This window comes from Curvibacter sp. APW13, assembly GCF_032337135.1.
In the GTDB taxonomy this organism is placed as follows: Bacteria; Pseudomonadota; Gammaproteobacteria; order Burkholderiales; family Burkholderiaceae_C; genus Allorhodoferax.
On record NZ_JAVXZZ010000004.1, the window covers coordinates 1 to 224,244 of the forward strand.

A 224,244-nucleotide genomic window follows, 5' to 3' on the forward strand; every position below is an offset into this window, starting at 1 on the left:
CCAGACTCAACTCAATGCAATTGCGAGACAATTGAATGAGAGGCCGCGCAAGACGCTCGGCTTCCATACCCCCGCTGAAATGTTCAGCGAATGTGTTGCATCGACCGGTTGAATCCGCCGCTGTAAGCGGACAAAACAACGCAATCCAAACAGGTTGCTAATACGGCCTGAGCCGTGGTCAAGGCCCGTGTTGCCGAGCAAAACCCTGTCTTTTCCCTTTTGATGTTTATCGGTAGGGCGTATTCGCCAAGTGTGCTGGCAGTTCTGACTTGAGGTAAAAGTTCACTTCAAGATTGCTAGTCGGAGGGACATAAATGTTGGGCCCTTCCAGATCCAACGCCGAGCAAATCAATGAACCATCGGCTGAATTAGAGGCAGAGCATTTCGCGGCTTTGGTGCTTACGGGAAACGACTCCCCCCCTCCTCTTAAGAAGGTCCTATCAGCTCGGGGCATACGTAGCGCCAGTCCGCCGTGCTGCCACCCTGCGATTCCCGACAGGTAGTAGTCCCGGTAAAAGGTCAGCTCGTAGTGTTGGGGGTCTAGTTGTTTCACGGTCAGCCTCTGCCTGCCACCGTGGCATGGAAACCCCTCGCTGCGCATGGGGTAAGCACACCACTTATTGACCCAGGCAGTGCTGGTAAGTGCTTCTTGGAACAGCTCCATGGTGTAACCCTTGTCAAAGGGAAACGTGCCGCGAATCGTGACCAAGTCGGTCGGGTGGGGATTGATGGTGGGAGTAGTTACCCAGCTCCAGGCCAGCCAATACGCCTGTAGCAGGAGGTACAGCACCAGCAAGGCAGTGACCAACCAGTGCTTGCCCAACCACTGGGGCAGGCGTTGCAGTCTTCCTCTTGGCATCGGGGCATCGCTGGGTAGCGTGTTTTCATGCAATTGAACATTCATGAAGCGTTTTAGTCATTGAGGGCAACTTCGCCGGGCAGTATGGGGCAGCTTTCGCCCCAAAGGCGAAGTTTCAAAAGTCAAACGATACCACCCCCGCCGAGCGAAGCGATGGCGCGAGACTCTCCCCATCCCCCTCTGGCTGCGCCGAGGAGCGTAGCGGGCGCTGGGTGAAGGGGCGCGCGCTGTTTGAGGCGATAGCCGAGTTTGCGCGACCCCCAGCGGCTGCGAGCACCGCAGGTTGCCCGAAGCGTAGCGGAGGGACGCAGACAGCGGGGTCGCCTTTTCTTTGCTTACTTTCTTTTTGGCGAAGCAAAAGAAAGTGAGTGCGCTGTCGGGCGCACATCCCGACATGCCCCGCCCGCCCGGGGCGAGACCCGAGCGTCCACCTCAAGTTCCCGTCTTGAACTTGGTGAACAACCGCGTCATCAGGCGGCGCGTGTCGTTCTTGCGCACTTCGTAGAACTGCGCCTTGGTCGACAGGTAGTCATCCCCCGGAAACGCGATCTTGTTGGCCAGCACATCGGCGGCAATGAACTTGCGTGCGGCCAGGTTCGGGCTGGTGAACTTCACCTTGTTGGTGATTTCGGCCTGCACTTCGGGGCGCAGGATGTAGTTGATCCAGGCGTGGGCATTCTCCGGGTGCGGCGCATCCACAGGAATCATCATGGACTCGAAGCCGAACTGGGTGCCCCTGGGCGGCAGGGGCGCCTCGATGCGCGTGTCCTTGCCCGCCGCCTTGGCCTTCGCATTGGCGTTGTTGAAATCGCCACCGTAGCCCAGGGCCACGCAGAGGTTGCCTGCGGCCAGGTCGGCGATGTAGCCGTTGTAGCTGAACAGGGCAATGTCCCCGCGCACCTTCTGCAGCATGGCAAAGGCGTCCTGGTAGTCGGTGGCGTTGTTGCCGAATGCGGGCCTGCCGAGGTAGATCAGCGCCGAGGGGAACAGGTCGGCTGCGCTGTCGAGCAGCGAGATGCCGCACTTCTTGAGCTTGGACGTGTACTTGGGGTTGAACACCAGCTCGAACGGGTCGGCCGGGATCGGCTCGCCGCCCAGCGCCGCCTTCACCATGACCGGGTTGTAGCCCACGCTGACCGTGCTGCCCAGCCAGGGCACCATGTACTGGTTGCCGGGGTCGAGCTTGCCCATGAGCAGCAGCACGGCCGGGTCCAGATTGCTCCAGCGGCTGAGCTTGCTGCGGTCCACCTTCTGCACCAGCCCGCCGTCGACCATGATGCGCCCGAAGTCGCTGGACGGAATGATGATGTCGTAGCCGGTGCGCCCCGCAATCATCTTGGCCATCAACACTTCGTTGGAGTCGAAATTGTCATAACGCACCTTGATGCCGGTCTCGGCCTCGAAGTTCGCTACCGTTTTCTCGCCGACGTACTCGGCCCAGTTGGTGATATTGAGGATTTTTTCCTCGGCGGCCGCGGCAGACAATGCAGCGGCGGCGGCCATGGCCATGGCCGCGATGAGGGTGCGGGCGCGCATGGCTTACACCTTGCCGAGCTTCTGGTTACGCAGCACGCACAGCAGGTCGGTGGCGATGTGCGCCGCAGCAATGGCGGTCAGTTCGCTCTGGTCGAAGGGCGGCGAAACCTCCACCACGTCCATGCCGACCAGGTTCACCGGCCCCATGCCGCGCACGATGTGCAGCGCCTGGGCCGAGGTCAGACCGCCGGGTACGGGGGTGCCGGTGCCGGGGGCAAAGGCCGGGTCCAGGCAGTCGATGTCGAAGGTGAGGTAGGTGGGGTTCTTGCCGACGATGGAAAGGATGCGCTCCAGCGTAGCCTGCGCACCGTTGGCATGCACCCAGGGGGCGTCGAGCACGGTGACGCCCATGAAGTCTTCGTTCCAGGTGCGGATGCCGACCTGCACCGAGGTCTTGGGGTCGATCAGGCCTTCCTTGATGGCCTTGTAGAACATGGTGCCATGGTTCAGCGACTCGGGGTTGTCGTCAGGCCAGGTGTCGCAGTGGGCGTCGAAGTGGATCAGGGACAGGGGCTTGCCGTACTTCTCCACGTGCGCCTTGAGCAGCGGGTAGGTGATGAAGTGGTCGCCGCCGAAGGTAAGCATCTTGGCGCCGCTGGCGATGATGCTGCGGGCGTGCTCGGTGATGGCCGGAGCAATGGTCAGCGGGTTGTGGGCATCGAACCAGCAATCGCCGTAATCAATCACGGCCAGGTCTTCGAACGGATCGAAGCCCCAGGGAAAGGGCATGAGCTCGGCGAGCTGCACGCTGGCGGCGCGCACGGCGGCGGGGCCAAGGCGGGCGCCAGGGCGGAAGGTCGTTGACAGGTCCAGCGGCACGCCCGACACGACAACGTCCACCCCGGTCAGGTCACGGGTGTACTGGCGGCGCAGGAAGCTCAGAACGCCAGCATAGGTGTTCTCGATGCTGGATCCGTAAGGTCCCTTGCGGCGGATGGCGCCATCGCCGAGGATGGAGGTATCGATGGACGAGGAAGCGGGTGTGGACATGGTCTGCGGTCTTTCCAAAAACAACGGGGAACGGCACGGGGCCGGGATGGGTGAATTCTGCGCATATGTCCGGCCTGCGTAAAATGATCAATATCGCTTGATTCATCGAATTTTTTGATATCTTGACCAAACGCCTCCCTCCCCTGCAGAGCCTTCTGGCCTTCGAAGCGGCTGCGCGTCTGGGGGGAATCACACGTGCGGCGGAGGAGCTGTCGCTCACCCAATCCGCCATTACCCACCAGATCCAGAACCTGGAAGAATGGGTTGGCCAGCCCTTGTTCAACCGCGTGGGCCGGGGGGTGAAGCTCAGCGCGGCGGGTGAACTATTCAGCAAAACAGTTGATGCAACGCTCTCCACGCTGCTGGATGGACGCAAGCGCATCGAGCCCTACCGCAACCAGGATTCGGTGCTGCTGGCCTGTCCGGCCGACTTTGCCGCGGGCTGGGTGCTGCCACGGCTACCGGCACTGCGCGCACTGCACCCCACACTGGACGTCTGGCTCATCACCCGCGACGAGCTGCGCGACATCGACCGCATCGACGTGGACCTGATCATCTCCACCCAGGACCTCAGCAACGACAACATGGTGTCCACCGCCTGGCTGGCCGACGAGGCCATTGCGGTCTGCAGCCCCGCCCTGGCGCAACAGCTGGACGGGCTGGCGCCAGAGCTGGCGGTGCTGCAGGCGCCGCTCATCATCGACGAGTACGCCAGCCAGTGGGCACCCTGGCTAGGCGACCTGGAACTGCGGGCACAGCGCAGCGTGACTCTGGAGGACACGCTGCTGCGCGTGCAAGCGGCAGCGCAGGGCTTGGGCCTTGCCATGGTGCCGCGCAGCGTGGCCGACCAGGCACTGGACAGCCAACGGGTGTGCCACCTGCCGCAATTTCCCAGCCTGCCACTGCCCACGCGCTGGTTGTCCAAATCGCGCCTTGCGCCGCGCACGCCATCGGCCGATGTGGTGTTTGACTGGTTGTGCCGGCAAAGCCCGCAAAACGCGTCCTTGGGGGTCCAGCCATGAGAAAATACGCGGTTGCTCTGAACCGGATACAAGAATAGGAATCGCCATGGACATCGAACGCATCAACCAAATCGGCACCCGCCTGACCGACCTGCGCAGCCGCACGGGTGAACTTCGGGGGTATCTTTGACTACCCTGCCAAGGCAGACCGACTGAGAACCGTCAACGCCGGGCTGGAAGATCCTGCGGTCTGGAACGACCCCAAGAAGGCCCAGGAACTGGCCAAGGAAAAGAAGCAGCTCGAAGGCGTGGTCGACGTGCTCGACAACCTGGAGCGCGAGATCGGTGACAACCTGGAACTGTTCGAAATGAGCAAGGACGACGGCGACGAAGCTGGCCTGCACACCATCGAGGAAGAAACCGCCAAGATCGCCACAGTGGTGGAAGGGCTGGAATTCCGCCGCATGTTCAACAACCCGGCCGACCCCCTGCCCTGCTTCCTGGACATCCAGGCCGGTGCCGGCGGTACCGAGGCCTGCGATTGGGCCAGCATGCTGCTGCGCCAGTACCTTAAGTACGCCGAGCGCAAGGGCTTTTCCGCCGTGGTGGAAGACGAAACCGCGGGCGACACGGCAGGCATCAAGAGCGCGACCATCAAGATCGAAGGCGAATATGCCTTCGGCCTGCTGCGCACTGAAACCGGTGTGCACCGTCTGGTGCGCAAGAGCCCATTCGACAGCTCGGGCGGCCGCCACACCTCGTTTGCCTCGGTGTTCGTGTACCCCGAGATCGATGACAGCATCGAAATCGACATCAACCCCGCCGACGTGCGTGTGGACACCTTCCGCGCCTCTGGCGCCGGTGGCCAGCACATCAACAAGACCGACTCGGCCGTGCGCCTGACCCACATCCCTACGGGCATCGTGGTGCAGTGCCAGGACGGGCGAAGCCAACACAGCAACCGCGATGTGGCCTGGAAGCGCCTGCGTTCGCGCCTGTACGACCACGAACTGCGCAAGCGCCAGGCAGAACAGCAGAAGCTGGAGGATAGCAAGACCGACGTGGGCTGGGGCCACCAGATCCGCTCCTACGTGCTGGACAACAGCCGCATCAAGGACCTGCGCACCAACGTCGAAGTGTCGGCCACCCAGAAGGTGCTCGACGGCGACCTCGACGTTTTCATCGAAGCCTCGCTCAAGCAGGGCGTGTAAGCCCCCTGCCCTGCCAACCGCATTTGGAGACAGCCCATGCAATACCGCGACGGCGCCAGCCCCGCCACCGTGATCCGCCGCGAAGCCTACGCGGCTCCGGCCTATCTGGTCGATACCGTGGACTTGAGCTTCGACCTCGACCCCGCGAAGACCCGCGTACTCAACAGGATGACGCTGCGCCGCAACCCGGATGTGGCACCAGGCCCGCTGCGACTGGACGGCGAAGAGTTGAATCTGGCGCGCGTGCTGGTCAACGGCGCTGGCACCAGCTTCAAGATGGATGGAAACACCCTGGTACTGGAAAACCTGCCCGAGGGTACCGAGCCCTTTGCGCTGGAGATCTTCACCACCTGCATGCCGGTTAAGAACACCAGCCTGTCGGGACTGTATGTAAGCAACGACTCCTTCTTCACGCAGTGTGAAGCCGAGGGGTTCCGCCGCATCACCTACTTCCCCGACCGTCCGGACGTAATGGCCAGCTACACCGTGACCCTGCGGGCGGACAAAGCCAAGTATCCGGTACTGCTGTCCAATGGCAACCTGGTTGACAGCGGCGAATTGGAAGATGGTCGTCATTTCGCCAAGTGGGTCGACCCCCACAAGAAGCCCTGCTACCTGTTCGCCCTGGTGGCAGGCCAGCTGGTGGCCCGTGAGCAGCGCATCGTCTCGCGCTCGGGCAAGGAGCACCTGCTGCAGGTGTACGTGCGCCGTGGCGACCTGGACAAGACCGAGCACGCCATGAACAGCCTGATGGCAAGCGTGGCCTGGGACGAAGCCCGCTTCGGGCTGCCGCTGGACCTGGAACGCTTCATGATCGTCGCCACCAGCGACTTCAACATGGGGGCCATGGAGAACAAGGGCCTCAACATCTTCAACACCAAATACGTGCTGGCCAGCCAGGCCACAGCCACCGATGCGGATTTCGCCAACATCGAAAGCGTGGTCGGCCACGAGTACTTCCACAACTGGACCGGCAACCGCATTACCTGCCGCGACTGGTTCCAGCTGAGCCTGAAGGAAGGCCTGACCGTGTTCCGCGACCAGGAGTTCAGCCAGGACCTGTGCGCGGACCCCAGCGCCCGCGCCGTCAAGCGCATCGAGGACGTGCGTGTGCTTCGCACGGCCCAGTTCCCCGAGGATGCCGGCCCCATGGCCCATCCCGTGCGCCCGGACAGCTACATCGAGATCAACAACTTCTACACCGTCACCATCTACGAAAAGGGGGCCGAGGTCGTGCGCATGATGCAGACCCTGGTCGGCCGTGACGGATTCCGCAAGGGCATGGACTTGTACTTTGCGCGCCATGACGGCCAGGCCGTGACCTGCGACGATTTTGCCCAGGCGATCGCCGACGCCAACCCGGACTCCGAACTGGCGCGGCGGCTGGGCCAGTTCAAGCGCTGGTACAGCCAGGCCGGCACGCCGCGTGTGGCGGCGCAAGGCGTCTACAACCCTGATGCCCAGACCTACACCCTGCACTTCAGCCAAAGCTGCGCCGCCACCCCCGACCAGGCCGTGAAGGAGCCGTTCGTCATTCCAGTCAGCCTTGGCCTAGTGGGTTCTGCCAGCGGGACCGCTCTGCCCCTGCATCTGGAAGGGCAAGCGACCGCAGCAACAAGCCATCTGCTGGTGCTGTCCGAGGCGCAGCAAAGCGTCATGTTCACCGGCATTGCGGAACAGCCCGTGCCGTCCATCTTGCGCGGCTTTTCCGCTCCCGTCATCCTGGACTGCGACTACAGCGACGAAGAACTGCTGACCCTGCTGGCCTTTGACGCCGACGCCTTCAACCGTTGGGAAGCGGGTCAGCGCCTGCTGTTGCGCTCCGCTATCAAAGCAATAGCTGGTGACGCAGATTCCACGCCGGCAAAGCCCTTGAATGACGCCCTGATCGAGGCCATGCGCGGGGTTCTGCGCTCTCCCCAGCTGGACGCTGCGTTCAAGGAGCTGGTGCTGACCCTGCCTTCCGAGACCTACATTGCCGAACAGCTGGAGGTGGTCGACCCGCAGCGCATCCACGCCGTGCGCGAGGCCATGCGCGAACAGCTGGCATGTGCCCTTCAGGAGGACTGGGAGTGGGCCTTCGAAGCGCACCAGGACAATGGTGCCTACCGCCCCGACCCTGCGTCCAGCGGCCGCCGCGCCCTGGCGGGCATGGCGCTGTCGTTCCTGTGTCTGGCAGCCACCCGCAGTGGCGACACCGTGTGGCCCGGCAAGACCCTGCAGCGTTTCAAGGACGCCAACAACATGACCGACCGCTTCAACGCGCTGCAGGCGCTGGTGGGCAGCGGACATGCGCTGGGCACGCAGGCCCTGGCGCGCTTCCACAGCCAGTTCAAGAACGAGGAACTGGTGCTGGACAAGTGGTTTGCGCTGCAGGGGGGTATGTGCGACCGCGGTGGCCAGGTCCTGCCGGCAGTGCGCCAGCTGATGCAGCATCCTGACTTCCACCTCAAGAATCCGAACCGCGCCCGCAGCCTGATCTTCAGCTACTGCAATGCCAACCCAGGCGCCTTCCACCGCGCCGATGCTGCAGGCTATGTGTTCTGGGCCGAACGCGTGATCGACATTGACGCGTTCAACCCCCAGGTGGCGGCACGACTGGCGCGTGCGCTGGACCGCTGGAAACGTCTGGCGGAGCCCTACCGCAGCGCTGCACGCGAAGCGCTGGTGCGCGTGTCGTCAAAGTCTGACCTGAGCAACGATGTACGCGAAGTCGTGGACCGTGCCTTGTCCGCCTGACCCCATTCAACTTTTGGAGTGACCATGTCTTCAAGAATTTCGCTGACCCGCTACCTCGTTGAACAGCAACGGGTGGACGGGCATATCCCGTCTGAGCTTCGCCTGCTGATCGAAGTGGTGGCCCGCGCCTGCAAGCGCATCAGCCTCGAAGTGAACAAGGGTGCCCTTGGCGGCGTGCTGGGCAGTGCCGGCAGCGAGAACGTGCAGGGCGAAGTGCAGAAGAAGCTCGACATCATCGCCAACGAGGTCCTCATCGAAGCCAACGAATGGGGCGGCCACCTGGCGGCCATGGCGTCCGAGGAAATGGAAGGCATTTACCTGGTGCCCAACCGCTACCCGCAAGGCGAATACCTGCTGCTGTTCGACCCCCTCGACGGATCTTCCAACATCGACGTGAATGTGAGCATCGGCACCATCTTCTCCGTGCTCAAGAAGCCCGAGGGTGACCGTGGCGTCGAAGAAAGCGACTTCCTGCAACCGGGCTCGAAGCAGGTGGCAGCCGGTTACTGCATCTACGGCCCGCAGACTACCCTGGTGCTGACCGTGGGCGACGGCGTTGCCATGTTCACCCTGGACCGCGAGCAGGGTTCGTTCGTGCTGACACAGGAGAACGTCACGATTCCGGCAGACACCAAGGAATTCGCCATCAACATGTCGAACATGCGCCACTGGGCACCGCCCGTGAAGCGCTACATCGACGAATGCCTGCAGGGCAAGGAAGGCGTGCGCGGCAAGGACTTCAACATGCGCTGGATCGCTTCCATGGTGGCCGACGTGCACCGCATCCTCACGCGCGGCGGCATCTTCATGTACCCCTGGGACAAGCGCGAACCGGAGAAGGCCGGCAAGCTGCGCCTGATGTACGAAGCCAACCCCATGGGCTGGCTGATCGAACAAGCCGGCGGCGCCGCCACCAACGGACACCAGCGCATCCTGGACATCGTGCCCGGCAAGCTGCACGAGCGTGTCAGCGTGATCCTGGGCTCAAAGAACGAGGTGGAACGCGTCACGCGTTACCACGGCGAAGCAGCCTGAGCGCTTTCCGGATCGCTATAATGCGCGGTTCGCGTGCCGGTGTAGCTCAGTCGGTAGAGCAGCTCATTCGTAATGAGAAGGTCGGGTGTTCGATTCATCTCACCGGCACCACGCAAACAAGCAAGAAGGGTTGGCACTGCGCCAGCCCTTTTTCGTATCTGCCACCAAGACCCTGATGCCCTCCGCCAACGCGCTCCTGATCGAAACCCGCAGCCCGGCGCTGTTCTGGTGGGTGCTGGCAGCGCTCACGCTGGCCGCGTTGGTGCCGACCTTGTGGCCCGCGCTGGACTTGCGTGCTGCCGCCCCCTTCTTCGGCCAGCCGCCCGCCATTGAATCCCTGGAATGGTGGTGGGTTCGCGGCATCAATGACTGGGTGCCAGCCGCCTTTCGGGTACTGATTCTTCTATCCCTGCTTGGGTGGCTGGTACTGAAGTTGCGCAAGCGCTCGCTGCACTGGCGCATGGCCCTGCTGTATGTAGCGATAGCTGGCACCGTCGGGCCGGGGGTGGTGGTTAACCTCGGCTTCAAAGACCACTGGCAGCGCGCCCGGCCCTACCAGGTCGAGAACTTCGGTGGCGACAAGCAGTTCACCCGGGCCGCCGTGATGACCGACCAGTGCGCCGACAACTGCTCGTTCGTGAGCGGCCACGTAGCCTGCGGCTATTTCTTCATCACACTGATGTGGTTCCAACGCCGCCGTGCGGCGCTGTGGGCAGCCACCGGTTTGACCGCCGCGGGCCTCATCGCCTTTTCCCGCATGTCCGACCAGGCCCACTGGCTCAGCGACACCTTGTGGGCCGGCCCCATCACACTGCTGAGTTGCTGGCTGGTGTGGCGCGCGCTGCTGTGGCGCTATGGGTCTGCGCTGCGGAGGGACGCAGGCTAGCCAGGCCTTCCTGCACCGTGGGGTAACGCAACTGCAGCCGCAGCTCCTGCTTCATGCGGGTGTTGACGAGGCGGCGCGACTCGCTCATGAAGCTCAACACCATGACCGACAAATGGGCTTGCGCACCCGCACGCGCCACCCGTGGCGGCCGCGGCAACTGCAGCAAGTCGGCCGCCAGGTCGAAGTAGTCCCCCATCTTCAGCACGGTATCGTCGTTGACGTTGTAGCTGCGTTGGGCGCGACCGTTCCACACCGCCCGCAGACAGGCGCGTGCCAGGTCATCGGCGTGGATGTGATTGGTATAGACATCGTCCGCATCGCACAGCACCGGGGTCCCCTTTTGCAGGCGTGCCACGGGAGTTCCGTCTGCGCGGTCTGCTGCGTAAATGCCCGGCGCCCGCAGGATCTGCACCGGAACGCCGCTGGAGCGCCCCCAGAAACGCAATTGCGCTTCTGCATCGACGCGGCGGTGGGCACGCGGCGTCTGCGGCATGGGCAGACGGCTCTCCGGTACCCAGGCACCGTCGCAATCGCCATAGATACCACTCGTGGATACATAGCTCAACTGGGCTGGCAGGCTGCGTCGACGCAGCGCACGCAGCAAGGCCAGGGTACGGGGATCGGTCCACCCCTGCAGGGGCGGTGGCGCCAGATGCAGCACCCGTTGTCCCAGACCCGCCAGACGTGCCAGGGTACCTGGCTGATCGAGGTTGCCGCGTAGCGGCTGGATTCCCTGGGCCCGCAGGGCCTGGGCACTGTCGGCAGTGGTCGTCAGCGCGAGCACATGTACGCCAGCACTGCAGTGCCGTGCCACACGCTGGCCGACATCCCCACAACCGACAATCAGCAGGCGCTGGCGGCGAAAGCGGGCAGGCAGGGCGCCAAGGGGGGTGGTATTTGCGGGCAAAATTCGTACTTTGGAGTTTTGAGCCAACAAGGATAACCACAAGATGAGCACCGAAGGCGCTGCCAGCACCGGATTTACCGTCACCATTGCCCCCAGCGGCCGCAACTTTTCCACCCAGGGCAGCGACACGATCCTGCAGGCCGGCATTGCCGCAGGGATCAACCTGCCCTATGGCTGCAAGGACGGCGCCTGTGGATCCTGCAAGTGCATGAAACTCTCCGGCACCGTGCAGCACAACCCGCACCAGGCCAAGGCACTGAGTGCCGAAGAGGAAGCGGCAGGGTGGGTACTGACCTGCAGCGCACATGCCACCAGCGATGTGGTGCTGGAGTCCAAGCAGGTCACCGAACTAGGTGCTTTGCCGATCAAGAAGATGCCCGCACGGGTGAGCAGCCTGCAGCGGCTCTCTCATGACGTCATGCGGGTGTTGCTGCAACTGCCTGCCAACGACGACTTTGCCTACCGCCCGGGCCAATACATCGACATCATCCTGCGCGACGGCACGCGGCGCAGCTATTCGATGGCCGGTGTGCGCCAGGCGGGCGCGGGGCTGGAACTGCACCTGCGCCACATGCCGGGCGGCAAGTTCACCGACCACGTGTTCGGTGCCATGGCCGAAAAGGAGATCCTGCGCTTTGAAGGGCCGTTCGGCTCCTTCTTCCTGCGCGAAGACAGTGACAAGCCCATTGTGCTGTTGGCCTCTGGCACCGGTTTCGCGCCCATCAAGGCACTGCTGGAACAGATGCAGATGACGGGCTCACAGCGTGCGGTGACCCTGTACTGGGGTGGGCGCCGCCCCGCCGACCTGTACATGAGCGACTGGGTCGAACAGCAACAGCAGGCACTGCGGCAGTTGCGCTATGTTCCTGTGGTGTCGGACGCCCTACCCGAAGACACCTGGAATGGACGCACAGGCTTGGTCCACCAGGCGGTGCTCGATGACTTCGCCGATCTGAGCGCCTATCAGGTCTACGCCTGCGGCGCCCCAGTGATGGTGGAAGCCGCCAGAAGGGACTTCTGTACGCTGGCCGGCCTGCCTGCGGAAGAGTTCTACGCCGATGCGTTCACTTCCGAGGCCGACAAGCACTGAGCTTACTTCTTCTTGTGCCCGCCCTCGTGGCGATCCCGCATGCCGTCGTGGTCACGGTCGTTCTGGCGGTCATGCTTTTGCTTGTAGATGGCCTTGCTTTCCTGGTTGGTCATCTTCTCCAGGTGACGCTGCTCGTTCTTGGTTACCTTGCCGTCGGCCGCGGCCCGGTTTTGGGCCGTGTCGATGCGCGACTCGCCCTTTTCCAGCCGTGCAGCCTCCTTGGTAGTCAGACTGCCCGACTGGACACCCTGCTGGATACGCTGCTCCTGGGTGGCCTGGCGGGTATCGATGCTGGGTTTGGGCACGGGTGCCGGAGTGGGTGCGGGGGCTTGTGCGAACGTAGCACCTACCATCAGCAGGGTGGAAGCGGTGAATACCAGTTTCTTGAGCATGTCGGATCCTCGTTGGTTGCCATGGAAAAACTCCATGCCCATTGAACGCGATTACCCCACTGGCGTGTACATCGCCACGGTAAATCCGGGTAAAGCGCAGTTACAACTGTGCCCCCGTCAGTCGCTGCCGGCAGCCGCGTTGGAACGCATCTCACTGAACACCACAGCCCCCACCACCAAGGCACCACCCGTGGCAGCGCGCCACCCCAGGCCCTCACCCAGCATGATCCAGGCGAACAAGGCCGCAAACACGGGCTCCATGGCGTACACCAAGGCGGCCTTGGACGCCGAGACATGGCGCTGGGCAACCGCCTGCAGGAACAGCATGCCCGAGGTGGCGACGATCCCCAGATAACAGAGTCCGGCCAGGATTTCCCCGCTCACACGGCTGGGCAGGGTTTGCAGGCGATCATTCCCCAGCGAACCCAGCAGCATCCAGGCGACGCCCAGGACGGCCATCCACACGATCTGGGCTGCCGCCAACCCGCGCGCCTGGTGGCGCGCAGCACGCTGCGACAGCACGATCACGTAAAGGGCGTAGGCCAAGGCACTGAGCACGGTGGCGGCATCTGCCACCAGATGTGCACCACCCTCCCAGGACATCAGGCCGATACCGGCACAAGCCAGCAATGCTGCCAGCAGCACCGGCCAGGTGAGTCGCGTGCCGAACAGCACCGCCAGGAAGGGCACCATAAGCACATTGAGGCTGGTGAGAAAGGCGCTGCGGTTGGACGAGATGAACTCCAGGCCATAGGCCTGCAGCACGTACGACAGCAACACCAGCGCCCCGAGCAGGGCTCCGTCTCGCCAGGTGTGGCGCGGCAAGCCACGCAGGAACGGCAGCATGCACAGTGCCGCAATGCAGAAACGCAGGGCGGTGGTTTCGACGCCACTGAGCTGGGCAGTGGCGACCTTGAGCACGGGGAAGGTTGCGCCCCAGACCAGGGTCACAAACAAAAGGGCCAGAACGTAGATGTTCAGGCCCCCGATCGACCCGCCCTGGACGAGGCGGCTCCACATGACGACTACTCGCCGAGGTAGGCAGCACGCACCTTGGGGTCGTGCAGCATTTCCTGGGCATCTCCGGTCATCGTGATCATGCCGGAGTCCATGACGTAGCCGCGGTTGGCGATGGCCAGCGCACGGCTTGCGTTCTGCTCCACCAGCAGCAGCGTCATGCCCTGGCCATAGACGTCCTTGACCACCTCGAAGATCTTGTCGACCATGATAGGGGACAGGCCCATCGAGGGCTCGTCCAAGAGCAGCACCTTGGGGCGACTCATCAAAGCGCGGCCCATGGCCAGCATCTGCTGCTCACCGCCGGACATGGTGCCCGCGAGTTGGTGGGCACGCTCCTTCAGGCGCGGGAAGATGGCAAACATGCGCTCCATGTCGCTGGCAATCCCATCCTTGTCGTTGCGAAGGTAGGCACCCATCTGCAGGTTCTCGATGATGGTCATGCGTGTGAACACGCCACGGCCTTCCGGCACCATGACCAGGCCTTGCTTCACCAGATCCCACGGCCCCTGGCCACGGATGCTCTTGCCGAGGTATTCGATGTCGCCACCGGCCAGCGGCAGAGTGCCGGTGATGGCCTTCATGGTGGTGGTCTTGCCGGCACCATTGGAGCCGATCAGCGATACCAGCTCACCTTCGCGCACCTCAAAGTCCACGCCCTTGACGGCCTGGATGCCGCCATAGGACACCTTCAGACCCTTGATCTTCAACAATACATTCTGTGTCATGTCGTATCCTCAGTGGCCACCGGTGCCCAGGTAGGCTTCAATCACTTTTTCGTTCTTCTGCACATCGGCCGGAGTGCCTTCGGCAATCTGCTTGCCGTAGTCCAACACCGTCACGCGGTCGCACAAACCCATCACCAGCTTCACATCGTGCTCGATCAGCAGAATGGTGCGGTTGTCGTTGCGGATACGGTCGATCAGTTCGCGCAGCATGACCTTCTCGGTGGCATTCATGCCGGCGGCGGGCTCGTCCAGCGCAATCAGGTGCGGGTCGGTCGCCAAGGCGCGGGCAATTTCCAGACGACGCTGGTCACCGTAGCTCAGGGTGCGGGCCTTGTAGTCGGCGAATTTGCCGATTCCCACATATTCCAGCAATTCGCGTGCGCGCTCTGCAATGGCCTTTTCTTCGGCCTTGAAGCTCGATGTACGGAACATCGCGCCCATGATGCCACTGTGGGTGCGGATGTGGCGGCCCACCATCACGTTTTCCAGTGCCGTCATTTCAGCAAACAGGCGGATGTTCTGGAAGGTACGGGCAATGCCGGCCTTCGCCACAGTGTGCACGGCAGTGGGCTGGTAGGCCTTGCCACCCAATTCAAAGGTACCGCTGTCGGGCGTGTACAGGCCGGTGATCACGTTGAAGAACGTGGTCTTGCCCGCACCGTTGGGGCCGATGAGCCCATAGACCTGACCGCGCTGGATCTGGATGCCCACGTCGCTGAGGGCTTGCAAGCCGCCGAAGCGCTTGGAAACACCGGCGACGTTCAATACTGTATCTGTCATTCTTGAATCCTTTCGCGTGGCGCTCAGCCGTTGTTCTGCAGGGACTTGCCGTGCTCGGGAGAGGGCCACAGGCCGCGCGGACGCAGCAGCATGATGGTGATCATGGCCAGCGCAATCAGGAACTGGCGCAAGATGGCCGCATCGAGCCGACCGTCGGTCATGGTCTGCAGCGGACCAGCCACATAGCGCAACACTTCAGGCAAGGCCGCCAGCAACACCGCGCCAAGGACCACGCCGGGCAGATAGCCGACACCGCCAAGCACGATCATCGCAACGATCATCACCGACTCCATCAGGGTGAAGGACTCGGGGGAGATGAAACCCTGGAAGGCCGCAAAGAAGGAACCGGAAACACCGCCGAAGGTAGCGCCCATACCGAAGGCCAACAGCTTCATGTTGCGGGTGTTGATACCCATGGCCTTGGCGGCAATTTCGTCTTCACGAATCGCCATCCAGGCACGGCCAATACGCGACAGTTCCAGGCGATGGCTGATGATGATGCTCAGGATCACCAGGGCCAGCAGCACGTAGTAGTAAAGCGTGACCGAGGCGAACTCAACGCCCATGACTTCGAGCTTGCGCGAGAAGCGCAGGCCGAACATCTCCAGCGGCTCGATCTGGCTGATGCCCTTGGGACCGTTGGTGATGTTGACTGGGTGATCCAGGTTGTTCATGAACACGCGGATGATCTCGCCGAAGCCCAGGGTCACGATGGCCAGGTAGTCGCCACGCAGACGCAAGGTCGGCGCACCCAGCAGTACGCCGAAAACCCCTGCTACCACAGCCGCTATGGGAACCACGACCCACAAGGGTGTACGCAAGCCTTCAGGGAACATGGCCTGGATGGATGCGAAGGTGTCTGTCAGGTGCGGCGAAGCCAGCAAGCCGTAGGTGTAGGCACCGATGGCGAAGAAAGCGACGTACCCCAGGTCCAGCAGACCGGCGTAGCCGACCACGATGTTCAGACCGATGGACAGCAGCACGAACAGCAAGGCCATGTCGGCAATGCGTACCCAGGCGTTGCCGAACGACTGGAGGATGTGCGGAAACACAATCAGGCCGACGGCTGCAAGCAGCGCAACAACAACTTTTTGATTTTTCATGGTGTCAGTCCTTATGCGCGATCCGCCACCCGCTCACCCAGCAATCCGGAAGGACGCAGCGTCAGCACCACGATCAGCACGATGAAAGCAAAAATGTCGGAGTAGTGGCTACCCAGCACTCCACCCGTGAGGGTGCCGATGTAACCGGCACCAATGGATTCGATCAGCCCCAGGGCCAGCGCACCCACCACGGCGCCAGCCAGATTGCCGATGCCACCGAACACGGCCGCGGTAAACGCCTTCAAGCCGGGCAGGAAGCCCATGGCGTGCTGCGCGGTGCCGTAGTTGGAGGCATACATCACGCCGGCAATGGCGGCCAGCACGGCACCGATGATGAAGGTGGCCGAAATCACCACGTCGGGCTTGACGCCCATGAGTGCCGCGACGCGGGGGTTTTCAGCGGTGGCACGCATGGCGCGACCGAGCTTGGTGAAGTTCACCAGCCACATCAGGATGGCCAGCGAGATGGCCGTCACGGCCAGGATCACCACCTGCGTAGGCGAAATCACGGCCTGACCGATGTGGAACGGCTCGGATGGCAGCAGCGTGGGATAGCTCTTGTAGTTGGGCTTCCAGATGATCATGGCCAGGGTCTGCAGCATCAGCGACATCCCCATGGCAGTAATCAGGGGGGCCAGCTTGGGACTGTTGCGCAGTGGGCGGTAAGCCACCTTCTCGATCGTGAAATTGAGTGCCGCAGCCACGATACAGGCGATGACCAGGGCGATCAGCAGGATGATGGCGCCAGGCGTACCAGGCATGGATTCCTGCATCAGGCCAATGATGGTCCAACTGGTCAGGGCCCCGACCATCATCACTTCACCGTGGGCAAAGTTGATCAGGTTGATGATGCCGTAGACCATGGTGTAGCCCAGCGCGATGAGCGCATACATGCTACCCAACACCAGACCGTTGATGATCTGCTGTATCAATATGTCCATAAACTTATCTCCGATGGGCGGCCAGCATCCCGTTCAGCGTCTGACTGAGGTGTGATGCGGCCTTGTGGGCTGTACCAATATAAAAATACTGCCGGAGTGCAGCCCGGTAAGGCTGATCCGGCAGATCGGTGGGGGCGATTGTAACGATGGGTTGGAGTCCACTCCCTAAATGCGGTCCTTGGGTTTACCCTAGGGTTGCGCCTTTATGAATTTATGGAACTCTACATTAGATCCACTTATACAAACGACGATGGTGCCACCGACAAAGCGACAGACAGGATCAAGCAATAAGAGTGCCTAGTCTTCGACGCCTGGTCAGGCGCCTGGATTGCGATTGCGCTGGGCCAGCTGCCGCAGCTTTTCGGCTATCTTGATTTCCAGCCCCCGCTCCACCGGACGGTAGAAAGAAGGGGCCTGCATTCCTTCGGGAAAGTAGTTCTCTCCGGCCGCAAATCCGTCCTGCTCGTCGTGCGCGTACCGGTAGCCCTTGCCATAGTCCAACTGCTTCATGAGCTTCGTCGGTGCATTGCGCAGGTGCATGGGCACCGGACGGGTGCCATCCTGTCGGATGAAGGCGCGTACCTCGTTGTACGCCTTGTAGACCGCGTTCGATTTCGGTGCGACCGACAGGTAGACCACACATTCGGCCAGCGCCAGCTCTCCCTCGGGCGAGCCCAGGCGCTCGTAAACCTCGGCACAGTCCAGCGCCAGACGCAGGGCCCGCGGGTCGGCCAGACCGATGTCTTCCGCCGCCATGCGCACCAGACGGCGCGCCAGGTAGCGTGGGTCGGCACCACCATCGAGCATGCGCACCAGCCAGTAGAGCGCGGCGTCGGGGTCGGAGCCACGCACGCTCTTGTGCAGCGCGGAAATGGTGTCGTAGAACTGGTCCCCGCCGCCGTCGAAACGGCGCATGCGTTCACCCATGACTTTCTGCAGCCAGGGAAGCGTCACCTGCTCCAGGTGTTCCTGCCGTGCCGCGACACCCAGCGTCTCCAGCGTGTTGAGCAGGCGGCGGGCGTCACCGTCAGCATAGGCCACGAGCTCGTCAACTGCTACTGAATCGATAGCTGGCAGCGCATTCTTTTCGCGGGTTCGAGCCACAATCTGCTTCAGATCGTCGGCACCCAGCGGTTGCAGCACATAGACCACCGAGCGCGACAGCAGCGCCGAGTTCACCTCGAACGAAGGGTTTTCCGTGGTGGCCCCGATGAAGGTGAACAGGCCACTTTCCACGTGGGGCAGGAAGGCGTCCTGCTGGCTCTTGTTGAAGCGGTGCACCTCGTCCACGAAGACGATGGTGCGGCGTTGCTCCAGCCCGTCGCGGGCCACCTGGGCCTGCTCCACCGCCTCGCGGATTTCCTTGACGCCACCGAGCACCGCGCTGATGGTGATGAACTGGGCATCGAAAGCGTCGGCCATGAGCCGGGCGATCGTGGTCTTGCCCACACCAGGCGGCCCCCACAGGATGCAGCTGTGGGGCTGACCGGACTCGAACGCCAGGCGCAGCGCCATGCCCTCGCCCAACACGTGCTGCTGGCCGATGACCTCGGACAGGGTACGCGGACGCAACAGCTCCGCCAGGGGTTGATGTGCGGCTGCCACGCCTACAAAGCCTTGAAAACGGCTTGCACCAGCAGCAGCGTTGCAATGCCAGCCGCCGCGCCCAAGGGCAAGGAAAGAACCACCAGCCAAGTCGCGCAAGCGCGCCCCTGCGCCAGCCCTTCCCCTTTTGGCGCCGACGGCAGAAACAACAGGGCCAGCGTCACGAAGGGCGCGAACATCACCGTGGCCACCACAGCCGCCAGTGCCCCTGCCACCTGGGCTCCGGCATCCCGCGCGCGCCAGAAGCTCAGCCACAGGATACGCAGCGCCAGAAGGCCGATCAGCGCCACCGCCACCGGGGTGCTGTAGCCCACGGCACCACCGGCCGTTTCGAACTGCAGGGTCCCCAGCGCCAGCCCCAGCAGCGCGCCAAGGCTCAGCAACAGGTGGGCGGCAAACGCACTTCGCTTCAGGAGATTCATGGTGCCACCTGGTGGTTATTGCCGCACCACATCAGCCCCGGCCGGTGGCTTGAATTGGAAGGTGGCGGCATCAAGAACCGGATTGGCTTGGTAAGCCGAAAAGCTCAGCACCGAACGCTGGCCGAAGCTGTCCAGGATGTCGAGCCGTGCCAGCTCACCAGCCTTGAAACCAACCCGCACCGACTGCAAGCCGCTGTCACGCGACTTCGGCATGGCGAGCACCCACTCCAGCCCCTCCTGGGCCGGGGCCTCGCTGAGCGTGAAGTCCGCCTGCAAGGCCGCGAGGTCGGCGGCCGAGGCAATCAGCGCCGCGGGCGTGCTGGCCAAGGCCGCCGCCTGCTTGCGCGCGGTCACCTGGTTCAGGTCCTGGTCATACAGCCACAGGGTCGTGCCATCGGCCACGATGGTCTGGGCGAAGGGCTTGCGGTAGTCGAAGCGGAAACGCAGCGGGCGGGCAAAGGCAAAGCTGCCGTTGGAAATGCGGCTGCGCGCCACCTGCCCTTCGCGCGCCGGCTGCGTCACCACCTGGGTGAACTCGGCCTTGCCCGACTTGGCCATGCGAACAAAGCTTTCCAGGTCATTCAGGCCTCCAGCCCGCACAGATACTGCGTAGGCAGCTATCAAAAACGCAGCAACTGCCAGCTTCTGGGTTAGGTTCATTGGATTCTCCGCAACCTATTCGGGACGAGCAGGCACCAGGATCTCGCGCTGGCCGGCACCACTCATGGCGCTGACCAGCCCGGCCTTTTCCATGTCTTCGACCAGCCGCGCGGCGCGGTTGTAGCCGATCTTGAGGTGGCGCTGCACCAGCGAGATGCTGGCCTTGCGGTGCTTCAGCACCACTTCCACCGCCTGGTCGTACATCGGGTCTTTCTCGCCGCCACCACCGTCCAGGCCGAGTCCACCGTCCTCGCCATCGACCGTGCCGCCTTCGAGCACGCCTTCGATGTAGTTGGGTTCGCCCCCCTGCTCCTTGAGGTAGCTCACCACACGGTGCACTTCCTCGTCGCTCACGAAGGCCCCATGCACGCGGATCGGCAAGCCCGTCCCGCTGGGCATGTAGAGCATGTCGCCCATGCCCAGCAGGGCTTCGGCGCCCATCTGGTCGAGGATGGTGCGGCTGTCGATCTTGCTGCTCACCTGGAAGGCGATGCGGGTGGGGATGTTGGCCTTGATCAGGCCGGTGATCACGTCCACACTGGGGCGCTGAGTGGCCAAAATGAGGTGGATGCCGGCCGCACGCGCCTTCTGCGCCAGACGGGCAATGAGCTCTTCGATCTTCTTGCCCACCACCATCATCAGGTCGGCCAGTTCGTCGATCACCACCACGATGTGCGGCAGCCGCTCCAGCGGCTCCGGCGACTCGGGGGTGAGGCTGAAGGGGTTGCTGATGAATTCGCCCCGGGCCTTGGCCTCGTCGATCTTGGTGTTGAAGCCCGCCAGGTTGCGCACCCCCATCTTGCTCATGAGCTTGTAGCGCTTTTCCATCTCGGCCACACACCAGTTCAGGCCGTGTGCGGCCTGGCGCATGTCAGTGACCACTGGGGCAAGCAGGTGCGGGATACCTTCGTAGACCGACATTTCCAGCATCTTGGGGTCGATCATCAAGAGGCGCACGTCGTGGGCCTCGGCCTTGTACAGCAGCGACAGGATCATGGCGTTGATACCCACCGACTTGCCCGAACCCGTGGTACCGGCCACCAGCACGTGCGGCATCTTGGCCAGATCGGCCACGATGGGATTGCCGACAATGTCCTTGCCCAGGCCCATGGTCAACATGGACTTCGCTTCGTTGTAGACCTGCGAGCCCAGAATTTCGGACAGGCGGATACTCTGGCGCTTGGCATTGGGCAGTTCCAAGGCCATGTAGTTCTTGCCCGGAATGGTTTCCACCACGCGGATCGACACCAGGCTCAGCGAGCGTGCCAGATCCTTGGCCAGACCGACAATCTGCGAGCCCTTCACGCCAGTGGCCGGCTCGATCTCGTACCGGGTAATCACTGGCCCTGGCTGGGCAGTGACGACACGCACGTCGACACCAAAGTCCTTGAGCTTCTTCTCGATCATGCGGCTGGTCATTTCCAGCGTTTCGGTATTGACCGTCTCCTGCCGCTGTGGTGCCGCGTCCAGCAGGTCCACCTGGGGCAACTTGCTGTCCGGCATTTCCATGAACAAGGGCTTCTGGCGCTCCTTGGCCACGCGCTCGCTGCGCGGCGGCTCCAAGGGGGCCGGCGGTTCGATCACGATCGGTACCGGCGGGTGCTCAACCTGCTCCACATGCTCTTCGATCAGCACCTCCTCGCGCTCGCGTGCGGCCTGCTGACCCAACTGCAGGTCCTGCTCCAGCTCGCGCTTTTCCCGGTAGTGATCCACCCATGCATCCAGCACGGCACCGATGCGCTCGGCGCTAGCCAGCCACGAAAAGCGGAATGCCCACGACAAGCCCACCACACCGAGGACGATAGACACCAGACCCGACAGCCCGAACCCCAGGTGCAGCATGCTCCACTGGCCCAACGCATAACCCAGCGCACCACCGCTGTGACCCGGCAACGCGGCCTCCCAGCGATACAGCCGGGTCCACTCGAGCGTCGTGCTCGCCACCATCAGGCACAGCACTCCGCTCCAGAACGCCACCCGCGGTTGCCAGCGTCGCCACCAAGGCAGCGCAGGCGCGTCCACTTCCTCCAGGTCTTCGCTGCGCAGCTTGTCCGCCAGTGCCCGCAACCAGGCGTGTCCACTCAGAGCGACAACCCACCAGACAGAGAACCCGGAGACGAAATAGCTCATGTCGGCCACCCAGGCACCCAGCCGCCCTGCACGGTTGTGCAAGGCATCCCCATTGCCCGAAGTGGACCAGGCCGGGTCGTTGACCGAATAGGTGAGCAGTGCCACCACCCACACCACGAGCAGGATGAAGGCCACCAGCAACATCAGCTCGCTGGAAAAGCGCGACGCCGCGGAAGGCGGCTGCACAGGTGCCGATGGCCTTGGATGCAGGGTATGGAGGGAGTAAGTCATGAAATCAGTACGGGAACCCGGTCATCGCGCCTTCTTGCGCCGCTCGAAGATACGGATGTGGCCGTTGGGCTGAATCTGCATGAAGCGCTGGTCTTCGAAATGCTTCATCACCCGGCTCACCATCTCGCGCGAGGCACCGACCATGCGCGCGATGTCCTGCTTGGTCAGCTTTTCCTGCACCAGGAATGCGCCATCACCGTCGGGAACAGCCATGTCGAGCAGCACATTGGCCACCCGGCCATAGACGCCCATGAGCGCCAGCGAACCGATCTTCTTGGTGGAGTTGCGCAGCCGCTGCACCAGGGCCACCATCACAGCCTGAGCCATCGCCGCATTGTGGGCAATGCAGCGCGAAAACGCGGCGCTGCTGAGCACGAGCACATCGCCCGGCATGTCCATGATGACCGTGGCACTGTGCGGCTCCTGGTCGATGATGCTCATCTCGCCCACGCAGTCACCGCTGCGCAGCGTGGCCAAGATGACCTGCCGCCCCTGCGAATCGGCCACCACCACGCGCGCCCGACCGTTCAGCATCACGTACAGCTCGCCAGAGGTTTCACCCTGTCGCAACATCACGGCGCCACGCACCAGCCGCCGCTTCTCCACCTGGCCCAACAGCGTGTTGGCCTGCTCCTCGGTCAACGTGGAGAACAGGGGAACACGACGTACCAGGTCAAGATTGCTCAGTTTTGTCATGGCGGCAGGACAGGTGGGGCAGGAACGGTTGGTGGAAGGGAGGCACTCACTACAATGACACAATTCGGGCACGCACCCACCCTTTCAGACACAGACGCATTGAAATCAGGGTACGGGCCCAAATGTACAACAGGCCTGTGCGCCCCATACCCTCACGAGTAAGTTCCCATGTCCACTACCAAACACGCCAAAGTCATGATCCTGGGCTCCGGCCCGGCGGGCTATACCGCAGCCGTCTACGCGGCCCGTGCCAACCTCAACCCCGTGCTCATCACCGGCATGGCCCAAGGCGGGCAACTCATGACCACCACCGAGGTCGACAACTGGCCGGCGGACGTGAACGGGGTGCAAGGCCCGGAACTGATGCAGCGTTTTCTGGAACATGCCGAGCGCTTCAACACCGAAATCGTGTTCGACCACATTGGTTCGGTCGACCTGTCCAAGCGCCCGTTCACCCTCAACGGTGACAGCGGCACCTACACCTGCGACTCCCTGATCATTGCCACCGGTGCGTCGGCCAAGTACCTGGGACTCCCTTCCGAGGAGGCGTTCATGGGCCGCGGCGTGTCCGGCTGCGCCACCTGCGACGGTTTCTTCTACCGCAATGAGGTCTGCTGCGTGGTCGGCGGCGGCAACACCGCCGTCGAAGAGGCGCTGTACCTGTCGAACATTGCCAGCAAGGTCTACCTGGTGCACCGCCGCGACAAGTTCAAGGCCGAACCGATCCTGGTGGACAAGCTCATGGCCAAGGTGGCCGAGGGCAAGATCGAACTCAAGACCTTCAAGACCCTGGACGAAGTGCTGGGTGACCAGAGCGGCGTGACCGGCATCCGCGTCAAGGACGTACGCAGCGGCGCGACCGAGGACATCACCCTCAAGGGCTGCTTCATCGCCATTGGCCACGCGCCCAATACAGAGATCTTCCAGGGACAGCTGCAGTTGGAAGGCGGCTACATCGTCACCCAGGGCGGGCTCAAGGGTTTTGCCACCCAGACCAGCGTGCCCGGCGTGTTCGCTGCGGGGGACGTGGCCGACCATGTCTACCGCCAAGCCATCACCAGCGCCGGCACCGGCTGCATGGCCGCGCTGGACGCGCAGCGCTTCCTGGAACAGGAATGAGCCGGTAGCGCCTCGAAAGCGCTCCCTGGCCAAGGTCTGCAAAGCCCGCTATAATGGCGGGCTTTGCTGCTTTGAGCTCGTGAGAGCCGTGGGCATCAATCGGGTTACCGCCACCCTTTTTTCTTGGCGAGGTGAGGCCAGAGCGAGACTGTGCAGGGCTGTTTTCAGTCGGTAGCAGTCGCCAGTAATGGCCGTTTTATATCGGAGTGTCCACATGGCACGCGTATGTGAAGTAACGGGCAAGAAGCCCATGGTCGGAAACAACGTTTCCCACGCCAACAACAAGACCAAGCGCCGGTTCCTGCCGAACCTGCAATACCGCCGTTTCTGGGTTGAGTCTGAAAACCGCTGGGTGCGCCTGCGTGTTTCCAGCGCCGCTCTGCGTTTGATCGACAAGAACGGTATCGACTCTGTGCTCGCCGATCTGCGCGCACGTGGCCAAGCTTAATTTGTAAGGAATCACCATGGCTACCAAAGGCGGACGCGAGAAGATCAAGCTGGAATCCACTGCCGGCACCGGTCACTTCTACACCACGACCAAGAACAAGAAGACCACTCCCGAGAAGATGCTGATCAAGAAATTTGATCCCAAAGCTCGCAAGCACGTGGACTACAAGGAAGTGAAACTGAAGTAATTCGGTTTTTCTCTTGCAACAAAAAGCCCGCCTGAAACGGCGGGCTTTTTGCATTCTGGGGACTCTCCAACGCCCCCAGCCCAAGGCCTATTTGCGCTGCCAGACCGCCGCAAAGAAGCCGTCGGTGCCGTGGCGGTGTGGCCACAGGCGCAGGTAGTGCTGGCCATCGTTTCCGCCTGCGCACAGGCTCGCGGCGTTCGCCACTTTCAGGCCACTGAGCACCTCACCCGCCGGCAGCAGGACAAAGTCGGAATTCGCGGCACTGAAGGCCTCGGCAATGGCTTCGTTTTCCTGCGGCAGCACGCTGCAGGTGGCATACACCAGACGACCACCGGACTTCACCATGCGCGCCGCACTCTGCAGGATCTTGCCCTGCAGCTCCGCCATCTCCTCCACCCCCTTGAGGGTCTGGCGCCACTTGAGGTCCGGATTGCGCCGCAAAGTGCCCATGCCCGTACACGGGGCGTCCACCAGCACGCGGTCGATCTTGCCCGCCAGGCGCTTGACGCGGTCATCGCGCTCGTGGGCAATGGCCGCCGGATGCACGTTGGACAGGCCGCTGCGGGCCAGACGGGGCTTGAGCGAATCCAGACGCCCGGCCGAGGTGTCGAACGCGTACAGGCGCCCGGTGTTGCGCATCATCGCGCCCAGTGCCAGGGTCTTGCCACCCGCACCGGCACAGAAGTCCACCACCATCTCCCCGCGCTTGGCATCGAGCAGCAGCGCCAGCAGCTGCGAGCCTTCGTCCTGCACTTCGACATCGCCCCGCGTGAACACGTCCAGCTTGTTCAGCGCCGGCTTGCCGTCGACGCGCAGCCCCCAGGGGGAAAACGGTGTAGGAATGGTCTTCACGCCGTCCTTGGCCAAGGCCTTTTGCACGTCGGCGCGCTTGGCCTTGAAATCATTCACGCGCAGGTCCAGCCCCGCCCCCTGGTTGAGGCTGTCAGCCAGGGCCCAGAATTCGTCCCCTACCTGGTCCTTGAGGGGCTGTACCAGCCACTCGGGCAGGTTGTGGCGGTGGCGTTCCATCAGGTCGGCCGGGTTGATCTGCTCGCACTGGTCGAGCCACTTCTTTTCCTGCTCGTTCAGGGCGCTGCGCAGGAAATCGCCGGAGCCATGGAAGCCCAGGATCGCCATGCGCCGCTCTTTCGAGCCGCTGCCGCTGGGTGCCATGTGGTCGAAGAGCTGCTTCTTGCGCAACACGGTGTACACCGTCTCGGCCAGGGTGGCACGCTCGCGCGGCCCCAGGTTGCGGTGCTCACGGAAATAGCGGGAGACAATGGCGTCTGCGGGGTGGTCCAGCTTCAGAACGAGGCCAACCAGTTCCGAACAGGCTTCTAATAGGGCTTTTGGATGCATAGCCCCGATTTTCCCATGCCCGACGAAACCCTTCCCCCGCTCATCGAAACGCCGCCCGGCCGCTACCGCCACTACAAGGGCATGGAGTACGAGGTGCTGGGCACCGTGCGCCACAGCGAAACCCTGGAGCCCATGACCCTGTACCGGGCACTGTACGGAGAGCATGGCCTGTGGGTGCGCCCCGCCGCCATGTTTGAGCAACAACTGGAAATCGGTGGTGTGCTGCAGCCGCGCTTTGTGCGTATCGACGCAGCGACACGCTAGGTCAGTCGAGGCACGGACACTTCCGCCCGCAAGCCACCACCAGGCCGGTTCGAGAGCTGCAGCTGACCACCGTGGCGCACTGCCACTTCGTGGGCAATCGACAGTCCCAATCCGACGCCACCCTGGTGGCGATTGCGCGATCCGTCCACGCGGTAGAAGGGCTCGATGACCCGAGACAGTTCTGACTCTTCCATCCCCATCCCGTCGTCATCGACGAGGATGCGAAGCTCCTCGCCCCTTACCAGGAGCGACACCCGAGCCCGGTGCCCATAGCGCACCGCGTTTTCGACCAGGTTGCCTACGCAGCGGCGCATGGCCCCGGATTGCAGCCGTGCGGTCTGACCATGGGCGAGCTCCCCCAGGCTGACGTCCAGCCCGGTCTCCTGCAGGTCATGCACGAGGGCCTCCACCAGGGCGCCCAGGTCTGCCCTGGCATAGGGTTCCGTGTCCGAGGCGCCCCGCAGATAGTCCAGTGTCGAGTGCACCATGGCCTCCATCTCGGCAATGTCACGTACGAAGCGCTCCCGAATTGCAGCATCGGCCAGGTACTCCGCCCGCAGTGCCAGGCGGGTCAGTGGCGTGCGCAGGTCGTGCGATACGGCCGCGAGGAAGCGGTCCCGTTGCGCCAGGTGCGCCAGCATGTGGCGCTGCAGTTGGTTGATCAGGCGCGTGGCCTCACGACACTCGGAGGTTCCCTCTTCGGGCAAGGGTCCCTGGTGCAGGTTCTGGCCCAGTGCCGCGGCCCCCTGAGCCAGCCGCTTCAAAGGCGACGCCAACCACCGCGCCCCGATCCAGGTGGCCAGCAGCAATGCAGCCACCCGCACTCCGATGTCCATCAACATGCCGGCTGGCGGCATCCCGCCCGGGGGAGGCCGGTGCGCTGGCGGCGGTCCCGCCCAGACGGTAGTCTGCACGGGCGGCGGTGGCGGGCGAAACGCCGGGAAAACCTCAAACAGCAAGGTCAGGGCCAGCACGTGGCTAACCACGGCGGTCGCACCCAGCAGCCAGGCCAGGCGAGCGAACAGGGTACTAGGTAGCCACCCCTCGAGCCACGCACCAAGCCGTTGCAGGGTGGGCGGGACAGTCATGCGCGTTGCGGCCAAGCCATGCGCCCATGTACCGCCTGGGCATTGAGCATGTACCCAGCCCCGCGGACAGTCTTGATCAGGGGCTCGCCCTGCGGCTCGTGGCCCAGCTTCTGCCGTAGCCGGGACACCAGCAGGTCGATGCTGCGCTCGAAGGCGTCCATGTTGCGCCCACGGGCCTGCTCCATCAACTGATCCCGTGTCAGCAGGCGCTTGGGCGCACGCAGGAACACCGAGAGCAGACGGAATTCGGCATTGGACAGTGCCACCACCACACCGGCCGGCGACACCAGCGAGCGGTCGTGCCGGTGCAGTTCCCAGCCGTCGAAATTCACCACATCGCTGTACTGCGGGTCGGACGATGCCACCCCGTACTGCCGCGTGCGACGCAGCACGGTCTGGATGCGCGCCACCAGTTCACGCGGTTCGAACGGCTTGCTCACATAGTCGTCGGCACCGCTTTCCAGCCCAACCACGCGGTCAAAGGTCTCGGCGCGGGCTGTCAGCATGATGACCGGGAGTGCCGACTGCAGCCGGATCTCGCGTGCCAGCGTCAGCCCGTCCTCGCCGGGCAGCATCAGGTCCATCACCACCAGTTCGACCGGATGGCGGGCCAGCTGCGCACGCATTTCCACCCCGTTGGCCGCCGTGTGGCATTGCAGCGAAAACCGCGACAGGTAGCCCGCCAGCAGTTCGGTGATGTCGCGGTCGTCATCGACCACCAGGATGTGGGACAGCTTCGTCATGGGCGCAATGTTCCTCGCGCCACTGTAGACCGCTTCAAGCCCCGCCTAAAGCACCAAAACCGGGAGGAATCCGGTGGTTTTGGATCGAACGGAGCAGGCTTTGTATCCACCTTGATACAAAGCGGACAAACCGGCGATACCGCCGCTTTCAACAATGGGCTGGTCGCCGACGGTGCACTGCATCGGGGTGACATCCAACCCCTTTTGAAAGGAAGCACCATGAGTTCGATCAGCAACATCTCCAGCGGCAATGCCTGGAGCGCCCAACGCGCCAGCATGCAGACCCGCATGTTTGCCAAAGTGGATACCGACAGCAGTGGTGGCGTAGACGCGTCCGAACTGCAGACCATGCTCGAAGACGTGAGCAAACACACCGGCGTGAGCTTCGGCAAGACGGCCCAGGAATTGCTCACGGCCATGGACAGCGATGGCAATGGATCCCTGAACAGCGACGAACTGGCGCAGGGCATGCAGTCGGTCATGCCTCCTCCGCCGTCCACCATGGACTTTGCCCAGAGCCGCAGCGGCGCAGGCGACAACGACGACCTGTTCTCCAGGGTCGACACCGATGGCGATGGCAGCGTGAGCAAGTCGGAGATGAGCGACTTCGTCTCCAAGATGGGCAAGAACTCCGATACCAGCGAGGACAAGTTCAGCCAACTCGACACCGACGGCAGCGGATCGCTGAGCCAATCCGAGTTCGAGGCGGGTCGCCCACAGCCGCCCCAGGGCGGTGGAGGCATGCAAGGGGCCGGTGGCCCCCAGGGGGCCGCTCCCATGGGGCCGCCACCCGGCGGAGCACAGAAAGCGGAAAGCAGCGCGTCGAGCAGCACCACCTACGACCCCCTGGATACCAACCAGGACGGCGTGGTGTCCGAAATGGAGCGGCTGGCCGGGGCTCTGAAAGACCTGGCGCAGACCGCCTCCGACAAATCCACCGCTTCCGGGGATGCGTCGCAGGCACTGATCGCCACGCTGGGCCAGAAGCTCTACGACCAGATCAGCACCAATTGGTTGACGGACAAAGGCGCCAGCAGCCTGAGCGCCACGGCCTGACGGGCGACCACAACGCCCACCTGCCAAGATTGGCGATTAAATAGACCACTAGCCCGCGCAAACCATGCGCATGCAGCTACATTTTTCGTAGCAAGTTGGCGATCGCCTGCGGGTAGATGATGTGCTCCTGCGTCAGCACCCGCGCGGCCAGGGTGTCGGCCGTGTCGTCCGGCAGCACCGGTACGACGGCCTGCTCCAGGATCGGGCCATGGTCGAGCTCGGCCGTCACCAGGTGCACCGTGGCCCCGGCGAACTTGCACCCGGCCTCGATGGCGCGCTGGTGCGTGTGCAGGCCCGGGAACGCGGGCAGCAGCGATGGGTGGATGTTGGTGAGCCTGCCCGCATAGCGCGCCGTGAAGCCGGGCGTGAGGATGCGCATAAACCCGGCCAGCACCACCAGGGCCGGATCGTGCTGGTCGATCTGGGCCGCCAGGGCTTCGTCAAACGCCTCACGGCTGGGAAACGCCTTGTGGTCCAGCACCGCCGTGGCAATGCCGTACTCGGCCGCAAACGCCAGCCCCTTGGCGTCCGCCTTGTTGCTGATCACGGCGGCAACGCGCGCACCGTATTTCTCGGCCCAGTGCTCGCGCAACGCAGTTTTCACAATGGCTGCCATGTTGGAGCCACCGCCAGAGATCAAAATGACGATGTTTTTCATACGGGCTGAATTATCGCGCCCTCAACCTGTCTGACCTCCATGACCGAACCCACTCCTCCTACCCCTTCGCTGCTCCTGACACCCGTGGAGGCCCGCGTGGTCGCCACCCTGATGGAAAAAGCCCGCACCGTGCCTGACAGCTACCCGCTGTCCGTGAACGCCCTGCTGCTGGGCTGCAACCAGAAAACCAGCCGCGACCCCGTGATGGAACTCTCGGAAGCCGACGTGATGCAGGCGCTGGAAGAGCTGCGCGACAAGAACCTGGTGCGCGAGGTCAGCGGGGCCCGGGTGCCACGCTTCGAGCACAACTTCCAGCGCGGTGCCGGCGTGTTCGAGCAGGCCGCCGTGCTGCTGGGCCTGCTGATGCTGCGCGGGCACCAGACCGCTGCCGAACTGCGCCTGAATGCCGAGCGCTGGTACCGTTTCGCTGACGTCTCGTCGGTTGAGGGCTTTCTGGAAGAACTGCAGGAACGAAGCGCGGAAAAAGGCGGACCGCTGGTCGTGAAGCTTCCCAAGGCACCGGGGGCGCGCGAGGCCCGCTGGGCCCACCTGCTGTGTGGTGCGGTCGACGCCAGTGCGCCCGGCAGCGGCAGCGGCGCAGGCGGCGCCAACCAGGCGCGCATCGAAGCCCTGGAGGCCGAGGTGGCCCAACTGCGTGCCACGGTGGCATTGCTGTGCAAGGAGCTGGGCGTGTCACCACCTGGACAGGATGAATAGTACGATCGTGCTAAAAACTGCTTTTGCTTAGCCGCACAACACGGAGACATCCCCATGGACTTGGCATTCACGCCGGAAGAACAGGCATTTCGACAGGAAGTTCGCGCTTGGGTACGGGACAACCTGCCCGCAGACATCGCCCACAAGGTACACAACGCCCTGCACCTGACCCGCGAGGACATGCAGCGCTGGGCCAGGATTCTGGGCAAGAAGGGCTGGCTCGGTTTTGCCTGGCCTAAGCAGTTCGGCGGCCCGGGCTGGAACGCCGTGCAAAAGCACCTGTTTGAAGAGGAATGTGCCCTGGCCGGTGCGCCGCGCATCGTGCCCTTCGGCCCGGTGATGGTGGCCCCGGTGATCATGGCCTTCGGCAACCGCGAGCAGCAGGAGCGCTTCCTGCCCGGCATCGCCAGCGGTGAAGTCTGGTGGAGCCAGGGCTACAGCGAACCGGGCTCGGGCTCGGACCTGGCCTCCGTCAAGACCCGCGCCGAACGCCAAGGCGACAAATACATCGTCAACGGCCAGAAGACCTGGACCACGCTGGGCCAGTACGGCGAATGGATCTTCTGCCTGGTGCGCACCAGTACCGAGGGCAAGCCCCAGACCGGCATCAGCTTCCTGCTGATCGACATGAAGAGCCCGGGCGTCACGGTGCGCCCCATCATCATGCTCGACGGCGGCCACGAAGTGAACGAGGTCTTCTTCGACAACGTGGAAGTGCCCGTGGCCAACCTCATCGGTGAGGAAAACAAGGGCTGGAACTACGCCAAGCACCTGCTGGCCCATGAGCGCACCAACATTGCCGACGTGAACCGCTCCAAGCGCGAGCTGGAGCGCTTGAAACGCATCGCCAAACGTGAAGGCGTGTGGGAAGACCGCCGTTTCCGCGACGAAATCGCCAAGCTGGAAGTGGACATCGTGGCGCTGGAAATGCTGGTGCTGCGCGTGCTCTCAGCCGAAAAATCGGGCAAGAACCCGCTGGACATCGCCGGCCTGCTCAAGATCCGCGGTTCGGAAATCCAGCAACGCTACTCCGAACTCATGATGCTCGCCGCCGGCCCCTACGCCATTCCCCTGATCCGCGAGGCCATGGAAGCTGGTTGGCAAGGCGACCAGGCTTTTGGCGCCCTGGGTGGTTTCCCTGGTGGTGAAGTGGCCAACGCACCGTTGGCCTCCACCTACTTCAATCTGCGCAAGACCACCATCTACGGTGGTTCCAACGAAGTGCAGCGCAATATCGTGTCCCAGGTCGTACTCGGCTAAGACGTCTTTCCAAGAGGTAACAACATGGATTTCGATTTTTCCGACGACCAACAGCAACTCCGTGATGCCTGCGCCAAATGGGTCGAAAAAGGCTACAGCTTCGACCGCCGCCGCGCCATTGAGAAGGCCGGTGGCTTCGACCGCGCCGCCTTCCATGAACTGGCTGAACTGGGCCTTTGCGGCCTCTATGTTCCGGAAGCGGACGGCGGCCTCGGCATGGGGCCCATTGAGGGCATGGTGGTGATGGAGGAACTGGGGCGCGGCATCGTGCTCGAACCCCTGGCGCAAAGCCTCATCGCCGGTGCCGTCATCGCTGGCTACGGTGATGCCGCCACCAAGGCAGCCTGGTTGCCCGGCATTGCCAGCGGCGAGAAGCTGGTGGTACTGGCCTACCAGGAGCGTGCCGCCCGCTACCGCCTCGACGTTTGCGAGGCAAAAGCAACTGCAGCCCCCGGCGGTTATGTGCTGAACACTACGAAAAGCATAGTACCTGTCGGTGACCAGGCCGATGCCTTCATCGTCCCGGCCAAGATCAACAGCCAGCTGGCCTTGTTCCTCGTCGAGCGAAGCAGTGCGGGCGTGAGCACCCGGGGCTACGGCACCCAGGATGGCGGCCGCGCCGCCGAAGTGGCCCTCAAGAACGCCCCCGCCACCCTGCTGACGGCCGACGGTCAGACCGCACTGGAGCATGCGGTGGATATCGGCATTGCCTGTGCCTGTGCTGAAGCGGTAGGCGTCATGGACAAGACCATGGCCATCACGGCCGAATACCTGAATACCCGCAAGCAATTCGGCGTGCCGATCTCCAGCTTCCAGGCCCTGCGCCACCGCGCCGCCGACATGAAGATGCAACTGGAACTGGCCCGCTCGATGAGCTACTACGCCAGCCTCAAGCTCAACGCACCGGCCCCCGAGCGCCGGGCCGCGCTGGCCCGTGCCAAGTACCAGCTGGGCAATTCCATGCGCTTCATCAGCCAGCAGTCGGTGCAGCTGCATGGCGGCATCGGTGTGACCGATGAATACATCGTGAGCCACTACTTCAAGAAGCTCACCCAGCTGGAAATGACGTTTGGCGACACCCTGCACCACCTCGGCGAGGTGTCGGATCGGATGACGGAGACCGCTGGCGTCTTTGCCTGACGGCTCGCCCGTTCTCTGAACAGCGCCTGCACCCGACATTCGGTGCAGGCGCTGTTTTTTTTCCGTCCCAGTGCTACAGTGTGCGGTACAACCACTGTATGCAATCCGGTAGAAAGGCGCTCCGAGCATGATCCACCGCCTCTTTCGGCCACGCTGGGCCTTGGCTGCCGCGGCCGCAACGCTGTCGCTGGCTGCCCAGGCGGTTGACCTGCGCGCCTATACCGGTGACTGGGCACCGTACAACTTCGAAGAGGGTGGAAAGGTCACCGGCATAGCCACCGATGTTTTCCTTACGGCGTGCAAGCAGGCAAAACTGACATGCAGCACGGAGATGCTGCCATGGGCCCGAAGCTACAAGATTGCCACCACCGAACCCGGCACGCTCATCTACACCACCGCACGCAAACCCTCGCGCGAACAGGAGTTTGTCTGGGTCGGCCCGCTGCTGCCACGCACCACCTGGGTATACGTACGCAACGACCCGGCCATTGTCACCAAGGCCCCCTCAGACATCAGCAAGCTGACCATCGGCATCGTGCGCGGAGAAGCTTCCGAAACCGATCTGCTGGCCGCGGGTTTGCCCGAATCGGGACTGTCGCGCCAGCCGACCAATGCCGATGTCATCCGCCTGTTGCGCCTGGGTGTGATCGATGGCATGGTCGACACCGAAATCGGCATGTTGTGGAACCTCAAGACCAATGACTTTGCGCCCAACTTCATGCGCCAGGCCTACAAGCTCACCGACGAAGGCGCGTACTACTACGCACTGAACCTCAATACCCCGCCCGAGACCGTCAAGAAGCTGCAAGCCGCAGTCGACAAGCTGCGCACCAGTGGAGAGATCCAGAAGGTCGTGCAGCGCTACGTGGGCGGACGCTGAGCGCCGCGCAGGCGGTCAACCCAGCAGACGCGACGTGCGCGGAACGTGGGCGCGCAGGAACTCCATCTGGTCGGCCAAGATGCGGCGGTTGCGCAGGATGAAGTCTTCCCACAGGCTGGGCACATAGGGTGCATACAGCAACGGCATGTGTGCCTGCTCGGGCGTGCGGTGGCTCTTGCGATGGTTGCACGGCTTGCAGGCCGTGACCACGTTCATCCAGGTGTCCTGGCCGTGCTGCGCAAAGGGGATGATGTGCTCCCGGGTCAGGTCGCTCTCGTGGAAGTGCTCGCCACAGTAGGCGCAGATGTTGCGATCGCGGGCAAAGAGCTTCTCGTTGGTGAGGCCGGGACGCAGGTTGAAGGGGTTGATGCGCGGCACGCCACGGGTGCCGATGATGCTGTTGACGCGGATGATCGACTGCCGCCCGGTGATGGCGTTGTGTCCGCCATGGAACACCGCAATCTCGCCACCCGACTCCCAGCGCACCTCGTCCGACGCGTAGTGGATGACCGCCTGCTCCAGCGAGATCCACGACTGTGGCAGGCCTTGGGCCGACAACTTCAAGACTTTCACGCAGCTACCCCTCATGCAATGCCGGGATGGCCATGGCGGATGCCACTGCGCCCCGGAAGATTCAGAAATATGCCCAGAAATCCCTGCGGCGCACACCTTGCCACCGATGCAGAGCCTGCAACCATTGGTGGGAGCGCTCGCCGCTGCGTCACAATATACCCTGTTTGCATGACAAATAGGTTTCACGCCCCCGCAACCCCTGCGCAAGGCGCTATCAAAACGATAACAGGCACATGAAAGTTTTTCGCGGTTTCAAACACCCGGGTGTGGCCCCCGCCTGCGCCGTCACCATTGGCAATTTCGACGGTGTGCACCGCGGTCACCAGGCCATGCTCTCGCTGCTCAAGGGCGAAGCGCATCAGCGTGGCGTGCCCAGCTGTGTGCTGACCTTCGAACCGCACCCGCGCGACTACTTTGCCGAGCTGCACAAGAAGCCCGAGCTGGCCCCGGCCCGCGTAGGAACCCTGCGCGACAAGCTCGAAGACCTGGCCCAGTGCGGCGTCGATCAGGCGGTGGTGCTGCCCTTCGATGCCCGGTTGGCCAACCAGTCGCCCCAGGAATTCATCCAGCAGGTGCTGCTTGATGGCCTGGGCGCGAAGTACGTGCTGGTGGGCGACGATTTCCGCTTTGGCAAGCAACGCGCCGGCGACTATGCCCTGCTCGACGCCGCCGGGGAAGCCCAGGGCTTTGACGTGGCACGCATGAACTCTTATGAGGTGCACGGCCTGCGCGTTTCCAGCTCGGCGGTACGTGATGCCCTGGGCCAGGGCCGCATGCAGGACGCCGCCCGCCTGCTGGGGCGCCCCTACTACATCTCCGGGCACGTGGTCCATGGCCGCAAGCTCGGCCGTACCCTCGGGTTCAAGACCCTGAACCTGCGTTTTGCCCATTGGAAACCGGCCGCGAGCGGCATCTTCGTGGTGCTGGTGCACGGGTTGTCACACAAGCCCATTCAGGGGGTGGCCAACCTGGGTGTACGTCCATCGCTGGACCCCAATGACGTGAACGGCGGGCGTGTATTGCTGGAAACCCACTGCCTGGACTGGCCCGACGCACTCGGGGCGGAAGGTGCCTACGGTAAAATCATCCGTGTGGAACTGCTACACAAACTGCACGACGAGCTCAAATACGACGGTCTGGACGCCTTGACCCAAGGCATACGCCAAGACTGCGACGCGGCGCGTGCCTGGTTCTCCAAGCGAATTTGACAGGGCCGGGAGCCCCGCAAGCCTCCCACCGCGTACCTGGCCCCGCGCGTCCGCCCCCTGACAGTGAACGCCGATCCACCGTGGATGGGCTTGTTTTCCCGGCGCAGCGCTTTCAGCATGCCAGCGCCCCAGAATTTGAGAGAAGCCATGACCGACGCAAAGACCCCCAGCCCCAAGGCCGAAGCCAGCGTGTACCGCGACACGCTCAACATGCCCGACACCGTGTTTCCCATGCGCGGCGACCTGCCCAAGCGCGAGCCCGCCTGGGTCAAGGACTGGAATGACAATGGGCTGTACGCCAAGCTGCGCAAGGCCCGCGCCGGCCAACCCCTCTTTGTGCTGCACGACGGCCCGCCCTACGCCAACGGCAAGCTGCACATCGGCCACGCACTGAACAAAGTCCTGAAGGACATGATCGTCAAGAGCAAGCAGCTCGCTGGCTTTGACGCGCAGTACATCCCCGGCTGGGACTGCCACGGCCTGCCGATCGAAAACGCCATCGAAAAGCTGCATGGCCGCAACCTGAGCCGTGACGACATGCAAGCCAAGAGTCGCGCCTACGCTACCGAGCAGATCGACCAGCAGCGCGAGGACTTCAAGCGCCTGGGTGTGCTGGGCGACTGGGAACGCCCCTACAAGACCATGAACCCGGCCAACGAGGCCGGCCAGATCCGCGCCTTCAAGCGCGTGATCGAACGCGGCTTCGTCTACCGTGGCTTGAAGCCCGTGTACTGGTGTTTCGACTGCGGCTCATCCTTGGCCGAGTTCGAGATCGAATACGCCGACAAGAAGAGCGACACCTTGGACGTGGCCTTCGAGGCCAACGATCCCGCCGCGCTGGCCCAGGCCTTCGGCTTGTCGGCGCTGCCCGGCGATGGCAACAAGAAGGCCTTCGTGGTGATCTGGACCACCACCGCCTGGACCATCCCCGCCAACCAGGCCCTCAATGCCCACCCCGAGCTGGAGTACGCCCTGGTCGACACGCCGCGCGGCGTGCTGCTGCTGGGCGCCAGCCTGGTCGAAAAGTGCCTGGAGCGTTTCCAGCTCGAAGGCACGGTGATCGCCACGGCCAAGGGCGAATCCCTGCGCGGCCTGGTGTTCCGCCACCCCTTGTACGACGTGGAGAGCGGCAGCAATGCCTTCAGCTACAAGCGTCTCTCGCCGCTGTACCTGGCCGACTACGTGAGCGACAGCGACGGCACCGGCATCGTGCACTCGTCACCTGCCTACGGCCTCGATGACTTCAACAGCTGTGTCGCCCACGGCATGAAGTACACCGACATCCTGAACCCGGTACAGGGTAACGGCAGCTATACCGACGAACTGCCCTTGTTCGGTGGCATGAACATCTGGAAGGCTTGCCCGGTCATCATCGACACGCTCCGAACCCACGAGCGCCTGATGGCCACGCAGCCCATCGTCCACAGCTACCCGCACTGCTGGCGCCACAAGACGCCAGTGATCTACCGCGCCGCCGCCCAGTGGTTCGTGCGCATGGACGAAGGCGTGGGCGTCTTCACCAAGGACAAGGCCCCCAAGACCCTGCGCCAACTGGCACTGGACGCCATCGACCAGACCCACTTCTACCCCGAGAACGGCCGCGCCCGCCTGCGCGACATGATCGCCAACCGGCCCGACTGGTGCATCTCGCGCCAACGCAGCTGGGGCGTGCCCGTGCCCTTCTTCCTGCACAAGGATTCGGGCGAACTGCACCCGCGCACCATGGAGATCCTGGACCAGGCCGCCGACATTGTGGAAAAGGGTGGCATCGAGGCCTGGAGCCGCGTGACGGTAGCCGACATCCTGGGTGCGGCGGATGCTGAGCACTACACCAAGAGCACCGACATCCTGGAGGTGTGGTTCGACTCCGGAAGCACATTCCAGCACGTGCTGCGCGGCAGCCACAAGGACGCCTACAGCGTGCTGCCGTACCACGCGGAAGGCCCCGAGGCAGATCTCTACCTTGAAGGCCACGACCAGCACCGCGGCTGGTTCCACAGTTCGTTGCTCTTGGGCTGCGCCCTGTACGACCGTGCGCCCTACCGCGGCCTGCTGACCCACGGCTTTGCCACCGACGGCCAGGGCCGCAAGATGAGCAAGAGCCTGGGCAACACGGTGGAGCCGCAGAGCGTGACCACCAAGATGGGCGCCGAGATCGTGCGCCTGTGGGTGGCGGCTACCGACTATTCGGGCGACCTCAACATCGACGACAAGATCCTGGCGCGCGTGGTGGACACCTACCGCCGCGTGCGCAATACGCTCAAGTTCCTGCTGGCCAATGTCTCTGACTTTGACCCGGCCAAGGACGCTGTGCCGGCAGACCAGTTGCTGGAGATCGACCGCTACGCGCTGTCGCGCCTGTCGCAGCTGCAGGCCGACATCCTGGCCCACTACCAGGTCTACGAGTTCCACCCTGTGGTGCACAAACTGCAGGTGTATTGCAGCGAGGACCTGGGCGCCTTCTACCTGGACGTGCTCAAGGACCGCCTCTACACCACCGGCGCCAACTCCCTGGCACGCCGATCGGCGCAAACCGCACTGTGGACTATCACCCAGGCCATGCTGCGCTGGATGGCACCGTTCCTGAGCTTCACCGCCGAAGAGGCCTGGAGCGTGCTGGGGGCCGAGGGCAAGACGCCCGCCGCCCACCGCGACTCGATCTTCTTCGACCAGTACCTGACACTGCCCGCCGCCGACGAGGCGCTGCTGGCCAAGTGGGCCCGCATCCGTGCCGTGCGCGAAGCCGTGAACAAGGAAATCGAGACCCTTCGCTCCGATGGCAAGGTGGGGGCATCGTTGCAGGCCGAGGTATCCGTCACGCTGCCGGCCGACGACTACGCCGCCCTGGCCAGCCTGGGGGCCGACGCGAAGTTCGTGTTCATCACATCCGCTATCGAATTGGTAGCGGGTGACGCAGTTTCCATCCGGGTCAGCGCCACCAACGGCACCAAGTGCGAACGCTGCTGGCACTACACCGACGACATCGGGCACCACGCTGCGCACACAACCCTGTGCGGGCGCTGCGTCAGCAACCTCGATGGTGCCGGTGAAAAAAGGCTGTTTGCCTGATGGCCCGCGGCAGCAAATCCGCAGGTGGCAGCAGCAACATGCTGCAGTGGCTGGGTCTGGCCTTCATCCTGCTGTTGGCCGACCAGTTCACCAAGATCCTGATCGTGGGCTACTACCACCTGGGTGACAGCACCTATGTGACCAGTTTCTTCAACGTGGTGCGGGTGCACAACACCGGCGCGGCCTTCAGTTTCCTGGCCTCGGCTGGCGGCTGGCAGCGCTGGCTCTTCACGGCCATCGGCATCATTGCGGCGGGCGTGATCATCTGGATGATCCGCTCCCACCGCGGCCAGAAGCTGTTCTGCTTTGCGCTGGCCTGCATCCTGAGCGGTGCCGTGGGCAATGTAATCGACCGCCTGGTCTACGGCTACGTGGTGGACTTCCTGGACTTCCACTGGGCCGGATGGCACTTCCCGGCCTTCAACCTGGCCGACAGCGCCATCACCCTGGGTGCGGCCTGCCTGATCCTGGACGAGCTGATGCGGGTACGCCGGAGCTAGGGTAGCGGGCACGCTGCGCCGCTTTACGAGCCGCTGTCCCCCAAGAGGACTCGCTTGGGGGCGGCCCGGCGGCGAATCCTAGAACAGGAAGCCGGTCGACAGGACCTGTTCGGACATCCAGATCTTCTGGTCGGCCGTGCCCTTGTAGACGGGAACGTTGCGCAATTCACCATAAGCGATCTTCTGGGTCAGCTCCAGGTAGATCGATTTGTAGACGGTGTAGCGCAGTCCCACTTCCACGCCGGCGGTCCAGCCATTGATCTGCCACCAGTCGCCTTTCCCACAGCAGATGTTCTGGTTCTTGGGACCCACCTGGTTTTCCTGACCAAAAATCGTGTTCTCGGCATGGGGCAACAAGATGCCAGCCCCCAACCGGCTAACCAACTGCAGGTCGCCGGGTTGCTGCACCGGCCCGCGCAGGTGCTTGAACCACACGGCATTGAGCATGATGTGGTTCAGGCCGTTATGCAGCGCATAGTAGAAGTTCTGCGAGTTGAGGGTGACTTGCCCGGTCTGGGGTGCCGTGCCGGTGATCTCCACCGTCTGGTTCAGGTCGGTGTTGTACTTGCTGTGGTCGATGTTGAGTTCGATCGCGAAAGTCTTGTCCTCGTTGAGGAACTTGCCGATGCGGATGTTCTCCTGCGGATTGGTCAGTTCGAGCGACAGCGTCGACTTGATCGTGTCCTCGAAGCTGGTCGGAAAATCGGTCGCCGATGCCTGGTGCACCGTGAAGTCACGGCCCAGCTCGGGCTGCGACACATGGATGTCCGACGGGGCGTACTGCTGGCGGCTCCAGCCCCAGGAAAAATACCAGTTTTCCTTGGCATTGAGCGCGCGGTCAAAGCTGGCCTTGGTGGCCTGCTCGGTGGGAGCGGAAGTTTGTGCCCATGCGTCGACGCAGGGCACACAGGCCAGCGCGGCGCACAGCACGGCATGGCTGGCAGTGAATGGTTTCATGGGGGCATCCGTCAAGGTCAGGCGCTGTACCACCAGCATGAGGCGGCAAGCATCGCGGGCCTTGCGGCCCTGTACCGGGATTTTACCCCTATGGGTGTTCAGGGATTTCGTGAAGAACTGCGCTTCAAAGCGTCAGGATGGTCGAGCCTGTGGTCTTGCGGGCTTCCAGGTCGCGGTGGGCCTGCTGCACGTCTTCCAGCGCATAGCGTTGGGCGATGTGGATCTTGACCGCACCACTGGCCACCACGGCAAAAAGCTCGTCGGCCATGCTCTGCGTGGTCTCGCGGGTGGCGATGTGGGTAAACAGGGTCTGGCGTGTCACGTACAGCGAGCCCTTGGGGCCCAGGATGCCGGGGGCGAACGGCGCCACCGGGCCCGATGCGTTGCCGAAGCTGGCCATCAGGCCGAAAGGACTCAGGCAATCCAGTGACTTGTCCCAGGTGTCCTTGCCGACCGAGTCGTAGACCACCTTGACCCCCTTGCCGCCGGTGATGTCCTTGACCCGCACAGCAAAGTCTTCTGCTGTGTAATTGATAGCATGCTCCGCACCATTGGCAAGGGCCAGCTGGCATTTCGCTTCGGAGCCGGCGGTTGCGATCAGGCGCAGGCCCAGGGCCTTGGCCCACTGGCAGGCAATCAAGCCCACGCCCCCCGCAGCGGCATGGAACAGCACGAAGTCTCCGGCCTGCAAACCGCCCACCGGCAGGGTGCGCTTGAGCAGGTACTGGGCGGTCAGCCCCTTGAGCATCATGGCCGCACCGGTCTCGAAGCTGATGGCGTCGGGCAGCTTGCACACGCATTTGGCTGGCATCACCCGCACATCGCAGTAGGCACCTGCCGGGTTGCTGGCATAGGCCGCACGATCCCCCACCTGCAGATGCGTCACCCCGTCGCCGACAGCTTCCACGACACCCGCTCCCTCCATGCCCAACTGGGCCGGCATCGGCATCGGGTACAGGCCGGTGCGGTGGTAGACATCGATGTAGTTCAGCCCCACAGCGTGGTGGCGGATGCGAATTTCGCCTGGGCCAGGTTCGCCCACATGGACCTGGTCGACAACCAGTTGTTCGGGGCCACCGTGCTGGTGGATGCGTACGGCGCGGGACGAAATGGCAGACATGGCGTGTTTCCTCAAGGTTGATACGGCGATGGCCGGCATATTGCCATGCAATCCATTTCCTGCGCAGTGACTGGGGCACCCGCGCCGCCCTGTACAGTAGCGACCATGGACAAGCGACTCACCCCGGCGGCGGCGGGGCTCCTCATCATTCCCCCCATGCTGTGGGCTGGCAACGCGGTGGTCGGGCGCATGATGGCGCCGCTGGTGTCCCCCATGACGCTCAACCTGCTGCGCTGGACCTTGGCCGGACTGGTGCTGCTGCCCATGGCCGGCGGTATCCTGCGCAGCGGCAGCCCGCTGTGGACCCAGTGGCGCTGGTTCGCCTGGATCAGCCTGTTTTCCATCGGTGGCTACAACGCCTTGCTGTACCTGGCGCTGAACACCTCGACCCCGATCAACGTCACCCTGGTGGGCGCCAGCACACCCATCTGGATGCTGCTGATCGGGCGCATTTTCTACGCCACCGAGATCACCCCGCGCCAGCTGCTGGGAGCCGCGCTGTCCATGGCCGGTGTCGCACTGGTGCTGTCGCGCGGCGAGTGGGACACCCTGCGCTCCCTGCGTCTGGTGGCGGGCGACATCTACATCCTGCTGGCATCCATGGCCTGGGCCTACTACAGCTGGCTCATTGCACACCCGCCTGCGGCCACCGCCCCGGTGCGATCCCACTGGGCCCCGTTCCTGCTGGGTCAGATCGCCTTCGGGCTGGTGTGGTCATCGGCCTTCAGCGCAGCGGAATGGACCTGGACGCCTGCCCACATCGACTGGAGTCCGGCCGTATGCGCTGCCCTGGCTTTCATTGCCCTGGGGCCGGCCGTGACGGCCTATGCCACCTGGGGCGCCGGCGTGGCGCGCGCAGGCCCGGCCATTGCGGGCTTTTTCATCAACCTCACGCCCCTGTTCACGGCCCTGCTGTCTTCGGCCTTCCTGGGCGAGGCACCACACCTGTACCACGGCGTGGCCTTCGTGCTCATCGTGGCCGGCATTGCCTTCAGTTCCCGCAGGTAGCAGGCCCACTACACCGCCCACTCCTGCGCCTGCACATAGGCCAGCAGGAACTCGGAAAAGCGCAAGGCGGCCGGAGACAAGCTGCGGTCCTTGCGGTGCAGCACAAAGAACTTGCGCCGCACCACCGGGTCGTACAGGGGCCGCGACTGCAACCCATGCAAACGGATCAGCGGGGCGGCGTAGGGCAGGCAGGTGGTCACCCCCAGCCCGCATTGGACCATTGCAAATGCCGTGGTCATGAAACCCACTTCCCGCACTGCTGCCACATTGGCATCACGCAGATACGGTTGCAGATCGCCACGCAGCCGCTGCGTGAACTCGCCCTGCAAGGCAATCAGCGGGTGGCCCAGCACGTCATTCCAACGCACCTTGCGCAAGCGTTGCAAGGGGTGTCCGGGCGCAAACGCGACCACAAACGGCAACTCGAACAGCGGTACGGTCTGCAGCTCCGGCGCATAGTCGCGCTCCGGCCCCACGCCGAAGTCCACCTCGCCGCTCTGCACCTTGGCCACCACGCTTTCGACCATGGTGTCCTGCAGGCGGACCTCGATGTCCGGACACTGCTGCGCGAATGCGGCCATCGCTTCGGGCAGGACCGTGCACGCCAGCAGCTGCGGCGCGGCCAGTCGCACCACACCGCGCTTGAGGGCCTTGATGTCGGCCATCGTGTCCAGCGCACCGTCGAGGTCCTGCAGCACCTTGCGCGCCAGCGGATGGAACTCCCGACCCGCGTCGGACAGGCTGACCCTGCGGGTACTGCGGTGCACCACCTGAACCCCCAGCGCAGCCTCCAGTTCCCGGATCAACCCGCTCAGCGCCGACTGGGTGATGAACAGGCTGTGCGCAGCTTCCGTAAAGCTGCCGGTATCGACCAGTGCACAGAAGGCCCGCAATTGGCGCAAGGTCACATTCATCACATATTCCTATAAATTCATCATAAAAATCAGTTTGCATGATAGATGAATTGGCCCTGTAATGGCGCCCATTCCCGTGAATGGAACCCACCATGAAAATCCAGAAGATTCACCACGTCGCCTACCGCTGCAAGAACGCCAAGGAAACCGTGGAGTGGTACGAGAAGCACCTCGGCATGCGCTTCATCCTGGCCATCGCTGAAGACGCCGTGCCCTCCACCGGCGCAGCTGACCCCTACATGCACGTGTTTCTCGACGCTGGCCAGGGCAATGTGCTGGCCTTCTTCGAACTGCCCACCTGCGCCCCCATGGGCCGCGACGAGAACACCCCCACCTGGACCCAGCATCTGGCGCTCGAAGTGGCCAGCATGGACGAGTTGCTGGCAGCCAAGGCCAGCCTGGAAGCGGCTGGCATCGAGGTAGTGGGCGTGACCGACCACACCCTGTTCAAGTCGATCTATTTCTTCGACCCCAGCGGCCATCGACTGGAGCTGGCCTGCAACACCGCCACCCCCGCCATGTACGCCGAACTGGACCGCGTCAAGCGCGACATGCTCGCCGAGTGGGACCGCACCAAGAAGGCCCCCAAGCACGCCGCCTGGATGCACAACGGCCAGGGGTTCCCAAAGTGAGCGCGTGCAGGACCGTCCCCAAGCAAGCGCGCACTGCACTGCGTAGCACGGAGGTTTGCGCATGAGCGTTGTTCTGAACGAGACCCACGACCCGACACTGCAAAGCTGGGTGGCCTCGGCCAATGCGCCGGACACCGACTTCCCTGTGCAGAACCTGGCTTTTGGCGTGTTCCGCCGCGCGGGTGCTCCGGAGGGTTTTCGTGTCGGCGTGGCCATCGGCGACCAGATTCTCGACCTGGGCGCGGCCTTGCGCAGCGGTGTGTTCGTGCACCAGCCGGCCCCAGCCCTGAAGGCTGCCCAGGCCTGCGACAGCCACACACTCAATGCCCTGATGGCACTGGGAAGCTCGCACTGGTCCGCCCTGCGCCTGGCCCTGTCGCGCCTGCTGCGCACAGGTGCGGCGGAACAGGCCGTACTGCAAGCCTGCCTGCAGCCCCAAGACCAGGCGGTATACGCGGTGCCAGCGCAGATTGGCGACTACACCGACTTCTACACCTCCATCCACCACGCCACCAACGTCGGCAAGCTGTTCCGCCCGGACAACCCCTTGCTGCCCAACTACCAGTGGGTGCCCATCGGCTACCACGGTCGCAGCTCCAGCATCGGCGTCAGCGGCCAGGCCTTCCACCGCCCCCTCGGCCAGACCCTGCCGCCCGGTGCCAGTTCGCCGGTGTTCGGCCCGAGCAAGCGCCTGGACTACGAACTCGAACTCGGTGTATTCATCGGCAACGGCAACCCCCTGGGCGAACCGATTGCGCTGGATGCCGCCGAGGACCATGTGTTCGGCCTGTGCCTGTTCAACGACTGGTCGGCACGCGACCTGCAGGGCTGGGAATACCAGCCCCTGGGCCCCTTCCTGTCCAAGAATTTCGCCAGCACGGTCTCGCCCTGGGTGGTCACGCTCGAAGCGCTGGCCCCTTACCGCCGTGCCTGGGTCCGCCCGGCCGACCACCCCCAGCCCCTACCCTACCTGGACAGCACCACGCTGCGCCGGGAAGGCGCGCTGGACATCGAGCTCGAGGTGCTGCTGCAGACCGCCGTCATGCGTGCGCAGGGGCAGCCCGCCCAGCGCATTTCGCGCTCCAATTTCCACCACGCCTACTGGAGCGTGTCGCAGATGGTGGCGCACCACACGGTGAACGGCTGCAACCTGCAGCCGGGTGACCTGCTGGGCTCGGGCACCCAGAGCGGGCCCAACCCCGAGGAAGCCGGTGCGCTCATCGAGCTCACCGTGGGTGGCAAGCAGCCCCTCACGCTGGCCAATGGCGAGACGCGTACCTTCCTCGAAGACCACGATACCGTGGTGTTCCGGGCCCACTGCGCGAAAGAAGGTGCCGCCCGCATCGGCTTCGGCGAAGTCAGCGGCACCGTGCTGCCGGCCCGCGCCAGCGTGGGAGCCTGACATGCGCCAGCTCTACAGCTATTTCCGCAGTTCGGCGTCGTACCGCGTGCGCATCGCGCTGCACCTCAAGGGTCTGGACTTCGACACCGTGCCCGTGCACCTGCTGCGCGACGGCGGCGAGCAGCATGGCGAGGCCTACCGCGCCATCAACCCGGCCCAACTGGTGCCCGCGCTGGTGGATGAGAGCCTGGCCTTGGGCCAGTCCGTGGCCATCATGGAGTACCTGGAAGAAGCCTACCCGAGCCCGGCGTTGCTCCCCCTTGAGCGCGCCAGCCGCGCCCAGGTGCGTGCCGTGGTGCAGGCCATTGCCTGCGACATCCACCCCCTGAACAACCTGCGGGTGCTGCAGTACCTGGAACACACGCTGGGGCACGACGAAGCCACGCGGGCCACCTGGTACCGCCACTGGATCACGCTGGGTTTCGAGGCACTGGAAGCCCAGTTGGCACAGACCGCAGGTGCCTTCTGCTTCGGCGACGCGCCCACACTGGCCGACTGCTGCCTCATTCCCCAGGTGGCCAATGCACGGCGCTTCCAGACACCGCTGGAACGCTTTCCGACCATCGTGCGCATCGATGCCCATTGCAGGACCTTGCCTGCCTTCATCGCCGCCGCCCCCGACAACCAACCCGACTTTGCCTGAACTTTGCTAGGAGACCACCATGGCTGATTTGTTTGACAACCCGATGGGACTGATGGGCTTCGAATTCGTCGAATTCGCATCACCCACGCCCGGTGTGCTGGAGCCGCTGATGGAGCAACTGGGCTTCACCCTGGTGGCCAAGCACCGCTCCAAGGATGTGGACCTGTACCGCCAGGGCGACATCAACTTCATCGTCAACCGCGAGCCCAAGAGCCACGCAGCCTACTTTGCCGCCGAGCATGGCCCCGGCGCCTGCAGCATGGCCTTTCGCGTGAAGGACTCGCACAAGGCCTACCACCGCGCGCTCGACCTGGGTGCGCAACCGATCGAGATCCCGACCGACGTGATGGAACTGCGCCTGCCCGCCATCAAGGGCATCGGCGGCGCACCGCTGTACCTGATCGACCGTTTCGAAGATGGCAAGAGCATCTACGACATCGACTTCGAGTTCATCGAGGGCGTGGACCGCCACCCCGTGGGCCACGGCTTCAAGCTCATCGACCACCTCACGCACAACGTCTACCGGGGCCGCATGGCCTTCTGGGGCAGCTTTTACGAGCGCATCTTCAACTTCCGCGAGATCCGCTACTTCGACATCAAGGGCGAGTACACCGGCCTGACCTCGCGCGCCATGACCGCACCCGACGGCAAGATCCGCATCCCGCTGAACGAGGAAGCCAAGGGCAGCGGCGGCCAGATCGAGGAGTTCCTGATGCAGTACAACGGCGAAGGCATCCAGCACATCGCCCTGCTCACCGACAACCTGCTGGACTCCCTGGACAAGCTGCGCGCTGCCGGTGTGCCGCTGATGACCGCGCCCAGTGCCACCTATTACGAGATGCTGAACGAACGCCTGCCCGGCCACGGCGAGAAGGTGAGCGACCTGCAGACGCGCGGCATCCTGCTCGACGGCACCACCGAAGGCGGCTCCAAGCGCCTGCTGCTGCAGATCTTTTCGCAGACCCTGCTGGGGCCGGTGTTCTTCGAATTCATCCAGCGCAAGGGCGACGAGGGCTTTGGCGAGGGCAATTTCAAGGCGCTGTTCGAGTCCATGGAGCGCGACCAGCTGCGCCGTGGCGTGATCGAAGGGGCCACCGCCTAAAAAAATGCTGCTGCCACCCTTGGCAGCGCCCCGGTGTTCACGGATGATGGCACGGTTGCCGCACCACCCGTGAACACCCATGCTCTCCTTCTACAGCCGCAAGACCAAACCGCTGGACGCCTACAAGGACAAGGTCTGCAGCGCCGAGCAGGCGCTGGCGGAACTGCACAACGGTGACCACGTCTTTGTCGGCACCGGCTGTGCGGCGCCGGTGGGGCTGGTACAGGCACTGGAGTCCTTGCCCAGCACGCCGGCAGACCTGGAACTGGTGCATTTCTTCACCATCCAGACCTTCGCGCACGACGCCCAGGGCCGCAGCAGCACCCGCTTCCGGCACCGCAGCTTCTTCATCGGCACCGACATGCGCCAGGCCATGAAGCAAGGCCTGGTGGAGTACGTGCCCATGCCCATCAGCCGGGTACCGGAAATGATGGCGCTGGGCCGCATCCCGGTCGATGTGGCGCTGATCCAGGTGTCCCTGCCCGATGCCTTTGGCTACGTCAGTCTGGGCATCTCGGTCGATGTCATGCAGACCGCGGTGGCGCAGGCACGCCTGGTCATCGCCGAGGTCAACCCCGCCATGCCGCGCACCCTGGGTGAATCAACCCTGCACATCAGCCGCATCCACAAGCTGGTCCCGGTCGATCGGCCGATCACCGAATTTGCGCCGCCTCCGTCGTCCGAAGAGGCGGTGCAGCGCATCGGCCGCTATATCGCCGGCATCATCGAAGACGGATCCACCCTCCAGGTGGGGATGGGGCAATTGGGACACGAGGCCTTGCAGCACCTCACCGACCGCAAGGACCTGGGCATCCACTCCGACGTGATTTCCGACGCCATCATCCCCCTGCTCCAGAACGGTTGCCTGACCGGCGCGCGCAAGACCACGCAGCCGTTCAAGATCGTCACCAGCATGGCCGTCGGTACCCGCGAGCTCTATGACCTGGTGGACCACAACCCGCTGTTCAGTTTCCAGCCCATCGACGTGGTGTGCGACCCTGCCACCATTGCGGCCCAGCACAAGATGGTCTCCATCGCCCAGGCCTTCGCCATCGACCTCACGGGCCAGGTGTGCGTGGACCAGTTCGAAGGTGAGTTCTACACCGGCCTGGGCAGCCAGGGCGACTTCTTCCGCGGCGCCGCGCTGTCGCGTGGCGGCAAGCCCATCATCTGCATGACCTCGACCACCCCGGACGGCCAGACCTCGCGCATCCGGCCTGCGCTGCTGGCGGGCGAGGCCGCCACGCTGGCGCGCACCGATGTGCACTACGTCGTTACCGAATACGGCATTGCCTACCTGTTCGGCAAGTCGATCCGCCAGCGTGCCACCGCGCTGATCGAACTGGCCCACCCCAAGTTCCGTCCGGAGCTTTTTGCGCAGGCCCAGGTGCTGGGCTACATCGGAGCGAACCAGACCCTGCACAACCTGCGCGACTATCCCGTGGAAGACGAACAGACCGTCACGCTCAAGGACGGCCGCACCGTCATGCTGCGCCCGGCCAAGTCCAGCGACGCCCTGGGCATCCGCGAACTGTTCCACCACCTGAGCGAGGAAGATGTCTACACACGCTTCTTCCGCAGCATCCGTGGCCTGTCCGACGCCGAGGTGGAACGCCTGTGCAACGTCAACTACGAAAGCGAAGTCGCCTTCGTGGCCACCACGGGAGAGCGGGAAGCCGAGCAGATCGTGGCGCAGTCGTGCTACTTCATCAATCCCACCAGCAATCTCGCGGACACCGCCTACATGGTGCACCCGGAATGGCAGGGCAGTGGCCTGGGCTCGGCCCTGCAGGCCTGCATGGTGGCGCATGCGAAGAAGCGTGGCCTGCGTGGCTTCGAAGCCGACATCCTGCCCAGCAACGCACGCATGCTGCGCCTGGCCCGCAGCGGCTCACCCCATGTGCAGGTCAGCGAAGACGGGCACTCGGTGCACGTGACGGTGCTGTTCCAGAACCCCGCCTAGGGGCCAGCGCAGCTACCGGGTACGGCTGCAGACCCAGACCCCCGCCAGCACCAGCACCGTACCAGCCACGATCCAGGCCGTGAACGGTTCGCCCAGGACCAGCACGCCCATGATCAGCGTGCTCATGGGGCCGACCATGCCCACCTGCGCCGCCAGCCCGGAGCCGATGCGTTCGATCGCCATCATGACCAGCAGCACCGGCACCACGGTGCAGGCCGTGGCATTGAGCAGCGACAGCCACAGCACCGGGCTCGCCACCTCGGCCACCTGGGCCACGGGCCGCAGCACCAGGTACTGGCCAATGCACAGCACGCAGGCCACGCTGGTGGCCAGCCCCACCAGGCGCAGCGAACCCAGCCGCTGCACCAGCTCGCCACTGTAGGAAAGGTACAGCGCATAGCTCAGCGCACTGCCCAGCACCAGAGCGGCCCCCAACAGTGCGTTGCTGCCCTGCAGACCGGCTTCATGGCCGAACACCAGCAGCACGCCGGCGTAGCTGATGGCCATGCCCACGGCCTGGCGCAGGCTCAGCGCCTTGCCAAACACCACGCGCCCGAGCAGCAGCACGATGGTCGGGTTGAGGTACAGCACCAGCCGCTCCAGGCTGGCGCTGATGTACTGCAGCCCGGCAAAGTCCAGGAACGAGGCCAGGTAGTAGCCCGTGAACCCCAGCCACAGCACACCGAGCCAGTCCTTGCGCGTCAGCGCCACGGTGGCGCGGCGCGACGACCACCAGACGATCGCCAGGAAAAACGGCAGCGCAAAGGCCATGCGCAGCATCAGCAGGGTGATGGCATCCACGCCATGACGGTAAGCCAGCTTGATGATGATCGCCTTGCCACTGAAGGCCACCGCCCCCAGCACCGCGAAGGCCAAGCCAGTTGCTATGTTTTTTCTAGCTACCTGCGCTGTATTCACCGGGGCTCCAGGTCAATTCGATGCAAATTTTCGGCGAACCGCGCTGACCGCCTGCACACCGGCCAGCACCAGGGCGCCCGCGGCGACGCCAATAGCGCCGTCCAGCAGCAGGCCCGCCAGCCCTTGCCAATGCGGCAGGAAGGGCAAACCGTGCACCAGAATGCCACCGCCCACCAGGAACATGGCCGCAGTACCCAGCACGGACAGCGCCTTCATGAGCCAGGGGGCGGCACGCAGGATGCCCGCACCCACAGCCTGCGCCACGGCGCTGGCGCGCCGGCTCAGGTACAGGCCCAGGTCGTCGAGCTTGACGATGCCCGCCACCAGGCCGTAGACCCCCGCCGTCATCAGCACCGCGATGGCGCTGAGCACGGCCAATTGCGTGGTCCAGGGCTGGCTCTGCACGGTGCCCAGCGTGATGGCGATGATTTCGGCCGACAGGATGAAATCGGTGCGCACCGCGCCTTGCACCTTTTCCTGCTCCAGCGCCAGCAGGTCCACGGCCGGGTCGGCCAGGGCCTGCATCAGCTCGGCCTCATGGGCAGAATCTTCCTGGGCACTGTGCAGGAACTTGTGGGCCAGCTTCTCGAAACCTTCGAAACACAGGAAGGCACCGCCCACCATCAGCAGGGGCGTCACCAGCCAGGGTGCCAGCACACTGATGAGCAGGGCTGCCGGTACCAGGATCGCCTTGTTGATGAAGGAGCCCTTGCACACCGCCCAGACCACCGGCAGTTCGCGCTCGGCCGCCACGCCGGTGACCTGCTGGGCGTTGAGCGCGAGATCGTCGCCCAGCACCCCGGTGGTCTTCTGGGCCGCCACCTTGCTGAGCACGGCTACATCGTCCAGGATGGTGGCAATATCGTCCAAAAGTGCCAAGAGACTGCTGGCCATAGGGGAAATTCCGTAAGTTTCAAAGCCCCGATTGTCGCCTTGCTGGCGCACAATGCGGTCAGCACCGCCCTGACACCATGCACTATCCGTTATTCATCAACGCCACGGTGAGCCTGATCATGGGGGCGGCGCTGATCCTGTTGTGGCGACGTGACCGCAGCCAGCTGTTCACGCTGTACCTGGGCTGGGCCAACCTGATCCAGCTGCTCATTCCCGTGGCCTATGGCGTCTCCCGCGCCAGCACCGGTGCCCTGCATTGGGCCGGGGTCTGCCTGCTGCCGCTGGCAGCGGGCACCTACACCACCTTGCTGATCGGCGGCGCTGCCCACTTGGCCGGCCACTCGCTGACCCGGCGTGGCCTGTGGGTGATCTGGCTGGTGTTCGCCGGCACCGATGCCTTGGCCATCGCCATCGGCGGCCTGCCGCTGGGACAGACCAGTGTGGCCAGCATCAACACCTTCATCGGCCTGCTGTGTGCCTACTGGTTGCGCAAGGCCGGTGACGGCCCACGCAGCCCCGAGCGCCTGGTGGGCCCGCTGCTGGTGGCGCTGGGTCTGATCCAGTTCATCTACGTGTTCATGGGCGACGACGGAGCTGAACTGCTGGCCACGCTGGGTGCGGTGCTGCGCGTGACGCTCGGCCTGGTGCTGCTGTATGCCGCCCTGCGGCGCACCCAGGGCACGTCGCACGCCGTGCAGGACCAGTTCTGGCGCCTGACCGAGCGCTCGCTGCAGGGCATTGCCGTGGTGCACAACCGCGTGGTGCGCTACGCCAACCCGCAGTTCCTGGCCATCTATGGCCTCAAGCAGCTGGACGAAACCACTGGCCCGCTGGTGATGGAAACCATTCCCCTGGCCGAGCGCAAGCGCGTGCTGCAGCTGCAGAAGCGGGTGATTGACGGCACCGAGCGTGAGGTGACCTACGAAGTCATGCGCCGGCGCATGGATGGCACCCCCATGTGGCTGCGGGTGCAGTACTTCCGTACCGACTGGGGCGGCGAACCCGCGCTGCAGGTGCTGGTCACCGACGAAACCGCGCGCCACGAAGCCGACCTGGCCCTGGCTGCCCAGGCCCTGCGCGATGAACTGACCGGCCTGCCCAACCGCGCCGCCATGCTGGAAAAGCTGCGCGAGCGCTGCCAGGGCACCGAGGGCGAGCTGCCCTTCGTGCTGGTGCTGCTCGACCTGGACCGCTTCAAGCTGTTCAATGAAGCCCACGGCCACTCCATCGCCGACGAGATCCTGATCAGCATGGGTGTGGGGCTGCGCGAAACCCTGCCCGAAGACTATGCCGTCATGCGACTGGGGGAAGACGAGTTCGCCATCCTGTCGCCGCTGGGCTGTGCAGGCGAAACGGCGGTGGAGATCGCCACCCTGGTGCGGCGCATGCTGGGCAAGCCGCTGCGGGCCCGCAACGGCAAGTTCTTCCTCGATGCCTCGATGGGCATTGCGCTGTACCCCCAAAGCGCACGCGACGCCGAGTCGCTGCTGCGCGCGGCCAATGCTGCGCTGCATGTGGCCAAACGCACACCAGGCACCTCGCACATGCTGGCCAAGAAGGAGTTCGAGCGGGGTTCGAGCAACCTGCTCGACCATGAACAGGCGCTGCGCAAGGGCATTGACGGCCAGGAATTCCGGCTTGTGTACCAGCCCAAGGTCGATGCCCACACCGGAGCCCTGGTGGGCTTCGAAGCCCTGGCGCGCTGGAACCGGCGCAACGTCGGGCCGGTGCCGCCCACCGAATTCATCGCCGCCGCCGAACGTACCGGCCTGATCGGCACCCTGGGCGCCATGCTCATGCGCTCTGCCTGCGAAACGGTGGCGCAATGGCACGCCCATTACGGCGACTGCGTACCGGTCGCCATCAACGTCTCGCCACTGCAGATGCTCGACCCCGACTTTGCCCACTGGGTGCACAAGCTGATGGAAGAGACCGGGATTCAACCAGGCTGGATCTCGCTCGAAATCACCGAAAGCTCGGCGGTGCAGAACCTGGAGCAGACCGTGACCCAGGTGCAGCAGCTGCGGGCCATGGGTGTGGAAGTCGCCATGGACGACTTCGGCACCGGCTATTCGTCGCTCAACATGCTGCGCAACCTGCGCCTGGGCACGGTCAAGATCGACCGTGGCCTGATCGACCCGCTGCCCGAGCCCGAGTCGGTGGCCGTGGTGCGGGCCATCTGCGAACTGGCCGAGGCCCTGCACATGAACGTGGTGGCCGAAGGGGTGGAGACCGACGCGCATGCCCGCGCTGCTGCCAACGCCGGGTGCGACACCCTGCAGGGCTACCACTTTGCCAAACCCCTGAGCGCCGACGAGGCCAGCGAATGGATCGCCCGCGCCACCGGCGGCGAGCGCACCGTACTGGGTGGCCTGCAATGACCTCCGCCCCGGCCGTACTCGACATCGAGGCTTCCGGCCTGGGACGCAAGAGCTACCCCATCGAAGTCGGCCTGGCGCTGCCCGACGGCCAGGCCTTCTGCACCCTGGTGCGCCCCGAATCCGACTGGACCCACTGGGACCCCCAGGCCGAGCAGGTGCATGGCATCCAGCGCGAACTGCTGCACACCCACGGCCGCCCGGCGCTAGAGGTGGCCAAGGCCCTGAACGAACGCCTGGCCGGCATGACCGTGTACTCGGACGGCTGGGCCAACGACTACAGCTGGATCGGCCTGCTGTTCGACGCCGCAGAGCTGCAACCCCGCTTCAAGCTGGAGAATCTGCGGCGCCTGCTCAGCGAAGACGAAGCCGGGCGCTGGCACAGCGTCAAGGACCAGGTCTGTGCGGAATGTGCCATTACGCGGCACCGGGCGAGTGCGGATGCGCGCTTGCTGCAGCTCACGGTGTTGCGGCTGCGCAGTCACTGACTTTTTTGCGCTTTTGCTAGCGCTGCAGGCCGGGTTGCGCCCCGGCAGGCGCCTTCCTTTCTTTGCTTCGCCAAAGAAAGGAAGCAAAGAAAGGCGAACCGGATGCGTCGGCCCTTCGGGCTCACTGCGTTGCTCGGCTGGGGCGGGAGGCGCGCAAACTCGCCCGTTGGGCTCAAACAGCGCGCGCCTCTTCTTCCGCCCCACCCTGCGCTACTCGACTCCGCATGACGGCCAGAACAGCCCCACGCGCCATCGCTTCGCTCGGCGCGACTTGAGGTCATATAAGGCTGTAGCCAACGAATTTATTGCATAGACAGCTATAACGTTGATAGCTACTGTCGCCGACATTGGACTTGGAGCAACCGTTTAACATTGAAGCTGTGCCGCGAGCGGCGGCTTGCCGTCGCGAGCCGGTTTGAGCGACTGGTCAGGCAATGCTGCGGCCTTCATTGCGCCCTTTCCAACGCCGCACGGATCTCGCGGACGACCGGCTCAACTGCCTCCAGTACAGAGCCGAATTCGAAATGCAGGAAATTGCCAGTTTCTGCCTCGGCAAATAGGTACTCAACGTCGCAGCAGCCGTTTGGCCAAACACCAATGTTGCTTAAGCACTTCGAGCCATCAACGCGAAATTGCAAACCACTCTCACCGAGCATGCGAATTTCCAGCAGTGGCAGATATTGCGCTTGAAGGCGAGCCATGATTGCAGTGTGGAGCTCGGCAATGTCGATCATGAATTGCGTGGCCTAACGTAATGTCCAGAGCAGCAACAAGCGCTCAAAAAACAGGTTGATGCTCGATATTCTGGCAGACCCGATTGGCCCCGTAGACGCCGCATTGCGGCAATCGATCCAACGCGACTCAAACGGGACGAGCCGGCCCAAAGTCCGCTATCCGGCAAAGCTGAACTCGTTACAACCTATCAACACCAATCGCGCCGAGCGAAGCGATGGCGCGTGACTTTCCCACTCCCCTCTGGCTGCGCCGAGGAGCGCAGCGGGCGCTGGGTGAAGGGGCGCGCGCTGTTTGAGCCGAAGGCGAGTTTGCGCGCCCCCCAGCGGCTGCGAGCACCGCAGGTTGCCCCGGTGCGCTCGGCGCACCGGGGACGCAGACAGCGGGGTCGCCTTCTTTTGCATCCTTTTCTTGGCGAGCAAGAAAAGGATGTCGCCCGCCGGGGCGAGACCCGGCCTGTAGCATAAAAAGCGACTGAAAAGCCCTTCGACAAGCTCAGGGCGAACGGATGTGCGGCTTATAGGTTGTTCGCAAACAAGCGCCGCATGAACACTTCCTTGAACCCCCGCGCCTCCGCCAACCCCAGCCGTTCCAGGTACGCCGGTGGCGCTTCCTTGCCCTCCCACAGGCTCTTGAGCACCATGGACAGCAGCTCGGTGGGGTGGTGGGTGGCGTGCTTCATCTTCTTCATGGCCTTGACCATGTGGATCTCGTCTTCGGTCAGGTCAGTGCCGAAGGGGAAGTCGGGCAGCAGCTTGGCCTGCATCCAGGGGTGCAGCTTGTCGGCCAGGGCCTGGGGCGTGTTGTTGCGGTAGCGCGCGGGCAGTTCGTAGTCGGCCTCCAACTTGCCGTGAGCCTTGGCCTGCTTGATGAGTTCGGCCTGGAAACGCGAGTCGGCCACCTGGATCAGGCGCTTGACCACCTCGCTGTCGGACTGGCCGCGCAAGTCGGCCACGCCGTACTCGGTGATGACGATGTCACGCAGATGGCGCGGAATGGTCACGTGGCCGTAGTTCCAGACGATGCTGCTCTTGAGCCCGTCCTTGTTGTCGTGGGTGGCGCGCAGCATCATCAGCAGGCGAGCATCGGGCAGGGCGTGCGACATGGCAACAAAGTTGTACTGGCCGCCCACACCGCTGACCACCTGGCCGTTTTCCAGCGCATCGCTGGCCGCCGCGCCCAGCAGGGTGACGATCATGGTGGTGTTGATGAAGCGGGCCTTGGTGCGCTGGGCGCGCTTGAGGGCGTCGTCACCATAGAGCTGGTTGATGAAGCTGATGCGCGTCATGTCGATCTTGGCCAGCTCGTGCTCAGGCATGGAGCGCAGGCGCTCGTAGAAGTCGCGCGGCCCCAGGAAAAAGCCGCCGGTCATGATGAACCCACCCATCAGGCGGCTGCCGAGGAAGTTTTGGCAGACATAGGCCAAGGCATCGTCGTCGAGCAGTTGCGCGCTGCAGCGCTGGTCTCCCGCCACCAGATGCTCGCCGCGCAGTTCCACCTCGGCGCGCAGGATGCCGAAACGCTTGAGGAACGCGACATCCGCCGCCGACAGGGGCGAGCTCAGGCGCCCGGCATCGACCAGGCCCTTGACCAGTTCCGGGGTCACAGCGTGCCCGGCTGCCTTGCCTTCGTTGACGAGCTGCTGCAGCACGGCGTCGTCGTACACCTCGCGGCGCACGATGCCGGCTTCGATGAGCTTGAGGAAGGCGTTGACGAACATTTCCGAGCAGCCATACAGGCCCTGCTCGAAGCGGCCCAGGTCGCGGTCCGCAGCGCCGTCGACGCAGATGTCGTCCAGGATGCGGCGGTACTCGGCGTTGTGCCGGTCGCGCACGATCAGTGCCTGGCCAATGGCGTCGCCCAGCGAACCGATGCCGATCTGCAGCGTGCCCCCGTCCACCACCAGGCTGGACGCATGCAGGCCGATGGCGTAGTCGGCCACCGTGACCTTGCCATTGGGTGGCGCAAACACCGCGTGGGTGCCGGCCGGGTCGGTGACCACCACGTCGAAGAACTCGGGGCTGACTTCGGCCCCATTGGGCATGAAGGGCATCTTGTGGTTGATGACGCCGATGGCCATGATGGGCTTGCCGCTGGCACGCAGGATGTCGACCACCTCGTGGCTCACGTCGGGGTTGCTGGACAGGCTCAGGCGCAGGCCCTCGGTGTCTTCCTTGGAGGCCACGGCCTGGGCGATCACGTTCATGCCCTGCACCACCATGTCGCGGGCGACAAAGGTGTAGTTGGTGGAGATGTAGTGCATCTGGGCGGTTTCGTTGCCCAGGTAGTCACCGGTCTTCATGAAGAATTCGCGCACCTCGATGTTGGCGGGCAGCTTGCCCGCACGCGAGTCCTTCACGTAGTCCAGGTCGGGGTAGTCCTCGAACACCCGCTCCACCAGCGGTTCGAGGAAGTTCTTTTCCAGTTCGCTGTGGCCCACGGGGCGCTCCAGCGACAAGGCGGTGACGATGCGCAGCCGACGCGAGGGGTTGCCCCTGATGCGCCGGTACAGGGCGTTGACCAATGGGTTGGGCTTGCCTACGCCCAGCGGGATGCCGAGCACAATGTCTCCGGGTACGGTGTCCAGGATATGGTCCACGCAGGCTTCGATGGATTCGGTATACAGCGTCATGCGCTCCCCTCTTGTTGTTGGCTACGAGAAGCATCCAGTATGGGCAAACCGGCCCCGGGCATGATTGACATGCGTCAAGCTTTTCCAAAGCCGATGACTGACTCTATTGCTGGGGCTTTTCCCGCAGACAGCGGTTAGGATGCGCTGCCTGTTGCGCCACTTTTGGAGACACCCACCATGTCCTTGACCCTTGAACTCAACCTTGCCTACGAATTCGACGTCAAGGGAAAGGCCAAGGACGCGTTTGCGCTGCTCGCGGACGTGCCCCTGTCGGCCTCGCACTACCCCAAGGTGGCGCAGCTGGTCGATCTGGGCAAGAACACCTACCGCTGGGAAATGGAGCCCGTGGGCAGCGGCCCGGTGCATGTGCAGACGGTGTATGCCTCGAAGTACGTGGCCAACAAGGCCAAGGGCACCATTACCTGGACGCCCGTGGAAGGGGAAGGCAACGCGCTGGTGGGCGGCAGCTGGACCATCACCGACCACAAGACCTTCACCCGCCTCGTGCTGGAGGTACAAGGCCAGCTGCACCTGCCCCTCCCCGCGATCATGAAGTCGGTGGCAGCCCCCTTGGTGGAGAGCGAGTTCGAGAACATGACCGAGCAGTACATCGACAACATCGCGCAGGCGCTGGGCGGCGAAGCCTGAGTCCGGGCGCGACGCCGCGTCGCGCAGATGACAGCCACAGCCCACCACCACCCGCGCGTCGCCCCAGAACAGTGCGACGATAATCGGGGCTGGCACGGCAAGCTCCGTGCACCGATTCACCTATCCTGACGCACCTACACCATGCACCGTGTTGCCATCAGCAGTACCGGGCTTTTCACGCCCCCGCAGACCATTACCAACGCGGAGTTGGTGGCGGCTTTCAACCAATATGTGGACCTGGAAAACGCCAAGCATGCCGACGAGATCGCCGCCGGCACACGCACGGCGCTGACCTATTCGAATGAGGAATTCATCGTCAAGGCCTCGGGCATCAAGGCCCGCTACGTGATGGACAAGGACGGCGTGCTGGACCCGACGCGCATGCGCCCGAAGTTCACCGCCCGCCCCGACGACGCACTCTCGCTCATGGCCGAAGTCGGGGTGAAGGCCTGCCAGGATGCCTTGGACAAGGCCGGCATGACGGCGGCCGATGTCGACGGCCTGATCTGCGCCGCCGCCAACATGCAGCGCGCCTACCCGGCCATGGGCGTGGAGATCCAGACCGCGCTGGGCATCAACGGCTGGGGCTTTGACATGAACGTGGCCTGCTCCTCGGCCACCTTCGGCCTGGAACTGGCCGTGAACGCCGTGCGCAGCGGCACCGCGCGCGCCGTGCTGGTGGTCAACCCCGAGATCACCTCGGCCCACCTGGCCTGGATGGACCGCGACTGCCATTTCATCTTCGGTGACGTGGGCACCGCCATCCTGGTGCAGCGCCTGGACCTGGCCCCGGCCGGTTCCTACGAAGTGCTGGGCACCAAGCTGTTCTCCACCTTCTCGAACAACATCCGCAACAACGCCGGATTCATGTCGCGTGCCGAAGACCGCAACCCCGAGGACCGTGACCAGCTGTTCCGCCAGGAAGGCCGCAAGGTGTTCAAGGAAGTGTGCCCGCTGGCGGCTGAACACATCACCACCCACCTGACCGAACTGGACCTGGACCCCGCCAAGGTGCGCCGCTTCTGGCTGCACCAGGCCAACCTGTCGATGAACCAGTTCATCAGCCGCAAGGTGCTGGGCCGTGACGCCACGGACGACGAGGCGCCAGTGATCCTGGACGAATTCGCCAACACCGCGTCGGCCGGTTCCATCATCGCCTTCCACCGCCACCGCGCCGACATCCAGAGCGGCGAGGTGGGTGTGATCTGCTCCTTCGGCGCAGGCTACTCGATCGGTTCGGTCATCGTCCGCAAACAGTAAACAAGGGAATTCGCCATGGGCGCACAATGGAAAGCCAAGGGCAAGGCGCTGGTCGCCAACGCCAAGGGCAAACTCTTCACCAAGCTGGTCAAGGAAATCACCGTCGCTGCCCGCAGCGGTGCCGACCCCGACTCCAACGCCCGCCTGCGCCTGGCCGTGGAACAGGCCCGCAAGGCCTCCATGCCCAAGGACACGCTGGACCGCGCCATCAAGAAGGGCAGCGGCGTGGGTGCCGACGCGGTGAACTACGAGAACGTGATGTACGAAGGCTTTGCCCCGCACCGCGTGGCGGTCATGGTGGAGTGCCTCACCGACAACGTGAACCGCACCGCGCCGGAAATGCGCGTGCTGTTCCGCAAGGGCCAGCTCGGCACCTCCGGCTCGGTGGCCTGGGACTTTGACCACGTGGGCATGATCGAAGCCGAACCATCCCAACCCGGCGCCGACCCCGAAGTGGCGGCCATCGAAGCTGGTGCACAGGACTTCGAGCCCCCCAATGAAGAGGGTGTGAGCCTGTTCCTCACCGACCCGACTGACCTGGACCTGGTGAGCCGCGCCCTGCCCCAGCACGGCTTCACGGTACTGAGCGCCAAGCTCGGCTACAAGCCCAAGAACCCGGTGGACCCGGCCAGCCTCAGTGCCGAAGCGCTGGAGGAAGTGGAGAACTTCCTGGCCGCCATCGACGACAACGACGACGTGCAGAACGTCTACGTCGCCCTGGCTGGTTGATTGGTGCCATTTCAGGCCACAGCCCGCATGGAATGTGCGTAGGACGCTACGCAAACCATAGCAACAAAAAAATACGCCGCGATAGCGGCGTTTTTTGCATCTGGGCGCGGCGCATGGCTGCGCCTGCGCGGTACTCAGTCCAGGGCGCGCTTGACGCGCACCTCCTCGATGCGCCCCTGGGCCGAAGGGGTGGTGCGGGCGGTGTTCATCTCGCGCTTGAAGCCGGCGGCGTCAAAGAAGTGCATGGTGCGCTCGCAGCCGATGGGCAGCCAGGCGCTCACATGGGTGCAGCCCTCGTCGATCAGCGCCTCGCGTGCTGCATCCCACAGGGCCAGGCCAGCACCGCCATTCCAGTGGTCGGGGTGCACGTAGATGGCCCAGATCTCGCCCATGGTGTTGGGGGTCTTGGGGTCGCGCGAGCGGTCGAAGCCGACAAAGCCCACGATCTCGTCGCCCATGCAGGCCACATGCACCTGGGGTTCGATGAACTCGATGGCTTCCTTCCAGTAGGCGGCGCGCTTTTCGACCGGCACGGCAGGGATGGCCGCGGGGTCGCACCAGGGTTCGAGCGCAGCCTGCAGGCTGGCGTTGTGCACGGCAGCCACAGCCTTGGCATCGCGCATGGTGGCTTCACGGACGGTGTAGAGGGAAAAATCGGACATATTCAGCTACAGACAAAAACAAAGCCGCCCCGAGGGTTCGGGGCGGCTGCAGGGATGGGGCGATTTTAAACCAGCACGCGTTCGATGCCGCCAGCGTTCGCTTTCTCGACGTATTGCGGCATCCAGTCCGGGCCCAGTATCTGGTTGGCCATCTCGACCACGATGTAGTCGGCTTCCAGCAGACCGTTCTGCAGGTCGTTGCCATAGCGGCTGATGCCTTGCAGGCAGCTGGGGCAGCTGGTCAGGATCTTGATGTTGTCCTTCTCGCCCACGGCGCCACTGGCGCGCAGGGCGGCCTCGCCCTTGCGGATTTCCTCTTCCTTGCGGAAGCGCACCTGGGTCGAGATGTCGGGCCGTGTCACGCCCAGCGTGCCGGACTCGCCGCAGCAGCGCTCGCTCTTGAGAACCTTGTCGCCCACCAGGGCCTTCACGGTCTTCATGCTGTCGCCCTGCTTCATGGGGTTGTGGCAGGGCTCGTGGTACAGGTAGCCGGGTTGGCCTTCGGGCAGGGTGATGCCCTTTTCCAGCAGGAACTCGTGGATGTCGACGATGCGGCTGCCCGGGAAGATGTCCTCGAACTTGTAGCCCTGCAGCTGGTCGTAGCAGGTACCGCAGCTCACCACCACGGTCTTGATGTCCAGGTAGTTGAGCGTGTTGGCCACGCGGTGGAACAGCACCCGGTTGTCGGTGATCATCTTCTCGGCCTTGTCCATCTGGCCGCTGCCGCGCTGGGGGTAGCCACAGCACAGGTAGCCCGGCGGCAGCACGGTCTGCACCCCGGCGTGCCACAGCATGGCCTGCGTGGCCAGACCGACCTGGCTGAACAGGCGCTCCGAACCGCAGCCGGGGAAGTAGAACACCGCCTCGGTCTCGCTGGTGGTCGCATTCGGGTTGCGGATGATGGGCACGTAGTCCGGGTTCTCGATGTCCATCAGCGCCCGTGCGGTCTTCTTGGGCAGGCCACCGGGCATCTTCTTGTTGATGAAGTGGATCACCTGCTCCTTGACCGGTGCCGGGCCCACGGTGGCCGGTGGCTTGCTGGTCTGGGCCTTGGCGGCCAGGCGCAGCACCTGGTTGGCCAGGCGCTGGGCGCGAAAGCCCACGCCCACCATGGCCGAGCGCATGAGCTTGATGGTTTCGGGGTTGGTCGCGTTCAGGAAGAACATGGCCGCGGCATTGCCCGGGCGCCAGGTCTTCTTGCCCATCTTGCGCAACAGGTTGCGCATGTTCATGGTCACGTCACCAAAGTCGATCTTCACCGGGCACGGTGAAAGGCACTTGTGGCACACCGTGCAGTGGTCGGCCACGTCCTCGAACTCTTCCCAGTGCTTGATGGAAATGCCGCGGCGGGTCTGCTCCTCGTACAGGAAGGCCTCCACCAAGAGCGAGGTCGCCAGGATCTTGTTGCGCGGGCTATAGAGCAGGTTGGCGCGCGGCACGTGGGTGCTGCACACCGGCTTGCACTTGCCGCAGCGCAGGCAGTCCTTCACCGAATCGGAAATCGCACCGATGTCGCTCTGCTGCATGATGAGCGACTCGTGGCCCATCAGGCCGAAGGACGGCGTGTAGGCGTTGGTGAGATCGGCGTAGGACACCTCGTTGCCAGTCGAATTGGCCTCCAGCCCGCGCAGGGATTGTGCAGGCAGCTCCTGATTCCGTAGCAACTTGCCCTTGTTGAAACGCCCTTCGGGGTCCACCTTGGCCTTGTAGGCGGTGAACGGTGCCAGCTCGGCGTCGCTCAGGAATTCGAGCTTGGTGATGCCGATGCCGTGCTCGCCCGAGATCACGCCGTCGAGCGAACGCGCCAGCGCCATGATGCGCTTGACCGCGCCGTGGGCGGCCTGCAGCATGTCGTAGTCGTCGCTGTTGACCGGGATGTTGGTGTGCACGTTGCCGTCGCCCGCGTGCATGTGCAGAGCCACCCAGACCCTTCCTTTCAGCACGCGCTGCTGGATGGCATAGAGCTGCACCATGGTGGGTTCGAACTCGGCCCCGGTGAAGATACGTTGCAAAGGGTTGCGCAGCTGGACCTTCCAGCTGGCACGCAGGGAATGGTCCTGCAACTGGGGGAACAGGGCTTCCACCCGGTCCAGCCAGTCCTGCCACTGGGTGCGTACCTCACGCACCAGGTCCAGTGCCTGCACCACACGGTCCTGCAGCAACTCGGTGGCGGGGATCTCGCTGGCGTCATCCGACTTGCCCAAGGGCAGGTTGCCGGCCTCCAGAAACTCAATCAGCGCATCGCACAAGGCCAGCTTGTTCTGCAGGCTCAGCTCGATGTTGATGCGCTCGATGCCGTCGGTGTACTCGGCCATGCGCGGCAGCGGAATCACGACGTCTTCATTGATCTTGAAGGCGTTGGTGTGGCGCGAAATGGCGGCGGTGCGCTTGCGGTCGAGCCAGAATTTCTTGCGCGCCTCGGGGCTGATGGCCACAAAACCTTCGCCATTGCGCGAATTGGCGATGCGCACCACCTCGCTGGTGGCACGTGCCACCGCGTCCGCGTCATCGCCACTGATGTCGCCGAACAGCGCCATCTTGGGCAGGCCGTTGCCACCGGCGGCCTGGGCGCGCTTGCTCTTGGTTGCGTAGCCCACGGCCTTCAGATAGCGGTCGTCCAGGTGCTCCAGTCCGGCCAGCACCACGCCGCTGCGCTTGGCCTCGGCAAACATGAAGTCGATGATCTCGACGATGCTGGGCACGGCGTCCTTGGCATTGCCGAAGAACTCCAGGCACACAGTGCGGGTGTGGGCCGGCATCTTGTGCACCACCCAGCGCGCGCTGGTGATGAGCCCGTCGGTACCCTCTTTCTGCACGCCCGGCAGTCCCGAGAGGAACTTGTCGGTCACGTCCTTGCCCAGACCTTCCTTGCGGAACGATGCGCCGGGAATGTCGAGCCGCTCGGTGCGCAGCTTGGTCTTGCCGTCAGCCTTGTAGTACTGCAGCTCGAAACTTGCCACCTCGGCGTCGTGGATCTTGCCCAGGTTGTGGTTGATGCGCGTGACCTCCAGCCACTCGGCACTGGGGGTCACCATGCGCCAGGAAGCCAGGTTGTCGAGTGCCGTACCCCACAGCACGGCCTTCTTGCCGCCCGCGTTCATGGCGATGTTGCCGCCGATGCACGAGGCTTCCATCGAGGTCGGGTCCACCGCAAACACGTAGCCTGCGCGCTCGGCCGCGTCGGCCACGCGCTGGGTGACCACGCCCGCTTCCGACCAGACCGTGGCGACCTCGCGGTCCAGCCCCGGCAGGCGCAGCATCTGCACCTCGGTCATGGCTTCGAGCTTTTCGGTGTTGATGACCGCACTCTTCCAGGTCAGCGGCACCGCGCCGCCGGTATAACCGGTACCGCCCCCGCGCGGGATGACGGTCAGGCCCAGTTCGAAGCAGCCCTTGACCAACCCGGCCATCTCTTCCTCGGAGTCGGGCGTCAGCACTACAAAGGGGTATTCCACGCGCCAGTCGGTGGCGTCGGTGACGTGGCTGACACGCGAAAGGCCGTCGAACTTGACGTTGTCCTTGGCCGTGAGCCGGTTCAGTACCCGCCGCGCCTTGGCACGCAAGGCACCCACTTCGTCGAAGGAACGGTCAAACGCCTGCACCGCCGCGCGGGCCGCCACCAGCAATTCGCCCACCATGGCATCGCGTTCGGGGTCGCTGTCCGGCGTGCGGCGCTTCTCCACTTCATGCAGGCGGTGGTTCAGGGCATCGACCAGGAGTCGGCGACGCTTGGGGTTGTCGAGCAGGTCGTCCTGCAGGTAGGGGTTGCGCTGCACCACCCAGATGTCGCCCAGCACCTCGTACAGCATGCGGGCCGAGCGGCCGGTGCGGCGCTCGGTGCGCAGCTGGTTCAGCAGGCCCCAGGCCTTGGCGCCCAGCAGCCGGATGACGATTTCGCGGTCGGAAAACGAGGTGTAGTTGTACGGAATTTCGCGAATGCGCTCTGCGCCGTGGGCAGCAGGATCGGCAGCACTGAGGAGCTGGTTCAACGAGGTGGGAGCGTTCATGGGTCGGCAAGGTGCCTTGAAAGAGGGGCCCAACAGCCCCCGGCAAAGCGAAACGGCAAGAGCGTGATGGTACCGCAGTGCAGCAAATACCGGTCTTCTCTAGTGGTAAGCCCCTATCGGGCGCTGGCGGGCAAAACGCTGTAATTGGCCGTTCACCGCTTTGTCACAATCCAATGCCACGATCCGACGCTTTTCTGCAGGAGACCCCCATGACCTTTGTACGCCGCTCAGCCACATTGGCCGCACTGGCCTGTGCCAGCGTTCTGTCCGCCCATGCCCAGACCGAAATCCAGTGGTGGCACTCCATGACCGCCGTCAATGGCGAATGGGTCAACGACCTGGCCAAGGAATTCAACGCCAGCCAGAAGGACTACAAGATCACCCCGACCTTCAAGGGCAGCTACGACGAGTCCATGACCGCCGCCGTCGCCGCCTTCCGTGCCGGCAACGCACCCCACATCCTGCAGGTGTTCGAAGTCGGCACCGCAACCATGATGGCCAGCAAGGGCGCCATCGTGCCCGTGGGCAAGGTGATGGCCGATGCGGGCTACAAGTTCGACCCCAAGGTCTACATCCCGGCCGTGGCCGGCTACTACACCGCCCCCAGCGGCCAGATGCTGAGCTTCCCGTTCAACAGCTCGACCACAGTGTTCTATTTCAACAAGGACGCCTTCAAGGCCGCAGGCCTGCCCACCGACCAGGCACCCAGCACTTGGGGTGAGGTCGCCCTGGCCGCCGCAAAGCTCAAGGCCTCGGGCCACAAGTGCCCCATCACCCTGGCCTGGCAGGGCTGGACCCAGCTGGAGAGCTTCTCGGCCTGGCACAACGTGGAATTCGCTTCTCGGCAGAATGGTCTGGCCGGCCTGGATGCCCGCCTGAAGATCAACTCGCCGCTGCATGTGCGCCACATCGAAAACCTGGCCAACATGGCCAAGCAGGGCCTGTTTGTCTACAAGGGCCGTGGCAACGTGCCCGAAGCCACCTTCGTGTCGGGTGAGTGCGCCATGATCACGACATCGAGCGGCTTCTACGGCAACGTGAAGAAGAACGCCAAGTTTGCCTTTGGCCTGGCGCCCCTGCCCCACTACCACGACGTGCCCGGTGCGCCGCAGAACACGGTGATCGGCGGCGCCAGCCTGTGGGTCATGGCCGGCAAGAAGCCCGAGGAATACAAGGGCATCGCCAAGTTCTTCGACTTCATCTCCAAGCCGGAAGTGCAGTCGGCCAGCCACAAGCGCACCGGCTACCTGCCCATCACGACCGCCGCCTTCAAGCTGACCGAGGACTCGGGCTTCTACAAGCAGAACCCCGGCACCGATGTGGCCGTGAACCAGATGGTGCGCAAGGTGACGGACAAGAGCCGCGGCATCCGCCTGGGCAACTATGTGCAGATCCGTGCCATCGAGGACGAGGAACTCGAACAGGTCTGGGCGGGCAAGAAGAGCGCCAAGGAGGCACTGGACGCCATCGTCAAGCGTGGCGACGAACTGCTGGAGCGCTTCGAGAAAGCCAACAAGTAAGGCGGCATGGAAAAGCGCGTCGTCTTCCACTCGGCCTGGCTGCCTTGGGTGCTCATCGCACCCCAGGTGGCCATCATCAGCGTGTTCTTCTTCTGGCCTGCGGGCCAGGCGCTGTGGCAGTCGGTGCTGCAGTCCGACGCGTTCGGCACCTCGGTGGAGTTCGTCGGGCTGGAAAACTTCCGCAACCTCTGGAATGACGCCTCCTACCTGGCCTCGTTCCAGACCACGGCCGTGTTCTCGGCCCTGGTGGCCGTGCTGGGCCTGAGCCTTTCACTGCTGTTGGCCACCTTTGCCGACCGGGTGGTGCGCGGCTCGGTCCTCTATCGCACCTTCCTGATCTGGCCCTATGCCGTGGCCCCGGCCGTGGCCGGCGTGCTGTGGCTGTTCATGTTCGCCCCCAGCATCGGCATTGTGTCGTACAGCATCCGCCAGCTCGGGATGGGCTGGGACCCGCTGCTCAACAGCAACCACGCCATGGCCCTGATCGTGATGGCGGCGGTATGGAAGCAGATTTCGTACAACTTCCTCTTTTTCCTGGCTGGCTTGCAGAGCATCCCCAAGTCGCTGATCGAAGCGGCGGCCATGGACGGCGCCAAGCCCTGGAAGCGCTTCTGGACCATCCAGTTTCCGCTGCTGTCGCCGACCACCTTCTTCCTGCTCGTCATCAACATCGTCTACGCCTTCTTCGATACCTTTGCCATCGTCGACGCGGCCACCAAGGGCGGCCCGGGCAAGGACACGGCCATCCTGGTCTACAAGGTGTATTTCGATGGCTTCAAGGCCATGGACCTGGGCGGCTCGGCGGCGCAAAGCGTGGTGCTGATGGTGATCGTGGTTCTGCTGACGGTCGTGCAGTTCCGCTTTGTCGAAAAGAAAGTGAATTACTGATGCCGGGAGCCCACGCATGGTAGAGCGCAACCGCTGGCTCGACATCCTGTCGCACGGCATCCTGATCCTGGGGGTGCTGGTCGTCGCCTTCCCGATCTACATCACCTTCGTGGCCTCCACCCACACCACCGAAGCCGTGGTGCAAAGCCCCATGCCGCTGCTGCCGGGCGAACACATGCTGGACAACTACCGTATCGCGCTCAATGGCGAGCGCCAGGGCACGGGCTCCAAAGCCGCCGTGGGCCAGATGATGGTGGTGAGCCTGGTCACCGCGCTGGTCATTTCCATCGGCAAGATCGCCATTTCGCTGCTCTCTGCCTTTGCCATCGTCTACTTCCGCTTTCCTGGCCGCATGGCGGTGTTCTGGGCCATCTTCGTCACGCTGATGCTACCCGTGGAGGTGCGCATCGGCCCCACCTACCAGGTGGTGGCGGACTTGGGGCTGCTCAACACCTATGCGGGCCTCACGGTGCCGCTCATTGCCTCGGCCACGGCCACCTTCCTGTTCCGCCAGTTCTTCCTGACCGTGCCCGATGAGTTGGTAGAGGCTGCGCGGGTCGATGGCGCAGGCCCCTTGCGCTTCTTCAAGGACATCCTGCTGCCGCTGTCCGCCACCAGCATGGCGGCGCTGTTCGTCATCCAGTTCATCTACGGCTGGAACCAGTACCTGTGGCCGCTCTTGGTCACCACCAAGGAAGACATGTATCCGGTCGTAGTGGGCATCAAGCAGATGATCTCGGGTGGTGACGCCCAGACCGAATGGAACATCGTCATGGCCACCGCCATGCTGGCCATGCTGCCCCCGGCACTGGTGGTCATGCTGATGCAGAAGTGGTTTGTCAAAGGCCTGGTGGACACGGAAAAGTAAACGCAACATGGCATCCATCGAACTCAAGAACGTCATCAAGCGCTACGGCGCGGGCAAAACGGCCAACCAGGTCATCCACGGCGTCAACGCCCAGATTGCGGACGGTGAATTCATCGTCATCGTCGGCCCCAGCGGCTGCGGCAAGTCCACGCTGCTGCGCATGGTGGCCGGGCTGGAGGAAATTTCCGACGGGCAGATCTGCATTGGCGGGCGCGTGGTCAACGACCTCGAACCCAGCGAACGCGACATCGCCATGGTGTTCCAGAACTACGCCCTGTATCCGCACATGAGCGTGTTCGAGAACATGGCCTATGGCCTCAAGATCGCCAAGGTGCCCGAGGCGGAAATCAAGGCCCGCGTCGACAAGGCGGCCAAGATTCTCGAAATCGGCCCCTTTCTGGATCGCAAGCCGAAGGCCTTGTCGGGTGGGCAGCGCCAGCGCGTGGCCATGGGCCGCGCCATCGTGCGCCAGCCCCAGGTGTTCCTGTTTGATGAGCCGCTGTCCAACCTCGACGCGAAGCTGCGCGCCCAGACCCGTCTGGAGATTCAAAAGCTGCACCGCGAGCTGGGCATCACCAGCCTGTTTGTCACCCATGACCAGGTCGAAGCCATGACCCTGGCGCAACGCATGATCGTCATGAACGGTGGTGTGATGGAGCAGTTCGGCACACCCGAAGAGGTGTACGCCCGACCCGCCAGCACCTTTGTTGCCAGCTTCATGGGCTCCCCGCCCATGAACCTGCTGCGCCACGCGCCAGGCACAGCCGCTGGGCAGATCACCGGCATCCGCCCCGAGCACCTGGACGTCACCGCCACAGGCTGGAACCTTCGGGTGGAAGCCGTGGAGCTGCTGGGTGGCGAGCGCCTGCTCTACACCCGTTGGGCGGACGCACAAGGCGCAGCACAGGATGATCTGCTCATCCTGCGGGTAGACGAAGGCACCCCGGCCCCAGCCGTCGGTGCCAGCATCTGCGCCACGCCGCGGGCGGACCGTCTGCACCGGTTCGATGCGAGCACCGGAAAACGCCTCGACAACCCATGACCGACACCACCGCCCCCGACCTGCCTGCCTGGCCCTACCCGCGCTGGGTGGCCCACCGTGGCGCCGGCAAACTGGCGCCCGAGAACACCCTGGCAGCGTTTCGCCTTGGTGCCCAGCACGGCTACCGCATGTTCGAGTGCGATGCGAAGTTGAGCAGCGACGGCGTGGTGTTCCTGATGCACGACGCCACCCTGCAGCGCACCACCAATGCCCGCGAACGCATTGGCGCGGGCCACAGTGCCGTGGGCGGCGACCACCCCTGGCACACCTTGTCCCAATTGGATGCCGGTGGCTGGCACAGCCGGGCCTATGCGGGCGAACCGCTGCCCACGCTGGAGGCCGTCGCCAGTTTCTGCATCCGCAATGGCTACTTCCTGAACATCGAGATCAAGCCCACGCCGGGCACGGAGCGGCACACTGGCGAAGCCGTGGCGCATGAGGCAGCGCGCCTGTGGCAAAGCCAGTCCGTACAGCCACTGCTCACCTCCTTCCAGCCCGAGGCGCTCATGGGTGCACAGGAGTCCGCCCCGGCACTGCCGCGCGGCCTCTTGCTCGACAGCCTGTGGACCGGCTGGCTCGAATGCGCGCTGACCTTGGGCTGCCAAGCCATCGTCTGCAACTATGCCTTGTGGGATGAAAGCACCGTGCGCCAGGCCCAGAGCGCTGGCTTTCGCACCCTGAGCTACACCGTCAACGACGAGTGGGTGGCCGAGCGCCTGATCGCGCTAGGCACCGACGGCATCATCACCGACCGGGTCGACCTGTTCACCCCAGCCTGAGGCAAGCACTCGGCTTCAATCCCTGTACAGCCATGCACTGGTCGCCTGGCTATAGAGACGACCGATGACAAAGACGTCGATGGGGGCCTTGACCAGCATGTGCCAGAGGTCGTTGGTGGTCAGGCCGTCGGCGTCCACCGCCAGCAGCAGATAGAACACCAGCGCCAGCCACACCGCGACCTCTCGGGACCAGGCCTTGCGCGTCGCCAGCGCGCGGATGCACAGTACATCCCCGGCAAAAATCGCAAAGCGCACCAGCGGGTCGATTTTGGACGATGCAAGCAGCCATTCGTGCACCGCAAAGCCCAGGCTCAGCAGCAGGCTGGCCCACATGGCGTAGACGGCGAAGGCCACCGACTCGGGGACCATGGTCGGGCCCGCAGGGGGGCGTGGTTCTGGACGCAAGAATTCTCCTGGACAGCGCTTGCGATGCGCACGGACGACATGCTACCGCGGCGTGCTACCGCAGAACCGCAGCAACTATGTCGAACACGTTCTGGCTTCGGCACGCGCGCACCAGGGAGGCATCGTGCTGCTGCACGAAATCCATTCCAACACGCTGCGCCAGCTCGAAGACATCATCCAGGCCCTGTGGGCTGACGGATTTACCTTTGCCAGCCTGGGCGATGCGGAATTCAGCGCGTCGCTGCGCTGACGCCTTGGGAATCAGGGGCAGAGCTTCTGCACTGCCGTAACCAGTTGGCTGGGGGCGAAGGGTTTCACCATCCAGGCCTTGGCGCCCGCTGCCTTGCCCGCTTCCTTCTGCTTTTCCGAGCTTTCGGTGGTGAGCATCAGGATCGGCATGAACTTGTAGGCGGCCTTTTCCTTGACTGCCTTGACGAAGTCAATGCCGTTCATCACGGGCATGTTCACGTCACAGATGGCCATGTCCACGGTGCGGCCATCGAGCAGGGCCAATGCAGATTTGCCGTCACCGGCTTCAATGACGGTGTGGCCGGCACCCTGCAGCGCCATTTTCACGACCTGGCGCAAGCTCGCGGAGTCGTCAACGATCAGTATTGTTTTTGGCATTTTTCATCCTCGCGAAACTGCAATGTTAGCGGCGATACCCGGGACGAACATTGATGTCCTTCAGGGTAGCAAGCAAAACCCCTGAGAGCTATTTCACGAACCGGGAAATCCACGACGCCGCAGCCTCCATGCTGGGCAGCACGGCACAGGCGCGGGAAAAGTCATGCCCGGCCGACAAGGTGGTGGGAATGGCGAGGCAGCGCACCCCGGCGTCTGCCGCTGCATCCACGCCATGGCCGGTGTCTTCGATGGCCAGCGCCTCCTCAGGGGCCAGCCCCATGCGCTGCAAGGCCAGGCGATAGCAGGCCGGGTCCGGCTTGGTCCGATCCACGTCGTCGGCCGAGACCACACATTCGAAGGCATCGACCAGACCGTGCCTGGCCAGGCTGTTCTGCACCGCGAAGCTGCGCGCCCCCGTGACCACACCCAGGCGAAAGCGGCCACGCCACTGCGCAAGCGCCCCTGCCACGCCAGGCATCAAGGGGAAAGCGCGGTCCTGCAGGTAGGCGCGGGTGGCGGCGAATTTGGCCTGGGCCAGCTCGTGGGCGCTGGCTGCCAGACCGAAGCGCTCTACGCACTGCGCACCATTGTCCAGCGCGGGCAACCCGGCATAGTCGCGCTCGTACTCCTGGGCCGTGATGGACACGCCGAAAGGGGCCAGCACCACGTTCCATAGCTGGTGGTGGGCCGACTCCGAATCCACCAGCGTACCGTCATGGTCGATCAGCAGGGCCCGCACCACAGCGCCGCTCACCGGCGCATCCCCAGCACCTGGGCAGTCCCGATCGCCAGCACCAAGGCGGCGTAGGTGGCCATCTTGCCGTCGTTCCCGAAGACCACCAGGCCGACCACGAGCACCGACCCGCCCGCTACCGCATTGATAGCTGCCTGGACAAGTATTTTGCGGGCTCCAGGCCGATTTGATGCAAACCATGGAGCAAGCACGGCGAGCAGCCCGCCCACCGCTGCGGCGGGAGCAAGGAAATTGGCAAGGTGAATCAACAGGGTCCAGAATCCCATGAAAGATGGCCGTGACAGGCCCCGGGGCGTGTCGGAAAGCGGGAATTTTATAATCGACGCTTCACACCGCTTCGCACCGGGAATTTGACTTACGTCATGTCAGACCCTGAGCCTAGCGTGGACAATACCCCCATGGCAGTTTGGACCCTCGGCATCAACCACACCACCGCACCGCTGGATTTGCGGGGACGGTTCGCGTTTGCCGTGGACCAGATTCCGGGCACCCTGCGGGCCTTGCGCGAGTCGCTGTCGCGGCCCGAGGCAGCGCTGGTGTCCACCTGCAACCGCACCGAAATCTACTGCGCCGGTGACCGCCACCAGGTCGAGCACACGCTGGACTGGATGGCCCACATCGGCGGCGTTTCGCCCCAGGTGCTGCGCGCCCACTCCTATGCCCTGCAAGACGACCTCGCCGCCCGCCACGCCTTCCGCGTGGCCAGCGGGCTCGATTCCATGGTACTGGGCGAGCCGCAGATCCTGGGCCAGATGAAAGACGCGGTACGCGCCGCCGAAGAAGCGGGCGCGCTGGGCACCACCCTCTCCCAATTGTTCCAGCGCTCCTTCGCCGTGGCCAAGGAAGTGCGCACCTCCACCGAGATCGGCGCCCACTCCATCAGCATGGCCGCCGCCGCCGTGCGCCTGGCGGGCAACCTGTTCGAAGACCTGGGCAAGGTCAAGGTGCTGTTCGTGGGTGCAGGCGAGATGATCGAGCTGTGCGCCACGCACTTTGCCGCCAAGAGCCCGAAGCACATCGCCATTGCCAACCGCACGCTGGAACGTGGCGAAAAGCTGGCCAGCCGCTTTGGCGGCGAAGTCATGCGCCTGGCCGACCTGCCCGACCGCCTGCACGAATTCGACGCGGTGGTGAGCTGTACCGCCTCCACCCTGCCCATCATCGGACTCGGCGCCGTGGAGCGTGCCCTGAAGAAGCGCCGCCACCGTCCCATGTTCATGGTGGACCTGGCCGTGCCGCGCGACATCGAACTCGAAGTCAAGGCGCTCGAAGACGTCTACCTCTACACCGTGGACGACCTGGCCAACGTGGTGCAGACCGCCCAGGCCAACCGCCAGGCCGCTGTGGCCCAGGCCGAGGCCATTGTGGACGCCGGGGTCCAGAGCTTCATGCACTGGATCGACCAGCGCGCCAGCGTGCCGCTGATCCAGCAACTCAACGCCCAGGCCGACGAGTGGCGCGCCCTGGAAATCGCCCGCGCCCGCAAGGCCCTGGCCCAGGGCAAGGACGTGGACAGCGTGCTCGAAGCCCTGTCACGTGGCCTCACACAGAAGATGCTGCACGGTGCGATGGCCGAACTGCGTGCCGCCGAGCCGCAGGCGCGCGAGCGCGCCAGCAACGCGATCCAGCACTTCTTCCTGCGCTCCGAGCGTTAGCTGGGCCGACCCGGCTCCGGTGGCCCCTGCGCCGCCTTTGTTCAGTGGCTTTTCAGCCTCTAGCCCGCGCAGAAATTGCGTGACCAGCTCCCAAAACCATAGCGACTGCCGACACCTTCTTCGGCGCACCGTATGAAACCTTTTCTCCGCCAACAACTCAGCCGCTACGCCGACCGCCAGGGCGAACTCGAATTCCTGTTGTCCCGCGAGGACATCATGAAGGACATGGAGCAGTTCATGAAGCTCTCGCGCGAGCACACCGATGTGGCCGCCGTGGCCAGCCGCTGGGCGCGCTTCCAGCAGCGCGAAGCCGACCTCGCCGCCGCGCAGGAAATGGCGAACGACCCCGATATGGCCGAGATGGCGCAGGAAGAAATCACCAGTGCCCAGGCCGAGATGGCGCAGCTGGAAACCGAGCTGCAGCGCATGCTGCTGCCCAAGGACCCCGACGATGCGCGCCCGGCGTTTGTGGAAATCCGCGCTGGCACCGGCGGTGACGAGTCGGCCCTGTTTGCCGCCGACCTGGCGCGCATGTACACGCGCTACTGCGACTCCATCGGGCTGAAGACCGAAATTGCCAGCGCCTCCGAGAGCGAACTGGGCGGCTACAAGGAAGTGGTGCTGCGCGTGGAAGGCACGACACAGACCAGCAGCGGCAGCTGCGGCGCCTACGGCATGCTGAAATTTGAGAGCGGCGGCCACCGCGTGCAACGCGTGCCGCTGACCGAAACCCAGGGCCGCATCCACACCAGCGCCTGCACCATTGCCGTGCTGGCCGAACAGGACGAAGTGGAGGCCGCCAAGATCAACCCCTCGGACCTGCGCATCGACACCTTCCGCGCCAGCGGCGCCGGTGGCCAGCACATCAACAAGACCGACTCGGCCGTGCGCATCACCCACCTTCCCACCGGCATCGTCGCCGAGTGCCAGGACGGGCGCAGCCAGCACAGCAACAAGGCCCAGGCCCTCAAAGTCTTGACGGCCCGCATCCACGAAAAGGAGCGCAGCGAGCGCGCCGCCAAGGACGCCGCCGAGCGCAAGAGCCTGGTGGGCAGCGGCGACCGCAGCGACCGCATCCGCACCTACAACTTCCCCCAGGGCCGCCTCACCGACCACCGCATCAACCTGACGCTGTACAAGCTCGACCGCGCCATGGAAGGCGACCTGGGCGACGTGGTGGAAGCGCTGCAGGCCTATGAGGCGGCGCAGCAATTGGCCGCGCTGGAAGGGAAGGTTTGAACGCCGAAATGCCTAAAGCTGCTGTCGCAAGACCGACAGAAAACGCATCAGCACCGGGGACACCGTGGCGCTGTCGTAGGCAAATTCGACGTCGAACGTCTGTGCCACTTCTTCCAGGCGCACCAGCCGAACCGTGGGCGGGCAGGTTGCCGACAGGCTCTCCGGCACAAAAGCACAGCCCATGCCCGCGCCCACCAGCCCCGCCAGCGTGGGAATGTCGCTGCCGGTCTGGGTGATCTGTGGTGTAAAACCCGCCTGCGCACACTGGGCCATCAAAAAACGGTGGTGGGCTGCGGACCTGATCGGATCCAACCAGATGAAGGGCCAATGGGCCAGATCGGACAGGGTTTTCGGCACGCGGTGCTCGGAGGCGGGGACTGCAAGCACAAAGCGCTCGCGCTGCAGCAGCACACCCGACAAGTGCGCCGCTGCTTCCTGCCGCCATGCCATCACGCCACCATCCAATTGGAGATTTGCAATGGCGGCTACTTGTGCCGCCGAGAGCATGGGTTCCACGCAAACCCGGACATCAGGACAGGCCTTCCGAAAGGCATGGAGTGTTTTTGCGAACACGGGCAAACCCAGGTAGTTCGGCAGCACACCCAGGCGCAGCTCGCCCAACTCGCCAGCCCCTGCACGCAGGGCACGCTGGCGGCTGGCCTGCAGCTCGGCCAGAAGCTGGCGAGCGTCGTGCAGAAAACTCGCACCCGCGGCCGTCAGTGCCACGCCTTTGGCTTGTCGGATCAGCAAGGGCGTTCCGATGGCTGCCTCCAGCTCGCGGATCTGCCGCGACAGCGCGGGTTGGACAATGCCAACCGCACGCGCACCCGCGACCACACTGCCCGCTTCGGCCACCGCCACAAAGTAGCGCAGATGGCGCATTTCCACATTTCGCATGCCGCTTCAACCCCCAATTCCAATACCTATAGAGCATAGCAACTCGCACCAAACAGTATTTGCCAGCATGGAAGCGCCTGCATACCATCGCCCCATGCCACTCCATATCACGACCCCCTTCCTCCGCTCCCGTTCCCAGTCGAATCGACTGGGAAAAGATGTCTGGCTCAAGATGGAGGCGCTGCAGCCATCGGGGTCCTTCAAGCTGCGCGGCGTGGGTGCGGTGTGCGAAGCCCAGCGCACGGCAGGTGCCCGGCGCTTCGTTTCATCCTCGGGCGGCAACGCTGGCATTGCCGTGGCCTATTGCGGGCGGGAACTGGGGGTGCCCGTGGTCGTGGTGGTGCCAGAAAGTACCTCGGAGCGTGCCCGCCAGCTCATCCGCCAGGAAGGTGCCGAATTGATCGTGCACGGTGCTGCATGGTCACAGGCCAACGAACTGGCCCAGACGCTAGTCGGCCCGCACGACGCCTTCGTGCACCCCTTCGATGACCCAATGCTGTGGCAAGGCCACGCCAGCATGGTCGATGAAATGGCCGCACACGGGCACAAGCCTGGCGCTGTGCTGCTCGCCGTGGGCGGTGGCGGACTGTTGTGCGGCGTGCTCGAAGGTCTGTGGCGCAATCGCTGGTCCGACGTGCCGGTGGTGGCCGTAGAAACGCGTGGCGCCGATTGCTACGCCCAGTCGCTGGCGGCAGGCCGCGCCGTCGAGCTGGCCACGATTTCCAGCGTGGCCACGTCGCTCGGTGCCCGACGCCCCTGCGACAACGCTTTGGACTGGGCCCGCAAACATGCCATCCACAGCCTGGTCGTGACCGATGCCGAGGCGGTGGCCGCCGCCTTGCAGTTCGTCGAGGACCAGCGCGTGGTGGTGGAGCCCGCCTGCGGCGCCGCGTTGGCAGCGCTCCACCATGGACACCCGGTGCTGGCTTCGGCCAGCGACATTGCCGTGATCGTCTGCGGTGGTGTCACGGCCACGGTCGAGCAACTCAAAGCCTATCGGTTTTGATGCCAAATCAGCATCCAGCCCTTGTAAATACTGGGGAAACAGCTACCAAAATAATAGCAAATGGAAAGCCGATACCCCAGCATCGGCCAGACCCAGCTGCGAGCAATCTCTAAGGCGCGCGCTTGAGGCCAGCGCGCCACTGGTCGAGCTCACGCTGCATGCTGGCCGTGATCTGGTCGTACATCTCCAGTTGTTCACTCAAGGCGCGCAGGCGATCGGCGGCGCTCTGGGCCATGAACAGGGCCAGTTTGGTGGCTACGGCCGGGTGCTGGTCCATCAGCCGTTGCAGACCGGCCGAGGTCAGGCCCGCAGCGGTAACCGCAGCCACGGCAGTGCAGTTGGCCGAGCGTGGCATGCCGTCGACCAAGGCCAGCTCCCCCAGCAGGGCACCCGGCCCAAGCACCGAAATCTCGACCTTGGTCTGGGCACTGCGTCCGCCCGTGTCGACCGACACATTGCCGTCCAGTACCAGAAGCATGTAGCCCGTGTTGCTGCTGTCACCGGCCTTGAACAAGGCCGCACCGGCCGGAAAGTGCACCAGGCGCATCTGCGCCGCCACGCATGCCGCTTCCTGCGGTGCCATGGCGAACCCGGGGATACGCTGGCACAGGAATTCGATGGTCTTGGCTCCCAACTCGGGAATGTCGGTCACCGCGCGGGCGGAAGGCGAGGAAGTGGCAGTGTTGGTCATAGACAGAAAGGCAGTGGGTTCACAGTCAATGCCGGCAGATGGGGGCCAGCGCAGCAGGTCAGGAGCGGGCTACCAGCTTCACCCAGGCACCCGCGCCGACAAACGGCACCGCAACGGCTGCATAGGGTAGCGAAGCCAGTGGTCGCGCGCCCTCCCAGTCGCACAGCCGCGCAGAGTCGACCTGCAGCTCGCGGGGCAGCAAGGTCTGCGCCATCTGCGCGCGCTCCCAGGCGATGTCCAGTGCCTGCATCGCGGCGTTGACCGCCACGACCTGGCCTTGCCAGTCGAGCACCACCGAGGGTTGGGCCGATTCACGGCACAACGCAGACACGGACGCGAGGGTCGATTCGACCATCAGCGCCATCTCGAACGCCGGAGCCACCAGATGGGCCAACTCGGCCGCCCGCGCCAGATGCGCCTCGTGGAAATAGGAGCGCTGGCCATGGTGCAGGGACAGCACGCCCACCACGCAGCCGCGGCTCATCAGCGGCACAACCAGGGCGGATGCGATGTTCGACGTCCCGATGGAGATCCAGCGTTCATCGAGTTCGGTGTCCGAGGCCAGCGCGCCCTGCCGGTGCTTGACCACCCAGCCGGCCAGGCCCTCGGTCAGCACGGCTTGCACACGGTGTTCCGCCACTTCGGCGAACGAATCGCGCGCTGCCAGCACCTTGTGCACCACGCGCCCTTCGGACAAGAGCATCAGCGAACCGTTGTCGGCGCCCAGCTCCTGGATCAGCAGAGGCAAGGCCTCCGTGGCCAATGCGCTGGGCATCACATGCTTCGTGACGATGTCGGACAGGGTATGGACAGGAATATTCATGCGGTGCTCCACCAAGGTGCTGCAAACGGGATGCGTCCGGCAACTTCAGGCCGCAGGACGGTGCCAACGCCACATTGTGACGCAAGCCGTTGCCGCAGAGAGCTGCGGCAACCCCGTCCACACCTACAATTTCCCGGGCTACCGCACCGAGCTCCGCATCGACTTTGCCTCGTACATGCGCGACCGCGCTAAGGACGGCGATCTGGGCGATGTGGGGGAGGCGGTGTAGGCCCATGAGGCGGCGCAGCAGCTGGCGGAGCTGGAGGGGAAGGTTTGAGTCGCGAGGGTTTGTGCGAGTAGGAGACCATTGCGGCCACGCCCTGAATGATATTTTCAGAATCAAACATCCAAAGTTCCATGGAAGGCATCGTCAATTTCCCGGCGTTTGTGTTGGCCTCGACACTGCTCATCCTGTCACCGGGACCGGGAACCTTGGCGATTCTGGGCGCTGCCACGGGCTCGCGCAGGGCAGGCTTCGAGGCTTTGGCAGGCACCAGTACGGGCGACGCAATACTCATGGCAGTGACTGCGGCAGGAGCCGCCAGCCTGCTGCACGGACACCCGGTCGCATTCAGCGTCTTGCGCTACGGCGGTGGTGCCTATCTGGCCTGGCTGGGCCTGCAGGCCCTGCGTTCCAGGGAGCCTTCGCTGGCTGTCAGCGCCCCCGCCGCCGGAAGTGCGTTCCAACGCAGCTTGTGGGTGACACTGCTCAACCCCAAGGCCATTGTCTTCTTCATGGCCTTCTTCCCCCAGTTCACCACCCCGCAGGCAGGTGCCACCAGTTTTGCACTGCTGGGGGCCGCCTTCGTTGCGATGAATTGCCTCTACCAGGCGGCCTTGATCAGCGGTGCCAATTGGGTCATCGGCCACCTGGCACAAGCACCCCATTGGGCGTTGTGGATCAACCGAGTGTTGGGGCTGGCCTTTCTGGGCTTTGGAGTCAGGCTGGTGCTGGGTTGAACGTGCCAAGTGCGTCGCTGCAATAGATATACGGCTCCTAGTCGTTGTCGATATTGCGTAAGCAGCCAGCATTTTGATAGCAGCTCATGCCTCCAAGCATGTCCAACAACATCACTGGCGCCAGGGTGGCAATCCGCACGATATGGTGAAAACGTTGCACGCGTCTGTCCGGCAAATACCCGCCTTGCAGAAGCCATAATCCGGCCAGACAAAAAAGGGGAAGCTCCCCTCACCCCCATACCCATACCCCTGGCGTATTCTTTCATGCGAACACTCCCCTTTCGTGTCATTGTCTTCTACCTCTTGCTCGTCTTATCCGCCAATGCACTGAGTGGCCCTCCCTCCCCCAATGCCGAACTAGACGCTGTCTTGCACAAGCTCTCTGACAGCACAAGCCCCGAACAAAGCGCTCAAATATCTAGTTCCATTGCTGCGTCTCCCGCCCTGACGGAACAGCTCAATGAATTGGCAACAACCAGAAAGATCACAGAGATTCGAGTGATACCGCTCGAAGCGATTCCGCCATCACAAGGAGTTCGCTTTGGCGCATCGCTCCACGGAACACAACTGCTCCTGGCGGCAAACCTTCTGACCGAGCTGACCAAGAACCGCCTCCATGACGTCGTGAGACCCAATGACGTCCTCCCAAACAACACCACCTTTGTCATCAGCCACATCGCATTTCATGCAAAGACAAGCGATGACCTGGCCAAGCTTGATAGTGACTTGGGGCGAATGCTGGATGAGCGTCGCAAGACCTCCGGTTCACACGAATACACAGACCTTCTGCTACTGGGGCAGAACAAACGCATGGAGAATGAGGCGTCGGCGTTCATTCAGGGGTGGAACCATGTTGTCGATGCCGCCACCCAGACCAACGGAGGGAAAACGCTCACTGCCGAACAGGTCGTGACCCTCCTCCTCAATTTGCGTTACCGCTTTGCGTTCGCAAAGGCGCTGCAAGTCCAGGAGGGTGGCCTTCAGATTTCCAACACGGGGATGATTCTCTTGAACGAACGCAATATCAAGGCACTTGTAACAGCGCTCAGTACGTCCCGCATGGCAGACATTCAATGAGCGATTAGGCAAATCACGGACCAATGAACCGGCACGCAGAGCAGTCTCCATGCATCAAACAAGCATCAAGCCCTCGCAATCATTGCGCAAGCAGCTCCCAAATTAATAGCAGATGAATCCCACCACCTTCACCCTCACCCAAGCACTGCAGCACTGCCAGCGCCAAGGCCTGGAGCGGCTGGATGCGCAGATGTTGGTGTTGCTGGCCTGCGGGCAGGGGCTGCACCAGCGGGCCTGGCTGCTCACGCACGATGGCGATGTGCTGACCGATGCGCAGCAGGCCAGCTTGCAGGCCGCGCTGGCGCGGCGGCTTTCCGGGGAGCCCATGGCCTACATCACCGGCAGCAAGGAATTCTTCGGGCTGAGCCTGCAGGTGGATGCCCGGGTGCTGGACCCGCGCCCCGACACCGAAACCCTGGTGGAGTGGGCGCTGGAGTTGCTGCAGGAGCGCCAAAGCGCGCGCGTGGTGGACCTGGGCACCGGCAGCGGCGCGATTGCGCTGGCGCTGAAATCGCAGTGCCCCAGCGCCACCGTCGAAGCCGTGGACTACAGCGCCGACGCGCTGGCCGTGGCCCGTGCCAACGCCCAGCGGCTGCAGCTGGATGTCCGGTTTGCACAGGGCTCGTGGCTGGAACCCGTGGTGGGTGCGTTTGACCTGATCGTGAGCAACCCGCCCTACATTGCCGCAGCCGACCCGCACCTGGCCGCGCTGCGCCACGAGCCGCTCTCCGCGCTGGCCAGCGGCGCCGATGGATTGGACGACATCCGCACCATCATTGCCCAGAGCATGCAGCACCTGCTGCGCGGCGGCTGGCTGCTGCTGGAGCACGGCTACGACCAGGCGCAGGAGGTGCAGGCCCTGCTGACCCAGGCCGGGTTTGCCCACGCGCAGTCGCGCCACGACCTGGCAGGCATTGCGCGCTGCACCGGGGCGCAGTGGCCCGGTGTCGCAGCCAACGCCTGACTCACACCGCAGGATCGGGCAGCAGCAAGGACACGCCCAGCGCCGCACGGCGGCGTAGCCAGGGTGAAGGGCGGTAGCGCGGGTCGCCGCTGCTGGCGTGCAACTGCTGCAGGATCTGCAGAACCGTGGATGCGCCCAGCGCATCGCCCCACGCCAGCGGGCCCCTGGGGTAGCCCAGACCCAACGTGACCGCCGCGTCGATGTCCGCCGGGCTGGCCACGCCCTGCTGGGCAATGTCACAGCCAATGTTGACGATGGTTGCCAATACGCGCTGCGACACCAGGCCCGCGCTGTCGCGCAGCACCCGCACGGCGCTGCTGCAGGGGGCCAGCAAGGCGGCAGCACGGTCCAGGGTGTCGGACGAGGTGCTCGGGTTGGCGAACACTGCGGCGCAACGGTCCTGGGGCACCAGCCAGTCCAGCCCCACGGTACGCGCCGGGTCCAGGCCCTCGGCCAGTGCGGCGGTGGTCACGTCCTCGCCCAGGGGCAGCACGATGCACAGTGCGTCCGGCGTGGGCACGGTGTGGGTATCCACCTGCGCACCCATGTCACGCAACCACTGGGCACAGGCCTGGCCCCAGGCAGCGTGGCGTTGACTCACCCAGACCGGGCCTGGCGCCGCATCGGGGCGCGGCGGCAGTTCAGGGCGCACGATGGTGCCGTCCTGGTAGCAGTAGAAGCCCTGCCCGGTCTTGCGGCCCAGCAGGCCCGCGTGCAGGCGCTGCACGGCCAGGGGCGAGGGGCGGTAGCGGGGCTCGTCGAAGTACTGGCGGTAGATCGACTCCATGACCGGCACGGACACGTCCAACCCCACCAGGTCGAACAGCTCGAACGGCCCGAGCTTGAAGCCGCATTGGCCGCGCAGCACGTCGTCAATGACCTGGGGGCTGGCCACGGACTCGCCCAGCAGGCGCAAGGCCTCGGTGCCGTAACCGCGCCCGGCGTGGTTGACGATGAAGCCTGGCGTGTCCTGCGCACGCACGGCGCGGTGGCCGCAGCGTTTGCCCAGGGCCAGCAGGGCGTCCACCACGCAGAGCTCGGTGCGCGTGGCGGCGATCACCTCCACGATCTTCATCAGCGGCACCGGGTTGAAGAAGTGCCAACCGGCCACACGCCCGGGGTGCTGGCAGGCCGCAGCAATGGACGTGACCGACAGCGACGAGGTGTTGGTGGCCAGCACGCAGCGGGGCGACACCACCGCTTCGAGCGCCGCAAACAGCTGGCGCTTGGCCTCCAGGTTTTCGGCAATGGCCTCGACCACCAGGTCGCAGTCGGCCAGCGCCTGCATGTCCGCTGCCACATGGATGTGGGCCTTGGCCTGTGCCACCGCCTCGGCACCCATGCGGCCCTTGTCCTGCTGCTGGGCCCACACGCCCGCGAGTGTGGCCTGGGCGCGCTCGGCGGCCCCGGCCAGGGCGTCCAGCAGCAGCACGTGCACGCCGGCCTGCGCCGCAATCTGCGCAATGCCGCGGCCCATGACGCCGGTGCCGACCACGGCCATGCGCAGCGATTCGCTGTGGGGGTCGAACATGCTGTGCCCTCAGTCCGGAATGACGGCGGTAACTTCGATCTCGACCTTGGCGCGGTCTTCCACCAGGCCCGCCACCTGCACCGCGGCCATGGCGGCGTTGAAGCTGCCAATGATTTCGCGGAAGTGCTTGCCGATGGTCGGGTAGGCGGCCACGTACTCGCGCTTGTCGGTCACGTACCAGGTCATGCGCACGATGTGCTCAGGCTTCGCGCCGGCCTCGTTCAGCACCGCCACCACGTTGCGCAGCGCCTGGCCGGCTTGCTCGCCCAGGTCGTCGCTGTGAAACTGGTTGTTCTCGTCCCAACCGATCATGCCGGCCACGAACACCATGGTGCCGCGTGCCATGACACCGTTGGCGTAGCCGCGGGGGCGCGGCCAGCTGGGGGGTTGAAGAATCTTTTGCATCATGGCTCTCCTTGTGATTGTTGCCAGCGGTGGATGCCCTCCACCACGTCTTGCGGAATGTTGATCGAAGCGTCCGCGTCCAGCGAGGTGGTGACGATGACGACATTGGCCTGCCAACGCAGGTCATTCCCTGCGCCCAGGCAGGCCACGTCGAGTTCGAGCGAGCGCCGGCCCTGGCGTGCCAGGCGCAGCTGCAGGGCAATGGTCTCGCCCATGCGGCTGGGCGCCTTGAATTCGGCCTGCAAGCGGGCCAGGGGCAGGCCCAGGCGGCGCGCGCCGAGGAACTGAGCGTAGTTGACCCCCAGGGCCTGCGTGAACCAGTCTTCCACCAAGCCATTGAGCATGACGAAGTACTGCGGGTAGAACACCATGCCGGCCGGGTCGCAGTCGGAAAAGCGCACCAGGCGTTGCACCGTGAAACATGCGCTGGCAGAAGGTGCGTCGTTGGCCTGCACGCTCATACCCCGATGTAGCGGTGCCAGATGTCGGGCTGGGCTGCCAGCTCGCTGGAGGCACCGCGCCAGACCACCTGCCCCCGCTCGATGATGGTGTGGTGGTCGGCCAGACCCACGAGCTTTTGCACGTACTTGTCGATCACCACGATGCTCTGGCCCTGCGCCCGCAAGGCGCCCAGGCAGCGCCAGATCTCCTCGCGGATCAACGGTGCGAGGCCTTCAGTGGCCTCGTCCAGGATCACCAGGTAGGGGTTCGTCATGAGCGCGCGGCCAATGGCCAGCATCTGCTGCTCGCCACCCGAGAGCTGGTTGCCCATGTTGCGGCGGCGCTCCTGCAGGCGCGGAAAGGTGTGGTACACGCGCTCCAGCGTCCAGGGCTGGCTGCTGGCGCTGCGGTTGGCCGCAAAGGCCAGCAGGTTCTCTTCCACCGTGAGCACCGGGAAGATCTGCCGCCCCTCGGGCACCACCGCCAGGCCCATGCGCGCAATGCGGTCGGGCGACAGGCGCTCGATGCGCTCGCCGCGGAAGCGGATTTCCCCCGCACCGGGGCGCACCAGCCCCAGGATGGACTTGACCGTGGTGGTCTTGCCCATGCCGTTGCGGCCCAGCAAGGTGGCGGTCTCGCCCTGGCGCATGGAGAAGTCCATGCCGAAGAGGATCTGGCTGGGGCCGTAGGAAGACTCTAGTTGGCGGACTTCCAGCAATGTTTCAGTGCTCATGGTGCTGCCTTGGCCATTCAATGGGCGTCGACTTCGTCGCCCAGGTAGGCCCGTTTGACGTCGGGGTTGTTGCGGATGGCGTCGGCATTGCCGCTGGCGATGACCTTGCCAAACACCAGCACCGAAATGGTGTCGGCCAGCTTGAACACGGCATCCATGTCGTGCTCCACCAGCAGCAGGGTGGATTCCTGGCGCAGTTCGAGCAGCAGCTCCACCATGCGGGCCGATTCGTCCGGCCCCATGCCGGCCATGGGCTCATCCAGCAGCAGCAATTTCGGCCGTGTGGCCAGCGCGATGCCCAATTCGAGTTGGCGCTGCTCACCGTGCGAGAGCGACCCGGCCAGCGTGTATTCGCGCCCGGCCAGCCCCACGCGGGCCGCCAGCGCGGCGCTTTCGTCAAACCGCGCACGCTCGGCACTGGCCGGAGACCAGATGCGCATGCTGGAGCCGCTGCGCGCCTGCACCGCCAGGGCCAGGTTGTCCAGCACGGAAAACTTGCGGAATATGCTGGTGATCTGGTACGAGCGCACCAGCCCGGCCTGGGCACGCAGATGCATGGGCACGGTGGTGACATCGGTGCCGTTGAAGACAATGCGGCCCGCATCGCTGCGCAGCGCGCCCGACATCTGGTGGATCAACGTGGTCTTGCCTGCCCCGTTGGGCCCGATGAGCGCATGCACGCTGCCGGCCTTCACGTCCAGGTGGGCGTGGTCCGTGGCCACCAGGCCGCCAAAGTGCTTGACCAGGCCGTCGATCTTCAGGATGGTGTCGGTCATGCCTTGTTCCCCCCGCGCAGCAATCCTGCCAAGCCCTTGGGCGCCGCGAACACGATGCCCAGCAGCACGATACCTAGCCCCAACTGCCAATGGATGGTGAAGTGCCCCAGCACCTCTTCGAGCGCCAGGAACACCACCGCACCGAGTACCCCGCCCCACAGGTAGCCCACGCCGCCGAGGATGACCATGATCATCAGCATGCCGGACTGGCTCCAGTGCATCATGGACGGGCTGACGAACGCGCCCAGGTTGGCGAGCAACACCCCAGACAGGCCCGCCAGCGCGCCGGACAGCACGAAGGCACTGAGCTTGTAGCGCAGCGGCGAGTAGCCGATGGCCACCACGCGCGTCTCGTTTTCGCGGATGGCCTGCAGCACATGGCCAAAGCGCGCATTCACCAGCCGCCACACGCCGTAGAACGACAGGGCCGCAAACACCAGGGTCACGTAATAGAAGGTCTTGTCATGGGCCAGGTCGAGTCCGAAGCCGAACTCCGAGCGCCCCGGCAGCGACAGGCCATCGTCGCCGCCATAGGCCTTGAGCGAGGTGATCAGGTAGTACAGCATCTGCGCAAAGGCCAGGGTGATCATGATGAAGTGCACCCCCTGCGTGCGCAGGCTGATGAAGCCCACCACCAGCGCCACGAGCGCCGTCACGCCCACGGCCAGGGGCCAGGCCACCCAGGCATTGGCCACGCCTTCCTGCAGCAAGATGGAGACCGTGTAGGCTCCCACGCCGATGAAGGCCGCCTGCCCGAAACACACCATGCCGCCAAAGCCGAGCACGATGTTGAGGCTGGTGGCGGCCATGGCAAAGATCAGCATGCGCGCCACCAGGGCAATGTAGAAGTCGTTGCCGGTGGCGCTGGCCAGCCACGGGAAAGCGGCCAGCAGCGCCAGCAGGCCCAGCGCCCAGGCCCCGTGCAAAGGGTGGTCCAGCACACTGGCGGGCCGGGCATGGTCTGCCACAGAAGGGGTCGAAGGGGTCATCACAGCAATCCGGGGTCAGTGGGTGGGAAACAGGCCACGGGGCTTGAAGGTCAGCACCACCGCCATCAGCACGTAGATCAGGATGGACGACACCGCCGGTGCCGCATTCGAGGCGGCCTCGGGCGACATCATGGAGGCGAACAGCATGGGCATGAAGGTGCGCCCGGCCGTGTCGATCACGCCCACCAGCAACGCGCCAATGAGCGCGCCGCGCACCGAGCCGATGCCACCGATAACGATGACCACGAAGGCCAGGATCAGGATGCTCTCGCCCATGCCCACCTGCACGGCCAGCAAGGGGCCCAGCATGCCGCCGGCTACCGCGCACAGGGCGGCACCGACGCCGAACACGGCCGAGAACAGGCGACGCACATTGATGCCCATGGCCATGGCCATGTCGCGGTTCGATGCCCCGGCCCGCACCCGCATGCCGACCCGGGTGTGGGCGATCAGCAGGTACAGCAAAAAGGCCACCAGCAAGCCCACCCCAATGATGAACAGGCGGTACGCCGGGTAGTACAGGTCGGGCAGCAGCTGCACCGCACCCGACAGGCTGGCCGGCGGGTTCAGGCTGATGGGTTGCGAGCCCCAGATGATGCGCACGGTTTCATTGCAGATGAGCATCACGGCAAAGGTGGCCAGCACCTGCGAGAGGTGGTCACGCTGGTACAGGTGGCGAAACACCACCAGCTCCAGCACCACCCCTACCAGGGCCGCACCCACCCCACCGGCCACCAACCCCACCCAGTAGCTGCCGCTGGCCTGGGCCACGGTGGCAATCAGGTAGGCGCCGATCATGTAGAGCGAACCGTGGGCCAGGTTGATCATGTCCATGATGCCGAACACCAGAGTCAACCCAGCGGCCAGCAGGAACAGCATGAGCCCGAACTGCAGGCCATTGAGGCCCTGTTCCAGCAAAAGGACACTAGTCATGCGCGCGCTCCGGTTCTGGGTCAGTCCTTCAGGACGGCATGTTGCACTTGCCGACGTAGGCGTCGGCATGGTTCTTCAGCACCGCGCCACCCAAGGTGCGGTTGGTGATGCGGCCCTGCGAATCCTTGGTGATCACGCGCAGGTAGTAGTCCTGGATCGGGAAGTGGTTCTTGTTGAACTTGAAGCTGCCACGCACCGAGTCGAATTTGGCGGCTTCCAGGGCCTTGCGCACGGCGGCCTTGTCGTCAAGCTTGCCCTTGCTGTCGCGTACGGCGGCGTCCATCAGGCGCGCGGCGTCATAGCCCTGGGCGGCATACATGGTGGGCAGGCGGCCGTATTCCTTCTGGAAGTCGGCCACGAAACGCTTGTTGGCTGCGTTGTCCATGTCGTGCGCCCATTGCGAGCTGTTGAACATGCCCAGCATGGGTTCCCCCACGGCCTTGATCACGTCCTCGTCGGCCGAGAAGCCCGGGCCAAACAGGGTCATGTCCTTGGACAGGCCAGCGCCCACGAATTGCTTGATGAAGTTGATGCCCAGACCACCGGGCAGGAAGATGTAGACCGCATCGGGCTTGTCGGCGCGCAGCTTGGAGATTTCGGTGCCGTAGTCGAGCTGGTTGAGCGCCGTGTAGGTTTCCGAGGCGACCTGCCCGGTGTAGAAGCGCTTGAAGCCGTTGAGCGCATCCTTGCCTGCCGGGTAGTTGGGGGCGATCAGCGCCACGCGCTTGAAACCCTTGTCGGTCACGATCTTGCCCACGGTCTCGTGCATGTTGTCGTTCTGGTACGAAGCGGAGAAGAAGTAGGGGTTGCACTGCTCGCCCGCGTATTGCGAGGGGCCCGCATTGGCGCTCACGTAGAAGGTCTTGCTGGCAAAGGTGGGCGCACCCACGGCCAGCATGACGTTGGAGAACACGATGCCGGTCATGAAGTCCACCTTGTCGGCCTTGACCATGCGGTCGGCGGTCTGGCGGCCCACGTCGGGGCTGGCCTGGTCGTCCGCGACCACCACGGTGGCCGGCAGGTTGCCCAGCTTGCCGCCGTTCTGCTTCACCGCCAGCTGGAACCCATCGCGGATGTCCACGCCCAACGCCGCACCGGGGCCAGACAGCGTGGACAGCAAGCCGACCTTGACTTCCTTGGATTGGGCCCATGCCTGGGTGGCAAGCGATGCCGCCAATGCAAGGACCGTGCAAGGGAAAACGAACGAACGCAAAGTACTCATGGTGTGTCTCCTGGTGTGGTTCTGGGGGTGATCAGGGGGTGCGCAGCTTGAAGCGCTGCAACTTGCCTGTCTGGGTGCGCGGCAACTTGTCGATGAATTCGACCGCACGGGGGTATTTATACGGGGCAATTGCGCCCTTGACGAAGTCCTGCAGCGTTTTCACCATCATTTCGTCGCCCGTTTGTCCGGGCCGCAACACCACGAAGGCCTTCACGATCTGGCCGCGCTCCTCGTCCGGCACACCGATCACGGCACATTCGGCCACGGCGGGGTGCTGCATCAGCGCGTCCTCCACCTCCGGGCTGGCAATGTTGTAGCCCGAGGACACGATCATGTCATCGGTGCGCGACTGGTAGTGGAAGTAGCCATCGGCGTCCATCAGGTAGGCGTCACCCGTGTAGTTCCAGCCATTCTTCACGTAGTTGCCCTGGCGGTCACCGTACAGGTAGCGGCACCCGGTGGGGCCGCGTACTGCGAGCTTGCCCACGGTGCTCGGGGGCACAGGATTGCCGTTGTCGTCCATCACCTGGGCCTGGTAGCCGGGAATGACCCTGCCCGTGGCACCAGGCCGGGAACTGGCCTCGTCGGCCGAGATGAAGATGTGCAACATTTCGGTGGCACCGATGCCGTCGATGAGTTCGATGCCGGTGGCCTCGCGCCATTGCGTGCGCGTGGCTGCCGGCAAGGCTTCGCCGGCCGAAACACACTTGCGCAAACCTGTCTTGCGCAGCTCCAGGCCCCGCGCGGCCAGCGTGCGGTAGGACGTGGGGGCGGTGAAGCACACCGTGGCCCCGTATTCCTTGATGCCTTCGAGCAGTTGCGGCGGCCCGGCCTTGTCCAGCAGCACGGTGGAGGCGCCGATGGACAGGGGAAACAGCACCAACCCGCCCAGACCGAAGGTGAAGGCCAGCGGCGGGCTGCCGATGAACACATCGTCGGCCGTGGCCTGGAGCGTCGAGCGCGGCCAGCAGGCGCAGATGGCCATGACGTCGCGGTGGAAGTGCATGGTGGCCTTGGGGATGCCGGTGGTGCCGCTGGTGAACCCGATCAGGCAGGTGTCATCGCTGGCGGTATCGACATTGGCAAACTCGGTGGGCTTGCGCGCCATGCAGGCTTCCAGGCTGTCCGGCCCCTCGTAATTGAAGTGGCGCAGCTGGCGCAAGGCCGGCGAGGCCAGCGCCGCTTCGGCCATTTCCCCGGCCAGGGCGGCGTCGCACAGGGCATGGCTCACACGACCGATTTCCAGGATCTGCTTGAGCTCCTTGGCGCGCAAGAGCGGCATGGTGGCCACGGCAATGCCACCAGCCTTGACGATGCCGAACCAGCACGCTGCCATCATGGGCGTGTTGGGCGCATGCAGCAGCACGCGGTTGCCGGGCACCAGGCCCATGTCGGTGGTCAGCACATGGGCGATGCGGTTGGCGCGCTCGTACAGGTCGCGGTAGGTCCAGCGCACGCCGCCCGGGCCCTGCACGCACAGGCGCTCGCCGCGGCCTTCATGCACATGGCGGTCCAGCAGCTCCGCGGCACAGTTCAGCTGCGCAGGGAACTGCAGCTCGGGCAGGTCGAACACGAACTCGGGCCACTGGTCCCGGGGCGGCAGGTTGTCGCGGGCGAAGGTATCGAGGTGGGCGCTTGCCATGGTGGTGTCTCCTTGTGGGGCCGGCTTCAGCCGTGCTGTACCTTCACGTCCTTAAGCAGCTCGCGCGCGATGATGAGCTGCTGCACTTCGGTCGCACCTTCGTAGATGCGCAGGGCGCGGATCTCGCGGTAGAGCCGCTCCACCGGCACCTCGCTCACCACCCCCAGGCCGCCGAAGATCTGCACCGCGGCATCGATGACCTGCTGTGCACCCTCGGTCGCCACCATCTTGGCCATGGCGGCTTCACGGGTCACGTTTTCGCCCCGGTCACGTTGCCAGGCAGCGCGGTAGACCAGCAGTGCGGCACTGTCGATGGTGGTGGCCATCTGGGCCAACTTGGCCTGCGTGAGCTGGAAATCCGCCAGCACGCCACCGAACATCTTGCGCGTGGTGGCACGCTCCAAAGCTTCGTCGAGCGCCCGGCGGGCAAAGCCCAGCGCGGCGGCGGCCACCGAGGTGCGGAACACATCCAGCGTGCGCATGGCCACCTTGAAGCCCTCGCCCGCTGCACCGATGCGCTGGCTCACGGGGATGCGGCAGTTGTCGAACTGCAGCAGACCCAGCGGATGCGGGGCGATGACGTTGATGCGCTCCGGCACGGTGAAACCGGGCGTGTCGGCATCGACGATGAAGGCGCTGATGCCTCGTGCCCCCGGAGCTTCCCCGGTACGCGCAAACACCACATAGAAGTCGGCAATGCCACCATTGGAAATCCAAGTCTTTTTCCCGTTGAGCACCACGGTGTCGCCTTCCACGCGGGCCTCGCAGGCCATGGCGGCCACGTCCGATCCGGCATCGGGCTCGGACAGCGCAAACGCAGCGATGGCTTCGCCGGCCGCCACACGTGGCAGGTAGGCGCGCTTCTGGGCATCGGTCCCCGCCAGGCTGATGGCGCCCGAACCCAACCCCTGCATCGCAAATGCAAAGTCGGCCAGGCCCGAATGGCGGGCCAGGGTTTCGCGGACGAGGCAGATGGCGCGGGTGTCGATCACGTCCACCGCGCCACCATGGGCGGTACCGCCCACGGCATGGCGCAGCCAACCGGCAGCGCCCAAGGCCTTCACCAGGTCGCGGCACTCCTGGTCCACATTGGGGCCATGGTCGTGTGCAATGTGGGCATGTGCCCAGGCATCGAGCTCGGTGGCCAAGGCAGCATGGCGTGGCTCGAAGAAGGGCCACTGCAGGTAACGGGTATCGCTCATGCTCAGTTCCCTTCGAACTGGGGGCGCTGCTTGGCCACGAAGGCGTGGTAGGCGCGCTGGTAGTCATTGGTGAGCATGCACAGGGCCTGGGCCTGGGCTTCGGCCTCGATGGCCTGCTCGATGGTCATGGCCCATTCCTGGTGCAGCATGGTCTTGGTGATGCCATTGGCAAAGCTGGGGCCAGTGGCCAGGTCGGTGGCCCAGGCCTGGGCGTTGGCCAGCAGCTCTTCCGGCGCCACCAGGCGGTTGAAGAAGCCCGCGCGCTCGGCCTCTTCGCCGGGCACGGCGCGGCCGGTATAGAGCCAGTCACTGGCACGCCCTTGGCCGATGATGCGCGGCAGCATGGCGCAGGCACCCATGTCGCAGCCGGCCAGGCCCACGCGGTTGAACAGGAAGGCCGTCTTGCTGCGGGCAGTGCCCACGCGCAGGTCGGACGCCATGGACAAAATGGCCCCGGCCCCTGCACACACGCCGTCGATGGCGGCGATGATGGGCTGCGGGCAAGCCCGCATGTTGGCCACCAGCGCGCCGGTCATGCGGGTGAACATGAGCAGCTCCGGTGCCGGCAGATGGATCAGCGGGCCGATGATCTCGTGCACGTCGCCACCGGAGCAGAAATTGCCCCCCGCCCCCTGCAGCACCACGGCATGCACGTCCGGGGCGAGCTTCAGGGCCGCAAACAGGTCGCGCAGTTCGGCGTAGGAATCGAAGGTGAGCGGGTTCTTGCGCTCGGGGCGGTTCAGCGTGATGGTGGCCACGCCGGCCTCGTCGCACTGCCACAGGAAGTGGGTGGCCTGGTAGCCGCGCAGGGGCTTGCGGTTGCCCGCGAGCAGGCTGGCATCGATGCTGGGCGCGGTATGGGTCAGGGTCGGTGCGGTCATGCCGGTCTACTCCGGGTTGGAAGTTTGGAGAGGGTTTTGGGACGTAGAAAGCAGGTGCACCCGCAGGCGCCCCAGTTCCGTGTGCAGGGCCTGGATGGTCTTGGCGGGCAGCACGCCCAGCAGTTCCAGGATCCAGGCCTCGTGTTCCTGGGCCATGGCCTCGAACTGCTGACGGCCCTTAGGTGTGAGCGCCACGATGAAGGAGCGCCGGTCGGTTGCGCTGGCGATGCGCTCCACCAGGCCGTCACGCGCCAGCTCATCGGTGAGGCCGGTCACGTTGGCCCCCGTCACCATGAGGTAGCTGGAGAGGTCCTTCATGCGCAGCCCCTCGGGCTGGCGGTAGAGCTGGGCCAGGTAGTCAAAGCGCGGCAGCGTGGTGTCGAAGCGTGCGCGCAGGCGGCGGCGAATTTCGTCCTCGATCTGCGTGGTACAGGCCAGCATGCGCAGCCACAGCTTCAGGGCCGCATGGTCGGTCTGGTCGGCACGGGCTTCGTGGCCCAGTCCATCGGCCGCATCGAGCAGGGCCCGGCTGTGGTCGCCTGTGTTTTCGCTCATGCCATCACCTCCCCACCGCACACGGCAATCGATTGCCCATGGATCGCCGCGCTGCCGGGCAGGCACAGCCAAGCCACGGTGTCGGCCACCTCCTGGGGCTGCACGATGCGCCCTTGCGGGTTGCCCTTGGCGAACTCGGCGCGCGCGTCTTCCTCGCTGCGCCCGGTCTTGGCCACCACGTTGGCAATGCTCTCGCGCAGGATCTCGGTTTCCGTGTAGCCGGGGCACACCGCGTTGACGGTGATGCCCTTCTTGGCCACTTCCAGCGCCAGCGCCTTGGTCAGGCCAATGACGCCGTGCTTGGCCGCCACATACGCCGCCACATAGGCGTAACCCACCAGGCCGGCGGTGGAGGCCACGTTGACGATGCGGCCCCAGCGCGCGGTCAGCATGTCGCCCAGCGCCGCCTGCGTGCAGACAAAGGTGCCGGTGAGGTTCACGTCGAGCATCTGCTGCCACAGGGCCAGGTCGGTCTTGGCAAAGGGGGCGCTATGGGCCTGGCCCGCGTTGTTGACCAGGATGTCGATGGCGCCGAACTGGGCGCGTGCCTGGGCAAAGGCCGCATCCACCTGTGCCGCATCGGTGATGTCGGCCGCGACGGCCTGCATCGCACCCGGGTGGGCAGCCACCACGGCCTGCAGTGCTTCCAGCCGACGCCCCAGCACCGTCACGCGTGCGCCCTGGGCCGCCAGCGTGGTGGCAATGGCCGCACCGATGCCACTGCCGCCGCCGGTCACCACGGCATGGCGTCCGGCCAGCGCGGTGAAAAGTGACACCGCCTGCTGGGTCATTTGGCGCTGGCCTGCGCCTGGGCGCGGGCGTAGTTGGCTTCGAGCTGGGGCTTGGCCGAGCGGTACTGCTGCGGCCAGGCGATGGGGGTATAGCCGATGCGCGCAGCCTCGGTCAGGGTCCAGGCCGGATTGGCCAGGTGCGGGCGTGCCACCGCGCACAGGTCGGCCCGCCCGGCCGAGATGATGGAATTCACATGGTCGGCCTCGCTGATGGCACCCACGGCAATGGTGGGGATGCCCGCCTCCTGGCGCACGCGGTCGGCGAAAGGCGTCTGGAACATGCGCCCGAAGGTGATCTTCTCCTTCTTGCTGACCTGGCCCGAGGAGCAGTCGATCATGTCGGCCCCGGCGGCCTTGAAGGCCTTGGCAATGGCCACGGCATCGCTGGCGGTGATGCCGCCCTCGACCCAGTCGCTGGCCGAGATGCGCACGCTGATGGGTTTGTCCTGCGGCCACACGGCGCGCAACGCGGCAAACATTTCCAACGGGTAACGCAGGCGGTTTTCCAGGCTGCCACCGTATTCGTCGGTACGGTGGTTGACCAGGGGCGAGATGAAGCCCGAGAACAGGTAGCCGTGGGCACAGTGGAACTCCAGCCAGTCAAACCCCGCAGCAGCCGCGCGCTGGGCTGCCGCCACGAATTCGGCCTTGACGCGGTCCATGTCGGCGCGGGTCATGGCGCGCGCGGTGTCGCTCACCCCTTCCAGGTACTGCTGTTCGCTGGCGGCAATGATCGGCCAGTTGCCTTGGGCCAGCGGCTTGTCGATGCCTGCACCCTCCCACGGCGCATTGGTGGAGGCCTTGCCTCCGGCATGGCCGAGCTGGATGCCGATCTTGGCGTCCGAGTTGGCGTGCACCCAATCGACGATGTGCGCAAAGGCCGCCTGCTGCGTGTCGTTCCACAGCCCCGGGCATCCGGGAGTGATACGCCCGTCCGGACTGGGCGCTGTCATCTCCACCATCACCAAACCGGCGCCGCCCATGGCACGGGCCCCCAGGTGTACCAGGTGGTAGTCACCGACCACACCGTCCTGGGCCGAGTACTGGGCCATGGGCGAGACCATGACGCGGTTCTTGAGCGTGACACCGCGCACGGTGTAGGGCGTAAACATGGGCGGCGGGGCTTTGCCCACCACGGGTGCACCGGCCTTCCGGGCAAACCAGTCTTCATAGCCGCCGAGCCAGGTGGCGTCGCGCAGGCGCAGGTTCTCGTGGCTGATGCGCTGGCTGCGGGTGAGCATGGAGTACATGAACTGTTCGGGCTCCAGCTGGTCGCAGTAGCGCTCGCCACACACCTCGAACCACTCCATGGCGTTCCAGGCGGCGTTCTGCAGGCGCAGGGTCTCGATGCTGCGCTTGGCCTGGTACTCCGTAAGCACGGCAGGAATCTTGTCCACGGTGTCGCCGTGCTCGACGAACAGGGCGGTGAGGTCGATGGCGTCTTCCAGCGCCAGCTTGGTGCCCGAGCCAATGGCGAAGTGGGCCGTGTGCACGGCGTCGCCCATGAGCACCACGTGGCTGCCGTGTTCGTTCTTCAGCCACCACTGGTCGCACACCACGCGCTGGAAGTTGAGCCAGGCCGAACCGCGCAGGTGGCGTGCGTTGGTCATGAGTTGGTGGCCACCCAGGTTCTCTGCAAACAGCCTTTCGCAGAAGGCAATGCTCTGCGCCTGATCGGCCTGGTCCAGCCCGTGCGCCAGCCATACGTGTTCGGGACACTCAACGATGAAGGTGGAGGTCTCATCGTCGAACTTGTAGATGTGGGCCTGGAACCAGCCGTGCTCGGTGCGGCGGAAGTCGAAGGTGAAGGCATCAAACACCTTGTGCGTACCCAGCCAGATGTAGCGGTTGGGGCGGGTGACGATGTTGGGCTTGAAGACGTCCTGGTACTTGGTGCGGATACGCGAGTTGATGCCATCGCTGGCAATCACGAGGTCGGCATCGGGGTAGGCGGCGTCGGACTCGGCATCGACCTCGAACACTAGCTTGACGCCCAGCTGCTCGCAGCGCGCCTGCAGGATGTTGAGCAGCTTCTTGCGTCCGATACCCACGAAACCGTGGCCGCCGGAGCGGATGGTGCGCCCCTTGAACAGCAGTTCGATGTCATCCCAATGGTTGAAGGCTTCCTGGATCTCGTCGGCCGTGACCGGGTCCCAGCGGCGCATGTTGTCCATGGTGGCGTCAGAAAACACCACGCCCCAGCCAAAGGTGTCGTAGGGCTTGTTGCGCTCCACCACCGTCACGTCGTGGGCGGGGTTGCGCATCTTCATCAGGAGGCCGAAATACAAACCCGCCGGACCGCCGCCAATGCAGACAATTTTCATCACGCCTCCGATTTGATTTAGCAATAAATAGTTAACTACTTAACTAAATGCAAGTATCAGGGCTACACCGGAATCCGTACCTAGGACTTACCCTAGTGGCGCTTGCCACATCCCCTCTTCGCTAAAACTGCAATAAAAACACCACTATCCCCGCATGAATATTAATTTTCTTGCTATAAATACTGTAGCTATAGTCAATGCACGGTCATTCATCAAGCCGTGCACCCACGGCTCGCGGAGCGTCGCTGCATCATATGGACGGCCGACCAGCGATGACTTCTGAAGCGCCGATGCCACTGAATGGGACCGCTACTGGCAGGCACAGACCATTGGCCATGCATACCCGACTGGCGCAAGGTCACGGAACAGGGGGCACGCTTGCGCAAGGTACGCCGTGTGATTCACGCGACGAAGGTGCTTGACCAGGCGGCACCGCACACCCTACTTACGATCGCGTCGCTGCAGCAAGTGCCTTTAATCCAAAGTCGTATTGCTTGGACGAAGGGTTAAAAACCCGTGAAAACTGCCGAAAGTCGATCGTGTCCCAGCGCCTGCTCAACAGCAACTTGCGCTGGGTGGCCACGTTACCCGCATCGATGACCTGCATGGGTGAGCGGATGGTGGAGCCGAGAGCCGAAGCAAAGTCCTTGCCGTTGTGATAGTCGTACAGCAACACCATGGCCCAAGCCCCATCCATGAAATGACCACCCACGCTGGCACTCAGATCACCTTTGGCGATTGCTGCCAGCGCATCGTCGCTCCAGTCGACACCACCAATAAAGACATCCCGCCCCGGTGTCTTCTGCATCTGACGTGCCGCGTCGATCATGCGTAAGGCCATGGCGTCGCTGGCAGCCCACAAGACACGGGTAAGGGGGTAACGACGCAAAAGACCTACGGTGCGCGTGAACGCTTCTTGCGGGTCCCATCCGGCAAAGACGAGTTGGTTCAACCGCATATCATTGTTCTTGGCAAGCACCTGTTCGAGCCCTACACCGCGGTCCAACGCCGCCGACGAATCCCGGGTACCCGACAAAGCGATCATCTCGATGGGTTGGCGCGCTCCCTTGCTTCTGGCAGCGCCCGCGAGGGCCGTGGCCAGGGCAGCGCCCGCCTGTACGTCGTCGGGAAACATATGACCGATCCAGTATCGGAACTGCTCGCGCGGTGCGCCTACGCGGGCCCGGTCCTCAGCCAACAGATCGGTATTCAAGATAAAGGAGTGCACCTTGGCGGCTTCCGCCGCCGCAAGGATCTGTGCCACCGTACCGGCCTGGGCGATATACACCAGGTAGTCAGGCTTGGGCTGCGCTTGCAGAGCCTGTTCCGCAACACTGAGGGACTGAAAGCGGCCGGTGCCTGCATAGTAGACCTGCAGATCAATGTTCAAGCGTGTGGCGGCAGCCTGCATAAGGCTGGTCAACTTGTCCCAAAACGGGTTACCCGCCCGGTCAGGGTTAATGAATGCTATGCGCAGCGTTGGTTCCGCCGCCAGTGATAGCGGCGACACACCCGCGCAGGCGACCAGTCCCAACATCCGACTCCAATGGCGAATCCATCGACGTCTGGAAACGTCACCATCGTTCATTGCATCCCCCGTTTGGTGCACACTGCGCCAGTTCGCCCCATTGTTGGACTTGGCGCCATGCAGCGGCCTAGGGAATTCCCTGACCAAAGGCCGTGTACAACCAGCCCGCCTAAGCTGCCATGTCGGCCGGCTCGTCGCTGGGCACCAGCCCCAGGCGATTCACGCCGCTGATGAGGGCGCGGATGCTGGCCGTGACGATGTTGTTGTCCAAGCCCACGCCATAGCGCTCGCTGCCGCCCTGCGCAGGTGCCAGCTCCAGGAAGGCACAGGCCTGGGCATGGGCACTTTCGGTGCTGGCGTTGGTGGAGCGCTGCTCGAAGCTGCGCACCTGCACCTGGATGCCGATGCTCTGCAGCGCATGCACCGCGGCGTCGATGGGGCCATTGCCCTCGCCGCTGACGAGCAGGCTTTGGCCATTCACGTTCAGCCCCAGGCGGATGCCCTGCACGTGCTGCTTGCCGCTGGCGGCAGGGTGTTCGAAGAGGTGGTGCTCGACATAGCGCACGCCGGTCTGCGGTGCCTGCAGGTAGGTGGAATCGAACAGCGCCCAGAGGTCGGGGGCCGTCATCTCGCCGCCGTGGCTATCGGTCCACTTCTGCACCTCGGCGGAAAACTCCACCTGCAGTCGGCGTGGCATCACGATGCCGTAGCTGGTTTCCATGAGGTAGGCCACGCCACCCTTGCCGGACTGGCTGTTGACGCGGATCACCGAGTCGTAGCTGCGGCCCAGGTCGGCCGGGTCGATGGGCATGTAGGGCACGTCCCAGGTGGTTCGTTCCTTCTGCGCAGCGAAGCCCTTCTTGATGGCGTCCTGGTGCGAGCCCGAGAACGCGGTGAACACGAGGTCGCCCACATAGGGGTGACGCGGGTGAATGGGCAGTTGCGTGCAGTGCTCCACCGTGCGGGCCACAGCATTGATGTCGGAGAAATCCAGCCCCGGATTCACGCCCTGGGTGTAAAGGTTGAGCGCCAGTGTCACGAGGTCCACGTTGCCAGTGCGCTCGCCGTGGCCGAACAGGCAGCCTTCCACGCGGTCGGCACCGGCCATCAGCGCCAGCTCGGCCGCTGCCACCGCCGTGCCGCGGTCGTTGTGCGGGTGCAGGCTCAGCACGATGCTGTCGCGCCGTGCCAGGTGCGTGTGCATCCACTCGATCTGGTCGGCGTAGACGTTCGGCGTGGCCACCTCCACGGTGGCGGGCAGGTTGAGGATGATCTTGTTGTCCGGTGTAGCGCCCCAGGCCTCGGTGACCGCGTCGCAGATTTCCAATGCAAATTCGGGTTCGGTGCTGGTGAACACCTCGGGGCTGTACTGCAACACGAATTCGGTGGCCGGGTTCTCGGAGGCCAACTGCTTGATGAGGCGCACGGATTCGGTGGCGAGCTGCACCACCTCGGCCTTGTCCATGCCAAACACCACTTCGCGGAACACAGGCGCCGTGGCGTTGTACACGTGCACGATGGCCCGCTTGGCACCCACCAGGGACTCGAAGGTGCGGCGGATCAGGTGCTCGCGAGACTGCGTCAGCACCTCGATCGTCACGTCGTCGGGAATGTGACCGTCTTCGATGAGGGTACGGACAAAATCGAAATCGGTCTGCGAAGCGCTGGGGAAGGCCACTTCGATTTCCTTGAAGCCGATATCGCACAGCATCTTGAACATCTGCAGCTTGCGCGCCACGTCCATGGGCTCGAACAGCGACTGGTTGCCATCACGCAGGTCGGTGCTCATCCAGATTGGGGCACGGTCCAGCGTGCGCGAAGGCCACTGGCGCTGGGACAACTGGACGGGAGCGAAGGCTTGGTACTTGGATGCGGGCTGAGACAACACGGTAGACACTCCAGATAAGGCAGATTGAAGGCAATCTTACGTCGCATTGCGGAGCAGATTATTGCCAATATGCCTTCTTAGGTTTGATTATTGGAATCATGTGGCCATTTAACTGCAAAAAAGGCAATTTTCCAAAACAACCATCGCCAGTGAGCGCAAGGTGCAACCGTGCAGAACCTGGGCCCATGCCCATACACCGCCTACGACCTTTGTACTACGTCAAGGTCGGGCTGTAACGATGGTGAAATAATCCGCGCCTTGTTTTGCAAGGAACCCACAGCCATGAGCGACACCCAACAACGCATCGACGAACTGGTCAAGAACAACCCCATCGTGCTCTTCATGAAGGGAACCGCCAGCTTCCCGCAGTGCGGCTTCTCGGGCCGCGCGGTGCAGATCCTCAAGGCCTGCGGTGTGGACACCAAGGCCATCAAGACCGTCAACGTGCTGGAAGACGACGCCATCCGCCAGGGCATCAAGGAGTACAGCAACTGGCCCACCATTCCCCAGCTCTACATCAAGGGCGAATTCATCGGCGGCTCGGACATCATGATGGAGATGTACGAAAGCGGTGAACTGCAGACCACCATCAACGGCTGATTCCCACCGACGAAATGCGCAAAGCCACCTTCGGGTGGCTTTTTGCATGGCAGCGCACGAAGGGCTAGGAGCCGCGGTAGGTCGAATAGCTCCAGGGGCTCACCAGCAGCGGCACGTGGTAGTGCTGATCGGCATGGGCAACGCCGAAGTCCAGGCTTACGCGATTGAGGAAGTTCGGCTCGGGCAGTGCCACGCCTCTGGCCTTGAAATACCCTGCCACGTCGAACACCAGGCGGTAGGTGCCTACCTTCAGGCTCGCGTTGTCGTACAGCGGGCCGTCCGGGTTGCGGCCGTCGCTGTTGAGCTGAAAGCGCTTGACCAGCGTGGCCTGCTCGCCTTCGGTGGTGTACAGCGCCACTTCCATGCCGGATGCGGGGCAGCCGTGCATGGTGTCCAGAACGTGCGTACTCAGGCCCATCGTGTCTCCTTGTATGGGGGTTTTCGATCGTCCGTAAAAGTGTATACACTTTTTTCGAATACGGCTATCATGCCGCGATGCACGCCTCATCTCCCTCCTCTGTCACCCCCACCGATGCGATCGTGGAGTCACTGACCCGGGCCATCGTGGAACACCGCCTGCAGCCCGGCTCCAAACTGGCCGAACAACGCCTGGCCGATCAGTTTGGCGTATCCCGCACCCTGGTGCGCCAGGCCCTGTTCCAGCTCTCGCAGCAGCGCCTGGTGACATTGGAGCCAGCCCGCGGAGCCTTTGTGGCGGCTCCGTCGATGGAAGAGGCACGCCAGGTGTTCGGCGTGCGCCGCATGCTGGAGGCCGGCCTGGTCAAGGCCTTCATGGCGCAGCAGACCGAGAGCCAACTGCGCGCGCTGGAAGACCACATTGCTCAGGAAAAGATGGCCATCGCCCGCGGCGACGTCGCCGGTCGCACCACGCTGCTGGGCGACTTCCATGTCCACATGGCGGAACTCATGGGCAACACCGTGCTGGCACAGATGCTGGGCGAGCTGATTTCCCGCTGTGCCCTCATTACCCTGATGTACCAGTCCAGTACGGCGGCCTCGCATTCGGTCGACGAACACGCCACCCTGGTCGACGCCATGCGCGCCGGCGACGAACTGCGCGCCGTACGCTGCATGGACGAACACCTGCGCAACGTGGCCGCCACGCTCAACATCCTGGAAGAGGAAACGGTATGAGCGCAGTGCAGGGCCGCCCCCAACAAGCGCGCACCGCAGTGCGCAGCACGGAGGTTTTCCAATGAGCTTGCAGCGCCCCGGTTACCACGGCATCTACCAGAGCAACGCGCCCTACCCGCGCGACCTGAAGGGCTACGGCCCCACCCCACCCCATGCCCGCTGGCCCGGTGGGGCCCGCGTGGCGGTGCAGTTCGTGCTGAACTACGAGGAAGGCGGCGAGAACTGCGTGCTGCATGGCGATGCCGGCTCCGAGCAGTTCCTTTCGGAAATGTTCAACCCGGCCAGTTTTCCCGACCGCCACATCAGCATGGACGGCATCTACGAATACGGTTCGCGCGTGGGTGTCTGGCGCATCCTGCGCGAGTTCGAGAAGCGGGGCCTGCCGCTGACCGTGTTCGGCGTGGGCATGGCACTGGAACGCCACCCCGACCTGACTGCCGCGTTCAAGGAGCTGGGCCACGAGATCGCCTGCCACGGCTGGCGCTGGATCCACTACCAGAACATCGACGAAGCCACCGAGCGCGAGCACATGCGCTTAGGCATGCAGGCCATCGAGAAGCTCACGGGCGAGCGTGCCCTGGGCTGGTACACCGGGCGCGACAGCCCGCGCACCCGCCGCCTGGTGGCGGACTACGGCGGCTTCGAATACGACAGCGACTACTACGGCGACGACCTGCCCTTCTGGATGGAAGTGCAGCGCAGCGACGGCACGGTGGTGCCGCAGCTCATCGTGCCCTACACCCTGGACTGCAACGACATGCGCTTTGCCCTGCCCCAGGGCTATTCGCATGCGGACCCGTTCTTCCAGTACATGAAGGACAGCTTCGACACGCTCTATGCCGAGGGCGACCCCAACGGTCTGAACCAGCCCGCCATGATGAGCATCGGCATGCACTGCCGCCTGCTGGGCCGCCCCGGTCGCATCACCGCACTGCAGCGTTTCCTCGACCACATCGAACGCCACGCCGACGTGTGGGTCTGCCGCCGCGTGGACATTGCCCGCCACTGGCGCGCCACCCACCCCTACCAGCCTGCGCCAACTGCCTGAGGCCCACCCATGCCCCTGACCCTGGACCAACTCAACGCGGCACCATTGCAGGAGGCCGTAGCCCTGCTCGACGGCCTGTACGAGCACTCGCCCTGGATTGCCGAACAGGCCCTGCAACAACGCCCCTTTGCCTCACTGGCCCAGCTCAAGCACGCCTGTGCGCAGGTACTGGCCGCCGCCCCCCGCGAAGCGCAGCTGGGCCTGATACGCGCCCACCCCGAGTTGGCTGGCAAGGCCATGGTGGACAAGAGCCTCACGGCCGAAAGCACCAACGAGCAGACCAAGGCGGGTCTTACGCAGTGCACGCCGGCCGAGTTCGAGAAGATCCAGCAGCTCAACGCGGCCTACAACGACAAGTTCGGCTTCCCTTTCATCCTGGCCGTGCGCGGCCCACGCGGCACGGGGCTGAACAAGGCCGAGATCATTGCCACCTTTGAGCGCCGTCTGCACGGCCACCCCGACTTCGAACGTGAGGAATGCCTGCGCAACATCCACCGCATTGCCGAAATCCGCCTGCAGGACAAGTTCAGGGCGGTGCCGGAAGTGGGCAATCGGGTGTGGGACTGGCACGAGGCGCTGGCCCAGCATTCGGAGCCTCCCTTTGCCGAACAGGGCCAGCTCACCGTCACCTACCTCAGCGATGCCCACCGCGCCTGCGCCCAGCGCATCGCCAAGAACATGCACGACTGCGGCTTCGACAGCGTGCACATCGACGCCGTCGGCAACGTCGTCGGTCGCTATGAATCCAGTAGCGGCTTACGCAATGAATACGCGGGCCAGAAGCCAAAAACACTGTTGACCGGCAGCCATTACGACACCGTGCGCAACGGTGGCAAATACGACGGCCGTCTGGGCATCTTCGTGCCGCTGGCGGTGGTGCAGCAGCTGCACGCTGCGGAACAGCGCCTGCCCTTCGCGCTGGAGGTGGTGGCGTTTTCCGAGGAAGAGGGCCAGCGCTACCCGGCCACCTTCCTGGGCTCGGGCGCGCTCGTGGGCGACTTCAAGGCCGAGTGGCTGGACCAGGTCGATGCCCAGGGCATCAGCCTGCGCGCCGCCATGCAGCACGCCGGCCTGTGCGTGGACGACATTGCGAAACTGCGCCGCAACCCGGACGACTACCTGGGCTTCGTGGAAGTGCACATCGAACAGGGCCCGGTACTCAATGAGCTGAACCTGCCCCTGGGGGTAGTGACCTCCATCAACGCCAGCGTGCGCTACCAGTGCGAAGTGGTGGGCATGGCCAGCCATGCCGGAACCACCCCCATGGACCGGCGCCGCGACGCCGCCGTGGCGGTGGCCGAGCTGATGCTCTTCATGGAACAGCGCGCCCGCACCGACGGCGACTCGGTTGCCACCGTAGGCCAGCTGCACGTGCCTGCGGGGTCGGTGAACGTGGTACCCGGGCGCTGCCTGTTCTCGCTCGACCTGCGCGCACCCAGCAATGCGCAGCGCGATGCGCTGGAGCGTGATGTGCTGGAAAAGCTGGCTGCCGTCTGCCAGCAGCGCGGGCTGCACCACACGGTCAAGGAGTCCATGCGTGCCAGCGCTGCCCCTAGCAGCCCGGATTGGCAGGCACGCTGGGAAGCCGCCGTGGCCTCCACCGGTCTGCCGGTGCACCGCATGCCCAGCGGCGCCGGGCATGACGCCATGAAGCTGCACGAGCTGATGCCGCAAGCCATGCTGTTCGTGCGCGGGCAGAACAGCGGCATCAGCCACAACCCGCTCGAATCCACCACCAGCGACGACATGGAATTGGCCGTTCAGGCCTTCAACCACCTCGTCCACCAACTTGCCAAGGACTGCACCGCATGACCGCCTACGAACAACTCGACGCCTGGATCGACGCCCACTTCGACGAACAGGTGGCATTCCTGCAGGAACTCATCCGCGTACCCACCGACACACCCCCGGGCAACAACACGCCCCACGCGCTGCGCACCGCCGAATTGCTGCAGGCCTTCGGCATGCAGGCCGAGCAGCACGCCCCCCCGCAAGCGGCGGTCGATGCGGCCGGACTGCAGAGCATCACCAACCTGATCGTGCGCCGCCAGTACGGCTCCGGAAAAACGATAGCCCTGAACGCCCATGGCGACGTGGTTCCGCCCGGTGACGGCTGGACCCACCCCCCCTACGGTGGCGAGATTGCCGACGGCAAGATCTATGGCCGCGCGGCCGCGGTCAGCAAATGCGACTTCTCCACCTTCACCTTTGCGGTGCGGGCGCTGGAAGCGGTCGCCAAGCCCCAGACGGGTAGCGTGGAATTGCACTTCACATACGACGAGGAATTCGGGGGCGACGTCGGCCCCGGCTGGTTACTGGAACAGGGCATTACCAAGCCAGACCTGATGATTGCCGCCGGCTTCAGCTACCAGGTGGTGGTGGCGCACAACGGCTGTCTGCAGATGGAAGTGACCGTGCACGGCGAGATGAGCCACGCCGCCATTCCCGACAGCGGCACCGACGCGCTGCAAGGAGCCGTGCACATCATGAACGCACTGTACGCGCGCAATGCCGAGTACAAGAAGATCCGCTCCCAGGTCGAAGGCATCACCCACCCCTACCTGAACATCGGACTCATCAACGGCGGCACCAACACCAACGTCATACCGGGCAAGGTGGTGTTCAAGCTCGACCGCCGCATGATCCCTGAGGAAGACTCTGGCGCAGTGGAGCAGGAAATGCGCGATGTGATCGCTGCCGCCGCCGCCAGCTACAACCCGCCACGCGGGAGCAAGGGCATTCGCGTCGACGTGCGCCGCATGCTGCTGGCCAACGCCATGAAGCCCCTGGCCGGGAACCAGCCGCTGGTGAACGCCTTACAGAAACACGGCAGCGCCGTGTTCGGCGAGAACATCCCCGCGCTGGGCACCCCGCTGTACACCGACGTGCGCCTGTATGTGGAGCGCGGCATTCCCGGCGTCATCTACGGCGCCGGGCCACGCACGGTGCTCGAATCGAACGCCAAGCGCGCCGATGAAAACCTGGTGCTCGAAGACCTGCGCCGCGCCACCAAGGTGGTGGCTCGCAGCCTCGCCGACTTGCTGAGCGCCTGATCCCCTTCCTCCGATTGGGCTACTGCCCGGGGCGCCTGACGTGCTAGAGTTGACCCCCTTCGCATTGGAGCGGGACGGTACCCGGGTCCCGCAATGCGGGCCTAAAAGGCCAGCATCCCATTTTTTCGGGCAGTCACCCGCACTGCCCCGGCTGGCAAGCCCAGGCCGCCTGCATCGTCAGGCGTGAATTTGATCGTTCCGGTGGCGCAGTCACTGCGCGCCGGTGAAGTTTGGAGTTCCCCATGTCCCAAGAATTGTCCCCCGCAGAAAGCATGCTGCGCGATGCTGCACGCGCCTACCACCGCCTGCCCAGCCGCGGCAAGATCGCCGTCCAGCCCACCAAACCCCTGACCAACCAGCGTGACCTCTCGCTGGCCTACTCGCCCGGCGTGGCCTACCCCTGCCTGGACATCCAGGCCGACCCGAGCCTGGCTGCCGAATACACCAGCCGCGGCAACCTGGTGGGCGTGATCACCAACGGCACCGCCGTGCTGGGCTTGGGCAATATTGGCCCGCTGGCCGGCAAGCCGGTGATGGAGGGCAAGGGCTGCCTGTTCAAGAAGTTTGCCGGCGTGGACGTGTTCGACATCGAGCTGGCCGAGAACGACCCGGACAAGCTGATCGAGATCATCGCCGCGATGGAGCCCACCCTGGGCGGCATCAACCTCGAAGACATCAAGGCGCCTGAGTGCTTCTACATCGAGAAGGCACTGACGGAGCGCATGAACATTCCGGTGTTCCACGACGACCAGCACGGCACCGCCATCATCTCGGCCGCTGCGGTGCTCAACGGGCTGGAGCTGGTAGGCAAGGACATAGGCGCAGTGAAGTTCGCTGTATCCGGTGCCGGTGCCGCGGCCATTGCCTGCCTGGACGTGATCGTGGGCCTGGGTGCCAAGCGCGAAAACATCTATGTCTGCGACTCCAAGGGCGTGATCTATGAGGGCCGTGCCGGTGGCATGGACGCCTCAAAGGCGCGCTACGCACAGAAGACCGAGGCCCGGTCCCTGGCCGACGTGGTGACCGGTGCCGACGTGTTCCTGGGCTGCTCCACGGCCGGTGTGCTCACACAAGACATGGTCAAGACCATGGCGCCCCACCCCATCATCCTGGCCCTGGCCAACCCCGAGCCCGAAATTCGCCCCGAGCTGGCCAAGGCCGTGCGCCCGGACTGCATCATTGCCACCGGCCGATCGGACTACCCCAACCAGGTGAACAACGTCCTGTGCTTCCCCTACATCTTCCGTGGCGCGCTGGACTGCGGTGCCACCAAGATCACCGAAGCCATGAAGCTGGCCTGCGTGCGCGAGATCGCCGCGCTGGCCAAGGCCGACATCAGCGAGGAAGTGGCCAATGCCTACGCAGGCCAGGAACTGCATTTCGGGGCTGACTACCTGATTCCCAAGCCCTTCGATTCGCGCCTGATCCTGCGCATTGCCCCGGCCGTGGCCAAGGCTGCCGAGGAAAGCGGCGTGGCCACGCGCCCCATCACCGACCTGGACGCCTACCGCCAGAGCCTGATGCGTTTCGTCTACTCCACCGGCATGGTGATGCGCCCGGTGTTCAACGCCGCGCGCAAGGCCACACCGCAGCGCGTGGCGTTTGCCGAAGGCGAAGACGAACGTGTACTGCGCGCCGCCCAGGTCACTCTGGACGAAGGCCTGGCCGTGCCTATCCTGATCGGGCGTCCTGCCGTCATCGAGGCGCGCATCAAGAAGTCCGACCTGCGCCTGAAGCTCGGCGAGAACGTCGAGTGCGTGAACCCCGAAGACGACCCGCGCTTCCGACAGTACTGGGAGACCTACCACCGCCTGCTGGGGCGCCGTGGCGTAAGCCCCGAAGCCGCCAAGGCGGCAGTGCGCCGCAGCACCACCACCATTGCCTCCCTGATGGTCAAGCTGGGTGATGCCGACGCCATGATCTGCGGCCTGCACGGGCGCTTCGACGTGCACCTCGACCACATCCGCGACGTGATTGGCGTCAAGGAAGGCGCGCCGGGCCTGGCTACGCTCAACGCGCTGATGCTGGAAAAGCACACGCTCTTCATTGCCGACACCTTTGTCAACGAAGACCCGAGCGCCGAACTGCTCGCCGCCATTGCCCAGATGGCGGTGGACGAAGTGCGCCGCTTCGGCCTGCCGCCCAAGGTGGCCTTCCTCTCGCACTCGAACTTCGGCTCCAGCAGCCGCGCCTCGGCGCTCAAGATGCGCCGCGCCCGCGACCTGTTTGCGGCAGCCTGCCCCGATGTGGAATGCGACGGCGAGATGCATGGCGACGCCGCCTTCAGTGACGAGGTGCGCAACAACGCCACGATGGACAGCACGCTGCATGGCGAAGCCAACATCCTGATCTGCCCGAACCTGGATGCCGCCAACATCCTGTTCAGCGTGCTCAAGATGACCTCGGCACACAACGTCACCATCGGCCCGATCCTGCTCGGCGCCGCCGCCAGCGCCCATGTGCTCAACCCCTCGGCCACCGTGCGCCGCATCGTGAACATGACGGCATTGGCAGCAGCCAAGGCGGCCAACACGTTCTGAGTTCAACCCCGCCCCGCAGTACCCTTCGAGCCGCCCCAGCCCACCGCTGGCGCGGCTTTTCTGCTATTCATTACGCACCAAAAAGGGTATAAGTAGCACTGTTGCCACAACGCCGTGGAGTTGGACCATGGCTGCACGCCTTTTATGCGACTGATAGCGGACGACCTTTCCTCGTGCTCGGCCCTCGTGGTGGATGCCAACCCCACGTCGCGCTCGATCCTGATTTCGCAGCTGCGCGACTTCGGTGTGGGCTCGGTGGCGCAAGCTGCACGTGCGCAGGACGCACGCAAGCAACTCGAGTTCCGCACCTTCGACTTCGTGCTGTGCGAGCAGCACTTTTCGACCGATGCCATGACCGGGCAAGACCTGCTCGATGACCTGCGCCGCAACCAGCTGCTGCCCTTTTCCACGGTGTTCCTCATGATCACGGCGGAAGCCACCTACGCCAAGGTGGCCGAAGCAGCGGAATCGGCGCTGGATGGCTACCTGCTCAAGCCGCACAAGGCCACCCAGCTGGCCGAACGCCTGCATGCCGCCCGCCTGCGCAAGGAGTCCCTGCGGGAGATTTTCGAGGCCATCGACAACGAGAAATTCGAAGAGGCCGCAGCCCTGTGCATGCAACGCTTCGAGTCCAAGGGCAAGTTCTGGCTCTACGCCGCGCGCGTTGGCGCGGAGCTGCTGTTGCGCCTGCAGCGTCCGGCCGATGCCCAGGCCCTGTACAAGGCAGTGGTGGACGCCAAGACCCTGCCCTGGGCGCGCCTGGGCGTGGCGCGGGCCCAGCTCGAAGCCGGGCAGGTAACCCAGGCCACCAGCACGCTGGAGAGCCTGATCAGCAGCGACGGCAATTTCGCTGACGCCTATGACGTGATGGGCCGTGCCCAGATCGAACTGGGTAAGTTCGACAAGGCACTGGAGACCTACAAGATGGCAGCCACGCTCACACCGCACGCCATCACGCGGGTGCAGAGCCTGGCCATGATGACCTACTACGCTGGGGACCACAAGGAAGCGGAAGCCTTGCTGGACAAGACCGTACGCATGGGCCTGGACTCGAAGATGTTCGACGCCCAGACCCTGGTGCTGCTGGCCTTCACGCGCCTCGAACTGGCCGACCGCAAGGGCCTGCAACGCTGCTACGACGACTTCCTGCGCCTGCTGGAGAAGGACGAGGACAACCGCCGCCTGCAACGCCTGTGCGGCATCGTCCAGACCCTGAACCTCATCATGCAGAGCCAGTTCGCCGCCTCGGTGGATGCAGTGCGCCAGGCCTGCAAGACCATCCGCGAACCCGATTTCGACTTCGAGTCGGCGTCCAACCTCGTGGCGCTGCTGTGCCACCTGGCCACGCGCTCGATCCAGCTCGACGAAGTGGACGCCGTCGTGACGACCCTGGGCATGCGCTTCTGCAACAACCGCTCGCTCACCGAGTTGCTGGCCGGCAGCGCCAAATTGCACCCGCCCTATGAGGCGCGCATCCGGGAATGCCAGACCAAGGTACTCGAAATGGCCGAAGTGGCCATGGCCCTGAGCATGTCGGGCAACCCTGCGGCGGCCGTGAAGAACCTGGTACTGCACGGCCGCGAAACGCTCAGCGCCCGCCTGATCGACAACGCCTGGCAGGTGTTGCACAAGCATGGTGCCAAGATTGCCGATGCCGATGCCATGGGTCAGGAGGTGCAGGAATTGCGCTCCCTGTCAGGTGCGCATCTCACGTCCAACAAGGCCACGCTGGGTGACCCCAAGCGCCAAGCCGGAGGTTTGGCGCTGCGCACCGGAACACGCCCGCCACCCGACAAGATGGTGGCCAAGTACAAGGCCGCTGCAGCGGTCCAGTCGCTATCGCTTCAGTAGCTTAATACGCAGCTTCCACCGGGGCTTGGTGGCAGTACAAAGAAAAAACCGGCACAAGGGCCGGTCGCTTGGGGTGCAGGCGCTTGCGCCGCCGGTTGCAGCTGCTTACTGCTTGATGGCTTCGAGGGCGATGGTGATGGTTACGTCGTCACCCACGTAAGGAGCGTACTTGCCGGCGTTGAATTCGGTACGCTTGATGGTGGTCACCGCATCAGCGGCAATCACGTCCTTCTTCATCATCGGGTGCTGGGTGGCCACGAAGTTGTTGATCTTCAGGGTCACAGGCTTGGTCACACCCTTGATGGTCAGGTTGCCTTCCACGGCAGCGGGCTTGTCACCCTCAAACACCACCTTGGTGGACTTGAACGTGGCGGTGGGGTACTTGGCGGTATCCAGGAAATCCTCGCCCTGGATGTGGCCGTTGAAGGGGGCAAAACCGGTATCCACCGCCTTCATGTCGATCACCACGTCCACCGACCCGGTCTTGGCGGCCTTGTCGAAGGTCACGGTGCCAGTCGTGTTGTTGAAGCGGCTTTGCTGCGTGGACAGGCCCAGGTGGTTGTAGGAAAAACGGGGGAAGGTATGCGAAGGGTCGATCGCAAAGGTGTCAGCAGCGCCAGCGGCACCTGCAAGTGTGGACAAGGCCAGGGCGGCAGCAATGAAGGAAGTACGCATGGTTATTCTCCTGAATGAAAACTGGTTGATGGGACTAAGGAAACTTAAATCTTGCCGACACCGGTCAGGGCAAGCTTGATCTTGACTTGGACATCGTCTGCCACCATGGAGGTATCGGCCCATTCGTTCTCGCCGATCTTGAAGGCCAGACGCTTGAGTCCGAAGCTGCCGGTCACCGTGGTCGTCGCGCCGCTCTGGCTCAGGGCCACGGGCACGACCACATCGCGGCTGGTGCCCTTGATGGCCAACTTGCCGCTGACCTCGAACTTGCCCCCCCCCAGCCCCTTGACGGCGGTGGACTGGAAGCTTGCCTGCGGGAACTTGGCCGTATTGAACCAGGTGGCCTTGGGCAACTCCGCATCTGTCTCGGGAGCCCCTACCGTGGCGCTGGCCAGGTCCACCGTGAAAGCGATCTTGCTGGTATCGGGCTTGGCCGGGTCGAAGGCGATCTGGGCGTCGAATTTCTTGAAGCGCCCTTCCACCGGCACGCCCATCTGCTTGCTCACAAAGACAATTTCACTCTGGCCGGGCACCAGTTTCTGCTGAGCCTGGGCCCAGGGGCTGGCGGCGAGCAAGACCAGGGCCGTGGCAGCGGTCAGAGATCGGATCGGGGTCATCATGGTGTGTTCCTTCAACAATGTTGCTTGGTCTTCAGCCACGGGCGGGGCGCATGCGGTCCAGCAACCCATCCTTGTCGATGAAGTGGTGCTTGAGGGCCGCGGCCACGTGCAGCAGCACCAAGCCGGCCAGGATCAAGGCGCTGATTTCATGCCAGGGCTTGATCAGCTCGGCCAATGCCTTGTCAGCCGCAACGAAATCGGGCAAAGGCAGCACGCCGAACAGAACGATGGGAAAGCCCGCCGCAGAGCTGTAGGCCCAGCCAATCAGCGGCACGACGAAGAACAGGGCATACAGGGCAGCATGCGTCGCATGGTAGGCACGGTGCTGCCATTGCGGCATCGCCGCAGTCATCGATTGAGGCAAGGCCGGTGCCGGGTGGGTCAGGCGCCACAGCAGACGCACCACCGACAGAATCAGCACCGTCACACCGGCCCATTTGTGCCAGTTGTACAGCTTCAGTCGCGTTGGCGAGAACGGCAGATCCGTCATGTAGGTGCCGACCACGAACAGGCCCACCAATGCCAGGCCCAGCACCCAGTGCAGTACCACGGCGGTGGTCGAGTAACGTGTTGCGGAAGAAGTTTGCGATGTCATGGGCCCGCAGTGTAGGGCCCATGAATTCAATCATTTTTGCAATTGATTGACGTTTAAATTCAAACTTTTTGAATGTTTAGGGACCCGCTCAACCGCCGCGCTGGTGATGGCGCAAGGTGGCCAGGTACAGGGCCTCTACCTTCTCGCGGGCCCAGGGGGTCTTGCGCAGGAACTTCAGGCTGGAGGACATGCTGGGGTCTGCACTGAAGCAGCGCACCGGTATGCGCTGCGCCAGACCGTCCCAGCCGTAGTAGTCGACCAATGCCTGCAGCAGCGCCTGCAAGGTCACCCCATGCAAGGGATTGCGGGGCTGTTCAGGCCGGGCGGGCGGCGGGGCTTCGGAGTCTTGCATGGCCCGATTGTGGCAGTTCGCGCGGTCCCTACGGCGCTTTGTTGGGTAGAATCCGGGCCTTCTGGAAGCTTGGCCGAGCGGTTTAAGGCACCGGTCTTGAAAACCGGCGAGGGGTTAAACCCTCCGTGAGTTCGAATCTCACAGCTTCCGCCACAATGCAAACCCCAAGCGCATCGCGTGCTTGGGGTTTTTTTCGTTGCAACACACACCATGCCAAGCCAAGCTCACCGCGCCTGGGTGCGCCTGCCCTCGGGGCGGCGCATGGATCTGAACAACCCGACCTTTGCCGACATTGACGACCACGACCTGGCCCTGGGACTGGCGCGGACGTTTCGCTGGGGTGGCCACTCGCGCTGGCCGCTGCCGATGTCGGTGGCCCAGCATTCGCTGCTGGTGCTGCAGATCCGGCGCAACCAGAGTACCTTGAGCCCGACCGCCCAGTTGCGCGAGTTGCTGCACGACGCCGAGGAAGGCCTGATCGGCTTTGACCCGATCTCGCCGCTCAAACCGGTGCTGGGCGCGGAATTCCTGGCCCTGATGGACCGCATGCAGAAGATGGTGTTTGCCCGCTATGGCCTGGCCTGGTGGACGGCGCAGGACAAGGCGCGGCACAAGAAGGCCGACATCCTGGCAGCTGCCAGTGAAGCGATCCATGTCGCCGGATGGGATGCGCAGGAGGTGCAATCGGTACTCGGCATCGAGGTCGCCCCGCTGCAAAACGACCCCCTCCAGGCCGTACACGGCGGAACAGCCTGGGAACCTTGGCCTGTGGACGTCTGTGTGGAGCGGTTCCTGAAGGAGCTGCATTCGCTTCTGGCCCTGCGCGACCAGACAGCAGCCTGATTCACCCCTTGTTGTGGCACCGTGGTCCACCCCCTCGGTGGCTCCAGTGCGCGCGGAAATCCTGGCCATACTGTTACAAAAGGTTTCATGTCCTGCGCGACGCCAGAGAAGAAGACCCACCACGAGGAGATTTCCATGATTCGACGCCTTCGGGCCCTGCTGGGCATCGCTGCCTGTGCTTTGACCAGTCTTTCCACTTTTGCTGCAGAGCCCCGGACGCTGAGCGTCTACAACTGGAGCGAATACATTGCGGAGGACACCATCCGCAATTTCGAGAAGGAAACAGGAATCAAGGTGCGCTACGACACCTTCGACCAGGAGGAAGTCCTGCAGGCACGCCTGCTCATGGGCAACTCCGGCTACGACGTGGTGGTCATCGGCACCGAGTACGGCAAGGGTCTGATCGAGTCCGGCACGTTTCAGAAACTCGATCGCAGCAAGCTCAGCAACTGGTCGAACCTCGATGCATCGATTCTGGAAAAGATGGCCAAGGTCGACCCCGGCAACCACCACCTCGTGGACTGGCTCTGGGGCTTCACCACCGTGGGAGTGAACACGGCGCGCCTGAAAGCCGCGCTGGGTGACCTGAAGTGGCCGGAAAACCCCTGGCAACTGCTGTTCGACCCCCAGTACGCCTCCCGGGCAAAAAGCTGTGGCATCAGTGTGGTGGACACGCCCACTGCCATCATCCCCCAGGCGCTGATGTACCTCGGAAAGAACCCTTACAGCACCAATGTCGGCGACTACACCGAAATTGCACCGATGCTGCGCGCCGTACGCCCCTTCATCAGCAACTTCTCGGGTTCGGGCTACATCGACCGCATGGCGAACGGTAACCTGTGCCTGGTGGTCGGCTACTCGGGTGACATCAACATGGCGCGCAATCGCGCCATCCAGGCCAAGCGCAACGAACCCATCGAAGCACTGATTCCACCGCACGGTGCCACGCTGTTCTTTGACTCAATGGCGATTCCGCGCGACGCCAAGGAAGTCGATGCCGCGCACCAATTCATCAATTACATCCTGCGTCCCCAGGTGCATGCCTCGCTCACCAACAAGCTCTACTACGCCAACCCCAACACGGCGGCCATGCGTTTCGTGAACCCGGAAATCGCCAACAACAAGACCGTGTTTCCGGATGCCCAGACCCTGCGCACCATGGTGACGCCCGAAGGCCTGCCCCAGAGCGTGCGCAAGATCCAGGTACGTACGTTCTCCATGTTCAAGAGCGGCCTGTAAAGCGGCTGCACCACCCCCACCATGCTTCCGATCGCCATCGTCCAGCACGTCGCCAACGACGGACCCAGCTTCTTTGCCACCTGGTGTGCACAACAGCAGCTACCGGTGCAGGTCTACGCGATGCACGACGGGGCCACGCTGCCTCCCAGCATGGCGGGCCACAGCGGCCTGTGCATCCTGGGCGGGCCCATGAGTGCCAACGACCCGCTGCCCTACTTTCCGCAATTGTTCGCACTGATCCGCGAAGCCATCGCGCTGGACAGGCCCGTCATCGGGCATTGCCTGGGCGGGCAGCTCATCAGCCGGGCGTTGGGCGGAACCGTGCAGGCCAGCGAGCATGCGGAAATCGGCTGGAGCAGCTTGCGCTCCACCGATGCCGCATTGGCAAACGAATGGTTCGGACCGGATACCGAGCCTGTTTTCTTCCAATGGCATGGCGAATCGTTCAGCATCCCCGCGGGGGCCCAGCAGGTGTTGACTGGGGCCCACTGCCGCAACCAGGCCTATGTGCTCAACAACCGCCACATCGGCATGCAGTTCCACTGCGAGGTGGACGAGGCCAAGGTGCGGGAATGGATCATCGACGGCCACCAGGAAATGCAGGAACGCAACTCACCGGGGGTCCAGCGCGCCGAGGCCATCCTGCCAACCCTCAGCGCGGATATCGCTGCCAGCCAGGTGCTGGCCAGCCGCATCTACACGCGCTGGGCGCGCGGACTGCAGCGCTGAAGAGGGTTATCGGAATCAGGTCCAGAGATCGAGCGGCGGGTCTGCCACGACGGCCTGCAGGATGTCCGAGCGCGACACGAAGCCGATCACCAGACCCTGGGCATCGACCACTGGCAGGCCCGGCAGGCCGGTATCAAGCAGCACCCGCGCCACACGCCGGATATCGGTACCGAGCGCCACACTGGCCACCGGCGACCACATCACATCGGCCACCGAGCGTGCCATGAAAGCACGCCACACCAGCGGGTGTGCGTCAGCCTTGGGAAGGCGGTTGGCGCGCAACAACTCGCCGCGGGTGAACAGCCCCACCAGTACGCCCTGTGCGTCGACGACCGGTGCCTGCCCGATCTCATGCTGCCCCAGCGCCGCCCAGGCCTGTTCCACCGTGAAGCTGTCGGGAACCGTGACGACCTTGTGGCTCATGATCGAGTCGACCAGGGTCAGCGCATGGCGCTGTACCGGTGCCTGGCTGGCCTGTACATAGGCCGCAACGGCTGACTTGTGCGCTGCATCGGCGGGGAGGTGCGCAACGGGCATCGGGCCTTCGCCGCCCAGGTTGAAGGTATCCACACCCATGTGGTCCATGGCTTCCTGCCCGATGGCACGCGCCGCCCGTACCGCCTTCAGGGCCGAGTTGGGGCCGATGCGGCGCAACTCCTCCAATGAGCCGGAAAACATTTTTCCCACCCTGCCGTAGACCGAAAACATGTCGCCTCCTGATCCCGACGGCCGCCGATGCAGACGGCGACCATCGCAAAGAACCTGTGCTAGGAATTGGACAGGAAAATTTCCTGCAAGTCACTCAGAAAATCGAAACCGCGTGCCGTCGGGCGCACGCGCGCAAAGTCGCGCTCGATCAGGCCCTTGGCCTCAGCCTGCTGCAAGCCCGCTTCGATGGCATTGATGCCCAGTCCGGTTCTCTCCGTGAACTCCCGCAAGGAAAACCCATGGCGCAGGCGCAGGGCATTGAGCATGTATTCGAACGCCAGGTCCTCACGGGCCACATCCTCATCCTGCGCCAATGCACGTCCCTCCAGCGCGCGCTGCATGTACAGCGCAGGCTCGCGCAGGCGCACCTGGCGCACCACACGGTGGGCAAAGCTGAGCTTGCTGTGGGCGCCGGCGCCCAGGCCCAGGTAGTCCCCAAAGGTCCAGTAGTTGAGGTTGTGGCGGCAGCGATGGGCTTCCCGCGCATAGGCGGAGACCTCGTAGCGCTGTAGCCCCAATGCCGCAGTGCGCTCGGTGATGAGGTCGAGCATGTCATAGGCCTCGTCATCCGGCGGCAATGCCGGCGGGTGCTTGGCAAACAGCGTGTTGGGCTCGATGGTGAGGTGGTACACCGAGAGGTGCGGAGGCGCAAACGCCAGGGCCGTGGCGAGATCGTCGTCGAGTTGCGCCAGCGTCTGCCCCGGCAGGGCGTACATCAGGTCCAGGTTGAAGGTTTGGAAGGCCCGAGCGGCCTCCTCCACCGCGGCTAGCGCCTGGGCACGGTCATGCACGCGCCCCAGCGCCTGCAGGTGCTGGTCATTGAAACTCTGCACGCCGATGGACAAGCGCGTCACACCGGCCTGGGCAAAGGCAGCAAAGCGCTCGCGCTCGAAGGTGCCTGGGTTGGCCTCCATGCTGATCTCGCAACCCGGCTCCAGGGGCAGTCGGGCACGAAGGCCCGCCAGCAAGGTGTCGATGGCTTCGGGCTCGAACAGGCTGGGCGTGCCACCGCCGAGGAAGACACTGTGCACCGGCCGGCCCCAGATGGACGGCAGCGCCGCTTCCAGGTCAGCCATCAGGGCCGCGATGTAGCGGCCCTGTTCCAGCCCCGCCTTGTCCTGCGCATGGGAATTGAAGTCGCAGTACGGGCACTTCTTGATGCACCAGGGCAGGTGCACATACAGCGCCAGCGGCGGCAAAGCCTGCAACTGCAGGCTGCCGCTGCGCATGTAGTGCTGTGCATCCTGCGGTGCCTGGCCGCTCGCAGCGCGGCCAGCATCGTTCACCGGTATCTGTACCACGGCCTCAACCCGCCGCAGCTGCGCCGAGCCAGCGTTCCTGCATCAACGCGACCATGGCGCGTGCTGCACGTCCACGGTGGCTATTGGCATTCTTCACCTCGGTGGGCAACTGCGCAAAGGTCTGGCCGAACTCGGGAATCCACATCACGGGGTCGAAGCCAAAGCCATTGCTGCCCATCGGCTGCTGTGCGATCTGGCCCGCAACACGGCCGACCGCGATCAGGGGCTCGGGGTCCAGCGGGCTGCGCACCGCGACCAGCGTACTCACCATGGCAGCGCGACGGTTGGTGAGTCCCTGCATCTGCTCCAGCAAGGCGCGCACGTTGTTGGCGTCGCTCTTTTCATACCCGAACTGGGTGGCGTAGTAGGCCGTGTCCACACCGGGCAGGCCGCCAAAGGCATCGACACACATGCCGGCATCATCCGCCAGCGCGGGCAGGCCCGTGTGGGCACTGGCATTGCGTGCCTTGGTCAGGGCGTTTTCCACGAAGGTCTTGTAGGGTTCAGGCGCCTCCGGCACTCCCAGCTCGCTCTGGCACACCAGGGTACAGCCCAGCGGCGCAAACATGGCCTGCAATTCGCGCAGCTTGCCCTGGTTGTTCGATGCCAACACAATTTTCATGAAAACACGCCTCCAGCCCGCAAAAACATTGCGTATACAGCTCTTATTTCGATAGCGACTCGGTTTGCATCCGCATCAGTTCGCCAATGCCCCTCTCGGCCAGGGCGAGCAGCGCTTCCATCTCGGCACGGGTGAAGGCCACGCCTTCAGCGGTACCCTGCACTTCCACGAAATGACCGGCACCGGTCATCACCACGTTCATGTCGGTATCGCAGGCGGAGTCCTCCACATACTCCAGGTCCAGCAACGGGGTGCCTTCGACGATGCCCACGCTGATGGCAGCCACCTGCGCCGTGATGGGTGTCTCGGCGATCTTGCCGCTGGCGAGCAGCCCGTTCACCGCATCCTGCGCCGCCACGAAGGCGCCGGTGATGGCGGCCGTGCGGGTCCCGCCGTCGGCCTGGATCACATCGCAGTCGAGCTGGATGGTGCGCTCACCGAGCTTCTTCAGGTCGAACACCGCACGCAACGAGCGGCCGATCAGGCGCTGGATTTCCTGGGTGCGCCCGCTTTGCTTGCCCTTGGCGGCTTCGCGGTCACTGCGCGAATGGGTGGCACGCGGCAGCATGCCGTATTCGGCAGTGACCCAGCCCTCGCCACTGCCGCGCTTGTGGGGCGGTACCCGCTCCTCGACGGAAGCGGTGCACAGCACCTTGGTATTGCCGAACTCGATCAGCACCGAGCCTTCGGCGTGCATGGTGTAGGAACGGGTAATGCGAACCGGGCGCAGGGCGTCGGCCGCACGTGCGCCAGAGCGTACGTAGGCATTCATGGAGTTGTCCTTGGAAGGGGCTTCAGGGTTTGCGCACCGCCGCGGAGCGGCGGATCGCATCGTTGATTTCGGCGATCGAGCGCTCGATGGCGTCGTCATCCAGATCGTCAGCACCCGGTTCGAACGTGCCGGCCTGGACGGTGGACGCAAACACGCCGTCCTCCATCATCTGGGTCGAGATGCTGCCGCGGGTGGACTGGAACGTATCAGGCGTTTCCCACTCCACGGCAACAACCGTCACGTTGTCACTGTGCGGTCCGCCGTTGCGCAGTGCCATTTCCACCAGATCCGGTGTCGCATCGTTGAGGCGTTTCTGCGACAGCTCGTAGACGATCTCGGTGTCCTGCACCGAGCCCCACAGGCCGTCGGAACACAACAGCAACCGGTCGCCTTCCTTGAGCCCGACCGGACCCGTGACATCGAATACCGGCCGCGTCGGCGAACCCAGGCAGGTGAACAGCACGTTGCGGTTCATGCCCAAGGCTGCCAGCTTGACGAGATCATTGCCGGCCTGCTCCAGGTAGGAATGGTCCCGGGTGCGGGCCAGCAGTTCGCCTTCACGCACGAAGTACAGGCGCGAATCGCCGCAGTGCACCCAGCTGACGGCGCCATCCTGCATGAGTGCGGCCACAAAGGTGGTGCGCGGAGTATCGAGCAATCCTTTTTCTGCGGCGTAGCGCAGGATTTGCCGGTGGGCCGTGAGGATGGCCAGATTGAAGAAGGCCGGAATGTCCTTCACCGACGGCGTGGCCTCTTTCTGGTACAGCGCGGTCACGGTCTGCAGGGCGATCTGCGCCGCCACCTCACCATCCGGGTGCCCGCCCATGCCATCGGCCAGCAGGAACAGGCACGAATTCTTGGTGTAGCAGTAGCCGTGGCGGTCCTCGTTCTTCTCGCGCCCGCCCTTGCGGCTGATCTGGAAAACAGAGAACTTCATTTGGGCTTGGCCGGTGCTGCCGGTGAGGGTTTCTTGTTGTCGGACATCAGGCCTTCGACCTGCATGCGCATCTTCTCGGCCAGCGTGAGCTTGGTGTAGCGGCGCTCACCCTCGCGGCCAAGCTCCTTTTGCAAGGCAAACACCGACTGCGGACGCGACAGCGGATCGAGCGCCATGCACCACTCCACCACCTCGATGAGGTTGTCGGAGTAGACACCGCGCAAACGCCCCAGAGAGGTCGTGAGCCGGTCTTTCTCCTGGCGTTGCGGCGCATCATTGGGCGGGTAGCCCTGCATGCAGGCGTAGATGCAGGCACCGATGGCGTAGATGTCGGTCCACGGCCCCATGGAGGCGTCGCGCCGGTACATCTCTGGCGCGGCAAAGCCGGGCGTGTACATGGGACGGATGAAATTGCCTTCCTTGCTCAGCACCTCACGCGCCGCACCGAAGTCGATCAGCACCGACTTGTTGTCGTCGGTGATGAAGATATTGGCCGGCTTGATGTCCAGGTGCAGCATCTTGTGCTGGTGCACGATGCGCAAGCCGCGCAGGATCTCGTCGAACAGCGAACGGATGGTCGACTCGCGGAACACCTTTTCCTGCTTGAGGTCGCGGGCCGTGACGATGAAGTCCTGCAGGGCAGCCCCTTCCAGGTAGTTCATCACCATGTAGACGGTTTCGTTCTCGCGGAAGAAGTTGAGCACGCTCACCACCGAAGGGTGAGAAATCTGCGCCAGCGATCGGCCTTCCTCGAAGAAACTCTTCAGACCCAGGCGGTAGAGCGACAGCTTGTCGGGCTGGATCTTGGGTGCCAATTCACCCGGGCCGCGGGTGGCCAGGGAGGAAGGCAGGTACTCCTTGACGGCTACCTGCTGTCCGTCGGAATCGAGGGCCAGGTACACCAGCCCGAATCCACCGGCGGCCACCTTGCGGACAATGCGGTACCCCCCGATCACGGTATCCGGGGGCAGTGGAGAAGGTTTAACCTTGGCGTTCATAGTGCGTTATTCCAGCCCAGCGGGCCCTGACAGGTGCCCGGGAGGTGCCTCCGAAGTGAAAAAACCCGTCGTTCCGGGGTCGGCAGGGGTTATTCTCCCCACCTCTCAGAACTACCCATAAGACCTTCAATGCCAGTTTACAGCATGACCGGCTATGCGAGTGTGCAAAGCACCGCCAGCACCACCGAGACCGGCTCCAGTGGATCCATGGGCCTGGAAATCCGCTCGGTCAACAGCCGCTTCCTGGACCTGACCTTCAAGTTGCCCGAAGAACTGCGCGCCCAGGAAAGCGCCCTGCGCGAAATGCTCATGGCCCAACTCAAGCGCGGCAAGATCGAAGTGCGCGCCTTCATCGATCGTCAGCACAACGCGGGCGTGGTGGAACCCAACGCCAAGACACTGCAGCGACTCAATGCTGCCCAGGACAACATTCGGGCCTGGTTGCCGCAGGCCGCGCCTTTGAGCGTGGCCGAAGTGATGGCCTTGTGTGCCCACCAGCAGTCCGGGCCAAGCCAGGACTGGGGCCCGGTGGCCCTGTCATTGATGGAGCAAGCCATCGCTGGACTGCGCGACGCGCGGCAACGTGAAGGCAAGCGCCTGGCCGAAATGCTGCTGGACCGCATCGCGCAACTGCAGGCCCTGGCCCAGCAGGCCCAACCGCTCATACCGCAATTGGTGGAACAGCAACGTCAGCGCTTCCTGGAGCGCTGGAAAGAAGCCATGGCATTGGGCGACGAGACTGTCACCCCACAGGCCGCCCAGGAGCGGGCGCTGAGCGAAGCGACGGCATTTGCCATTCGGATCGACGTCGCCGAAGAGCTGACCCGCTTGGCTTCGCACCTGGACGAAATTGCGCGCCTCATCAAAAAAGGCGGCGAAATCGGCAAGCGGCTGGATTTTCTGATCCAGGAACTGCATCGCGAGGCCAACACCATGGGTTCCAAGTCCGCAGCTCTGGAATTGACTCGGGTCTCGGTGGACATGAAAGTGCTGATCGAGCAGATGCGCGAACAGGTGCAAAACATAGAATAAGGGGTTTAGCCAACCGCTTTGCAGGTGCCCGTCGATGGAATACCCAGGAAATCTCTTTGTCGTTGCCGCCCCCAGCGGGGCAGGCAAGTCCAGCCTGGTCAAGGCCCTGATGGAACTGGATGTGCGCGTGCAGCCCTCGGTATCGCACACCACCCGGGCACCGCGCGGCCAGGAAAAGCATGGCCGCGAGTACTACTTCGTCTCGAACCAAGAGTTCGACGCCATGGTCGCTGCAAATGCCTTTGTGGAATGGGCCCATGTGCACGCCAACCGGTACGGCACCTCGAAAAAGGCCATCGAAGACCGCATGGCGCAAGGTGCGGACATACTGCTGGAGATCGACTTCCAGGGTGCACTCCAGATCAAGAAGATCTTTGCCAACGCCGTGTGCATCTTCATCCTGCCCCCCAGCTGGGACGAGTTGCGCGCACGCCTGGAGCGGCGTGGCGAGGACACACCCGAGGTGATTGAGCTGCGCATGAAAAACGCCGCCGAGGAGGTGGCGCACGTCAACAAGTTCGACTTCGTTATAATCAACGATTCCTTTGACCGAGCGCTTTTCGATCTGAAAGCGATCGTCCATGCCCAGAGGCTTCGTTTGGTGGCACAGCGCCGCGCCCGGGCCGAGACATTCAAGGCACTGGACATTTCCTAGCTTACCCGGAGTTTTTTATGGCCCGCATTACCGTTGAAGATTGCCTGGAGCAAATCCCCAACCGCTTCCAGCTCGTTTTGGCTGCGACCTACCGCGCCCGCATGCTCAGCCAGGGCCATACCCCCAAGATCGAAAGCAAGAACAAGCCCGGCGTCACCGCCCTGCGCGAGATTGCTGCCGGCAAGGTCGGCCTGGAAATGCTCAAGAAAGTGCCCCTGTAAGCCAGGTCCATGCACTGGAAAAGCACCGCCTCGCGGTGCTTTTTTTTGCCCCGCGCGTGGTGACTTCGCTCGAGCGCGCTACAGTTCAACCATGGGACACAGCAGCCACGCCAGCACCGAATCCGCCCGCCAGCATGCCAGCAACGCGGCGGCAGCCAGTTTCGCGGCCCTGACGGCCAAGCTCGACTACCTCGGCGGCCCGGACATCGAGCAGGTTCGCCTTGCCTACCGCTTTGCCGATGAAGGACACCTGGGCCAGCTGCGCAAGAACGGCGAACCCTACATCACCCACCCGATCGCGGTGGCAGCGCAGTGCGCCGAATGGAAGCTCGATGCACAGGCCTTGATGGCCGCCCTGCTGCACGATGTGATGGAGGACTGCGGCACCACCAAGATCGAACTGATCGAGCGCTTCGGTGCACCCGTGGCCGAACTGGTGGATGGCCTGACCAAGCTGGACAAGCTGCACTTCACCACGCGCGAGGAAAACCAGGCCGAGTCGTTCCGCAAGATGCTGCTGGCGATGGCCCGCGACGTGCGTGTCATTCTCATCAAGCTGGCCGACCGCTCGCACAACATGCGCACCCTGTCGGACATGCCGCGCTCGAAGTGGGCACGCATTTCCACCGAGACGCTGGAGATCTACGCCCCTATCGCCCACCGGCTCGGGCTGAACCAGACCTACCGCGAACTGCAGGACCTGGCATTCCGGCATTTGCGCCCCTGGCGCTACACCGTACTGGCCAAAGCGGTGGCCAAGGCCCGCAGCCGGCGCCGCGACCTGATCCAGAAAGTCCAGTCGGATGTGGAAGCCAGCTTTTCCAACCATGGCATGCCCATCCGCATTGCAGGTCGCGAGAAGACGTTGTATTCGATCTACCAGAAGATGGACAGCAAGCACCTGAGCTTTGCCCAGGTGACCGACATCTATGGCTTTCGCATCATCGTCCCGACCATTACCGACTGTTACACCGCGCTGGGCCTGCTGCACCAGATGTACAAGCCGGTGCCGGGCAAATTCAAGGACCACATTGCGATAGCCAAGATCAACGGCTACCAATCCCTGCACACGACATTGGTCGGGCCGGCCGGCATCAACATCGAGTTCCAGATGCGCACCGAGGCCATGCATCTGGTGGCCGAATCCGGCGTGGCATCGCATTGGCTCTACAAGGTCAACAACCCGCACGAGACCGCCAATGACCGGCTGGGAACGCAGTGGCTGCAGTCCCTGCTCGACATCCAGAGCGAGACCCGCGACGCTGCCGAGTTCTGGGACCATGTCAAGGTGGACCTGTTTCCCGACGCGGTCTACGTGTTCACGCCCAAGAGCCGCATCATGGCACTGCCGCGCGGCGCCACGGTGGTCGACTTTGCCTATGCGATCCACAGCAACATCGGCGACCACACCATGGCCGCGCGCATCAACGGCGAACAGGTACCCCTGCGCACGGAACTGAAGAACGGCGACGTGGTGGAAGTCATCACGGCCGCCAGCGCATCCCCGAACCCAGCCTGGTTGAGTTTCGTGCGCACGGGGCGCGCACGGTCCAAGATCCGCCACCACCTCAAGTCCGTGGCCCACATCGAGAGCGAGTCGCTGGGGGAAAGACTGCTGCAGCAAGCCCTGCGTGCCGAAGGAATCGACGGGTTCGTTAGTGATGCACCGGAAAACTCCGTCGTCTGGGACAAGCTGCTGCGCTTTACCGGCAACAAGAGCCGCCAGGAACTGCTCACCGACATCGGTCTGGGCAAGCGCATCGCGAACATTGTCGCCAAGCGCATTGCTGCCACGCTGGCCGAAACCGGCGAACGCCCCGATGCGCTGGTGCTGACCCAGCACCGCTTCACCGAGTCGGACATGGCCGCGTTGAACACCATCACCATCGATGGCAGCGAGAACGCATCGGTCACCTTTGCAAGCTGCTGCCGCCCCGTTCCGGGCGACGACATCGTCGGCTACCTCGGACGCGGGGAAGGGCTGGTGGTGCACACGGCCGAATGCGGCGTGGCCAAGAAACTCCAGAACAAGGATGCAGAACGTTTCATCAAGGTCGAATGGGCCGATGAACCGGTACGCACCTTCCAGACCAGCATCGTGATCACGGTGCACAACGGCAAAGGCGCACTGGCCCGCATCGCTGCCGCATTGGCACGCGCCGAAGCTGACATCCTGCACATCGACATGGGTCAGGAGGCAGCCCAGGAAAGCACCGACCTGCGCTTCCTGATCGCGGTGCGTGACACCCAGCACTTGGCGGCCGTGACGCGCACTTTGGCGCGCACCCCTGACGTCATGCGCGTGCGCCGCCACAGCATCGGCGCACTGCCGATCTGACCGCGGCGGGCACCCCCCAATCGACTACAGCGATTCGAACTCGATGCCGAACGCGCTGGCCACGGCACTGAAGTCGCCCATCACCTTGGACCAGTCATAGTGGTTGTGCGCCCCCAGGTAGTCGAAGAAGGAGGCGTTGGGGTCGTTCAGGACGATTCCGAGCGCGCAACCATCGAGGTTGTTCGACAGCTTGAGCATCGCGTCGTACTTGGTACCGGTCGCCAGAGGATCATCGACCACCTGCGGTGCTGGGCCGAAATAGAGGGAGGGAATCCCCTTGCGCAGGTTCATGCCGAAATCGGTGCGGAATTCAGCGCTGGCCGCTGAGAAGTCCCGGGCCTGCGAGTAGAAGCCGTAGGGGGCGATCTCGAAATACTCCTGCAGGGGCAGCGGCGAGCCCGAGGCCAGGGCCGCATCGAACGCAGCCTGCACCTGCAGTGCATCTCCCTTGCGTAAGCGAATGCGCAGGATCAGCGCCTCGTTGATGCCATCGAACCCTTCCTTCTGGAAGTGGCGGACGATGCGTTCGGCAGTGGCATTGGCTGAAGGAGATAGTTGGCGCGACATGGCAAATACGGGCGAAAACGGCCAGTGTACATAAAGTATCCTCGACGCCTTTCCCCCCGACGCCACACTGCAGCCCGTGATCCGCATTCCAGAGCCCTACCTCGTTTACCTCCAGCATCCGCTGGGGTTGTTTGTGCTCTTTCTCCTGTCCTCCGTGGTCATGATCTGGCGCTTGCAGGCGGTGGAAGGCAAAGGCTTCGAAGGCACGGTTCTTGGCAGCCTCATCATGCCCTACTGCTCGGGCTTCGCGAACCTGACGTTTGCGTTCGTCATGGCGCGCGCGGGAGGCAATGGCAAGGCCGTCATCGAGAACTGCATCGTCAACAACGTCACCAACCTGACCCTGATCCTGGGACTGGCGGCGCTGTTCGCCGGTTCCCAGTCAACAGCCCCAAAAGGCAAGAAACAGACCGACATCTACCGCCTGTACCGGCTCGACCTGCTGCTGACACTGGTGGCCCTGTTCCTGTTTACGGGCACGCTGTGGTCCCTGGGCAAGGACCGTACGCTGGACCGCTACGACGGACTGGTGCTGGTGGCACTGTTCCTGTTCTGGCAAGTGCTGCACGTCTTCGATATCCTGAAGAACAATGTGCGGCGCAACCGCAGCTTCCATCGGTCCATCGTGCTGGACCTGCTGCTGATCGGGCTGTGCGCCTACGGCATCTATTTCAGTGTGGACGCCCTCGTCCAATGGGCTTCCGCCCCGGGCAACCGGTGGGTGAGCTCCGACTATCTCGGTTGGCTCAGCGGCGCGCTGATGGTACTGCCCAATGCAATGATTGCGGTCTACTACGCGTTCAAGGGGCGCCAGGACATCGTGGTGAGCTCGCAGGTTGGTGACAGCCACATCTGCATTCCCATGTGCATCGGCCTGTACGCCCTGTTCGACAAGGTGCAGGTGCCCGGCTTCTTCGAGGTCGGCGTCTTCACCATCCTGGGCGCTGCGGCCGTGCACTTCCTGGGGATCGCCGTGCTCGGCAGGCTCCCGCGCATCCTGGGCGCCGGGCTGCTGGCCGGGTATGCGACGTTCCTCTACCTCGGCCTGGCTCAGGGAGCGGGATAGACCACTTCCAGCACTTCGATCTCCGCCACGCGTTCTGGCATCACCAGTTTGAGCACATCGCCAACCCTGGCCTTGAGCAGGGTACGTGCAATCGGAGAGATCCAACTCACGTCCCCGGCCGAGGAATCCGCTTCGTCGATGCCCATGATGCGCACCGTGCGCTCGACGCCTTCATCGTCGGCATAGGTGACTGTGGCACCGAAGAATATCTGCTCATTGCCATGGTGCACACTGGGATCCACGACTTCGGCCACGTCGAGCCGCTTGGTCAGGAAGCGGATGCGGCGATCGATTTCGCGCAGACGCTTCTTGCCGTAAAGGTAGTCACCGTTTTCCGAGCGGTCGCCATTGCTTGCCGCCCAATGCACGATCTCGACCATCTTGGGGCGCTCGTTGTCGATCAGGTCCAGCAGTTCAGCGCGCATGCGCGCAAAGCCCTGCGGCGTCATGTAGTTCTTGCCACCCTGCGGCAAGGGTGGCAACTGGGGATCGTCGTCGTCCGGATCGGTTTCTTTGACAAATGCGCGGCTCATGGGACCTCTCACAGGGCACAAAAGAAAAACCCCTAGAACATTGCTGTTCTAGGGGCATCTTTTTGGTGCGGCTGGCAGGAATCGAACCCACGACCCCTTGGTTCGTAGCCAAGTACTCTATCCAGCTGAGCTACAGCCGCGAAGCCGCTATTCTAGCACGACTTTTTCGCGCCTGTCCACTCTCAATAAGATTTATGCATTTTTCTTCGGCATCTGCGCCATGGCCCGCTCGGCCATGGCCGTGATCGTGAGACTCGGGTTCACGCCCACATTCGCCGGAATGGCCGAGGCGTCGATCACGTACAGGCCCGGGTAGCCAAACACCTCGTGGCGCTCATCAATCACACCCGTGCTTGCATCGCCCCCCATCACACAGCCACCGAGGATATGCGCGGTCATGGATACGTTGCCCAAGGTTTCCAGCACCGAGTTGCCGGCCATCCCGCCGCTGACCTTGGCAAAGGTCTCGCCCAGCACATTGGCTTCAGGAATGAAAGCCGGTGCGCGCGTCTGACCCTGAGGTACCACCGAGCGCAGGCCACCGCCCCGCCAGCGCGGTGCCAGGGCAAAGGCCAGTTCGTTGTCTGCGGCCTGCATCACCGTCAGCAAGGTAGTACGTTGCGCAAAGCGTTTGCCCGCACGCAAGGGCAGTAGCGCGTCCCACGGGTGCCGAACGAGCTTCCATACCGCTTTGAGCGCGCGGCGCCACGGCACGGCATCACTGACCAGCGGACCGGTCTGCAAGGCCAGGATGCGGTGCGAGGGCGAGCAACGGTTCTGCGTGACATGGGTGCGACCCCAGGTGAAATGCGAGGAAATCGTGGCGCCGTCGCGCACATCGACCTGCGTGTCGCGCGAAACGATGGGCACGATGCTTTCGCTGTTGGTGCGCACATGCTGCCCCAACACGGCCGACAGTGCCGGCAGGGTCTTCCAGCGGTCGCGGCACGCCAGCAGCAACTCCAGCGTTCCCACCACCCCGGCGCTGACGATGACCTTGTCCGCCGTGACGGCGTGCGGCGCGATCGATCGGCCCCAGGGGTGGGCCAGGTCCAATGCATAGCCCCCGGTCGGCAGCGGTCGGATGCGCTGTACCCGACGCTCGGGCAGCACTTGGGCCCCGCGCTGCTGCGCCAGATGCAGGTAGTTCTTGTCGAGCGAGTTCTTGGCGCCATGCGGGCAACCGGTGGCGCACTGGGCGCAGAAGCGGCAGCCCTGCCGTTGCGGGCCAGCACCACCAAAAAACGGGTCGTCCACCACGCGCTGCGCGTCGCCAAAGTAGATGGCCTGCGGCACGCTCGAAAAGCTGTCGGCCACGCCCAGCGCCTGGGCGGTCTGCTGCAGCCAGTGGTCCTGCACGGTGTGGCGCGGGTTCGGGGTCACGCCGAGCATGCGCCGCGCCGTATCGAAGTGCGGTGCCAGCTCCGCCTGCCAGTCACGCGCGGGCAATCGCGTCCAGGCCGGGTCGGCATAGAAGGCTGATGGGGGTTCCAGCATCACTGCGGCCCACACCAGGCTGCCACCCCCCACGCCAATGCCACGCACCAGGCTGACATGGCGGTAGAACTCCTGCGCGAAATAGCCGCGCTTGAGCCCCAGCGTGGGCTGGTACAGCAGGCGCTTCGGGTCGTCGCCACCGGCTGCGAGGTCTTCCGGGCTCAGTGCACGCCCCTGCTCGACCACCAGCACGCGGTAGCCCTTCTCGGCCATACGCAACGCACTGACCGCACCGCCGAACCCGCTGCCGACGATGACGACATCCCAATGCGGCGATGTCGCATCGATGGACATGGCCTCAGCCTTTCAGGCCCAGCAGCGCACGCGCTTCGGCGGGCGTAGCCACCGAGCGCCCGGCGCGGGTGGCACAGGCGGCCAGCTCGGTGATCAGGTCGCCATTGCCACGGGCACGTTCGCCATTGGGCAGGTAGAAGGTGTCTTCCAGGCCCGTGCGCAGCATGCCACCCAATTCGGCGGTCTTCTGGTGCACCGGCCAGATTTCCTGGCGACCGATGAGCGTGGTCTGCCACAGGCTCCCTGGTGCCATCCACTGGGGCAGCAGCTGCAGCAGGTCCGCGTCGCAGGGCATGCCCGAGGCCACGCCCATGACCAGGTTGTATTCGGGCGTGCCCATCTCGGGCTTGAGCATGCCGTTCTTGAGGTACATGGTCACGCAGCGCACGATGCCCACGTCGAAACATTCGAACTCGGGGTGCGTGCCACACTCGCCCATCACATCGAGGAACTGCTGCACCTTGGCCACGGGGTTGTCGAACACCATGGGGGGCCAGGCCCAGTTCCCGTCTTCCTTGATCTTGAGGTAATTGAGGCTGCCCGCATTGCAGGCCGCGATTTCGGGCTTGACGCGGCGGATGCACTCGACCGGTCCGGAGATGTCCTTGCCGATCACGCCCGTGGTGAGGTTGATGATGACACCGGGGCAGGCTTCGCGGATCGCGTTGACTGTGGCCTCGGCCACATCCGGGTCCCACGACGGCATGTGGCCCATGCCCTCTTCCTGCATGCGCACATGCACGTGCATGATGCTGGCCCCTGCGTTGAAGGCGTCGCGCGCCTCAGAAGCCATCTGGGCCGGGGTGACCGGCACCGGGTGCTGCTTGGGATTGGTGAGCACGCCGGTCAGCGCACAGGTGAGAATGGCTTTTTCCATCATGCTTCCGTCGGGTTATTGATTGCGAGTTCCACCAGCAGGGCACCGGACTCCACCTGGTCCCCCGCCTTGGCGTGTAGGGCCTTGACCGCGCCTGCGGCCTGGGCACAGAGCCACATTTCCATCTTCATGGCTTCCACGCATACCAGTTGCTGGCCCTCGGCGACGCTGTCGCCTGGCTGCACCAGCACCTGGGTGACCTTGCCCGCCACTGGCGACAAGGCGCGACTCGGGTCCTGCAAGGCGTCAGCACTCGGGAACGGAGACACTTCTTCAAACACAAAGCTGTGCCCCCGGTAAGCCAGATGCACCTGCGCGCCGGACAACATGGCTACAGCGCTCTGCTGCACGCCGCGCAGCTCGAAGCGCATGACACCGACCGCGAAGGACAGCACTCGCGCCTGCTCGGTGCGGGTGCCCAGCGTGACGGCGACGCCGCCCGCGCGGTCGGGGTTCACCCGCACAGCGCGGGTCTCATCCCCGCAGCGCAGCGTGAAGCCGTACGCGGAGACGCTGTTGGCACGCCAGCTGGTACCCGATGCAGAAGCCCGGGCCATGGCCGCCACGCACCAGGCGTCGTCCGTGGCCACCGGGGCCTGCAGCAAGGGTTCGCCCCGCTCCAGCCACTGGTCGATCAGCGTGGTCGTCATCTCGGCCCTGCGGAACGCCGGGTGATCCACCAGGTCACTCAGGAAGCGGCCGTTGTTCTTCAGGCCCAGCAGCGGCGCCTGCGCCAGGGCTGCGCGCAGGCGGCGGATGGCGTCGCCACGGTCGCGCCCGTGGACGATCACCTTGGCCACCATGGGATCGTAGAAGGGTGACACGACTGCGCCTTCACGGATGCCGTCGTCAATGCGAACTCCGCTGGCGATACGCCCGCTTTCCACGCCGCCTTGTATCGCAGCCTCGGGCTTCCACCACAGCACCTGCCCGGTCTGCGGGGCGAAGGCGGTGTAGGGGTCTTCCACATACAGGCGCGCCTCGATGGCGTGGCCCGTCAAGCGAATGCCGTCCTGCTTGGCGGGCAACTCATCACCCGCCGCCACCTGCAACTGCCACTCCACCAGGTCGTAGCCGGTGATGCACTCCGTCACCGGGTGCTCGACCTGCAAGCGGGTGTTCATTTCCAGGAAGTAGTGGTTGAGCTGGTCGTCCACGATGAACTCCACCGTGCCTGCACCGCGGTAGCCCACGGCCAGTGCGGCAGCCACCGCGTCACGGCCCATGGCTTCGCGCATGGCGGGGGACACCACGGGTGACGGCGCCTCCTCGATGACCTTCTGGCGACGGCGCTGGGCCGTGCAGTCGCGCTCGCCCAGGTACACGGCGTTGCCATGTGCATCTGCAAACACCTGGATCTCGATGTGGCGGCCGTTGTCGATCAGGCGCTCCAGCATGAGCGTACCGTCGCCAAAGGCACTGGTGGCCTCGCGGCGGGCACCGTCGATGGCGCCTTGCAATTCCGCATCCGCACGCACCAGGCGCATGCCACGCCCACCGCCGCCCGCCACGGCCTTCACCAGCAGTGGGTAGCCGAGCTTCTTGGCCTCACGAATCAGCGTTTCGTCGTTCTGGTCTTCGCCCAGGTAGCCCGGCGCGCAGGGCACGCCTGCCGCCAGCATGCGCTTCTTGGCCAGCGCCTTGTCGCCCATGGCTTCAATGGCGCTCGCCGGTGGGCCGATGAACACGACGTTGACGTCCGCACAGGCCTGTGCAAAGGCCGCGTTCTCGCTCAGGAAACCGTAGCCGGGGTGCAGGGCATCGGCCCCGGTCTGGCGGCAGGCTTCCAGAATGGCCTCGAACTTCAGGTAGGACTCGGCCGCGGGCGAGGCACCGATGTGCACCGCCTCGTCGGCCAGGGCCACGTGGGGAGCGTCACGGTCGGCATCGCTGTAGACGGCCACCGTGGCGTAGCCGAGCTTGCGTGCGGTGCGGATCACGCGGCAAGCGATCTCCCCGCGATTGGCGATAAGAATTTTGCTAAACATCGATCACGTCCCTCAGAGTCTGGGTGGTGGAGCGTTTTGCGTAGGTAAAGGAGGAGAGCGCGCAGCGCTCGGGGGACACGGAGCAAAACGCTTCGCCGCCCAGACTCCGCACGCGGCTCATAGGAATGCAACATCTCATGCAGGTACCCAATTCGGTTTGCGTTTCTGGAGGAAGGCGCCCATGCCTTCCATGCCTTCGGGGCCCTGGGCCGCACGGGAGAAGATGGCAGCGGCCTCGTCCACCAGCGAGGCCGGGGCCTGCAAGCGGGCCTTGGCCATCAGCGCCTTGGTGGCGGCCAGTGCGCCGGGCGCGCAGGCCAGGATGTCGGCCAGCACGGCGTCCAGCGCGGACTGCAGCTGCGCTGTCGGCACCTGCTGGTGCACCAGGCCCATGGCCAGCGCCGCCGCGGCGGCCAGGCGACCGCCGGTGACGGCAAGGCGCTTGGCCTGCGAGTAGCCCAAGCGCTCCACCAGGAAGGGCGCAATCTGTGCCGGCACCACACCCAGCGAGGTCTCGGGCAAGCGAAAGCTCGCCGTTTCCGACGCAATGGCCACGTCGGCCACACAGGCCAGACCGAAACCGCCGCCCATGACCGTGCCTTCGAGCACGGCCACGATCGCCAGCGGCGAATTCGCAAACGCCGCGCACATGCGCCCGAACTGGGCGTTGACCTCGGCAATGGGGTCGGTGCCGTCTTCGCCGCCCTGCATGGCGCGCATGCGCGCTGCTGCCATGTCCTTGAGGTCGGCCCCCGAGCAGAAATGCCCCCCAGCCCCGCGCAGCACGACGACGCGCACGGCATCCGCCTGGCCCGCCGACTGCTCGGCAGCCTGGAGCGCCTGCTGCAGCTCAGCCACCATGGCCAGCGACATGGCGTTGCGCGACTCCGGCTTGTTGAGGGTTATTTCGAGTACAGCCCGCGTACGGACTGCGTGGATAGCTTCGAAATTCATAGCAACTGAATTCCGTGCTGCTCAGTGCTGCTTGCCCGGCAGCGTGCCTTCGAGCTTGCAGATGATGCCCAGCATGATCTCGTCGGCACCACCGCCGATGGAGATCAGGCGGCCATCGCGGTAGGACTGGGAAATCGGGTTGTCGGCGGTGAAGCCCATGCCGCCCCAGTACTGCAGGCAGCTGTCGGCCACTTCGCGCGACAGGCGACCCGCCTTGAGCTTGGCCATGGAGGCCAGCTTGGTCACGTCCTTGCCGCTTATGTACATTTCCACGGCACGGTAGGTGAGCGCGCGCAGGGCCTCCACCTCGGTGCGCAGTTCGGCCAGCCGGAAGTGGATGACCTGGTTGTGCAGCAGGGGCTGGCCGAAGGTCTTGCGCTCACGGCAGTAGGCAATGGTCTGGTCGATGAGGTTGTCGAGCGAACGCAAGGCACCGGCGGCACCGTACAGGCGCTCTTCCTGGAACTGCAGCATCTGGAACATGAAGCCCATGCCTTCCTGGCCGATGACATTGCGCTGCGGCACACGCACGTTGTCGAAGAACAGCTGCGCGGTGTCGCTGGAGTGCATGCCGATCTTCTCGATCTTCTGGCGCGTGACGCCCGGGGTGTTCAGCGGCACCATGATGAGCGACTTGTTCTTGTGCACCGGGCCTTCGCTGGTGTTGGCCAGCAGGCAACACCAGTCGGCCTGCATGCCGTTGGTGATCCACATCTTGGAGCCATTGATGACGTAGTCACCACCGTCCTTCTTCGCCGTGGTCTTGAGCGCGGCCACGTCGGAGCCGCCGGTGACTTCGCTCACGCCAATGCAGCCCACCATGTCCCCGGCGATGGCCGGGGCCAGGAACTCCTTGCGCAATTCGTCGGAGCCGAAGCGGGCCAGCGCGGGGGTGCACATGTCGGTCTGTACCCCAATGGCCATGGGCACGCCGCCCACGTTGCAGTCGCCCAGCGCCTCGGCCATGACCATGGAGTAGCTGAAGTCCAGCCCCATGCCACCGAATTCGGTGGGGTACTTGATGCCCAGCAGACCCAGGTCGCCCATCTTCTTGAACAGCTGGTGCGCCGGGAACATGCCGGCCTTTTCCCACTCCTTGGTGAACGGGTTGATTTCATTGGCGACGAACTTGCGCACGGTGTCGCGGATTTGTTCGTGTTCGGGCGTGAATTGCATGAGAGTCTCCTCGGGGTGTATTCGGGTTTGGATGCGGGTTACAGGCGGGCAACGCCGAAGGTGTTGGGGCGCAGCGTGCGGGCCTCCGCTTCGCGAGCGAGCAGCAGGCACAGCCCCAGGATGCGGCGGGTGTCGCGCGGATCGATGATTCCGTCGTCCCACAGGCGCGCCGTGCCAAAGAGTGCCGCGCTTTCCTTGTCCAGGCGCTGGCGCAGACCGTCGGACATGGCGGCCAGCGCTTCTTCATTCACTTCGGCGCCCATGCGCTCCAGCTTGGCGCGATTCACGATGTCCATGACCTTGGCGGCCTGGGCCCCACCCATGACCGCGGTGCGGGCCGAGGGCCAGGCAAAGATGAAGCGGGGGTCGAAGCCGCGGCCGCACATGCCGTAGTTGCCGGCACCGAAGGAGCCACCGAGCACGATAGTGAACTTGGGCACCCGTGCATTGGCCACGGCCTGGATCATCTTGCTGCCGTGCTTGATGGCGCCGCCGCGTTCGGCCGCAGAGCCCACCATGTAGCCTGTGGTGTTCTGCAGGAAGACCAGCGGCGTGCCGCTCTGGTCGCACAGTTGGATGAACTGCGCCGCCTTGGTGGAGCCATTGGGTTGGATCGGGCCGTTGTTGCCCAGAATGCCCACCAGCTGGCCCTGGATGCGGGCGTGGCCGCACACGGTCTCCGCAGCGTATGACGCCTTGAACTCCAAAAAGTCGGAGCCATCGACCAGGCGGGCAATCACTTCGCGCACGTCGTAGGGCTCGCGCTCGTCGGCCGGCACGATACCCATGAGCTCCTGCTCGTCGAACAGGGGCTCGGCATAGCCGGTGGGGGTGGTGGCCGGGTCCCAGTTCAGCTTGTCCATGACCTCGCGCGCCATGGCAATGGCGTGGGCGTCGTCTTCGGTCAGGTATTCGCCCAGGCCGGTCACCTGCGCATGGGTTTCGGCGCCCCCCAATTCCTCGTCGGTTGCGTCTTCGCCGATGGCCGCCTTCACCAGCGGCGGTCCGGCGAGGTAGATGCTGGAGCGGCCACGCACCAGGATCACGTAGTCCGACAGGCCCGGCAGGTAGGCGCCACCGGCCGTGCTGGATCCGTGCACGACGGAAATCTGCGGAATGCCTGCGGCCGACATGCGGGCCTGGTTGGCAAAGCTGCGCCCACCGTCGACAAAGATTTCGGCCTGGTACATCAGGTTGGCACCGCCGCTTTCCACCAGGCTGATGATGGGCAGCTTGTTCTCCAGCGCAATCTGCTGGCCGCGCAGGCCTTTCTTCAGACCCATGGGCGCCACGGTACCGCCCTTGACGGCGCTGTCGTTCACGGAGATGAGGCAGCGCTTGCCCGACACCACACCGATGCCGACGATGGAGCCCCCGCCCATGACGGACTTCTTGCCGTCGTCGTCGTGCATGTTCAGACCGGCCAGGCGGCTGATCTCGATGAACGGGGTGCCGCGGTCCAGCAGTCGGGCCACACGCTCGCGCGGCAGCAGCTGCTTGCGCTTCTCGAACTTCTCGCGCTTGGACTCGGATTCGGCGATGACCAGGTTTTCCAGCCGCTGCACTTCGGCCAGCAGGCCACCCATGCGCTGGGCATTGGCGGCAAAGGCGTCACTGCGCGGGTTGATCTTGGAACGGATGACAGGCATGCAGGCAATTCCTTCACGTTGGACTTGCCGCATTAGATGCCAAGGTAACGTTAACGTCAACCTAGTGACTTATAGGTATTTACCCTATACTTTGCGGCACCCAGGACTGCTAGCATTGCGCCGTTTCGCGATTGCGGACACCAACCCATCCAGAGGAAAACCATGACACTCGACGAATGCACCACCGCCATCCGCAACAAAGTCGGCGCCGACAGCGGCCTGGCTGCCACCCTGAAGTTCGATTGCGGTGCCGACGGCACCATCTTCATCGACGGCAAGTCCACCCCCAACAGCGTGAGCAACAGCGCCGACAGCGCTGACTGCAACGTGGGCATCACCCTGGAAAACCTGGGCGCCATGATCAAGGGTGACCTGGAACCCGCCACCGCCTTCATGACCGGCAAGCTCAAGGTCAGCGGCGACATGAGCGTGGCCATGCGCCTGCAGCGCGTTCTGTAAGCACGCAAGCGCCATGAAAGTCAGCGCAGCGCAGGCCTTCGTCGAGTCGCACCGCGACGTCGACACCGCCGAACTCTTCGGCATCACCGAGTTGTGCCGCGAGTTCGGCATATCCTTGCGCGCGCTGCGCTTCTACGAGGACAAGGGGCTGCTCAGCCCCCGCCGCATCAACGGCGCCCGCGTCTACACCCGGCGCGACCGCGCCCGCCTGGCCCTGATCCTGCGGGCCAAGGCCATCGGCTCGTCCCTGGGTGAAATCAAGAACTACCTGGACCTGTACGGCGAACAGGGCGAAGGCCGCAGCCAGCAGCTGGGCTACGTGATCGAACGCACCGACCAGGAAATTGCCGAGCTGGAAAAGAAGCGCGCCCAGATCGACCAGTCATTGGCCGAGCTGCGCCTCATCAACGCCGATTGCCGCCGCCAACTGGCCGAGCGCGAAGGCAGCACGAAGGCATAACCGACGCGGTTCGCCACCGATTCTTCGGGGCTTTTCAGGCTGTAGCCCGCACAGAATCTGCGTAGACAGCTACTAAATAGATAGCAAAAAGCCGCAATCAACTGAGGTTGAAGCGGCTTTTCAATTCTGAATCCAATGGTAGGGCGTGAGGGACTTGAACCCGCGACCAAAGGATTATGAGTCCTCTGCTCTAACCAACTGAGCTAACGCCCCGACCGAACCCGCGATTCTAGCCTGCGCACGGCATGACCCTGAGGCTACCAGTAGGCGCCAAGTCCGATGGTCGTGCGGGCCACGCCGTCGCGTTCCCACATCACGCGGAAGTCCAGCGCTCGGGCCAGCGGCGTGCGCCACTCCAGGCTGTCCGCATGGCGCGTGGCCTCGGGTCGGTCCAACGGTGACTTGACCTCGTGGCTAAGGTTCAGGTGGCTGCCCCCATCGAAACGCTTGGAGGCCTTGACGACAAAGGAGGCAAAGGTGGGACCGGCATCGTTGCGGTTCGATTGCAGCCCCCCACCCACGCCCACGGCCAGCATGGCATTGCGCGAGGGTAGGGAAACCACCTTGCGGTAGTCGCTCTGCAGCCGCCACACCTGGCAGTCGCTGCAGGCGAGGCTTTGCTTTTCCAGACCGAACCGCGCCACCCAGCCATAGCCGCCATCGCCCGGCAGACCGGTGACCGAAGGGCGGTGGCTGTTGATGGCCACGATGTCCAGGCGCTTGACCTGCACGGTATCCGCCTGGCGTTCCAGCTGCAGGTCGCCCATGCTCAAGCCGCTCCAGGCGGGTTGTGCCGCTTCGCTGTCCAGGTCATCGTAGTAGGCCGGGCGGATGCGCAGGGTCTGCACCGTGCCACCGCCCTCCTGGGTTCCCCAGCCCAGTTGCAGCCAACCGGGTGGGTGCCCCGCGTCGGGCGCCGCGCCGACCTGAGGGGGGGCCTCCTTCGTCGCCGAAGCAGAGGGCGGCAGGTCCAGGCGGGCCTTCAAGGCGGCGTAGTACTCCGCAGGCAACCGCTTCTCGCCGCTCGCATCCACGCTGTTGCGGGTGAACTGGTAGTAATCCAGCAGGGTGTCGACCATCCTGGCCTGGTCTTGCACCGGCTGGCGCCGGACCGCGCCCTCGTCCAGGCCGACGGCACCGGCCGCCACGGATTGCAGCGCCTGCTGCTGTTCCGCGTTCAAGCCTGCAAAGCGCTGGTACAGACGCGACTGGCGGGAAGGATGGAGCAGGCGTTGCTTAACCAACGGTTTGCCGCGCAGGCTTTGCTTGGCCACTTCAGCCACCACGGCCTGGGGGATGACCCAGGGTGCCGAGCGCGGCACGGCCTGCACGCCATCGAGCAGCTCCAGCAGTTCAGCCACCCGATAGGCACAGTTGTCGTGGAAGAAGTAGTAGGTATAGCGCTTGCGGTGGATCTCCCACGCATGCGCCGTGATGAATCGGGTTTCCTGCGGTGTCAGGTCCAGCCGGTACTCCCACAGGTCACGGAACTCGTTCTCGGTGTAGGCCGCGTCGTGGTAGAAGAAGTCGATCTGGCTGAAACCACCGTCATAGCTTCCGACCAACGCCTTGACGATGTACTGGACCGGGTTGTCACCCTTGACGTCGAGGGCACCGAAGTTCTCGGTTCGGTCCAGCAGATAGGACTGGCCGCCCTTTTCCGAGTTGAACTTCAGGAACAGGTGCCCGTAGTAGGAAGCGGGGTTGCCCAGGTAACCATTGGCAAACATGAGGCTGATGGAAGCCGGGCCAGCCGCACCACCCCACTCCTCGAATGCCGGGCAATGCAGCGCCTGCAGTTCCGTGCGCAAGGCCCGTTGCAGCTCGGGCAGGCGGCTTTCCAGCCAAGCGCGGCGGGCAGGAAACCGGCAAGCTGCATGCTGGTCTTCCTGGCCGCGCACCAGCGGAAGCTGCAGCGCCCGCAAGGTCGCAGCCAACTCGGCCGTGGGGTCGGATGCGCCCTGGGGGTCCAGAAAGAATTCCGGGCTGTGGATGGCACTGAGTACCTGGCCATTCCAAGTGCGCTCATAGTGCAACAGGCGATGCCAGGTAGCACTCTGGGCCAGGCCAGCCTGCGATCCAGGGTCACCTAGTTGGGCGGTGGCGGACTGGGCGACCGCGTGCCAGCACAGCAGCAAGCCCACGGCCAGACCCAGGAACCGCCTGGCGCGGGGCCAAAAAAAAGCCCCCGAGGGGGCATTTTGCTGCGAGAGAAACACCATCAGGCGCCGCAACGTCCTTGGGCAGCGGTTTGCATGATCTGGAACATCTGGCCAGCCTTCTGCACCTGGTTCTGGCCGCCGTAGGAGGGCGAAGACACCACGCTGCGGAACTCGCCACGCACTTGGGCAGCTGCAGCGGACTGGGTGGATGCGCCGCAACCGAACATCTCAAGGGCAGCTTCCAGGTGCTCGCCTTGGCCGCGCGCGACTTCTTCGGAGATTTGGGGATAGTTGTCGCGGATCAGCATGGCTGCCTTGACTTTCTTGGGCGAGCACATTTCAGGCGAGTAGGACGCGGACGACAGGGCGGTGGTACCGAGGTCCCAAGTGACGTTGGACGTGGCGGCTGCCCAGTCGGTTTCCTTGAAGATGGAAGCGCCGATACCGCACTCGGTATAGGGGCTGGGGCCGGATCCCTGTTCACCGGCGGCCATGGCCATTCCAGACGCCATGAGGCACAAACCAGCAACAACAGAAGCAAACTTGGTCATATGTCGATCCCTGCAAATATCAAGATTGAAAAAATGGAAAGCCGCGTATCGGCTACCGAAAACCATTCTAGATTGAAAAACCACAATTCCCGGAAGCTTTTGAAGACAACTGCAAACCGCAGCACTGTTTGTATCCAGCGACCAACAATCACTTGTGGTGGCTCAGGGCGTTGCTCACCAGCTTGGAAGTAATGTCCACGATCTGGATCATGCGGTCGTAGGCCATGCGCGTGGGGCCGATGACGCCCAGTGTGCCCACCACCTTGCCATCGACTTCGTAGGGGCTGCTCACGATGGACAGGTCTTCGAACGGCACCACCTGGCTCTCGCCGCCGATGAAGATGCGCACGCCGTCGGCCTGGCCGGCGACGTCGAGCAGGCGCATGAGCTGCGCTTTCTGCTCGAACAGTTCAAAGGCCCGGCGCAGGTGGCCCATGTCGCTGGAGAAGTCGGACACCGACAGCAGGTTGCGCTCACCCGAAATCACCACCTCGTCCTCGGCTTCGGTGATCGCCTCGCTCGATACCGTGACCGCGGCCTGCATCAAAGCGGCAATTTCGGTGCGCAGGCTCTCTACCTCGGTCTGCAGCTTGGAGCGCACCTGGTCAATGTCCAGCCCGAGGTAGTTGGCGTTGAGGTAGTTGGCGGCTTCGACCAGCTGGTTCTGGGTGTAGTCCACCTCGGTGAAGATGACGCGGTTCTGCACGTCGCCGTCGGGCGAGACCAGGATGACCAGCACGCGGCGCTCGGACAGCCGCAGGAATTCGATGTGCCGAAATACCGAGGCACGCTTGGGCGCCATCACCACGCCGACAAACTGCGACAGGTTGGACAGCAGGTTGGCGGCGTTGGTAATGACCCGCTGGGGCTGGCCCGGTGCAATGCTCTGCGCAGGCAGCTCGTCGTGCTGCACGGTCAGCATGGTGTCCACGAACAGCCGGTAGCCACGCGCTGTGGGAATGCGTCCGGCGGAAGTGTGCGGGCTGGCAATGAGTCCCAGCTCTTCGAGGTCGGCCATGACGTTGCGGATCGTGGCCGGCGACAGTTCCAGGCCAGAAGCACGCGACAAGGTGCGGCTACCCACGGGCTGGCCGTCGGCGATATAGCGCTCCACCAGCGCCTTCATCAACATCTTGGAGCGGTCGTCAAGCATGATTTCATTGTAATGACGGAATGCCACACTACCAGCCATCTGAGGGTGGTACGCGATCCGTTCAAGGGCCTGCTTATGTTGTAATTTGCCAATGAAATCTCAATTCGGTCAGGTCGCCCTGATGGGCAAGTACCACGCCAGCAGTGGCGCCAGTACCGGTGCGTCCCCGCGGGCCGTGCTCGACGGCATTGCCCACTTCCTGATGGATTTTGGTTGCGAAGTGGTGCTGGAACGCGCAACGGCCACGCACACCGGCATGAATGACCACCCCACCTTGAGCGTGGACGAGATCGGCCAGGAGTGCGACCTGTGCCTGGTGGTCGGTGGCGACGGCACCATGCTGGGCATCGGGCGTCAGCTGGCGCAGTACGGGGTGCCGCTGATCGGCATCAACCAGGGACGCCTGGGCTTCATCACCGATATCCGGCTGGACCAGTACCAGACCGTGCTGCCCCCCATGCTGGCCGGCAACTACGAGGAAGACCACCGCAGCCTCATGCAGGGCCGGGTTCTGCGCGATGGGCAGTGCGTGTTCTCGGCCCAGGCCATGAACGATGTGGTGGTGAACCGCGGCGCCACCTCGGGCATGGTGGAACTGCGGGTGGAAGTGGATGGTCGTTTCGTGGCCAACCAGCGCGCAGATGGCCTGATCGTGGCCACGCCCACCGGCTCCACCGCCTACTCCCTGTCGGCTGGCGGACCACTCATGCACCCCAACCTGCCGGGCTGGGTACTGGTACCCATCGCCCCGCACACACTGTCCAACCGACCGCTGGTCCTTGCCAATGCGTCAGAGGTGGCTATCGAAATAGTAGCTGGCCGCGATGCCAGCGCGAACTTCGACATGCAGTCCCTGGCCTCGCTGATGCACGGTGACCGCATTGTGGTCACGCGCAGCGAGCACCATGTGCGCTTCCTGCACCCCCAGGGCTGGTCGTACTTCGACACGCTGCGCGAAAAAATGCACTGGAACCCGGGGGGCGCCTAGCATGAAGCGCCAGCGTTCTTCACTTTGTATCGTTATTGCCCCCCTCGGGGTGGCCCTGTGGGAGGCCTGACATGGCTTTGCGACGCATAGCCCTACGCGACTTCATCATCGTGCGCAGCCTGGACCTGGACCTGGAAAGCGGCTTTACCGTGCTCACCGGCGAAACCGGCGCAGGCAAGTCCATCCTCATCGACGCCTTGCAATTGGCCACCGGCGCACGCGCCGAGAGCACGGTGGTACGCGAAGGTTGCGCCCGCGCCGAGGTCAGCGCGGAGTTCGACCACGCCCCGGCGCTCGAAGCGTTTCTGGCCGAAGGCGGCTTCGAGGTGGGCGAGACACTCCTGTTGCGCCGCACCGTAGACGCCCAGGGCCGCAGCCGCGCCTGGATCAACGGCAGCCCGGCCACTGCCCAGCAATTGCGCACGGTGGGCGAGCAGCTGCTCGACATCCATGGCCAACATGCATGGCAGTCCCTCACCCGCCCCGATGCCGTGCGCGCTCTGCTGGACGCCTATGCCCGCGTGTCCACCGCCACGCTGAGCCAAACCTGGAGCGACTGGCGCGCCGCCTTGGCTACCCTGGACAACGCACGCAACGCCCAGGACAGCTTGCAGCGGGAACGTGAACGCCTGCAATGGCAACTGGGCGAACTGCAGAAGCTGGCCCCACGCGCAGATGAGTGGGCCGAGATCAACGCCGAGCACCAGCGCCTTTCCAATAGCCAAAATCTTCTGCAGTCCGCACAGGATGTGCGTGAGGCGCTACAAGAAGGTGAGCAGGCCACGATTCGCCAGCTCAATCGCTGCATTGCCCTGCTGCAGGATAGCGCGGCCTTGGAGCCCCAATTTCGCGAGCCCCTGGACCTGCTGCACTCCAGCCTGGCCCAGGTCGAAGAGGTGGCGCTCTCGCTGCGCGCCTACGGTCGCCACACCGAACCCGACCCGCAGCGCCTGGCCGAACTCGACGAACGCCTGGGGCTGTGGATCTCGTTGGCGCGCCGTTACAAGCGCAGCCCCGAAGAGCTGCCCACGACGCTGAACCAGTGGCAGCAGGAACTCGCCACGCTGGACGCGGCTGCCGACCTGGCCGCGCTCGAGAAGGCCGAAGCCAGCGCGCAGGCCCGCTACCTCGCCGAAGCCCATGCGGTAGGCAAGGCACGCGCCAAGGCGGCGCCGCAGCTCGCCCGTGCCATCACCCAGGCCATGCAAGGCTTGGGCATGCAGGGCGGCCAGTTTGAAGTGGCCTTGCGCAGCAATGCGCAACCCGCACAGCATGGGCTGGAAGACGTCGAATTCCTCGTGGCCGGCCACGCTGGCAGCACCCCGCGCCCGGTCGGCAAGGTCGCTTCCGGGGGCGAGTTGTCACGCATTGCGCTGGCCATCGCAGTTACCACCAGCCAGCTGGGCAATGCACAGACCCTGATTTTTGACGAGGTCGACTCTGGCGTAGGGGGTGCGGTGGCGGAAACGGTGGGGCGCCTGATGCGCCAGCTAGGAGCCGACCGGCAAGTGCTCGCAGTGACGCACCTGCCGCAGGTGGCCGGCTGCGCACACCACCACCTGCAGGTCGCCAAGTCGCTCGATGGTGGCCAGACCGTCAGTTCGGTGGCGCCGCTCGAAAAGGACCGGCGGATACAGGAAATCGCCCGCATGCTGGGCGGCGAACGCATCACCGACACCAGCCTGGCCCACGCCCGGGAAATGCTCGAAGGAGCAGGCGCATGACCGACATCGTGCTCATCACCGGACTGTCCGGCTCGGGCAAATCGATTGCCCTGCATGCCCTCGAAGACGAGGGCTTCTATTGCGTGGACAACCTTCCGCCCGAACTGCTGGTACAGCTGGTGGAAGTGGAACAGCGTTTCAACGTACCGCGTCTGGCCATCGCCATGGACGCGCGCAGCGCCACCTCGCTGCACCTGGTGCCGCAACAGATTGAGGTCTTGCGGGCGGGCGGCGCATCGGTGCGGGTCGTATTCCTGGAAGCATCCACCGACACCCTGGTACGCCGCTTCTCCGAGACCCGGCGCAAGCACCCGCTGTCGCAGGCTGACGCCTTGCACGCCAATGCAGAACCGCAGCGCGCCCTGGTCGATGCCATCGATTCCGAACGCACCTTGCTTGCCGACCTGCGGGCGCTGGGTTACGTGGTGGACACCAGCATCATCCGCACAGCGCAGCTGCAGAGTACGGTCAAGTCGCTGGTCACCACCCGGTCCCAGCAACTCACCCTGGTGTTCACGTCATTTGCATTCAAGCGCGGCGTGCCCTTGGACGCCGACTACGTGTTTGACGTGCGCATGCTGCCCAACCCGCACTACGAGGCCGAACTGCGGCGCCTCACCGGCTTGGACGCCGCGGTGGCGAATTACCTGCAGCGCCAGCCCGAAGTGGCCCGCATGCAGAAGCACATCACCACCTTCCTCGACGACTGGCTACCGGCCCTGGTGACCGACCACCGCAGCTATGTCACCGTCGGCATTGGCTGCACGGGTGGCCAGCACCGCTCGGTCTACCTGGTGGAAGCGCTGGCAGCCCACTTTGCCACCCACTGGCCCACCCTCAAGCGCCACCGGGAATTGGACGCCCGCTAGGACAGGGTTTCGAGCAGCTTGCGAATCGGCGCTGGCAGCCCCAGCGACTGCCATTGGGATGCGCCATACCAATCCCCGTTCCAGCCCGGCGGTGCCTGGCGCATACCGCTGACGACCAGGGGATGGATGTGCAGGTCCTTGTGCGTCAGCACATGCGTGAACGCGGGCAGCAGCTGCCTTGTGTTGGGCGCCGCGAGCGGGGCCAGCTCCGATGCCAGCGCCGACTCGTCCTCCCACACCGGCATGCAATACAGACGTGCCCAAATCCCCTTTTCCGGGCGGCGTTGCAGCCACACGGCGCCGTCCGTACGGCGCAGGCACACCACCCAGAGTGACAAGGCAGTGCGCTTGAGGGTACGGGTGCGCACGGGAAAGCGCGTCGGGTCGTCCCGGCTGGCCGCGCACAGGGTCTGCACCGGGCAGCGCGCGCAGTCGGGCGAGCGCACCGAACAGACCGTCGCGCCCAGATCCATCATGCCCTGGGTATAGCGGGGCATGTCACGCGCTGCACTGGGCAGCAAGGATTCGGCATGGGCCCACAATGCGCGTTCCGAGGCCGCCTGGACCAGATCGCCATCGAACGCGAACACGCGGCTGACGACGCGCTTCACATTGGCATCCAGTATGGCCACACGCTCGCCAAAACAGACCGAGGCAATGGCTGCCGCAGTAGAGCGGCCGATGCCTGGCAAGGTGGCCAGAGTCTGGGCGTCGTGCGGGAATTGGCCGCCGTGCTGCGCCACCACCAGTTGGGCACAGCGGTGCAGGTTGCGGGCCCGGCTGTAGTAGCCCAGGCCACTCCACAGCGCCATGACCTCGTCCTCATGCCCTGCGGCAAGGGACGCGACGTCGGGAAAGCGGGACGTAAAGCGCTCGAAATAGCCCAACACGGTGGCTACCTGGGTCTGCTGCAGCATGATCTCGGACAGCCACACGCGGTAGGGGTCTCGTGTGCCCTGCCAAGGCAGGTGGTTGCGACCATGGCGCTCCTGCCACCGCACCAGCCGGGTGGCGAATTGCTGGAAGTCCGTCACCCGCAGATCAGCCGATGGCCAGGTCGACCGAGGGTTGGTAGTCGCCCGCGTCGCGTGCCGCCACCAGGTAGGAGGTCAGCTCGGCGAGTTTGACTTCGAGCTGGTCCAGACCCACTTCCTGCTGTTCGAATTCGGCAATGCGTTCTTCCAGGCCACCGGCGGCCTGGTGGATGCGGTCGATGGCTTCGATGCGGCGGCTGAAGTTCTTGCGACGCTCGCGCATCTGCGCATCGAGCTGGGCGGCCGCGGCCTTGCTCCACAACTCGATCTCGGCCAGCGCCGACTCATTGACGGTACGAAGACGGGTGGCCAGGGCTCGCACCAGACGGTCTGCAAACTCCGGTTGGGCCAGCTTGAAGGCATTGCCCAGCCCCAGGTATTGCAGGTGGCTGGCCTCGATGGCATCCAGGTCGGTAATGAAACGGCCCATCTGCGGCTCGGGTGGCGCCTGCAGCGAAAAGCTGTATTCGGTATTGAGCTGCTTGAAGGTGCCACCGAGCATCGAGAAAATTTCGGCGCTGAGGCTTTGCACGCGGCTCAGGTTGGCCCGCAGGCGATCAAAGGTCTGGGCATAGGCCTTCTTGACCCCAATCTTCAGGCCCTTCTGCTGCAGCGCCCCCGCCAGTTCGGCCATCTCTCCCTTGAGGCGCTTGGACCCCAGCAGCTCGAACACCTCGCGCAGCAGGCGCAGGTGCACCGAGCGCACGGCATGGATCTTGGCGCCACCGCGGTCAAATTCGGCCTGCTCTTCGGCGATGCGGGCCCGCATGTGCTTGATGACCGAGGCATTCTTGCCTTGCAGGCCCTTGAGTTCGTGCAACTGCTCGGCCAGATCGCGCTTGCGAATGGTGATGACCCGGCTGGTCTCTGCGCGCAATTCGGAGATGCCTTGCGCCATGGCATTGCCCAGAATGCGCTGGCGCTTGCCCATGATGCCGCGTCCCAGCGCCTGCTCCAGCACAGGCAGGCAGCTCTGTTCCAGCAAGGCTGCGTCCTTCGTAACCTTGGCCACCAGCCCTTTCTGGGCCGACACTGCAATCACCTGCTCCGGCGGCAGACCGAGGATGGACGCCGTGTCCGCCTTCTGGCGTGCTATCTGCTGCGCCTGTTGCTGCGGCGTGCTCAGTGCGTCCCACAGCGTATCGATCTTGTTCAGCACCACCAGACGCGCATCGGAATTGGTTGGGTCGGTGATCAGGTGCTCACGCCAGATCGAGAGGTCAGACTTGGTGACACCGGTATCCGCCCCCAGGATAAACACCACCGCCTGGGCCTGCGGGATCAGGCTGACGGTCAGTTCGGGCTCAGCGCCAATGGCATTGAGGCCCGGCGTATCGAGGATGACCAGCCCTTGCTTGAGCAAGGGGTGCGCAATGTTGATCAGGGCATGGCGCCATTTGGGAACCTCGACCATGCCCTTGGCGTCCACCACCGGGTTGTCCTGCGGCGTATCGGGGTGCCAGAACCCCAGCGCACGGGCTTCTTCCTGGGTGACCTTGCGGGTCTCGGATACCTTTTCCAGCGACAGGGCCAACTGCTGGGGGTTGTTCACGTCGAGGTCGATGCGGGTCCACTTCTCGGGCGCCTGGCGCCACTCCATGAGCGCCTGCGGCTGCAGGCGGGTTTCGATGGGCAGCAGGCGCAGGCAAGGCGGCACCTCGGGGTCGTAGCCCATTTCGGTCGGGCACATGGTGGTGCGCCCGGCACTGGCCGGCATGATGCGCCGACCGTAGCCAGCAAAGAACACGGCATTGATCATTTCCGACTTGCCGCGCGAAAACTCAGCCACGAAAGCCACCATCACCTTGTCGCTGCGCACCTGGGTTTCCAGGCGCTTGAGGCGCTCTTCGACCGCCGCATCCAGCAGTTCGTGGTCCTTCATCCACTCGGCCAGCAGCTTCAGGCGCAGCGCAAATTCACGGCGCCACGACCCGAGTTCGTCAAATTGTTCGTTGAATGTAGAAGCCAAGTGTCCCCCGCGTTTCGGGCCAATATAGCACTGTGTACAGAGCCGCTTATTATGGTTTCTGGCAAAAATTGCAAAAAAACGTGGACCGCTGGCCTTGCCGGATCTGCCGTATCGGCGCGCCGCATTGCGGGCATGGCTGGCCCTCGCGGCCATAAACCCGCACCAACTGCTGGTAGCGTCCGACGTCGCCCTGGGTACCCGAAAAATTGCGCAAGGTGCTTCCTCCGCTGTTGAGCGCCTGTGTCAGCACCGCAATGATGGCCGCGTGGAGCCGGGCCGAGCGTGGCTTGCTGATTCGACAGGCCGCCATGGTGGGGCGTATGCGGGCCAGGAACAGGGCCTCACTGGCATAGATGTTGCCCACCCCGACCACCACCTCCCCTTCCAGCAGCACCTGCTTGATGGACGTCCGATGCGCTTTCAGACCGGCATGGAGGTGCTCCGGGGTGAAGGCCGCCTGCAGGGGCTCCACCCCCAGCCGGCCCAGCAGCTTGGTCGCGCGCTCGTCATCGAGTGACGGGGCGTACACCACGGCGCCGAATCGGCGCGGGTCATTCAGTCGCAGGCAGCCTTCGCTGGTGTGCAGATCGAAGTGGTCGTGCACGCCGGGCGGGGGTAGGCTGGGCAGGCACTGCACGCTGCCGGACATGCCCAGATGCAGCAGCAGCACGCCGTCATCCAGCAGCAGCAGCACGTACTTGCCGCGGCGCTGTACGTCGGTGATGCGCCGACCCAGCAATGCCTGCGGGTCGCAGCCCAGAGGCCAGCGCAAGGGCTTGCCCAGCCGCACGGAACTGATGAGACCGCCACGCAATGCGGCATCAATACCGCGGCGGGTCACTTCAACTTCGGGTAATTCAGGCATGGGAGCAAGGCAAAGTACAGGCTCGTTTATTATGGGCCGATGAGACGTTTTCACCGCATTCTGGCGTGCTTGCTGGTACTGGGCGCAGGCAGCGCCGCAACGGGCTGGGCACAGTCCTCGGGTAGCGACAAAGCTGCACAACAGGCCAACGAGCGCATTGCCTTCTACCAGGTCATGGTCGCAGAACTCAGCGCACAGCGAGGAGAACTCTCGACAGCCGTTTCCCTGATGCTGGATGCAGCGCAGCGCACCCGCTCGGACAAACTGTTTGAGCGGGCGGTGGAACTGGCTTTTGCCGAGCGCAATGCCAACAGTGCCTTGCAGGTAGCGCAAACCTGGGCCCGGGTCATTCCAAGCAGCGCGCGCGCCCACCGTTACAGCCTGCAGATCCTGATCGGGCTGAACCGCCTGGACGACATTGCCGAGCCTCTGCGCCAGTTGCTGCACACCAGCAGCGACGAGGAGCGCGCCGCGCATCTGGCGACTTTGCCGAACTACTTTGCCCGCACTCAGGATCGTGCTGCCGCCGTGCACACGGTGCAGCAGGCACTGGCCGCAGATCTGGGCAGCCCCCGCCGCGGGCCCGCCGCCTGGGCGGCCCTGGCGCGCATGCAGGCCTTTGCCGGCAACGAGGCCCAAACTGTGGCGGCGCTGGAGCGCTCCGCTGCGCTGGATCCACGTTCGGACGAGGCCGCCCTCGCGGCCCTGCAGCTGGGCCCCAAGATCGCGGCCGCCGCGCAAGGCCTGATCCGACAACGCCTGGACAGGCAGCCGGGGGCTGAATTGCGCATGGCCATGATGCGCCATCTGGTGGACCGGCAGGACTACCGCGGTGCGTACGAACAGCTAACGCTGCTGACCAGGGAAGTACCGGACCATGTACCTGCCTGGTTGGTCAAGGGTTCGATCGAGGTGCAGAACAACGAGGATGCACTTGCCGAGCAATCGCTGCAAATAGTGTTGCGTTTGCTCGAACTTCAGGACAAGCGCACCGGCGCGGAGGAAGCGGCTCAGCCCACCCAACGCAACATGGCCGAGGCCCTGCTCCTGCTTGCCACCCTTGCCGAGCGCAGCAAGGATTACGCCAAGGCCGAGGACTACCTGGACCGCATCTACAACCCTGATTTCCAGACTCGCATCACCATCCGTCGCGCGTCCATCGCAGGGGCGCAGGGACAGGTAGCGCAAGCCCAGGCCTTGCTGCGCGAACTACCGACCAACACCGCCGAAGCCCTGCGCATGCGCTACAACGCGGAGCTCCAGCTGCTGCGCGAGCGCAACCTGCACCAGCAGGGGTATGACCTGGCGGCCGAGGCGGCACAGGCGCTGCCCGAAGAGCCTCAATGGCGCTACGAGCAGGCGATGTTTGCCGAAAAGATCGGGCGACTGGCAGACATGGAGCGCTTGCTGCGCGAGCTCATCGCCAGCCATCCCCAATACCACCCGCCCTACAACGCGCTTGGCTACTCGCTGGCAGACCGCAACGTATCACTGGCCGAGGCCCGCAAACTGATTGCCAAGGCACTGGAATTCGCCCCGGACGATGCCTACATCATCGACAGCATGGGCTGGGTGGAGTTCCGCAGCGGCAACCTGGCCGAGGCCCGCCGCCTGCTGGAGAAAGCCTTTGCGGCCCAACCCGATGCGGAAATTGCCGCCCACCTGGGTGAAGTGTTGTGGCAGCAAGGCCAAGCCGATGCGGCACGCGCCCTGTGGAAACAGGGACTGCAATTGAACCCGACCAACGCCACCCTGCTGGAGACCATGCGCCGCTTTCAGGTGCAGCCGTGACCGCTCGGCGCTGGCGCCTGACCTGGCTCGCATCACTGGTCGCTAGCATTTCGATAGCTGGTTGCGCAGTGAATCCGAGGGCGGTCAGTCATTCTTCTGCTGAAGACCAGTGGCAGGGCCGACTCAGTGTGCGGATCGACAGCACCCCTGTGCAATCCCTGTCCAGCGCCTTCGAACTGCGCGGCGACCTCACCAACGGCGAGCTGGTCCTGACCAGCCCCCTTGGCACCGTACTGGCGCAGGCGCGCTGGGATGCCCGCGGTGTGCAGTGGCAAGCGGGCAGCGAGACGGCTGTGTTTGCCAACCTGGATGAACTGGCCTGGCGACTGACCGGCACCGCTTTGCCGTTTGCGGCCCTGTGGGATTGGCTGCGCGGAATGCCTACCCAGGCGGGCGGTTGGCAGGTCAACCTTCAGGACTATGCCCAAGGGCGCATCAGTGCCCAGCGCGAGCAGCCGCTGCCCACGGCCACGCTACGCATCGTGCTGGAACGCTGAACGACGTCACCGGGCCACGCGGGATAATCGATTCCATGACCGCGCTGCTTGACGTCCCCGCCCCCGCCAAACTCAACCTGTTCCTGCACATCACCGGGCGGCGCAGCGACGGCTACCACCTGCTGCAGTCGGTGTTCATGCTCATCGACTGGTGCGACTCTCTGGACTTTGAACTGCGTCCGACGTCGGCCATCAGCCGAGAGGACCTGACCACTGCCTTGCCCGATGACGACCTGATCGTGCGCGCGGCCCGCCTACTGCAGACCCACACGGGGTGCACGCATGGCGCCCATATCCGGGTGCGCAAGTCCATTCCTGCCCAGGCCGGCATGGGCGGCGGATCGTCCGATGCGGCCAGCACCCTGCTGGCCCTGAACCGACTCTGGAAGCTGGAGCTGGACCGCACGAGTCTGGCGCGGCTGGGCTTGCAGCTGGGTGCCGATGTCCCTTTCTTTGTGCACGGCGACAATGCCTGGGTCGAAGGAGTCGGTGAGCGGATCACACCGATCTCCCTGCCGCCCGCGCGCTTTGTGGTGGTCAAGCCACCATCGGGTTTGGAAACTGCACGAATTTTTTCTGACCCGCTGTTGAAACGCGATACAGAACCTGCTACAATCTATGGCTTCGCTGCGAACACATTTGGTTTTGGCCGAAATGACTTGCAAGCAGTCGCCCAGAGGCTCAGCCCGGACGTGAACCAAGCACTGGCATGGTTGTCCGACAAAGGCTTGCAGCCCCGGATGACCGGCTCCGGAAGTGCAGTGTTCGCACATTTGCCGCATGAGGTTGACTTCAGCGACGCACCGGCAGCGTTCGAGGTCAGGGTGTGCAGCAATGTGGGTGTTCATCCCCTTCAGGGTTGGGCAAGCGGCAACGGTTTATCGGTGGGCAGTGCAAACTGTCAACCCGTGTAGGGGAATCGCCAAGTTGGTTAAGGCACTGGATTTTGATTCCAGCATGCGAAGGTTCGAATCCTTCTTCCCCTGCCAAATCTGTTGTTTGGAATGTCCGGCAACAGCGCGCGCTTTGTGATGCATTCAACCCAAACACTTCGCTGGAATCCACATGCAGGCACCATCGACCCCCGACTTCATGGTTTTCACCGGCAATGCCAATCCTGGCATGGCATCCGAAATCGCCACGCACCTGGGCATCACCTTGGGCAATGCCACCGTCGGGCGCTTCTCGGACGGTGAAGTCACGGTCGAGATCAACCAGAACGTCCGCGCACGCGACGTCTTCGTGGTGCAGAGCACCTGCGCTCCCACCAACGACAACCTGATGGAACTGCTCATCATGGTCGATGCCTTGAAGCGCGCATCGGCCGAGCGCATCAGTGCCGTCATTCCTTATTTTGGCTACGCCCGCCAGGACCGCCGTCCGCGCTCCACCCGCGTGCCCATCACCGCCAAGGTGGTTGCCAACATGCTGCAAGCCGCAGGCGTGTCCCGCGTGCTGACCATGGACCTGCACGCCGACCAGATCCAGGGCTTCTTCGACATTCCCGTCGACAACATCTACGCCTCGCCCGTGCTGCTGGGTGACCTGCGCCAGAAGAACTACGACGACCTGATCGTCGTCTCCCCCGACGTCGGCGGCGTGGTGCGGGCCCGTGCGCTGGCCAAGCAACTCGGCTGCGACCTGGCCATCATCGACAAGCGCCGCCCCAAGGCCAACGTCTCCGAAGTGATGCATGTGATCGGTGAAATCGAAGGCCGCAACTGCGTCATCATGGACGACATGATCGACACCGCAGGCACCTTGGTCAAGGCCGCCGAAGTGCTCAAGGCGCGGGGCGCCAAGAAGGTCTACGCCTACTGTACCCACCCCATCTTCTCGGGCCCCGCCATCGAACGCATTTCCAGCGGCAATGCCCTCGATGAAGTCGTGGTGACCAACACCATTCCCCTGTCCCCCGCAGCCGCTGGGTGCCAGAAAATCCGCCAACTCTCCGTGGCACCGCTGTTCGCCGAAACGATCCAGCGCATTGCCAAGGGTGAGTCGGTCATGAGTTTGTTCAACGACCAGGAAAATCTGTTCTAAGGTCGCTGTCAAAACCGCCCGCGCTGCACTGGGCAGCGAGTTCCGGGCATTTTTCAACCGGAGTCACACTGGTCGCGGTGGACTTCAACAGGAGTTAACTATGAAATTCGTCGCTTTTGAGCGCGCCAAGCAGGGAACGGGTGCGAGCCGCCGTCTGCGTATCACCGGCCGTACACCGGGCATCGTCTACGGTTCCACCTCGGAACCCGCTCTGATCGAGCTGGACCACAACGCCCTGTGGCACGCCCTGAAGAAGGAAGCCTTCCACGCTTCCGTGCTGGACATGGAGCTGAACGGCAAGGAGCAGAAGGTTCTGCTGCGCGACGTGCAATACCACCCCTACAAGCAACTGGTGCTGCACATCGACTTCCAGCGCGTGGACGAGAACACCAAGCTGCACATGAAGGTGCCGCTGCACTTCACCGGTGACCAGGAATCCCCCGCCGTCAAGACCGACAGCTGCATCATCAACCACGTGATGAGCGAAATCGAAGTGCTGTGCCTGCCCAAGGACCTGCCCGAGTTCGTTTCCGTGGACCTGAGCGGCCTGAAGAAGGGTTCTTCCCTGCACATTTCCGACCTCGTGCTGCCCAAGGGCGTGACCGCCGTGACCCACGGCAAGGGCAATGGCGTGGTCGTGTCCGTGGTACCCGTGGTGACCGAAGAAGCCCCGGCTGCTGCTGCCGCTGCACCTGCTGCCGACGCCAAGAAGGGCAAGGGCAAGAAGTAATTCTTCCCCGTGCCTGTGCGTCAACGGCCCACTTCGGTGGGCCGTTTTGCTTTGTGCGCACATGCTGCCATTACACTGTGCGAACGGCGGTATGGCCTCACCTGCCCTTTCCCTTGTCCCCATGATCAAACTGTTTGTCGGCCTGGGCAATCCCGGTCCTGAATACGAAGCCACCCGCCACAACGCGGGCTTCTGGTACATCGACGCACTGGCACGCCAACTCAAGGCCAACCTGGTCATGGACAAGGGCTACCACGGCCTGGTGGCGCGCACCACAGCAGAAGGCCAAACGGTCTGGCTGCTGGAGCCTCAGACCTTCATGAATCTCTCGGGCAAATCGGTGGCGGGGCTGGCACGCTTCTTCAAGATCCAGCCCAACGAGATCCTGGTCGCCCACGACGAACTCGACCTGCCCCCCGGCGAGGCCAAGATCAAGCTCGGAGGCAGCCACGCCGGACACAACGGCCTGCGCGACATCCATGCCCAGCTCGGCACCGACCAGTACTGGCGCTTGCGCATTGGCGTGGGCCACCCGGGCAACCGCGACGAAGTGGTCGGCTGGGTGCTGAAGAAACCCACGCTGGACCACCGCATCGCCATCGAGCAGACCATCGACCGCGCGCTCAAGGCCACGCCCCATTTCCTGCACGGTGAGATCAACAAGGCCACCCTGCTGGTGCACACCAGCAAGCCCCCGCGCCCCAAGCCACCCCGCCCTGCTGCCGTACCTGCTGCGCCTGCCGCAGCCACGTCGCCTAGCACTACCCCGGAGCAAACCCTATGATCCGCCCGCTCAACGTTGCTCTTTTCTTGATAGCGGCCTGGACAGTCTCTCCGTGGGCTGCAGCCGCAAAAGTCTACAAATGCGGGACCACCTACAGCCAGGTACCATGCCCGGACGGTGTGGAGCTGAACACCGGCGCTGGCCCCAGCGCTGCACTGCAGCGCGCGGCACAGAAGGAGAACCGCGAGGCGGAGAAAGCCGCCAACCAACTTGAAAAAGAGCGCCAGGCGCAGGAACGGGCGCAAGCCAAGGCACAACAGGCAGCAGAGAAGGAGCGAAAAGCCGCAGTTGCCGCGGAAGAAAAGGAAGCAGCTGCCACGCAGAAAAAGAACGCTTCGAAGGACAAGGGCACGCTGTACTTCACCGCCAAGGTACCCGCCACCAAGGCGTCACAGGCCAAGTAGGGACCAGGCCCCCAGGGGCTAAACCGCCGAGCCAGGCGCCTTGGCGTATGCCACCACGTTGACGGACTGCAAGCGCTGGTACTTGGCCATCAGCTGCTCTTTCGACTCCACATGTTCCGGGTGCACCGGAATGCATTCCACCGGGCAGACCTGCACACACTGCGGTTCATCGAAATGCCCCACGCACTCGGTGCATTTGGCCGGGTCGATTTCGTAGAAGTCCTCGCCCATGGAAATCGCCTCGTTCGGGCACTCGGGCTCGCACACGTCGCAATTGATGCAATCGGAAGTAATGGTCAGCGCCATGCACGGCTCCCGTGCAATCCGGCGCGCTCACAGGCTGCGTTCATGGGACGCAATTATCCCAGCATCGATGGCCCCCTTCGCTGACAGGGTCTTGGCTTGGCAGCCAACAGTCTGCCAGCAAGCCCCTGCTGGATCAGCCCTCGTCGCCCAGGTCCGCTGGCGCCTTGACGATCACGACCGGCACCGCACTGGCGTGCAGCACTTCGTTGGACACCGAGCCCAGCATGGCGCTGCGCAGCGCGCTGTTGCCGCGTGCGCCCATGGCAATCATGTCGCAACCAAAGCGTTCAGCAATCTCCACCAGTGTGTGGGCCGGGTCACCGCGCGCGACCTCCATTTCATAGGCCAGGCCCTGGGCGTCGAGCAGGGCCCGCGCGGCCTGCAGGGTGTGCACGCCGGCTTCGGCGGCTACGCGGTCGAGCACCTCGGGGTCGTGCGCCACCAGCAATTCGTACAGGTTGGAGGCCTCCTGCACATTGGCCAGTACCGCCTCGACCTGCAGGCCCTTGGTGGCCAGATCGATAGCAAAGCGCACGGCGGCCAGCGAGAGCTCCGATCCGTCAACAGGCAAGAGAATCTTCATGGTGGTCTCCCAAGTGTTACGGTGCTTGCAGTTTGGCATGGAGCCGAACCAGCACCTGTGGTGACACGAAGGCGCGGACATCGCCCTTCAGCGTCGCGATCTCCCGCACCAAGGTACTGGAGATGAACTGGTAGCGCGAATCCGGCGTCAGGAACACCGTGTCGACATCGGGGGCAAGGGAGCGGTTCATGCCCGCGAGTTGCGCCTCGTAGTCGAAGTCGGTCACCGAGCGCACGCCGCGCACCATGACCTGCGCGCCCTGCACCACCGCAAAGTCACGCACCAGGCCGGTGAACGGCTCTACCGAAATGGCGGGATTGTCGGCAAACACCTCGCGCACCGTGGCCAGACGCTCGTCCAGGCTGAACATCGTCTTCTTGTGGTGCGCAGCAGCCACCGCCACCACCACGCGCGCAAACAGGATGGCACTGCGTCGGATCAGGTCCTGGTGACCGAGGGTAATGGGGTCGAAGGTGCCGGGGAACACGGCGGTAACGGAGGGACTCATGGATGGCGTCGTGTCAGAGGAAAGAAATCAAGGGTGCTGGGCACACTGTCGGCCCCGGCATGCAGGATGTCAAGCGGTAGTCCCCAGGGGGGCCAGCAGATGCGCGTGCACCATGCCGGCCTTGAGGTGGCGGTGCAGGCGCAGGCCCAGAGCGGCCAGTTCGTCCTCGCTCCAGGCCCGGGGGGCTTCGAGGTAGACCCAGCCATCGGCAGCCAAGGCGCGCGCACAGTGGCGCAGCGACGGGCCAAACAAGTCAGCGTCGAACGGCGGGTCGAGCAGGATCAGGTGCAGGCTGCCGGGCGCCGCCTGGGCAATGGCTGCCACACCGTCACCACGCTGCACGCGCAATGCTTCGGCCTGCAGCTGGGCTTTGAGCTTTTGCAACTGCGCCACCAGGGCGCTGTCCTGTTCGACCAGCGTGGCATCCTTGGCGCCGCGCGACGCGGCTTCGAAACCGAGCGCGCCGGTACCGGCAAAGGCATCGAGCACCTTCCAGCCGGTAAGGTCCTGCCCCAGCCAGTTGAACAGGGTCTCACGCACCCGGTCGGGCGTAGGCCGCAGCCCGGGCTTGTCGAGCACCTTGAGCTTGGTGCGCTTCCACTGGCCGCCGATGATGCGGATCTCATGGGCCGCGTGGGCGGCGGGTTTGTGTACGGCGGGAGACTTCTTGGTGGACGGTCTGCTGGCGCCTGAACGGGGTTGCTTTGGTGTCATGCCTGCATTGTCCCCTGCCTCAGGGTGTGGCCTTGGGCGGCGTTGCGCCCAGCACCACGGTCGCCATGCGCTGTGGGTTCACCACGCGGGCAAAGGCGGCCTTGACCTGCTCCAGCGGAATGGCCTGCACGCGGGCCTGCCAAGTGTCGAGATAGTCGAGTGGCAGCCCGTTCCAGGCGATGTTGGCCACTTGGCCCAGCAGCTTCTTGTTGCTGTCGAGCAGCAGGGCGAAGCCCCCCACCATGTTGGCCTTGGCGGCATCCAACTCGGCCTGCGTGGGGCCTTCGCGGGTGAAGCGCTCCAGCACCTCACGCACCACGGTCAGTGCCTGCTCGGCCTGGTCCGGGCGCGTCTGCAAGCCCACGGTGAAGGCACCGGCATGCAAGGCCGGCGAGAAGTAGCTGTAGACGCTGTAGGTCAGGCCGCGCTTTTCGCGCACTTCTTCGGTCAGGCGCGAAGTGAAGCCCCCGCCACCGAGCACATGGTTGGCGAGGTTCAGGGCCAGGAAGTCGGGATCATTGCGCTTGAAGCCAGGTTGACCCAGCAGCACCTGAGCCTGGGCGGCATCGAAGGGAATGCGCTGCTCGCTGGCCTGCTGCAAGGGCGCTACCTCGGGCACGGCGGGCACGGCGGGCAGGGCCGGGCAGGCGCCCTGCGGCAGCCACTGCAGCAGCTGGCGCACCACCGCATCGGCCTGCGCCCGGTCGAGCGCACCCACGATGCTGACCTTGGCGCGGCACGGCAGCACCGTGGCTGCATGGTGGCGCTGCATGTCTTCCACACGGATCGCGGCCAAGGTGGCCGCGGTCATTTCGTAACCGTAGGGGTGGCTGCCATAGACCGCGCGGCCGAACGCACGCCCCGCCACGGTGGCCGGGCGGGTTTCGGCCTCCTTGAGGCTGGCTTCGAGTTTCTTGCGTTCACGCTCCCACACGGTCTGCGGGTAGGCGGGGTGCGCCAGCTCGTGCGCCGCCAGCTGCACGGCGCGCTCCAGCAGATCGGGGTAGCTGAGACTGCGCAGCGACACGCTCAGGCGGTCGCCCGTGGCACCCGCACCAAAACTCGCACCCAGGTCGGCCCAGGCTTCGCCCAGGGCGTTTTCGTCCAGCGCCTTCTGGCCCGCAGCGGCGCGCACCCCGGCGCTGAGTTGGGACGCGGTGACACTGGCCAGGCCTGCCTGGCTTGCCGGGTCGCGGCGACTGCCGCCGTCAAAGTCCAACTGCACGTCCACCATGGGAATGCCCGGACTGCGCACCAGGTAGACCTGGGCGCCGTTGTCCAGCGCCCAGTGCTCGATGGGAATGCCTGCCACCGCACTTTGAGAGATGAAAATGGCCATAGCCCAGGTAAATATTGCGTAGACAGCTCGTTTTTTCATAGCAATTCGCATCAATTGTCAGTGCCGCATGCCGGGAATGGCGACGCGCGAGCGGGGCGCACCCATGGGCTGGGGCACCAGGGTGGCAACCGTGAGTTCGTCATTGCCGAAATACTTGGCAGCGACTGCCTGCACTTGGGCTGCCGTCACCTGGCGCAAGCGCGCAATCAGGCGCTCCTGCGTGTCCAGCGGGTAGCCCACCGCCCAGTTGGAGCCGGCCATGCGCCCCTGGTTGAAGACGCTGTCCTGGCCGTACACCGCACCCGCCACCCACTGGGCCTTGACCCGCTCCAGTTCGGCCTGGGAGATGCCCTCCTTCGCCACCCGGGCGATCTCGGCGCGCAAGGCCGCTTCCACCTGCTCCACCGTCTTGCCCTTGGCTGGAACGCCCGAGAGGCCGAACGTGGCAGGGCCGCGTGACATGCCGCCGTAGTAGGCGTCGGCGCTGTCTGCCACATGGTCCGCGTCCTGCGTGAGCGCCCGTTCCAGGCGCGCGCCGTCGTAGCCGGTCAGCACCGCGTCGAGCACCATCAGGGCCAGGGCGTCGGTAGTCTGGGCGTCCGGCGTGTCTGCCAGCAAGCCTTGGGGCGTCAGTCCCGGCACCTTGTAGGACAGGGCCACCACCGCCTGCTCGGCACTGGCCTTGAGCCAGACACGGCGCTCGCCGTTCTGCGCAGGTTCAGGCCGCGGCTTGCGCGCCGGCAGGTCGCGGTGGGCAATGCCGCCGTAGTACTTGGCCGCGAGCGCAAACACCTTCTCAGGCTCCACATCGCCCGCCACCACCACGGCCGCATTGGCCGGCGTGTACCAGGTGCGCCAGAAGCTGCGCGCATCGTCGGGCTGCAGGCTGTCCAGGTCACCCATCCAGCCCACGATGGGGCGCCGGTAGGGGTGGGCCACGAACTGCGTGGCATTCTGCAGTTCACCCAGCCGGGCGTGGGGGTTGTCCTCGGTGCGCATGCGGCGCTCCTCCTTCACCACTTCCAGTTCCTTGCGGAAGTCCTCGTCGCTCCACTGGTTGGTGGCAAAGCGGTCGGCTTCGAGCTGCATCACGGCCTCCAGGCGCTCCACCGGGATCTGCTGGAAGTAGCCGGTGTAGTCCTTGCTGGTGAAGGCATTCTCGCGCCCACCCAGCGCGGCCACCTTGCGCGAAAACTCGCCGGCCTTGAGTGTGGCGCTGCCCTTGAACATCATGTGCTCGAGCACGTGGGCCACACCGCTGGCGCCGTCGACCTCGTCCATGGAGCCCACGCGCACCCACAGCATGTGCACCGCGGTAGGGGCGCGGTGGTCGGGCTTGACGATGACGGTCAGACCATTGGGAAGGACCGTCTGCACAGCGTCAGCGGCAAGCGCCGGGACGGTGGCAGCCAGCGCCAAGCCCGCAGCCAGTAGGCCACGGCGCCAGCGCGCATTCAGGGTGTGGAAAGGGTGTTTCATAGAATGCTGCCATTCTAAGAACGCACGCCATGTTCAGCTTTTTCAAAAAGAAATTCTCCTCACCGCCTCCAGCCTCCGTATCGCCGGCCCCCACCGAGGTGCCCACTGCGGAGCGTGCCCCCGCGGAACCGGTCACAGCCGCACCCGCGGTGGCACCGGCGAGCGCCCCGTCCAGCCCCTCGCCGCTGCCTTCGGGCGGGCTCATCGGCAGTGCGCTGGTCATCCCCATCGACATTCCCGAACCCGCTGCCGTACCCCCCGAGCGCCAGAAGTGGCTCGACAAGCTCAAGGCCGGTCTGGGCAAGACGGCATCGAACATTTCCAACGTTTTTACCGGCCAGGTCATCGACGAAGACCTGTACGAAGACCTGGAAGCCGCCCTGCTGCAGGCCGACGCGGGTGTTGCGGCCACCGAATACGTGCTGAAGACCCTGCGCGACAAGGTCAAGGCCACGGGCGTCACCCACCCGGTGGCGCTCAAGAACATCCTCATCGCCACCCTCACCGACCTGCTGACGCCCCTGCAGAAGCAGCTGGTCATCGGCCAGCACACGCCCACGGTGGTCATGGTCGCAGGCGTGAACGGCGCCGGCAAGACCACCAGCATCGGCAAGCTCACCAAGCACCTGATCGACCACGATGCCAAGGTGCTGCTGGCCGCAGCCGACACCTTCCGCGCCGCTGCGCGCGAGCAGCTCACGGTGTGGGCCGACCGCAATACCGTGGAAATCGTCAGCCATGACGGCGGCGACCCTGCCGCCGTGAGCTTCGATGCCGTGAACGCCGGCAAGGCCCGTGGCAAGGACGTGGTGCTGATCGACACCGCCGGTCGCCTGCCCACCCAACTGCACCTGATGGAAGAGCTCAAAAAGATCAAGCGCGTGATCCAAAAGGCCGACACCACCGCGCCGCACGAGGTGCTGCTGGTCATCGACGGCAACACCGGACAGAACGCCGTCACCCAGGTCAAGGCCTTCGACGACGCGCTGGGCCTCACGGGCCTGATCGTGACGAAGCTCGATGGCACCGCCAAGGGTGGCGTGCTGGCGGCCATCGCGCGCGAGCGGCCGATTCCGGTCTACTTCATCGGCGTGGGCGAAAAGCTCGACGAACTGGAGACCTTCAACGCGCGGGAGTTCGCGCAGGCTCTGGTGGTCTGAAGGGGCCGAGGATCAGTCGTAGCGGGCGTAGATGCGGTCCAGCTCACCGCTGCGCTTGAGGCGTTTCATGGCGGCCTCCAGTCGCTTGACCACGCCTGGGTCGACATGCTTGGCGACCCAAAAATACGCGGGCGAGGTATCCATTACCCCAGGATGCAAGCGCAGCACCCGCTCCAAACGTTCGGCGCGGATGAAGTGGGCAGCGGTGAGCGAGTTGGTATAGAAAAAGCGCGCTTGGCCGTTGGCCACCGCGCGCACTGCCACGTCCGACCCACCGGACTCGACCACCTGCACCCCGGCATCCTTGAGCTTGCGGTAGTAGGCGGCCCCGGTCTGCACCGCCACCAAGGCGCCAGACCGCGCCAGGTCCTCGATCGTCGCCACGACCAGCGTATCGTCCTTGCGCGCCGCCATGCGTTCTCTGATCAGGTAGACCGGCGTTTCCAGCGGATAGGCCACCTGCAAACGCTCAGGTGACTTCAACAAGCCGCACATGACATCCTTGCTTGCACTACCCAAGTCAAACTCGATTCGCTTCTGGGGACGTGGCACGGGGTCCAACTCGAAGCGCAAGCTGGCGTCCTGCCGTTCCAGCGCCGCCATGATGTCCGGACACAACCCGTACGGCGCAGGGTGGTTGGCGTCGGCTTCCAGGTACTTGGGGGCGGAGGCCTCCTGGAACTGGACGCGCAGGGCTTGCGCGGAGACCGCACACGCAAAGACACCCAGGGCACATGCCAATATTCGCTTCCAACGCATTGGCACAATGTAGGGTGGCCCGATACAGGCGTCAAGCATTGCCCCTTCCATGCACCCTCTTTCTCAAGCCCCCACCCGCCGCCACTGGCTGCAACTCACGACCGTCTCCGCGGTTTCCTTGCCATTTTGGCCTGCAGCCCAGGCAGAAACTGCGTGGGCAGCTATCGAAAAACGAGCAAGAGGCCAGACCGTCTATTTCAATGCCTGGGCCGGCTCGCCGGCCATCAATGCCTACATCCAGTGGGCGTCAGCGCAGGCCAAGGAACGCTACGGTGTCCAGGTCGAGCACGTGAAGATCAGCGATGCGGCCGATACGGTGCGGCGTGTGCGCAACGAGAAGGCTGCGGGCAAGACCAGGGGGTCGGTGGACCTGGTGTGGATCAATGGCGAGAACTTCCTGGCCATGAAGCGCGAGCAACTGCTGTTCGGCCCCTTTGCCGAACAGCTGCCCCACTTTGCGCTGGTGGACACACAGGGCAAGCCGACCACGCGGCTGGACTTCGCCGAACCCACCGAGGGCTTCGAGGCGCCCTGGGGCATGGCCCAGCTGACGTTCATGGTGGACGCGCAGCGCACCCCGGAGCCACCGCGCTCGCTGGCAGCGCTGCTGGCATTTGCCAAGGCCCACCCAGGCCGCGTGAGCTACCCACGGCCTCCCAACTTCCATGGCACCACCTTCGTCAAGCAGGTGCTGATGGACGTGAACCGCGACCGCTCCGCACTGTACCGCCCGGTCACCGACACCGCGTTTTCCCAAGCCACGGCACCGCTCTGGACTGCGCTGGATGCGCTGCACCCCCTCCTGTGGCGTGGTGGGCGCCAGTTTCCCCTCAGTGCCGAGGCCCAGCGCCAGATGTTTGCCGACGGGGAGTTGCTGCTGGCCCTCACGTTCAACCCCAACGATGCGGCCAATGAAATCGCCGCGGGCCGCTTTGCCAAAAGCGTGACAAGCTATCAGTTCGATAGCGGCACCATTGGCAACACGCACTTCCTGGCCATCCCGTTCAATGCCGCGGCGGCCGATGCCGCGCAGGTGTTTGCCAACTTCCTGCTCAGCCCGATGGCGCAGGCCCGCAAGGCCGACATTGCCGCATGGGGCGATCCCACCGTGCTGTCCATGCAGAAGCTGACACCGGCCGACCGGGCCCTGTTCGGACAGCAACGCGCTCCTGGGCAGGTGGAGCGCAGCGCGCCCACCATCCCTGAGCCGCACGGCAGCTGGGTTGAGCCGCTGGAGCGCGAGTGGGCCCGTCGCTACGGGGGCTGACAAATTGCGTGCCCGTGGCATACTGAACTCTCACCGTTGGACCGAAAAACCACCATTCCATGAGCGCCGATCTTGCCGCCCTGATGGCCGAACTGCTGGCCGAGTTTCTGGACGAACTGCCGGCGCGCTGCCACGAGCTGGAAGAGTCCATCCTGGCGCTGGAGTCAGGCCAGGAAGGCGCGTTCGACGAGTTGTACCGCCAAGTGCACAGTCTCAAGGGAACAGGCGGTGGCGTGGGCTTGCCCGTCATCACCACCATCTGCCACCAGTTCGAATCGTTCCTGAGCGAAGTGCGGGTCTGCTTTGACCACAAGGCGACCAATACCGCGTTGGCCTATGTGGATCTGCTTCGCCGCACCATCGGAGCGGACGGGAGGACGGACGCCGCGGTAGCGGCCACTGAGCAGGCCCTGGAGGCCATGCGCCTGCTACGCTTGTCGGGCCGCACCTCGGTGCTCATCGCCGAGCCTTCGCAGACCCTGCGCCGGGTGTACCAGGATGAACTTGCCGGACCGCAAACCAAGCTTCACCTGATCGGCAACGGCATGCAGGCGCTGGAGCGCCTGCTGCACGAGCCCTTCGACCTGCTCATCCTGTCGCGCGAACTGCCAGCACTCAACGGCCTGGCCGTGGTGGCGGCGCTGCGCGAGGCGCGCTGCAGCAACAGCAACATTCCGGTAGTGCTGGTCAGCAGCAATACGGCACCGGTTGGCGCGCACCTGAACATCCAGACCCTGGCCAAGCGCGACCAGCACCTGCTGGGACAGCTCCAGGCCGCCATCAGCCGAATCCAGAACGCGCGCGCGGCACGCTGACCGTCCGCCGCTGCCCGCTTGCGCGAAGCGATCCGGCTACCATCACGGATCGCACAAGGAGGCAAGCATGCGGAAAATCTTCCTGGGAGTTGGGTTGGCGTTGGCCCTCGGGGTTGCCTATCTGATGCTGTGGCCGGTCCCGATCGAGCCGGTTGCCATCACGCTACCGGCATCGTCGGGCTACACCGGCATCCACGCGCCCAACCAGCGACTGGCTGCGCTGCAACTGATCGACCTGCACGGTGAAGAAGGCCCGGAACACATCGCGTTCGGACCCGATGGCAAGCTCTACACCACCGTGGCCAGCGGCAACATCCTGCGCATGGACGCCGACGGCGCGGGTCAGCAGGTATTTGCCAACACCGGTGGGCGCGTGCTCGGTTTCGACTTTGACGCCCAGGGGCGCCTCATTGCGGCCGACGCCATGCGGGGGCTGCTGGCCATCGACTCCCAGGGGCACAGCAGCGTGCTGGCCGACCATGTCACACCGGACGACCCGATCCGCTACGCCGATGCCGCTGTGGTGGCGCGCAGCGGCAAGATCTACTTCAGCGACGCTTCCCAGCGATTCGCACCACGCGACTGGGGCGGGACCTTCAACGCCAGCGTGCTCGACATCATGGAACAGAGCGCCACAGGCCGGCTGCTCGAATACAATCCGGCGACGCGCACGGTGCGCGTGCTCGCCTCCGGCCTGAGCTTCGCCAACGGCGTGGCACTGACACAGGATGAGCGCCATGTCCTCGTGAACGAGACCGGCCGCTACCGGGTGTGGAAAGTGGCGGTAACTGCGTCCAACCTGAGCCTGCGCAATGGCCCGGTGGCGGGTGCCCAGGTGCTGCTGGACAATCTGCCGGGGTACCCCGACAACCTGATGCGCGGACTGGACGGCCGTATCTGGCTCGGCCTGGCCAAACCGCGCAACCCCAAGGTGGACGGCATGGGCCCCAAATCCTGGCTGCGTGCCTTGAGCCTGCGCCTGCCACGCGCCCTATGGCCGGTTCCCCCAGCCTATGGGCATGTGGTCGCCTTCACCGAAGACGGGACTATCGTGGCCGACCTGCAGGACCCCAGTGGCGCCTACCCGGAAACTACCGCGGTCACCGAAACCCGGGAGCGCCTGTACGTGCAGAGCCTGCACGCCAAGGGGCTGGGCTGGCTGCCAAAGTAAGGTCGTCGGGGCTACGCCGATCGTCCCTCGGTGAAGGCCGCTGGTCCTACCCGCCGTGCGAACCGGCAGCATTCCCCTACACTGGCGCCTTTCGCCCCTGAGGACACCTGCATGCAAGCTCCCACGCGCGACAACGGTCCAGACACCGTGATCGAGGACGGCGCGCCCGATGCGGCGGCCACCGCACCGCTGCAACGCCACCACACCCGCACCGTGCTGCTGGCAGGCGTTGCGCTGCTGATCGTGATGTTGCTGCTGTGCGGTTATGCCTATCAGCGCCAGCGCGCACAGCTGCAGTTGGCCATGCACGATCAAGCCACATTGACCCAGCAGGCGCTGGAGATGCGGCTGGACCTGGTACGCAACCATGTCGCGGGCATGCGGTATGCCGTGGAGCGCGCGCTGCGCTGGCCGGTACTGGCCGATGGCGGTTTTGTCGATCGCGTGCAACAACGCAACCTTTCTCCAGTGCGCGGCGCCCCCTGGGAGCGCCTGCCCGCTGACCTGGTGCGTGAAGTCGGTGCATTGCACATGCACCCCGACGCCGCATTCGACGCCGCCGCACTGCGCCGCGACCTCAACGCCGTCTCGGCCGCGCTGCCGGCGGTGGTGTCGCTGCATGGCTCAACCCCCACGCTGTGGAGCAGCTACTACCTCGACAGCACCCAACGCTGGCGCCTCGGTTACCCACCCCAGGCCCACGATGAGCGACTCAAGGCAAGTGGCGCCAACGACATGGCCACTGCGCTGCAGAACCTCTGGCCCGGTGCCGCGATTCAGCCCGTGGCACTGACCCAGGCGGCACAGAAGGCGCAGCGCGCTTCGGTATGGACTGCCCCGTTCTCCAGCCCCAAGGGGCTGGGGGTGGCCCTGCTGGCACCGGTCCTGCTGGGACAGGAACAGCTCGGGGTGGTCGGTGCCGACGTCGGCCTGGACCTGTTCGATTTCGTACTGGTGCAGCACGCCCCAACCATAGGCCGGGCCCTGGTCGTCAATGCCGAGGGTCAGGTGCTGGGCGACAGCGGCGGTGCACTGACCCAGGCCAAAGCGCCGCTGCGCCTGACCGATGTGGTACCCGGCGCCGGTACGCCCTGGAGCGATGCATCGCCCGACCCCGCCTGGCAGCGGCTCACGCTGCGGGGCGGCGACCTCTTCCTGCTGCTGTACCAGCCCCCCGCCGCCCTGCGGTCCGCGGCACTGGGGCCCCTCAAACCCTACTTCGCGCTGGTGCTGGTCGTTGTCTGTGCGCTGGGCGCACTGGTGTACTGGCAGAACCGGCATTTCACCCTGCCCGCCCTGCAGCTGGTGCAGTACGCCCACCAGCTCGACCAGTCACCGCAGCGCAAGGCCCCACCGGCACCTGCGGCCTGGGCGCCATGGTTTGCCCAGCTGGCCCAGTCAGCCCGCGAGCGCCATACCCTGATGAGCGCGACCCTGCGCCATGCGCGCCAGCAGCAAAGCGAGCAGGACTCGCGCCAGGCCGAGGTCGACAACGGTGCCGCGGCGCTGGCACAGGCGCAGGCTGAACTGCAGACCTGCCAGCAGCAGCTGGTGCGAGCCGAACGCCAGGCAGCGCTCGGACCGGTAGTGACCAAGGCCACCCAAACCCTGCTGCCCCTGCTCGGTGAAGCACAGCAGACCGCCAACACCGTACACCAGCACAACGAACGCCTGCAGCAAGGCCTGCTGCATGGCGCGCCCGCTGACGAACTGCAGCAGCAGGCCCTGGCGCTGGACCAGGCCACCGTAGCCCTGGGCAAGCAACTGCAGGGCATGGCCCCGGTGCTGGCCCAACTGCGCCAGGCCAGCACCGACCCCACGCGCGAAACACCGCGACGCTTTGCGCTGCATACCCTGGCCGAGCAGGTGCTGGGCCAGCTGCCGGCCGCGGTGCGCCGCGAGGGCATCCACCTGGTCAACGGCATCCCGCGCGACATCGAGCTGCTCACCCGTGCCCAGGGATGCGGCCAACTGCTGGGCCAGGCACTGGCCCAGACAGTAGCTCAGGCCTTCAACGCCAGTGCCGAGGGCATCGTGCGCCTCAGTGCCCGGGCCACCCGGCGCGACGACGGCGTCGACGTGGTGCTGCTGCAGATCACCGACAACGGCAACAGCCACGCCTGCGTGGTGCCCGAGCACACCCAGCGCGCGCTGGTACAGGGTGCACTCGGTGGTTCGGTGGCGCACCAGGTAGAGCAAGGCGCCAATGTGTGCACCATCACACTGGCCCAATTCATCGACCCACCTGCCGAGGCTGCCACGCCCCCATCGCCGGCACTGCCCGAACTGCCCAGCGCCTGATACGACCATGACCGACACCCCGCTCTTGCCCCACCTCACAGTGGAAACTGCCTCTGCGCCGACCGCAGCGGTGATCTGGCTGCATGGCCTGGGGGCCGACGGACACGACTTTGCTGGCCTGGTGCCTGAACTGGACTTGCGTGGCTGCCCGCCCATCCGCTTCATCTTCCCCCATGCGCCGAGCATCCCGGTCACCATCAACAACGGCTACGTCATGCCGGCCTGGTTCGACATCCTGGGCATGAACGGACAGGGGCCGAAGGACGAAGCCGGCATCCGCCGCTCGCAGACCCAGATTCATGCCCTCATTGCCCAAGAGCGTGCGCGCGGCATCGCAGCCGAGCACATCGTGCTGGCAGGCTTCAGCCAGGGCTGCGCCATGGCGCTGCATACCGGCTTGCGCTTGACGGAGCGACTCGCCGGCATCGTGGCGCTATCGGGCTTCCTGCCCCTGCCCGAAACCATGGCCACCGAACGCCACCCGGCCAATGCCCAGACGCCTGTCTTCATGGCCCACGGCAGCATGGACCCGGTGGTGCGCGTGGAGCGCGGCACCGCCAGCCGCGACACCCTGCTCGCCCTGGGCCAGCCCGTGGACTGGCACAGCTACCCCATGGAGCACAGCCTGTGCGCCGAGGAGGTGGCCGACATCAGCGCCTTCCTGCGCCGCGTGCTGCCCAAGACCTGATCGCGCCGCCCGCCCCAGGCCCGCGCGGCCCCGCGCCGTACCCTCGCATTTTCAACATGTCTGAAAATGAGCGATTCCTGTCTCTTTATGGGCTGCATCGCTGGTACAACAAACTCAGAATCAGGACTTCGACTTAATGAATGGAGTCTCAAAATGAATGCCGCCTTGCTGGTCATCGATGTGCAGGAATCCTTTCGCCAACGCCCCTACTTCGAGCCGGTGCGCGCGGCGGCCTATCTGGAGCGGCAGAACACGCTCATTGCCAAGGCCCAGACGCGCGGCCTGCCCATCGTGCGGATCCTGCACACCGACGGGCCCGAGGACGCCAGCAACCCCTTTGCCCTGTGCAGCGGCCACGTGCGCCCCCTGGAAGGCCTGGTCGAATTCGCCGAAGCCGCCCGCTTCGTGAAGCGCCGCCACAGCGCGCTGGTGGGCACCGGGCTGGACGTGTGGTTGACCGAGCGCGGCATCCGCCGCCTGGTGGTGAACGGCATCCGCACCGAACAGTGCTGCGAGACCACCACACGCCACGCCTCGGACCTGGGCTGGAGCGTGGACTACCTGCTCGACGCCACCCTCACCTTCGACATGCACACCCCGGACGGCCGCCCCCTGACTGCCGACGCCCTGTTCGAGCGCACCGCCGCAGCCCTGCACCAGCGCTTTGCCCACGTGAGCGATGTGGCCACCTGGTGCCAAACACCCCTGACCGAAAGACCCAGCTACCTATGACACCACGCCAATCCCTGATGGCCCTCGCCATCGTTCTCACCTGGGGAGTGAACTTCGTCGTCATCAAGGTCGGCCTGCAAGGCGGACTGCCGCCGCTGCTGCTGGGGGCGCTGCGCTTTGCGCTGGTGGCCTTTCCCGCCGCCCTGCTGGTGCCGCGCCCGCAGGTGCCGCTGCGCTGGCTGGTGGCCTATGGGCTGACCATCAGCCTGGGGCAGTTTGCCTTCCTGTTCTGGGCCATGGCGGTGGGCCTGCCGGCGGGCCTGGCGTCCGTGGTGCTGCAGTCGCAGGTGCTGTTCACCCTGGGCCTGTCGATGCTGCTGCTCGGCGAGCGGCTGCAGCTGCACAACGCGGTGGGCGTACTCGTGGCCATGGGGGGCCTGGGCCTGCTGGGCTGGCACAGCCTGAACCAGGCCCACACCCCGGATGGCATGGGCGTGCTGCTGGGCTTTGGCCTGTGCCTGCTGGCCGCCCTGTGCTGGGCCTGTGGCAACCTCATCAACAAGCGCATGCAGGCCGCGCCTTCGCAGCTGATGGGGGTGGTGGTGTGGGGCGCCATGGTGCCGGTGCTCCCTTTTGCGCTGCTGTCGTATGGGCTGGAGGGGCCGCAGCGCATCAGCGCCGCACTCGCAGGACTGGACTGGGGCGGCGTGCTGGCCGTGCTCTACCTGGCCTACGCCGCCACCATCCTGGGCTACACGCTGTGGGGCACGCTGCTGACCCAACTGCCCACCAGCACGGTGGCACCACTGACCCTGCTGGTGCCCGTGGTGGGGCTGTCCAGTGCCTGGCTGCTGCTGGGCGAACGACTGGCCCCGCTGCAGCTGGCGGGTGCCGCCACTATCCTGCTGGGGCTGAGCATCCATGTGCTGGGCGGGCGCTGGAAGGCCCTTTTCGCCCCACCGGACAAGCTCCCCGCCCGCCCATGAGCCCCACCACCCACGTCCACTTCCTGCTGCTGCCCGGCAGCATCATTCTGGACTGGGCGGGCCCGGCCGAGGCGCTGCGCATTGCCAACCAGCTGCGCCTGGCACAAGGGCAACCTGCGCTGTGGGAGCTGCATTTCTGCGGCGCCAGCAGCCAGGCCCGCAGTTCGGTAGGCGCAGTGATTCAGACGCTGGAGCCGCTGCCGGGTGCCGCCACGCTGGCGCAGGGGCAGCACTGGCTGGTGCTGGTAGGCCAGCCGGGGGAGCAGGTGGCGCTGGACCACCCCGACGCACAGGCCCTGCTGCGCTGGCTGCGGGCGCTGCCGGTGCCCTTGCGCAGCGGCAGCGTCGAGCTGCTGTGCGTGTGCGCCGGCGCCGTCATTGCCGCGCACGGCGGACTACTGCACCAGCGCCATGCCACCACCCACCACCAGCACCTGGACGAGCTGCGCGCGGTAGCCCCCACCTGCCAGGTGCAGGACAACCGCGTGTTCGTGCACGACGACGGCATCTACACTAGCGCGGGCATGACCACCGGCATCGACCTGTTCCTGCACCGCATTGCCGCGCTGGGTGGCCCCGCACTGGCAGCCCAAGTGGCGCAAACCATGGTGGTGGCGCTGCGCCGGGGGCCGAACGACCCAGAACTGTCGCCCTTCCTGAGCTACCGCCAGCACATCCACCCCACCGTGCACCGGCTGCAAGATGCCATTGGGCAGCAGCCGCAGCTGGACTGGTCGCTGCCGCGCATGGCCGCGCTGGCACACAGCTCCACACGCCATGTGGCGCGGCTGTTCAACCAGCATGCGGGCATTGCACCGCTGGAATACGTGCAGCGCATCCGGCTTGCCACGGCGCAGTCGGCGCTGCAGGCGGGCTACAGCGTGACACGCGCAGCGGAGATGGCCGGCTTCAGCTCCGACGGCCAGCTGCGCCGCAGCTGGCACACGCTGGGCATGGCTGGCAGCCCCAAGGGCAGCCAGCCACCACGCCAACCCCTGCGCACCGGCCGGGCCTGAGCACCGCACCGAAGCGCCGGTTTTGCCCGACAATGCCCACCCGCCAACCTGGGCTCTGCGCCTGCGCTCTCCTGCTTCCTGACCGTGATCGACTCTTCCCGCGTGCCCGTGCTGGGCATTGACTTCGGCACTTCCAATTCCGCCGCCGCCCTGGTGGACGCCCATGGCCAGCTGCAGGTGATGGCGCTGGACGGCACCCGCGACGAAATGCCCACCGCCGTGTTCTTCTGCCAAGAAACCCAGCGCGTGCTCTTCGGTGCGCAGGCCATGGCCGAATACCTGAGCGGCACCGAAGGCCGCCTGCTGCGCTCGCTCAAGAGCCTGCTGGGCAGCGCCCTGATGGACGAGTACACCGCCGTGGGCGAACGCAGCGTGCGCTTCTTCGACATCGTGGTGCTGTTCTTCAAGGAACTCAAGCGCCGCGCCGAAGCGCAAACTGGCCTGCAGCTCACCCATGCCGTGCTGGGCCGCCCGGTGCACTTCGTGGACGAGCACCCCGAGCGCGACGCACTGGCCCAGGCCACACTCGGGCGCGCCGCCCGCGAGGCCGGTTTCACCCACATCGCCTTCCAGTTCGAACCCATTGCCGCCGCGCTGGACTACGAGCAGCGCCTGCAGCGCGAGACCACGGCCCTGGTGGTGGACATTGGCGGCGGCACCTCGGACTTCACCGTCATCCGCCTCAACCCGCAGCGCAGCACGCTGGCCGACCGAAGTGCCGATGTGCTGGCCACCACCGGCGTGCACATCGGCGGTACCGATTTCGACCGCCTGCTCGACCTGGCCTGCGTCATGCCGCTGCTGGGCTACAAGCACATCGGCACCGGGGGGCGCCCGGTGCCCAGCAGCATCTTCTTCGACCTCTCCACCTGGCACCTGATCCACCAGACCACCACGCGCAAGGCCCTGCACAACGCCAAGGAGCTGTGGACCGACTACGCCGACCTAGCCTTGCACCGGCGCCTCATGGCGGTGCTGGAGCAGCGCAGCGGCCACCACCTGCTGGCCGAGGTGGAGCGCGCCAAGATTGCTTGCTCGGTGGCAGGCGCGGAGCAGTCCCTGGACCTCGACTTTGTGGAGCGCGGTCTGCGTGCCGCCCTGCCCTCTGCCCTGCTGGAACAGGCCCTGCAAGGCGCCATCGCCCAGGTCGTGGCCTGCGCCCAGAACTGTGTGCAGGCATCAAACCTGACCCAGGTGGACACGGTCTACCTCACCGGCGGCTCCTCGGCCCTGCGCCCGCTCATGGCCGCCCTGCAGGCCGCCATGCCCCACGCCACCCTGGTGCAAGGCAACCGCTTCGGCGGCGTGGCCGCCGGGCTGGGCTACTGCGGTGCCACGGTGGCATTTGAGTCGCTACAAACTTAGGAGCTAGCTACGCATATTCCATGCGGGCAAAGTGCCAAAACAGCACAATGAACCGACCACTACACCGCCTCGGGTCGCGGGCGCAGGTAGATGAAGCGCAGGCCTTCGAGCTGCTGCACGAAGGCGGGTGTGAACCCCAGGGCGGCATAGGGTGCGACGGAAATCTGCAGCGCATCGCTCTCTGTGGCCAGGCGCAGGGACTGGCGGTCGGCCAGGGTGTAGGTCTGCGCCACCTCCAGCGTGTCGGCATAGGGGCTCAGCGTGTTGAGCACCGGCACCTGCACCACCGGGTCGCGCAGTGCACGCCAAGCCGCAGCCCAGCCCACACGGCGCGCCAGCTCCCAGGCCAGCGCCGTTGGCATGCGACGCACTTCGTCGAGGGCCCCCTGCACCAGCGGCTGTCCGTCAATGTCTGAAAATTCGAACTGCCAGCGGGAACCAGCGCGCGTGAGTATGCCGGTTCCGAACCGGGCATCGAGACCCAAATGCTCGGCGTTGTAGCGCACCACGCGTTGCGTGCTGTTCCACAGGCCGTGGCACACCACGCGCACCTGGGGCTGGGTCACCAGGGCGACGAGCATGGCCAGCGGGTGTGCCACCACTGGCGGCGCCTCCCCCCGGCTGGCAAGCAGGGAGATCTGAAGTTCATGGTGGGGGCCGAGGTTGGCTTCGGTGAAATCGCCCACCCACACCGCTGCCAAGGCCCGACCCTCGGTGTCGCGCACCGGATGCAGGCCGCTGGGCCCGAGCAAGGCAGCGGCCTGCGCCGATTCCACGGTTCCACCCACCAGAAGAAGCGTTCCGTCGTAGACGTGGTAGGGGCTGGTCAGTTTTTCGTCACCCACCTGCACATGGGCGTCCAGAGGGAAGCGTTCGAAGAATCGGTGTTCCTTGCGCATGGCCGCATTGTGTCGCGAAGGAATGCGCTGGCTCAAGGCTCCCGTTCGTCCGTTGGGGTGGGCAGGATGGGCGGCTGCGACATGAACTCGGCAAAGGATTTCCAACCGGCCCAGGCCGCGTAGCCCAGACTGGGAACGACCATGAGCAGCCCCGCTACGAGGCCGTCTCCCATCCAGAACAGGATCGCGCAGCCCAGCAGCACCCAGCCCGGCGTGCGCAGGCGCTCGAATCGGCCGGCCCAGAGCAGAAGGAACACCCCAGAGCAGGCCAGCGCCAGGGACAGCGTCAGCAGGAACAACATGCCCACCCAGCCGTCGGTGCTGACGTCGGCGCTGACCCCCCAGTACATGCCGCTGAGCAACACCACCAGCCACACAGAAGCACTCAGGAAACCCAGAACGATTCGCATGGCCCTAGTGTATGCAAAGCGGCGTGAGACGCTTGCCCTGGGTTGCAAGACAGGACGCGTCAGCGACCCTGCGCCTGGGCTTCCTTGGCGCAGTCGTCGGTCGGAGCGGCCTGCGTGGCACGGACTGCTGCCACCTCCTTGCGGGCCTCGGCCAACTGCTCGTTGAAGTCGCTGTTGCCGTGCAGTTGCGCCACCACGGCGGCAGCCACCAGGCGACCGGCATCGACGTCGCTTTGCCAGTGCACACCGCAGGCCACACGGCTCTGGCCAAAGGCCCACCCCCGCTGCACCAGGGCATTGGCGCGCTCGGGTGCCACCTCGCTCAGCACCAGGCCCCAGGCCCAGCCCACGGCCGAATGGCCCGAAGGGTAGGAACCATCCTTGCGCAGCCCCGGTGCATCGTGCGGGGTGCAGATGGGAGCGTCGTTGGCCGGGTCGCTGGCCATGAAGGGACGGGCGCGCTTGTAGTGGTCCTTGGCCTTGTAGGTGGCCAGCCCGGCGTCGGCCAGGGTGCGGCGCAGCAGCATTACGAGGTGCGGCGTGGTCTGCACGCTGGGTTGCACCCCCAAGGCGCAGGCAAAGGTATCGGCTGCCTTCGGAAACTTGAGTTCGGCGTCCATCGCCGCCAACTTCCAGCGCGCCGAATCCTTGTTCTGCAGTGCCAGTTGATGGGCTGCAACGTCGGCCGCATGGGCAGCCGATCCGGGCGTGGCTGGTGGCGGCAGCAGCGCCAGGCTGTCTACCGCGCTCCCGGCTGGTAGGTACCCTGGAACGAAACCCGGTCGCGGCGAGGGCAGTAGCGCCGGATCCGTTGGGGGCGACGCCCACAGCGCGTTGGAACAAAGCACCGCCAGGGCGCCTAGGATATGTTTGAATGCCATGCTTGTCTCCTTGGGTCTTGTCGATTCGTGATCGAATCGGGCCCATGCTAGTGCCGACGGTGACTTCTGGCTTGTCACTTCGAGCACATTTTTGCCATTTCACGCAGTACGCCTCACCGCCTTTGTCCATGCACCCGACGCCACGTCGCCGCTTCTGGCCTGCCATGGTGCTGACACTGCTGGCGGCTCCGCCCATGCTGGCCAGCCTGGCCGCGGCTGTGCTGGCGCTGTGGCAACCTGCGGCCTGGACGCAGCTGTGGCAGCAGCCCCAACTTCCACTGGCGCTGCTGCGCAGCCTGGGCACGGGAACGGTAGCGACGGCGCTGGCACTGTGGGTGAGCGCCGCGCTCCTCGGCAGCCTGCGGGACAGTCGGCATTGGAGCCGCGTGCAGGCCTGGCTGGCCCCGCTGCTGGCCGTACCCCATGCCGCCATGGCCATCGCCGTGCTGGCACTGCTGGCCTCGAGTGGCTGGCTGCTGCGCCTGACCTCGCCTTGGGCCACGGGTTGGCATGCCCCGCCGCCCTGGCCTACCACCCAGGACCCCTGGGGTCTGGGCCTGGTGCTGGTGCTCGTCGCCAAGGAAGTCCCCTTCCTGCTGTGGGCTGCCAGCGCCCAGCTGGCCCGGCCCGACATCGGACCGCGCCTGGCCCGCGAGCTGCGCTGGGCCACCACCCTCGGCTACAGCCGCAGCCAAGCCTGGTGGCGGGTCGGCTGGCCGCAACTGCTGCCACGCCTGGGCGCGCCACTGCTGGCCGTGCTGGCCTACAGCCTGACCGTGGTGGATGTAGCCTGGCTGGCGGGTCCTGCCAGCCCACCCACGCTGGCGGTGCTGGCCTGGCAATGGCTGCAGGACACCAACCCCGCCATCCATGCCCTGGGCGCCGTGGCCGCCTGGCTGCTGGCACTGTGCGTACTGGTCTGCGCGGCAATGGGCTGGGCCGTGCTGCGCGCGCAGCCATGGCGCCGAAGCTGGGTGCGTGGCTGGCAAACCTCGACACCACGCCAGCGGCGCATCGGGGCCCTTGGGTTGTGGTGGGTGCTGCTGGCCCTGTACGGCGCGTGCCTGCTGGCCCTTGCCTTGGGCAGTGCCATTGGCGTCTGGCCCTTTCCCGCCCTGCTACCCGAACATTGGAGCCTCGCGGCATGGAACACTGTACTGGCGCAGCGCAGCACCCTCACCGTCACCGCCGTCCTGGCGTTGGCAGCCAGCATGGCGGCCCTGCTGTGGACCGTGGCCTGGCTGGAATGGGCACCGCAACTTTGGCAGCGCCGGCTATCCCCGCTGTGGGCGCTGCCCCTGGCCTTACCGGCGCTGTTGTGGGTACTGGGCCTGCACCAGTGGATGCTGCGGGCTGGCATGGACGGCTCGGCAGTGGGTTTGTGGCTGGCCCACACGCTCAGCGTGCTGCCCTACACGCTGCTGACGCTGCAAGGGCCCTACCTTGCTTTTGACCCGCGCCTGGGTCACGTGGCGGCGAGCCTGGGGCAAAGCCAGAGCCGCTTTCTGCTGCAGGTGAAGTGGCCATTGCTGCGCGCCCCCTTGCTGGCCGCACTGGCGGTGGGAATCGCGGTGAGCGTGGCCCAGTACCTGCCCACGCTGTACATCGGTGCCGGGCGCTTTGCAACCGTCACCACCGAAGCCGTGGCACAGGCCAGCGGTGGGCAACGTGCCTTGGCCGCCAGCTTTGCTTGGTTGCAGTGGCTTCTGCCGTGGACCGTTTTCGGGCTCGCGGCCTGGGCCGCACGACACCCCAGCGCGCAGCTCAACCGTCGGCGTTGATCTGCTCGATCAGCAGTCGCAGTTCGGCGTCGGCCACGGCGTTGTCCACCTGGCAGGTTCCCGCAGCATTGTGGCCACCGCCGCCACGGCGCAACATGAGTTCGCCCACATTGGAGCGGCTGCTGCGGTCAAGGATGGACTTGCCGGTGGCGAATACCGTGTTCTGCTTCTGCACCCCCCACATCACATGGATGGAGATATTGCACTGCGGGTACATGGCATAGATCATGAACCGGTTGGTGGCGTAGATGGTCTCCTCGTTGCGCAGGTCCAGCACCACCAGGTTGCGGTGCACCGTGGCACACCGCTCGATCTGTGCCTTGGCCTGCACCGCATGCTCCTGGTACAGGTTGACGCGCTCCACCACGTCTGGAAGCTGCAGGATATCGGCAATTCCATGGGTGCGGCAGTACTCGATCAGGTCCATCATGAGCTGGTAGTTGCTGACCCGGAAGTCGCGGAAGCGCCCCAGCCCGGTGCGCGAGTCCATCAGGTAGTTCAGCAACACCCAGTCCTTGGGGTTCAGGATCTCGTCGCGGGTGAACTGGGCCGAGTCCGCCTTGTCCACGGCTTCCATCATCTCGGTGCTGACGCGCGGGAAGGCGCGGGCACCGCCGTAGTGGTCGTACACCACCCGCGCTGCCGAAGGTGCATGGGCCGAAATGATGTGGTTGGGCCGCTCGCCCTTGTTGCGGATGGTCTCGGACTCGTGGTGGTCAAACGCCAGGTGGGCCGTGGCCACATAGGGCAGGTTGGTGGTGATGTCGCGCGGCGTTATCTCGATCTTGCCGTCCTGCATGTCCTTGGGGTGCACGAACTTGATCTCGTCGATCATGTCCAGCTCCTTGAGCAGTACCGCACAGACCAAGCCATCGAAGTCGCTGCGGGTAACCAGACGGAATTTGGAGTGGTTCATGGCCTGTCCTTTCAGGAGATGGATTGAAGTCATCGTACGGCAAAAACCGCCGCAGGGGAATGGAACGCGCTTGGGGAAAACACGGTGGCGACGCGACTGCTACTGCGCCCGCAGCGCCTCCACCGGGTCCAGCCGTGCGGCACCCCGGGCCGGCAGCACCCCGGCCAGCAGTCCGATGAGCACCGACATGGCCAGCGCCAGGGCCACAAAGCTCAGCGGCGTGTGCACCGGCAAGGCCGGCAGCGCCAAATGGATGATCTCGGCCAGCCCCAGCCCGAGCACCAGACCCGCCAGTCCGCCCAGGGCGGAGAGCGCCACGGCCTCGCCCAGGAACAGGCCCAGGATGGAGCGCTGCGTGGCCCCCAGCGCCACCAGCAGGCCGATCTCGCTGGTGCGCTCGGCCACCGAAATGGTCATGATGGTGGCGATGCCCACCGCGCCCACCAGCAGCGAGATGCCACCCAGCGCACCGACGGCCATGGTGAGGATGTCGAGGATGTTGGACAGGGTGCGCAGCATGTCTTCCTGCGTCACCAGGGTGAAATCCTCACGGCCGTGGCGGGCTACCAGCAGCCGGGTGATGGAGCCCACCACGGACGAGGCCGATACCCCTTCGCGGTAGGCCACATCGATCTTCATCATGCCTTCGCGGTTGAACAGTTCCATGGCGCGTGCCACGGGAATGTAGGCCGCGTCGTCGAGGTCGATGCCCAGGAACTGGCCCTTGGGTTCCAGCACCCCGATGACGCGGAATTGTGCATTGCCAAGCCGGATACGCTGGCCCAGCGGGTTCTCGCTGCCGAAGAGTTCCGTCTTGAGCTTGGCACCCAGCACCACGAAGGCGCGGGCGTTTTCCAGCGCGTCGGGCGGCAGGAACTGGCCCGAGCGCACCTTCATGCGGTACACGTCCAGCATGTCCGCACCCACACCGTTGACCGTGCTGCGCCGCAGCCGCCCGTTGGCACCGACCTCGGTATTGCCCCACACGGTAGGCGACACACCGGTCACGTTGGGCAAACGGGCAATCTGCGCCGTGTCCTCCAGCGTGAGCGGGCGCACCGAGCTGGGGATGCCGCTGGGCGCCGGCCCCGAGGTCTTCACCTTGCCGGGGCTGATGTTGACGATGTTGGTGCCGAACTGCGTGAACTCCGCCAGCACGAAGCGGTGGATACCCTCGCCGATGGAGGTGAGCAGGATGACCGAGGCAATGCCCACGGCAATGCCCAGCAAGGTGAGGAAGCTGCGCAGCTTCTGCGCGGTGACGGCGCGCAGGGCCAGGCGGGAGGAGTCAACCAGCTTCATCGTTTCGCCAATGCCGCCACGGGGTCCAGCCGCGCCGCGCGCCGCGCCGGCAGCACGCCAAAGACGATGCCGGTCACCAAGGCGGTGCCCAGGCCCGCCAGCACGGCCCAGTCGGGGGCATAGGCCGGGAAGGTGGGGTAGATCTGCCGGATGAGTGCCGCGGCCGCCAGCCCCAGGCCGTAGCCCACCAGGGCACCGGCCAGCGACAGCATGGCCGCCTCCATGAGGAAGACGTTGCGGATGGTGGCCCCATCGGCCCCCAGGGCTTTCAGCAGGCCGATTTCCGAGGTGCGCTGCGTCACCGACACCAGCATCACGTTCATCACCAGAATGCCCGCCACGGCCAGGCTGATGGCGGCGATGCCCGCCACCCCCAGCGTGAGGGCACCCAGCAGCTTGTCGAAGGTGGAAAGAATGGCGTCCTGGGTGATGACGGTGACGTCCTGCTCGCCTTCGTGCCGGGCCTGGATATGCGCTGCCACCTGGGTCTTGGCGGCCTCGATGGACTCGCGGCCCTTGGCCTCGATGAGGATGCGAAACAGCGTGGTGGTGTTGAACATGGCCTGCGCCAAGGACACGGGCACCAGCACCAGCTCGTCCGAATTCATGCCCAGGCCCTGCCCGCTGGCCGCCAGCACTCCCACGACGCGAAAGCGCCGGTCGCCGATGCGCACCAGCTGCCCCAGGGCACTCTGCGTTCCGAACAGTTCGCTGCGCACCTTGGCACCGATCACCGCCTCGGGCGCGCCGTTGCGCCAGTCGCCCTGCGTCAGGAAGCGCCCCTGGGCCAAGGCCATCTGGCGCACCTGCACGTATTCGGCTGTGGTGCCCGCCACCATGACCTCGCGCAGCCGCCCCTCAAAGCGCACTTCCGAGGTACCGATGATCAGCGGTGCCGCACGGGCCACGGCAGGCAGGCGCAATAGCGACTGCGCGTCGTCGATGGTGAGGTCGCGCGGGGTGCTGGTGACGGCATTGCCGGGGTTGAAGCCGCCGGTCTGCGAGCGCCCGGGCAGCACGATGACCAGGTTGCTGCCCAGCGAGGAGAACTCGTTCATCACGTAGCGCCGCGCGCCGTCGCCCAGGGCGGTGAGCACCACCACGGCCGCGACGCCAATGGCCATGGCCAGCACCAGCAAGCCCGCACGCAGCGGGTTGCCGGTGGCAGCATCGCGGGCGAAGCGGACGAGGTCGGTGCTGCGCATGGTGCGTTTCAGGCAGGCACAGTGGCGTCGCGGGCGGTGTCCAGCTTCAGGCCGCCGTCTTCCATGCGCAACTGGCGCCGGGCACGGGCCCCGAGGGCGGCGTCGTGCGTCACCACGATGAGCGTGACACCGCTGGCATTGAGCCCTTCAAGCAGGCGCACCACCTCCTCACCCGTGGCGCGGTCCAGGTTGCCGGTGGGCTCGTCGGCCAGGATCATGGCCGGGCGCATGATGGTGGCCCGCGCAATGGCCACACGCTGGCGCTGGCCGCCCGACAACTCCTCGGGCCGGTGGTCGGCGCGGTGTTCCAGCCCGTAGTCCTTGAGGGCCTGCGCCACGCGCTGCTGTCGCTCGGGTGCAGGCAGTCCCGCCAGCACCATGGGAAGCGCGATGTTCTCTGCCGCAGTAAGGCGCGGCACCAGGTGGAAGCTCTGGAACACGAAGCCGATGCGCTGGCTGCGCACGCGGGCCTGTTCGTCGGGCGAGAGCGTGGTCACGTCGCGGCCTTCGAGCAGGTAGTGCCCTTGATTGGGGCTGTCCAGCAAGCCCAACAGGTTCAGCAGTGTGGACTTGCCCGACCCCGAAGGCCCCATGACGGCGACGTACTCGCCGGGCGCAATGTCCAGGTCCAGGTCGCGCAGGGCATGCACATCCGAGTCTCCCAGGTGAAACACCCGCTGGATGCCGCGCAGGCTGATTTGGGGTTCCATATATTGCTATAGCCCGCGTATTACTTGGGTAACACGCTATCAATGGCATAGCGAGCACCGGCTTTCACCCCCTCGCGTTCGAGCGAGGTGACGACCTTGTCGCCCGGGCTCAGGCCTTCCAGCACTTCGGTGAACTCCCAGTTCGCCAAGCCCGTCCTGATGGTGCGGGCCACCAGAAAGCCATCTGCCCCGGCAACCAGCACACTGCTGCCTTCCTGGATCGCCGAGGTCGGCACACGCAGCACGTTCTCGCGTACCGCCAGCACCACTTCCACGTCGGCGCTGTAGCCCACCAGCAGGCGCGGCGCCTGCTCGCTCTTGGTCAGATCCACGTCGATGTCCACCGTACGGGCCTGCTTCTCCAGGGCCGAGACATAGGGCGAAATGCGCCGCACTGTGCCGGGAAAACTCTGCTTGGGCAGGGCGTCGAAACTCACGCGCACCTGCTGGCCGCTCTGGATCTTGGGCGCATCGACCTCATCCATGGGTGCCTTCACGTAGAGGCAGGTATCGTCGATCAGGTCGATGGCCGGGGGCGTGGGTACGCCCGGAGGCGAGGGGGTCGAGTACTCGCCCACCTCACCCACCACCTTGGCCACGGTGCCGGCAAAGGGGGCGTAGAGCACGGTGCGGCTTTGCTCCACGCGGGTCGCGGCCAGGCGCGCCTGGGTCTGGGCCACATCGGCCGTGGCGGCCTCGCAACCGGCGCGGCGGGCCTGTGCCTCACTGCGCACCTGCTCCTCGCGCGAGCTGGAGATGAAACCCTGGGCCAACAGCGCGCTCTGGCGCTGCGCCTCCTTCTCGGCATTGGCGGCTACGGTGCATGCTTCCAGCATGCGCTTGCGCGCCGTTTCCACCTGGGTGGCGGCCACACTGGATTGGGCCTGCTGGTCGTCGTTCCACAGCTTCATGAGGAGCTGGCCCTTCTTCACATGGTCGCCCTCCTTCACGGCCAGCACCTCGATGCGCCCGCCCATGGTGGTGGAGAGCTTGGTGCGCTGGCAGGCCTCCACGGTGCCGGCACGGGTATTGGCCACGCTGGATTCGACCTTGCCCTGGGCGATCTCGACCACTGCTACCAGGACGGGCTTGGGGCGCTTGGCCCACAGGACGGCGGCCACCAGCAGGGCAGCAACCACGACGAAAAGTGCAACTCGGCGGAGAACGGACCCGGACATGGCAACCCTTGCAACGTGTGACAAGGCCCATTCTAGGCAGGCCGGCACGCGGCCGCTTGATCTGCCTCAAGTACCGCAGGATTGCGGAGTCGCCACTATGATCGCCCCATGAACAGCATTCCGAGCCATTGGCAGCAGATCCCCGGAGCACCGTCGCACGGCGAGATCCTGGCCCGGCTGTCCGATCTGGACGACGGTCAGGCCCGCATGGGCCTCTGGCGTTCCGCAACCGCCACGGAGAGCACTCCCGCGTTCCCCTACCTGCTGCTGCGCAGTGGGAACACGGTACGCGCCTATGTGAACCGCTGCGCCCATTTCGGCGTGCCGCTGGCACAGAAGCAGGAGCACCTGAAGTTCATGCCCCATGCCAGCATCACCTGCAACGTGCACTATGCGCGTTACGACTGGCAGGACGGTCGCTGCCTCGGTGGCGACTGCGATGGCGAGGGCCTGCTGGCCATTCCGGTCGAGGTCGGCGCCGACGGTGCGATCCGCATCGCGGCGCCATGAGTGCCGGCCTGCACATCCGGGTGCAGCACCTGGCCACTCCGACGCGCACCCTGGTCACCGGGCTCGCCATCGATGTCGCGCCTGGCACGGTGCACACGCTCATGGGCCCCAGCGGTTGCGGCAAATCCACCTTGCTGTCTGCGGTGTGCGGCACGCTGGACGACGACCTGCTCTTCGCCGGAGAGGTGGTCCTCGATGGCCAGGCGCTGCACCCCCTGGCGGTGCAGCAACGCCGCATCGGGATCCTGTTCCAGGACGACTTGCTGTTCCCCCACATGAACGTGCTGGAAAACCTGCTGTTTGCACTGCCGCGCGGGGCGCGGCGCGCACGCGAGGAACAGGCCCGCCAGGCCCTGGCCGACGTGGAACTTCCCGACTGCGCCAACGCCGACCCGGCTACCCTGTCGGGCGGCCAGCGCAGCCGCGTGGCGCTGGCCCGCGCACTGTTGGCCGAGCCCCGGGCCTTGCTGCTTGACGAGCCGTTTTCACGCCTCGACGCGGCCCTGCGCCAGCGCATGCGCGATCTGGTGTTCGGCCTTGCCAGAGAGCGCGGCATAGCGGCGCTGCTCGTCACCCATGACCGGGCAGACGCCCCCAACGACGCGCAGTGCACGGATTGGCCACAGGGCGCGTCAGGCCCGCGGCAGGGCCCGTCATCCCACTGAACACCAGACACGCTATCGCGCCAAATTTGACACAATCTGGTCTTGCCTGTGCTGATGGATCACGACGAGAATGCTTGACACAATAACAAGCACACCAAGGGACTCCCTCCAATGTCATTCGTATTGATCCGGGACATCCGCGATCTGGCCATCAGCAAGCTTCCCTCTTCCATTCCAGACGGCCATGACATCCTGATTGACTTGGCAGCCGCCCACCAACTCCAGCGCTCCCTGACCATGAAGCAGATGCTGCTCATGCGCGGTGGCTCCGCCACCACGCTGCGGCGTCGGCTGAGCCAGCTGATAGACGCGGGCTACGTCACCAAGGTTCCGAACGCCCGCGATGCCCGCAGCGACCACTACAGCATCACGCCCCTGTTCCTGAAAGCCTGCGCCGGGCTCGATGAGGAACTGCGCAAGCTCAGCGAGCAGTTTGAACGCCGCCGCGCCAAACGTCGCGCCAGCGACCCCGCCCCCGGCAGCCGAAAGGTCGCCTGATGACCGAGTGGGACCGCAAGGCGTTGCTCCAACTCGTGGATGAGGCGGGCATGCGCCTGGGCGCGCCCGAACTCACCAGCGCCCAGAAGCATGCGCTGCATACCCTGCTGTCCCATTACAGCGCCAGGGCCAAGACCATCGCCGCCAGCCGCGAGGACGTACGCACCATGGAGGGTGCGCTGACGCGCATCCTGTCGGACGGCGAAGACCCCGACTGAGCGGGGCCGGCAGGATGCCCTGCCAACGGCAAGTGGCTCTCCCAATGTAAGAATTGCCGACATGCCGCGACCAAGGCCATGTCGATCTTTCCCTGGAACCCCATGCCCCTCGCCGCCCGCTCCCGGTCAGTTGCCCTGACGCTTTTCCTCCATGCCACCTTCAGCGTGGCCCAGCCGGTGCCCGCCAACATCCCCATGGCACGCTTGGGCGACACCCTGCAATGGCAGGCCCGCGCCATGGACGACGGCGTGGTGCATGCGCGCACGGCGCAAGGCAAGGTCTCCGTCGTCTTTGTCTGGTCCACCGCCTGTGCCGTCTGCCGCTCGACCTTGCCCGAACTGCGCGCCAATGCGGCGGGGTGGTCACACAAGCCATTCCAGCTGGTCACGCTCAATGTCGACGCCCACCGCGCGGATTGGCAGGGTTACGAGCAGCTTGTTGCGCGCTCCACTACCCTGCCGCCCAACATGAGGGCGTACTGGATGGGAAGCCTGACCGCCAACGCCCGACTGCCCCTGACCCTGGTGCTCGACGCCCAGGGCCGGGTGGTGGCGCGGCACGAAGGCCGCATGGCCCCGCAGGCCTGGGACACCGTGGCGGAACTGCTACTCTAGGGGATTGCCGCTTCGCCACCTGCGGCGGTGGCCCCTCAACCATGCTGGACCGCTTCGTACTGCCCCTGCTGCAACCCGTCCTGACACCCCTGGCCCGTACCCTGGCGCGTTGCGGCGTGGGCGCCAACGCAGTAACCCTGGCAGCGCTGGCCACCGGCCTGGGGGCATCCGCCTGGATTGCGGCCCAGGGCTACCTGCTGGGCGCCCTGGGCATTCTGCTGTCCCGGCTGCTCGATGGGCTCGATGGTGCGCTGGCCCGCCAGACCCAGCCGACCGATGCCGGAGGATTCCTCGACATCGTGGGCGATTTCCTGTTCTATGCCAGCGTGCCGCTGGCCTTCGCCGTGGCCGACCCGACGCACAACGCCCTGGCCAGCGCCACCTTGCTGGCCGCTTTCCTGGGCACGGGCAGCAGCTTCCTGGCCTTTGCCGCCCTGGCGGCCAAGCGTGGCCTGCGCAACCCGCACTACCCCACCAAATCCTTCTACTTCCTGGGCGGGCTTACCGAAGGCTTCGAGACTTTGGCCTGCTTCGTGGCCATGTGCCTGTGGCCGCAGCACTTCGCCGCGCTGGCCTATGGGTTCTCAACGCTGTGCGTACTCACCATCGCCACTCGGCTGTGGTGGGGCTGGAAGGCCTTGCAATGACGGCCCGCCGATTCGCCTTGGCCGTGGCGCTGTTGGCTGTGGTCGCGCTGTTCTGGGCCACAGACGCCCATCGCTACCTGCGCCTGGACTACCTGCAGTCCGCCCAGGGAGAATGGACCCGGATCTATGCCCAGCACCCGTGGTCAGTGCGTGCCCTGTACTTTCTGCTCTATGTGGCGGTGACAGCCCTGTCGCTGCCGGGTGCGGCCGTGCTCACCCTGGCCGGCGGTGCGGTGCTGGGCTTCGGCTGGGGGCTGCTGCTGGTGTCGTTCGCGTCCACACTGGGCGCCACGTTCGCGTTCTGGAGCGCGCGCTACCTGCTGCGCGACGCCGTCACCCGCCGTCTGGGTCCGCGCCTGGATGCCATCCACGCGGGGCTGACCCGCGACGGTACCTGGTACCTGCTGAGCCTGCGCCTGATTCCCGTGGTGCCGTTCTTCCTGGTGAACCTGGCCATGGGCCTGACGCGCCAGCGCACCTGGACTTACTACTGGGTCAGCCAGTTGGGCATGCTGCCGGGCACGGCCGTGTTCGTCTGGGCCGGCACCGAACTCGGTCAGCTGCGCTCGGTGTCGGATGTGATGAATGCCCCGGTGCTGGGTGCGCTGGTCACCCTCGGCCTGTTCCCCTGGGTCGCCAAGGCAGCCCTCGCATGGGTGCAGGCGCGCCGCGCATTGGGCCCATGGGCAGCCCAGCGCCCGCAGCGATTCGACCGCAACCTCATCGTCATCGGCGGTGGGGCCGCCGGGCTGGTGTCGGCCTACATGGGCGCAGCACTCAAGGCCAAGGTCACCCTGGTGGAAGCCCAGGCCTTGGGGGGCGACTGCCTGCACACGGGCTGCGTGCCCAGCAAGGCACTGCTGCGCTGCGCCCGCGCCGCCGACCAGGCGCGGCACGCCAGTCGCTATGGTATTGATAGCTGGTCACGCAATGAATACACGGGCCAGGTGCCAATTTCGTTCCCCAAAGTGATGGCGTACGTGCAGCAGGCAGTGGCTGCCATTGCACCGCACGACAGCATCGAGCGCTACACCGCACTGGGCGTTGAGGTGCTGCAGGGCCAGGCGCGCCTGCGCACCCCCTGGGCCGTGGACATCCGCCGTGCCGACGGCAGCGTGCAGACCCTCACGGCGCGCAGCATCGTCATCGCCACGGGGGCCAGCCCCGTGGTGCCGGCGCTGCCCGGCCTGGCAGACATCGGCCACCTCACCAGCGACACCCTGTGGGATGCCATGGCCAAGCGCGATGCGCCGCCCGCACGCCTGGTGGTGCTGGGCGGTGGTCCCATGGGCTGCGAGCTGGCCCAGGCCTTCGCCCGCCTGGGCAGTCAGGTCGAACTGGTGGAGCTGGCAGCGCAGCTGCTGCAGCGCGAAGACCCCGACGTGGGTGCGGCCGTGCGCAGCGCCCTCGAAGCCGACGGCGTGCGTGTGCATACCGCCACCCGCGCACTGCGCTGCGAGCGCGCGCCCGACGGCAGCAAGCGGCTGGTGGTCGAAACCGCTGGCAGACAGGCAGCCATCGTTCTCGACGAGCTGCTGTGTGCCCTGGGGCGCCAGGCACGGCTGGACGGCCTGGGGCTGGAAGGCCTGGGCATCCCGGCACACGCCACGGTGCAGACCAACGACTACCTGCAGACCCTGCTGCCCCACATCTATGCGGCCGGCGACGTGGCCGGCCCGTTCCAGCTCACCCATGCCGCCGCGCACCAGGCCGGGTACGCCAGCGTGAACGCCCTGCTCGGGGGGCTGTGGCGCTTCAAGGTTCCCTACGGCAACCTGCCTGCGGTGACTTTCGTCGACCCTGAAGTGGCGTGCGTGGGCCTGAACGTTCAGGAAGCCCAAGCCCGCGGCATTCCCTTCGAAGTCACACGCTACGACCTGGACGACCTGGACCGCGCCCTGTGCGACGGCGAAGCCCGTGGCTGGGTCAAGGTGCTCACGGTGCCGGGTCGGGACCGCATCCTCGGGGCGACCATTGTCGGCAGCCACGCCGGCGAGCTGCTGGCACCGTTCACGCTCGCCATGACCCATGGCCTGGGCCTGAACAGGATCCTGGGCACGGTGCACCCCTATCCCACCTGGAGCGAATCGGCCAAGTACGCGGCAGGCGCCTGGAAGCGCGCCCATGCGCCGACAGCGGCCCTGCGCTGGCTGCAGCGCTATTTCGCCTGGCAGCGGCGCTGACCGCGCCTGCCCGCTGCGTCACAATCGGGGGCCATGAAAGTCAAGCACCTGCAACACGCGCTGGACACCGAAGGTCCACTCAGCGGCCCCGGATTCCAGCCGCACACCCTGCTGCTGCTCGGTGCCGGGCATGCCCACGTGCATGTGCTGGCGCAGCTGGCCAAGGAGCCCCTAGTCGGCGTGCAGGTGGTGCTGGTAGCGCCCTACCCGCGCCAGCTGTACTCGGGCATGGTGCCGGGCATGGTGGCCGGGCACTACGCCATCGACGACTGCGCCATTGCACTGGCCGAACTGGTGCGACGGGCCGGCGTACGCTGGCTGCAGGCCAGCGTGACTGACTTCAACGCCGATGCCCGCATGGTCCGCCTGGACAACGGCATGGAGTTGCCGTTCGACTGGGCCAGCCTCAACACCGGCCCGGTGCAGGACCGGGAGCAGATCGAAGCGGCGATGCCCGGCGCGCGCACCCATGCGCTGTTCCTGCGCCCGATCGAAGGCTTTGCCGCCCTGTGGCCGCGCGTGGCCGCCATGGGTGACGAGCGCGCCCTGCGCATGGCCGTCATCGGTGGCGGTGCCGGTGGCATCGAACTGGCCATGGCGCTGCAGCAACGCCTGCCGCGCAGTGCGGTCACCCTGGTCAGCGGCGACCACCCACCGGGCGCCAACTACCCTGAGTCCGTGCAGACGCGCATCGCGCGGGCCCTGAAGCAACGCAACATCACGGTGCTGCAGGAGAACGCCACGGGATTCCTCGACGGCGAGGTGCTGCTGTCCAATGGCGCCCGCCTGGCCTGTGATGTGCCCCTGATCGCCGTGGGCGCCCATGCGCCGCGCTGGCTGCAGGATTCCGCGCTGGCACTGGACGCGCAGGGCTTCGTGCTGGTCAACGCCTTCCAGCAATCCACCAGCCACCCGCATGTGTTCGCCGTCGGCGACGTCTGCCGCCGGGGCGACCGCGAACTGCCACGCAGCGGTGTCTATGCCGTGCGCTCCGGCCCCGCGCTGATGCGCAACCTTGCGGCCCTGGCCCGCAACGAACCCCTGCATGCCCACCAGCCCCCGGCACGCACGCTCAACCTGCTGTCCTGCGGCAACCGCACCGCCATCGCCAGCTGGGGACAGTGGAGCGCGCAGGGGCGCTGGGTCTGGTGGTGGAAGGACCGTATCGACCGGCGCTTCCTGGCACGGTACTCGGTCGAAGCCCCGGCACCCGCGCGCTAAGGGGACCTACCGGCGGCCCGTCAGCGCGGCGCCGTCGCATACCACTGGCGCCACTGCGTGGGCGTGCTCCAGCGCTGCCCCGTGATCGCCGTCAGGGCATAGTGCACCGCCTTGCGGTTGTCCACCACCACCCGATCCAAGGCGTCCAGCAGGGCCGGCACGCTGGCGCCGTCCTTGCGCTGGGCCAGTCCCTGCAGCGCAGCGCGGGCCACCCGGTCGTCCTTGTGCAGCACCATGGATTCGAGCGCCTTGCGGGCCGCGTCGCCCGGAACCTGGGCCAAGGCGGTCAAGGCACCAAGGGCCTGTGCCGGGTTGGATTGCGCCTGGCGCGCCAGGAAGTCGGCACTGGCCGGATCGGCCAGCATGCCCAGCGCATCCATGGCCACCAGGGCGAGCCGGTTGTCGCTGCCGGTCGCCGCCCGCTGCAGCTCTTCCCGCGCCTCGCGTGCCTGCAGCACGCCCAGCGACCAGGCAGCACCGTAACGCCCCTCGCCGCCCGGTTCCACCAGCACGCGCCGCAGCACGGCGATGGCTCGCTGGTCGCCAAGCCAGCCCAGCGCCTGGGCCAGCACCTCGCGCTCGCTGGCCTCGGTACGGGCCAATGCCGCCTGGATGGGCTCGCGGGCCGCAGCCACCTTGCGCTTTCCCAGTGCCAGGGCGGCGGCGGCCTGCGACTGGGGCTTGTCCAGCGCGCGCAACAGGGCGGCGTCAGTGCCGGTGTGCTTCAGCCCCACAAGCACCTCGGCCGCGGCAAACCGCACGCTGCGTTCACCGTGCTCCAGCAGGGGCCACAGCTTGGGTGCAGCCTTGCCGCTGGCAATCTCCGTCAGGGCCTGCTGGGCGTTCTCGCGCCCCTTCTCGAACGGTGCTTCCAGTGCATCGACCAGCACATCGATGGCAGCTTCGCTGCGGATGCGGCCCAGCGCCAGGTAGCTGGCCCAGCGCGTGGGGGACGGCTCGCTGTGGCGTGCCAAGGTCAGCAGGTACTCCTGACCCGCACGTACCTGCAGCTTGCCCAAGGCCATTGCGTAGGTCTTGGCCTTGGCTGGATCGCGGTTGGCCTGGGCCCGCTGCAGCACCTGGGGGCCGAGCGCGTGTGCCTGGAGCTGCACCAGGGCCTCGACCGCCTGCAGGCGCAACACATCGTCGTCGGCATCGAGCAGCGGCAGCACCGCCACGGCACCGCGCGGATCGCCCATGCGCACCAGGGCATCGAGCACGATGTCCGGCCCCACGCCGCTGGCACCCTGCAGCAGGGAAGCAATGGCAGGCGTGGAAGTCGTGTCCTGCAGGCTCCCCAGGGCCAGAGCGGCCGCAGCCCGCACGTTGGGCTGGGCATCGCGCGCCAGCAGCTCGCGCAAGAGCGCAATGCTGCTGCGGTCCTGCGCCTGGGCTGCGGCCAAGGCTGCCTGGGCCCGTTCCATGGGCTGGGGCGAGCGCATCTGGGTCTGCCATGCCGATGGCTGTGCCCAGGCCACGCCACCGTACAGCGCGAGCACCATGCAGGCTGCCAGGGTCAATGCGCGGCGTTTCACGAAGACGGCAGCATCGCGCGCCCCTGACGCAGCGATTCCAGTTCGCGGGTCCATTGTTGGATGTCCTTGTTGGCCGCAGCGCGCTTTTGCGCACTCGGCTGGCCATTGGCGAGGTAGAAGTGGACCAACTGCAAGCGCGACTCGAGTTCGCGGATCTTGTAGTCGAAATAGTCGCGCTGCATGGCGGCATCGGCCGGTGCCGCGGGTGCGCTCGGGGGCGGCTGGCCTGGCTCGGCATAGCGCAGTGCGTAGCTCTGGGCCGCCTGGCGCGCCTCCACGGCCGTGGTGTTGTCCAGCCGCTGGCGCGCCGCGCGCGCCTGTTCGGACGTCAGGGCCGGCTGCATGGAGGCTGGCAGGTAGAGATTGTCCGGGTGCTGCTGCGCAAAGCGGCTCCATTGGGCCTGGATCGCGGCCTGCTCCTCACGCGTCGGTGCGGGCTGGCGCAGGTGCGGCCACAGGCGCAGGGTCTCCTCGTCCAGCGTACCGCCGGGCGCAGGTGCTTGCGCCGCGGTGCTTGGCTGCACGCCGGGCGCCGATGCCGCGCGCAGGGGCCCGAAGACCGTACCTTCGCTGCCGACGTTCGGAACCACCGCAGCCGCTTCAACGCTGGCATCCGGCGTCGGCCAGAGCCACCAGCCCAGCACGGCAGCCACCACCACCGCGGCTGCGGCGGTGAGCTGGCGACGGCGGCGTTGCACGGTAGCCATGGTCACGCCTGGGTCAGGCGAAGATGCTGATCACCCACGAGATCACCTGGCCGAGCAGGCTGTTCGTGAGGAAGTCCTTCATGTCCACCGGGTTGCGGTTGAGGCTGTCGTTGGCCCAGGCCGAGTACTCCGACACCTTGGGGATGGCAAAGCCGTATTTGGCGTTGATGGCCTTGATGAGCTCGTTGGAGAACACCGCGTGGCCCAGCATGTTGGGGTGCACGCCGTCCAGACCGAACAGGCCGGGCTGGTTGGGCAGGGGCCAGTTGGCGCGTGCCAAAGCGGGGGCCGTGCCGTTGGGGCCGGTGATGGGGCGGCCGTTCTCGCGGATGTCGTCGAACACCACCTTGAGGTCGGCCACGGCAAAGCCCATGGCCGCGCCCTGGGCCTTGATGTCGGCATTCATGGTGCCCAGGAACTGGCTCACCGTGGCCACTTCATTGGCATCGAGCACCTGGTCCGGGCTGGAGACACTGCTGCGGTAGAACGCCTTCAGGCCACTGTAGTCCGCGCGGCCTTGCGGGTCGGTGTACTTTTCCAGGTAGGCAATGCTGGTCACGTTCGGAATGGTGAACAGCACGCCACCCTTGAGGCTGCCCATGGCGGCCAGGCGGCGCATGGTCTCCGAAAAGTCACGCTTGAAACGGTCCATGTCCAGGCAGCTGGTGCCGGTGTGCAAGGCGGTGCACAGCACATGGTTGGCCGCTGCGGTACCGAACAGGAAGGTGGGCTTGACCTTCTCCATCACTTCCATCTGCGTGCCGGAGCTGCGCAGCCCGTACTGGTGAAACTTGTCGGGCTCCTGGCAATCGGCCACCTCCACCCAGCGGTAGGTGTACCAGTACCAGGTGGCCCAGTACCACTGGCGCTCCATCTTGCGCGCCGTGACGTCGGCACACTGGCCACTGGTGCGCAGCACCGAGGTGTACTCGGCACCGGTAATGCCGGCATGGGTGGGAAGCGACACGGTGGCGCCATTGCCACCGATGATGGAGCCGGCCATGCAGAAGGGGCCGCAGTTGCCCTTCATCACGTCTTCCAGGTTGAGGTAGGGGCCTTCGAGCACGTTGTAGGACAGGTTGGAGCCTGCCTGCTTGCTCACCAGCACCGGGTAGGCCCAGTCCTGGGTCTTCTTCTCCACGGTCACGCCGTAGAAGCCTTGCGACAGCGAGTCGCCGATCGCGCCAGGGCGCGCAAACATTTCTGCCTGGGTGGCAGATTGGGCAGCCTGCGCTGCCAGCAGCGCGGCCATCGCGCCAAGGAATCTCATCCACTGCTTCATTGTGTCTCCTCGTGGGACTGCGCCGCTGGGTGATGCGTGCCACCGCGCGTTGTCGCAGCCTGGGTACCTTCGGTTTCGACTGTCTCCCTGCTAGGCATCGGGTCTGGGTGGTGCACCCGTCCGGCGAACCGGCGCAATGGTAAGAAGCAAAACGAATAAAAACGAGCACCGCAAATGCCGGTGTCGTCTGCGCGACACAGCCCCCCGGAGCACTGCGGGCGACCGGACTCTCGCGAGTTTTCTTTGCTGTACTCTGAGATTGGTACCAGTCAGTACCAAGAGCATGGCAGGTTTCCTATGCTCCAGCCGAGGCTCATCGGATTCCTGAATTGACGCCGGAGAATTTTTCGTTTATGCGCGAATTCGCAGACCCGGCACCTGGCCTTGCGCGTCCAGCACGCGCCCTACCACTGCCGCCTGGGCGAAGCCCTTGGCGGCGAAGGTGGACAGCACCGCCTCGACGGCGTCGGGCGCGCAGCTCACCAGCAAGCCACCACTGGTCTGCGGGTCCGACAGCAGGGCCTGGTTCACGGTCCCGAAGTTGGCCGGCAACTGCACCTGGGCCCCGTAACCGGCCCAGTTGCGCCCCGAGGCCCCGGTCACCATGCCCGCGGCGGCCAAGGCCTCCACCCCGTCGATCAGCGGCACCTGACTCCAGTCAATCTCCACCATGGTGTTCGAACCGCGCGCCACTTCCAGGGCATGCCCGGCCAGCCCGAAACCGGTCACGTCGGTGATGGCATGCACGCCGTCGATGGCGGCCAACAAAGGGCCGGGGGTATTGAGTTGCGTGGTGGTGGCAATCATGCGCTGGTAGCCGTCGGCGTCGAGCTTTTCCTTCTTGAGCGCGGCCGACAGGATGCCCACGCCCAGCGGCTTGCCCAGCACCAGCACGTCCCCCACCCGCGCATCGGCATTGCGCTTGACGCGCTTGGGGTGCACCAGTCCGAGTGCCACCAGGCCGTAGATGGGTTCCACCGAATCGATGGTGTGCCCACCGGCAATCGGAATGCCTGCAGCCTTGCACACCGAAGCACCCCCCGCCAGGATCTTGCCAATGGTGTCGGTGGACAGCACGTTGATCGGCATGCCCACCAGGGCCAGCGCCATGATGGGGGTGCCACCCATGGCGTACACATCGGAGATGGCATTGGTGGCGGCGATGCGCCCGAAGTCGAAGGCATCGTCGACGATGGGCATGAAGAAGTCGGTGGTGGCGATCAGCGCCTGCTCGTCGTTGAGCCGGTACACCGCCGCATCGTCCGCCGTTTCGATGCCCACCAACAACTCGGGCGGCATGGGCATGCCGGTGGTGGTCTTGAGGATGTCGGAGAGCACGCCCGGGGCGATCTTGCAACCGCAGCCGCCTCCGTGCGACAGACTGGTCAGGCGGGGTTCGGCGGCGTGGTTCATGGTGGGTGCAAATCAGTGACAATGGCACAAGTATCCCAAATCCAATTGCCGTGGCACCGCACCGCGGCCCGAACCATGAAGCTGTTCCTGCAAATGGTGTTCCTGGTGCGCATGGAGGCGCACTACTTCGCCCAGCACCGCCGTTTGCGTCTGGCGGCGCTGGTCATCGCGCTCGTTCCTTCCATCTATGCACTGATCTACCTGTCCTCCGTGTGGGACCCGGAGGGGCACACCCGGGCCCTGCCGGTCGGCATCGTCAACCAGGACACCGGTGTCGAGTACCGCGAGCACCGATTCAACATTGGGCAGGAACTCACGGACCGACTGCTGGCTTCAACCCAGTTCGGCTACCGCGCGGTCACCGACGAAGCACAGGCCCGCGACGAGGTGCGCGTGGGTCGCATGGCCTTCGCCCTGGTGATTCCGCCCGGCTTCAGCGCCCAGGCCGTGCCCGGTGCCGCACCGGGCGGCGGCAAGCTGCTCATCGTGGCCTCGCAGGGCAACAACTTCCAGACCGCCTCGATTGCACGCCACTTCGCCGAAACCCTGGGCCGCGAGATCAACCAGACCCTCAATGAGCGCCGCTGGGCCCTGGTGCTGCGTGACGCTGCGGGCTCGCAAAGTGGCGTCGAGCGTCTCAAGCTGGCGGCAGCCCAGCTGCGCGACGGTGCCAGTGAACTGCGCCAGGGCAGCTCCCAGCTCAGCACCGGTGGCAAGGCCCTGAACAATGGCGCCCACCAGCTGGAAGATGGCATCGAGCAACTGACCAATGGTGTCAAGCAATTGGGCTCCGGTCTGCGCACGATGGACGCCCGACGGCCGCACAACCGCGAACTCACGGCCCTGAGCAATGGTGCAGAGGCCCTGGCCGCTGGCCACGCCGAACTCGGAGAGGGGCTGGCACAACTGCACACCGGCGCCAAGACCTTGTCATCCGGGGTCAGCGGTTACCGCACCCAGACCCAGGCCAGCTTCTTTGTGCCCGACAGCGTCAGCGAGGGGCTGGGCACCTTGCATGCCGGGCTATCGCAATTGGAAACCGGACTGGCCAGCGCACAGGAGGGGCAGACCCAGCTCCACGAAGGGGCCAAGAAGCTCAACACCGGCGTTGGCGCGCTCACCACCGGCGTGCGGGCCATGAACCAGGGCATCCGAAGCATGGTCGAAAAACTGCCCGAGGATGCACAGCTGGATCGCCTCAGCGACGGCGGGAAGCAGCTTGCCGACAACACGGCAAAGATGGCGGATGGCCTGCAGAAGCTCGACGCCGGCATGCAGCGGATGGAAGGCGGCATTGCCCTGCTGCAAAGCTCGCTGCCGCAGGAATTCAATGCACCCGAAGGCAGTGCCGGCGGACTGGCGCGCTCGGTCGAGCCGGTGATGGACATCCTGGCACCGGTGCACAACAGCGGCGAGAGCTTCGCCGCCAACGTCATTCCCGCGGCGCTGTGGCTGGGCGCGGGCATTGCAGCCTTCCTGATCCACGTTCGCGTGCTGCCGCGCCATGCCCGGCTATTCCCGGCACCCGTGCGCTTTGCCGGCAAGGCCGTGATGCCCGCCTTTCTGGTGCTGGCCCAGACCCTGGTGCTGTGGCTGGTGCTGCGCCATGTGCTCAACGTGCACGTGGTGCACGCCGCACCCTTTGCGCTGACGCTCGCGCTGACCGCGCTGACCTTCCTGATGATGATCATGGCCCTGACCCTCATGTTCGGCGACGCCGGCAAGGGCTTTGCCATGATCCTGCTGGCCGTGCAGCTCTCCAGCAGCGGCGGTGTAGTGCCGGTGGAACTCAGCGGCGGCTGGTTCATGCAGATCAGCCCCTGGCTGCCCCTGACCTGGGTGGTGCATGCGCTCAAGGCGACCATGTTCGATGCCTATGCCGGTGCCTGGCAGGCCCCGCTGCTGCAACTGGGCGTTGCCTTGCTGCTGACCTGGCTGCTGGGCAGCTACCTGGCGCAGTGGCGCTACATCAAGCAGTCCGGGCACGTGCGCCCGACGCTGGATCTGTAACCCATGGCGTGGATGCTGCGCTGGCTACCCGGACTGCAGACCCTGCTGCACTACCAGCGCAACTGGTGGGCCCGCGACGCCATGGCGGGCCTGGCCTTGAGCGCCGTGTTGGTACCGGTGGGCATGGGCTATGCGCAGGCGTCGGGGTTGCCGGCCATCTACGGCCTGTATGCCAGCATCGTCCCGCTCTTGGTGTACGCACTGGTGGGCCCCAGTCGCATCCTGGTGCTGGGACCCGACTCGACGCTGGCCGCCGTCATTGCGGCGGTCATTGCGCCCATGGCACTGGGAGATGCCGCGCGCGCGGCGGAACTGGCGGCCCTGCTGGCGGTGCTCGCGGGCGGCTTCTCGCTGCTCATCGGTTTGGCACGGCTGGGCCTGCTGGCCGACCTGCTGTCCAAGCCGATCCGCATCGGCTTCCTCAATGCCATTGCGCTGACGGTACTGGTGGGACAAACGCCCAAGCTGCTGGGGCTGCAACTGCATACCGAGGGCCTGGCGCGGCAAACGCTGGAGATCGTGACCCAGGTGCTGGCTGGGCAGGGCAACATGGTCGCGCTGGCCCTGGGCGGAGGCAGTCTCGCCGCCATCCTGGTGCTACGCCGCAGCCACCCGCGCTGGCCGGTCATGCTGGTCTGCGTGGTGCTCGCCACCGCACTGTCCGCGGCACTGAACCTGCACCAGACCGTCGGCCTGCGCGTACTCGGCCCGCTGCCCCAGGGCCTGCCTTCCCCCGGGCTGCCCGGGGTGGGCTGGCAAGACGCCGTGCACCTGCTGCCCGCCGCGCTGTTGATCGCCCTGCTGACCTTTGCCGATACCAGCGTGCTATCACGCGCCCTCGCCGTGCGGGGTGGCTACCAGGTCAATCCCAACCAGGAAGTGATTGCGCTGGGGCTGTCCAACCTGGCCACCGGCTTGTTCCAGGGCTTTCCGGTCAGCGCCAGTTCCTCGCGCACGCCGGTGGCAGAAGCGGCCGGTGCCCGCACCCAGCTGTGCGGTGTATTCGGTGCCTTGACCATTGCTGCGCTGCTGCTGTGGGCACCGAGCCTGCTGCGCGACCTGCCGATTGCCGTGCTCGGCGCCGTGGTCATGGCGGCCTGCCTGTCGCTGGCGGACTTTCGTGGCATGGCCGCGCTGTACCGGCTGCGCAAGGCCGAGTTCGGCTACGCGTTGGCCAGCTTCCTTGGTGTGGCCTTTGTCGGCGCCATTGAAGGCATCGCCATCAGCGTGGGACTGGCCCTGCTGGCCCTGGTGTGGAACGCCTGGCACCCGCACTACACCACCCTGGTGCGCGTGGACGGCACCAAGGGCTACCACGACATCCACCGCCACCCCGAGGGTCGCCACGTGCCGGGCCTGGTCCTGTTCCGCTGGGACGAACAGCTGTTCTTCGCCAATGCGGAAGTGTTCCACCAGCAGGCCTTGCTGGCTGCCCAGAATGCACCGACCCCAACCCGCAGGCTGGTGGTGGTGGCCGACGCCATCACCGACGTGGACGTGACCGCCGCCGACGCCCTGCTGCACCTGCACGAGGAGCTGGTGCGCTACGGCATCGAGCTCTGGTTTGCCGGCCTCAAGGGCCCGGTGAAGGACCGCCTGCGCCACTACGGCACGCTCGAAACGCTGGGCGAACACATCTTCAGCGCCACCGCCGGCTATGCCGTGAACCAGTACCGCCAGACCTACAAGGTGGACTGGAAAGACTGGGACGAAAGCTGATCCTCAGTCGGAAATGCCAGCGGGCGGCATGTCCCAGTGCAGCAGCTCGGCCAGGCGGCAGACCACCCAGTGCGCCTCGTTGGGCTGCAGCATGCCGCTGGGCGCCGCCAGGGTGGCGGCCATGGACTGCAGCAGCTCGGTGGTGTCGCAGCCGGTCTTGAACTGCTGCTCGGCGGCCGTGCCACTGAGCATGGTGGCCATGTCCTCGCACAGCTCGTAGCGCTGCGCGATGTGGGCGTGCGTTTCCGTGGGGCGGGTCTTGCCCGGCGGCACGTACAGGGCCGTGAAGCTGGGCGGAATGATGATCTGGCTGCTGTCGTCCATGCTCAGTCGAAAAGGGAAAGCGTGCGCGGCGGCGGCGGCGGTGTGACCACCGTGGCCACCAGGTCCTGCGCGGGAAAGGGAAGGAGGAAGGGCGCGCTGTTGGCGGCATCGGCCGCAAGCCAGTCGTCCCAGCGTTCGGGCGGCAGGATCACCACACTGCGTTTCTCGTCTTCAGGCCGGTGGAACTGGCGCATGAAGGCGTGATCGTCGGCGTTGATGGTGAGCATGGTGAAGCTGTGCACCAGCGCGCCTTCGGGGTCACGCCACTGCGCCCACAGCCCGGCAATGCCCATGGGTTCGCCGCTGGCCAGCCCAATGGCGGCAGGCACCGCGCGGCCGCTGCGCCAGTCGGGCTCGAAAATGCATTCGGCCGGAATGATGCAGTGCTGGGCCCGCGCCCAAGCGTCGCGGTAGGCGGGCTTCTCAGTCACGGTTTCGCTGCGCGCGTTGTAGGTCTTGCGCCCCATCGTTGCATCCTTCGCCCAGTGCGGCACCAGGCCGAAGCGGCCGGCGTGGCTGGTACGCTCACCCCCCGCGCCTGCGCGGATGAAGGTAGCGGCATAGCCTGGCCACACGTCGTCCACCACCGGCGCGCTGGGGGGCGCAACGCCGAAGTACTTTTCCAGCCGCGCGGCTTCCTTGATGCTTTGGTAGTGGCTGCACATGGTGGAAGTCGATGATAGGGGATGCTCCCATTGCCCGCCCGAACGCCGGGGCACCGTAGTTCTACGGACGCCACCGTACCGGCGGCGTACTACAGTGCTGCTTGTTCCAAACCGCCCTTCCCCTCGCACCATGCGCCTGCCCGACTGGACCCCTGAACAAATCGCCCGCCCCGCCGACCTGGTGGACGCCATCCGCGCACGCCGCGGCGGCACCCTGCTGAACCTGGACAAGGCCTTGCTGTGGAGCGAACCGCTGGCACGCGGCTGGAATGTCTACCTGAAAGCGGTGCGCACCGAGCTGCCCACCAGCCGGCGCCTGCGTGAACTGGCGATCTGCACCGTGGCCCTGCTCACCGGTGCGACGTACGAATACCACCACCATGCGCCGGACTTCCTGGCTGCCGGGGGCTCCCAGGCGGCGCTCGACGCCCTGGGCCGCTACGTAGCGGCTGGTGCCCAAGGCAGCCCGGCGGACGCCGCCCTCGACGCCCAGGACGCCGCCGTGGTGCACTACGCTGCCTGCATGACGCGCGACGTGCAGGTGCCCGATCCCGTGTTCGCCACCTTGCGCAGCCACTTCGACGAAACCGCCGTGGTGGAGCTCACCGCCGCCATTGCCACCTACAACATGGTCGCCCGCTTCCTGGTGGCGCTGGGCATCACCCCCGAGGCCTGAGGGTCTGATGCGGCACTCCACCTGGCCCCGCGGGCTGCTGTGGCTTTGCGCCGCAGGTCTGGCCGTGTGGCTGATCGCCCAGGCGGGGCTTGCCGTGGGCCAGCGCGAAGCCCAAGCGCTGGAGGGCAGCATGCGCCGTGCCGCAGAGGTCAACACCCTGGCCGTGCGCAGCGTGGTGGAAAAGTACAAGTACCTGCCCTACACGGTGGCCCAGCACCCCAGCGTGGTGCGGGCCCTGGAGTCGCCCCCCGGCAAGGGCAGCATGGAGGCCAGCCGCTACCTGCAGGCCGTGAATGCCCATGCCGCCTCCAGCGTGCTGTACCTGATGAATGCGCACGGCGTGACCCTGCATGCCAGCAACTGGGAACGGCCCGACAGCTTTGTCGGCAAGGACTACTCGGCGCGCCCCTACTTCACCGAAGCCATGCGCGGCCAGGTAGGGCTGTTCTACGCCGTGGGCAAGGACACAGGGGAACCCGGCCTGTTCCTGGCCGCACCCGTGCACCGGGGTGCGGCAGTGCTGGGGGTGGTGGCCGTCAAGGTGAGCCTGGGCGAGATCGAGGCCACCTGGCGCGACGCCGGAACGCCGCTGGTGCTCAGCGATGCCTTCGGCGTCGTCTTCCTGGGCAGTGCACCACCGTTTGGCGACCTGGGGCTAGGCAAAGAACGCCGCTATGTGCGCACCCGCGCCCTGACCGCTTCACAAGACCAATGGCTGCAGGACCACTATGTCTACGGGCGCAAGACGCACCTGGAGCCCGCGCCCTGGGCCGCGCAGCCTGACACGGCCGCCGATGGCTTCTATTTCGTCACCGGACCGCAACCCGGCGCACCGCGCTTCCTGGCCCTGGACCACCCGGTGTTCGATGCCGCCGATTCGTTCCACACCCTGGGCTGGACCCTGACCGTGATGGCCGACTACGGCAGCGTGGTGCGCGAGCGCAACAGTGCCTGGCTGTCTGCCAGCCTGGCCGCGGCCCTGCTGGCCATGGCGGGGCTGTACTGGCAGGCCCGCGAACGGCGCTTCCGCGAAGTGCGCCAGGCCAGCCAGGAATTGGAGCGGAGGGTGCAGGAACGCACCCAAGAGCTCGGTGACGCCCACGCCTTTCGCAAGGCCATGGAAGACTCGCTGCTGGTGGGCATGCGCGCGCGTGACCTGGAGGGCCACATCATCTACGTCAACCCGGCACACGCCCAGATCACCGGCTACAGCGCCGACGAGCTGCTGGGCAAGCTGCCCCCCTACCCCTACTGGCACCCGCAGGACGTGGAGCGCCACTGGCACAACAGCGATGCAGCACTGCAGGGCAAGGCCGACCTGACCGGCTGGGAGTCACGCCTGCGCCACAAGGACGGGCACGACGTCTACACCATGGTCTACACCGCGCCACTCATCGACGCGCAGGGGCAGCACCGGGGCTGGATGAGTTCGGTGGTGGACATCAGCCAGCAAAAGCAGTCGGAAGCACTGCAGCGCCAGCAGCTGGAGCAGCTCCAGCATGCCCAGCGCCTGGCCAGCATGGGCGAGATCGCGTCCACCATCGGCCACGAGCTCAACCAGCCACTGGAGGCCATCGGCAACTTCGCCAGCGCGGCCCGCGCCTTTGCCCAGCAGGGCAATGCCAGCATGCTCGACAGCAGCCTGGTGGAGGTCCAGCAGCAGATCCAGCGCGCGGCGGGCATCCTCCAACGCATCAAGACCATCGGCAAGCGCGAAACGCCCGGGCAGGAGCCGCTGCAGCTCAACACCATCGTGCACCAAGTGCAGGAGTGGGTAGCCCCCCAGGCCCAGCACCGCAAGACGCGCATCGCCACCCGGCTGGACAGCGACCAACCGCCGGTGCTGGCCGATGGCGTCCTGCTGGCCCAGGTGGTGCTGAACCTGGTGATGAACGCACTGCAGTCCATGGAAGGCGTACCCCCCGAGCAGCGCTGCGTGGAGATCGCAAGCTTCCACGATGCACAGCACGTCACGCTTGAAGTGCGCGACCACGGCCCGGGCGTGGCGGGCGAAAACAAGGCCCGCATCTTCGAGCCCTTCTTCACCACCAAGCCCGAAGGCCTGGGGCTGGGCCTGAACATCTGCCGCACCATCGTGGAGGGCCACCGCGGCAGCCTCACGGTGCACAATCACCGCGAGGGCGGAGCCGTCTTCACCCTGCAACTGGAACGCCTGTCGTGATCCTAGAAACCGCAGTTGACCGCTTGCTTCCAGTGGAAAGTCTTATGGCACTTGAATCTGTTCTCTTTATTGACGCTCACCCAGAACGTGAGAGCGCTATGCACCTGCCAGCGCCGCGCTCGACGCGCCATGCGGCGTTGCTCCGCCTTGCGCACAGGAGTGCGCCGCGTTGTCGCGCCTTGCCTGGCACGCCGATCACGGCGCTGGCAGGCGCATCCAACTGCGGTTTCTAGGATGACCCCATCCACGCTAACCGTGCATGTCGTCGACGACGACGAGGCGGTGCGCAAGTCCATCCTGTACCTGCTGACGGCCAAGGGCTTCCAGGTCTGCACCCACGCATCCGGTGAATCGTTCCTGGAAAGCGCGGACCTGCAGCGCGGTGGCTGCGTGATCCTGGACCTGCGCATGGGTGGCCTCAGCGGCCTGCAGGTGTTTGACGTGCTGCGCGAGCGCGCAAGCCCCCTGGTGCCGCTGTTCCTGTCGGGCCACGGGGACATATCGTTGGCGGTGGACGCCACCAAGAAAGGCGCGTTCGGGTGGCTGGAAAAGCCCTGCAAGGACACCGTGCTGCACGACACCGTGACGCAGGCCATGGAGGAAGCCGCCCGCACCTATGCCGCCTACCAGACGCGTGTGGAGCAGCAGGGCCGCTGGCAGACGCTCACGCCGCGCGAGCGCGAAGTGGCACTGCAACTGCGCACCGGGGCCGCCAACAAGGTGGTGGCGCGCAGCCTGGACATCGATGTGCGCACGGTGGAAACCCACCGCGCCAAGGTGTACAGCAAGCTCGGCGTCACCAACCCTACCGAACTGGACGCCTTCCTGCGCTGCGCCGGGCTGTAGCCCGGTGGATCGCGCGGGCCATAGCCCGCTCCATCGCCTGGTGTATGGCCCGGTGAACGGCGCTGCGTAATCTTACGGACGACAGAGCGTGGCCCCCTCCCTACAGTGCAGGTGTTCGCATTCCATAAACCAACACCGGAGACCTGCATGTTCAAGAAATCGATCGCCGCCAGCGCTGTGCTGGCCTTGACTTCCAGCCTGTTCGCCCCCCTGGCCGCCCACGCCGAAGACGTGATCCGCCTGGGTAACCTCAAGCTCGCGCACTTCGCTGCCGTGTCCTACATCAAGGAGATTGCGCCCAAGTGCGGCATCAAGGTGGAGGAGAAGGTGTTCGCCAAGGGCCTGGACGTGATGCAGGCCATCATCGCCGGTGAACTGGACGTGGGTGCCACCGCGTCGGAAGCCGCCATTTCCGGCCGCGCCAACAAGGTGCCGATCTACGTGGTGGCGGGCTTCGCCTCGGGCGGTGCGCGCCTGGTGGCGCGCCCCGACGCCGGCATCAAGACCGTGAAGGACCTCAAGGGCAAGAAGGTGGGCGTGACCCGTGGCGGCATCCAGGAAGTGCTGCTGGCGGCCGAGCTGGGGCAGAACGGCCTCACCTCGTCCGACGCGCCGGGCAAGGACGTGCAGCTGGTCTACCTGGGCTACCCCGACCTGAACCAGGCTCTGCTGGGCAAGAATTTGGATGCCATCATGCAGACCGAGCCGCAGTCTTCGCAGGCCATCAACAAGGGCTTCGGCGTGGAAATCATCAAGCCCTACGACACGCCCATCGGCTCGCCCATCCGCACCCTGGTGATGACCGAGAAGTTCTACAAGGACAACCGCCCCCAGGCCGAGAAGTTCATGCGCTGCTTCGTCGAGGCCACCAAGACCTTCATCGACAACAAGGCCCTGGCCGAGAAGTACGTGACCCAGACCGTGTTCAAGGGCCAGATCACCGCCGACGACTTCCAGGACGCGATCGCCAATTCACCCTACTCGTTTGACATCACCGCCGCGCACATCCAGACCACCACCGACGTGATGGCCAAGTACGGCATCGGCAAGATGGCCACGCCCCCCGTGGCCACCGAGTGGGTCAAGACCGACCTGCTCGACGCCGCCAAGAAGTCGATGAACATCAAGTAAGGCTGCGCCATGGCAACTTCACTTTCGGGCCACTTGCGCGCGCATGCGGCCGGGGCCGTGGTGCCCGCCGTGCTGATTGCGGTGTGGCAGTTCACCTGCTCCATGGGCTGGGTCAACGAGCACGTGCTGCCCTCGCCCTGGGCCGTGGTCACGCGCTGGGTGGCCTACCTGCTGCCGCAGACGCCGCTGGCCGAAGCGCAGGGCGGCTGGCTGGCCTGGGCGCTGTCGGGCGAACTGCTGATTGATGCCGCAGGCAGCCTGTACCGCGTGGGCATGGGCTTTCTGGTGGGGGCCGGGCTGGCCCTGCCGCTGGGCCTGGTCATGGGGGCCAGCCCCCGCGTGTACGGCTGGCTCAACCCGCTGATGCAGGTGCTGCGCCCCATTCCACCCATTGCCTACATTCCCTTGGCCATCCTGTGGTTCGGGCTGGGCAACCCGCCCGCCATCTTCCTCATCGCCATCGGCGCCTTCTTCCCGGTGCTCATCAACACCATTGCCGGGGTGCGGCAGGTGGACAGCATCTACATCCGCGCCGCCCGCAACCTGGGCGCCAACCAGCGCGTGCTGTTCCTGCGCGTGATGCTGCCGGCAGCGGTGCCCTACATCCTCTCGGGCGTGCGCATCGGCATCGGTACCGCCTTCATTGTGGTCATCGTGTCCGAAATGATTGCGGTGAACAACGGGCTGGGCTTCCGCATTCTCGAAGCGCGCGAGTACTTCTGGTCGGACAAGATCATCGCCGGCATGATCACCATCGGCATGCTGGGGCTGGCCATCGACACCGCGGTGAACAAACTGAACAACCACCTGCTGCGCTGGCACCGCGGCCTGGAGCACTGAGCCATGAACGACAAAGCCCACATCGTCGTCCGCGACGTCCACAAGGTCTTCAAGAGCGACGAGCGCAGCGTCGTTGCGCTGCAGGACATTCAGCTCAGCATTCCGGCGGGCCAGTTCGTGTGCCTGCTGGGCCCCTCGGGCTGCGGCAAGTCCACCCTGCTCAATGCCATTGCCGGGTTTTCGCTGCCCAGCAGCGGCTCCATCACCACCCAGGGCGTGGAAGTGACCGCGCCCGGGCCGGACCGCGGCATGGTGTTCCAGGAATACGCCCTGTTCCCGTGGATGACGGTGGAGAAGAACATCGGCTTCGGGCTGGAGATCAAGGGCATGGAGCCCGCTGCCATCCAGACCCGCGTGGCCGAGCTCATGCACAAGCTGGGGCTGTACGACTTCCGCAACCGCTACCCCAAGGACCTGTCGGGTGGCATGCGCCAGCGCGTGGCCATTGCCCGCGTGCTGGCGCTGGACTCGCCCACCCTGCTCATGGACGAGCCCTTCGGCGCGCTGGACGCACTGACCCGGCGCAACCTGCAGGACGAGCTGCTGCGCATCTGGGCTGAGCTGAAGAAGACCATCATCTTCGTCACCCACAGCATCGAAGAGGCCATCTACCTGGCCGACCGCATCGTCGTGATGACCTACCGGCCAGGCACCATCAAGCGCGACATGCTGGTGGATCTGCCACGCCTGCGCGACCCGGCCAGCAGCGAGTTCAACGCCCTCAAGCGCGAGCTGGGCCAGCTGGTGATGGAAGAGCAGCAACGCCACCACAACGACGAGATGAAGATGGCTCTGGTGGACTGAACAGCAGCCCACCAGAGCGGGTTCAGGTGCCAAATTGGCCCCTGGCCCTCATAAACACTGCGTAACCAGCTATTAATTGCATAGCGACTCGAAGCGCCTGAAGCGACGGATAATGGCCGGCAGTTTCGCTTGTAGCCCGACTGCCTTGCCATGACCCGTACCAACGCCAACCTGTTCTCGGCCTTGACGGCCGCCTTCCCCACCCGCCGCAGCGCCTGCGCTGTGGAAACCGACACCGGCCTGCTGTACAGCTGGCGCGACCTGCTGGATGCCAGCGCCATGCTGGCCAACCTGCTCGACTCGCTGCAGCTGCCCGCGGCCTCGCGCATTGCGGTGCAGGTGGACAAGTCGGTAGAGGCGCTCATGCTCTACCTGGCCACGCTGCGCGCCGGGCACATCTTTGTGCCCCTGAACACCGCCTACCAAAGTGGCGAGATGACCTACTTTCTGCAGGACGCACAGGCCGCCGTGCTGGTGTGCAGCAGCGCCAACCTGCCCTGGCTGCAGCCCCTGGCCGACGCCGCCAAAACACGCCATGTATTCACCCTGAACGACAACCGCACCGGCACGCTGCTGGACGCGGCGGCGCGCCAAAGCCGCAAGCACACGGTAGCCCAGGTTAGCCCCAAGGCCCTAGCCGCCATCATCTACACCAGCGGCACCACCGGGCGCAGCAAGGGCGCCATGCTCAGCCACGCCAACCTGCTGAGCAACGCCAAAGTGTTGCAGCGCTACTGGGACTGGAAGAAGCCCGGCAAGACCCAGGCCCAGGGCGGCGATGTGCTCATCCACGCCCTGCCCATCTTCCATGTGCACGGCCTGTTTGTAGCCATCCACGGCGCGCTGCTCAACGGCAGCAAGATGATCTGGTGCGCCAAGTTCGACCCGCGCAAGACCATTGCCTACTTTGCGCAGGCCACGGTCATGATGGGCGTGCCCACGCTGTACGTGCGCATGCTGGCCGAGGCGACACTCAACAAGCAAGCCACCCAGGGCATGCGCCTGTTCATTTCGGGCTCGGCCCCCATGCTGGTGGAAACGCATGAGCAGTGGCGCAAGCGCACCGGCCACACCATTCTGGAGCGCTACGGCATGAGCGAAACCGCCATGCTCACCTCCAACCCCTGCAAGCCGCGCGACGGCACACGCCGCATCGGCACCGTAGGCCCCGCCCTGCCGGGTGTGCAACTGCGCATCGTGGACGATACCGGGCAGCCCGTGGCGGACGGCGAGATTGGCGGCATCCAGGTCAAGGGCCCCAACGTGTTCCAGGGCTACTGGCAGATGCCGGAAAAGACCGCCGAAGAGTTCACGGCCGACGGCTTCTTCAAGACCGGCGACGTGGGAAAACGTGACCCGGACGGTTTTGTCACCATCGTGGGCCGCAGCAAGGACCTCATCATCAGCGGCGGCTACAACGTCTACCCCGCCGAGGTGGAGGGCTACATCAACAACCTGCCCGGCGTGGAGGAAAGCGCCGTGGTGGGCGCCCCGCACCCCGACTTCGGCGAAGTGGGCGTGGCCGTGGTGGTGTCCCGCGCCGGAGCCTCGCTAGACCCCGAATCCATCCTGGCCCAGCTCAAGGCCCAACTCGCCCACTTCAAGGTGCCCAAGCGCTGTGTGGTGGTGGCCGAACTGCCGCGCAATGCGATGGGGAAGGTGCAGAAGAATGTGTTACGGGAGAGGTATGCGTGAGGGGGCCGAAGCCTGATGATGTGTTGATTCACGGGCGCGTCTGAAGGCTAGACGCTGGTGGGTCATTGAACTTGCGTTTGACCAACACCTGCTTTGGGGCCAAGAGCGGGCCTTCTACAGTATTGCTCAAAGCCGCAATTCAAATGGTTGGGTAAGTAAAGATCAATATTCCCCCGGCTATGGGGATTGATAGACTGGCGTCATGGCTCTGACAGTCGCTGAATTCATCAATCGCCTTAAAGACATCTCCGTTTATACCGGTGTGCCTTACGGTCGCGTACACATGATCTTTGAGGAAGAGACTGCCTACGGCCTGAAGGTTGCCGAAAGCATGAGCGGGTACCTGGCCTTATCAGACTCCTTCAAGGCTTTCTATTTGGAAACGATAGAGAGGCTGAATACAGAATGTCGGCCAAAAGTAAAGACGCCCTTATCGGAGCAGTACCCCCTCTTCGTCGCCAGGCTCAACAACAATGTTCAATCTCTTGTGGGGGCTGAACGCTTGGCGCTACATGGGTATCCGCTTCAGGCATACACGATCCACCGCAACACATTCGACAATGCCGTCCTGACGGCTGCCTCATTGCAGAAGCTCACCGACTTTTATGCCATTGAGGGTATCGACCCTAGCCAACCGTTGGATCCGAAGGCGCTCAAGCAGCAGCGGAAAAAAACCGAGTGGGCAGTACTGGATGTAATGCTCGGCAAAAGTAGTGGGTTGTCTACAGACACCATTGTGGAGATGCAGAAACTCGGAGACACGTACGATTTAGAGGTCCATGGTTCCCGTCTTTCCCTGGCTGGAGCCACTGGCTGGCTGAGCGGGACTGAACCCTTGTCAATCGTTCCAGTCTTCCGAGAAAGAGAATTCGCCCTCCACATGAACCGTTACGTGGAGGTGGCCTGGATGGTCCATCGACTGGTGCCAGCTATTCAACCGCCCGAGGCCCCCCTGGTAGGTGACTGGCCGGAAAAGTGGGCCATTCTTGACAACTCTTTCGAAGTCTTATTGACTTCACTTACAGAGGAGTGCGGGAAGAAATTCGGCGTAGCTGTCGTCGAATTTGTGAAGAGCAAGCTGCCTTTTAATGCGGAAAGCGTTTTTCCTTTGTAGCGGAATCCTCGCCGACCCTAGGGCTGCGGTTCTCCCTGTTGGACAGTCGTTTTGCTATCGCAAGTCTGGCCTTATATTGAGCGGCCGATATTTCTATCACGCTACTTCCGCTAAGTGTCGGTTTTGTGAATCAAACCAATCGCTGAATCGAATGCCCTGCCAGATGCAAAGCGCCCAGGCCGACTTCAACCCTTCCGCTTAACCACCCGCCCCGCACTCCCCTTCCCCTTCGCCGCCGGTTTCGGCAAGCGCGCCACGGCGTCTTCCACCCACAGCAGCGCTTCCATCTGCGCCAGGAACAGGCGCAGGTAGTCGGGGGAAAGGCGGCGCATTTGGGTGAGGGCGCGCAGCATGAGGCGGTGCGAGTTGAGCGGCCCGGCGTTCTTGGGGGCCTTGGCCAGGGCCTCGATCATTTGCTGCTCAGTAGCCACCTTGGCCCAGGTTTGGCCAAAGCGGCGCACGCTGGCCAGTTCGGGCAAGGGCGCGCTGGTCTGTGGCCCTTCGGCGCCAGCTGCGGCTGCCGTGCCCGCACGCTGGGCCAGTTCGGCATTCAGCAGTGCCAGGGCGCTGGGGCCTGATGGGCGCTGCGGAGTACCTTGGGTTAACGGGGTGGCCGGGCGCTGCGACAGTGCGTCCAGCCGCTGGCGCAGGCGCTGCTGCACAGCCTCGCGCTGGCCCGCCATGCGCTGGGCCAGCACCTGGCGGAAGTGGGCGTGCAGGTCGTCGGCCACTGCTTCAGCCTTTTCTTCAGCCACTCTTTCAACCATTGCCATCGGCCTTGGCGGCGCGGGGCGCACGCGGCACCGGGGCCATTTCCACGCGGCGGTTCTGGGCGCGGCCTTGTTCATCCGCATTCGACGCCACGGGCTGCTGCGCGCCAAAGGCGGCGGCAAACACCTGTGCGGCGGGCATGCCCTCGGCAATGAGGGCGCGGGTGACGGTGAGCGCGCGCTGGGCCGAGAGTTCCAGGTTGTCGTCAAACGGGGCTTTCTTGCCGCGCATCTGGGTGTTGTCGGTAAAACCGCTCACCATGAGCATTTCGTCGCGCTCACCCAGGTACACCTTCAGGGGCTGCACCAGACTCTTGAGCAGCTGGCGGCCTTCGGGGTGCAGTTCGTCGGACCCGGCGGCAAACAGCACGCTGCCGCTGATGCCGATGCGCCCGTTGCGCACCGTCACACGGCCACTGGCCAGCGGAATGGCCAGGGCTTTTTCCAGCGCCTCGCGGCGGCGCTCTTCCTGCTGGCGCTTTTCCACTTCCTGCTTGAGGCTGGTGACCAGGTCCATCTGCACCAGCACCATGCCCACCAGCACGAGCACAAAGGCGCCGAGCAGGCCAGCCATCAGGTCGCCAAACACGGCCCACACCGGAGCGGTCTGCTCCATGGTGTCGTCGGCCTCTTCCCACGGGCTCATGTAGTCACTCCAGCTCGCCAAGCGCTCATGCCGCTACTCCGGAAGCTTGCGCATGCAGGCGGCGCAGGTCTTCCACCAGGCTTTGCTGGGCGCTCAGGCTCAGGTCGATGACTTCGCGCGCCTGGGCCACGTAGTAGGCCAGCTGCTCATCGCTGCGCTGCATGGCCTGCTGGATGCTGCCTTCCACGGTCTGCAGGCTGGCAATGAGCTGTTCGTTGCTGGCACCGAACTGCGCCACGCCGTGGCCAAAGGTTTCACCCAGGCTGGAGAGTTCGATGGCACTAGCGGCCACATGGGCGGCCACGTCGTCCACCTTGCCGCTTTGCGCGTCCAGCGCCTGGGCAAAGCGGCTCGATGCCTGCTCCAGCACGCCGGTGGCGGACTGCACCAGCGCGTCGATGGCCTGGCGCTGCTGGCCAGACGCCTGCTCCACCGTGGCCAGCAGCGTGGCCACCTGTTCCAGCATGGCGGTGCGCTCGGCCAGAGCGGCGTTGTCGCGTTCGCCCAGGCGGGTCATTTCCTGGCGCAGCTGGGCAATCACCTCGGCAGCGGCGCGCGGCACGTCGGAGGCGGTTTGCAGCAGGCGCGTCAGAGGCTGCTCCAACGCTGCACCCAGGCTGGCCAGGTGCTGGGCCACAGCGGCCTGCAGGGCGTCAAGCCGCTCCACGGCGGCCTGGCCGCGCTGCTGTTCGTCGCCACGCAGTTCGGCCAGCGACTGCTGCCACACCTGCGCCAGTGCCTGGGTCTGGGCCTGGTGCGACTCCATCCATTTAGCCTCAGATTCGCTTCTAGCCCGCACAAGATCTGCGGACTGCGCTACCAAAGCAGTAGCACCTTCCACGGTGGCCTGCACCTGGGTGGCCACCTGCTGGGCCACCTGCTCGGCGGCGGCTTGCAGCTGGGCGGCTACGCGCTGCTGCTCTTGCGCGGCTTGCGCACCCAATTGCTGCCACTCGGCAGCCAGGCTGCGCGCCATGGCTTGCAGGCTGTCGTTCCACGCCGCCAGGCGGGCCTGGTCGCCTTGCGCCTGGGTGGCCTGGCTTTGTGTGGCGTGGGCTTGCCAGCCAGCCAGCACCTCGGCGCTGCGCGCTTCAAAGTTGGTGGCAAAGCGCTGCAGGGCGGCGTCCAGCGCCTGCACCAGCTGCTGTTGGGTGCCTTGCTGGGTGTGCAGGGCCTGCGTCCAGGTGTCGGCCACCTGCTGGGCGGTACCGCGCCATTGCTCGGACAAGGCCTGTTGCTGTTCTTGCGCTGCGGCCTGCTGGCGCTGGTGCCCGGCGGCGGACTCGCGGGCCAGCTCGGCCATGGCCTGCTCCACCACCGGGCGGATGGTGTCGCCCGCTATCTGGGCACTGGCGGCCAGGCTGTCGCGCAGCGAGGTGCCCACGCTGGCGGCGAGCTGCTGGTAGGTGGCGCTGGCTTCAGTGTGGAAGGCCTGCTGTTGCGTCTGCAGCTGGCTGCCCAGGGCTTCGTGGCGGCGCTCCACCGCGTCGATGAGGCCTTGCAGGCGGTCCACCACCTGCGGCATGGCCAGGGCCTGCACCTGCAGGGCCTGGAACAGGTCTTCGCGCTGCTGCGCCTGCGAAAAGCCGCGCAACGTGGTGGCAATGCAGTGGTCCAGCGCACGCACGGCCTCCAGCCGCTCACGGCGGCACAGCGAGGACAGCAAACCCAGCATGGCCGATGTGGCCACGCCTGCTACGGATGTACCGAAGGACAGGCCCAGCCCCTTGATGGGCGCGGCCAGCGCGGCGCGGATGGCGTCCAGGTCGGCCGAGCCTTCCAGCGCAAACACCGCGCCCTTGAAGGTGACCACCATGCCCAGGAAGGTGCCCAGCATGCCCAGCATGACCAGCAGGCCCACCAAATACGGCGTCATGCCCGGGGACGGCAGGGCAACGCGCTCGCCCTCCACACGCTGGCGCACGGGTGCGCGCAGCGTGGGGTGCAGCAGCTGCAACCAGGCGGGCAGGTCGGCTACGGGCGCGCCAGCCTGCTGGGTGGCGGTACGCAGGCTGTCTGTAGCTTGCGCAAACTGCCACAGTTCGCGTGCACCCCAGCAGTACACGGCGGCGATCACCGCCGTCATCAGCAGCGCCAGGGCACTGGTGCCCACAAAGCCCCAGGCCACCCAGGCCACGGCCGCCAGCCCCAGGCCAAACACGGCCGCCATTCGTTGTGTGTTGTTCATCTCTGCTTCTCTCTCACGTTCCCTTGCGGGCGGCTTCCACCAACCCCTGCAGCGGCATCAGCCGCAATTCCAATTCGGCCGCCAACAGCGCCTGCACGTCCTGCTCGAAGGCGCGCACACCCACGGCGGGCAAGCCGCCCGCGGCCTGCATGTGCCAGTGCCAGCGCGGCTCCAGAAACGCCGGTATGGCGGCCCACACCGCCTGCTCACGCGCGGCCAGCATGGTTTCCATCACCGCGTCCAGCCCCGCCAACTGGCGCAGCGCACCGCTGCTGCGGGCCAACAGCTGGCGCAGCCCCTCGCGCAGCCGCGCGGTCTGGGTTGCCAGCTGCTTTTGCGTCAACAGGTAGCGCTTGTGCTGCGCGGCAAACACCGGCGCCTCGGCCACTGCCACGGCGGGCAGCGGGGCCAGGCGGGCGGCGCGGCCGCGCGGGGCGGGCTCGGGGGCACCATGCTGGGCTACCAGTGCGCGCAGTTCCTGCACGCCCTGCTCCCAGCGCACGTCCAGCAGGTCGGCATCGCGCTGGGGCAGCGCGGCGCGTTCGGCCGGGGCGGTTTCCAGCGTGCGCAGGGCGGCGTCCAGGCGCACGGCGTCCATGGCGCCGAGCCATTGGCTCAGGCGCTGCGCCACGTCCTGGATGTCGCCCGGAGGCAAGTCGCGCTGCCAGCGCTGCAGCAATGCCTGCAGGGCGCAGCGGTTGATCCGATACTGCAAAACCGTCCCTTGTTACTCGCGGCCGCTGGCTTCCCGGCTTTCCAGGCTTCGCGGCAAAACCGAGCATTTTCCCTCATCCGCCACCCCCGCTTTAGGGAGCCGCCCCCGCGCCGCACGGCCACCAGCGCCCGCCGCCTGCAATAATGGGCCGGCACACTACTTTCCCGGCGGCGCGCCCGCTGGCTACCGACCATGGCTTTGGCACGGAATTTCCTGACACCGACGGTTCTGGCAACAGTTTTGTGGGCCCTGGCAGGCTGCAGCAACCTGCTGCCTCACTCGCAGAGCCAGGTATCCGAATTCACCAGCTTTGCGCAGGCCCGCGACGCCATCGAGGCGCTGCAGCCGGGCACCAGCACCGTGGAGTCACTGCGCAAGCTCGGCATCGACCCGGCCAAGTCGGCCAACACCACCCTGCTCACCCACGCCGACGTGGTGCGCCGCTTCGTGCCCGCCAGCGTGATCGACAAGCGCGACCTGGACCCGGGCATCGTGCAGTGCCTGCAGGCCCGAGACACCTGCCGTGGTGTGGATGTGGTGGCATCCCACCTCGACACCGAGCGCCAGGGCAACTTCCTGGCCGACTTCTTCAACTTCAAGCGCCATACCGAGGTAACCGGCTGGCGCTTCAACGCGGTGGTGCTGCTGGTGGACAACGTGGTGGTCTACCGCACCTGGGGCGGCCAGCCCACCATCCACGAGACCGATGTGCGCCGCAACCCCTTGGGGCCACTGCAGGACATCGGCCCCTCCACCATCTCGGTGCCACCGCCGGTGGTGGTGAAGTAGACCAGCCCCAGCCCCCATCACCGGTCCGAAACCCTCGGGGCGATTGAATACACTCGCCAGCGATCTTTCGGGCCCGGCGGACTGGCGGTTTGGGCCGCAGCTGCACCTGCCACGCCCAAGTCGGCCCGGCATGCGGGGTGATTCACAGGAGAACATCAAATGAAACGTTGGATTGGATCTGCGCGTGCGTTCGCTCTCGCCGCAACTTGCGTCATGGCATCGGGCACCCCGGTCTGGGCGGCGCCGCCCGTGTGCCCGAACACGCTGCGCATTGCGCTGATTGACTTTGCATTTCCGCCCTACATGTTCGGCAAGGGCGACGCCATTGCCGACCCGCCGGGCAAGCATGTCGAGTGGATCCTGTCGGCCCTGGAGGCCAGCAACTGCAAGCCTGCCTTGCGCATGGTGCGCATGCCGGTGGCTCGGATGCGCGTGGAGCTGGCCGACGGCACCCTGGACATGCTCGTTGCCGGTTCGGACAACCCGGAAATCCGCGACATTTCAGCCATGCCGCTCAAGGGCGGCAGCCCCGACCCTGCAATGCGTGTGCAAGCCGTCGAATACGGCCTGTACGTGATGAAAGGGCAAAACCAGATTACCTGGGATGGGCGCAATCTCGTCGGCCCGCCAGGCTTTCGCGTCGGGGTAACGCCCCTGGTGGCGGCCAGCAGCTATGCCCACGAGCGTGGCTGGCGCACCGAGCAGGGGCAGTCGCCCACCGGCGTATTCAAGATGCTGCAGGGCGGGCGCATGCATGTCGCCTTCACCTCCGACACGGCCTACCTGTCCTTGCCGGAAGCCGAGCGCGCCGAAATTCAGAAACTGGAGCCCACGGTGCTGGTCACCAACTACTACCCGGTAGCCAGCAAGGCCTACTACGAGGCTTATCCGGAGTTCGTGACGAAGTTCTGGCGCGACCTGGTCAAGGCGGCGCGCAAAAACTGAGTGCCTCCGGCCTAGCGTCGTTTCGCAGGAACTCCCGAACGCGCTCTCATGCGAAACCAACAGCGTGCCTTCGGTCTACTGGGAAAGTCCTGGATCGATTTCCCACCCAGCTGTTGCAGTTCCCGGCCTTTTCTTCACACCAAAAAAATGGGCCAGCTTGCGCTGGCCCATTTCTGAATTTGGTTGACGATCAATAGCTGCGGCGAGCGTTGTCGTAGCCACCACTGTAGCCCCCGCTGCGTTGGGGACGGGCTTCCATTGGACGCGCGATATTCACAGTCAGATCACGACCACCCATGGTTGTGCCGTGCAGACCTTCGATGGCCGCTTGGGATTCCTGACTGTTGGACATTTCGACAAAGCCGAAACCCTTGGAGCGCCCTGTATCGCGCTCCATCATGACTTTGGCCGATTGGACGTTGCCGAACGAAGAGAACTGCTCGTGCAGATCGTTGTCGCGAACGGAATAGGACAGATTGCCGACATAAAGTCTATTGCTCATTTGGAGTCTTTCATGGATGCGCCAAGAACGATGGCGCGTGTTGCTAAAGGATTGAAGGTGGACCTCTGCGCCTCAAAAAGCGCGGGAGGCATGCAGAAAGAAGTTCAGGCGGGTTGGTTGCAAGGGTGCGCGGGTGGGATCCGAAGCCAGGGGCTCGGCCCGCTCTGTGCAGGCTGCGCTCAGTTCAGGGAGGCAGGGTTGAGAAGCCAATAGCGGCCTTGAGCAGCGGCATACATGAGCGCGCTGTCCTTCGATTTGAATTCCGGCTTGAACGTGTAGATGCGGTCATGGGTTTGCGTGCCCTGACCCCGGCGAATCGAGAGAAGCGCGGTGTGCTGATCCGCACCATGTGCGCGGCTGATCGGAGTGATCTGAAATTCGCCAAGGGCGAACGGTTGTGTGGAAGCAAATGACATATGAAATCTTGGTAGTCGAGCCCAACGGCCCGGAGTGATGTCGATCGCAAAGTGCGATGAACATCGGCCTTGGCGACACAGTGGTCGCGCAAATCAAGCTCGCCTAGAGGGAAAGTCAATCCACCGTTGGGCACGCAGAGGGGGTGCAAGGTGGAGGAGTGCGGTTTTGGGGTACCGCTGCCCAGATCGAAATTCGCTGCAGTTTGGGAAAGCAAAATTACTGCAGGTGATTAAATATAGCACACAACATTACTTTTGGCAATAAAACAAACAGCGTCGCGGAAAATGCGCGAAATGGCATTGCGGCGTTCGTGATTTGAAACACCTGACAGCCGGGATCGTCAATTCCTGCGGCCCACGGCCCCTTGAATCCGGGCCAAAAGGCCTTATCATTAGCACTCGCTGGAGTTGAGTGCCAACAAGGCACTTCAATCCAAGTTAGTAATGACCAACCATCGGTTGGTCTTGTTGTTCAGCTCTGTTGAAAATCCTAGGAGAGAAATCCATGAAACTGCGTCCTTTGGCAGACCGCGTGATCGTCAAGCGCGTTGAAAACGAAACCAAGACTGCCTCCGGCATCGTGATTCCCGACAGCGCTGCTGAAAAGCCCGACCAAGGTGAAGTCCTGGCCGTGGGCCCCGGCAAGAAGAACGACAAGGGCGAGCTGCTGGCCATGCACGTCAAGGTCGGTGACCGCGTCCTGTTCGGCAAGTACTCCGGCCAGACCGTCAAGGTCAACGGCGACGAGCTGCTGGTGATGAAGGAAGACGACCTGTTCGCAGTCGTCGAGTAATTCCACTCGCTATTCATTCAATAGCTGGCTACGCAGTATTCACGCGGGCTAGCGGCATATTTGACACATTTTTAGGAGCCAAACATGGCAGCAAAAGACGTAGTATTCGGCGGCGAAGCCCGCGCACGCATGGTTGAAGGCGTGAACATCCTGGCCAACGCAGTGAAGGTCACCCTGGGTCCCAAGGGCCGCAACGTGGTGCTCGAGCGCTCCTTCGGCGCCCCCACCGTGACCAAGGACGGTGTGTCCGTGGCCAAGGAAATCGAACTGAAGGACAAGCTCATGAACATGGGCGCCCAGATGGTCAAGGAAGTGGCTTCCAAGACTTCTGACAACGCTGGCGACGGCACCACCACCGCTACCGTGCTGGCCCAAGCCATCGTGCGCGAAGGCATGAAGTACGTGGCCGCTGGCATGAACCCCATGGATCTGAAGCGCGGTATCGACAAGGCCGTGGCTGCGCTGATCGAAGAGCTGAAGAAGGCTTCCAAGCCCACCACCACTTCCAAGGAAATCGCCCAAGTGGGTTCCATTTCCGCCAACTCTGACTCCAGCATCGGCGAAATCATCGCCAACGCCATGGACAAGGTCGGCAAGGAAGGCGTCATCACCGTCGAAGACGGCAAGAGCCTGAACAACGAGCTCGACGTCGTCGAAGGCATGCAGTTCGACCGCGGCTACCTGTCGCCCTACTTCATCAACAACCCCGAAAAGCAAGCTGCGATTCTGGACAACCCCTTCGTGCTGCTGTTCGACAAGAAGATCAGCAACATCCGCGACCTGCTGCCCACCCTGGAGCAAGTTGCCAAGGCTGGCCGTCCGCTGCTGATCATTGCCGAAGACGTGGACGGCGAAGCGCTGGCCACCCTGGTGGTGAACACCATCCGCGGCATCCTGAAGGTGGTGGCTGTCAAGGCTCCTGGCTTCGGCGACCGCCGCAAGGCCATGCTGGAAGACATCGCCATCCTGACCGGCGGCAAGGTCATCGCTGAAGAAGTGGGCCTGACCCTGGAAAAGGTGACCCTGGCCGACCTCGGCTCTGCCAAGCGCATCGAAGTGGCCAAGGAAAACACCACCATCATCGACGGCGCTGGCGTGGCGGCTGACATCGAAGCCCGCGTCAAGCAAATCCGCATCCAGATCGAAGAAGCCACTTCCGACTACGACCGCGAGAAGCTGCAAGAGCGCGTGGCCAAGCTGGCCGGCGGTGTTGCCGTGATCAAGGTGGGCGCTGCCACCGAAGTCGAAATGAAGGAAAAGAAGGCCCGCGTGGAAGACGCCCTGCACGCTACCCGCGCTGCGGTGGAAGAAGGCATCGTGGCCGGTGGCGGCGTGGCCCTGCTGCGCGCCCGTCAGGCTGCTGGCACCATCAAGGGTGACAACGCTGACCAGGACCACGGCATTGCCCTGGTGCTGAAGGCCATCGAAGCCCCCCTGCGCGAAATCGTGTTCAACGCCGGTGGCGAAGCCTCTGTGGTGGTGAACGCTGTGTTGGCCGGCAAGGGCAACTACGGCTTCAACGCTGCCAACGACACCTACGGCGACATGATCGAAATGGGTATCCTGGACCCCACCAAGGTAACCCGTACCGCCCTGCTGAACGCCGCTTCCGTGGCTTCGCTGATGCTGACCACCGAGTGCATGGTTGCCGAGACTCCCAAGACCGAGTCCGCTCCCGCCATGCCCGACATGGGCGGCATGGGTGGCATGGGCGGCATGGGCATGTAATTGCCCGGCTGCCTGGAGGCCGCAAGGCTTCCAGCCGCAAGAAACAAAGCCTGCAAGGTTTGCGCCTTGCAGGCTTTTTTCATGGCGCAAGCCGCGCGAACGGCAATGGCTATGTTTGCTTGACAGGCAGCGCCATGGAAAAACGGGTCAGCCCGTTGTCGGAACTGGCCTGGATGCTGCCGCCGTGGGCCTGCACCACGGCTTGGGTGATGGCCAGCCCCAAGCCGGTGCCCTCCCCGGTGGCCTGCTGGCGCGAGGGGTCGGCTCGGTAGAAGCGCTCGAACAGGTGCGGCAGGTGGGCAGCGTCGATGGTGGGCCCCGGGTTTTCCACCACCAGCAGGGCACGCTCACCTTCAACGCCCAGTTCGACCCGCACAGCGCCGCCCTGTGGGGTGTAGCGCAGCGCGTTGGAGAGCAGGTTGCTCACGGCGCGGCGCAGCATCAGGCGATCACCCCACACCTGGCACGCGCCCTGCAGTTCCAGCCGCACGCCCTTGTCCTCGGCCAGGGCCTCGTAGAAGTCGAACAGGTTGCGCACCTCCTGCGCCAGGTCCACGCGCTCGCCATGCGCGGCGATCCAGTCACCCATCTGCCCATACTCGGCCTTGGCCAGCAGCAGCATGTCGGCAATCATGCGCGCCAGGCGCTCGTATTCCTCGGCATTGGACTCCAGCGTGGCGCGGTAGCTGTCGGCATCGCGGCTGCGCGACAGGGCCACCTGGGTTTCGGTCATGAGGTTGCTGATGGGCGTGCGCAGTTCGTGGGCGATGTCGGACGAAAAGTCGGACAGGCGCTTGAACGCGTCCTGCAGCCGCTCCAGCATGGCGTTGAGTGAGGCCGTGAGTTCGGCCAGCTCCGGGGGAACGGCGGTTTCCGGCAGGCGCTCGTGCAGCCGGTGCGCGGTCATGTCGGTGAGCTGCGCACGCATGGAACGCAGCGGTGCCAAGCCACGGCTGGCGGCGAGCCAGCCGATGAACCCCATGGCCAGTGCGGCGCAGGCCACGAACACCCACAGGGCACGCATCAGGTTGTGGATGAACATCTGGTGGTGGCCAATGTCCAGCCCCACCGCCACCACCACCATGGACGATTGCGGCGTGGCCGTGGCCACCTTCAGGGCCGTACCGCGGAAGCTGCGCCCATCGTGCTCCCACTGGAACAGGCGGCCGGTCAGCCGGGTTGGCGCCATGGCCAGGCGCTCGGCAGGAAAAACGACTCCGGGCGTCTGCAGCAGCACCTCGCCGCCGGGGCCGACGATCTGCACCGCCAGGTCCTGGTGGCCGATCAGCGCGTCCTGCAGCTGCGAGGGCAAGGCATCCAGCTCGTTCTTCGCGGACACCCGTTCGATGGCGTGCTGCGCCAGCTGGAGCTTGCCCGCCAGGGCATCGAAATCCTGCTGCTCGAAATGGTGGTTCACGGCCATGCCCACGAGCCAGCCCAGCACCAGCAATACCGCACTCGACCCCAGGGCAAACAGCAGCGTCAGCCGGGCTGTGAGGGACAAGCGTGCCATCACGCTTGCCCGGGCACTTCGAGCACGTAGCCCATGCCGCGCGCGGTGCGGATGAGCTTGGGCTCGTAGGGGTCGTCCACCTTGGCGCGCAGTCGGCGGATGGCCACTTCGATCACATTGGTGTCACTGTCGAAGTTCATGTCCCACACCTGCGAGGCGATCATGGAACGCGGCAGCACCTCGCCCTGGCGGCGCATCAGCAGTTCCAGCAGGGAAAACTCCTTGGCGGTGAGTTCGATGCGGTCGCCGCCGCGCACCACCCGCCGGCGCAGCAGGTCCAGCTCCAGGTCGGCCACACGCAGCACACTGGGCTCCAGCTGGCTCTTGCCGCGGCGCAAGAGCGTGCGCACGCGGGCCAGCAGTTCGGAAAATGCAAACGGTTTTACCAGGTAGTCATCGGCACCAAGCTCCAGGCCTTTTACCCGGTCTTCCACCTGGTCGCGCGCCGTGAGGAACAGCACCGGCAGTTGCCTGCCCGCCTGGCGGATGCGCTCCATCACCTGCCACCCGTTCAGGCTCGGCAGCATCACGTCGAGGATGAGCAGATCAAAGTCGCCGGTCAGGGCCAGGTGCAGCCCATCCTGGCCATCGGTGGAAAGTTCCGTGACGAAGCCTGCCTCGCTCAGACCCTGGCGCAAGTAGTCGCCAGTCTTGGGCTCGTCTTCCACGATCAGTATCTTCACTGCCAGTCTCCTCGCGCTCCGTTTTTCGCAGCCCGCCATTGTGCGCCGGGCTACCGCCATCCACCGCAAGCTGACATATTTGTAATCTGGAGGACAGGCAAATGACGCGCTGGCACAAGCAGAATCCGGCGAACTTCACCGACATCAGGAAAACAGGAGTGGATCACGTGACGAACGACAACAGGCGCAGCACGGCGGGTCGGCTGCTGACGGCGGTACTGGCCGCCATGCCCCTGGCGCTGTGGGCGCAGACCCCCGCCACCATCACCCAGGAGTCCGATTGGCGCCGCGCCAATGACGCTGTAGGCGCCTTGAAACGCGGGCATGCCGACGTGCTGCGCTGGGAGCAAGCCAACCCGGTCGCGCAAGACGGCGCGCCCAGCACTGCACTTACCGCGCTGCCCGATGCGGGCGCTGCCATCCGCCTGGCCTGGCAGGCCCACCCGGATTTGGTGGTGCCACTCGCACGTCTGGGGGCAGACGCAACGCAGGCCATTGTTGAAGGCCGCTGGCTGGGGCTGGACCCCAGCTTGCAGCGCCGCATCGAAGGCATGGCCGAAGTGCTGGAGGTTGCCACCCTGGCGCGCAAGGCGTGGCTTGAGGCCGTAGCCGCGCGGCAACTGGTACAGCACCGCCGTGCCATGCTGGACGCGACCGAAGCGGCGAAGGACTTGGGTGAGCGCATGGTCACGGTGGGCAACTGGAGCAAGCTGCAATTGGCCCCGCTGACCCTGGCGCACGCCAGTGCCCGCATGGACCTGCGCCGTGCGCAGCACGGTGCCGACATGGCCCAGAGCCAGCTGGTCAAGGCCCTGCGCCTGACCGGCAGTGCCAGCGCCTTTGCGCTACCCGACCAGCTTCCGGCTGTACCGACGAACCTGGTGTCGCCCGCAGCCCTGCAGACCCATGCCGAGGCCCTGGCGCGCCAACTGCCGGGCACCGAGGCGCGGCGCAACCAGGCCCTGCTGCGAGATGCGCGCAAGACCATGGAGACGGCCCATGCGCTGGCGCAGGACAGCACCGAAGTCGTGCTCAAGACCCGGGAATTCATTACCGAGGAAACCCTGCTGCACTACAACGGCATGCTCAAGAGCGTGTGGGACCTGCTGGGCGAAGTGCGCAACCAGTCGCAGGCGGCGCTGGAAGCCATCAACGCCCAGCGCGACTTCTGGCTTGCCGATGCCGACCTGCAGTGGGTACTGCAAGGCGGCGAGCCCGCCAATCTGGTTTCATTGAATGGAGGGGCCGCCGACGCCCCGGCCGCTGCAGCTCACTGAGAGGATTTTCCCGATGACGACTCCTTCCCGACGCCAATTCTTCACCGGCGCCGCCGCATCGGTGGCCGGCCTGGCCGTAGCCCGCTCGGCCCTGGCCGGGCTGCCCGAACCCGTGATCCAGACTTCGGTCTCCACCGCCCCGCCTCTGGTCCCCACTACGGGCCGCCCCTACAACCCGGTGGTCACGCTCAATGGCTGGACCCTGCCCTGGCGCATGAACAATGGCGTCAAGGAATTCCACCTGGTGGCCGAGCCCGTGGTGCGCGAAGTGTCGCCCGGCTTCAAGGTGAACATGTGGGGCTACAACGGCCAGAGCCCGGGCCCGACCATTGAAGTCGTGGAAGGTGACCGCGTGCGCATCTTCGTGACCAACAAGTTGCCTGAGCACACCACCATCCACTGGCACGGGCAGCGCCTGCCCTGCGGCATGGATGGCGTCGGTGGCCTGACGCAGCGCGCCATCCCCGTGGGCAAGACCTTCGTGTACGAGTTCGAAGCCCGCCGACCCGGCACCTTCATGTACCACCCCCATGCCGATGAGATGGTGCAGATGGCCATGGGCATGATGGGCATGTGGGTAACCCACCCCAAGGCCAAGCACCCCCACATCAGCGAGGTGGATCGGGACTTCTGCTTCCTGCTCAATGCCTTCGATGTCGAGCCAGGCAGCAAGACGCCCAAGGTCAACACCATGACGGACTTCAACATCTGGTGCTGGAACAGCCGCGTGTTTCCCGCCATCGACACGCTCAACGTGCGGCTCGGTGACCGGGTGCGCATCCGCGTGGGCAACCTCACCATGACCAACCACCCGATCCACCTGCATGGTCATGAATTCCTGGTGACTGGCACCGATGGGGGTCCGACCCCGCCAAGCACGCGCTGGTACGAAGTGACGACCGACATTGCCGTGGGCCAGATGCGCCAGATCGAGCTGCTGGCCGATGAAGAAGGGGACTGGGCCATGCACTGCCACAAGAGCCACCACACCATGAACGCCATGGGGCATGGTGTACCGACCATGATTGGCGTCGACCACCGCGGACTGGTGGGCAAGATCCAGAAGGTGGCGCCCGACTACATGCTCATGGGCGAGCGTGGCATGGCCGACATGGGCGAAATGGAGATGCCCCTGCCCGACAACACCGCACCGATGATGACCGGTAGAGGGCAATTCGGCCCGCTGGAAATGGGCGGCATGTTCACCGTCTTCAAGGTCCGCAAGGACCAGCCCCCCGGCGACTACAAGGACCCCGGCCCCTACCGCTTTCCTGCCGGCACCGTGGCGTATGAATGGACTGGGGCACTACCCGCGCCCCAGCGCCCTGCGGCCACGCCCTCATCGGCACCGGGCGCAGCCAAGGCGATCAAGCCCAAGATGGATGGCATGGGGCATTGAGCACCCGGCCATCCACACCTACCATCCGATTGATTCATTTCGAGGAGCCCCATGAAACCCATTCTCTCCAAACCTACCGCGGTGCTGCTGGCCGGCTGTCTGGCAGCCGGTGCAGCCCTGGCCAGCGGCACCCACAGTGGCGGACATGAGCACTACAGCTACGGTGCGCCAGGCGTCGCGGCCAAGGTCACCCGCACCATCGAGGTCGAGGCCGCGGACACCATGCGCTTCACCCCTGCGACTATTGCCGTGAAAAAGGGCGAAACCATCCGCTTCGTCATCCGCAATGTCGGCGCCGTGGCCCACGAGTTCAGCCTGGGTACGCAGAAGGAGCTCGACGAACACTACGAGGTGATGAAGAAGTACCCCAACATGGAGCACGACGAGCCCAACAAGATTTCGCTCCAACCGGGTGCACAGGGTGAAATCATCTGGCGCTTCAGCAAGTCCGGCAACGTGCCGTTCGCCTGCCTGCATGTTGGCCACTACGACGCCGGCATGAAGGGCGTGGTCAAGGTCAAATGAATCGAATGGAGTACTCTTCCATGACACTACACAGCTACCTGCTATCGCGCGGCGTCGGTCTGGCCCTGGCCGCATGCGCAGCAAGCCTGCCCGCCTGGGCCCAGACGACTGCCACCACCGCCCCGCAGGCCACCGCCCCAGCCGCACCCAGCCTCACGACCGGCGAAGTGCGCAAGATCGACCGGGAAGCGGGCAAAATCACCCTCAAGCACGGCGAGATCAAGCACCTGGACATGCCCCCTATGACCATGGTGTTTGTCGTCAAGGACAAGGCCTTGCTGGACAAGACCACGGTCGGTGCCAAGATCCTGTTCATGGCCCATTACGACAACGGTCTGATGACGGTGACCGAGATCCAGCCCGCCCCGTAATTCCATTTCAAAATCACCCGTGTCGTTGTTGCTTCGCCTTGCCCTCCGGCGCCGTCCGGGACGGCGCCGGACATGCGTTTGCACTGTCTGCGGCTTCGCGCCTAGACACAAATGATTTGGAAATGGAATGAGCCCCCCTGCACCCGGCACCACGCCGCACCCGATGTGCGGCTTTTTTGCGCCTGCCCGCTCGCAAGCTGACAGGAACGTAATGTTGCCGTCATCTTGGCGGCGGGGTCCCGCGCCTAGACTGGTACCCATAGGAATCATTGACTGGAGAACCCCCATGCAAGCGTCCCCCCTTCTGCGCCGTCGTGAATGGCTGGCTGCAGCCCTGTGTCTGCCCTGGGCCGCCCAGGCAGCGTCGCCTGCATTGCCCCTGGTGGAAGTCTGGAAGGACCCAAGCTGCGGCTGCTGCAAGGACTGGGTGTCCATCATGGAACAGGCCGGGTTCCCGGTGCGCGTATTCGAGACCGGCAACAACGCCATGCGCGCCCAGTTGGGCATGCCCGTGAAGCTGGGTTCCTGCCATACGGCCCGCGTCGCGGGCTACGCCATCGAGGGCCATGTTCCGGTGCGCGAGATTCAGCGTCTGCTGCGCGAAAGACCCCAGGCCATCGGGCTCACCGTACCCGGCATGGTGGTGGGCTCGCCCGGCATGGACGGACCGGCCTACCAAGGCCGCAAGGACCCGTACGCGGTGCTGCTGGTGCTGCCCAACGGGCAGACCACGGTGTACCAGAAATACGCCTGAGGACGCTGCCACATGGACCCCAAGAACCACTTCACCACGCGGCGCGGCTTCATTGCCGCCAGTGGTTTCGGTGGCCTGAGCCTGTACGGCCTGTGGGCTGCCTACGGCGCAGCCCCGGGCCCCCTGGCGCTGCTGGGGCTGGACCACACCCCCGCCTCCACCGAGGCTGCGCACGCCGAACACGGCGGCGCTGCGGCGCCCGCCTCGGGTGGTCATCCAGGGCATGGTGCGGCGGCAACGGGGCCGTCCGCCCAGGAGTTCAGCCGCATGACGGAGGAATTCGTCGAACGCTACCGGCTCCCGGACGGAAGCGTCTATCCGCGCCGCCTGGCCGCTGGCACCCTGCCCGCAGCCGACGCGCATGCAGGGCACGCCATGGCCACCGACCCGCACGCCGACCATGCCTTGCCTGCCACAGCTGACCCGCACGCGGGGCGCAGCGCCTCCCCTGCAGGGGCCACTGCCACCCCAGACTCCCATGCAGGCCATGCGGGGCATGGAGGCGAGGCCAGCACAACGGCGTCTGCAGACAAGAGCCAGCCCATCGATGTGCTGATGACCGCTGGCCGCTGGTACTACCTGCCCAACACCTTGCGCCTCGATGCCGGCCAGGCCTACCGCTTCAGGATGATGGCGGTGGACATCGCCCACGGCGCCTCCATCCAGCTGGGTCAGGGCGGGCGCATGATGCGACTGCAACCTGGGCGCATCACCGAAGCGGCGCTCACGTTTCAGAAGCGGGGGCGCTACCTGATGGTCTGCTCCGTGTACTGCGGTGAAGCACACCAGTTGATGCGGGCAACGATCGAGGTGCTCTGACCATGGCACACACTCCCACCTACCCTCAACGCCTGGCCGCCTTGCCCGCGCCGGATCGCTCACTCTTCAAGGCCATGGCCGCCGTGGCCCTGCTGGCGCTGTTCATCGGCATCCTGGCCGGTGTGGCCACCGCCCTGGTGCGTGGGGGCGTGCTCAGCGTGCCCATGGCCGACGGCTACCGTTTTCTCACCGTGCACGGCGTGGGCATCTTCTTCTACTGGCTCTTCACTACCCAGAGCGCCTTGCTGCTGGCGCTGGCGGCGTGCGAGCACGGGCACGGCCTGGCATGGCGCCCCCTGGCCTGGGCGGCCTTTGGCCTGATGCTGGTGGGCTTTTGCTTGAGCATGGCGGGCTCGGTGTCCGGAACGCCTTTGCTCTACAACGGCTCACCCGAGCTGGTGCGCGACAACCCGCGGGACCTGCTGCTGTTCAACAGCGGCTACAGCCTGCTGGGCCTGGGCCTGATGCTGCTGCCCCTGAGCGCCATCGTGACGCTGTTGCGCCCGCGCTGGAACGGGAGCCAGGAAACGCTCAGCGCCGTAGGCTTTGCCCTGTTCGCCTGGGCCGGCTTCCTGGTGGTGACCGGCTTTGCCGCGCTCTACACCTTTGTGCCGGGTGTGCTGTGGGCACTGGATGCAGGCCCGTTCCCGCTGAGCCACGGCACACGCTGGCACATCGTATTCCACAACATGCACTACCTGCCACTGATGGCCACGGTGATCCTGTGGTACGTGCTGGTGCAGGCACTCACCGGCGTGAAGTCGGTGTTCGGCGAGCGCTTCTCGAAGATCGTGTTCTCCATGTACCTGGTGTTCGTGCCACCGACCTCGCTGTACCACATGTTTCTGGAGCCGGACCTGCCTAAGGTAGTGCAGGTGGCGGGCTCGCTGCTGTCGCTGTTCGTCAGCGTGCCCACGCTCACTGCCTTCCTGATCATCGTGGCGTCGCTGGAAGTGCATGCCCGCTCGCAGGGCGGGCGCGGCCTGTTCGGCTGGATGGCCATGCTGCCCTGGCGCAACCCGGCCATGTCGGCCATGGGCGCGGCAGTACTGAGCATGGGGTTCGGGTTGGTGTTTGCCTTTGTGCTGATCCAGGGGCAGCTGGCGCCGCTGCTGTCCGACACCTTCTTCGTGCCCGGCTACTTCCACTTCTTCACCGTGGGCACGGTGAGCCTGACCCTGCTGGCCGCCCTGTCCGTGGTGCTGCCCGCCATCGGTGGGCGCACACTGTGCAAGCCAACGCTGCTGCGCTGGATGCCCTGGTTGGCCTTGGCAGGCTTGCTGGTGTTCGGTGCGGCCGGCGTCACCGCTGGCTACCTGGGCGTGCCGCGCCGCGTCATGGACGTGGGCTACCAGCAGCAGGCTCCGGCCCTGTGGCACAGCCTGATGCTGGCAGTGGCCGTAGGCGGCAGCATCATGGCCACGGCCTTGCTGGTGTTCGCCGGTGGCATCGCCGCGAGTTTGCTGCCCGCCAGTCGACCCGGCGGTGCCGTGTCCGGCATGCAGGTTTCCTGGGACGGAACGGCCGTGCAAGTGGGCACACAAGCCTGGGTGGGCCCGGTGTCCATCCTGCTCATCGTGGCCGCCATGTATGTGTTTTCCGCCCTCGGGTTTGAGCTGATGCAGTCCTTGCCCCTCACGGCCGCGGGTGGCGGTGGCCATTGAACTGGAAGGAGCGCTGGCACATGAACGAAGATTTCTGGCTCATTGTCCCGGTGGCCGTGGTCTGGGCTATCCTGGGCGTGCTGTATGCCTTGGCGCCCTGGGGCGACATGATCGGCTACGCCTGGGTGTGGGGCTTTGGCTCCGTGTTCTTCATGGGTCTGGGTGGCCTGCTGCTACATCGCTTCCCGCAACGCGCAAAGCCGTAGTGCAGGCCATCGCCCCTTCAAGCTGGTTGCTCCGGGGCGGCAACCCAACATCGAAAGGAAACACACCATGCAATCGCGCACCATTGGATTTGCCGCATCGCGTCTGGCACTGGCCCTGTCGCTCGCATTCGCAGGGTTTGGCGCGTGGGCGCAAGCCCCAAAGGCCGAAGACCACACGGCCCACCACCCTGCCGATGCCGCCTCTGCGCCCAAACCAGCCCCCAAGGCTGCAGCCCCCAAACCCGCTGCAAAGCCTGCGTCAGCCCCGGCCCAGCCCGCTGCCATGGACAAGAGCAGCATGGACAGGATGGAGCAGATGGATGCCAAGATGAAAGCCATGCAGGAGATGCGCGAAAAGTTCATGGCCGCCAAGACGCCCGAAGAGCGCATGGCCCTCATGCCCGAACACATGAAGACCATGCAGGACGCCATGGCGATGATGGCGGAGATGCGCGCTGGCAGCGCCGCCGACAAGGGCGGCATGGGCATGATGGCCGACAAAGGCCACAAGGGAATGATGATGGGCGGTGGTGACAAACCCTCCATGATGGACAAGATGCCCATGGACATGATGGCCAAACACAAGATGATGGAAAAGCGCATGGACATGATGGAGTCCATGATGCAGATGATGATGGACCGCATGCAGGCGTCCGCCGCCAAATGAAGCCGCTGGTGTGGCCTACTGTTGGCCGCGAACGCTGCCCGCGCACCTTGTGGAGACCTACGGCATGGAAACGCATCAGCACGACCTGAGCCACCTGTTCCGCCAGCTGGGCTACTCCGGAGCGCCCGAGCACATCGACCAGTTCATTGCCACGCACCGGCTCGAACAGGGCGTGTCCCTGCCCGACGCGGTGTTCTGGACGCCGGCCCAGGCCCATTTCCTGCGCCGCGCACTGGCGGACGACTCCGACTGGGCCGAAGTGGTGGACATGTTCGCGGTACGTCTGACCCGCTGAGCACGCCCCAGTCGCTACTGTTTCAGTAGCTGTCTACGCAATATTCATGCGGGCAAAGTGCCAATTTCACTGCCAAGAGCGGCCCAGTCGCGCTGCGCCTGGGCCGCGTTGTGGAAATGCACCGCATGCCAGCCCAGCGCACGGGCGGCTTGCACGTTGCCCAGCAGGTCGTCGAAGAAAACGGTCTGCGCGGGCACCAGCTGGTGGCGATCCTGCAGCGCCCGGTAGATGGCTTCTTCGGGCTTGATGGCGCCGATGTCGCCCGAGAAGATGCCACCGTCAAACCAGTTCAGGAATTCGAATTCGCGCTCCAGCACCCGGGCGTAATCCACCGGCATGTTGGACAGGAAGTACAGGCGAACATCCTCACCGGCCTCACGGCGCGC

General features: G+C 64.9%; 219 protein-coding genes and 5 tRNA genes (1 of these 224 only partly in view). 115 read left to right on the forward strand and 109 right to left on the reverse strand.

The genetic code is table 11. The features are described from left to right. Positions 1-226: 226 nt before the first annotated feature. From RQP54_RS15730 to speB, 3 genes are all read right to left on the reverse strand, one after another. Positions 227-904, reverse strand: a complete 678-nt coding sequence (locus RQP54_RS15730; RefSeq protein ID WP_315679360.1) for a hypothetical protein — start codon at positions 902-904, stop codon at positions 227-229. A 387-nt stretch (positions 905-1,291) separates the two neighbouring features. Beyond that, entirely contained in the window at positions 1,292-2,395 is a 1,104-nt protein-coding gene (locus RQP54_RS15735; protein ID WP_315679361.1) for an extracellular solute-binding protein, read from the reverse strand. 3 nt (positions 2,396-2,398) lie between these two features. Next, positions 2,399-3,385: an agmatinase gene (gene speB, locus RQP54_RS15740; protein WP_409997583.1), complete on the reverse strand. Its 987-nt coding sequence runs from the start codon at positions 3,383-3,385 to the stop codon at positions 2,399-2,401. A gap of 122 nt (positions 3,386-3,507) precedes the next feature. Here speB and RQP54_RS15745 point away from each other — a divergent pair, with 122 nt between their 5' ends. From RQP54_RS15745 to RQP54_RS15770, 6 genes are all read left to right on the forward strand, one after another. Continuing rightward, positions 3,508-4,407 carry a LysR substrate-binding domain-containing protein gene (locus RQP54_RS15745; RefSeq protein ID WP_315679362.1) on the forward strand — a complete coding sequence of 300 codons (900 nt, stop codon included), beginning with the start codon at positions 3,508-3,510 and terminating at the stop codon, positions 4,405-4,407. A gap of 46 nt (positions 4,408-4,453) precedes the next feature. Next, positions 4,454-5,558 (forward strand): peptide chain release factor 2 gene (gene prfB, locus RQP54_RS15750; protein WP_315679363.1). Its coding sequence is split into 2 segments (ribosomal slippage): positions 4,454-4,534 and positions 4,536-5,558, totalling 1,104 coding nucleotides; the frame shifts between segments, so codons are not numbered across the junction. A gap of 36 nt (positions 5,559-5,594) precedes the next feature. Beyond that, on the forward strand, positions 5,595-8,297 hold the full coding sequence (pepN, locus tag RQP54_RS15755) for an aminopeptidase N (RefSeq protein WP_315679364.1): 2,703 nt from the start codon (positions 5,595-5,597) through the stop codon (positions 8,295-8,297). A 24-nt stretch (positions 8,298-8,321) separates the two neighbouring features. Next, positions 8,322-9,332: a class 1 fructose-bisphosphatase gene (locus RQP54_RS15760; protein ID WP_315679365.1), complete on the forward strand. Its 1,011-nt coding sequence runs from the start codon at positions 8,322-8,324 to the stop codon at positions 9,330-9,332. A gap of 35 nt (positions 9,333-9,367) precedes the next feature. Then, positions 9,368-9,443 (forward strand) — tRNA-Thr (locus RQP54_RS15765). 64 nt (positions 9,444-9,507) lie between these two features. Beyond that, the gene (locus RQP54_RS15770; RefSeq protein WP_315679366.1) at positions 9,508-10,218 is read left to right on the forward strand and encodes a phosphatase PAP2 family protein; all 711 of its coding nucleotides are present in this window, start codon (positions 9,508-9,510) and stop codon (positions 10,216-10,218) included. On the opposite strand, the gene RQP54_RS15775 is transcribed toward RQP54_RS15770, so the two are convergent. Then, entirely contained in the window at positions 10,139-11,125 is a 987-nt protein-coding gene (locus RQP54_RS15775; protein ID WP_315679367.1) for an SDR family oxidoreductase, read from the reverse strand. The two genes, RQP54_RS15770 and RQP54_RS15775, sit on opposite strands and share 80 nt — an antisense overlap. A gap of 43 nt (positions 11,126-11,168) precedes the next feature. On the opposite strand from RQP54_RS15775, the gene RQP54_RS15780 reads away from it, so the two are divergent. Beyond that, a complete protein-coding gene (locus RQP54_RS15780) occupies positions 11,169-12,215 on the forward strand; it encodes a CDP-6-deoxy-delta-3,4-glucoseen reductase (protein ID WP_315679368.1) in 1,047 nt (348 codons plus the stop codon). A 2-nt stretch (positions 12,216-12,217) separates the two neighbouring features. Here RQP54_RS15780 and RQP54_RS15785 read toward each other — a convergent pair whose 3' ends face one another. From RQP54_RS15785 to RQP54_RS15835, 11 genes are all read right to left on the reverse strand, one after another. Next, positions 12,218-12,607, reverse strand: coding sequence for a hypothetical protein (locus RQP54_RS15785; RefSeq protein WP_315679369.1), 390 nt, complete (start codon positions 12,605-12,607; stop codon positions 12,218-12,220). A gap of 117 nt (positions 12,608-12,724) precedes the next feature. Then, the gene (locus RQP54_RS15790) at positions 12,725-13,627 is read right to left on the reverse strand and encodes a DMT family transporter (protein ID WP_315679370.1); all 903 of its coding nucleotides are present in this window, start codon (positions 13,625-13,627) and stop codon (positions 12,725-12,727) included. A gap of 5 nt (positions 13,628-13,632) precedes the next feature. Beyond that, positions 13,633-14,352 (reverse strand): ABC transporter ATP-binding protein, encoded by a 720-nt coding sequence (locus tag RQP54_RS15795; protein WP_315679371.1) that lies wholly within the window; start codon positions 14,350-14,352, stop codon positions 13,633-13,635. A gap of 9 nt (positions 14,353-14,361) precedes the next feature. After that, positions 14,362-15,132: an ABC transporter ATP-binding protein gene (locus tag RQP54_RS15800; RefSeq protein WP_315679372.1), complete on the reverse strand. Its 771-nt coding sequence runs from the start codon at positions 15,130-15,132 to the stop codon at positions 14,362-14,364. A gap of 23 nt (positions 15,133-15,155) precedes the next feature. After that, a complete protein-coding gene (locus RQP54_RS15805; protein ID WP_315679373.1) occupies positions 15,156-16,235 on the reverse strand; it encodes an ABC transporter permease subunit in 1,080 nt (359 codons plus the stop codon). A gap of 11 nt (positions 16,236-16,246) precedes the next feature. Beyond that, the gene (locus RQP54_RS15810; protein ID WP_315679374.1) at positions 16,247-17,176 is read right to left on the reverse strand and encodes a branched-chain amino acid ABC transporter permease; all 930 of its coding nucleotides are present in this window, start codon (positions 17,174-17,176) and stop codon (positions 16,247-16,249) included. 315 nt (positions 17,177-17,491) lie between these two features. Beyond that, complete coding sequence (locus RQP54_RS15815) at positions 17,492-18,781, reverse strand: replication-associated recombination protein A (protein ID WP_315679375.1); 1,290 nt, start codon at positions 18,779-18,781, stop codon at positions 17,492-17,494. A gap of 2 nt (positions 18,782-18,783) precedes the next feature. Further along, a complete protein-coding gene (locus RQP54_RS15820) occupies positions 18,784-19,203 on the reverse strand; it encodes a hypothetical protein (protein WP_315679376.1) in 420 nt (139 codons plus the stop codon). Between the two features lie 15 nt (positions 19,204-19,218). Beyond that, positions 19,219-19,863 carry an outer membrane lipoprotein chaperone LolA gene (lolA, locus tag RQP54_RS15825; protein WP_315679377.1) on the reverse strand — a complete coding sequence of 215 codons (645 nt, stop codon included), beginning with the start codon at positions 19,861-19,863 and terminating at the stop codon, positions 19,219-19,221. A gap of 15 nt (positions 19,864-19,878) precedes the next feature. After that, the gene (locus tag RQP54_RS15830; RefSeq protein ID WP_315679378.1) at positions 19,879-22,224 is read right to left on the reverse strand and encodes a DNA translocase FtsK; all 2,346 of its coding nucleotides are present in this window, start codon (positions 22,222-22,224) and stop codon (positions 19,879-19,881) included. Between the two features lie 21 nt (positions 22,225-22,245). Beyond that, positions 22,246-22,920: a Crp/Fnr family transcriptional regulator gene (locus RQP54_RS15835; RefSeq protein WP_315679379.1), complete on the reverse strand. Its 675-nt coding sequence runs from the start codon at positions 22,918-22,920 to the stop codon at positions 22,246-22,248. Positions 22,921-23,088: 168 nt separating this feature from the next. On the opposite strand from RQP54_RS15835, the gene trxB reads away from it, so the two are divergent. The 3 genes from trxB to rpmG all read left to right on the forward strand — a co-directional run bounded on the left by trxB (position 23,089) and on the right by rpmG (position 24,674). After that, positions 23,089-24,039, forward strand: coding sequence for a thioredoxin-disulfide reductase (trxB, locus tag RQP54_RS15840; RefSeq protein WP_315679380.1), 951 nt, complete (start codon positions 23,089-23,091; stop codon positions 24,037-24,039). 214 nt (positions 24,040-24,253) lie between these two features. Then, a complete protein-coding gene (gene rpmB, locus RQP54_RS15845; RefSeq protein ID WP_012207163.1) occupies positions 24,254-24,487 on the forward strand; it encodes a 50S ribosomal protein L28 in 234 nt (77 codons plus the stop codon). Positions 24,488-24,503: 16 nt separating this feature from the next. After that, positions 24,504-24,674, forward strand: a complete 171-nt coding sequence (gene rpmG, locus RQP54_RS15850) for a 50S ribosomal protein L33 (protein ID WP_315679381.1) — start codon at positions 24,504-24,506, stop codon at positions 24,672-24,674. A gap of 87 nt (positions 24,675-24,761) precedes the next feature. Here rpmG and RQP54_RS15855 read toward each other — a convergent pair whose 3' ends face one another. After that, a complete protein-coding gene (locus RQP54_RS15855; RefSeq protein WP_315679382.1) occupies positions 24,762-26,033 on the reverse strand; it encodes an RsmB/NOP family class I SAM-dependent RNA methyltransferase in 1,272 nt (423 codons plus the stop codon). 15 nt (positions 26,034-26,048) lie between these two features. On the opposite strand from RQP54_RS15855, the gene RQP54_RS15860 reads away from it, so the two are divergent. Beyond that, positions 26,049-26,297: a DUF1653 domain-containing protein gene (locus tag RQP54_RS15860; protein WP_315679383.1), complete on the forward strand. Its 249-nt coding sequence runs from the start codon at positions 26,049-26,051 to the stop codon at positions 26,295-26,297. Here the strand turns inward: RQP54_RS15860 and RQP54_RS15865 are convergent. Beyond that, on the reverse strand, positions 26,294-27,385 hold the full coding sequence (locus RQP54_RS15865) for an ATP-binding protein (protein ID WP_315679384.1): 1,092 nt from the start codon (positions 27,383-27,385) through the stop codon (positions 26,294-26,296). The two genes, RQP54_RS15860 and RQP54_RS15865, sit on opposite strands and share 4 nt — an antisense overlap. Further along, on the reverse strand, positions 27,382-28,128 hold the full coding sequence (locus RQP54_RS15870; RefSeq protein ID WP_315679385.1) for a response regulator transcription factor: 747 nt from the start codon (positions 28,126-28,128) through the stop codon (positions 27,382-27,384). The genes RQP54_RS15865 and RQP54_RS15870 overlap by 4 nt, the downstream gene beginning before the upstream one ends. A gap of 219 nt (positions 28,129-28,347) precedes the next feature. On the opposite strand from RQP54_RS15870, the gene xopAW reads away from it, so the two are divergent. Beyond that, complete coding sequence (gene xopAW, locus RQP54_RS15875) at positions 28,348-29,184, forward strand: XopAW family type III secretion system calcium-binding effector (RefSeq protein WP_315679386.1); 837 nt, start codon at positions 28,348-28,350, stop codon at positions 29,182-29,184. A gap of 76 nt (positions 29,185-29,260) precedes the next feature. Here the strand turns inward: xopAW and purN are convergent, their stop codons facing one another. Beyond that, positions 29,261-29,842, reverse strand: a complete 582-nt coding sequence (gene purN, locus RQP54_RS15880) for a phosphoribosylglycinamide formyltransferase (RefSeq protein WP_315679387.1) — start codon at positions 29,840-29,842, stop codon at positions 29,261-29,263. A gap of 39 nt (positions 29,843-29,881) precedes the next feature. On the opposite strand from purN, the gene RQP54_RS15885 reads away from it, so the two are divergent. The 4 genes from RQP54_RS15885 to RQP54_RS15900 all read left to right on the forward strand — a co-directional run bounded on the left by RQP54_RS15885 (position 29,882) and on the right by RQP54_RS15900 (position 33,839). Further along, positions 29,882-30,559: a YceH family protein gene (locus tag RQP54_RS15885; protein ID WP_315679388.1), complete on the forward strand. Its 678-nt coding sequence runs from the start codon at positions 29,882-29,884 to the stop codon at positions 30,557-30,559. A gap of 54 nt (positions 30,560-30,613) precedes the next feature. Further along, positions 30,614-31,819, forward strand: a complete 1,206-nt coding sequence (locus tag RQP54_RS15890; protein ID WP_315679390.1) for an acyl-CoA dehydrogenase family protein — start codon at positions 30,614-30,616, stop codon at positions 31,817-31,819. A gap of 24 nt (positions 31,820-31,843) precedes the next feature. Then, the gene (locus RQP54_RS15895) at positions 31,844-32,959 is read left to right on the forward strand and encodes an acyl-CoA dehydrogenase family protein (RefSeq protein WP_315679392.1); all 1,116 of its coding nucleotides are present in this window, start codon (positions 31,844-31,846) and stop codon (positions 32,957-32,959) included. Between the two features lie 127 nt (positions 32,960-33,086). Further along, positions 33,087-33,839: an ABC transporter substrate-binding protein gene (locus tag RQP54_RS15900; protein ID WP_315679393.1), complete on the forward strand. Its 753-nt coding sequence runs from the start codon at positions 33,087-33,089 to the stop codon at positions 33,837-33,839. Between the two features lie 15 nt (positions 33,840-33,854). On the opposite strand, the gene RQP54_RS15905 is transcribed toward RQP54_RS15900, so the two are convergent. Continuing rightward, positions 33,855-34,412: an HNH endonuclease gene (locus RQP54_RS15905; RefSeq protein WP_315679394.1), complete on the reverse strand. Its 558-nt coding sequence runs from the start codon at positions 34,410-34,412 to the stop codon at positions 33,855-33,857. A gap of 233 nt (positions 34,413-34,645) precedes the next feature. On the opposite strand from RQP54_RS15905, the gene RQP54_RS15910 reads away from it, so the two are divergent. The 3 genes from RQP54_RS15910 (at position 34,646) to lspA (ending at position 39,189) form a co-directional block, all read left to right on the forward strand. Next, complete coding sequence (locus RQP54_RS15910) at positions 34,646-35,620, forward strand: bifunctional riboflavin kinase/FAD synthetase (protein ID WP_315679396.1); 975 nt, start codon at positions 34,646-34,648, stop codon at positions 35,618-35,620. Between the two features lie 147 nt (positions 35,621-35,767). Further along, a complete protein-coding gene (gene ileS, locus RQP54_RS15915) occupies positions 35,768-38,689 on the forward strand; it encodes an isoleucine--tRNA ligase (RefSeq protein ID WP_315679397.1) in 2,922 nt (973 codons plus the stop codon). Beyond that, entirely contained in the window at positions 38,689-39,189 is a 501-nt protein-coding gene (lspA, locus tag RQP54_RS15920) for a signal peptidase II (protein ID WP_315679399.1), read from the forward strand. The genes ileS and lspA overlap by 1 nt, the downstream gene beginning before the upstream one ends. Before the next feature lie 78 nt (positions 39,190-39,267). Here the strand turns inward: lspA and RQP54_RS15925 are convergent, their stop codons facing one another. Further along, entirely contained in the window at positions 39,268-40,146 is an 879-nt protein-coding gene (locus RQP54_RS15925) for a hypothetical protein (protein ID WP_315679400.1), read from the reverse strand. A 124-nt stretch (positions 40,147-40,270) separates the two neighbouring features. Beyond that, positions 40,271-41,266: a quinone oxidoreductase gene (locus tag RQP54_RS15930; protein WP_315679401.1), complete on the reverse strand. Its 996-nt coding sequence runs from the start codon at positions 41,264-41,266 to the stop codon at positions 40,271-40,273. 105 nt (positions 41,267-41,371) lie between these two features. On the opposite strand from RQP54_RS15930, the gene RQP54_RS15935 reads away from it, so the two are divergent. Beyond that, positions 41,372-42,274 (forward strand): DMT family transporter, encoded by a 903-nt coding sequence (locus RQP54_RS15935; RefSeq protein ID WP_315679402.1) that lies wholly within the window; start codon positions 41,372-41,374, stop codon positions 42,272-42,274. An 8-nt stretch (positions 42,275-42,282) separates the two neighbouring features. Here the strand turns inward: RQP54_RS15935 and RQP54_RS15940 are convergent, their stop codons facing one another. Continuing rightward, positions 42,283-43,188 (reverse strand): LysR family transcriptional regulator, encoded by a 906-nt coding sequence (locus tag RQP54_RS15940; RefSeq protein WP_315679403.1) that lies wholly within the window; start codon positions 43,186-43,188, stop codon positions 42,283-42,285. A 92-nt stretch (positions 43,189-43,280) separates the two neighbouring features. Here RQP54_RS15940 and RQP54_RS15945 point away from each other — a divergent pair, with 92 nt between their 5' ends. The 5 genes from RQP54_RS15945 (at position 43,281) to RQP54_RS15965 (ending at position 48,930) form a co-directional block, all read left to right on the forward strand. Then, a complete protein-coding gene (locus RQP54_RS15945) occupies positions 43,281-43,820 on the forward strand; it encodes a VOC family protein (RefSeq protein WP_315679404.1) in 540 nt (179 codons plus the stop codon). 61 nt (positions 43,821-43,881) lie between these two features. Beyond that, positions 43,882-45,222, forward strand: coding sequence for a fumarylacetoacetase (fahA, locus tag RQP54_RS15950; RefSeq protein ID WP_315679405.1), 1,341 nt, complete (start codon positions 43,882-43,884; stop codon positions 45,220-45,222). Position 45,223: 1 nt separating this feature from the next. After that, positions 45,224-45,865 (forward strand): maleylacetoacetate isomerase, encoded by a 642-nt coding sequence (gene maiA, locus RQP54_RS15955; RefSeq protein ID WP_315679406.1) that lies wholly within the window; start codon positions 45,224-45,226, stop codon positions 45,863-45,865. Between the two features lie 19 nt (positions 45,866-45,884). Further along, on the forward strand, positions 45,885-46,967 hold the full coding sequence (gene hppD / locus RQP54_RS15960; RefSeq protein WP_315679407.1) for a 4-hydroxyphenylpyruvate dioxygenase: 1,083 nt from the start codon (positions 45,885-45,887) through the stop codon (positions 46,965-46,967). Positions 46,968-47,046: 79 nt separating this feature from the next. Next, positions 47,047-48,930: a GNAT family N-acetyltransferase gene (locus tag RQP54_RS15965; RefSeq protein ID WP_315679408.1), complete on the forward strand. Its 1,884-nt coding sequence runs from the start codon at positions 47,047-47,049 to the stop codon at positions 48,928-48,930. 12 nt (positions 48,931-48,942) lie between these two features. On the opposite strand, the gene RQP54_RS15970 is transcribed toward RQP54_RS15965, so the two are convergent. Then, a complete protein-coding gene (locus tag RQP54_RS15970) occupies positions 48,943-49,806 on the reverse strand; it encodes a DMT family transporter (protein WP_315679409.1) in 864 nt (287 codons plus the stop codon). A 54-nt stretch (positions 49,807-49,860) separates the two neighbouring features. Next, on the reverse strand, positions 49,861-50,742 hold the full coding sequence (locus RQP54_RS15975) for a DUF808 domain-containing protein (RefSeq protein WP_315679410.1): 882 nt from the start codon (positions 50,740-50,742) through the stop codon (positions 49,861-49,863). A gap of 77 nt (positions 50,743-50,819) precedes the next feature. Between RQP54_RS15975 and RQP54_RS15980 the strand changes: the two genes are divergently transcribed. Next, positions 50,820-53,123, forward strand: a complete 2,304-nt coding sequence (locus tag RQP54_RS15980) for a bifunctional diguanylate cyclase/phosphodiesterase (RefSeq protein ID WP_315679411.1) — start codon at positions 50,820-50,822, stop codon at positions 53,121-53,123. After that, entirely contained in the window at positions 53,120-53,608 is a 489-nt protein-coding gene (locus RQP54_RS15985) for a hypothetical protein (RefSeq protein WP_315679412.1), read from the forward strand. Before RQP54_RS15980 ends, RQP54_RS15985 begins: the two co-directional genes overlap by 4 nt. A 446-nt stretch (positions 53,609-54,054) precedes the next feature. Here RQP54_RS15985 and RQP54_RS15990 read toward each other — a convergent pair whose 3' ends face one another. Together RQP54_RS15990 and RQP54_RS15995 are read right to left on the reverse strand one after the other, a co-directional pair. Continuing rightward, positions 54,055-54,342 (reverse strand): hypothetical protein, encoded by a 288-nt coding sequence (locus RQP54_RS15990; protein ID WP_315679413.1) that lies wholly within the window; start codon positions 54,340-54,342, stop codon positions 54,055-54,057. A 515-nt stretch (positions 54,343-54,857) separates the two neighbouring features. Further along, positions 54,858-56,972: an acetyl-CoA hydrolase/transferase C-terminal domain-containing protein gene (locus RQP54_RS15995; protein WP_315679414.1), complete on the reverse strand. Its 2,115-nt coding sequence runs from the start codon at positions 56,970-56,972 to the stop codon at positions 54,858-54,860. A gap of 177 nt (positions 56,973-57,149) precedes the next feature. Here RQP54_RS15995 and RQP54_RS16000 point away from each other — a divergent pair, with 177 nt between their 5' ends. The 3 genes from RQP54_RS16000 to RQP54_RS16010 all read left to right on the forward strand — a co-directional run bounded on the left by RQP54_RS16000 (position 57,150) and on the right by RQP54_RS16010 (position 59,609). Continuing rightward, positions 57,150-57,620: a hypothetical protein gene (locus tag RQP54_RS16000; RefSeq protein WP_315679415.1), complete on the forward strand. Its 471-nt coding sequence runs from the start codon at positions 57,150-57,152 to the stop codon at positions 57,618-57,620. A 141-nt stretch (positions 57,621-57,761) separates the two neighbouring features. After that, positions 57,762-58,880: a beta-ketoacyl-ACP synthase III gene (locus RQP54_RS16005; RefSeq protein ID WP_315679416.1), complete on the forward strand. Its 1,119-nt coding sequence runs from the start codon at positions 57,762-57,764 to the stop codon at positions 58,878-58,880. A gap of 15 nt (positions 58,881-58,895) precedes the next feature. Next, positions 58,896-59,609 carry a YebC/PmpR family DNA-binding transcriptional regulator gene (locus RQP54_RS16010; protein WP_315679417.1) on the forward strand — a complete coding sequence of 238 codons (714 nt, stop codon included), beginning with the start codon at positions 58,896-58,898 and terminating at the stop codon, positions 59,607-59,609. Positions 59,610-59,743: 134 nt separating this feature from the next. Here RQP54_RS16010 and RQP54_RS16015 read toward each other — a convergent pair whose 3' ends face one another. Then, positions 59,744-60,271 carry a GNAT family N-acetyltransferase gene (locus RQP54_RS16015; RefSeq protein ID WP_315679418.1) on the reverse strand — a complete coding sequence of 176 codons (528 nt, stop codon included), beginning with the start codon at positions 60,269-60,271 and terminating at the stop codon, positions 59,744-59,746. A gap of 65 nt (positions 60,272-60,336) precedes the next feature. Beyond that, complete coding sequence (locus RQP54_RS16020) at positions 60,337-64,278, reverse strand: FAD/FMN-binding oxidoreductase (protein WP_315679419.1); 3,942 nt, start codon at positions 64,276-64,278, stop codon at positions 60,337-60,339. Positions 64,279-64,487: 209 nt separating this feature from the next. Between RQP54_RS16020 and ugpB the strand changes: the two genes are divergently transcribed. Genes ugpB through ugpQ form a run of 5 tightly spaced genes read left to right on the forward strand, consistent with a single transcriptional unit; the run spans position 64,488 to position 69,375 of the window. Next, on the forward strand, positions 64,488-65,798 hold the full coding sequence (ugpB, locus tag RQP54_RS16025) for a sn-glycerol-3-phosphate ABC transporter substrate-binding protein UgpB (RefSeq protein WP_315679420.1): 1,311 nt from the start codon (positions 64,488-64,490) through the stop codon (positions 65,796-65,798). A gap of 6 nt (positions 65,799-65,804) precedes the next feature. Beyond that, positions 65,805-66,686, forward strand: coding sequence for a sn-glycerol-3-phosphate ABC transporter permease UgpA (ugpA, locus tag RQP54_RS16030; protein WP_315679421.1), 882 nt, complete (start codon positions 65,805-65,807; stop codon positions 66,684-66,686). Between the two features lie 16 nt (positions 66,687-66,702). After that, positions 66,703-67,554, forward strand: coding sequence for a sn-glycerol-3-phosphate ABC transporter permease UgpE (gene ugpE / locus RQP54_RS16035; RefSeq protein WP_315679422.1), 852 nt, complete (start codon positions 66,703-66,705; stop codon positions 67,552-67,554). A 7-nt stretch (positions 67,555-67,561) separates the two neighbouring features. Further along, entirely contained in the window at positions 67,562-68,596 is a 1,035-nt protein-coding gene (ugpC, locus tag RQP54_RS16040; RefSeq protein WP_315679423.1) for a sn-glycerol-3-phosphate ABC transporter ATP-binding protein UgpC, read from the forward strand. Further along, positions 68,593-69,375 (forward strand): glycerophosphodiester phosphodiesterase, encoded by a 783-nt coding sequence (gene ugpQ / locus RQP54_RS16045; protein WP_315679424.1) that lies wholly within the window; start codon positions 68,593-68,595, stop codon positions 69,373-69,375. The genes ugpC and ugpQ overlap by 4 nt, the downstream gene beginning before the upstream one ends. Before the next feature lie 15 nt (positions 69,376-69,390). On the opposite strand, the gene RQP54_RS16050 is transcribed toward ugpQ, so the two are convergent. Then, positions 69,391-69,780, reverse strand: coding sequence for a hypothetical protein (locus RQP54_RS16050; protein WP_315679425.1), 390 nt, complete (start codon positions 69,778-69,780; stop codon positions 69,391-69,393). A gap of 52 nt (positions 69,781-69,832) precedes the next feature. Here RQP54_RS16050 and RQP54_RS16055 point away from each other — a divergent pair, with 52 nt between their 5' ends. Further along, positions 69,833-70,030 (forward strand): hypothetical protein, encoded by a 198-nt coding sequence (locus tag RQP54_RS16055; RefSeq protein ID WP_315679426.1) that lies wholly within the window; start codon positions 69,833-69,835, stop codon positions 70,028-70,030. A gap of 11 nt (positions 70,031-70,041) precedes the next feature. On the opposite strand, the gene RQP54_RS16060 is transcribed toward RQP54_RS16055, so the two are convergent. From RQP54_RS16060 to RQP54_RS16070, 3 genes are all read right to left on the reverse strand, one after another. Next, a complete protein-coding gene (locus RQP54_RS16060; protein ID WP_315679427.1) occupies positions 70,042-70,407 on the reverse strand; it encodes a response regulator in 366 nt (121 codons plus the stop codon). 88 nt (positions 70,408-70,495) lie between these two features. Then, positions 70,496-71,161 carry an HAD family phosphatase gene (locus RQP54_RS16065; protein ID WP_315679428.1) on the reverse strand — a complete coding sequence of 222 codons (666 nt, stop codon included), beginning with the start codon at positions 71,159-71,161 and terminating at the stop codon, positions 70,496-70,498. Continuing rightward, positions 71,158-71,427: a hypothetical protein gene (locus RQP54_RS16070; RefSeq protein WP_315679429.1), complete on the reverse strand. Its 270-nt coding sequence runs from the start codon at positions 71,425-71,427 to the stop codon at positions 71,158-71,160. Before RQP54_RS16070 ends, RQP54_RS16065 begins: the two co-directional genes overlap by 4 nt. 132 nt (positions 71,428-71,559) lie before the next feature. Between RQP54_RS16070 and hemA the strand changes: the two genes are divergently transcribed. After that, positions 71,560-72,816, forward strand: a complete 1,257-nt coding sequence (gene hemA, locus RQP54_RS16075; protein ID WP_315679430.1) for a glutamyl-tRNA reductase — start codon at positions 71,560-71,562, stop codon at positions 72,814-72,816. A gap of 132 nt (positions 72,817-72,948) precedes the next feature. Then, positions 72,949-74,055 carry a peptide chain release factor 1 gene (gene prfA / locus RQP54_RS16080; protein WP_315679431.1) on the forward strand — a complete coding sequence of 369 codons (1,107 nt, stop codon included), beginning with the start codon at positions 72,949-72,951 and terminating at the stop codon, positions 74,053-74,055. Positions 74,056-74,067: 12 nt separating this feature from the next. On the opposite strand, the gene RQP54_RS16085 is transcribed toward prfA, so the two are convergent. Next, entirely contained in the window at positions 74,068-74,952 is an 885-nt protein-coding gene (locus RQP54_RS16085) for a LysR substrate-binding domain-containing protein (RefSeq protein ID WP_315679432.1), read from the reverse strand. Between the two features lie 94 nt (positions 74,953-75,046). On the opposite strand from RQP54_RS16085, the gene RQP54_RS16090 reads away from it, so the two are divergent. Next, entirely contained in the window at positions 75,047-75,958 is a 912-nt protein-coding gene (locus RQP54_RS16090; RefSeq protein ID WP_315679433.1) for a pyridoxal-phosphate dependent enzyme, read from the forward strand. Positions 75,959-76,067: 109 nt separating this feature from the next. Here the strand turns inward: RQP54_RS16090 and RQP54_RS16095 are convergent, their stop codons facing one another. Beyond that, the gene (locus tag RQP54_RS16095; protein WP_315679434.1) at positions 76,068-76,649 is read right to left on the reverse strand and encodes a cyclic nucleotide-binding domain-containing protein; all 582 of its coding nucleotides are present in this window, start codon (positions 76,647-76,649) and stop codon (positions 76,068-76,070) included. A 58-nt stretch (positions 76,650-76,707) separates the two neighbouring features. Then, the gene (locus RQP54_RS16100) at positions 76,708-77,472 is read right to left on the reverse strand and encodes a GAF domain-containing protein (protein WP_315679435.1); all 765 of its coding nucleotides are present in this window, start codon (positions 77,470-77,472) and stop codon (positions 76,708-76,710) included. On the opposite strand from RQP54_RS16100, the gene RQP54_RS16105 reads away from it, so the two are divergent. The 4 genes from RQP54_RS16105 to prmC all read left to right on the forward strand — a co-directional run bounded on the left by RQP54_RS16105 (position 77,471) and on the right by prmC (position 80,473). Continuing rightward, on the forward strand, positions 77,471-77,701 hold the full coding sequence (locus tag RQP54_RS16105; protein ID WP_315679436.1) for a hypothetical protein: 231 nt from the start codon (positions 77,471-77,473) through the stop codon (positions 77,699-77,701). The two genes, RQP54_RS16100 and RQP54_RS16105, sit on opposite strands and share 2 nt — an antisense overlap. 128 nt (positions 77,702-77,829) lie before the next feature. Further along, entirely contained in the window at positions 77,830-78,432 is a 603-nt protein-coding gene (locus tag RQP54_RS16110) for a LysE family transporter (RefSeq protein ID WP_315679437.1), read from the forward strand. A 264-nt stretch (positions 78,433-78,696) separates the two neighbouring features. Next, positions 78,697-79,509 (forward strand): hypothetical protein, encoded by an 813-nt coding sequence (locus tag RQP54_RS16115; protein WP_315679438.1) that lies wholly within the window; start codon positions 78,697-78,699, stop codon positions 79,507-79,509. A 112-nt stretch (positions 79,510-79,621) separates the two neighbouring features. After that, positions 79,622-80,473, forward strand: coding sequence for a peptide chain release factor N(5)-glutamine methyltransferase (prmC, locus tag RQP54_RS16120; RefSeq protein WP_315679439.1), 852 nt, complete (start codon positions 79,622-79,624; stop codon positions 80,471-80,473). A 1-nt stretch (position 80,474) separates the two neighbouring features. Here the strand turns inward: prmC and RQP54_RS16125 are convergent, their stop codons facing one another. The 16 genes from RQP54_RS16125 to leuA all read right to left on the reverse strand — a co-directional run bounded on the left by RQP54_RS16125 (position 80,475) and on the right by leuA (position 98,314). Beyond that, entirely contained in the window at positions 80,475-82,004 is a 1,530-nt protein-coding gene (locus RQP54_RS16125) for a 3-hydroxyacyl-CoA dehydrogenase (RefSeq protein ID WP_315679440.1), read from the reverse strand. A 9-nt stretch (positions 82,005-82,013) separates the two neighbouring features. Then, positions 82,014-82,409, reverse strand: coding sequence for a RidA family protein (locus RQP54_RS16130; protein ID WP_315679441.1), 396 nt, complete (start codon positions 82,407-82,409; stop codon positions 82,014-82,016). After that, on the reverse strand, positions 82,409-82,870 hold the full coding sequence (locus tag RQP54_RS16135; RefSeq protein ID WP_315679442.1) for an acyl-CoA thioesterase: 462 nt from the start codon (positions 82,868-82,870) through the stop codon (positions 82,409-82,411). Before RQP54_RS16135 ends, RQP54_RS16130 begins: the two co-directional genes overlap by 1 nt. Then, entirely contained in the window at positions 82,867-83,583 is a 717-nt protein-coding gene (locus RQP54_RS16140) for an ABC transporter ATP-binding protein (RefSeq protein ID WP_315679444.1), read from the reverse strand. The genes RQP54_RS16135 and RQP54_RS16140 overlap by 4 nt, the downstream gene beginning before the upstream one ends. A 17-nt stretch (positions 83,584-83,600) precedes the next feature. Further along, the gene (locus tag RQP54_RS16145) at positions 83,601-84,359 is read right to left on the reverse strand and encodes an ABC transporter ATP-binding protein (protein WP_315679445.1); all 759 of its coding nucleotides are present in this window, start codon (positions 84,357-84,359) and stop codon (positions 83,601-83,603) included. Continuing rightward, a complete protein-coding gene (locus RQP54_RS16150; protein ID WP_315679446.1) occupies positions 84,356-85,348 on the reverse strand; it encodes a branched-chain amino acid ABC transporter permease in 993 nt (330 codons plus the stop codon). Before RQP54_RS16150 ends, RQP54_RS16145 begins: the two co-directional genes overlap by 4 nt. A 15-nt stretch (positions 85,349-85,363) precedes the next feature. Beyond that, positions 85,364-86,281, reverse strand: a complete 918-nt coding sequence (locus RQP54_RS16155) for a branched-chain amino acid ABC transporter permease (protein ID WP_315679447.1) — start codon at positions 86,279-86,281, stop codon at positions 85,364-85,366. A 28-nt stretch (positions 86,282-86,309) separates the two neighbouring features. Continuing rightward, positions 86,310-87,503, reverse strand: a complete 1,194-nt coding sequence (locus tag RQP54_RS16160) for an ABC transporter substrate-binding protein (RefSeq protein WP_315679448.1) — start codon at positions 87,501-87,503, stop codon at positions 86,310-86,312. Positions 87,504-87,534: 31 nt separating this feature from the next. Continuing rightward, positions 87,535-89,145 carry an AMP-binding protein gene (locus RQP54_RS16165; protein WP_315679449.1) on the reverse strand — a complete coding sequence of 537 codons (1,611 nt, stop codon included), beginning with the start codon at positions 89,143-89,145 and terminating at the stop codon, positions 87,535-87,537. A gap of 26 nt (positions 89,146-89,171) precedes the next feature. Then, positions 89,172-90,347 carry an acyl-CoA dehydrogenase family protein gene (locus RQP54_RS16170; RefSeq protein ID WP_315679450.1) on the reverse strand — a complete coding sequence of 392 codons (1,176 nt, stop codon included), beginning with the start codon at positions 90,345-90,347 and terminating at the stop codon, positions 89,172-89,174. A 2-nt stretch (positions 90,348-90,349) separates the two neighbouring features. Then, positions 90,350-91,228 (reverse strand): enoyl-CoA hydratase family protein, encoded by an 879-nt coding sequence (locus tag RQP54_RS16175; RefSeq protein WP_315679451.1) that lies wholly within the window; start codon positions 91,226-91,228, stop codon positions 90,350-90,352. 6 nt (positions 91,229-91,234) lie between these two features. Then, positions 91,235-91,783 (reverse strand): MarR family transcriptional regulator, encoded by a 549-nt coding sequence (locus RQP54_RS16180; RefSeq protein ID WP_315679452.1) that lies wholly within the window; start codon positions 91,781-91,783, stop codon positions 91,235-91,237. Continuing rightward, positions 91,780-92,574 carry an SDR family NAD(P)-dependent oxidoreductase gene (locus RQP54_RS16185; RefSeq protein ID WP_315679453.1) on the reverse strand — a complete coding sequence of 265 codons (795 nt, stop codon included), beginning with the start codon at positions 92,572-92,574 and terminating at the stop codon, positions 91,780-91,782. Before RQP54_RS16185 ends, RQP54_RS16180 begins: the two co-directional genes overlap by 4 nt. Beyond that, positions 92,571-94,898: a bifunctional salicylyl-CoA 5-hydroxylase/oxidoreductase gene (locus RQP54_RS16190; protein WP_315679454.1), complete on the reverse strand. Its 2,328-nt coding sequence runs from the start codon at positions 94,896-94,898 to the stop codon at positions 92,571-92,573. Before RQP54_RS16190 ends, RQP54_RS16185 begins: the two co-directional genes overlap by 4 nt. A 445-nt stretch (positions 94,899-95,343) precedes the next feature. Further along, positions 95,344-96,432 (reverse strand): ABC transporter substrate-binding protein, encoded by a 1,089-nt coding sequence (locus tag RQP54_RS16195; protein WP_315679455.1) that lies wholly within the window; start codon positions 96,430-96,432, stop codon positions 95,344-95,346. A 163-nt stretch (positions 96,433-96,595) separates the two neighbouring features. Beyond that, the gene (gene leuA / locus RQP54_RS16200) at positions 96,596-98,314 is read right to left on the reverse strand and encodes a 2-isopropylmalate synthase (RefSeq protein WP_315679456.1); all 1,719 of its coding nucleotides are present in this window, start codon (positions 98,312-98,314) and stop codon (positions 96,596-96,598) included. 282 nt (positions 98,315-98,596) lie between these two features. Here leuA and grxD point away from each other — a divergent pair, with 282 nt between their 5' ends. After that, positions 98,597-98,914, forward strand: a complete 318-nt coding sequence (grxD, locus tag RQP54_RS16205; RefSeq protein WP_315679457.1) for a Grx4 family monothiol glutaredoxin — start codon at positions 98,597-98,599, stop codon at positions 98,912-98,914. A 64-nt stretch (positions 98,915-98,978) separates the two neighbouring features. Here the strand turns inward: grxD and uraH are convergent, their stop codons facing one another. After that, on the reverse strand, positions 98,979-99,332 hold the full coding sequence (gene uraH / locus RQP54_RS16210) for a hydroxyisourate hydrolase (RefSeq protein ID WP_315679458.1): 354 nt from the start codon (positions 99,330-99,332) through the stop codon (positions 98,979-98,981). Positions 99,333-99,409: 77 nt separating this feature from the next. Here uraH and RQP54_RS16215 point away from each other — a divergent pair, with 77 nt between their 5' ends. The 6 genes from RQP54_RS16215 (at position 99,410) to RQP54_RS16240 (ending at position 108,561) form a co-directional block, all read left to right on the forward strand. Further along, on the forward strand, positions 99,410-100,069 hold the full coding sequence (locus RQP54_RS16215) for a GntR family transcriptional regulator (protein ID WP_315679459.1): 660 nt from the start codon (positions 99,410-99,412) through the stop codon (positions 100,067-100,069). Between the two features lie 61 nt (positions 100,070-100,130). Further along, the gene (gene puuE, locus RQP54_RS16220) at positions 100,131-101,117 is read left to right on the forward strand and encodes an allantoinase PuuE (protein ID WP_315679460.1); all 987 of its coding nucleotides are present in this window, start codon (positions 100,131-100,133) and stop codon (positions 101,115-101,117) included. 9 nt (positions 101,118-101,126) lie between these two features. Continuing rightward, positions 101,127-102,929 carry a 2-oxo-4-hydroxy-4-carboxy-5-ureidoimidazoline decarboxylase gene (gene uraD / locus RQP54_RS16225; protein WP_315679461.1) on the forward strand — a complete coding sequence of 601 codons (1,803 nt, stop codon included), beginning with the start codon at positions 101,127-101,129 and terminating at the stop codon, positions 102,927-102,929. Beyond that, on the forward strand, positions 102,926-104,170 hold the full coding sequence (locus RQP54_RS16230; protein WP_315679462.1) for an ArgE/DapE family deacylase: 1,245 nt from the start codon (positions 102,926-102,928) through the stop codon (positions 104,168-104,170). The genes uraD and RQP54_RS16230 overlap by 4 nt, the downstream gene beginning before the upstream one ends. 242 nt (positions 104,171-104,412) lie before the next feature. Further along, positions 104,413-106,710: an NADP-dependent malic enzyme gene (locus RQP54_RS16235; protein ID WP_315679463.1), complete on the forward strand. Its 2,298-nt coding sequence runs from the start codon at positions 104,413-104,415 to the stop codon at positions 106,708-106,710. A 144-nt stretch (positions 106,711-106,854) separates the two neighbouring features. Further along, positions 106,855-108,561 carry a response regulator gene (locus RQP54_RS16240; RefSeq protein WP_315679464.1) on the forward strand — a complete coding sequence of 569 codons (1,707 nt, stop codon included), beginning with the start codon at positions 106,855-106,857 and terminating at the stop codon, positions 108,559-108,561. Positions 108,562-108,666: 105 nt separating this feature from the next. Here the strand turns inward: RQP54_RS16240 and RQP54_RS16245 are convergent, their stop codons facing one another. From RQP54_RS16245 to RQP54_RS16260, 4 genes are all read right to left on the reverse strand, one after another. Further along, a complete protein-coding gene (locus tag RQP54_RS16245; RefSeq protein WP_315679465.1) occupies positions 108,667-109,236 on the reverse strand; it encodes a YceI family protein in 570 nt (189 codons plus the stop codon). A gap of 44 nt (positions 109,237-109,280) precedes the next feature. Continuing rightward, a complete protein-coding gene (locus RQP54_RS16250) occupies positions 109,281-109,853 on the reverse strand; it encodes a YceI family protein (protein ID WP_315679738.1) in 573 nt (190 codons plus the stop codon). 34 nt (positions 109,854-109,887) lie between these two features. Beyond that, positions 109,888-110,451, reverse strand: a complete 564-nt coding sequence (locus RQP54_RS16255; protein WP_315679466.1) for a cytochrome b — start codon at positions 110,449-110,451, stop codon at positions 109,888-109,890. Between the two features lie 88 nt (positions 110,452-110,539). Then, positions 110,540-110,803, reverse strand: coding sequence for a VF530 family protein (locus tag RQP54_RS16260; RefSeq protein WP_315679467.1), 264 nt, complete (start codon positions 110,801-110,803; stop codon positions 110,540-110,542). Between the two features lie 63 nt (positions 110,804-110,866). Here RQP54_RS16260 and RQP54_RS16265 point away from each other — a divergent pair. From RQP54_RS16265 to RQP54_RS16280, 4 genes are all read left to right on the forward strand, one after another. Then, positions 110,867-110,956: transfer RNA gene (locus tag RQP54_RS16265), tRNA-Ser, on the forward strand. A gap of 57 nt (positions 110,957-111,013) precedes the next feature. Next, positions 111,014-111,646, forward strand: coding sequence for a phosphohydrolase (locus RQP54_RS16270; protein ID WP_315679468.1), 633 nt, complete (start codon positions 111,014-111,016; stop codon positions 111,644-111,646). Positions 111,647-111,781: 135 nt separating this feature from the next. After that, positions 111,782-112,885, forward strand: a complete 1,104-nt coding sequence (locus RQP54_RS16275) for an extracellular solute-binding protein (RefSeq protein WP_315679469.1) — start codon at positions 111,782-111,784, stop codon at positions 112,883-112,885. Between the two features lie 21 nt (positions 112,886-112,906). Next, on the forward strand, positions 112,907-113,614 hold the full coding sequence (locus RQP54_RS16280; protein WP_315679470.1) for a type 1 glutamine amidotransferase: 708 nt from the start codon (positions 112,907-112,909) through the stop codon (positions 113,612-113,614). A gap of 15 nt (positions 113,615-113,629) precedes the next feature. Here RQP54_RS16280 and RQP54_RS16285 read toward each other — a convergent pair whose 3' ends face one another. The 6 genes from RQP54_RS16285 to RQP54_RS16310 all read right to left on the reverse strand — a co-directional run bounded on the left by RQP54_RS16285 (position 113,630) and on the right by RQP54_RS16310 (position 118,952). Further along, complete coding sequence (locus tag RQP54_RS16285; protein WP_315679471.1) at positions 113,630-114,322, reverse strand: HPP family protein; 693 nt, start codon at positions 114,320-114,322, stop codon at positions 113,630-113,632. A 59-nt stretch (positions 114,323-114,381) separates the two neighbouring features. After that, positions 114,382-115,551 carry a radical SAM family heme chaperone HemW gene (gene hemW / locus RQP54_RS16290; RefSeq protein ID WP_315679739.1) on the reverse strand — a complete coding sequence of 390 codons (1,170 nt, stop codon included), beginning with the start codon at positions 115,549-115,551 and terminating at the stop codon, positions 114,382-114,384. A gap of 76 nt (positions 115,552-115,627) precedes the next feature. Then, on the reverse strand, positions 115,628-116,245 hold the full coding sequence (gene rdgB, locus RQP54_RS16295; RefSeq protein ID WP_315679472.1) for an RdgB/HAM1 family non-canonical purine NTP pyrophosphatase: 618 nt from the start codon (positions 116,243-116,245) through the stop codon (positions 115,628-115,630). Between the two features lie 43 nt (positions 116,246-116,288). Beyond that, a complete protein-coding gene (rph, locus tag RQP54_RS16300; RefSeq protein ID WP_315679473.1) occupies positions 116,289-117,017 on the reverse strand; it encodes a ribonuclease PH in 729 nt (242 codons plus the stop codon). Positions 117,018-117,039: 22 nt separating this feature from the next. Further along, complete coding sequence (locus RQP54_RS16305; protein WP_315679474.1) at positions 117,040-117,954, reverse strand: PP2C family protein-serine/threonine phosphatase; 915 nt, start codon at positions 117,952-117,954, stop codon at positions 117,040-117,042. Further along, complete coding sequence (locus RQP54_RS16310) at positions 117,951-118,952, reverse strand: serine/threonine-protein kinase (RefSeq protein ID WP_315679475.1); 1,002 nt, start codon at positions 118,950-118,952, stop codon at positions 117,951-117,953. Before RQP54_RS16310 ends, RQP54_RS16305 begins: the two co-directional genes overlap by 4 nt. A gap of 129 nt (positions 118,953-119,081) precedes the next feature. Between RQP54_RS16310 and RQP54_RS16315 the strand changes: the two genes are divergently transcribed. From RQP54_RS16315 to RQP54_RS16330, 4 genes are all read left to right on the forward strand, one after another. Further along, positions 119,082-119,984 (forward strand): YicC/YloC family endoribonuclease, encoded by a 903-nt coding sequence (locus RQP54_RS16315; protein WP_315679476.1) that lies wholly within the window; start codon positions 119,082-119,084, stop codon positions 119,982-119,984. Between the two features lie 34 nt (positions 119,985-120,018). Next, positions 120,019-120,639: a guanylate kinase gene (gmk, locus tag RQP54_RS16320; protein ID WP_315679477.1), complete on the forward strand. Its 621-nt coding sequence runs from the start codon at positions 120,019-120,021 to the stop codon at positions 120,637-120,639. 17 nt (positions 120,640-120,656) lie between these two features. After that, complete coding sequence (rpoZ, locus tag RQP54_RS16325) at positions 120,657-120,860, forward strand: DNA-directed RNA polymerase subunit omega (protein ID WP_313867465.1); 204 nt, start codon at positions 120,657-120,659, stop codon at positions 120,858-120,860. 91 nt (positions 120,861-120,951) lie between these two features. After that, positions 120,952-123,198: a bifunctional (p)ppGpp synthetase/guanosine-3',5'-bis(diphosphate) 3'-pyrophosphohydrolase gene (locus RQP54_RS16330; RefSeq protein ID WP_315679479.1), complete on the forward strand. Its 2,247-nt coding sequence runs from the start codon at positions 120,952-120,954 to the stop codon at positions 123,196-123,198. A 24-nt stretch (positions 123,199-123,222) separates the two neighbouring features. On the opposite strand, the gene RQP54_RS16335 is transcribed toward RQP54_RS16330, so the two are convergent. Continuing rightward, the gene (locus RQP54_RS16335) at positions 123,223-123,765 is read right to left on the reverse strand and encodes a hypothetical protein (protein ID WP_315679480.1); all 543 of its coding nucleotides are present in this window, start codon (positions 123,763-123,765) and stop codon (positions 123,223-123,225) included. Positions 123,766-123,841: 76 nt separating this feature from the next. Between RQP54_RS16335 and RQP54_RS16340 the strand changes: the two genes are divergently transcribed. After that, the gene (locus RQP54_RS16340; protein WP_315679481.1) at positions 123,842-124,831 is read left to right on the forward strand and encodes a hypothetical protein; all 990 of its coding nucleotides are present in this window, start codon (positions 123,842-123,844) and stop codon (positions 124,829-124,831) included. Here the strand turns inward: RQP54_RS16340 and greB are convergent. From greB to RQP54_RS16380, 8 genes are all read right to left on the reverse strand, one after another. Continuing rightward, positions 124,816-125,364, reverse strand: coding sequence for a transcription elongation factor GreB (greB, locus tag RQP54_RS16345; RefSeq protein WP_315679482.1), 549 nt, complete (start codon positions 125,362-125,364; stop codon positions 124,816-124,818). The genes RQP54_RS16340 and greB overlap by 16 nt on opposite strands. Positions 125,365-125,427: 63 nt before the next feature. Beyond that, positions 125,428-125,504: transfer RNA gene (locus tag RQP54_RS16350), tRNA-Arg, on the reverse strand. 52 nt (positions 125,505-125,556) lie between these two features. After that, on the reverse strand, positions 125,557-127,155 hold the full coding sequence (locus RQP54_RS16355; RefSeq protein ID WP_315679483.1) for a GMC family oxidoreductase: 1,599 nt from the start codon (positions 127,153-127,155) through the stop codon (positions 125,557-125,559). A gap of 4 nt (positions 127,156-127,159) precedes the next feature. Continuing rightward, the gene (locus RQP54_RS16360; protein WP_315679484.1) at positions 127,160-128,035 is read right to left on the reverse strand and encodes a 3-keto-5-aminohexanoate cleavage protein; all 876 of its coding nucleotides are present in this window, start codon (positions 128,033-128,035) and stop codon (positions 127,160-127,162) included. Then, a complete protein-coding gene (locus RQP54_RS16365) occupies positions 128,032-130,020 on the reverse strand; it encodes an acetyl/propionyl/methylcrotonyl-CoA carboxylase subunit alpha (RefSeq protein WP_315679485.1) in 1,989 nt (662 codons plus the stop codon). The genes RQP54_RS16360 and RQP54_RS16365 overlap by 4 nt, the downstream gene beginning before the upstream one ends. A 135-nt stretch (positions 130,021-130,155) precedes the next feature. After that, positions 130,156-130,974 carry an enoyl-CoA hydratase/isomerase family protein gene (locus tag RQP54_RS16370; RefSeq protein WP_315679486.1) on the reverse strand — a complete coding sequence of 273 codons (819 nt, stop codon included), beginning with the start codon at positions 130,972-130,974 and terminating at the stop codon, positions 130,156-130,158. Between the two features lie 21 nt (positions 130,975-130,995). Then, positions 130,996-132,150 (reverse strand): acyl-CoA dehydrogenase family protein, encoded by a 1,155-nt coding sequence (locus RQP54_RS16375; protein WP_315679487.1) that lies wholly within the window; start codon positions 132,148-132,150, stop codon positions 130,996-130,998. Positions 132,151-132,188: 38 nt separating this feature from the next. After that, positions 132,189-133,799: an acyl-CoA carboxylase subunit beta gene (locus tag RQP54_RS16380; RefSeq protein WP_315679489.1), complete on the reverse strand. Its 1,611-nt coding sequence runs from the start codon at positions 133,797-133,799 to the stop codon at positions 132,189-132,191. Between the two features lie 162 nt (positions 133,800-133,961). Between RQP54_RS16380 and RQP54_RS16385 the strand changes: the two genes are divergently transcribed. After that, positions 133,962-134,258 (forward strand): SCP2 sterol-binding domain-containing protein, encoded by a 297-nt coding sequence (locus RQP54_RS16385; RefSeq protein ID WP_315679490.1) that lies wholly within the window; start codon positions 133,962-133,964, stop codon positions 134,256-134,258. 13 nt (positions 134,259-134,271) lie between these two features. Then, positions 134,272-134,718, forward strand: coding sequence for a MerR family DNA-binding transcriptional regulator (locus RQP54_RS16390; RefSeq protein WP_315679491.1), 447 nt, complete (start codon positions 134,272-134,274; stop codon positions 134,716-134,718). 136 nt (positions 134,719-134,854) lie between these two features. On the opposite strand, the gene RQP54_RS16395 is transcribed toward RQP54_RS16390, so the two are convergent. The 4 genes from RQP54_RS16395 to hrcA form a co-directional block, all read right to left on the reverse strand. Continuing rightward, positions 134,855-134,931, reverse strand: a tRNA-Ile gene (locus tag RQP54_RS16395). A gap of 44 nt (positions 134,932-134,975) precedes the next feature. Beyond that, the gene (locus RQP54_RS16400) at positions 134,976-136,940 is read right to left on the reverse strand and encodes a DUF4105 domain-containing protein (RefSeq protein WP_315679492.1); all 1,965 of its coding nucleotides are present in this window, start codon (positions 136,938-136,940) and stop codon (positions 134,976-134,978) included. After that, a complete protein-coding gene (locus RQP54_RS16405; RefSeq protein ID WP_315679494.1) occupies positions 136,940-137,431 on the reverse strand; it encodes a DUF3015 family protein in 492 nt (163 codons plus the stop codon). Before RQP54_RS16405 ends, RQP54_RS16400 begins: the two co-directional genes overlap by 1 nt. Positions 137,432-137,579: 148 nt before the next feature. Beyond that, positions 137,580-138,584 carry a heat-inducible transcriptional repressor HrcA gene (gene hrcA, locus RQP54_RS16410; RefSeq protein ID WP_315679495.1) on the reverse strand — a complete coding sequence of 335 codons (1,005 nt, stop codon included), beginning with the start codon at positions 138,582-138,584 and terminating at the stop codon, positions 137,580-137,582. 91 nt (positions 138,585-138,675) lie between these two features. Between hrcA and RQP54_RS16415 the strand changes: the two genes are divergently transcribed. From RQP54_RS16415 to rapZ, 3 genes are all read left to right on the forward strand, one after another. Beyond that, positions 138,676-139,572, forward strand: coding sequence for an NAD kinase (locus RQP54_RS16415; protein ID WP_315679496.1), 897 nt, complete (start codon positions 138,676-138,678; stop codon positions 139,570-139,572). Positions 139,573-139,643: 71 nt separating this feature from the next. After that, positions 139,644-141,296 carry a DNA repair protein RecN gene (gene recN, locus RQP54_RS16420; RefSeq protein WP_315679497.1) on the forward strand — a complete coding sequence of 551 codons (1,653 nt, stop codon included), beginning with the start codon at positions 139,644-139,646 and terminating at the stop codon, positions 141,294-141,296. Further along, on the forward strand, positions 141,293-142,165 hold the full coding sequence (gene rapZ, locus RQP54_RS16425) for an RNase adapter RapZ (RefSeq protein WP_315679498.1): 873 nt from the start codon (positions 141,293-141,295) through the stop codon (positions 142,163-142,165). The genes recN and rapZ overlap by 4 nt, the downstream gene beginning before the upstream one ends. On the opposite strand, the gene mutY is transcribed toward rapZ, so the two are convergent. Genes mutY through mutM form a run of 3 tightly spaced genes read right to left on the reverse strand, consistent with a single transcriptional unit; the run spans position 142,162 to position 146,033 of the window. Next, positions 142,162-143,199, reverse strand: coding sequence for an A/G-specific adenine glycosylase (gene mutY / locus RQP54_RS16430; RefSeq protein WP_315679499.1), 1,038 nt, complete (start codon positions 143,197-143,199; stop codon positions 142,162-142,164). The genes rapZ and mutY overlap by 4 nt on opposite strands. 7 nt (positions 143,200-143,206) lie before the next feature. Continuing rightward, on the reverse strand, positions 143,207-145,168 hold the full coding sequence (locus RQP54_RS16435; protein ID WP_315679500.1) for a dynamin family protein: 1,962 nt from the start codon (positions 145,166-145,168) through the stop codon (positions 143,207-143,209). A gap of 49 nt (positions 145,169-145,217) precedes the next feature. Continuing rightward, positions 145,218-146,033 (reverse strand): bifunctional DNA-formamidopyrimidine glycosylase/DNA-(apurinic or apyrimidinic site) lyase, encoded by an 816-nt coding sequence (gene mutM / locus RQP54_RS16440; protein WP_315679501.1) that lies wholly within the window; start codon positions 146,031-146,033, stop codon positions 145,218-145,220. A 39-nt stretch (positions 146,034-146,072) separates the two neighbouring features. On the opposite strand from mutM, the gene RQP54_RS16445 reads away from it, so the two are divergent. The 8 genes from RQP54_RS16445 (at position 146,073) to RQP54_RS16480 (ending at position 152,282) form a co-directional block, all read left to right on the forward strand. Beyond that, complete coding sequence (locus tag RQP54_RS16445) at positions 146,073-147,824, forward strand: tetratricopeptide repeat protein (RefSeq protein WP_315679502.1); 1,752 nt, start codon at positions 146,073-146,075, stop codon at positions 147,822-147,824. A gap of 68 nt (positions 147,825-147,892) precedes the next feature. After that, complete coding sequence (locus RQP54_RS16450) at positions 147,893-148,321, forward strand: lipoprotein insertase outer membrane protein LolB (protein WP_315679740.1); 429 nt, start codon at positions 147,893-147,895, stop codon at positions 148,319-148,321. Positions 148,322-148,356: 35 nt separating this feature from the next. Next, complete coding sequence (gene ispE / locus RQP54_RS16455) at positions 148,357-149,235, forward strand: 4-(cytidine 5'-diphospho)-2-C-methyl-D-erythritol kinase (protein ID WP_315679504.1); 879 nt, start codon at positions 148,357-148,359, stop codon at positions 149,233-149,235. Then, positions 149,234-149,310, forward strand: a tRNA-Gln gene (locus RQP54_RS16460). Before ispE ends, RQP54_RS16460 begins: the two co-directional genes overlap by 2 nt. 76 nt (positions 149,311-149,386) lie before the next feature. After that, positions 149,387-150,364 carry a ribose-phosphate pyrophosphokinase gene (locus tag RQP54_RS16465; protein WP_315679505.1) on the forward strand — a complete coding sequence of 326 codons (978 nt, stop codon included), beginning with the start codon at positions 149,387-149,389 and terminating at the stop codon, positions 150,362-150,364. Positions 150,365-150,464: 100 nt separating this feature from the next. Continuing rightward, the gene (locus tag RQP54_RS16470) at positions 150,465-151,094 is read left to right on the forward strand and encodes a 50S ribosomal protein L25/general stress protein Ctc (RefSeq protein ID WP_315679507.1); all 630 of its coding nucleotides are present in this window, start codon (positions 150,465-150,467) and stop codon (positions 151,092-151,094) included. Between the two features lie 121 nt (positions 151,095-151,215). Beyond that, complete coding sequence (pth, locus tag RQP54_RS16475; RefSeq protein WP_315679509.1) at positions 151,216-151,878, forward strand: aminoacyl-tRNA hydrolase; 663 nt, start codon at positions 151,216-151,218, stop codon at positions 151,876-151,878. Positions 151,879-151,997: 119 nt separating this feature from the next. Further along, positions 151,998-152,282, forward strand: a complete 285-nt coding sequence (locus tag RQP54_RS16480; protein WP_315679510.1) for a hypothetical protein — start codon at positions 151,998-152,000, stop codon at positions 152,280-152,282. Positions 152,283-152,300: 18 nt separating this feature from the next. Here RQP54_RS16480 and RQP54_RS16485 read toward each other — a convergent pair whose 3' ends face one another. The 6 genes from RQP54_RS16485 to RQP54_RS16510 form a co-directional block, all read right to left on the reverse strand. Then, positions 152,301-152,588, reverse strand: coding sequence for a YfhL family 4Fe-4S dicluster ferredoxin (locus RQP54_RS16485; protein WP_315679511.1), 288 nt, complete (start codon positions 152,586-152,588; stop codon positions 152,301-152,303). A 133-nt stretch (positions 152,589-152,721) separates the two neighbouring features. Beyond that, positions 152,722-153,171: a universal stress protein gene (locus tag RQP54_RS16490; RefSeq protein ID WP_315679512.1), complete on the reverse strand. Its 450-nt coding sequence runs from the start codon at positions 153,169-153,171 to the stop codon at positions 152,722-152,724. A gap of 16 nt (positions 153,172-153,187) precedes the next feature. Further along, positions 153,188-153,679 carry a pantetheine-phosphate adenylyltransferase gene (gene coaD, locus RQP54_RS16495; protein ID WP_315679513.1) on the reverse strand — a complete coding sequence of 164 codons (492 nt, stop codon included), beginning with the start codon at positions 153,677-153,679 and terminating at the stop codon, positions 153,188-153,190. Positions 153,680-153,748: 69 nt separating this feature from the next. Beyond that, positions 153,749-154,393 carry a 16S rRNA (guanine(966)-N(2))-methyltransferase RsmD gene (gene rsmD / locus RQP54_RS16500; protein ID WP_315679514.1) on the reverse strand — a complete coding sequence of 215 codons (645 nt, stop codon included), beginning with the start codon at positions 154,391-154,393 and terminating at the stop codon, positions 153,749-153,751. 19 nt (positions 154,394-154,412) lie between these two features. Further along, positions 154,413-155,732 carry a pitrilysin family protein gene (locus tag RQP54_RS16505; protein WP_315679515.1) on the reverse strand — a complete coding sequence of 440 codons (1,320 nt, stop codon included), beginning with the start codon at positions 155,730-155,732 and terminating at the stop codon, positions 154,413-154,415. A gap of 57 nt (positions 155,733-155,789) precedes the next feature. After that, positions 155,790-157,211: a pitrilysin family protein gene (locus RQP54_RS16510; protein WP_315679516.1), complete on the reverse strand. Its 1,422-nt coding sequence runs from the start codon at positions 157,209-157,211 to the stop codon at positions 155,790-155,792. A 29-nt stretch (positions 157,212-157,240) separates the two neighbouring features. On the opposite strand from RQP54_RS16510, the gene ftsY reads away from it, so the two are divergent. Continuing rightward, the gene (gene ftsY / locus RQP54_RS16515; protein ID WP_315679517.1) at positions 157,241-158,371 is read left to right on the forward strand and encodes a signal recognition particle-docking protein FtsY; all 1,131 of its coding nucleotides are present in this window, start codon (positions 157,241-157,243) and stop codon (positions 158,369-158,371) included. Positions 158,372-158,383: 12 nt separating this feature from the next. Here ftsY and RQP54_RS16520 read toward each other — a convergent pair whose 3' ends face one another. Continuing rightward, positions 158,384-159,130: a substrate-binding periplasmic protein gene (locus tag RQP54_RS16520; protein WP_315679518.1), complete on the reverse strand. Its 747-nt coding sequence runs from the start codon at positions 159,128-159,130 to the stop codon at positions 158,384-158,386. Positions 159,131-159,179: 49 nt separating this feature from the next. Between RQP54_RS16520 and RQP54_RS16525 the strand changes: the two genes are divergently transcribed. From RQP54_RS16525 to RQP54_RS16565, 9 genes are all read left to right on the forward strand, one after another. After that, on the forward strand, positions 159,180-160,397 hold the full coding sequence (locus tag RQP54_RS16525; protein ID WP_315679519.1) for an ABC transporter substrate-binding protein: 1,218 nt from the start codon (positions 159,180-159,182) through the stop codon (positions 160,395-160,397). Between the two features lie 59 nt (positions 160,398-160,456). Next, positions 160,457-161,212, forward strand: a complete 756-nt coding sequence (locus tag RQP54_RS16530; protein WP_315679520.1) for a PleD family two-component system response regulator — start codon at positions 160,457-160,459, stop codon at positions 161,210-161,212. 67 nt (positions 161,213-161,279) lie between these two features. Beyond that, positions 161,280-162,383, forward strand: coding sequence for an SMP-30/gluconolactonase/LRE family protein (locus tag RQP54_RS16535; RefSeq protein WP_315679521.1), 1,104 nt, complete (start codon positions 161,280-161,282; stop codon positions 162,381-162,383). A 111-nt stretch (positions 162,384-162,494) separates the two neighbouring features. Next, positions 162,495-164,684: a hypothetical protein gene (locus RQP54_RS16540; protein ID WP_315679522.1), complete on the forward strand. Its 2,190-nt coding sequence runs from the start codon at positions 162,495-162,497 to the stop codon at positions 164,682-164,684. A 7-nt stretch (positions 164,685-164,691) separates the two neighbouring features. Then, positions 164,692-165,372 (forward strand): alpha/beta hydrolase, encoded by a 681-nt coding sequence (locus tag RQP54_RS16545; protein WP_315679523.1) that lies wholly within the window; start codon positions 164,692-164,694, stop codon positions 165,370-165,372. Between the two features lie 153 nt (positions 165,373-165,525). Then, complete coding sequence (locus RQP54_RS16550; RefSeq protein WP_315679524.1) at positions 165,526-166,104, forward strand: cysteine hydrolase family protein; 579 nt, start codon at positions 165,526-165,528, stop codon at positions 166,102-166,104. Next, on the forward strand, positions 166,101-167,030 hold the full coding sequence (locus RQP54_RS16555; RefSeq protein WP_315679525.1) for an EamA family transporter: 930 nt from the start codon (positions 166,101-166,103) through the stop codon (positions 167,028-167,030). The genes RQP54_RS16550 and RQP54_RS16555 overlap by 4 nt, the downstream gene beginning before the upstream one ends. Next, positions 167,027-168,046 carry a GlxA family transcriptional regulator gene (locus tag RQP54_RS16560; protein WP_315679526.1) on the forward strand — a complete coding sequence of 340 codons (1,020 nt, stop codon included), beginning with the start codon at positions 167,027-167,029 and terminating at the stop codon, positions 168,044-168,046. Before RQP54_RS16555 ends, RQP54_RS16560 begins: the two co-directional genes overlap by 4 nt. An 87-nt stretch (positions 168,047-168,133) precedes the next feature. Next, on the forward strand, positions 168,134-169,411 hold the full coding sequence (locus tag RQP54_RS16565; protein WP_409997587.1) for an Hsp70 family protein: 1,278 nt from the start codon (positions 168,134-168,136) through the stop codon (positions 169,409-169,411). A gap of 59 nt (positions 169,412-169,470) precedes the next feature. Here the strand turns inward: RQP54_RS16565 and RQP54_RS16570 are convergent, their stop codons facing one another. Genes RQP54_RS16570 through RQP54_RS16580 form a run of 3 tightly spaced genes read right to left on the reverse strand, consistent with a single transcriptional unit; the run spans position 169,471 to position 171,601 of the window. Beyond that, the gene (locus RQP54_RS16570) at positions 169,471-170,310 is read right to left on the reverse strand and encodes a hypothetical protein (RefSeq protein ID WP_315679528.1); all 840 of its coding nucleotides are present in this window, start codon (positions 170,308-170,310) and stop codon (positions 169,471-169,473) included. A gap of 32 nt (positions 170,311-170,342) precedes the next feature. Further along, positions 170,343-170,720 carry a hypothetical protein gene (locus RQP54_RS16575; RefSeq protein ID WP_315679529.1) on the reverse strand — a complete coding sequence of 126 codons (378 nt, stop codon included), beginning with the start codon at positions 170,718-170,720 and terminating at the stop codon, positions 170,343-170,345. 59 nt (positions 170,721-170,779) lie between these two features. Further along, the gene (locus RQP54_RS16580; RefSeq protein ID WP_315679530.1) at positions 170,780-171,601 is read right to left on the reverse strand and encodes a phosphatase PAP2 family protein; all 822 of its coding nucleotides are present in this window, start codon (positions 171,599-171,601) and stop codon (positions 170,780-170,782) included. A gap of 128 nt (positions 171,602-171,729) precedes the next feature. On the opposite strand from RQP54_RS16580, the gene RQP54_RS16585 reads away from it, so the two are divergent. Continuing rightward, entirely contained in the window at positions 171,730-173,382 is a 1,653-nt protein-coding gene (locus RQP54_RS16585; RefSeq protein ID WP_315679531.1) for an ABC transporter permease, read from the forward strand. On the opposite strand, the gene RQP54_RS16590 is transcribed toward RQP54_RS16585, so the two are convergent. The 5 genes from RQP54_RS16590 to RQP54_RS16610 form a co-directional block, all read right to left on the reverse strand. Further along, positions 173,366-174,298: an exopolyphosphatase gene (locus RQP54_RS16590; RefSeq protein ID WP_315679532.1), complete on the reverse strand. Its 933-nt coding sequence runs from the start codon at positions 174,296-174,298 to the stop codon at positions 173,366-173,368. The genes RQP54_RS16585 and RQP54_RS16590 overlap by 17 nt on opposite strands. Positions 174,299-174,397: 99 nt before the next feature. Beyond that, positions 174,398-175,600: an ABC transporter permease gene (locus RQP54_RS16595; RefSeq protein WP_315679534.1), complete on the reverse strand. Its 1,203-nt coding sequence runs from the start codon at positions 175,598-175,600 to the stop codon at positions 174,398-174,400. Further along, positions 175,597-176,805: an ABC transporter permease gene (locus RQP54_RS16600; RefSeq protein WP_315679535.1), complete on the reverse strand. Its 1,209-nt coding sequence runs from the start codon at positions 176,803-176,805 to the stop codon at positions 175,597-175,599. Before RQP54_RS16600 ends, RQP54_RS16595 begins: the two co-directional genes overlap by 4 nt. An 8-nt stretch (positions 176,806-176,813) precedes the next feature. Continuing rightward, entirely contained in the window at positions 176,814-177,515 is a 702-nt protein-coding gene (locus tag RQP54_RS16605; RefSeq protein WP_315679536.1) for an ABC transporter ATP-binding protein, read from the reverse strand. Between the two features lie 20 nt (positions 177,516-177,535). Beyond that, positions 177,536-178,654 (reverse strand): efflux RND transporter periplasmic adaptor subunit, encoded by a 1,119-nt coding sequence (locus RQP54_RS16610; RefSeq protein ID WP_315679537.1) that lies wholly within the window; start codon positions 178,652-178,654, stop codon positions 177,536-177,538. Positions 178,655-178,801: 147 nt separating this feature from the next. Between RQP54_RS16610 and RQP54_RS16615 the strand changes: the two genes are divergently transcribed. From RQP54_RS16615 to RQP54_RS16650, 8 genes are all read left to right on the forward strand, one after another. Then, on the forward strand, positions 178,802-179,203 hold the full coding sequence (locus tag RQP54_RS16615; protein WP_315679539.1) for a Rieske (2Fe-2S) protein: 402 nt from the start codon (positions 178,802-178,804) through the stop codon (positions 179,201-179,203). After that, entirely contained in the window at positions 179,200-179,868 is a 669-nt protein-coding gene (locus RQP54_RS16620; protein ID WP_315679541.1) for an ATP-binding cassette domain-containing protein, read from the forward strand. The genes RQP54_RS16615 and RQP54_RS16620 overlap by 4 nt, the downstream gene beginning before the upstream one ends. A 111-nt stretch (positions 179,869-179,979) precedes the next feature. Further along, the gene (locus RQP54_RS16625) at positions 179,980-180,366 is read left to right on the forward strand and encodes a hypothetical protein (protein WP_315679542.1); all 387 of its coding nucleotides are present in this window, start codon (positions 179,980-179,982) and stop codon (positions 180,364-180,366) included. Beyond that, complete coding sequence (locus RQP54_RS16630) at positions 180,366-180,584, forward strand: hypothetical protein (RefSeq protein ID WP_315679543.1); 219 nt, start codon at positions 180,366-180,368, stop codon at positions 180,582-180,584. The genes RQP54_RS16625 and RQP54_RS16630 overlap by 1 nt, the downstream gene beginning before the upstream one ends. Positions 180,585-180,662: 78 nt before the next feature. Beyond that, positions 180,663-181,199, forward strand: coding sequence for a TlpA disulfide reductase family protein (locus RQP54_RS16635; protein WP_315679544.1), 537 nt, complete (start codon positions 180,663-180,665; stop codon positions 181,197-181,199). 41 nt (positions 181,200-181,240) lie between these two features. Continuing rightward, complete coding sequence (locus tag RQP54_RS16640) at positions 181,241-181,846, forward strand: CDP-alcohol phosphatidyltransferase family protein (protein WP_315679545.1); 606 nt, start codon at positions 181,241-181,243, stop codon at positions 181,844-181,846. Continuing rightward, on the forward strand, positions 181,843-184,029 hold the full coding sequence (locus RQP54_RS16645; protein ID WP_315679546.1) for an FAD-dependent oxidoreductase: 2,187 nt from the start codon (positions 181,843-181,845) through the stop codon (positions 184,027-184,029). Before RQP54_RS16640 ends, RQP54_RS16645 begins: the two co-directional genes overlap by 4 nt. Before the next feature lie 33 nt (positions 184,030-184,062). After that, complete coding sequence (locus RQP54_RS16650; protein ID WP_315679547.1) at positions 184,063-185,250, forward strand: FAD-dependent oxidoreductase; 1,188 nt, start codon at positions 184,063-184,065, stop codon at positions 185,248-185,250. A gap of 20 nt (positions 185,251-185,270) precedes the next feature. Here RQP54_RS16650 and RQP54_RS16655 read toward each other — a convergent pair whose 3' ends face one another. From RQP54_RS16655 to selD, 4 genes are all read right to left on the reverse strand, one after another. Next, the gene (locus tag RQP54_RS16655) at positions 185,271-186,839 is read right to left on the reverse strand and encodes a HEAT repeat domain-containing protein (protein WP_315679548.1); all 1,569 of its coding nucleotides are present in this window, start codon (positions 186,837-186,839) and stop codon (positions 185,271-185,273) included. Further along, positions 186,782-187,492, reverse strand: a complete 711-nt coding sequence (locus RQP54_RS16660; RefSeq protein WP_315679549.1) for a hypothetical protein — start codon at positions 187,490-187,492, stop codon at positions 186,782-186,784. Before RQP54_RS16660 ends, RQP54_RS16655 begins: the two co-directional genes overlap by 58 nt. A 13-nt stretch (positions 187,493-187,505) precedes the next feature. Next, entirely contained in the window at positions 187,506-188,774 is a 1,269-nt protein-coding gene (locus tag RQP54_RS16665; RefSeq protein ID WP_315679550.1) for a hypothetical protein, read from the reverse strand. Between the two features lie 351 nt (positions 188,775-189,125). After that, complete coding sequence (selD, locus tag RQP54_RS16670; protein WP_315679551.1) at positions 189,126-190,187, reverse strand: selenide, water dikinase SelD; 1,062 nt, start codon at positions 190,185-190,187, stop codon at positions 189,126-189,128. A gap of 21 nt (positions 190,188-190,208) precedes the next feature. Here selD and RQP54_RS16675 point away from each other — a divergent pair, with 21 nt between their 5' ends. Together RQP54_RS16675 and RQP54_RS16680 are read left to right on the forward strand one after the other, a co-directional pair. Next, positions 190,209-192,197 (forward strand): YhgE/Pip domain-containing protein, encoded by a 1,989-nt coding sequence (locus RQP54_RS16675; RefSeq protein ID WP_315679552.1) that lies wholly within the window; start codon positions 190,209-190,211, stop codon positions 192,195-192,197. 3 nt (positions 192,198-192,200) lie between these two features. Then, positions 192,201-193,916, forward strand: coding sequence for a SulP family inorganic anion transporter (locus tag RQP54_RS16680; RefSeq protein WP_315679553.1), 1,716 nt, complete (start codon positions 192,201-192,203; stop codon positions 193,914-193,916). A 3-nt stretch (positions 193,917-193,919) separates the two neighbouring features. Here RQP54_RS16680 and RQP54_RS16685 read toward each other — a convergent pair whose 3' ends face one another. Continuing rightward, entirely contained in the window at positions 193,920-194,240 is a 321-nt protein-coding gene (locus RQP54_RS16685) for an ATPase with chaperone activity (protein ID WP_315679554.1), read from the reverse strand. A gap of 2 nt (positions 194,241-194,242) precedes the next feature. Next, positions 194,243-194,905, reverse strand: coding sequence for an SOS response-associated peptidase (locus RQP54_RS16690; RefSeq protein ID WP_315679555.1), 663 nt, complete (start codon positions 194,903-194,905; stop codon positions 194,243-194,245). Between the two features lie 130 nt (positions 194,906-195,035). Between RQP54_RS16690 and RQP54_RS16695 the strand changes: the two genes are divergently transcribed. From RQP54_RS16695 to RQP54_RS16730, 8 genes are all read left to right on the forward strand, one after another. Beyond that, a complete protein-coding gene (locus RQP54_RS16695; RefSeq protein ID WP_315679556.1) occupies positions 195,036-195,581 on the forward strand; it encodes a carboxymuconolactone decarboxylase family protein in 546 nt (181 codons plus the stop codon). Positions 195,582-195,588: 7 nt separating this feature from the next. Beyond that, positions 195,589-197,763 (forward strand): ATP-binding protein, encoded by a 2,175-nt coding sequence (locus tag RQP54_RS16700; protein WP_315679557.1) that lies wholly within the window; start codon positions 195,589-195,591, stop codon positions 197,761-197,763. A 234-nt stretch (positions 197,764-197,997) separates the two neighbouring features. Then, a complete protein-coding gene (locus RQP54_RS16705; RefSeq protein WP_315679559.1) occupies positions 197,998-198,609 on the forward strand; it encodes a response regulator transcription factor in 612 nt (203 codons plus the stop codon). Positions 198,610-198,756: 147 nt separating this feature from the next. Then, entirely contained in the window at positions 198,757-199,740 is a 984-nt protein-coding gene (locus RQP54_RS16710) for an ABC transporter substrate-binding protein (RefSeq protein ID WP_315679561.1), read from the forward strand. Between the two features lie 9 nt (positions 199,741-199,749). Then, on the forward strand, positions 199,750-200,580 hold the full coding sequence (locus tag RQP54_RS16715) for an ABC transporter permease (protein WP_315679563.1): 831 nt from the start codon (positions 199,750-199,752) through the stop codon (positions 200,578-200,580). A gap of 3 nt (positions 200,581-200,583) precedes the next feature. Further along, on the forward strand, positions 200,584-201,384 hold the full coding sequence (locus RQP54_RS16720) for an ABC transporter ATP-binding protein (protein WP_315679565.1): 801 nt from the start codon (positions 200,584-200,586) through the stop codon (positions 201,382-201,384). Positions 201,385-201,534: 150 nt separating this feature from the next. Beyond that, positions 201,535-203,079 carry a malonyl-CoA synthase gene (locus RQP54_RS16725; RefSeq protein WP_315679567.1) on the forward strand — a complete coding sequence of 515 codons (1,545 nt, stop codon included), beginning with the start codon at positions 201,535-201,537 and terminating at the stop codon, positions 203,077-203,079. 202 nt (positions 203,080-203,281) lie between these two features. After that, positions 203,282-204,193, forward strand: a complete 912-nt coding sequence (locus tag RQP54_RS16730; protein WP_315679568.1) for a hypothetical protein — start codon at positions 203,282-203,284, stop codon at positions 204,191-204,193. A gap of 185 nt (positions 204,194-204,378) precedes the next feature. Here RQP54_RS16730 and RQP54_RS16735 read toward each other — a convergent pair whose 3' ends face one another. The 4 genes from RQP54_RS16735 to RQP54_RS16750 are packed head-to-tail and all read right to left on the reverse strand — an operon-like array spanning position 204,379 to position 208,512. Continuing rightward, complete coding sequence (locus RQP54_RS16735) at positions 204,379-204,948, reverse strand: DUF2894 domain-containing protein (protein WP_315679569.1); 570 nt, start codon at positions 204,946-204,948, stop codon at positions 204,379-204,381. A gap of 4 nt (positions 204,949-204,952) precedes the next feature. After that, positions 204,953-205,609, reverse strand: a complete 657-nt coding sequence (locus RQP54_RS16740; RefSeq protein ID WP_315679570.1) for an OmpA family protein — start codon at positions 205,607-205,609, stop codon at positions 204,953-204,955. 25 nt (positions 205,610-205,634) lie between these two features. Next, positions 205,635-207,797: a DUF802 domain-containing protein gene (locus tag RQP54_RS16745; RefSeq protein WP_315679571.1), complete on the reverse strand. Its 2,163-nt coding sequence runs from the start codon at positions 207,795-207,797 to the stop codon at positions 205,635-205,637. 13 nt (positions 207,798-207,810) lie between these two features. Then, the gene (locus tag RQP54_RS16750) at positions 207,811-208,512 is read right to left on the reverse strand and encodes a DUF3348 family protein (RefSeq protein ID WP_315679572.1); all 702 of its coding nucleotides are present in this window, start codon (positions 208,510-208,512) and stop codon (positions 207,811-207,813) included. 198 nt (positions 208,513-208,710) lie between these two features. Between RQP54_RS16750 and RQP54_RS16755 the strand changes: the two genes are divergently transcribed. Both RQP54_RS16755 and RQP54_RS16760 read left to right on the forward strand, forming a co-directional pair. After that, positions 208,711-209,301, forward strand: a complete 591-nt coding sequence (locus tag RQP54_RS16755; RefSeq protein ID WP_315679573.1) for a hypothetical protein — start codon at positions 208,711-208,713, stop codon at positions 209,299-209,301. A 159-nt stretch (positions 209,302-209,460) separates the two neighbouring features. Continuing rightward, positions 209,461-210,246, forward strand: coding sequence for a hypothetical protein (locus RQP54_RS16760; RefSeq protein WP_315679574.1), 786 nt, complete (start codon positions 209,461-209,463; stop codon positions 210,244-210,246). Positions 210,247-210,436: 190 nt separating this feature from the next. On the opposite strand, the gene RQP54_RS16765 is transcribed toward RQP54_RS16760, so the two are convergent. Both RQP54_RS16765 and RQP54_RS16770 read right to left on the reverse strand, forming a co-directional pair. After that, positions 210,437-210,748 (reverse strand): RNA-binding protein, encoded by a 312-nt coding sequence (locus tag RQP54_RS16765; protein WP_315679575.1) that lies wholly within the window; start codon positions 210,746-210,748, stop codon positions 210,437-210,439. Positions 210,749-210,927: 179 nt separating this feature from the next. Further along, entirely contained in the window at positions 210,928-211,164 is a 237-nt protein-coding gene (locus RQP54_RS16770; protein ID WP_315679576.1) for a hypothetical protein, read from the reverse strand. A 505-nt stretch (positions 211,165-211,669) separates the two neighbouring features. Between RQP54_RS16770 and groES the strand changes: the two genes are divergently transcribed. Both groES and groL read left to right on the forward strand, forming a co-directional pair. Beyond that, a complete protein-coding gene (groES, locus tag RQP54_RS16775) occupies positions 211,670-211,957 on the forward strand; it encodes a co-chaperone GroES (protein WP_315679577.1) in 288 nt (95 codons plus the stop codon). An 84-nt stretch (positions 211,958-212,041) separates the two neighbouring features. Beyond that, positions 212,042-213,685 (forward strand): chaperonin GroEL, encoded by a 1,644-nt coding sequence (gene groL, locus RQP54_RS16780; protein WP_315679578.1) that lies wholly within the window; start codon positions 212,042-212,044, stop codon positions 213,683-213,685. A gap of 109 nt (positions 213,686-213,794) precedes the next feature. On the opposite strand, the gene RQP54_RS16785 is transcribed toward groL, so the two are convergent. After that, positions 213,795-215,198 (reverse strand): heavy metal sensor histidine kinase, encoded by a 1,404-nt coding sequence (locus tag RQP54_RS16785; protein ID WP_315679579.1) that lies wholly within the window; start codon positions 215,196-215,198, stop codon positions 213,795-213,797. Next, on the reverse strand, positions 215,198-215,881 hold the full coding sequence (locus tag RQP54_RS16790) for a heavy metal response regulator transcription factor (RefSeq protein WP_315679580.1): 684 nt from the start codon (positions 215,879-215,881) through the stop codon (positions 215,198-215,200). Before RQP54_RS16790 ends, RQP54_RS16785 begins: the two co-directional genes overlap by 1 nt. Positions 215,882-216,048: 167 nt before the next feature. Between RQP54_RS16790 and RQP54_RS16795 the strand changes: the two genes are divergently transcribed. From RQP54_RS16795 to RQP54_RS16840, 10 genes are all read left to right on the forward strand, one after another. Next, entirely contained in the window at positions 216,049-217,158 is a 1,110-nt protein-coding gene (locus tag RQP54_RS16795) for a hypothetical protein (protein ID WP_315679581.1), read from the forward strand. Between the two features lie 13 nt (positions 217,159-217,171). After that, the gene (locus RQP54_RS16800) at positions 217,172-218,557 is read left to right on the forward strand and encodes a copper oxidase (RefSeq protein ID WP_315679582.1); all 1,386 of its coding nucleotides are present in this window, start codon (positions 217,172-217,174) and stop codon (positions 218,555-218,557) included. Between the two features lie 51 nt (positions 218,558-218,608). Further along, positions 218,609-219,082, forward strand: coding sequence for a cupredoxin family protein (locus RQP54_RS16805; protein ID WP_315679583.1), 474 nt, complete (start codon positions 218,609-218,611; stop codon positions 219,080-219,082). A 20-nt stretch (positions 219,083-219,102) separates the two neighbouring features. Further along, the gene (locus RQP54_RS16810; protein ID WP_315679584.1) at positions 219,103-219,453 is read left to right on the forward strand and encodes a copper-binding protein; all 351 of its coding nucleotides are present in this window, start codon (positions 219,103-219,105) and stop codon (positions 219,451-219,453) included. A 286-nt stretch (positions 219,454-219,739) separates the two neighbouring features. Beyond that, positions 219,740-220,207 carry a DUF411 domain-containing protein gene (locus tag RQP54_RS16815; protein WP_315679585.1) on the forward strand — a complete coding sequence of 156 codons (468 nt, stop codon included), beginning with the start codon at positions 219,740-219,742 and terminating at the stop codon, positions 220,205-220,207. A 12-nt stretch (positions 220,208-220,219) separates the two neighbouring features. After that, positions 220,220-221,026, forward strand: a complete 807-nt coding sequence (locus RQP54_RS16820) for a hypothetical protein (protein ID WP_315679586.1) — start codon at positions 220,220-220,222, stop codon at positions 221,024-221,026. Between the two features lie 2 nt (positions 221,027-221,028). Then, a complete protein-coding gene (locus RQP54_RS16825; RefSeq protein WP_315679587.1) occupies positions 221,029-222,690 on the forward strand; it encodes a cbb3-type cytochrome c oxidase subunit I in 1,662 nt (553 codons plus the stop codon). 20 nt (positions 222,691-222,710) lie between these two features. Beyond that, the gene (locus tag RQP54_RS16830; protein WP_315679588.1) at positions 222,711-222,896 is read left to right on the forward strand and encodes a hypothetical protein; all 186 of its coding nucleotides are present in this window, start codon (positions 222,711-222,713) and stop codon (positions 222,894-222,896) included. A 67-nt stretch (positions 222,897-222,963) separates the two neighbouring features. Further along, positions 222,964-223,563 carry a hypothetical protein gene (locus tag RQP54_RS16835; RefSeq protein WP_315679589.1) on the forward strand — a complete coding sequence of 200 codons (600 nt, stop codon included), beginning with the start codon at positions 222,964-222,966 and terminating at the stop codon, positions 223,561-223,563. A gap of 64 nt (positions 223,564-223,627) precedes the next feature. Beyond that, a complete protein-coding gene (locus tag RQP54_RS16840; RefSeq protein WP_315679590.1) occupies positions 223,628-223,858 on the forward strand; it encodes a DUF2789 domain-containing protein in 231 nt (76 codons plus the stop codon). A gap of 44 nt (positions 223,859-223,902) precedes the next feature. Here the strand turns inward: RQP54_RS16840 and RQP54_RS16845 are convergent, their stop codons facing one another. After that, positions 223,903-224,244 carry the 3' portion of an HAD family phosphatase gene (locus RQP54_RS16845; RefSeq protein WP_315679591.1) on the reverse strand. It continues 300 nt past the right edge of the window, so the window shows 342 of its 642 coding nt (coding positions 301-642); its start codon lies beyond the right edge, outside the window; it ends in the stop codon at positions 223,903-223,905.

Excerpts from the sequence above, each read along its gene's own strand:
- RQP54_RS15730 (WP_315679360.1), bottom strand. The coding sequence starts at position 904 with ATGAATGTTCAATTGCATGAAAACACGCTACCCAGCGATGCCCCGATG.
- RQP54_RS15735 (WP_315679361.1), bottom strand. The coding sequence starts at position 2,395 with ATGCGCGCCCGCACCCTCATCGCGGCCATGGCCATGGCCGCCGCCGCT.
- speB (WP_409997583.1), bottom strand. The coding sequence starts at position 3,385 with ATGTCCACACCCGCTTCCTCGTCCATCGATACCTCCATCCTCGGCGAT.
- pepN (WP_315679364.1), top strand. The coding sequence starts at position 5,595 with ATGCAATACCGCGACGGCGCCAGCCCCGCCACCGTGATCCGCCGCGAA.
- RQP54_RS15760 (WP_315679365.1), top strand. The coding sequence starts at position 8,322 with ATGTCTTCAAGAATTTCGCTGACCCGCTACCTCGTTGAACAGCAACGG.
- RQP54_RS15770 (WP_315679366.1), top strand. The coding sequence starts at position 9,508 with ATGCCCTCCGCCAACGCGCTCCTGATCGAAACCCGCAGCCCGGCGCTG.
- RQP54_RS15780 (WP_315679368.1), top strand. The coding sequence starts at position 11,169 with ATGAGCACCGAAGGCGCTGCCAGCACCGGATTTACCGTCACCATTGCC.
- RQP54_RS15785 (WP_315679369.1), bottom strand. The coding sequence starts at position 12,607 with ATGCTCAAGAAACTGGTATTCACCGCTTCCACCCTGCTGATGGTAGGT.
- RQP54_RS15790 (WP_315679370.1), bottom strand. The coding sequence starts at position 13,627 with ATGTGGAGCCGCCTCGTCCAGGGCGGGTCGATCGGGGGCCTGAACATC.
- RQP54_RS15795 (WP_315679371.1), bottom strand. The coding sequence starts at position 14,352 with ATGACACAGAATGTATTGTTGAAGATCAAGGGTCTGAAGGTGTCCTAT.
- RQP54_RS15800 (WP_315679372.1), bottom strand. The coding sequence starts at position 15,132 with ATGACAGATACAGTATTGAACGTCGCCGGTGTTTCCAAGCGCTTCGGC.
- RQP54_RS15805 (WP_315679373.1), bottom strand. The coding sequence starts at position 16,235 with ATGAAAAATCAAAAAGTTGTTGTTGCGCTGCTTGCAGCCGTCGGCCTG.
- RQP54_RS15810 (WP_315679374.1), bottom strand. The coding sequence starts at position 17,176 with ATGGACATATTGATACAGCAGATCATCAACGGTCTGGTGTTGGGTAGC.
- RQP54_RS15820 (WP_315679376.1), bottom strand. The coding sequence starts at position 19,203 with ATGAATCTCCTGAAGCGAAGTGCGTTTGCCGCCCACCTGTTGCTGAGC.
- lolA (WP_315679377.1), bottom strand. The coding sequence starts at position 19,863 with ATGAACCTAACCCAGAAGCTGGCAGTTGCTGCGTTTTTGATAGCTGCC.
- RQP54_RS15830 (WP_315679378.1), bottom strand. The coding sequence starts at position 22,224 with ATGACTTACTCCCTCCATACCCTGCATCCAAGGCCATCGGCACCTGTG.
- RQP54_RS15835 (WP_315679379.1), bottom strand. The coding sequence starts at position 22,920 with ATGACAAAACTGAGCAATCTTGACCTGGTACGTCGTGTTCCCCTGTTC.
- trxB (WP_315679380.1), top strand. The coding sequence starts at position 23,089 with ATGTCCACTACCAAACACGCCAAAGTCATGATCCTGGGCTCCGGCCCG.
- rpmB (WP_012207163.1), top strand. The coding sequence starts at position 24,254 with ATGGCACGCGTATGTGAAGTAACGGGCAAGAAGCCCATGGTCGGAAAC.
- rpmG (WP_315679381.1), top strand. The coding sequence starts at position 24,504 with ATGGCTACCAAAGGCGGACGCGAGAAGATCAAGCTGGAATCCACTGCC.
- RQP54_RS15855 (WP_315679382.1), bottom strand. The coding sequence starts at position 26,033 with ATGCATCCAAAAGCCCTATTAGAAGCCTGTTCGGAACTGGTTGGCCTC.
- RQP54_RS15860 (WP_315679383.1), top strand. The coding sequence starts at position 26,049 with ATGCCCGACGAAACCCTTCCCCCGCTCATCGAAACGCCGCCCGGCCGC.
- RQP54_RS15865 (WP_315679384.1), bottom strand. The coding sequence starts at position 27,385 with ATGACTGTCCCGCCCACCCTGCAACGGCTTGGTGCGTGGCTCGAGGGG.
- RQP54_RS15870 (WP_315679385.1), bottom strand. The coding sequence starts at position 28,128 with ATGACGAAGCTGTCCCACATCCTGGTGGTCGATGACGACCGCGACATC.
- xopAW (WP_315679386.1), top strand. The coding sequence starts at position 28,348 with ATGAGTTCGATCAGCAACATCTCCAGCGGCAATGCCTGGAGCGCCCAA.
- purN (WP_315679387.1), bottom strand. The coding sequence starts at position 29,842 with ATGAAAAACATCGTCATTTTGATCTCTGGCGGTGGCTCCAACATGGCA.
- RQP54_RS15885 (WP_315679388.1), top strand. The coding sequence starts at position 29,882 with ATGACCGAACCCACTCCTCCTACCCCTTCGCTGCTCCTGACACCCGTG.
- RQP54_RS15890 (WP_315679390.1), top strand. The coding sequence starts at position 30,614 with ATGGACTTGGCATTCACGCCGGAAGAACAGGCATTTCGACAGGAAGTT.
- RQP54_RS15895 (WP_315679392.1), top strand. The coding sequence starts at position 31,844 with ATGGATTTCGATTTTTCCGACGACCAACAGCAACTCCGTGATGCCTGC.
- RQP54_RS15900 (WP_315679393.1), top strand. The coding sequence starts at position 33,087 with ATGATCCACCGCCTCTTTCGGCCACGCTGGGCCTTGGCTGCCGCGGCC.
- RQP54_RS15910 (WP_315679396.1), top strand. The coding sequence starts at position 34,646 with ATGAAAGTTTTTCGCGGTTTCAAACACCCGGGTGTGGCCCCCGCCTGC.
- ileS (WP_315679397.1), top strand. The coding sequence starts at position 35,768 with ATGACCGACGCAAAGACCCCCAGCCCCAAGGCCGAAGCCAGCGTGTAC.
- lspA (WP_315679399.1), top strand. The coding sequence starts at position 38,689 with ATGGCCCGCGGCAGCAAATCCGCAGGTGGCAGCAGCAACATGCTGCAG.
- RQP54_RS15925 (WP_315679400.1), bottom strand. The coding sequence starts at position 40,146 with ATGAAACCATTCACTGCCAGCCATGCCGTGCTGTGCGCCGCGCTGGCC.
- RQP54_RS15930 (WP_315679401.1), bottom strand. The coding sequence starts at position 41,266 with ATGTCTGCCATTTCGTCCCGCGCCGTACGCATCCACCAGCACGGTGGC.
- RQP54_RS15935 (WP_315679402.1), top strand. The coding sequence starts at position 41,372 with ATGGACAAGCGACTCACCCCGGCGGCGGCGGGGCTCCTCATCATTCCC.
- RQP54_RS15940 (WP_315679403.1), bottom strand. The coding sequence starts at position 43,188 with ATGAATGTGACCTTGCGCCAATTGCGGGCCTTCTGTGCACTGGTCGAT.
- RQP54_RS15945 (WP_315679404.1), top strand. The coding sequence starts at position 43,281 with ATGAAAATCCAGAAGATTCACCACGTCGCCTACCGCTGCAAGAACGCC.
- fahA (WP_315679405.1), top strand. The coding sequence starts at position 43,882 with ATGAGCGTTGTTCTGAACGAGACCCACGACCCGACACTGCAAAGCTGG.
- maiA (WP_315679406.1), top strand. The coding sequence starts at position 45,224 with ATGCGCCAGCTCTACAGCTATTTCCGCAGTTCGGCGTCGTACCGCGTG.
- hppD (WP_315679407.1), top strand. The coding sequence starts at position 45,885 with ATGGCTGATTTGTTTGACAACCCGATGGGACTGATGGGCTTCGAATTC.
- RQP54_RS15965 (WP_315679408.1), top strand. The coding sequence starts at position 47,047 with ATGCTCTCCTTCTACAGCCGCAAGACCAAACCGCTGGACGCCTACAAG.
- RQP54_RS15975 (WP_315679410.1), bottom strand. The coding sequence starts at position 50,742 with ATGGCCAGCAGTCTCTTGGCACTTTTGGACGATATTGCCACCATCCTG.
- RQP54_RS15980 (WP_315679411.1), top strand. The coding sequence starts at position 50,820 with ATGCACTATCCGTTATTCATCAACGCCACGGTGAGCCTGATCATGGGG.
- RQP54_RS15985 (WP_315679412.1), top strand. The coding sequence starts at position 53,120 with ATGACCTCCGCCCCGGCCGTACTCGACATCGAGGCTTCCGGCCTGGGA.
- RQP54_RS15990 (WP_315679413.1), bottom strand. The coding sequence starts at position 54,342 with ATGATCGACATTGCCGAGCTCCACACTGCAATCATGGCTCGCCTTCAA.
- RQP54_RS15995 (WP_315679414.1), bottom strand. The coding sequence starts at position 56,972 with ATGACGCTGTATACCGAATCCATCGAAGCCTGCGTGGACCATATCCTG.
- RQP54_RS16000 (WP_315679415.1), top strand. The coding sequence starts at position 57,150 with ATGTCCTTGACCCTTGAACTCAACCTTGCCTACGAATTCGACGTCAAG.
- RQP54_RS16005 (WP_315679416.1), top strand. The coding sequence starts at position 57,762 with ATGCACCGTGTTGCCATCAGCAGTACCGGGCTTTTCACGCCCCCGCAG.
- RQP54_RS16010 (WP_315679417.1), top strand. The coding sequence starts at position 58,896 with ATGGGCGCACAATGGAAAGCCAAGGGCAAGGCGCTGGTCGCCAACGCC.
- RQP54_RS16015 (WP_315679418.1), bottom strand. The coding sequence starts at position 60,271 with ATGTCCGATTTTTCCCTCTACACCGTCCGTGAAGCCACCATGCGCGAT.
- RQP54_RS16020 (WP_315679419.1), bottom strand. The coding sequence starts at position 64,278 with ATGAACGCTCCCACCTCGTTGAACCAGCTCCTCAGTGCTGCCGATCCT.
- ugpB (WP_315679420.1), top strand. The coding sequence starts at position 64,488 with ATGACCTTTGTACGCCGCTCAGCCACATTGGCCGCACTGGCCTGTGCC.
- ugpA (WP_315679421.1), top strand. The coding sequence starts at position 65,805 with ATGGAAAAGCGCGTCGTCTTCCACTCGGCCTGGCTGCCTTGGGTGCTC.
- ugpE (WP_315679422.1), top strand. The coding sequence starts at position 66,703 with ATGGTAGAGCGCAACCGCTGGCTCGACATCCTGTCGCACGGCATCCTG.
- ugpC (WP_315679423.1), top strand. The coding sequence starts at position 67,562 with ATGGCATCCATCGAACTCAAGAACGTCATCAAGCGCTACGGCGCGGGC.
- ugpQ (WP_315679424.1), top strand. The coding sequence starts at position 68,593 with ATGACCGACACCACCGCCCCCGACCTGCCTGCCTGGCCCTACCCGCGC.
- RQP54_RS16060 (WP_315679427.1), bottom strand. The coding sequence starts at position 70,407 with ATGCCAAAAACAATACTGATCGTTGACGACTCCGCGAGCTTGCGCCAG.
- RQP54_RS16070 (WP_315679429.1), bottom strand. The coding sequence starts at position 71,427 with ATGGGATTCTGGACCCTGTTGATTCACCTTGCCAATTTCCTTGCTCCC.
- hemA (WP_315679430.1), top strand. The coding sequence starts at position 71,560 with ATGGCAGTTTGGACCCTCGGCATCAACCACACCACCGCACCGCTGGAT.
- prfA (WP_315679431.1), top strand. The coding sequence starts at position 72,949 with ATGAAACCTTTTCTCCGCCAACAACTCAGCCGCTACGCCGACCGCCAG.
- RQP54_RS16085 (WP_315679432.1), bottom strand. The coding sequence starts at position 74,952 with ATGCGAAATGTGGAAATGCGCCATCTGCGCTACTTTGTGGCGGTGGCC.
- RQP54_RS16090 (WP_315679433.1), top strand. The coding sequence starts at position 75,047 with ATGCCACTCCATATCACGACCCCCTTCCTCCGCTCCCGTTCCCAGTCG.
- RQP54_RS16095 (WP_315679434.1), bottom strand. The coding sequence starts at position 76,649 with ATGACCAACACTGCCACTTCCTCGCCTTCCGCCCGCGCGGTGACCGAC.
- RQP54_RS16105 (WP_315679436.1), top strand. The coding sequence starts at position 77,471 with ATGCGGTGCTCCACCAAGGTGCTGCAAACGGGATGCGTCCGGCAACTT.
- RQP54_RS16100 (WP_315679435.1), bottom strand. The coding sequence starts at position 77,472 with ATGAATATTCCTGTCCATACCCTGTCCGACATCGTCACGAAGCATGTG.
- RQP54_RS16110 (WP_315679437.1), top strand. The coding sequence starts at position 77,830 with ATGGAAGGCATCGTCAATTTCCCGGCGTTTGTGTTGGCCTCGACACTG.
- RQP54_RS16115 (WP_315679438.1), top strand. The coding sequence starts at position 78,697 with ATGCGAACACTCCCCTTTCGTGTCATTGTCTTCTACCTCTTGCTCGTC.
- prmC (WP_315679439.1), top strand. The coding sequence starts at position 79,622 with ATGAATCCCACCACCTTCACCCTCACCCAAGCACTGCAGCACTGCCAG.
- RQP54_RS16125 (WP_315679440.1), bottom strand. The coding sequence starts at position 82,004 with ATGTTCGACCCCCACAGCGAATCGCTGCGCATGGCCGTGGTCGGCACC.
- RQP54_RS16130 (WP_315679441.1), bottom strand. The coding sequence starts at position 82,409 with ATGCAAAAGATTCTTCAACCCCCCAGCTGGCCGCGCCCCCGCGGCTAC.
- RQP54_RS16135 (WP_315679442.1), bottom strand. The coding sequence starts at position 82,870 with ATGAGCGTGCAGGCCAACGACGCACCTTCTGCCAGCGCATGTTTCACG.
- RQP54_RS16140 (WP_315679444.1), bottom strand. The coding sequence starts at position 83,583 with ATGAGCACTGAAACATTGCTGGAAGTCCGCCAACTAGAGTCTTCCTAC.
- RQP54_RS16145 (WP_315679445.1), bottom strand. The coding sequence starts at position 84,359 with ATGACCGACACCATCCTGAAGATCGACGGCCTGGTCAAGCACTTTGGC.
- RQP54_RS16150 (WP_315679446.1), bottom strand. The coding sequence starts at position 85,348 with ATGACCCCTTCGACCCCTTCTGTGGCAGACCATGCCCGGCCCGCCAGT.
- RQP54_RS16155 (WP_315679447.1), bottom strand. The coding sequence starts at position 86,281 with ATGACTAGTGTCCTTTTGCTGGAACAGGGCCTCAATGGCCTGCAGTTC.
- RQP54_RS16160 (WP_315679448.1), bottom strand. The coding sequence starts at position 87,503 with ATGAGTACTTTGCGTTCGTTCGTTTTCCCTTGCACGGTCCTTGCATTG.
- RQP54_RS16165 (WP_315679449.1), bottom strand. The coding sequence starts at position 89,145 with ATGGCAAGCGCCCACCTCGATACCTTCGCCCGCGACAACCTGCCGCCC.
- RQP54_RS16170 (WP_315679450.1), bottom strand. The coding sequence starts at position 90,347 with ATGAGCGATACCCGTTACCTGCAGTGGCCCTTCTTCGAGCCACGCCAT.
- RQP54_RS16175 (WP_315679451.1), bottom strand. The coding sequence starts at position 91,228 with ATGACCGCACCGACCCTGACCCATACCGCGCCCAGCATCGATGCCAGC.
- RQP54_RS16180 (WP_315679452.1), bottom strand. The coding sequence starts at position 91,783 with ATGAGCGAAAACACAGGCGACCACAGCCGGGCCCTGCTCGATGCGGCC.
- RQP54_RS16185 (WP_315679453.1), bottom strand. The coding sequence starts at position 92,574 with ATGACCCAGCAGGCGGTGTCACTTTTCACCGCGCTGGCCGGACGCCAT.
- RQP54_RS16190 (WP_315679454.1), bottom strand. The coding sequence starts at position 94,898 with ATGAAAATTGTCTGCATTGGCGGCGGTCCGGCGGGTTTGTATTTCGGC.
- grxD (WP_315679457.1), top strand. The coding sequence starts at position 98,597 with ATGAGCGACACCCAACAACGCATCGACGAACTGGTCAAGAACAACCCC.
- uraH (WP_315679458.1), bottom strand. The coding sequence starts at position 99,332 with ATGGGCCTGAGTACGCACGTTCTGGACACCATGCACGGCTGCCCCGCA.
- RQP54_RS16215 (WP_315679459.1), top strand. The coding sequence starts at position 99,410 with ATGCACGCCTCATCTCCCTCCTCTGTCACCCCCACCGATGCGATCGTG.
- puuE (WP_315679460.1), top strand. The coding sequence starts at position 100,131 with ATGAGCTTGCAGCGCCCCGGTTACCACGGCATCTACCAGAGCAACGCG.
- uraD (WP_315679461.1), top strand. The coding sequence starts at position 101,127 with ATGCCCCTGACCCTGGACCAACTCAACGCGGCACCATTGCAGGAGGCC.
- RQP54_RS16230 (WP_315679462.1), top strand. The coding sequence starts at position 102,926 with ATGACCGCCTACGAACAACTCGACGCCTGGATCGACGCCCACTTCGAC.
- RQP54_RS16235 (WP_315679463.1), top strand. The coding sequence starts at position 104,413 with ATGTCCCAAGAATTGTCCCCCGCAGAAAGCATGCTGCGCGATGCTGCA.
- RQP54_RS16240 (WP_315679464.1), top strand. The coding sequence starts at position 106,855 with ATGCGACTGATAGCGGACGACCTTTCCTCGTGCTCGGCCCTCGTGGTG.
- RQP54_RS16245 (WP_315679465.1), bottom strand. The coding sequence starts at position 109,236 with ATGCGTACTTCCTTCATTGCTGCCGCCCTGGCCTTGTCCACACTTGCA.
- RQP54_RS16250 (WP_315679738.1), bottom strand. The coding sequence starts at position 109,853 with ATGACCCCGATCCGATCTCTGACCGCTGCCACGGCCCTGGTCTTGCTC.
- RQP54_RS16255 (WP_315679466.1), bottom strand. The coding sequence starts at position 110,451 with ATGACATCGCAAACTTCTTCCGCAACACGTTACTCGACCACCGCCGTG.
- RQP54_RS16260 (WP_315679467.1), bottom strand. The coding sequence starts at position 110,803 with ATGCAAGACTCCGAAGCCCCGCCGCCCGCCCGGCCTGAACAGCCCCGC.
- RQP54_RS16270 (WP_315679468.1), top strand. The coding sequence starts at position 111,014 with ATGCCAAGCCAAGCTCACCGCGCCTGGGTGCGCCTGCCCTCGGGGCGG.
- RQP54_RS16275 (WP_315679469.1), top strand. The coding sequence starts at position 111,782 with ATGATTCGACGCCTTCGGGCCCTGCTGGGCATCGCTGCCTGTGCTTTG.
- RQP54_RS16280 (WP_315679470.1), top strand. The coding sequence starts at position 112,907 with ATGCTTCCGATCGCCATCGTCCAGCACGTCGCCAACGACGGACCCAGC.
- RQP54_RS16285 (WP_315679471.1), bottom strand. The coding sequence starts at position 114,322 with ATGTTTTCGGTCTACGGCAGGGTGGGAAAAATGTTTTCCGGCTCATTG.
- hemW (WP_315679739.1), bottom strand. The coding sequence starts at position 115,551 with ATGCGCAGCGGCAGCCTGCAGTTGCAGGCTTTGCCGCCGCTGGCGCTG.
- rdgB (WP_315679472.1), bottom strand. The coding sequence starts at position 116,245 with ATGAAAATTGTGTTGGCATCGAACAACCAGGGCAAGCTGCGCGAATTG.
- rph (WP_315679473.1), bottom strand. The coding sequence starts at position 117,017 with ATGAATGCCTACGTACGCTCTGGCGCACGTGCGGCCGACGCCCTGCGC.
- RQP54_RS16305 (WP_315679474.1), bottom strand. The coding sequence starts at position 117,954 with ATGAAGTTCTCTGTTTTCCAGATCAGCCGCAAGGGCGGGCGCGAGAAG.
- RQP54_RS16310 (WP_315679475.1), bottom strand. The coding sequence starts at position 118,952 with ATGAACGCCAAGGTTAAACCTTCTCCACTGCCCCCGGATACCGTGATC.
- RQP54_RS16315 (WP_315679476.1), top strand. The coding sequence starts at position 119,082 with ATGCCAGTTTACAGCATGACCGGCTATGCGAGTGTGCAAAGCACCGCC.
- gmk (WP_315679477.1), top strand. The coding sequence starts at position 120,019 with ATGGAATACCCAGGAAATCTCTTTGTCGTTGCCGCCCCCAGCGGGGCA.
- rpoZ (WP_313867465.1), top strand. The coding sequence starts at position 120,657 with ATGGCCCGCATTACCGTTGAAGATTGCCTGGAGCAAATCCCCAACCGC.
- RQP54_RS16330 (WP_315679479.1), top strand. The coding sequence starts at position 120,952 with ATGGGACACAGCAGCCACGCCAGCACCGAATCCGCCCGCCAGCATGCC.
- RQP54_RS16335 (WP_315679480.1), bottom strand. The coding sequence starts at position 123,765 with ATGTCGCGCCAACTATCTCCTTCAGCCAATGCCACTGCCGAACGCATC.
- greB (WP_315679482.1), bottom strand. The coding sequence starts at position 125,364 with ATGAGCCGCGCATTTGTCAAAGAAACCGATCCGGACGACGACGATCCC.
- RQP54_RS16355 (WP_315679483.1), bottom strand. The coding sequence starts at position 127,155 with ATGTCCATCGATGCGACATCGCCGCATTGGGATGTCGTCATCGTCGGC.
- RQP54_RS16360 (WP_315679484.1), bottom strand. The coding sequence starts at position 128,035 with ATGATGGAAAAAGCCATTCTCACCTGTGCGCTGACCGGCGTGCTCACC.
- RQP54_RS16365 (WP_315679485.1), bottom strand. The coding sequence starts at position 130,020 with ATGTTTAGCAAAATTCTTATCGCCAATCGCGGGGAGATCGCTTGCCGC.
- RQP54_RS16370 (WP_315679486.1), bottom strand. The coding sequence starts at position 130,974 with ATGAATTTCGAAGCTATCCACGCAGTCCGTACGCGGGCTGTACTCGAA.
- RQP54_RS16375 (WP_315679487.1), bottom strand. The coding sequence starts at position 132,150 with ATGCAATTCACGCCCGAACACGAACAAATCCGCGACACCGTGCGCAAG.
- RQP54_RS16380 (WP_315679489.1), bottom strand. The coding sequence starts at position 133,799 with ATGCCTGTCATCCGTTCCAAGATCAACCCGCGCAGTGACGCCTTTGCC.
- RQP54_RS16385 (WP_315679490.1), top strand. The coding sequence starts at position 133,962 with ATGACACTCGACGAATGCACCACCGCCATCCGCAACAAAGTCGGCGCC.
- RQP54_RS16390 (WP_315679491.1), top strand. The coding sequence starts at position 134,272 with ATGAAAGTCAGCGCAGCGCAGGCCTTCGTCGAGTCGCACCGCGACGTC.
- RQP54_RS16400 (WP_315679492.1), bottom strand. The coding sequence starts at position 136,940 with ATGGTGTTTCTCTCGCAGCAAAATGCCCCCTCGGGGGCTTTTTTTTGG.
- RQP54_RS16405 (WP_315679494.1), bottom strand. The coding sequence starts at position 137,431 with ATGACCAAGTTTGCTTCTGTTGTTGCTGGTTTGTGCCTCATGGCGTCT.
- hrcA (WP_315679495.1), bottom strand. The coding sequence starts at position 138,584 with ATGCTTGACGACCGCTCCAAGATGTTGATGAAGGCGCTGGTGGAGCGC.
- RQP54_RS16415 (WP_315679496.1), top strand. The coding sequence starts at position 138,676 with ATGAAATCTCAATTCGGTCAGGTCGCCCTGATGGGCAAGTACCACGCC.
- recN (WP_315679497.1), top strand. The coding sequence starts at position 139,644 with ATGGCTTTGCGACGCATAGCCCTACGCGACTTCATCATCGTGCGCAGC.
- rapZ (WP_315679498.1), top strand. The coding sequence starts at position 141,293 with ATGACCGACATCGTGCTCATCACCGGACTGTCCGGCTCGGGCAAATCG.
- mutM (WP_315679501.1), bottom strand. The coding sequence starts at position 146,033 with ATGCCTGAATTACCCGAAGTTGAAGTGACCCGCCGCGGTATTGATGCC.
- RQP54_RS16445 (WP_315679502.1), top strand. The coding sequence starts at position 146,073 with ATGAGACGTTTTCACCGCATTCTGGCGTGCTTGCTGGTACTGGGCGCA.
- ispE (WP_315679504.1), top strand. The coding sequence starts at position 148,357 with ATGACCGCGCTGCTTGACGTCCCCGCCCCCGCCAAACTCAACCTGTTC.
- RQP54_RS16465 (WP_315679505.1), top strand. The coding sequence starts at position 149,387 with ATGCAGGCACCATCGACCCCCGACTTCATGGTTTTCACCGGCAATGCC.
- RQP54_RS16470 (WP_315679507.1), top strand. The coding sequence starts at position 150,465 with ATGAAATTCGTCGCTTTTGAGCGCGCCAAGCAGGGAACGGGTGCGAGC.
- pth (WP_315679509.1), top strand. The coding sequence starts at position 151,216 with ATGATCAAACTGTTTGTCGGCCTGGGCAATCCCGGTCCTGAATACGAA.
- RQP54_RS16485 (WP_315679511.1), bottom strand. The coding sequence starts at position 152,588 with ATGGCGCTGACCATTACTTCCGATTGCATCAATTGCGACGTGTGCGAG.
- RQP54_RS16490 (WP_315679512.1), bottom strand. The coding sequence starts at position 153,171 with ATGAAGATTCTCTTGCCTGTTGACGGATCGGAGCTCTCGCTGGCCGCC.
- coaD (WP_315679513.1), bottom strand. The coding sequence starts at position 153,679 with ATGAGTCCCTCCGTTACCGCCGTGTTCCCCGGCACCTTCGACCCCATT.
- rsmD (WP_315679514.1), bottom strand. The coding sequence starts at position 154,393 with ATGACACCAAAGCAACCCCGTTCAGGCGCCAGCAGACCGTCCACCAAG.
- RQP54_RS16505 (WP_315679515.1), bottom strand. The coding sequence starts at position 155,732 with ATGGCCATTTTCATCTCTCAAAGTGCGGTGGCAGGCATTCCCATCGAG.
- RQP54_RS16510 (WP_315679516.1), bottom strand. The coding sequence starts at position 157,211 with ATGAAACACCCTTTCCACACCCTGAATGCGCGCTGGCGCCGTGGCCTA.
- ftsY (WP_315679517.1), top strand. The coding sequence starts at position 157,241 with ATGTTCAGCTTTTTCAAAAAGAAATTCTCCTCACCGCCTCCAGCCTCC.
- RQP54_RS16520 (WP_315679518.1), bottom strand. The coding sequence starts at position 159,130 with ATGCGTTGGAAGCGAATATTGGCATGTGCCCTGGGTGTCTTTGCGTGT.
- RQP54_RS16525 (WP_315679519.1), top strand. The coding sequence starts at position 159,180 with ATGCACCCTCTTTCTCAAGCCCCCACCCGCCGCCACTGGCTGCAACTC.
- RQP54_RS16530 (WP_315679520.1), top strand. The coding sequence starts at position 160,457 with ATGAGCGCCGATCTTGCCGCCCTGATGGCCGAACTGCTGGCCGAGTTT.
- RQP54_RS16535 (WP_315679521.1), top strand. The coding sequence starts at position 161,280 with ATGCGGAAAATCTTCCTGGGAGTTGGGTTGGCGTTGGCCCTCGGGGTT.
- RQP54_RS16540 (WP_315679522.1), top strand. The coding sequence starts at position 162,495 with ATGCAAGCTCCCACGCGCGACAACGGTCCAGACACCGTGATCGAGGAC.
- RQP54_RS16545 (WP_315679523.1), top strand. The coding sequence starts at position 164,692 with ATGACCGACACCCCGCTCTTGCCCCACCTCACAGTGGAAACTGCCTCT.
- RQP54_RS16550 (WP_315679524.1), top strand. The coding sequence starts at position 165,526 with ATGAATGCCGCCTTGCTGGTCATCGATGTGCAGGAATCCTTTCGCCAA.
- RQP54_RS16555 (WP_315679525.1), top strand. The coding sequence starts at position 166,101 with ATGACACCACGCCAATCCCTGATGGCCCTCGCCATCGTTCTCACCTGG.
- RQP54_RS16560 (WP_315679526.1), top strand. The coding sequence starts at position 167,027 with ATGAGCCCCACCACCCACGTCCACTTCCTGCTGCTGCCCGGCAGCATC.
- RQP54_RS16570 (WP_315679528.1), bottom strand. The coding sequence starts at position 170,310 with ATGCGCAAGGAACACCGATTCTTCGAACGCTTCCCTCTGGACGCCCAT.
- RQP54_RS16575 (WP_315679529.1), bottom strand. The coding sequence starts at position 170,720 with ATGCGAATCGTTCTGGGTTTCCTGAGTGCTTCTGTGTGGCTGGTGGTG.
- RQP54_RS16580 (WP_315679530.1), bottom strand. The coding sequence starts at position 171,601 with ATGGCATTCAAACATATCCTAGGCGCCCTGGCGGTGCTTTGTTCCAAC.
- RQP54_RS16585 (WP_315679531.1), top strand. The coding sequence starts at position 171,730 with ATGCACCCGACGCCACGTCGCCGCTTCTGGCCTGCCATGGTGCTGACA.
- RQP54_RS16590 (WP_315679532.1), bottom strand. The coding sequence starts at position 174,298 with ATGAACCACTCCAAATTCCGTCTGGTTACCCGCAGCGACTTCGATGGC.
- RQP54_RS16595 (WP_315679534.1), bottom strand. The coding sequence starts at position 175,600 with ATGAAGCTGGTTGACTCCTCCCGCCTGGCCCTGCGCGCCGTCACCGCG.
- RQP54_RS16600 (WP_315679535.1), bottom strand. The coding sequence starts at position 176,805 with ATGCGCAGCACCGACCTCGTCCGCTTCGCCCGCGATGCTGCCACCGGC.
- RQP54_RS16605 (WP_315679536.1), bottom strand. The coding sequence starts at position 177,515 with ATGGAACCCCAAATCAGCCTGCGCGGCATCCAGCGGGTGTTTCACCTG.
- RQP54_RS16615 (WP_315679539.1), top strand. The coding sequence starts at position 178,802 with ATGAACAGCATTCCGAGCCATTGGCAGCAGATCCCCGGAGCACCGTCG.
- RQP54_RS16620 (WP_315679541.1), top strand. The coding sequence starts at position 179,200 with ATGAGTGCCGGCCTGCACATCCGGGTGCAGCACCTGGCCACTCCGACG.
- RQP54_RS16625 (WP_315679542.1), top strand. The coding sequence starts at position 179,980 with ATGTCATTCGTATTGATCCGGGACATCCGCGATCTGGCCATCAGCAAG.
- RQP54_RS16630 (WP_315679543.1), top strand. The coding sequence starts at position 180,366 with ATGACCGAGTGGGACCGCAAGGCGTTGCTCCAACTCGTGGATGAGGCG.
- RQP54_RS16635 (WP_315679544.1), top strand. The coding sequence starts at position 180,663 with ATGTCGATCTTTCCCTGGAACCCCATGCCCCTCGCCGCCCGCTCCCGG.
- RQP54_RS16640 (WP_315679545.1), top strand. The coding sequence starts at position 181,241 with ATGCTGGACCGCTTCGTACTGCCCCTGCTGCAACCCGTCCTGACACCC.
- RQP54_RS16645 (WP_315679546.1), top strand. The coding sequence starts at position 181,843 with ATGACGGCCCGCCGATTCGCCTTGGCCGTGGCGCTGTTGGCTGTGGTC.
- RQP54_RS16650 (WP_315679547.1), top strand. The coding sequence starts at position 184,063 with ATGAAAGTCAAGCACCTGCAACACGCGCTGGACACCGAAGGTCCACTC.
- RQP54_RS16655 (WP_315679548.1), bottom strand. The coding sequence starts at position 186,839 with ATGGACCCGCGAACTGGAATCGCTGCGTCAGGGGCGCGCGATGCTGCC.
- RQP54_RS16660 (WP_315679549.1), bottom strand. The coding sequence starts at position 187,492 with ATGGCTACCGTGCAACGCCGCCGTCGCCAGCTCACCGCCGCAGCCGCG.
- RQP54_RS16665 (WP_315679550.1), bottom strand. The coding sequence starts at position 188,774 with ATGAAGCAGTGGATGAGATTCCTTGGCGCGATGGCCGCGCTGCTGGCA.
- selD (WP_315679551.1), bottom strand. The coding sequence starts at position 190,187 with ATGAACCACGCCGCCGAACCCCGCCTGACCAGTCTGTCGCACGGAGGC.
- RQP54_RS16675 (WP_315679552.1), top strand. The coding sequence starts at position 190,209 with ATGGCACAAGTATCCCAAATCCAATTGCCGTGGCACCGCACCGCGGCC.
- RQP54_RS16680 (WP_315679553.1), top strand. The coding sequence starts at position 192,201 with ATGGCGTGGATGCTGCGCTGGCTACCCGGACTGCAGACCCTGCTGCAC.
- RQP54_RS16685 (WP_315679554.1), bottom strand. The coding sequence starts at position 194,240 with ATGGACGACAGCAGCCAGATCATCATTCCGCCCAGCTTCACGGCCCTG.
- RQP54_RS16690 (WP_315679555.1), bottom strand. The coding sequence starts at position 194,905 with ATGTGCAGCCACTACCAAAGCATCAAGGAAGCCGCGCGGCTGGAAAAG.
- RQP54_RS16695 (WP_315679556.1), top strand. The coding sequence starts at position 195,036 with ATGCGCCTGCCCGACTGGACCCCTGAACAAATCGCCCGCCCCGCCGAC.
- RQP54_RS16700 (WP_315679557.1), top strand. The coding sequence starts at position 195,589 with ATGCGGCACTCCACCTGGCCCCGCGGGCTGCTGTGGCTTTGCGCCGCA.
- RQP54_RS16705 (WP_315679559.1), top strand. The coding sequence starts at position 197,998 with ATGACCCCATCCACGCTAACCGTGCATGTCGTCGACGACGACGAGGCG.
- RQP54_RS16710 (WP_315679561.1), top strand. The coding sequence starts at position 198,757 with ATGTTCAAGAAATCGATCGCCGCCAGCGCTGTGCTGGCCTTGACTTCC.
- RQP54_RS16715 (WP_315679563.1), top strand. The coding sequence starts at position 199,750 with ATGGCAACTTCACTTTCGGGCCACTTGCGCGCGCATGCGGCCGGGGCC.
- RQP54_RS16720 (WP_315679565.1), top strand. The coding sequence starts at position 200,584 with ATGAACGACAAAGCCCACATCGTCGTCCGCGACGTCCACAAGGTCTTC.
- RQP54_RS16725 (WP_315679567.1), top strand. The coding sequence starts at position 201,535 with ATGACCCGTACCAACGCCAACCTGTTCTCGGCCTTGACGGCCGCCTTC.
- RQP54_RS16730 (WP_315679568.1), top strand. The coding sequence starts at position 203,282 with ATGGCTCTGACAGTCGCTGAATTCATCAATCGCCTTAAAGACATCTCC.
- RQP54_RS16740 (WP_315679570.1), bottom strand. The coding sequence starts at position 205,609 with ATGAGCCCGTGGGAAGAGGCCGACGACACCATGGAGCAGACCGCTCCG.
- RQP54_RS16745 (WP_315679571.1), bottom strand. The coding sequence starts at position 207,797 with ATGAACAACACACAACGAATGGCGGCCGTGTTTGGCCTGGGGCTGGCG.
- RQP54_RS16760 (WP_315679574.1), top strand. The coding sequence starts at position 209,461 with ATGAAACGTTGGATTGGATCTGCGCGTGCGTTCGCTCTCGCCGCAACT.
- RQP54_RS16765 (WP_315679575.1), bottom strand. The coding sequence starts at position 210,748 with ATGAGCAATAGACTTTATGTCGGCAATCTGTCCTATTCCGTTCGCGAC.
- RQP54_RS16770 (WP_315679576.1), bottom strand. The coding sequence starts at position 211,164 with ATGTCATTTGCTTCCACACAACCGTTCGCCCTTGGCGAATTTCAGATC.
- groES (WP_315679577.1), top strand. The coding sequence starts at position 211,670 with ATGAAACTGCGTCCTTTGGCAGACCGCGTGATCGTCAAGCGCGTTGAA.
- groL (WP_315679578.1), top strand. The coding sequence starts at position 212,042 with ATGGCAGCAAAAGACGTAGTATTCGGCGGCGAAGCCCGCGCACGCATG.
- RQP54_RS16785 (WP_315679579.1), bottom strand. The coding sequence starts at position 215,198 with ATGGCACGCTTGTCCCTCACAGCCCGGCTGACGCTGCTGTTTGCCCTG.
- RQP54_RS16800 (WP_315679582.1), top strand. The coding sequence starts at position 217,172 with ATGACGACTCCTTCCCGACGCCAATTCTTCACCGGCGCCGCCGCATCG.
- RQP54_RS16805 (WP_315679583.1), top strand. The coding sequence starts at position 218,609 with ATGAAACCCATTCTCTCCAAACCTACCGCGGTGCTGCTGGCCGGCTGT.
- RQP54_RS16810 (WP_315679584.1), top strand. The coding sequence starts at position 219,103 with ATGACACTACACAGCTACCTGCTATCGCGCGGCGTCGGTCTGGCCCTG.
- RQP54_RS16815 (WP_315679585.1), top strand. The coding sequence starts at position 219,740 with ATGCAAGCGTCCCCCCTTCTGCGCCGTCGTGAATGGCTGGCTGCAGCC.
- RQP54_RS16820 (WP_315679586.1), top strand. The coding sequence starts at position 220,220 with ATGGACCCCAAGAACCACTTCACCACGCGGCGCGGCTTCATTGCCGCC.
- RQP54_RS16825 (WP_315679587.1), top strand. The coding sequence starts at position 221,029 with ATGGCACACACTCCCACCTACCCTCAACGCCTGGCCGCCTTGCCCGCG.
- RQP54_RS16830 (WP_315679588.1), top strand. The coding sequence starts at position 222,711 with ATGAACGAAGATTTCTGGCTCATTGTCCCGGTGGCCGTGGTCTGGGCT.
- RQP54_RS16835 (WP_315679589.1), top strand. The coding sequence starts at position 222,964 with ATGCAATCGCGCACCATTGGATTTGCCGCATCGCGTCTGGCACTGGCC.
- RQP54_RS16840 (WP_315679590.1), top strand. The coding sequence starts at position 223,628 with ATGGAAACGCATCAGCACGACCTGAGCCACCTGTTCCGCCAGCTGGGC.